Here is a 230,686-nt window from a genome sequence, read left to right on the forward strand (position 1 = left end):
AGGCGATGCCCACACCGGCCTGCCCCCGGCCCCGCATACCGTGCATGAACAAATGGTGGCAGTGCAGCGGGATTGGGACCGCCTGCGCAAGAGCGCCGATACCATCCTGGCCAGTGAGCAGACCGTACTGTCGCTGCACCAGGTGGCGGCCACCCTTGCCGAAACCGTGCCGCAGCTTCAGCTGGAGTCCGAAAAGGTCGTCGATAGCCTGCTGCGCCGTGGCGCGCCAGCGGAGCAGGTCGCCGTTGCCCAGCGCCAGTCGCTGCTGGCGGAGCGCATTCTGGGCTCGGTCAATATCGTGCTGGCGGGCGATGAAAACGCAGCGCGGGCGGCCGAAGCCTTTGGCCGTGACGCTAACCGCTTTGGCGTGGTGCTCAATGGCATGCTCAATGGCAGCAGCACCCAAGGCATCCGCCAGGTAGACGACCCTCAGGCCCGCGCCCGCCTGCAGGAAATCGCCGAGCTGTTCGCGTTCGTCTCCGGCTCTGTGGGTGAAATCCTCGAAACCTCGCCAGAGCTGTTCAGGGTGCGCGCTGCCGCCACGGATATCTTCAACCTGTCCCAGACCCTGCTGGACGAAGCCTCGCGCCTGGCCGACGGGTTTGAGGACCGTGCCGGCGGGCGTACCCTGGATGTGGTCGGCGGGTACGTGCTCGGCCTGCTGGCGCTCGCGTGCATCATCCTGATGGCAACCATCATGGTGCGTGAAACCAACCGGCGGCTGCGCGAAACAGCAGAAAAGAACGAGCGCAGCCAGCATGCCATCATGCGTTTGCTGGACGAGATCGAGGGCCTGGCGGCTGGCGACCTCACGGTCACTGCGTCGGTGACTGAAGATTTCACCGGCACCATTGCCGACTCGATCAACTACTCCATCGATCAGCTGCGGGACCTGGTTGCGACCATTAACCGCGCCGCCGAACGGGTGGCAAGCGCGGTTCAAGATACCCAAGGCACCGCTCGGCAACTGGCCAAGGCATCTGAACATCAGGCCCAGCAGATCAGCGAAGCTTCGCGCGCCATCAGCGATATGGCCCAATCCATCGACCATGTGTCGAGTAACGCGTATGAATCGGCCAAGGTCGCCGAGCGCTCGGTGAACATCGCCAACAAGGGAAGCGAAGTCGTACACAACACCATCCAGGGCATGGACGTGATTCGCTTCCAGATCCAGGACACCTCCAAGCGCATCAAGCGCCTGGGCGAGTCGTCCCAGGAAATCGGCGATATCGTTGGCCTTATTGATGACATTGCCGAGCAAACGAACATTCTTGCCCTCAATGCGGCAATTCAGGCTTCTATGGCGGGCGAGGCGGGGCGCGGCTTTGCGGTGGTGGCGGATGAAGTGCAACGCCTTGCCGAGCGCTCCTCGGCCGCTACGCGGCAGATTGAAATGCTGGTGCGCGCCATTCAGGCCGACACCAACGAGGCGGTCATGTCCATGGAGCAGACTACCTATGAAGTGGTACGCGGGGCATCGCTGGCCCAGGACGCCGGCGTGGCGCTGGAAGAAATCGAGAGCGTGTCCCAGGACCTCGCCGCGCTGATCCAGCGCATCTCCAATGCGGCGCAGCAGCAAACGTCGTCGGCGGGGCAGATCTCGCACACCATGGCGGTTATCCAGGAAATCACCACGCAAACCTCTTCGGACTCTACCGCCGCGGCAGAAAGCATGAGCAACCTGGCGCAAATGGCCAGTGACATGCGCCGCTCGGTGTCCGGGTTTACCTTGCCGCCGGCCGAGGCCGTGAAGCCATGAACAGGGCAGCATGAAATTCGACAGAGAAGGGCGCGCCGATGTGGTTGGCCTGCAGTGGCTCAAGCCAGAACTGGCTGTGACGCTGGCCCAGGCGCGTCATGCACTGGATGCCGGGACCGATGGGCTACCCGAATGCGCCCGTGCCTTGCACGCCGTGGTCGCCACGCTGGGTTTTGTGAATTTTCCCGGGGCGAGTCGCTTGGCTCGTGATCTGGAGCGCCTGGCTACGCTGCCCCAGCCCACGGCAGCAGCGGTAGATGCGCTGCGCCACCTGATCGACCGGTTGCCCGGCTACCTGGAGCGCGTTGCCACAGCCCGCCATGACCTGCCGCTGCTGTTGCAGCCTTGGCTCAATGAAATTCGCGCCACCCTGGGTGAGGCACCGCTTTCCAATGCCGACATGGCGGACCTGGTTGGCCGGCCGGTTGCCGATGAACCGGTTCGCAGCATGCCGGCTGTAACACCGGACCGTGCCGGGCTGGGCCCCTTGGTTGCCGCGTTGTGCGAAGAGCTGTTACGCAACAAGGCCCGGTTGGATCAATACCTGCTCGATGGCCGGCGCAACCCGGCTGAACTGGTGGCGATTGCCCCCTCGCTGAGGCGCATTGCCGATGCGTTGGCGGTGTTGGGCTTCCAACAGCCGCGGCGGGCGATCCTCGACCAGATGGGGATTATCCATAACCTCGCCAACGGCGCTCACCCGGTGGACGACGCCAGCATCATGGACGCCGGTGGCGCGCTGCTGTACGTGGAAAGCACCCTGGCCGGTATGGTTGGCCCCGAGGATCTGGTACCCGGTGCCGCACAGATACCGCCTACGGAACTGGAGCGTATCCATCACCTGGCGATCGAGGAAGCGCTTACCGCGCTGGAGCGCATAGAGCAGTCGATCAGCGAATGTGCGGATAGCGGCTGGGCCGCCGACCACCTGGCCGGGATTCCGGCTCAGTTGCTGGAACTGCGCGGCGCATTGGCGATGGTGCGCCCCGAGGCCTTGCTGTCACTGCTCGACGCGCTCGAAACCTATGTCCACGACCGCCTGCTACCCGCCAGACAGCCCCCGGCGCCGGGCGTGCTGGAAACACTCGCTGACGCATTATGTGCCATCGAGTGGATGCTGCGCCGCTGGATGGTCGATCCCAGGGAAGCGGAAGACGCCTTGCTGGCCAGCGCGGGCCATGCGCTGGCGGGGCTGTGGGCAGGAAAATTGCCGCGCGCGATGGCATCGCCGCTACCTGCGCAGGTAGCGCCGGAAAGTGAGCCAGGGGAAGAGCCTCTCGATACCCAGTTGTTGGATATTTTCCACCATGAAGCCCGCACTTATCTGGAGATACTTCGTGGGTACCTGCGCAAAGCCGTGGCGCCAGCGGCGGTAACCGAGGCATTGCTGCGGGCACTGCATACGCTCAAGGGCAGCGCATTCATGGCCGGTGTGGTTCGCATGGGCGAGATGGCCGCCCCGGTCTACAGGCTGTGCAGAGAGTTTCACACCCGACAGCGGCCCTTGGGCAACCCGGAACTTGCCTTGTTGCGCGAAGCATTGGCCTTCCTGGAGCAAAGCCTGCAGGAGGTTGCCCGCCATACGCCGCAGGCCATTACGCAAGACCATCGCCTGGCCGAGCAGGCCGAAGCGCTGCTGGCGCGCACGCCTGCCAATATGAACAACGGCATGGCCGAATCGGACGTTCGCGATCAGCGCGGTCAATTGCTCATCCAGGGTATTGATTATCTGGACGAAGCTCAGCAATACCTGACCGAATGGCAGCGTCAGCCGGGACCGTATTCCGACCTGCCCTCGCTGATTGATGCGCTCGATCGGCTCGGGGAGATGACGCACCTGGCCGATGTGCCTGCCATGGATGCGCTGTGCGAGGCCCTGCTGGACCTCTATGGCGCTATCGACGAGGCCAGCCTGGCTGCCTCCGCCGATGTGCTCCAGGCAGCGGCGCAGGCTCACGATGCCCTCTACGACATGTTCGACGAATTGGCGGCGGGGCAGCCCGTGACTGCGCGGCCGATGCACCTTCGTCGGTTGCGGTACTGGATTGAAAATGCGCTGGCCCCTGACGCCTTGGGCGCGATAGGTGAGGCAGCGGTACAGCGCCTGGCTGAAGCCTTGCCTTTCGGGCCGCCCGGGGAAGGTGCGCCGCACAGCGAGTGGCTGGCCTTCTTCCTCGACGAGGCCGCCGACCTGCTTGAAAGCGCCGACGAGGCGCTACGGGTGTGGCTTCAAGACCCTCAGCGCGATAGCGCGCTGGTTGCCCTGGAGCGCGACCTCCACACTTTGGCAGGGGGCGCCACGCTGGCGGGGCTTGACCCTTTCGCGACCTATGCCAAGGCAGTTGCCGGGCTGTATAGCCGTTTGCACGATGCGGCCACTATGGACGGCGAAGCACGGGCACGCCAGGCGCACGAACGCCTGCACGAATGGTTGAGGCGGATGGCCGAGGCCGGCCCGGACGGCCCCCGAGAGGCACCTTGGTTACCCGCGTGGCTGGATGATGTAAATGCGGCACTGCCATCACCGGGCGAGGATACGCCTGGCCTCGAGGAGAACGACGCGCAAGCCACCGAGCGCGAGCTGCTGCAGGTGTTTCTCGAGGAGGGCGCGGACCTGATTGAAAGTGCGGGCGCAGCGTTGGTTCGATGGCAGGCCGACCCGAACAACGCATTGGAGGTGGAGAACCTTCTGCGTGACCTGCATACCCTCAAGGGCGGTGCCCGCATGGCAGAGGTGGGGCCCGTCGGCGACCTGGCCCATGAGTTGGAAACCCTCTACGAGCGGGTGTCGGCTGGGGAGCTGGAGCCCGCACCGGCCCTGTTCAAGTTGCTGCACAAGGGCCATGACCGCTTGGCCTTGATGCTTGATACGGTTCGCGCGGGCGACCCGGCGCCAGTGGATTTCACCCTGCTCGATGCGGTGCAAGGCTACGGCAGCCGGATCCTCCCCCCGCCCCGCGAACCTGCACGGCCCGCCGTGGCAGATCAGGCGCCCATGGCCGAGCGCGGCGGCGCCGACCAGATCAAGGTGGCCGCGCAAACGCTGGAGGGCCTGGCCAACCTGGCCGGGGAGGCCTCCATTACGCGAGGCCGGGTGGAGCAGCAGGTCAACGATGGTCACATTGCCATGCTGGAGATGGAAACCACGCTTGCCCGCATGCGTGATCAGTTGCTGCGGCTGGACAACGAAACCGTGCAGCCGCCAGGCGGTCGCGCTTCGCCGGGCGGCGCCCATGACGCTTTCGATCCGCTTGAGCTCGAACGCCAGACCCATTTGCGTGAGCTCGGCCGCGCCCTGCTGGAAGCGGTGTCCGACCTTTCCGATCTGAAAGATACATTGGCTGCTCGCAACCTGGAGGCACAGGCGCTGCTCGCGCAGCAGGCGCGGATCTGTTCCAGTCTGCAGGAAGGGCTGATGCGCACGCGCATGGTCCCGTTTGCCCGGGTATTGCCGCGGCTGCAGCGTATCGTACGGCAGGTAGCCGAAGAGCTGGGCAAGGACGTCGAATTCGAGACACTGGACACTGAAGTCGAAATGGACCGCACCGTGCTCGAGCGCATGATCGCCCCTTTGGAGCACATGCTGCGCAACGCCATTGATCATGGCCTGGAAAGCGCGCCGGCACGGCTCGCTGCGGGGAAGCCGGAGCAGGGGCGGATAACCCTGCGGGTAGCCCACGAAGGCGGCGAAATCGTGATCGAGATGAGCGATGACGGTGCTGGCATTCCCCTTCAGGCCGTACGCGACAAAGCCATCAAGCGAGGACTGCTCAGCCCTGACAGCGATTTGCGTGACCACGACGTGTTGCAGTTCATTCTGCAGCCGGGGTTTTCCACGGCACAGAAGATCACCCAGATCTCCGGCCGTGGCCTGGGCATGGATGTGGTGCACGAAGAGGTGAAGCAACTGGGCGGCAACATGATCATCGACAGCCAGGCCGGGAGCGGCGCGCGCTTCGTGATTCACCTGCCGTTCAGTGTGTCCATCAACCGGGCGTTGATGGTGCAGTGCGGGGAACAATTGTTCGCGGTACCTCTGAACAGCGTCGAGGGTATTGTGCGGGTAGCCCCGGAGGAGCTGGCTGCAGCGTATGCCACACGCGTGCCGCGTTATCGCTATGCACAGCTGTCCTACGACCTGCGCTACCTCGGCGACGTGCTTGGTGTCACCCCTCGGCCCGCCGCGCTGGAAGGCGGGTTTCCGCAGCCGTTGTTGCTGGTCCGTGCCCCTGATCACCAAGTGGCCTTGCATGTGGATGCGCTCGCGGGGTCGCGTGAAATCGTGGTGAAAAGCCTAGGGCCGCAGTTCGCAGCGGTGCCTGGCCTCAGTGGCGCTACCATCCTGGGCGACGGCCGCGTGGTGCTTATTCTCGATCCGCTGGCGCAGATCCGTGCCGCCCACCTTCGCCCCGGCCCGACGGTCATTCCCACTGCCCGTTACGTGTCGCCCCCCACCAAGCCCTTGCTTGCCTTGGTGGTCGACGACTCCGTGACAGTGCGCAAGGTCACAAGCCGCCTGCTGGAGCGGCACGGAATACGTGTACTCACCGCCCGGGATGGCGTTGAAGCACTGCAACTGCTGGCGGAGCAGCAGCCCGACGTGCTGCTGGTAGACATCGAAATGCCACGGATGGACGGCTTCGAACTGGTCAGCAGGCTGCGCGCCGAGCCAAGGCTGGCCACTATCCCGGTGATCATGATTACTTCCCGCACAGGGGAGAAGCACCGCCAACGCGCCATGGGGTTGGGCGTGAGCGAGTTCCTCGGCAAGCCCTATCAGGAATCCCAACTGCTGCACCTGATACGTTTCTGGAGCAGCAAGCATGCCTGAGCGGGCCTTTTCTCGACGTGACACGCTGAGCACGCTGTTGCTGCCACTGGCCGAGCGCCAGCTGATCGTTCCGGACGTGGCAGTGGCCGAATTGATAGGCTACCGGCCTGGCGTACCGACAGGATCGCCGGCGGCGTGGGACCTGGGCGATATTACCTGGCGGGGGCGTCCGTTGCCGTTGGTGAGTTTCGAAGCGGCCTGCGGGCAACCCCTTCCCAACGGTGAGCGGGTTCGTATTGCCGTGATGCACGGCATAGGGCCAAGGTTGCCGTTCTTCGGGCTATTGGTGCAAGGCATTCCCCGCATCTTCAGGGCAGACAGCCAACTGAGCTACATCGACGTTCCGCTGGCCTCGCTGGAGATGGCGGCGGTGCTCGCCGGCAATGACGTTGCCCGGGTGCCAGACCTCGACGCCCTCGCCGACGTCATTCTCCGTGGGCGTTTTACCGCGGGCTGAAGTCGCCCCATAGCTGTTGCGCCAAGGCGAGCGCGACCACCGGGGCGGTCTCCGTACGCAATACCCTTGGGCCCAGCCGTGCCGGATGAAAGCCCGCAGCCTGGGCCTGTTCCACTTCCGCTTCACTCAAGCCGCCTTCCGGGCCGATCAGGAACGCCAGCGAGGCGGGCGTTGCGTGGCTGCTGAGCGGGGCGGACACCGGGTGCAGCACCAGCTTGAGATCCGCCTTGCACGCCGCCAGCCATTCGGCCAATGTGAGGGGCGGGTGAATCACGGGCACCGTAGAGCGGCCGCTTTGTTCACAGGCACTGACCGCTACCTGGCGCCAGTGAGCCAGGCGTTTGTCGGCGCGCTCGTCCTTGAGGCGAACCTCACAGCGCTCGCTGACGATCGGAGTGAGCTCATTCACCCCCAGCTCTGTAGCCTTCTGAATGGCCCAGTCCATGCGTTCGCCACGGCTCAGGCCTTGCCCGAGGTGCACATGCAGACGGGATTCCGGCAGGCCCGGCATCACTTCCTCTACCTGCACGGTCACTGTCTTCTTGCCGACCTGCAGCAGGGTTGCGAGGTACTCGTGGCCCCTGCCATCGAACAGTTGAACGCGGGCTCCCTCGGCCAGCCTCAGCACGCGGCCGATGTAATGGGCCTGCGCCTCGGGAAGCTGGTGCTCACCCACGGCCAGCGGCAGGTCGACATAAAAACGGGAAAGTCTCATGAGGCCACAATCGTCCCACAGATAAAGGTAATGAAGCGGCGGGCGTCAGCCCGGGTCGCGGAAGTTTGGGTGCAGCCCGGTGGCTACGCTTACGGCGGCGCCATCGCGGGTGGCGATATCAATGCCTTCAGTGGCTACCTGCGCGAGGAAGTCGATCTGCTCGGGCGTAATCACATAGGGCGGCAAGAAGTACACCACACTGCCCAGGGGCCGCAGTAACGCACCACGCTCCAGTGCGTGTTCGAATACTTTCAGGCCGCGCCGCTCTTGCCATGGATAGGCTTCGCGGCTGGCCTTGTCGCGCACCATTTCGATGGCCAGCACCATGCCGGTTTGCCGTACTTCGGCAACGTGAGGATGGTCGGCCAGGTGCGCGGTGGCGGTGGCCATGCGCTGCGCCAGGCCCTGGTTGCGTTCGATTACCCGGTCCTGCTCGAAGATGTCGAGCGTGGCCAGCGCGGCCGCGCAGGCCAGCGGGTTGCCTGTGTAACTGTGCGAGTGCAGGAACGCCCGAAGGGTGGAGTAGTCGTCGTAAAACGCCTGGTACACCTCATCGGTGGTCAGGCAGGCGGCAAGTGGCAGATAGCCCCCGGTGAGCGCCTTGGACAGACAGAGGAAATCAGGGCGAATGCCGGCTTGTTCGCAAGCGAACATCGTACCGGTACGGCCGAAGCCTACGGCAATTTCATCGTGAATAAGATGCACGCCGTAGCGGTCGCAGGCTTCGCGCAGCAGCTTCACGTAAACCGGGTGGTACATGCGCATGCCACCGGCGCCCTGGATCAGGGGCTCGATGATGACTGCGGCGATGGTGCCGTGATGCTCCGCGAGCGTTTGCTCCATGGCGAGGAACATCGTGCGCGAATGCGCTTCCCAGCTCACGCCTTCCGGGCGCAGGTAGCAATCCGGGCTCGGTACTTTCAGTGTGTCGAGCAACAGCGCCTTGTACGTTTCGGTAAACAATGGCACATCCCCTACAGACATCGCAGCGATGGTCTCGCCGTGGTAGCTGTTGGTAAGGGTAACGAAGCGCTTCTTCTCTGGCTGGCCGCGGTTGAGCCAATAGTGGAAGCTCATCTTGAGCGCCACTTCGATGCAGGACGAGCCGTTGTCCGCGTAGAACACCCGGTCCAGGCCTTCAGGCGTGATCCGCACCAGGCGCTCCGACAGTTCGATGACCGGGGCATGGCTGAAACCCGCGAGGATCACATGCTCGAGCTGGTCGACCTGATCCTTGATGCGCTGGTTGATACGCGGGTTGGCGTGGCCGAACACGTTTACCCACCAGGAGCTGACGGCGTCGAGATAGCGCTTGCCATCGAAGTCTTCCAGCCATACACCGTCGCCGCGCTTGATCGGGATCAATGGCAGGCGTTCGTGATCTTTCATCTGCGTACAGGGGTGCCATAACACCGCCAGATCGCGGTCCATCCAGTGCTGGTTGAGGCTCATGATCAAGCTCCATTGGCGCCGAGAAGGGGCCGGTAAAAAAAGATGGCAAGCCTATGCAATGCGCTGCCCGCAGACAACCCGCAATGTATGGCCGGTTGTGCGTTACATCCGGGAATGATCCCGGCCTGCGCGCATGTGGCGAACGCCGGATGCTGGATTAACCTTGCCTTAACAGGCCACGAACATAATTCATATCTCAGTATTCGATTAATAAAAGCTAAATTTTCCGCTTTTTTTCGATAGGTAAGCGGTTAACCTTCCTCCACGAATTCAGAGGGCGCTGTGATGCAGCTTCGAAACTCACCTTCTCGCTACGGGGCTATCAGCCTGTTCCTGCACTGGGGCATCGCCCTTGCGGTGTTCGGCATGTTCGCCCTCGGGCTGTGGATGGTTGGCCTGGGCTATTACGACCCGTGGCGAAAGGCAGCGCCGGAGCTGCACAAAAGCATCGGCCTGGTGCTGTTCCTGTTCATGGTGTTGCGCATGGTGTGGCGAATCGTAAGCCCACCGCCGCCGGCTACGCCCAACCAGGGCCGGCCTACTCGAGTAGCCGCCGTGACCGTGCACCTGTTCCTCTACCTGGACATCTTCCTGGTCATGGTCACGGGTTACCTGATTTCCACGGCGGACGGGGTAGGGATCTCGGTTTTCGGGCTGTTCGAAGTACCTGCCGCGTTCAGCGGTATCGAAAACCAGGCAGAGCGTGCCGGGGACATTCACCTGTACCTCGCCTGGGTATTGGTGGTGTTCTCCGTACTGCACGGGCTTGCCGCCCTCAAACATCACTTCGTCGACCGGGATGCCACCCTTGTGCGCATGCTGGGCCGCCGAGCTTGACCTTTATTAATGCACGTACCGCAAAGGAAATGGAAAATGCTTAAACACACTCTGGCCGCGCTTGCGCTCGGCACTGCCGCACTCACAGCTGGCCAGGCCATGGCGGCTGATTACCATATCGACAAGGAAGGCCAGCACGCTTTCGTCAACTTCAAGATCAGCCACCTTGGCTACAGCTTCATCACCGGTACGTTCAAGGATTTCGACGGCACTTTCAGCTTCGACGCCGCCAAGCCTGAAGACAGCAAGATCGATGTAACCCTGAAAACTGCCAGCGTGTTCACCAACCAGGCCGAGCGCGACAAGCACATCAGCAGCAAAGATTTCCTGGACGTAGCCAACTACCCTGAAGCGACCTTCAAATCCACCAGCGTCAAGCCAACCGGCAAAAACGCCGATGGCAAGACCACTGCTGACGTGACCGGCGACCTTACCCTTCACGGCGTGACCAAGCCTGTGGTCATCAAGGCCACCTTCCTGGGCGAAGGCAAAGACCCATGGGGCGGCTACCGTGCCGGCTTCGAAGGCAGCACCAGCATCAACCGCAAGGATTTCGCGCCCAAGTCCATGGACCTCGGCCCGCAGTCCGATACCGTTGAGCTGTACTTCGTGTTCGAAGGTGTGCAGAAGAAATAAGCGCTTGCGGGCATAAAAAAACGCCGCGCCCCCTGTCAGGGAGCGCGGCGTTTTTCATTGCCGGTGAAAATCAGTTCTTGCGGGTCAGCAAGGCTGGTTTCTCGCCGGTCTTGGCGCGGTTCTGCAGATCATCGAGCTGCTCGGCCGTCAGGGTACGGTCCAGCTTGGACTCTTTCATGATGATCTTTGGCTTTGGCGCTTCGCGACGGCCTTCGGTCATTGCTGGCACAGCGGCACCTTCTTCACGAGGGCGACGGTTGCGCGGGTTGTCGCGGCGGTTCTGGCCGGCACCGGCACCCTGGCCGGCGTTGTTGCGTGGGCGCTTGGCGCCACCGTCGGCGGCCGAACGTGGCGTAGCAGGTTGGCTACGGCGGGCACCCTGGCCGGGGGCCTTGGCGGCCGCTGGAGCCTGGTTGACACCAGCCCCTGCAGGCGCGTTAGGGCGACGGTTGCGGCCCTGACCTTTCTGATTCTGGTAGGGGCTGACGTAGTCGGCCCGGTTGCCGAAATTATCGACATCGTCGTCCAGGAACGTTTCGGGGTCACGGTTGCCGCGTTCGATAGCAGGCTCACCGGCTGACTGAGCGGGGCGCTGAGGCTGGCGAGGGCCACGGGCCCTGGGCTGGCGGCCTTCGCTGCGACCTTCGCTACGCTCTGCAGGACGGCCGTCAGCGGCCTTTTCGCGTGGCTTGTCCTTGCCCTTGTCCTTGCCTTTATCCTTGCGCCCGACCGAGGCGGGTTTGTCCCCACGAGGCTCACGGCCGCGCGGCTTGTTCGCTGGGGGACGTTCGCGGGTTTCGGGCTTCTCGGCCTCGATGGTGCTCGGGTCGAAGCCCAACAGCTCGCCATCGGCGATCTTCTGCCGGGTCATGCGCTCGATGCTCTTGAGCAGCTTTTCTTCATCCGGGGCCACCAGCGAGATCGCTTCGCCGTTACGCCCGGCACGGCCAGTGCGGCCGATCCGGTGCACGTAGTCTTCCTCGACATTCGGCAGTTCGAAGTTCACAACGTGGGGCAGTTGGTCGATATCCAGGCCGCGGGCCGCGATGTCGGTTGCCACCAGCACACGCACAGTGTTGGCCTTGAAGTCGACCAGGGCCTTGGTGCGCGCATTCTGGCTTTTGTTGCCATGAATCGCGGCGGCAGTCAGGCCGTGTTTTTCGAGGTATTCGGCAAGGCGGTTGGCGCCGTGCTTGGTACGGGTGAACACCAGCACCTGTTCCCATGCGCCCTGGGTAATCAGGTGTGCCAGCAGGGCGCGCTTGTGGCTGGCGCCAATGCGGTATACCCGCTGCTCGATCCGCTCGACTGTGGTATTGGGCGGGGTGACTTCGATCCGCTCCGGGTTATGCAGCAGCTTGCCGGCGAGGTCGGTGATGTCCTTGGAGAAGGTTGCGGAGAACAGCAGGTTCTGACGCTTCTCTGGCAGCCGCGCCAGAACCTTCTTCACGTCATGGATGAAGCCCATGTCGAGCATGCGGTCGGCTTCGTCCAGCACGAGGATTTCGACGTGGGCCAGGTCGACGCTACCTTGGCCGGCGAGGTCGAGCAGGCGGCCAGGGCAAGCGACCAGTACGTCCACGCCCTTGGCCAGGGCCTGCACCTGCGGGTTCACGCCTACGCCACCAAACACGCAAGCGCTGACGAATTTCAGGTCGCGGGCATAGATACGGAAGCTGTCATGGACCTGTGCAGCCAATTCGCGGGTAGGCGTAAGCACCAGTACCCGGGGCTGACGAGGGCCGTGACGCTGGGATTTGTCCGGGTGGCCGGCCGGGAACAAGCGTTCAAGGATCGGCAGGGCGAAACCGGCGGTCTTGCCAGTACCAGTCTGGGCGGCAACCATCAGGTCGCGGCCCTGCAACACGGCGGGGATTGCCCGCTGTTGCACGGGGGTAGGCTGCGAGTAGCCAGCGGCTTCGATAGCACTGACTAGAGCCTCGGAGAGACCGAGGGAAGCAAAGGACATGGGCAATCCTGTTCATTGTGAGGGCTTGGGCCCGAGGGAACGTTTGCCTGGCGCGGGGGCGGATATCGACGCAACCGCGTCCGGTACTGCTGGCGCTCGCGGAGGGTCCGCAGCAGGCTGCCGAGGCTGGGCCATGGCGCGGGCATGCGAAGAGGGAATGCGAGGTCCGGCGTCCGGGCGTAAGCCTGGCGGGAACGCCGGAGTATAACAGAGCGTTGGCATGGCGCTGAGATTTCACTGCCCGGTGGCCGGTTTTTTATAAGAAGCGCGTTTGTCGCCGTTGAGCAGGCGTGCGTCAGGCTCAGTGGTTGTAGCGTTTGAGCAGTTCCCGGTAGGCGGGCTCACGCTTGAAGGCTCGCAAGGTGATGGCGAAGCGCTCGGCCAGCTCCGACAGTTCGCTGGTGCGGCGCAGCGCCAGATACAGCACATCGCTGTCCAGGGTGCCGGGAATTTCTCCGATACGGCCCTCAAGGCCCATCTGCCGCAAAGTGAAACGGCCTTGGCGACGATCTCCGATTACCAGATCCACGCGGCCAAGCAACAGCTTTCCAAAATTGGCTTCCAGGGTGGGCGCCGGCTCCTTCTGTGCCTGAGAAGCCTCGAACGTGGAGCCATAGAGGAAACCCGGCGCCATGCCAACGCGTAGCCCTTGCAGGCTCTTCAAGCGAGCGGCGGGCTGGGGGCGCTCGTTTGCCTCGTAGAGCACGAATTCAACCGAGGACAGCGGTTCATTGGCATAGACCAGCTGCCGTTCCCGAGCAGGCGTGCGGAAAATATCCAGCACGGCGTCGGCCTGGCCTTCCTCGATCATCATCAAGCAGCGCTTCCAGGGCAAAAACTGCCATTGCACTTGCACCCCAAGCCTGTTGAAGACTTCGTTGGCGATCTCGTAGTCGATACCGGTGAGCGCCGTGCCGTCCTGGTAAACGTAGGGCCCCCACGGCTCGGTGACGATACGCAGCGGCTGCGCCGATGCAAATGTCGGCGACACCAGGGCAAGGATGAAAATAAAAAGACAGGCTAGGGCGCGCATGGGCGCAGAGTAAGCGGAGGGGGCGAAGCTGACTAGTCAGGCTTTCCCCTAATGGCACGATGAAGGCCCGGCGCTGCGTAACGCCGGGCCCGCATGGCTTAGCGGGGCAAGCCGAGGTTGTGCCAGATGGCCAGGCTGGCCTGGGCCTGGTTCAGCGTATAGAAGTGCAGGCCTGGAGCGCCGCCTTCGAGCAATTGTTCACACATGCGGGTTATCACCTCCTCGCCGAACGCCTGGATGCTGTTGGCGTCATCGCCATAGGCTTCCAGCTGCTTGCGAACCCAGCGAGGGATCTCTGCGCCGCAGGCTTCGGAAAACCGGGCGAGCTTGCTGTAGTTGGTGATAGGCATGATGCCCGGCACGATAGGCATGTCCACGCCCAGCTTGCGTACCCGGTCAACGAAGTAGAAGTAGCTGTCGGCGTTGAAGAAGTACTGGGTGATGGCGCTATCGGCGCCGGCCCGGGCCTTGCGGGCGAAGTTCGCCAGGTCGTCCTCGAAATTGCGCGCCTGCGGGTGCATCTCCGGGTAGGCGGCGACTTCAATATGGAAATGATCGCCCGTCTCGGCGCGAATGAATTCGACCAGGTCGTTGGCGTGGCGCAGTTCGCTGGAGGCCATCCCCATGCCCGAAGGCAGGTCGCCACGCAGCGCGACGATGCGCTTGATACCAGCGTCGCGGTACTGCACAAGCAGGTCACGCAGTTCAGCCTTGCTGTCACCTACGCACGAAAGGTGAGGGGCGGCGGGCACCTGCACTTCACGTTCCAGCTGCATGACGGTGTCGAACGTGCGGTCGCGTGTGGAGCCACCGGCACCGTACGTGCAGGAGAAGAACTCGGGCTTGTAGGCGGCCAGCTGGCGCGCCACGTTGATGAGTTTTTCGTGGCCGGCGTCGGTTTTCGTCGGGAAAAACTCGAAGCTGAAGCTTTTATCGGCAAAAGACATTTCAGGGCAGCTCTTCGAAGAAGAGCCGCAAGCAGCAAGCTGCATGCGGCAGGCCCGGTGTGAGCTTGCCGCTTGCCGCTTACCTCTTGCAGCTATTAATAACGGTAGGTGTCTGGCTTGAACGGGCCTTCGACGGTCACGCCGATGTATTCAGCCTGCTTGGGCGTGAGCTGGGTGACCACACCGCCAAAGCCACGCACCATTTCCAGTGCCACTTCTTCGTCCAGCTTCTTGGGCAGCACTTCAACGGTAAGGCGTTCAGCCTTGGCCGCTGCCGGCAGGTCCGCGAACTTCTGCGCATACAAGTGGATCTGGGCAAGCACCTGGTTGGCGAAGGAACCGTCCATGATCCGGCTTGGGTGGCCAGTGGCGTTGCCCAGGTTCACCAGACGGCCTTCGGCCAGAAGGATCAGGTAGTCGTCGTTCTGTGCGTCAAAGCTGCCGGCGCCGGTACGGTGGACCTTGTGAACCTGTGGCTTGACCTCTTCCCATGCCCAGTTCTTGCGCATGAAAGCGGTGTCGATTTCGTTGTCGAAGTGGCCGATGTTGCACACTACGGCGCGTTTTTTTAGGGCGCGCAGCATGTTGGCATCGCACACGTTGACGTTGCCGGTGGTGGTTACGATCAAGTCGATCTTGCCCAGCAAGGCGGCGTCCACGGAAGCTTCGGTGCCATCGTTGATACCGTCCTTGTAAGGGGAGACCAGCTCGAAGCCATCCATACAAGCCTGCATGGCGCAGATCGGGTCCACTTCGCTGACCTTCACGATCATGCCTTCCTGACGCAGCGACTGGGCCGAGCCCTTGCCCACGTCACCGTAGCCGATCACCAGCGCTTGCTTGCCGGACAGCAGGTGGTCGGTACCACGCTTGATGGCGTCGTTGAGGCTGTGACGGCAACCGTACTTGTTGTCGTTCTTGCTCTTGGTCACCGAGTCGTTCACGTTGATCGCCGGCACCTTGAGGGTACCCTTGGCGAGCATGTCCAGCAGGCGGTGTACGCCGGTGGTGGTTTCTTCGGTAACACCATGGATGCGCTCGAGCATCGCCGGGTATTTGTTGTGGAGGATTTCGGTGAGGTCACCGCCGTCGTCCAGCACCATGTTGGCGTCCCATGGCTGGCCATCCTTGAGGATGGTCTGCTCGATGCACCACTCGTATTCGGCTTCGGTTTCGCCTTTCCAGGCGAATACCGGAATACCCGCAGCGGCAATGGCGGCAGCGGCCTGATCCTGCGTGGAGAAGATGTTGCACGACGACCAGCGCACTTCGGCACCCAGGGCAACCAGGGTTTCGATCAGCACGGCGGTCTGGATGGTCATGTGGATGCAGCCGAGAATCCTGGCGCCCTTGAGCGGTTGCTCACCCGCATATTTGCGGCGCAGCCCCATCAAGGCCGGCATTTCGGATTCGGCGATGATGATTTCGCGGCGGCCCCAGGCAGCCAGGGAAATGTCGGCGACCTTGTAGTCGGAAAAATCGGCAGGCGTCAGTACAGCACTCATTGAGAGTCTCCATTCGTAGTATGCGAATGGGCGCCGTTGTGCGTTCGGGCGAGGCCCGGGGCCGATCATCGTCGGCCATGCTAACGCCCCAACCGAGCCTGACAGGATGACCTGCTGCAGCGCCCCTCGGTTGGGTGGCGGGAACGCCCACGTAGCGCGGGCGGTGAAACGCTGCGCAGTATATAGGGTGCCCGGGCAGGGTGTCGAATCCGCCGGGCGGTCGGGCATGATAGTGTTGTGCTACAGACATCAAGGGGGTACGTATGAATTTCCATACCCGCAAGTGGGTCAAGCCCGAGGACCTCAATCCAAACGGCACGTTGTTCGGTGGCAGCCTGCTGCGCTGGATCGACGAAGAAGCGGCGATCTACGCCATCGTGCAGCTGGGTAACCAGCGCGTGGTGACCAAGTACATTTCCGAGATCAATTTCGTCAGTGCTTCCCGGCAAGGGGACATCATCGAGCTGGGTATCACGGCTACCGAGTTTGGCCGGACGTCGATCACGCTTACCTGTGAAGTGCGCAACAAGATCACCCGCAAGAGCATTTTGACTGTGGACAAGCTGGTGTTTGTGAACCTGGGGGAGGACGGCCTCCCGGCGCCCCATGGCAGGACCGAGATCCGCTATATCAAGGACCAGTTCGCCGAGGAAGGGCTGAACGGCTAACTCTCGGGAAAGGGATTTCAGGTGTTCGCCACAACACTCGTTTTGCTCGCCGCAGTGCTGCACGCGGCGTGGAACACATTGGTCAAGTTCAGCGCCGAACGGCTGCTGGTGGTTGCGAGCATGGACGCCATTGCGTTCCTGCTTGCGGTGCCCATGGTGTGCCTGGTATCTGTGCCTCCTGCGGCCATATGGCCCTGGATGATTGCCAGCGCGCTGTTTGAATTGCTGTACCGCTACCTGTTGATCCAGGCCTATCGAACCGCGGACCTGGGCTTGGTCTACCCGCTGATGCGGGGCTTGTCTCCGCTGGTAGTGCTGGGCCTCACGCTGCTAGTGGGCAATGAGCCGCTCAACACGAATCAGGTATTGGGCATCCTGTTGATCCCCTGCGGGATGGCCTGCCTGCTATGGCAAGGCGGGGGTGGTGATCGCCTGCCGTGGTCGGTGCTGCCCGTTGTGGTACTTATCGGCATCTGCATCGGCAGTTACACCTGGATCGACGGCCAGGCCCTGCAACGCTGGGGGCGACCGCTGGATTACCTGGCTTGGCTGACGTTCATCAGTGCGTGGCCGTTTCCGGCCCTCGCCCTGGCCAATCGCCGGGACCGCTTCAGGCAGTTCTGGCGCACCCAGTGGCGGCTTGGCACTACCGTAGGCGTGTGCGTGCTTGCAAGCTATGCGCTGGTGCTGTGGGCCATGGCCGCAGGGTCGGTGGCGGAAGCGGCCGCCCTGCGTGAAACCAGTGTGATACTGGTGGTACTTTTCGGCATGCGTTACCTCAAGGAGCCCCTTGGGTTGCCACGCCTGCTGGCCTGTGTGTTGGTGGTGGCCGGCATCATGATCATGAAAATAAATTGACGAGCGAGGGAAGAATGACAGCTGCTTATTGGTGTGTGCTGGTCGCGATCCTGCTGCCGTATGCCTGCACGGTAACCGCCAAACTGGCCGGCGATCGCTTTGGGCCCAATGCCAATCGTGACCCGCGCGCTTGGCTGGACAAGCAACAGGGGCTATCAAAGCGTGCGCATGCCGCGCAATTGAACGGCTTCGAGATTACCCCAGCGTTCGCTGCGGCGGTAATCATCGCGCACTTGGCGGGAGGTACTACCCAAGGCACGATCGACCTGCTCGCCATACTCTTCGTGGCAAGCCGGGTGGTTTATATCCTGTGTTATCTGGCCGATCGCGCGCCGCTGCGCTCGATCGCCTGGTTCGTGGGGCTCGGGGTGATCATTGCCCTGTTTTGCGTAGCGGCCTGATACAGGCCGCACACACGGTATTACTTGTCCAGTTCGTCTACCGCTTCCTGAAGCTCCTTGCGGGCTTCGGCCAGCTTGTCCTTGCGCTTGTTGATCTTGTCCGGGTCGCCCTTCTTCATGGCCTTGTCGAGATCAGCCTGGCGCTCGCTCACCTCTTTCTTAGCGTCCAGCACCTTGGCCTCGCGCTCCTTTTTAAGGCGGTCGTCGGTGCAGTTGGCCTGCAACTCTCCCAGGGCGATCTGCAGGCCTTCAAGCTGGCTGGTGTTCCCGGCTTCGCGGGCGCGGGAGATCTCCTCCTGTACGCGTTGTTCCTTGGCGGCACACCCCTTCGCCTCGGCGCTTTCATCTGGCGTGGCCGCCAGGGCTGGCTGGGCCATTGCACCAAGAAGAAGGGTGAGGGTAAGCAAAGCTTTCATGAGGTCTCCGGGGTTGTAGCGGTGAGTTCAGGCCCATTGGAACGGATGTCCGGGGGAAGTTCAAACCCTTCAGCGAACCCATCCACACCCAGACGGTGGAGCGCGGCGGCCATTTTTAAAGCGGGAGGATGATGGAAAAAGGCCACCAGTTGGCTGGCTTTGCCGCTGCCGATCCCGGTTTCATTGGCCCAATCCGACGCGGAGCGGTGCGCGAGTGGCGCCCAGTGCGGCGCAAGCTGAACGCTTCCCAGGGGCGGTACGCTCATCGCTTTAAGCCATTTTCTGAAAGGTTTTTGCCGGGCACCTTCAAAGCTCGCAGCGATTCGCTTCGCGGAACGGTCACCAATACCATCGACAGCGGCGAGCGCTGCCTCATCCAGTGCCAGCCAACTGTGCAATTCGGGTAACAGCCCGGCATCCAGCAGCCGCTCCCAGGTTGCCTTGCCTACGTGGGCCATGCCGAGAGCATCCCGGTGGCTCATCCATTGCAACCGGGCCAGGTATTGGCTGCGGCAGCCGGTATCGGGAACCCAACACGTCAATGCATTGAAGCTTGAAGGTTCGGGGGCAATTACCGGATAGCGGACGGGGCTACGCATGATTACACCGCCCACGCGCGGAATGGTCAGCCCGGCAAGCTCCAGCGAAATCTGATCCCCGGGCCTTGCATCCAGCGTTTGCCAGCGTCGAAGCGAGCCCAGGCTGGCACGCTTCACGGTACGGTCGTCCATGCGCACGGGGTGCAGCTCGAGTACCGGCGTGATTCGACCAGTTCGGCCAATTTCGAAGGTGACCTTGCGCACCTCGGCGAGCACGCTGCGCCAGGGGTATTTCCAGGCGGCGATCCAGTAGGGTGCTTGCGCCTTCCAGCGATGCGCAGCCGGCCGTTGACTATCCCGCAGGATGATCCCGTCGGTGGCAAACGGAAGTGGCTGGTTGTACCAGTGATCCCGCCAGGTACGCGCATCTTCCGGGTCGCTTATCCGATGGCTGTACGCCTGTGGTTCCGCAAAGCCCAGTTCGGCCAGTTGCGCCAAACGCTCCGCCTGAGTACCCGGCCCTTTCGGCCAGTCCCAGGGAAAGAAGCCAAGCGCCTGGCCCTCAACGGTGGTCAGGTTGTGGCGCGCCATCATTCCGGCAACGCGGCTGCGCGCGTTCAGGCTTCCCTTCTGAGCCTGCACGTGCCCCTCCAGGCGAAGGAACAGTTCCCCCTGCAACTCCAGGTCTACCTCGCGTGACAGGGTAGGTGGCACGCCCGAAACATGCCGAGCGTTGGCGGTCCAGTCATGCCCGCTCAGGCCATCGCCGCGGCTGATTGCCCTGGCAAGGCGCCCCCGCTCGTAAATGATGGTCACCGCGACGCCATCCACTTTGGGCTGCACCCATACCTCCTCGCGCCCGCTCAGCCAGGCCTTGGCGTCATCGGCGTCCGCCAGCTTGGCTACCCCCGTATGCGCGACCGGATGCGCAACAGGGCCTGAGCTGGCGGCCAGGAGGGAGGGCGAAGGTGCATTGCCAGCGGGAAAACACTGCCGCCAGGCACGCAGGCGGGTTTCGGCCTGGTCGTAAAGCTCGTCATCCACCTTCGAAACGCCGTCGCGGTGATACGCCAGGTTCCATTCATCCACCTGGCGCTGCAGGCCCTCTACTTGAGCCGCAGCGTGTTCCGGTGACCACGCCGGGCACGCCCAGGAAGGCGTGGATAGCAACAGCGCAAAGGCGCCAAGGCATCGAATCGGGTTCCACATACAGAGCATCCTTGCTCATCGGGAGGGAATGCCAAGCCTAGAACGGAAAAAGCCTCTCGCGAGGGAGAGGCTTTTTCGGCATGTTGCCCGGATCAGAGGTTGGCGGCAGCTCGCAGCGCGTCGGCGCGGTCGGTCCGCTCCCAAGTGAACGCTGTGAAGGTGTCGTTGCCGACGGTCATTTCGTAGGGGTTGCGCCCGAAGTGACCGTAAGCTGCGGTGGCCTGATACATCGGGTGCAGCAGGTCCAGCATGCGGGTGATGGCGTACGGGCGCAGGTCGAAGTGCTCGCGTACCAGCTGGATGATCTTGTCATCCGACAGTTTGCCGGTGCCGAAGGTGTTCAGCGAGATGGACGTAGGCTGCGCTACGCCGATGGCGTAGGACACCTGGATCTCGCAACGGTCGGCCAGGCCTGCCGCAACGATGTTCTTGGCCACGTAGCGGCCGGCATAGGCGGCGGAGCGGTCGACCTTGGACGGGTCCTTGCCAGAGAATGCACCGCCACCGTGACGTGCCATGCCGCCGTAGGTGTCAACGATGATCTTGCGACCGGTCAGGCCGCAGTCGCCTACCGGGCCACCGATTATGAAGTTGCCGGTAGGGTTGATGTGGTACTGGGTGTCCTTGTGCAGCAGCTCGGCAGGCAGGCAGTGCTTGACCACCAGCTCCATCACGGCTTCACGCAGGTCGGCGTATTTCACTTCCGGATTGTGCTGGGTCGACAGCACCACAGCGTCGATACCCACTACCTTGCCGTTTTCATAGCGGCAGGTGACCTGGGACTTGGCGTCCGGGCGCAGCCACGGCAGCAGGCCGGATTTGCGCGCTTCGGCCTGGCGTTCTACCAAGGCGTGCGAGAAGCGGATAGGCGCCGGCATCAGCACGTCGGTTTCGTTGCTGGCGTAGCCGAACATCAGGCCCTGGTCGCCCGCGCCCTGGTCTTCCGGCTTGCTGCGGTCAACGCCCTGGGCGATGTCCACGGATTGCTTGCCGATGATGTTCATGACCGCGCAGGTCGCGCCGTCAAAGCCGACTTCCGAGCTGTTGTAGCCGATGTCGATGATGACCTTGCGCACGATCTCTTCGAGGTCGACCCATGCCGAGGTGGTGACTTCGCCAGCGATGATCGCAACGCCGGTTTTGACCAGCGTTTCGCAGGCCACACGGGCGTGCTTGTCTTCAGCGATGATGGCGTCCAGCACCGCATCGGAAATCTGGTCGGCGATCTTGTCCGGGTGCCCTTCGGACACAGACTCGGAGGTGAAAATGGAGTATTCGCTCATCTCGACGGCTTCCTGAAAAATTACCGATGGTGAGTGTCGCCAGCCGGCCGCCGGAAATGGCGAACCTGTATCTGGAAACCGTTACGAAGGCCCACGTAGAGCCCATCCCCGGGGCGAAGCCCCGCAGCGGTGGCCCAGCGGGCCAGTTCTTCCTGTTCAAAACCCAGCCAGAGATCTCCGCAGGCCGTCCTGGCCCAATCCTGGTCATGGCTACACAACTCTGTAACCAGCAGGCTGCCACCGGGCTTCACCCGGGCAGCCAGCTGTTTCATGGCATGGGCGGGGTCGCTGAAATGGTGCAAAACCATGTTCACGACCACGCAATCGGCGCTCAGGGTGGTTTCACCCAGCGCGTCGTCGAGCCGCAATTCCACGTTGTCTACGCCTTCGCGGCGGCACAACTGGCGAGCCAGTTCGAGCATCTCGGGGCTGTTGTCCACCGCGGTAACCTGGCTGAAGCGGCGCGCCAGGTCTGGTAAAAACCCACCGTCCCCCGGGCCTACTTCCAGGGCGGTCGCGGCGGCGCCAGGGGTGAGGGTATCAAGCAACGCCAGCAGGCTTTCCCGATACTGAGGCAGGCCGGCAATCAGATCCTGTTGAGCGCGGAACCGATCCGCCACCCGGGAAAAGAACACCTGGCTGGCAGTGGCGCGCTGGCGTTCTACCTCGGCCATTCGCCGCTGGGCGTCGGCAGGTAGCTCCAAGGTGTCGGCTTCTTCCAGCAGCGCGCCGTGCAGGCGACCACCGATACGGTGGTCAGCCGGCAACGCACGCCGATAGAAGATAGCGTTGCCTTCGCGGCGTGTAGCAACCAGGCCTGCCTGGGCGAGCACCTTCAAGTGGTGGCTCATGCCGGACTGCCCGATATCGAAGATTTGCGCGAGTTCCAGCACGCCGAACGAATCGCAGGCCAGCGCGCGAAGCACATTCAGGCGCAGCGGATCGCCACCGGCCTTGCACAGGCTGGCGAGGTCGTCGGCGGGTTCGTGGCTGATGGAAGGTACGCGCAAGCTCATAGGGCCGGGAGTCTAGTGCGGCCCCGGGTCACCCGCAAGGGTAATATCAAAAAGTTTTGATATTGGGCGAGTGAACCGTTTAAGGGCGAAAAATACGCCGCACCGGCTATCTTCGATTGCGAGCACACCCGGCCATCAGCGAAAATGCCGCTTTTGCAGTTTCATCATTGTCAGTGGAGATCAGCGATGCCCAGCCGTCGTGAGCGTGCCAACGCCATTCGTGCCCTCAGCATGGATGCCGTGCAGAAAGCCAACAGCGGCCACCCCGGTGCCCCCATGGGAATGGCCGACATTGCCGAAGTGCTGTGGCGGGATTTCCTCAAGCACAACCCGGCCAACCCTGCATTCCTGGACCGTGACCGTTTCGTCATGTCCAACGGGCACGGTTCCATGCTGGTCTATTCGTTGCTGCACCTTACCGGCTACGACCTGTCCATCGATGACCTGAAAAACTTCCGCCAGCTGCATAGCCGCACCCCGGGGCACCCCGAATACGGCTATACCCCGGGCGTAGAAACCACCACTGGCCCGCTCGGCCAGGGCCTTGCCAACGCGGTAGGCTTCGCCATCGCGGAAAAAGCGCTCGCCGCGCAGTTCAATCGCCCCGGTCACGACATCATCAACCACAACACTTATGTGTTCCTGGGTGATGGCTGCATGATGGAAGGCATTTCGCACGAAGTATGCTCGCTGGCCGGTACGCTGGGCCTGGGCAAGCTCATTGCCTTCTATGACGACAACGGCATTTCCATCGACGGCGAAGTGGAAGGCTGGTTCAACGACGATACGCCCAAGCGTTTCGAAGCCTACGGTTGGCAGGTGATCCGTAACGTGGACGGCCACGATTCGGACGAAATCACCACGGCAATCGAAACCGCGCGCAAAAGCGCCCAGCCCACGCTGATCTGCTGCAAGACCACGATCGGCTTCGGTTCGCCCAACAAGCAAGGCAAGGAAGAGTGCCACGGCGCACCGCTGGGCAACGACGAAATCGCCCTCACCCGGGCCAATCTGAAGTGGAACCACGGGCCGTTCGAAATCCCGGAAGATATCTACAGGGAGTGGAGCTGCCGCGAGAAGGGCACTGCCGCCGAAGCCGAGTGGGATCAGCGCTTCGCTGCCTATTCCGCTGCGCACCCGGACCTCGCCAACGAGCTCATCCGCCGCATGAGCGGTGAACTGCCAGCCGATTTCGCCGAACAGGCCGATGCCTACATCGCTGAAGTGGCCGCCAAGGGCGAAACCGTCGCCAGCCGCAAGGCAAGCCAGAACACCCTGAATGCCTTTGGCCCGCTGCTGCCCGAGCTGCTGGGCGGCTCCGCCGACCTGGCCGGCTCCAACCTCACCCTGTGGAAAGGTTGCAAGGGCATCAGTGCCGAGGACGCCGCAGGCAACTACCTGTACTACGGTGTGCGCGAGTTCGGCATGAGCGCCATCATGAACGGCATCGCCCTGCATGGCGGTTTCGTACCTTACGGCGCGACCTTCCTCATCTTCATGGAATACGCGCGCAATGCCGTGCGCATGTCCGCGCTGATGAAGAAGCGTGTGCTGTATGTGTTCACCCACGATTCCATCGGCCTCGGCGAAGACGGCCCCACCCACCAGCCGATCGAGCAGCTGGCGAGCCTGCGCGGTACGCCTAACCTGGACACCTGGCGCCCGGCGGACGCGGTCGAGTCGGCCATCGCCTGGAAATACGCGCTGGAGCGCAACGACGGGCCTTCGGCACTGATCTTCTCTCGCCAGAACCTCACCCATCAGCCGCGCGACGCCGAACAACTGGCCAACGTGGCCAAGGGCGGCTATGTACTGAAGGACTGCGCGGGCGAGCCGGACCTGATCCTGATCGCGACCGGTTCGGAAGTTGGCCTGGCTGTGCAGGCTGCCGATGCCCTCACCGGGGCCGGCCGCAAGGTGCGTGTTGTTTCCATGCCGAGCACCAGCGTGTTCGACGCGCAGGACGCGGGCTACAAGCAGGCGGTACTGCCGCTGGAAGTGACTGCGCGGATCGCTATCGAAGCGGCCCACGCAGACTTCTGGTACAAGTATGTAGGCCTTGAAGGCCGTATCGTCGGCATGACCACCTTCGGTGAGTCTGCTCCGGCACCTGCGCTGTTCGAAGAGTTCGGGTTTACCGTGGACAACATTGTCGGTATCGCCAACGAACTGCTCGAAGACTGACCCGCCCCGCCACCGCGGCCTGCCCGGTACGGGCGGTTCCGCGGCGGCGCCGCTCACCAAGCCGTTCACCAAGGTGTAGACCGCGCCATGTCCCTATCCCGCCCTTATCGGGTTGCCCTCAACGGTTACGGCCGTATCGGCCGTTGCGTGTTGCGGGCATTGTATGAACGCCGTGACCACGCAGGCATCGAAGTGGTCGCGTTGAATGACCTGGCAGACCTGCCCAGCCTTGAATACCTCACCCGCTTCGACTCCACCCATGGCCGCTTTCCGGGCGATGTGCGAATCGACGGCGCGGACCTTTGCATCAACGGCGATCGCCTGAAGGTGCTACGCAGCGCAACACCTGAAGGCGTGGATTGGGAAGGCCTGGGGCTGGACCTGGTCATGGAGTGCTCCGGCGCGTGGCATTCCCGCGCCGATGGCGAGCGTTTCCTGGCCGCTGGTGCCCCCCGGATACTGTTTTCCCAGCCCATGGCCAGCGAGGCGGACGTCGATGCCACGGTGGTCTACGGGATCAACCAGCATCATCTGAGCGGCGCCGAGCGCTTGCTGTCCAACGCTTCCTGTACGACCAACTGCGCGGTTCCGCTGCTGCGCCTGCTCGACGCGGCCTTCGGGATCGAGTACGCATCCATCACTACTATTCACTCGGCCATGAATGACCAGCCGGTGATCGATGCCTACCACCATGAAGACCTGCGCCGTACCCGTTCGGCGTTCCAGTCGGTGATTCCGGTATCTACTGGCCTGGCGCGAGGAATAGAGCGCCTGCTTCCGGAACTTGCGGGCCGAATTCAGGCCAAAGCAGTGCGCGTGCCCACCGTCAATGTGTCTTGCCTGGACATCACCCTTCAGACTGCCCGCGACACTGACGCGCAGGAGGTCAACAGAGTGCTGCGTGAAGCAGCGTCTGGCGGGCCATTGAAAGGCCTGCTGGCCTACACCGAGTTGCCGCACGCCAGCTGTGATTTCAACCATGACCCGCATTCGGCCATTGTCGACGCCAGCCAGACGCGTGTGTCTGGCCCCCGGCTGGTCAACCTGCTGGCCTGGTTTGACAACGAATGGGGCTTCGCCAATCGAATGCTTGATGTCGCGGGGCATTTCCTCGGCATCGCCACCACAAAAAAATGAACACGCCTAAGGACTGACACATGACCGTGTTGAAAATGAGCGACCTGGACCTTCAAGGCAAGCGCGTGCTGATTCGCGAAGACCTGAACGTTCCGATCAAGGACGGCGTGGTAGCCAGTGACGCGCGTATCGTCGCTTCGCTGCCCACCATCAAGCTGGCGCTGGAAAAAGGCGCCGCCGTGATGGTGTGCTCGCATCTGGGCCGCCCGGTGGAAGGCGAGTATTCCGCCGAGAACAGCCTCAAGCCTGTGGCCGACTACCTGACCAAGGCATTGGGCCGCGACGTGGCGCTGGTGTCCGACTACCTCGACGGGGTCACGGTCGAGCCCGGTAACGTAGTGCTGTTTGAAAACGTGCGCTTCAACAAGGGCGAGAAAAAGAACGCCGATGAGTTGGCGCAAAAATACGCCGCCTTGTGCGACGTGTTCGTAATGGATGCCTTCGGCACCGCACACCGCGCTGAAGGCTCTACCCACGGTGTGGCGAAATTCGCCAAGGTCGCCGCCGCCGGCCCGTTGCTGGCCGCTGAGCTGGACGCCTTGGGCAAGGCCCTGAAGGCACCCGCCAAACCCATGGCGGCCATCGTCGCAGGCTCCAAGGTGTCTACCAAGCTGGACGTACTGAACAGCCTGAGCACTGTCTGCGACCAGCTGATTGTAGGCGGTGGTATCGCCAACACTTTCCTGGCCGCTGCTGGGTATAAGGTAGGCAAGTCCCTTCACGAGCCGGACCTGCTCGACACCGCCCGCGCGATCGCGGCCAAGGTGAGCGTGCCGCTTCCGGTGGACGTGGTCGTGGCCAAGGAATTCGCCGAAAGCGCCGCCGCGACCGTGAAGGACATCGCCGACGTTGCCGACGACGACATGATCCTGGACATCGGCCCGAAAACCGCAGAGCAGTTCGCCGAGTTGCTTAAAAGCGCCAAGACTATCCTCTGGAACGGCCCGGTCGGTGTGTTCGAGTTCGATCAGTTCGGGAACGGCACCAAGGTTCTGGCCAAAGGCATCGCCGAAAGCCCGGCGTTTTCCATCGCTGGTGGTGGCGATACCCTCGCGGCCATCGACAAGTATGGTGTTGCCGGTGATATTTCCTACATCTCCACGGGCGGCGGCGCCTTCCTGGAGTTCGTGGAAGGCAAGGTATTGCCTGCAGTCGAGATGCTCGAACAGCGGGCCAAGGGCTGAGCTTTGTGATTCGCGGCGCGCTTGTTCTCACCCTCGCCTGTGGCCTTATGGCATGTAGCCATGAGGCCAGTCGGCAGCAAAAGGATGGTAACGCCGCCGAGCGCTGTACTCCGGAGGGCGAACATGCCAACTGGCGCGCACGCTGGCAAGCCGAGACGGCGCCGGTGATCGACAAGCGGCAGGGCCAGGACGCCATGGATAATGACGAAGCGGACATCGCCGAACGCAGGGTGGCTTGCCCATGAGGCAACGAACGTTCAGCGGGGCGGTCTTTTGAAAACCATCCCGGTACGTGAAAGGAGTCCATCATGAAGCGTGTTCTTGCGTTGGCCTGCTACCTGCTTGTGTTGTCAGGTTGTTCGATGTTCGGTGGCGAGCGTAGTGCGTGCGAGGTATTCAGCCCTGCTCCGGTGGAGCTGCCGAGCAATCAGAATGATCAGCGTGTGCAAACCAACGCGACGGGCGACCCGACCGCAGGCGCTAACAAGCTGCAGGATTGCGGTTCGCATTGACCTGAGTCGCCTTGCCTTGGCAAGGCGGTGGTTGCTGTCCACGATTTGATTGGCCGGGGCCGTACATGGCCCCGTGAACACCCCCCGGGCCCACGTGATGGCCCGTGGCTAGCCTGTAGGGCGGTCGCTTTGGTGGCCGCGCTTGCACCTTAAACGACCCTGGACCGGGAGAGATACACACCATGGCACTGATTAGCATGCGCCAGTTGCTGGACCACGCCGCCGAATTCGGCTACGGCGTTCCGGCGTTCAACGTGAACAACCTTGAGCAGATGCGCGCGATCATGGAAGCGGCCGACAAGACCGACTCGCCAGTGATCGTTCAAGCGTCCGCGGGTGCTCGCAAATACGCTGGCGCACCGTTCCTGCGCCACTTGATTCTCGCCGCCGTCGAGGAATTCCCGCACATCCCCGTGGTGATGCACCAGGACCACGGCACCAGCCCCGACGTGTGCCAGCGCTCCATTCAGCTGGGCTTCAGCTCGGTAATGATGGACGGCTCGCTGAAGGAAGACGGCAAAACCCCGTCCGACTACGACTACAACGTACGTGTTACCCAGCAAACTGTCGCGTTCGCCCACGCCTGTGGCGTGTCGGTAGAAGGCGAACTGGGCTGCCTGGGCTCGCTGGAAACCGGCCAGGCCGGTGAAGAAGATGGCGTGGGCGCCGAAGGTATCCTGGACCACAGCCAGATGCTGACCGACCCGGAAGAGGCTGCGGACTTCGTCAAGCGGACCCAGGTTGACGCCCTGGCCATTGCCATCGGTACCAGCCACGGTGCCTATAAGTTCACCAAGCCACCTACCGGCGACGTGCTGGCGATCGACCGTATCAAGGAAATTCACAAGCGCATTCCCAATACCCACCTGGTAATGCACGGCTCGTCCTCGGTACCGCAGGACTGGCTGGCGATCATCAATGAGTTCGGTGGTGACATCAAGGAAACCTACGGCGTGCCGGTCGAGGAAATCGTCGAGGGCATCAAGCACGGCGTGCGCAAGGTCAACATCGACACCGACCTGCGTCTGGCCTCCACTGGCGCGATCCGCCGCTTCATGGCGCAGAACCCCAGCGAGTTCGACCCGCGCAAATACCTGGCTTACACCGTTACCGCCATGCGCGATGTCTGCATCGCTCGCTATGAAGCGTTTGGCACGGCCGGCCATGCTTCGAAGATCAAGCCACTGTCCCTGGAAGTGATGTTCCAGCGTTATGCGAAGGGTGAGTTGGCCGCCAAGGTCAACTAAGTTGCGTATATAAGCGCAACGCAAAAAAAAGCGGCGCGTGACAGCTCGATAAAAAGAGCGTTACGCGCCGCTTTGTTTATAGGGCTCCGCCGTAGGGGGAGCGTCTATAAATCAGGAGCCTTTCACATGGCTGATTTCCAGCTTGGTGAAGGTCACCTGGCCGCCCTCGGAGGAATAACCGGCGTTGTCCTGTACATACACGCCTGCCTTGAAGTACAGGTCTTTGGTTTTCCAACCGGTGCTCAACTGTTTGGCCCAGTGGTAGTTGGCCGCATCAATCGTCAGCATGCCGCTGGTGCTCAAGTTGATCGTGTAATCGAACTTGCTGTTCAACGGAACACCGGTACCAACCTGAATCACCGTTGGCTCGTCCTGCGAAGGCGACGAACGCAGCTTGGCCACGATGTTGCCGGTCTTGCTGCTGGTCTTGTACTGGTATTCCAGCTTGACCATCGGCTCGTTGCTGTCGTACTGGTGGATCTGACCGATAACGACTTTACCGGTCGAAGGCACCTTGTTGACAGTCAGGCTGGCACGCAGGAAGTTGTTGGCGGCCGGGTACTTCCAGTTGCGAAGCGAACCGTCGGTGTTTGTTTCTCGCAGTTCACTGCGGGGGTATTTTGCGCTCTTGGTGGTAGAGCCGGTAACCGGGGCCCAGAAGAACAAAGTGCCATTATCGGCGCGGAAGTATGAATCTTTATAACCCTTCACCAATGCTGGCGTATCGATCGTCTTCGCAGGGCTGCCGACGGGGATGCTGAGGTTCCAGGTGGAGAGGTCGATCATGATAATTCACCTACACTACTAAACTGAAGAAAAGTTAATGGCCGAATTAATGTGATGAAAAAGCCCGGAACAATCCGGGCATATAGAAAGGTGGCCTCCCTTTGTATGTAAAAGACGATACACTGTTTATCGCGGCACGCCATCCCTTTGGCGCCAACCGTTTGTCGACCTTGCCTAACCCATTGATTCAGGGCGTTTCAGCAAATTACCGTTCGTCAGCTACGTCACAAAATGAGAGTTTTCCCGTTGCGTTAAGCGACAAAAGCGAGGCTAGAGTGTCTTCTACCCAGGCCCAGCGAACGCTGGCTTGTGGCCACCTTTATGAGAAGTAGCATGGATCGCGCGCACACCAGACCCCCCGAAGACCGATCGACCATCCTTGTGGTGGACGACTATCCCGAGAATCTCCTGAGCATGAGGGCGCTATTGGAGCGTCAGGATTGGCAGGTGATGACCGCGCCTTCGGGCGTCGAGGCCCTTGGCCTGTTGCTGCAGCACGAAGTGGACCTGGTATTGCTGGACGTGCAAATGCCCGGCATGGACGGCTTTGAAGTCGCCAGGTTGATGAAAGGCAGCCAGCGTACCCGCCTTACCCCGATCATCTTTCTCACGGCCAACGAGCAATCCGATGCCGCGGTGCTCAAGGGCTACGCCAACGGTGCCGTGGACTACCTGTTCAAGCCCGTGGACCCTGAAATTCTCAAGCCCAAAGTGCAGGCCATCCTCGAGCAGCAACGCAGCCGACGGGAATTGCAGCGGCTGACGCGGGATCTGGAAACGGCGCGGGCCTTCAACGCGTCGGTGCTGGAGAATGCGGCCGAGGGTATTCTGGTTATCGACGAAATCGGTAACATCCGCTTTGCCAACCCCGCCATCTCCCGGCTGCTGGGCGCAACCATCGATGAATTACAGAGTGCGCGCCTGCTGGACTTCATTGAAAAGCCCAGCGTGGCCAGTTGGCACGAATCCGAGTTCTTCCGTGCCTACACGCTGCGCGACATCCACCGCGTGCACGACGCGGTACTGAGAACCTACTCAGGCCAATCCTTGCCGGTGTCCCTGTCCTGTGCACCGCTGGCTTCGGAAAAAGCCATGGTGCTCACGGTTCAGGACATGTCCGTGGTGCGCAACCTGCACCAGCAGCTCGAATTCCAGGCGGTCACCGATCCACTCACGGGGCTTCTTAACCGCCGCGGTTTCTACCAGACCGTTGAAAGCGCCCTGGTACGTAACGAGCGGCCCGAGAAAAGCCAGGCCCTCCTTTATCTGGACATGGATGGCTTCAAGCGGATCAACGATACTCATGGCCATGACGCTGGCGACCGTGTGCTGCGATGGGTGGCCACACAGCTCAAGGCGTTGCTGCGGCCCTACGACATCATCGGGCGCATCGGCGGCGATGAGTTCACAGCCTTGCTGGACACCCTGGACTACCCCGAGCAAGCGGCGAAGGTCGCTGAAAAGATCCTGGAGCGCATGCGCAGTTGCACCCAGATCGATGGCCTGGAGGTTAGCCTGGGAGTGAGCATCGGGATTGCTACCTATCCTGAATGTGGCGTGAACCTCGAACACCTCTTGCGTGCGGCCGATATCGCCATGTACGCCGCCAAGCAGGCGGGCAAGCAGCAGTACCGCTATTACGACCAGGACCTGAACGTACGGGCACGTTCTCGGCTGCTGCTGGAAGAGAGCGTCTCCGCGGCGATCGAGCACAAAGAATTCTCCCTCGTATACCAGCCGCAGGTCCGCTTGGCCGATGGTCGCCTGCGGGGCTTCGAAGCGCTCTTGCGGTGGCAGCACCCGAGCGTGGGTGACGTGCCTCCAGGGCTGTTTATTCCCCTCCTGGAAGAGGCACGGCTGATCAGCCGGCTGACGTCCTGGATCTATCAGGAAGGCGCGTCGCAACGTCGGCAATGGCGGGAACGTTTTGATGACGACCTCGTCCTGGGGATAAGCCTGAGTAATGCCCAGTTCAGCATGCCTAACCTGATTGCCGAACTGCAGCACGCCATCTCGGCCAACGGCCTGATGCCACACCAGTTGGAGATCGAGGTCGTGGAGCCCTCGCTGTTGCACAACCCTGACGAAAGCCGTCGCCAGCTTTCACTGCTCAGGGGGTTGGGCGTGCGCGTGGCGCTGGATGATTTCGGCTGGGAGCATTGTTCGCTGAAGATACTTCGAGACCTGCCCATCGATACCCTGAAGCTGGACCGGCAGTTGATCGCCCGCTTGCCGCATTCCGAGCGCGATACCGCGATTGCCCGTTCGATCATCGACCTGTGCAAGGCCTTTTCCATCACCGTGATAGCGGAAGGCGTGGAAACCGCCGAGCAATACCGCTGGCTGGTGGACAACGGTTGTGAATACATCCAGGGCTTCGTGGTAGCTCATCCGCTGACTGCCACGGATGCGGGCCAGTTCCCGGCAAGGTATCCGTGGGACTTCGCCTGAGCGCATCGACAGGCCGTTTGCGGCCTAGAGCACGGGCGCGCGGGTAGCGGCCGGTTTGGGCTGCGCCAGGTGCGCTGCCATGGTGCGCAGCGGGGCGAGATGGCGAACGATAAGGGCCAACTGGGCTTGTACCAGGCGTTGGCTCTCGTCCATTTCCTCCGGCATCTGTTCCAGATGCTCGGCCAGGGCCTGTTCCTCCTCGTTATGCACCTCAATGCTACTGCGCTCGGCCAGGCCCTTGGCTATTGCTTCCAGGCTATTGGCCAGTTGCTCGCCTACGCCGGTTATCAGTTCCTCGCGCACAGGCTCCGGCAAACTGGTGCCACGATGAGCGCCCAGCCCGGACAGATAGCTCAGCAGCGTGTGAGACAACACCAGAAAGCGGAAGCCGGCGTCGGCCTCTTTGCGAAAGTGGCCGGGCTCCAACAGCATGTTCGACAGCGTGGTGGATAGGGCGGCATCTGCGTTGTGGGCGTTTCGCCGAGCCAATCGATAGGCGAGGTCGTCGCGCTTGCCTTCGGCGTACTGCTTCAGGATCTGCCGCAGGTAGGCACTGCTGCAGCTCAGCGTGTTTGCCAGCACCTTGTTCAAGCGTCGGCCTTGCCAGTCTGGCAGGAACAGGAACACGGACAGGCCGGCGATCAGGCTGCCCAGCAGGGTATCCAGCAGCCGCGGCAGGAACAGGCCATAGCCATTGCCCGTCTGGTTGAAACAGAACAGCACCATTAGCGTGATCGCCGCGGTCGCCAGCGTATAGCGCGTGGTGCGGTTCACGAAGAACACCAGGCCTGCCACTACCGCGAACAGCGATTGCACCACGGGGTTGGGGAACAGGTCGAACAGCGCCCAGCCTGCGGTGAGCCCGATAGCCGTGCCGATGATCCGTTGCCCCAGCTTGCGCCGGGTAGCGCCATAGCTTGGCTGACACACGAACAGCGTGGTGAGGATGATCCAGTAGCCCTGGCTGGGATGGATAAGGTGAACCATGCCATAGCCTATGGTCAGCGCCAGGGGCAGGCGCAGCGCATGGCGGAACAGCAACGAGGTTGGGGTAAGGTTTTGCCGCAGGCGGGCCCATACATCCTTGAGGCTGCGTGGAGAACGGTCCAGCAAACTGCTATCGGTGGCTTCGGCGAGGATGTCGGGGTTACTGGCATCGCTCAGCAGCCTGTCCAATGTGCCCAGGTTGGTCGCTAGCGCCCGCAGCGATCGCAGCAGGCCCTTCCATGCCGGGTTGCTCTGGATGCGAAGGTGCTCCAGCGAGGCGTGGAGGTCGCTCAACGCTTCGGCAAAGGTGTCGTTATAAATGAATGGCTGCCGCAGTTGGAGTGTCTCGGACAAGCGTTCGCATGCCTTTCCCTGCTGACGCAACAAGCGCTGGCAGCGGAACAGCACATCGCTATGAAAGAACGCTTCGGCGAGTGCGTTATAGGGGTAGTGAGTGGAGCTTGCCCGCTCATGAATGTCTTGCGCCAGAAAATACAGCTTCAGGTAACGGCTGACCTTGGAGCCCGGGCGGGAACTGCCAACTCGATTGAAGATGATCTCCTTGGAGGTGTTCAGCGCGGCGACGACCCGGCCATTTTGCCGGGCCAGTTCCAGCCGCCGCCCTTCTACATCCAGCCCCCGGATAGGCTCGAACAGTGAGGATTTGAGCTTCAGGTACAGCCCCAGCTCGCGGAACACGCGGGCCAGCCCCTGCTGTACAGGCTGGTTCGAGAACAGGGCCTGCCACAGCACCGAGAGCACGCCATACCAGGCTGCGCCCGCCACCAGCAATGCTGGTTCATGCCAGTAGCTGGTGAGCTCGCCACCTCGTTGGTCCACGCCGATCATGGTGTACACCGAGAGGATCAGCGTGGCATAGGCAATGGCCCCGTATCGCTCACCCAGCGCGCCCAGCATTGTCAGGGCGAAACTGGCCAGCGCCATGGACGCCACGAAAATGATGGGGTAGGGGAACAGTAGCTCTACCGAGAACGCCGCAACACTGAAGCACACCAGCGTCACCAGCAGCGCGTTCAGCCGGCCTTGCCAGTTGTCGTCTGTTTCGGCCAGGGCGCTGGCGATGATGCCAAGAAACAGGGGGATCAGCATGTGGAGGTCATTGCGCGACCAACATAGCGCCATGCTGCCGGTCAGGGCGATGAATACCCTCACGCTGTAGCTGAATTTGTCCCGCGCCCAGAGCCGGCGCAGGGTGTTCCCGAAAGATCTCGAAGCCATGGGGGGAGGGCCTGGTTCAGATGCCGCGATCATACAGGATTGAAAAGCGGTTTGAGCGAGGCGAGCCTGGCTGCTCTCTCAGGAGGAGCAGCTGATCTCCAGGTGCTTGCCCCAATCGGGCGGCCGCTGAGCGTAAGCGTCCATACCCGCTTGCGCTTCGAAGGGCTTGCTCAGTACCTGGTGCAGGCGGCGAACCTCGTTGTAGTCACCCGCCTCGGCCGCTTCGATGGCATTTTGCGCCAAGTAGTTGCGCAGGATGTACAGCGGGTTAACGGCGTTCATCCGCGCCGTGCGAATAGTGGGAGCCTCGTCGGGCTGGCGTGCAAGGCGATCAAGGTACAGCGCCCCCCACCCATCAAACCCGGCAAGGTCGACAAAATGGTCACGTAGCTGTTTGATCGCCAGGCCCGCTGGCTGCTCACCAAGGTGCCGGAAGAACAGGCTGTAATCCACGGCGCTGTTCTGCATTAGCTGCAGCAGGCGCTCCACGAGCCCCTGGTCTTGCTCCTCGGCCGTTACCAGGCCCAGGCGACGGCGCATCAGGTCCAGGTAACTGGCCTGGAACAAGGGGAGGAACAGCTCCAGCGCCTCTCGCAATGCGTCCACTTCGATCAGCGGCGTAAGCGCCTGGGCCAGTGCGCTGAGGTTCCAGTGCGCAATAGGCACCTGGTTGCTATAGGCGTAGCGGCCCTGATTATCGGAGTGGTTGCAGATAAAGCGTGCGTCAAAGTCATCGAGGAACGCATAGGGGCCGAAATCGAACGTAAGCCCCAGGATCGACATGTTGTCCGTGTTCATCACACCGTGGCAGAAACCATACGCTTGCCATTTGGCGATCATTTCGGCGGTGCGCTCCACCACGCTTCTGAACATGGCGAGGTACGGCTGCTCTTCAGCCGCGCACTCAGGGAAATGAGCGGTGAGTACGTGATCCGCCAGTTGCTTGTGCAACTCAGGCTGGCGCGTGTAGTAGAAATACTCGAAATGGCCGAACCGAACATGGCTGGGCGAAAGCCGCAGCAGCATGGCGGCGCGCTCCTGGCGTTCGCGCCATACGGGGGTATTTGACGCCGTAACGCACAACGCCCGGGTGCTGGGGATGCCCAGGGCATGCAGCGCTTCGGAGGCCAAAAATTCTCGAATCGACGAACGCAGCACTGCCCGGCCGTCGCCCATCCGTGACCATGGCGTTTGCCCTGCGCCCTTGAGATGAAGGTCCCAGTGCTCACCGGCGTCGTTCACCACTTCGCCCAGCAACAACCCCCGCCCGTCTCCAAGCTGCGGGTTGTAGTGCCCGAACTGATGGCCGGAATACACCATCGCCCTGGGCTCTGCCTCAGCCCATAGCTTGTGCCCGCTGAACACCTCGGCAAAAAGTGGCGTAGCTGCCTGGGCTGGGTCCAGATCCAGCAGCCCCATGGCGGCTTCGCTGGCAATGACCAGCCGGGGCGCCTCGATGGGCTCCGGCAGCACCGGAGTGGAGAACGTGTCTCCCAGTCGGGCGAAGCGGTTATCGAATTCGAGTTCGTCCAGCGTTTTCATCAGAACTCCCAGGGAAGGCTCATAAGGGATGGACCTTCCTCACGCTGGATCGGTTTGATCGGGATTCGATTTACGCAGCAGCAACTGCTCCTCGACGACCTGGGGGTTCTTCAGATGCACCTCCAGCTGACGGAAGGAGATGTTCACGCCGTGTTTCTTGAATTCACGGTTGATGAACCGGTTGATCTCGTCCAGGGCCGGGTTGCGATCCCCCAGGTCTCGCACGTGCATCCGCAATTCATGGTCTAGGCTGCTTTCACCGAAGGCCAGGAAGTACACGATAGGCGCGGGCTCTTTCAGCACGCGCGGGTTCTCGTCTGCGGCCTGCAGCAGCAGCTTGCGCACTATGTCCAGGTCCGAGCCGTAGTCCACGCCGATTTTCAGCGTAACCCGGGTAATGGTATCGGTAAGCGACCAGTTGATCAGTTGCCCGGTAATGAAGGTTTTATTGGGGACAATGATGTCCTTGCGGTCGAAGTCCGTGATGGTGGTCGCGCGGATGCGGATCTTGCTGACGGTGCCCGACAGGTTGCCAATGGTGATGGTGTCACCGATACGCACCGGGCGCTCGAAGAGGATCATGATCCCCGAAATGAAGTTGGCGAAAATTTCCTGCATGCCGAAGCCAAGCCCCACCGAGAGCGCCGCCACCAGCCATTGCAGTTTGTCCCAGCTCACGCCAAGCGTGGACAGCGTGGTAACGAAGCCCACGCCCGCGATGGTGTACGACATCAAGGTAGTGGTCGCGTAGGCGCTGCCCTGGGCCAGGTTGAGTTTGGAGAGTACGAACACTTCCAACAAGCCCGGCAGGTTGCCTGCCAGCACGAAGGTGATGCAGATGATCACCAGCGCCCCTAGGAGGTCGCCCAGGCTGATCGGCACCATGCTCATGCTGGTGCCGGTTCCGCTGGTGTATTCGTACAGGGTGATGTTGTCCAGGTAGGCGAACACGCTGATCAGGTCTGACCACACCCAGTAGAGGGCGCCCAGGAAGCTGCCCAGCAGCACCAGACGAATCAACCGCAGCGACTGCTGGTTGACCTGGTCGATATCCAGGGTGGGCTCCTCGATCACGGTTTCCGGGTCGCCGCCGACTTCTCTGGCCGCCTGGCGCTTGCTCAGCGCGCGGTTATAAGCCAGGCGCCGCGCCGCGACGCTCAGGCCGCGTACGAAAGCCGCTTCGATCACCAGCCAGAACATCATCAGGTACAGTGTGGCGATCAACCGGTCGGTGAGCTTTAGCGCGGTGTAGTAGTAGCCGAAGCACACGGCCAGGAACAGGCCCACCGGCAGGAATGTGAACAGGACGGCAATCAACCGCCGGAACAGCGAGGCATTGCGGTGGGTAGGGCTGGCCAGCAACAGACGGCTGAGCAGCCAGGCCATGAGCGCGAAGCAAGCCAGTACCACGAGAATGCCGAGGGCATCGTCTGCAAGGCCCGAGGGCTGCAGTTCCGCCACTGCCACCACGCCTACCAGTGCCATGACCACGATACCCAGCCGGCGCACCCAGCCCTGGAGGAACGCGACCTGAGCCCTTTCCCAGCGGAAGTGCAGCTCGGCCACGCCGCCAGGCGCCAGTATGCGATAGGCCGTATAGAACATGAGCCACGCCTTGGCCATTTGCAGCAGTGCCGAGCCCAGGCTCAGGTTTTGCCCGCGGGCGTCGATTTGCAGTGCAATGCCACATACCGCCAGCGCCAATGCCACCGGCATGGCGAGCAATACGTTCACCAGGATCGCCAACGGCGTATTCCACTGGCTGTCACGACGGAAATGCCCGACGTTGCGGTGCACCTGGGTGAGCTTGCCGTAGAGGTACTTGCGGCGCCACAGCAGGGCACCGATCGCCAGCAGCAAGGGAACGAACAGCAGCGGCCGTTGGGTAAGGCCATCGCTCAGCTCGCTTACGCTGGACGCCCACGGCAGCGTGGTCACCTGCTTGGCGAGGCGGCGTGGCAGGTTACCCAGCCATTCCGTATCCAGGGGCTTGTTGCTCGGTATCCAGAACATCTGCTCGTCTAGGGTGGCGCGCAATCCCTGGGCGGTGTCCAGCAACTGCTTCTGATTCAGCTGCAAGGTGATGGATTCGTTCAGCAGGGCACTCAGTTCACGGTTCAACCGCTCCAGCAGGTCGGCCCGGGTAATGGCAATGTCGAGCAGGGATTTGCGCAGCGCGGGCGTGACCACCTCGGCGGGCTGGGTGACGAGCAGGGTCTCGACATAGGTGCCAGGGCTGCTCAGCGCCTCGCGCTGCTGATTGATCTCGAACTGGTACAGGCGAATATCGGCGATTTTGTCGGCCAGGTTGCGATCCACCTTGAGCGCCGGCAATGCCTGCTTCTGGGTGTAGAGGATCTTGGAAAGCAGCAGGCTGCCCTTGAGCACGTTGATCTGCTCATCCAGCGCCTGGTCGGCCTGGGTCACCGTGTCCAGCTGTTGCTTGGTATGCAGGTTTCGCTGGGTGAGTTCGTTGAGCTCGTCGGTACTGCGCAGCAGGTAATCCGAAAGCTTCACGTTCGTTGCGCTTTCGGTGGCCAGCAGGCTGCTGTTGCCTGCCTTTTGCGCCTCCAGCGATTGCTGAGTGACCGTTTCCTGGGATTGCGCCAGACGCTTCTGGTTGATCAGCGATTGCAGGTCCTGCACTTCCTGGGCAACGCGGCCGATTTTCTCGATAAGCAGGTCGTGCTGGCTGTTGCCCAGGTCCTGCAGGAGGCTGTTGCCGGCCAGTTCCTGCCGCCGCAGGGCGATCAGCGCATTCAGGGAAGCCTGTTCTGCAAGGTACTGATTGCGAAGGTCGGAGCCGATCAGCTTGCCGCTGTCCTTTCCGCTTTTGAGGATGAGGTTGATCTGCTGAATGCGGGTTTGCGCATCGGCGATTTCGGTTTGCGCCCGCTCAGGCCGGGTTTGAGCGGTGATCGCCAGGGTGTTGGCGTCGCCCAAGGCCTTCTGCAGGTCGCTCTGCTGGGTGCCACGTTCGGTGAGCAATTGTTCGAGCTGGGGCACCGTGAAGTTCGCGTACCGCTGCGTAACCGGCTGCACCCTTGTGGCCTTGAGGCGGTCGAGGTCGTGCTGGTTGTCGGCGGTTTGCCGGGGCGCTTCGGCGATCTGCTGCTTGACCGTGGCCAGCTGCTGCTCGCGATCGGCCTTCGTAGACAAGTACGTGAGGGTTTGTTCGAGCACCTGCTCCAGGGCTTTCTGGTCCGGATCGGAGAGCTTTCGATCGGCGATGTGGTCCAGGCTCTGTTGGACCGAGTCGGTGCTTGGAGCGTCCGCGGCGAAGAGCGCGGGCGTGAAGAGACCAAGCAGGGCAGTACACAGGAGGGCGCGCAAGATAGGCATGTTCACAACAGGTCAAATGACTGAACGCCGTATTTTACGGGCTTAAGCCCTCGCTGTGGCAGCGATATGTTTCCCGAATGTTTTAGTGCCTGTGACGATGCCTTTTGCTACTCGTAGCATCGTGGCGTGCCTGCGGCGGTCCACCACCGGCCTACGGCCCTGTCGGGCCCGTCGCTGCCAAGGCGGGCTGCTACGGTGGTGGATGCCGGCAGGCGGGTTGTCAGAGGAACAAACCAGGCCCTGGCTTGCTGCCTTCCGGGAACCGCACACCCACCTTGGCGATGCGATTGGCATCCATGACGGCAACGGTCCAGAGAGTGCTATTCCATTCCACCTGGTCGCCGACCACCGGTGCACCGCCCACACGGCTGCTGATGAAGCGGCCCAACGGGGTTTGTGGATCTTCGCCGTCCAGCCGCAGGCCGTACAGCGCGGCCACGGCACCCAGTTCGGCATCGCCCTCCAGCACGAAGTCGCCGAAGAAGCGCAAGTCAAGCCCACGCTGCGGTGCCTGGCTGAACAGCTTGCCCAGTGCTGGCAGGTCGTGTTCGTGGCCGATCACGCAGAGAATGTCGTTCACTTCCAGCACCGTACTGCCCGAAGGGTGCAGCAATTGTTCGTTGCGGAACAAGGCGGCGATACGGGTGCCTTCGGGCATTTTAAGTTCACGCAGCGCGGCGCCGATGCACCACTTTTCGGCCCCGAGGCGATACACGAACAGCTCCCACTCGCTGGTGTGATGGACCTCCAGTGCCGAGCGGGAAATGGGTGCAGGGTCGGGCGGCACCGTTACCTTCAGCAGCTTGGCCACCCAGGGCAGGCTGGTGCCCTGTACCAACAGCGACACCAGCACGATGAAAAAGGCCAGGTTGAAATACAGCTGAGCATGGGGCAAGCCGGCCATCAGCGGGAATACCGCCAGAATAATGGGCACCGCCCCACGCAACCCGACCCAGCTGATGAAGCCTTTTTCGCGGCCATGAAACGCCTTGAACGGAGCCAGCCCGACCAGCACCGACAGCGGGCGCGCGAAGAGGATCATCCACAGGGCCAGCGCGAGCGCCGGCAGGGCGATAGGTAGCAGGTCGTGCGGTGTCACCAGCAGCCCCAGCACAAGGAACATGCCGATCTGGGCAAGCCAGGCCATGCCGTCGAGCATGTGCAGAATGCCATGGCGGCTGCGCACAGGCCGGTTGCCGATTACCAGGCCGCACAGGTAGACCGCCAGGAAGCCGCTCCCATGCAAGGCGTTGGTGAGCGCGAACACCGCCAGGCCGCCGCTGATGACCAGCAGAGGGTACAGGCCGTTGGCCAGGTTGATACGGTTCACCAGATAAAGCATTACCCAGCCGCCGCCCAGGCCCAGCACGCCGCCTATGCCGAACTCTTGCAACAGGTGAAGCAGCAGGCCCCAGTGGAAGCCGGTTTCCCCGCTGGCAAGCATGTCGATCAGTGTCACGGTGAGGAACACGGCCATGGGGTCGTTGCTGCCCGACTCGATCTCCAGGGTAGCGGTTACCCGCTCGTTCAGCCCCTTGCCGCCCAGCAGCGAAAACACCGCAGCGGCGTCGGTAGAGCCAACGATGGCCCCGATCAAAAGGCCTTGTATCAGGTTGAGATCGAACAGCCAGGCAGCGGCCATGCCGGTAAGGCCGGTGGTGATGAGTACGCCGACGGTGGCCAGTGACAGCGCGGGCCAGAGTGCGACCCGAAAGCTTGCAACCCGGGTGCGCAAGCCGCCATCGAGCAGGATGACCGCGAGGGCAAGGTTACCGACCAGGTAAGCGGTGGGGTAGTTGTCAAAGACAATGCCCGCACCGTCCACCCCGGCGACCATCCCTACCGCGAGGATAATGACGAGGATCGGGATGCCGAGCCGGGACGACAGGGAGCTGACCAGAATGCTTGCACCGACCAGCAACGCGCCGATGAGAAACAGGCTGTTGATGGTTGTCGCATCCAAGGGCCGTACTCCATTCAAATCAAGGGCGAAGGCACGTGCAGAGAACGTGCCAACCGATTCTAACCCGCACCTTCAACCCTGTGTCAAAAGGGATGGTTAATAAAAGTAGTCAAAATCATAGCGTCCAAACGAAAACGGCCCGGCGAGTGCCGGGCCGTTTTCGTTCAACATGCGGATGTCAGCCGATGGTCATCAGGCTGGCATTCCCGCCCGCAGCAGCGGTGTTCACGCTGACTGCCCGCTCGATCACCAGCCGCTCCAGGGCGATGTTGGTTTCGCCATGGGACAGCCCCTGAACGCCGACGATCGCGCCGGCGCGCCCGGCAATCACTTCGCAGACCGCACGCAACTGGTCCGAATCGCCGTGATGGATAACCGCATCGAAGGCCGCCTCGTCGCGTTTCCAGTCGGCGATCAGCTGAATGCGGGCCTGAACGTCCTTGGGCAAGCGGCTCACCACGCTACGGGCAGGCTCGCCTTCCACCATCACAGCACGGCTACCAACCGCCAGTACGGCGGCCAGCTGGGCCAGCGAGTCGGCCTCGGAGTCGGCCAGGCAGAGCACGTGTTCGCGAGGCAGGATCACATAGCTGTTGCGCTCGCCGGTCGGGCCGGGTAGCAGGCGAGAGATACCGCTCTGGGACTGGGCAGCGTACTGGTTGCAAGCGTCGACCAGCCCCGACTGTTGATTGCTTTCAGCCCAGGCCTTGAGTGCCTGCAGTGGCTTGAGCAGCAGATCATGCACACGGCTGTCCGGGGTGCCGATGTCGCTACGGTCGAAGGTACGGCTGACCGCGTCTGCCGGCCGGGTAGACAGCAGGCGGTACAGGTACAGCGGCCCGCCCGCCTTGGGCCCGGTGCCGGACAGACCTTCGCCACCGAATGGCTGCACGCCCACGACGGCCCCCACGATGTTGCGGTTCACATACATGTTGCCCGCATTGACGTTCTCGGTAACCTTGGCGATCGTCTCATCGATACGCGTATGTACGCCCAGGGTGAGCCCATAACCGGAGGCGTTGATCTGGCCGATCAAGGCATCCAGCTCACGACGCTTGTAGCGCACCACGTGCAGCACGGGCCCGAAGATCTCGCGCTTGAGCTCGTCGAAGCTCTCGAGTTCGATCAAGGTAGGCATCACGAAGGTGCCGCGGCGGCATTCGGCGGTATCGGCGATCGCCACCTGGTATACGGTGCGGCCTTTTTCGCGCATGGCCTGGATATGTTGCTCGATACCCGCCTTGGCTTCGGCGTCGATCACCGGGCCAATGTCCACCGCCAGGCGTTCGGGGTTGCCGAGGCGCGCCTGGGCCATGGCGCCCTTGAGCATTTCGATCACGCGGTCGGCGCTGTCTTCCTGCAGGCACAGCACGCGCAGGGCCGAGCAACGCTGGCCAGCACTGTCGAAGGCCGAGGACACTACGTCGATCACCACTTGCTCGGTGAGCGCCGAAGAGTCCACGATCATTGCGTTCTGCCCGCCGGTTTCAGCGATCAGCGGGATCGGACGGCCCTGAGCATCGAGGCGGCCGGCAATGTTGCGCTGGAGCAGCCGCGCCACGTCGGTCGAACCGGTGAACATCACCCCCTTCACACGTTCGTCGCCTACCAGCCCTGCGCCTACGGTTTCACCGCGCCCTGGCAGCAATTGCACCACGCCTTCGGGGATGCCGGCTTCAAGCAGCATGCGTACGGCCTGGGCGGCGACCAACGGGGTTTGTTCGGCAGGCTTGGCCAGGACCGGGTTACCCGCGGCCAGCGCTGCGGCCACCTGGCCGGTGAAGATAGCCAGGGGGAAGTTCCACGGGCTGATACACACCACTGGGCCCAGTGGGCGGTGCGCATCGTTGCTGAAGTCGTGACGGGCCTGCACGGCGTAGTAGCGCAGGAAGTCCACGGCTTCGCGCACTTCGGCGATTGCGTTGGCAAAGGTTTTGCCCGCCTCGCGCACCAGCAGGCCCATCAATGGCTGGATCTGCGCTTCCATCAGGTCAGCGGCACGCTCCAGAATGGCGGCGCGCTCGGCAGGCGGCGTGGCTTGCCAGATAGGGCCGTTGTTCAGTGCGCACTGAATGGCGGCATCGACATCGGCAATATCTGCCTCCTGCACGTGGCCTACCACGTCGCGGTGATCCGACGGGTTAAGCACGGGTTGGGCAGGGGCTTGCGAGGCTTCACAGCCCAGGATCGGACCGGCCTTCCAGTCATTGTGAGCGGTGGCCAGCAGGGCGCTGCTCAGCGAGGCCAGGCGGTGCTCGTTGGCCAGATCGATACCGGCCGAGTTGCTGCGCTCGCTGCCATAGAGGTCGCGTGGCAATGGAATGCGCGGGTGCGGCAGGCCGAATGCGCCTTCCTGCGCGCCCATGCGCTCGATGATCGCTACGGGATCGGCCACCAGTTCCTGGATGGAGATCGAGTGGTCAGCGATGCGGTTGACGAAGGACGTGTTCGCGCCGTTCTCGAGTAGCCGGCGGACCAGGTAGGCCAGCAAGGTTTCGTGCGTGCCCACGGGTGCATACACACGGCAGGGGCGATTCAGCTTGCCGTCGGCAACCTTGCCTACCACTTGCTCGTACAGCGGCTCGCCCATGCCATGCAGGCACTGGAATTCGTACTGGCCGGGATAGTAATTCTGGCCAGCGATCTGATAGATAGCCGCCAGGGTGTGGGCGTTGTGGGTAGCGAACTGCGGGTAGATCGCCTCAGGCACGGCGAGCAGCTTGCGGGCGCACGCGATGTAGGAGACGTCGGTGTACACCTTGCGGGTATACACCGGGTAACCCTCCAGGCCCTCGACCTGGGCACGCTTGATCTCGCTGTCCCAGTACGCACCTTTCACCAAGCGGATCATCAGGCGGTGACGGCTGCGGCGAGCCAGGTCGATCACGTAATCGATCACGTACGGGCAGCGCTTCTGGTAGGCCTGGATCACGAAGCCGATGCCATTCCAGCCTGCCAGTTGAGGTTCGAAGCATAGGCGCTCGAGCAGGTCCAGCGACAGCTCCAGGCGATCGGCTTCCTCGGCGTCGATATTAAGGCCAATGTCGTACTGCTTGGCCAGTAAGGTAAGCGACAGCAGGCGCGGATACAGTTCATCCATCACGCGCTCGTACTGGGCGCGGCTGTAGCGCGGGTGCAGGGCGGAAAGCTTGATCGAGATGCCCGGGCCTTCATAGATGCCACGGCCGTGGGATGCCTTGCCGATTGAGTGGATAGCCTGCTCGTAGGAGGCGAGGTATTTCTGCGCATCGTGCTCGGTGAGCGCGGCCTCGCCCAGCATGTCGTAGGAGTATCGGAAGCCCTTGCTTTCGAACCGGCTGGCGTTGGCCAGTGCTTCGGCAATGGTTTCGCCCGTGACGAACTGTTCGCCCATCAGGCGCATGGCCATGTCGACGCCTTTGCGGATCATGGGCTCGCCGCGCTTGCCAATGATCCGGCTGAGCGAGGACGTAAGCCCCGCCTCGTTATGGGTAGACACCAGCTTGCCGGTGAGCAGCAGCCCCCAGGTGGCGGCGTTCACGAACAGGGAAGGGCTGTTGCCCAGGTGCGGCTGCCAATTGCCGTTGCTGATCTTGTCGCGGATCAAGGCATCGCGGGTGCCCTTGTCGGGAATACGCAGCAGCGCTTCGGCCAGGCACATGAGCGCCACGCCTTCCTGGGAAGACAAGGAAAATTCCTGCAACAGGCCTTGTACCAAGCCTGCGCGGCCGGTGGCGTTCTTTTGATTGCGCAGCTTTTCGGCGATACCTGCGGCCAGCTTGTTGGCGGCCGCGGCCATCTGCGCGGGCAAGCGCGCCTGCTCCAGCAGCATGGGGACCATTTCCTGCTCGGGGCGGCGATAGGCGCCGGTGATGGCCGCACGCAGCACCGATTGCGGAAGGATGCTTTCGGCGAACTCCAGGAAGCTCTGGTGAGCGTGGTCTGGCTGCACTTCGCCGGCATCGTCGTTGATGCTGGCTGCACTACCGTCGAGTTCGGTCAGAGACGCGCCACCCTCGAGTTTTTCGAGGTAATTGAAGATCGCTTGCTTGATCAGCCAATGCGGAGTGCGGTCGATGGACTGCGCCGCGGCTTTCAGGCGTTCGCGGGTAGGGTCGTCGAGTTTGACCCCAAGGGTGGTCGTCGCCATTTGATTATCCTCATCGGGTTGCCACTGTCGCGTGGCTTGTGCGTGGCGGCAAGATTATCCGTGGCCCCCTCGGGGTGCAACCCAGTGCAACCCAAAAAGTTGAACTATTTACCGCGCACAAGACCAGCGGGATTCATCGGTTGGATGCACGAAAACGGTGCAAGTTGTAAGTATTCGGCCGAGTTCGTTCGCAACCTTCGGCCATAGTGGTGTAGGACCATTCTGAAACTGCCGAAGTCGCCTTGAAACGTAGGTTGGCCAGTCCATAGGATGCCCCCTCTCGGTGCAACCAAGGTGCACCTCCAATAACAAGGACATGAGTATCCCGCCGAATGAGCCTTAGTAACCCTACGTTAATTGCTTTTCTGGTCTATATCGGCGTGATGTTGCTGATTGGCTTGCTGGCCTGGCGCGGCACACGCGATCTTTCCGACTACATCCTGGGCGGTCGCCGCCTGGGTGGCCTGGTCACGGCATTGTCCGCCGGTGCGTCTGACATGAGCGGCTGGCTGTTGATGGGGCTCCCGGGGGCCATCTACGTCAGCGGCTTGTCCGAGGGATGGATTGCCTTGGGCCTGGTAGCCGGCGCATACCTCAACTGGCGGCTGGTCGCGGGCCGGTTGAGGATTCACACCGAGCACTGCGGCGATGCGCTTACCTTGCCGGATTATTTTGCCTCGCGCTTCAACGACACCAGCGGCATTCTGCGGATTATTTCGGCGGTCGTGATTCTGGTGTTTTTCACCATCTATTGTGCATCGGGTATCGTGGCCGGTGCCCGGCTGTTCGAAAGCACTTTCGGCCTGCCCTATGAACAAGCGCTGTGGGTGGGCGCACTTGCGACGGTTGCGTACACCTTCATCGGTGGCTTCCTTGCCGTAAGCTGGACCGACACCGTACAAGCCTCGCTGATGCTGTTTGCCTTGATCCTCACACCCATTGCAGTGCTGTTGGCCACGGGTGGGGTAGATACCACTTTCCTGCACATCGAAAGCGCCCACCCGGAAAGCTTCGATATGCTCCGGGGCACTACCTGGATCGGCATCGTTTCTCTCTTGGCCTGGGGCCTGGGCTATTTTGGCCAGCCGCACATCCTTGCCCGTTTCATGGCGGCCGACTCGGTAAAATCCATCGTCAAGGCCCGTCGCATTTCCATGACCTGGATGATCCTCTGCCTCGCCGGCACGTGCTCCGTAGGCTTCTTCGGTATCGGTTATTTCCAGGCCAACCCTGAGCACGCGGTGGCCCTGGCGGGTAACCCCGAGCGGATATTCATTGAGCTGGCCAAGATCCTGTTCAACCCCTGGGTAGCCGGTGTGTTGCTGTCGGCCATTCTGGCGGCGGTAATGAGTACGCTGAGTTGCCAGCTGCTGGTGTGCTCCAGCGCCCTTACCGAAGATTTTTACCGCCATTTCCTGCGCAAGTCGGCCTCCCAGCGTGAGCTGGTGTGGGTAGGCCGTGCCATGGTGCTGCTGGTTGCCGTGATCGCCATTGTGCTTGCGGCGGATCCGGACAGCCGAGTGCTGGGCCTGGTGAGTTATGCCTGGGCCGGGTTTGGCGCGGCTTTCGGCCCGGTGGTGATCATTTCGGTCCTCTGGAAGGGCATGACCCGTTATGGCGCGCTGGCCGGCATCGTCACAGGGGCCGTGACGGTCGTGCTGTGGAAGATGTACGGGCACAGCGCCGTCTACGAAATCATCCCCGGCTTCGTGCTCGCCTGCCTGGCCATTGTGCTGGCAAGCCGGCTGGGTGAGCCTGGCGAAACCGTGAAGCGGCAGTTCGAAGTGGCGGACAAAGCCTGGCGAGGTGCGCGCGGCTGACTGCCACCCGGCCCTTCGCCTTTGGCGACAGGGCCGGGGCGCGGTAAACTTCGGCACCCTGCAGGAGTAACCATGAATTACCGTCACGCCTTCCATGCCGGCAACCATGCCGATGTCTTCAAGCACCTGGTGCTTAGCCGCCTTATCGCGCTGATGTCGCGAAAGGAGCAACCCTTCGCTTATCTGGACACCCACGCCGGGGTCGGCTTGTATGACCTCCAGGGCGACCAAGCGAGCCGCACGGGGGAGTACCTGGAAGGCGTTACCCGGCTTTGGGCGGCAGAAAACCCGCCGGAGTTGGCTGCGGATTACCTTCGCGTTCTGCGCAAGCTCAACCCTGACGGCGATCTACGTTATTACCCCGGTTCGCCCGAACTGGCCCGCCGGCTGGCGCGCCAGCAGGACAGCCTGCAGTTCAACGAAAAACATCCCGACGATGGCCTGGCGCTGAAGGAAAACATGAAGCGCGACCCGCGCGTGGCGGTTCACAGAGGAGAAGGGTGGCATGTACCCCGGGCACTGCTGCCCACCCCGGAAAAACGTGCGGTGATGTTGATCGACCCGCCGTTCGAGCAGCCTGATGAACTGCAGCGCTGTACCCGCGCGATCAAGGAGAGCATCGCTCGCATGCGCCAGACGGTGGTTGTGGTGTGGTACCCGATCAAGGACGAGAAAGGCCTGCGCCGTTTCTATCAGGAGCTGACCAGTACTGGCGCGCCCAAGTTGCTCAAGGCCGAGCTGTACGTGCATCCGGCGGATACAGATACCCGCCTCAATGGCTCGGGCCTTGCCATCGCCAACCCACCGTGGGGGCTGGAAGAAGAACTGAAGGCCTTGCTGCCCTGGTTGGCCCAGTTGCTGGGCCAGACACAAGGCAGCTGGCGCGTGGACTGGCCAATCCCTGAGTAACCGTAAGGGCAGACCTTACGCTGGCAGGCAAACGCCGGTGCCACCGATACCGCAGTAACCGCCCGGGTTCTTGGCCAGGTACTGCTGGTGGTAGGCCTCGGCATAGTAGAAGGCCGGCGCTTGCTGAACGTCAGTGGTGATGTCCGGATGGCCAGCCTTGCGCAGCTCGGCCTGGAACGCTTCGCGGCTGCCCAGTGCCGCGTGCAGTTGGGCTTCGCTGGTAGTGAAGATCACAGAGCGGTACTGCGTGCCGATGTCGTTGCCTTGGCGCATGCCCTGGGTTGGGTTGTGGGATTCCCAGAACACCTTGAGCAGGTCCTCGTAGCGGGTTTCCTTCGGATCGAACACCACCATTACCACTTCGCTGTGGCCGGTAAGGCCGGAGCACACTTCTTCGTAAGTGGGGTTGGGCGTAAAGCCACCGGCATAGCCTACCGCCGTGGTGTACACGCCCGGCTGTTGCCACAGGCGGCGCTCGGCGCCCCAGAAGCAGCCCAGGCCGAAGTAGGCCACTTCCAGGCCGGCCGGGAAAGGCGCTTGCAAGGGGCGGCCGTTCACAAAGTGTTCGGCGGGCACGGCCATTGGCGTTTCGCGACCAGGCAATGCCTGCTGCGCGGTAGGGAGTTCGTTCTTGTTCACAAGGATTTCCGAGCGCAGGACCATGGTCTTCTCCGCGGTAGGTCAGTAACAGCCCTACAGTGTGCCTCAGGCGCGCGCTTGTGTCAGGTCGCCGGGCCGCGCGGGTACCGCTTGAGCGCGTCCACCAGCCGCGCGGACGGGATCGGGCGGTCGAACAGGTAGCCCTGACCCACGTCGCAACGATGGCGGCGCAGGAAATTCAGCTGTTCCGCTGTCTCGATACCTTCAGCCACCACTTTCAGCTTCAGGTTGTGGGCCATGGCAATCACCGCGGAGGTGATCTCCATGTCGTCCTGGCTGGTGGGGATGTCGTTGATGAAGCTACGGTCGATCTTGATGATGTCGATCGGGAATTTCTTCAGGTAGCTCAACGAGGAGTAGCCGGTACCGAAGTCATCCATGGCCAGTGACAGGCCCAGGCCCTTGAGTTGGCCGAGCAGTTGTCGGGTGTCTTCGGTGGCCTCCAGCAGCAGGCCCTCGGTAAGCTCAAGCTCGAGCAGGTTGGGGGCGAGCTTTTCTTCGGTCAGGATCTGGCTGATGGATGCCACCAGGTCCGGGTCGGAGAATTGTTTGGGCGAAAGGTTGATGGCGACGTGAAGCGGGCCATAACCGGCAGCGGTCAGCTGTTTGCTCATGCGACACGCCTGGCGCACCACCCATTTGCCGATGGGAATGATCAGGCCGGTTTCCTCGGCCACGCTGATGAACTGGTCCGGGCGAATCATGCCTTTTTCCGGGTGGTTCCAGCGTAGCAGTGCTTCCATGCCGAGCAGCCGGCCCGTGCGCAGGCACAGTTTTGGCTGATAGAACACTTCCAGCTCGTTCTGGGTCAGTGCCCGGCGCAGGTTGTTCTCCACGAACAGCTTGTAACTGGCTTCCGCGTTCAGCGCTTCGGTAAACACCTGAACCTGATGCTTGCCGTTGGCCTTGGCCTTGTGCAATGCCAGGCCGGCGTTTTTCATCAGGGTTTGCGGGTCGCGCCCATGCAGCGGCGCGCAGGCGAGGCCAACCGAGGCGGTCACGTTGATCAGCTGGTTGTCGACGAACATTGGTTTGTCGAGCGTTTTCAGCACCTGGAGCGCCAGCTGCTGGCCGGCTTCGGGGTCGGTGTCATCCAGCAGAACGGCAAATTCATTACTGGCGAAACGCGCCAGTGTGCCTGAGGGGCTCAAACTGTTGCGCAGCCGGCGGGCCAGGCTGATCAGCAATTTATCGCCGGTCTGGTGCCCGAGGCTGTCGTTGATGCGCTTGAAGTTGTCGATATCCACCAGCATGAGCGCCAGTGGTGTGTCCACGTCGCTGGCGAAGCGCTCATCGAGGCTGCGGATGAATGCCGGCCGGTTCCCCAGGTTGGTGAGGTTGTCGGTATACGCCAGCCGCTCGATGCGCTGCTGGGCGAGCTTGGACTGCGTGATGTCCTCGTAGATACCGATGTAATGGGTGAGCTCGCGGTGGTCGTTGAACACCTTCGAGATCGACAGCTGCCCCCAGTAGGGTTCGAGGTTCTTGCGCCGGCTTTTGAACTCGCCCTGCCAACTGTTGCTTTTAGCAAGGCTGGACGGTGCGTCGAACAGCAGTTCGCTGAGGTTTTCCAGGGCCGGCAATTCAGAGAGGCGGTGGCCGTGCACTTCATCGGAGGTGTACTGGGTGATGGCTGTGAAGCTGGGGTTCACGTACTCCACCACGCCATCGCAGTTCACCAGCAGGAATGCGTTGGCGCTCTGCTCCACTGCCCGCTGGAACAGATGCAGCGCGCTGGTGGCGGTACGGCGGTTGTGATTGGTAATCACTTGGGCGAACTGATCTGCCAGCTCGCCGGCAAACGCGACTTCGTCCGACTGCCAGGCGCGCTCGGTATGCTGCTCCAGGCACAGGATGCCCACCACCTGCCCGTCGACACGGATACTCGCGTCCAGCACCGATACGATGCCTCCATGCCGCGCCGCCGCCGTGAGGTTGCGAATGCGCGGATCCCCCGTGGGGTTGTTGACATCTACCGCTCGGCTTCGATGCAGGGCGTCCAGGTAATCGGGATAACGGCTGGCATCGATCGGTGCCGGTACGCTGTAGGTTCGGGTGCCCGCGCTATACGCAAGGATCGGGACCAACCGATGCCCCTCAAGATGCCAAAGGCTGGTGCCGTCGATCTCGAAGATCTCGGACGCGCTGCGTGTGATCAGCTCCGCCGCTTCGCGCATGGGGTCATTGGTGGTGTAGCGCTGTCGCGCCAGGCGCAGGATCAGGTCCTGCTGGGCCCGAACGCGCTCCAGATGATGTAACTGCTCGCGCTGTGCCCGGTGGTTGACCTCCAACGCAACCTGTAACTGGCCACTTGGGGAGTTCAGGTCCGCTTGCCCGACGTCGAAGGTATCGCCCGCCAGGTCATCCACGCCCAACAGGTAACCGCGCAGCAGCTGGCGGTTGTGCTGCTTGAAGGGCTCGCCCACTTCAAGGATGTTCACCGGGCCATTGGCCGAGTGCAGCACGTAGCGCACCAGGTAGTAGGCGCGCCTGGCGAGCTGGGCCTGGATGGCGTCGTGCAGCTGATAGCGCGCTTCGGGCTCCATCAGGCTGGCATACGGCGAGCCGATCAGGGCGCACAGTTCGCTCGCTGGCAGGCCAAAGTCCTTTTCGCAGGCGGGGTCCAGGTACAGCAAGGCCCAGTTTGCCTCGTTCAGCCGTTCGAAACGGAGCATGCCCAGGCGCGAAGGCACGGGTAGCTGCGTAACGACCTCGGCCGCCATTCGAGTGGCGGCATCCGGGTGGCTTTTCATCGAGAACTCGCTTGAGAAATACGGTTTACACAGATCCGTCTGGTGGCAGTTGCTACGTGCAGCAAGGTTGCATCATGGCGCATCGGCTGACAAGCGCTACAGTGGCCCTGTGCCTTCATCTGGCAGGTTAAGCGTCGGTTTTTCCGCATTCCCTGCGTCGGTATAACGGCAGCACAAGCGCTTTACTGTAGTCGACGTTGAATTGGCGTCAAATGCGAGGGTAATTACCACGCTAGAGGCGAGAGTAGCAGGTCTTCGCGACAGTCGGTGTATCTGCCATGAAACTTTGGGCGCCGATCAAAAATGATAAAAAAACCCCGCCGAAGCGGGGTTGAGGTTTCGAGCGTAGCAGCTCAAAAGAGGGGTGCCGCGCCACAGGGCAGCGCGGCAAAGTGGCTCAGAGCAGCATGGAGCGAATATCGCCCAATACATCGCTCAACCGCTTGGTGAAGCGCGCGGCGGCGGCACCGTTGATCACACGGTGATCGTAGGAAAGCGACAGCGGCAGCATCAGGCGCGGCTGGAATGCCTTGCCGTCCCACACTGGCGCCATGGCGGCCTTGGACACGCCCAGGATGGCAACTTCAGGCGCATTGACGATCGGCGTGAAGCCGGTGCCGCCAATGTGCCCAAGGCTTGAGATGGTGAAGCAGGCGCCTTGCATGTCGTCCGAGGCCAGCTTTTTGGTGCGCGCCTTTTCCGCCAGGGCGGCAGCTTCGGCAGCCAGTTGCAGCAGGCTCTTCTGGTCAACGTTCTTGATCACCGGTACCAGCAGGCCATCCGGCGTATCCACGGCGAAGCCGATGTTCACGTACTTCTTGCGGATGATGGCTTTGCCGCTCGGTGCCAGCGAGCTGTTGAAGTCTGGCAGTTCCTTGAGCAGGAATGCGCAGGCCTTGAGCAGCAACGGCAGCACGGTGAGCTTCACGCCCGCTTTTTCGGCCACGGCTTTCTGGGCCACCCGGAAAGCTTCGAGCTCGGTGATGTCCGCCTGATCGAACTGGGTCACGTGAGGCACGTTCAGCCAGCTGCGGTGCAGGTTGGCGGCCCCCACTTGCATCAGGCGCGTCATCGGCACTTCTTCGATTTCACCGAAGCGGCTGAAGTCCACCACCGGAATCGGCGGAATGCCGGAGCCACCTGCGGCCGCGGCGGCGGCAGGCGCCTCCTTGGCCTTGGCCATCATCGCCTTGACGTAAACCTGCACGTCTTCCTTGAGGATACGACCATGCGGGCCAGTGGCGCCAACCTGGGCAAGGTCCACGCCAAACTCGCGCGCCAACAGGCGAACGGCCGGGCCTGCATGTACCTTCCCGCTTGGTGCGGCGACCGGCGCCGGAGTAGCGGCAGGCGCGGCAGCAGGCTTGGCAGCCGGTGCGGGTGCTGCCGGTGCCGATGCAGCAGGCGCCGCAGCAGCAGGGGCGGCCGCGGTGGGCGCCGGGCTGCTTCCTGCAACTTTGAGCTTGAGGATCAGGTCACCCGTGCCAACTTCACTTTCCAGCTGGGCGATCACGCTTTCCACCACGCCCGCTTCGGGGCATGGGATTTCCATGCTGGCCTTGTCGGATTCCAGGGTGATCAGCGACTGATCCTTCTCAACCTTGTCGCCGGCCTTCACCAGCACTTCGATGATCTTGGCTTTGCCCGACGAACCGATGTCCGGCACGTGAATATCTTTTACGGTGTCACCGGCCGGTGCGCTCGGGGCAGCAGCTGGCGCGGCGGCAGCGGGTTCCTTGGCCGTGGGCGCGGGTGCGCTGGCAGCCGGGGCAGAAGCGGAGCCTGCGCCCTTGAGCTTGAGGATCAGGTCCCCGGTGCCCACTTCGTCGTTCAGGTTCACGCTGATGCTTTCGACCACGCCAGCGGCAGGAGACGGGATCTCCATGCTGGCCTTGTCCGATTCCAGGGTGATCAGCGACTGGTCCGCCTCAACGGTGTCGCCAACCTTTACCTGGATCTCGATCACCTGGGCCTTGCCCGACGAACCGATATCCGGCACATGCACGTCCTGGCTCGCGCCGCCGCCGCTTGGCGCAGGTGCGGACGGCCGGGTTTCCTCGGCTTCGTCCGGCGCGCTCGGCTTGGCGACCACGGTAGGCTCAGGTGCAGCAGCCGGCGCGGCAGACGCCGAAGCGCCTTCGATTTCCAGCTCCAGCAACTCGTCGCCTTCTTTCAGGCGGTCGCCCAGCTTGACCTTGATGGCTTTGACCACGCCAGCCTTGGGGGCCGGCACTTCCATGCTGGCCTTGTCCGATTCGAGGGTTACCAGGCTTTGTTCGGCTTCGATACGGTCGCCGACCTTTACCTGAATCTCGATGACTTCCCCTTCACCGCTGCCGATGTCGGGTACGCGAATAAGCTCGCTCACGAATGTTCTCCTCAGCAGTCCAGGGGGTTGCGTTTGTCAGGATCGATGCCAAACCGGGCAATGGCTTCGGCCACCACTTTCGGTTCGATATCGCCACGGTCTGACAAGGCTTCGAGGGCGGCCAGCACGATGAAATGGCGGTCCACTTCGAAGAAGTGGCGCAGTTTCTTGCGGCTGTCGCTGCGACCGAAGCCGTCGGTACCCAGGACCTTGAATTCCTTGCTCGGAACCCACTGGCGGATCTGTTCGGCGAACAGTTTCATATAGTCGGTAGAAGCGATGACCGGCCCCTTACGACCGCTCAGGCATTCTTCCACGTAGCTCTGCCGAGGCTTCTGCTCCGGGTGCAGGCGGTTGCTGCGCTCCACGGCCAGGCCGTCGCGGCGCAGTTCGTTGAAGCTGGTAACGCTCCACACGTCGGCGCCCACGTTGAACTCCTCGCGCAGGATTTTCGCTGCCTCGCGAACCTCGCGCAGGATGGTGCCCGAGCCCAGCAGCTGCACATGATGCGCGGCGTCACGGGTGTCGTCCTCGAGCAGGTACATACCCTTGATGATGCCTTCCTCGGCGCCGGCCGGCAGGGCAGGCTGAGCGTAGGCTTCGTTCATCACGGTGATGTAGTAGAAGATGTCCTGCTGCTCTTCCATCATCTGGCGCATGCCTTCGCGGATGATCACCGCCAGTTCATAGCCGTAGGTGGGGTCGTAGCTGCGGCAGTTCGGAATGGTCGCCGCCATCAGGTGGCTGTGACCGTCCTCGTGCTGCAGGCCTTCGCCGTTGAGCGTGGTGCGGCCAGCGGTGCCGCCCACCAGGAAGCCACGGGTACGGCTGTCGCCAGCGGCCCAGGCCAGGTCACCGATACGCTGGAAGCCGAACATCGAGTAGAAGATGTAGAACGGCAGCATCGGCTGGTTGTGGCAGCTGTAAGCAGTACCGGCGGCAATGAACGACGACATGGCGCCGGCTTCGTTGATGCCTTCTTCGAGGATCTGGCCCTTCTTGTCCTCGCGGTAGAACATCACCTGGTCTTTATCCACAGGCTCGTACAGCTGGCCTACGGACGAGTAGATGCCCAGTTGGCGGAACATGCCTTCCATACCGAAGGTACGGGCTTCGTCCGGGATGATCGGAACGATGCGGTGGCCCAGTTCCTTGTCCTTCACCAGTTGGGTGAGGATGCGCACGAACGCCATGGTGGTGGAGATTTCGCGGTCGCCCGAACCATCCAGGATGGCCTTGAGGGTTTCCAGCGGCGGTACTGGCACGTTGAAGCTCTTGGCGCGGCGCTGGGGCACGAAACCACCCAGGGCGGTGCGGCGCTCGCTCAGGTACTTGGCTTCGGCGCTGCCAGGTTCGGGCTTGTAGAACGGCAGTTTTTCCAGGTCTTCGTCGCGTACCGGGATGTCGAAGCGGTCGCGGAATTTACGCAGGCTGTCCACATCCACCTTTTTGGTGTTGTGGGCCGTGTTTTTCGCTTCACCGGCGCCGGTGCCATAACCCTTGATGGTCTTGGCCAGTACCACGGTCGGTTGACCGTTATGGTTGTTCACGGCGTCGTGATAGGCCGCGTACACCTTGTACGGGTCGTGACCACCGCGGTTGAGCTTCCAGATCTCGTCATCGGACAGGTCAGCGACCATGGCCTTGAGTTCCGGGGTATTGAAGAAGTGCTCACGGACGAACGCACCGTCCTTGGCCTTGTAGTTCTGGTACTCGCCGTCGACCACTTCGTCCATGCGGCGCTGCAGGATACCGTCGGTGTCCTTGGCCAGCAGTGGGTCCCAGAAACGGCCCCACACTACCTTGTTGACGTTCCAGCCGCCGCCGCGGAACACGCCTTCGAGTTCCTGGATGATCTTGCCGTTGCCGCGAACCGGGCCGTCGAGGCGCTGCAGGTTGCAGTTGATGACGAAGATCAGGTTGTCCAGCTTCTCGCGGCCGGCCAGGGCGATAGCGCCGAGGGATTCCGGCTCGTCGCACTCACCGTCACCCATGAAGCACCATACCTTCTGCTTGCCGGCAGGGATGTAGCCGCGGGCTTCGAGGTACTTCATGAAGCGTGCCTGGTAGATCGCCTGGATCGGGCCCAGGCCCATGGACACGGTAGGGAACTGCCAGAAGTCGGGCATCAGCCAAGGGTGCGGATAGGAGGACAGGCCCTTGCCGTCCACTTCCTGGCGGAAGTTGTCCATCTGCTCTTCGCTGATGCGGCCTTCCATGAACGCACGGGCGTAAACGCCGGGCGAGGCATGGCCCTGGAAGAAGATCAGGTCGCCGCCGTGCTCTTCAGTAGGGGCCTGGAAGAAGTAGTTGAAACCGATGTCATACAGCGTCGCGCTGGAGGCGAAGCTGGAGATGTGTCCGCCCAGGTCCGAATCCCTGAGGTTGGTGCGAACGACCATGGCCAACGCGTTCCAGCGAACCAGCGAGCGGATGCGGCGTTCCATGAACAGGTCGCCGGGCATGCGTGCTTCGTGGGTAACTGGAATGGTATTACGGTATGGCGTGGTGATTGCGTAGGGGAGTTGCGAACCACTGCGGGTGGCCAACTCGCCCATGCGAGTCATCAGGTAGTGAGCGCGGTCTTCGCCTTCTTTGTCGAGAACCGACTCCAGGGCGTCCAGCCATTCCTGGGTTTCGACGGGATCGAGGTCTTGCATGGCTTGCTCCAGGGCGGAAAGGCCACCAGAATCGATGACCTGAGTTTGCGACTGGCCTTGTGGGCAGACGACATGAATTCTTGGATCACCGGTGGGTTGGCCCGGTGTCCTGTAGTTTTACTACAAATCAACGCTCATTTCATGTACCGCAGCGACCGTGGCAGTAGGAAAACTACAGGTAGTGACGTCCCCATCCGGCGTCAGCCTGTAGCTGTTGCCGGTTCAGTAGACTAAAAACCAGCCTTGGAAAGGGTACCTGTGATGCCTGCTGCCAAATTTATCCACCTTTCAGCTATTTCTAGCCTTTGTTGGACAGTCCTGTCAGCTGCGATTTTTCATGCAAGTAGCGAGGCCTGCCGTGTAGGCGACCTGAAGGATAGACCATGAGCCGTCCAGCACTGATCCCCTTGCCCGACGTATTGCAGGCCACCGCCAGCAGCCGCCTGGTCGATTTCAAGCAGGCGCTGGAGGAAATTGGCGGGCAATGGCCGGCGCACCACGAGCCCGCCCTCGCTCGGGTATTGGCCGCCAGTGACTTCGTGTACGAGCAGGCCAGCCGAGACCCAGCCATGCTGATGGGGCTGGTCGCCAGTGACGACATCGACCGCGCATATGAACCGGGCGAACTGCGCAGGCGGATAAATGAGGCGGTGGCCGCAAGCGAAAACGAGGACGCCCTGGGCCGCGCGCTGCGTCGGCAGCGGGCCCGTGAGCAGGTGCGCATCATCTGGCGTGACCTGAACCGCGTCACCAATCTTCAAGCCACATGCCGCGACCTGTCCGACCTGGCCGATGCCTGTATAGATGAGGCGTATCTGTGGTTGTACCCCAGGCACTGCCAGCAGTTCGGCACGCCCATGGGGCGCCATTCAGGCCAGCCTCAGCAGCTGATCGTTCTGGGGATGGGCAAGCTGGGGGCAGGGGAGCTGAACCTCTCTTCTGACATCGACTTGATCTTCGCCTATCCGGAAGGCGGTGAAACCGAAGGCGCGCGGCGTTCGGAAGATAACCAGGCGTTCTTCATTCGCCTGGGTCAGCGCCTGATCAAGGCACTGGACCCGGTGACCGTCGACGGCTTCGTGTTCCGGGTAGACATGCGCCTTCGCCCGTACGGTTCGGCGGGGGCGCTGGTGCTCAGCTTCAATGCGCTGGAGCAGTATTACCAGGATCAGGGGCGGGACTGGGAGCGCTACGCCATGATCAAGGCCCGGGTAGTGGCGGGCGATCAGGTAGCGGGCGCCCAGCTGCTCGACCTGTTACGTCCGTTCGTGTACCGGCGTTACCTGGATTTTTCCGCGATCGAAGCTCTGCGCACCATGAAGCAGCTGATCCAGCAGGAGGTTCGCCGCAAGGGCATGGCGGACAACATCAAGCTGGGGGCGGGCGGTATCCGCGAAGTGGAATTTATCGCTCAGGCCTTCCAGCTGATTCACGGCGGGCGTGACCTCAGCCTGCAACAGCGCCCCCTGCTTGGCGTGCTGGCGACCCTGGAGCGGCAGGGTTATTTGCCTGCTGAGGTCGTAGATGAGCTGCGGGAAGGGTATGAATTCCTTCGCTACACCGAGCATGCGCTGCAAGCCATCGCCGACCGGCAAACCCAGATGCTGCCTGATGGCGACCTGGACCAGGCGCGGGTAGCGTTCATGCTCGGCTTTGCAAACTGGCAAGCCTTCCATGCACAGTTGATGCGCTGGCGGGAGCGGGTGGATTGGCACTTCCGAGGCGTGATCGCCGACCCCGACGAAGATGAAGACAGCGGCGACGTGATGGTGGGGGCAGAATGGCTACCGCTGTGGGAGGAGCGCCAGGACGATCAGGCCGCCATCGCGCAGCTGGCCGAAGGGGGCTTCCAGGCGCCGGCCAAGGCGCTGGAACGATTGGCGAGCCTGAGGGCCAGCGGCCAGCTGCGGGCCATGCAGCGGATGGGGCGCGAGCGGCTGGACGCTTTTATCCCAAGGCTGCTGGCGCAGGCGAGCGAGCACGCCGAACCGGATCTGGTGCTCGAGCGCGTGCTGCCGCTGGTAGAGGCGGTGGCGCGGCGGTCTGCCTATCTCGTGCTGCTGACCGAGAACCCGGGCGCGCTGCGTCAGCTGCTGACGCTGTGTGCCGCCAGCCCCTGGATCGCCGAGCAGATTACCCGCTTCCCACTGCTGCTCGATGAGCTGCTGAACGAGGCGCGGCTGTTCCATCCGCCGCTGGCACCGGAACTGGCCGCTGAGCTACGCGAACGGCTGACGCGCATCCCCGAAGACGACCTGGAACAGCAAATGGAAGCGCTGCGGCATTTCAAGCTGGCCCATAGCTTGCGCGTGGCGGCCGCAGAAATTGCCGGCACCTTGCCGCTGATGAAAGTGAGCGATTACCTCACCTGGCTCGCCGAAGCCATCCTCGCCGAGGTGTTGGCGCTGGCCTGGCGGCAAACCACCGTACGCCACGGCGCCCCGGTGCGGCCGGATGGCAGCCTGTGCGATCCAGGTTTCATCATTGTGGGCTACGGCAAAATGGGCGGGCTGGAACTCGGCCATGGTTCGGACCTTGATCTGGTGTTCATCCACGACGCCGATGGCGCGGCGGAAACCGACGGCGAGCGGCCTATCGACGCCGGCCAGTTCTTTACCCGGCTCGGCCAGCGGATCATCCACCTGCTCACGGCGCAAACCAATTCCGGGCAGCTGTATGAGGTAGACATGCGCCTGCGGCCTTCTGGCGCGGCCGGGCTATTGGTCAGTTCGCTGGGTGCTTTCCAGCGCTACCAGCAGCAGGAGGCCTGGACCTGGGAGCACCAGGCACTGGTGCGGGCTCGGGTGCTGGTGGGGGACGCCAGCGTAGCCCACGCATTCGAGGGCATTCGGGCCGAGGTGTTGGGGCGCGAGCGGGACCTGCCCCAGCTGCGCGAGGAGGTAAGCGAGATGCGCGCCAAGATGCGGGATAACCTGGGAACCCGTATCACCGCCGCCGGGCGCGGCGACAATGCCTTCGACCCGCAGGTGCCCTTCGACATCAAGCAGGACGCCGGAGGTATCGTCGATATTGAATTTATGGTGCAATACGCGGCCCTGGCCTGGTCGCGCGAGCATCCCGCACTGCTGCGCTACACCGATAACATCCGTATTCTCGAGGGGCTCGAGCAGGCAGGGTTGTTGCCGCCGTTCGAGGCCAGCCTGCTGAGAGAGGCGTACAAGGCCTACCGCGCTGTCGCGCATCGGCGTGCCTTGCAAAAGCAGGCAGGGGTAACCGCCGGGGACCAGTTTGTCGCCGAGCGCCGCGAGGTCATGCGAATCTGGGCCTGGTTCGGGCTAGGTTAAACTGAGAATCCACGGGGGAGGCGCCCGCTTCCCCGATCGTTTGCGGAAAACCCATGAGAATTCTGATCATCGGGCCCAGCTGGGTCGGCGACATGGTGATGGCCCAGACGCTGTTCCAGTGTCTGAAGGCCCGCCATCCCGATTGCCAGATCGACGTGCTCGCCCCTGAGTGGAGCCGGCCGATACTGGAGCGCATGCCCGAAGTACGCCAGGCCCTCAGCTTCCCGCTCGGGCATGGCGTGCTGGACCTCGCCACGCGGCGCAAGATCGGCCGGTCGTTCAAGGGCCAATACGATCAAGCCATCGTACTGCCCAATTCGCTCAAATCCGCGCTGGTGCCGTTCTTTGCCGGCATCGCCCGGCGCACAGGCTGGAAAGGCGAGTTTCGCTACGGCCTGCTGAACGACATTCGGCCGCTGGACAAGGACCGCTACCCGCTGATGATCGAGCGCTTCATGGCCTTGGCGTATCCGCCGGGCGAAGCGCTCCCTACGCCTTATCCCCAGCCACGCCTGCGAATCGAACCTGCCAGCCGGGCCGCCGCGCTGGAGCGCTTCGGGCTGCAACTCGATCGCCCGGTGCTCGCGCTGTGCCCCGGGGCGGAGTTCGGCGAATCGAAACGCTGGCCGGCGGAACACTACGCCGACGTCGCCGAGGCGCGCATTCGTCAGGGCTGGCAAGTGTGGCTGTTCGGCTCCAAAAAGGACGAGCCTGTGGCCGAGGCGATTCGCGAGCGGTTGATCCCGGGGCTGCGTGAAGAAGCCGTGAACCTGTGTGGCGATACTTCGCTGGCCGAGGCCATTGACCTGATGTCTTGCGCCGCCGCGGTCGTGTCCAACGACTCGGGCCTGATGCATGTGGCTGCCGCGCTCAATCGGCCGCTGGTGGCCGTGTATGGCTCCACTTCGCCCGGCTTCACGCCGCCGCTGGCCGATCAAGTGGCGGTGGTGCGCCTGGGCATCGACTGTTCGCCCTGCTTCGACCGAACGTGCCGCTTCGGCCATTACAACTGCTTGCGCCTGTTGGATTCGCAGCGGGTCATCGATGCCTTGAAAGGCATGGACGCGACCGACACCGTCAACCTCATGGCAGGGGCTGAGTAAGTGCGGGTATTGCTGATCAAAACCTCCTCCCTGGGCGATGTCATTCATACACTGCCGGCACTCACCGATGCCGCACGTGCCATTCCCGGGATCCGTTTCGACTGGGTGGTCGAAGAGGGTTTTCGCGAAATCCCCACCTGGCACCCTGCCGTAGACAAGGTAATCCCGGTTGCTATCAGGCGCTGGCGCAAGAATCTCTGGCACACGGTCAAGAGCGGTGAGTGGCGTGGTTTCAAACAGCAGATGCGCGAGCGCAGCTACGATCTGGTGATCGACGCCCAAGGGTTGCTGAAAAGCGCCTGGCTCACCCGGTACGCACGGGCGCCCGTAGCGGGGCTGGACAAACGCTCGGCGCGTGAGCCCCTCGCTAGCCGCTTTTATGACCGCAAGCTAGGAGTGGTGCGTGGCCAGCACGCGGTAGAGCGGGTGCGCCAGTTGTTCGCGCTGGCGCTGGGCTACGACCTGCCCAATACCTTCGGCCAATATGGCCTGAACCGTTCACGCCAGCTGGCGGTGCCTCATCCCGTACCGTTCGTGGTGTTCCTGCATGGCACCACCTGGGACAGCAAACATTGGCCCGAGGCCTACTGGCGTGAACTCGCCGAGCGGCTGGGGTTGGCGAACATCGGCGTGCGCTTGCCATGGGGCAACGAAACCGAGTTCCGCCGCGCACACCGTATCGCCGCCGGGCTGAGCAACGTTTCGGTGCTGCCCAAGCTCAACCTGGCCGGCGTGGCCGACGTACTGGTCAAGGCCCGCGCATGCGTGGCAGTGGACACCGGCCTGGGCCACCTGGCCGCAGCGCTGGATGTGCCTGCGTTGTCGTTGTATGGCCCCACCAACCCCGGGTTGACCGGCGCCTATGGCCGTACCCAGGAGCACCTGGGCAGCGACTGGCCCTGCGCGCCTTGCCTGCAGAAGAACTGCACGTACAAGCCCACCCCTGAAGACCTGCGTAAACACAACATCAAGCGTGAGTGGCCGCTGTGCTTCACTCGCGTAAACCCAGAACGAGTGGCAGGACGCCTGAGCGCGCTGTTATTGGCCGAGGACCTGCGTTGATGCAACTGGCTTTTGTGCTGTACAAATATTTCCCGTTCGGCGGGCTGCAGCGAGACTTCATGCGCATCGCCCTTGAATGTCAGCGGCGCGGCCACCAGATCCGTGTGTATACCCTGATCTGGGAGGGCGACGTGCCCGCTGGCTTCGAAGTGCTGGTAGCGCCGGTGAAGGCGCTGTTCAATCATCGCCGCAACGAGAAGCTGAGCGCCTGGATGGCGGCCGACCTGGCGCAGCGCCCGGTGGACCGGCTGATCGGCTTCAACAAGATGCCCGGCCTGGACGTGTACTACGCCGCCGATGGCTGTTACGAAGACAAGGCGCAAACCCTACGCAACCCGCTGTACCGCCGCTGGGGCCGCTATCGCCACTTCGCCGAATACGAGCGCGCGGTGTTCGCCCCCGAGGCTTGCACGGAAATCCTGATGATTTCCGAGGTTCAGCAGCCGCTGTTCGTCAAACACTACGCAACCCCACAGCAGCGCTTCCATCTGTTGCCGCCAGGCATTTCCCAGGACCGCCGCGCGCCGGCCAATGCGGCCGAAGTGCGCGCGCAGTTTCGCCAGGAATTCGGCCTGGGTGCGCAGGATCGGCTGCTGGTGCAGATCGGCTCGGGCTTCAAGACCAAAGGCGTGGACCGCTCGCTCAAGGCATTGGCGGCATTGCCGGCGGCCTTGCGCCAGCGCACTCGGCTGTTCGTGATCGGCCAGGACGACCCCAAGGTGTTCCAGCTGCAGAGCACGGCCCTGGGCCTCAACGAGCAGGTGACGTTCATGAAAGGCCGCAGTGACATTCCGCGTTTTCTGCTGGGCGCCGACGCGCTCATTCATCCGGCTTACAACGAGAACACAGGTACCGTGTTGCTCGAAGCGGTAGTCGCCGGGCTGCCGGTGCTGGTCACGGCGGTATGCGGGTACGCCCATTACATCGACGAAGCGCGTGCCGGGGTTGTGTTGGACGAGCCGTTCGAGCAGGCCCAGCTCAACCGTGAGCTGCAACACCTGCTTGAAGACGACGCTGCGCGTGCCGAATGGTCAAGCAACGGGCTGGCCTTCGCCGACAGCGCCGACTTGTACAGCATGCCGCAGCACGCCGCTGACGTGATCCTGCAGGAGCGGGCCGCATGAAGCTGGTCCTTGCCGAGCCGTTCAAACACCTGTGGGCCAACACCGATCCCTTTGTTGCCGTAGAAGGCCTGCAGGGGGAGGTGTACCGCGAACTCGAAGGGCGGCGCACGCTGCGTACCGAGGTCGAGGGCCGGGGGTATTTCGTCAAGATCCACCGCGGCATCGGCTGGGGCGAAGTGTTCAAGAACCTCTTCAGTGCCAAGCTGCCGGTGCTGGGCGCCGGCCAGGAATGGGCCGCCATCCGCCGGCTGCATGAAGTAGGCGTACCCACCATGACCGCCGTGGCGTTCGGTGAGCGGGGGGCGAACCCCGCTACGCAGCATTCATTCATCGTGACCGAGGAGCTGGCGCCCACGATCAGCCTGGAAGACTACAGCCTGGACTGGCGCACCAACCCGCCTCTGCCCCTTACCAAGTGGGCATTGATTGAGCGGGTGGCGCAGATGACCGGCGCCATGCACCGGGCAGGCGTGAACCATCGTGACTGCTATATCTGCCATTTCCTCCTGCATACCGATCGGCCGTTCAATGCGGCGGATTTCCGCTTGTCCGTGATCGACCTGCACCGTGCGCAAACCCGCCAGCGCATCACTCGCCGCTGGCGGGACAAGGACTTGGCCGCGCTCTATTTTTCCGCCCTGGACATCGGCCTCACCCAGCGTGACAAGCTGCGCTTCCTGCGGGCCTACTTCCAGCAACCGCTGCGCCAGGTGCTGCGTGACGAAGCCGCACTATTGGCCTGGCTGGAACGCAAGGCTGGCAAGCTGTACGCCCGCAAGCAGCGTTACGGGGACGCGCTCTGATGGCCGGCTGGAAGCTGGACCCTGACTGTGAAGACCTGGCCCCGGTATTTGGCAGCCTGGACGCGGTCTTTGCCCTGCGAGGCGAGCGCCTGACCCGCGACCTGTTGTCTGAACTGGTCAAGGTCGATCATGAGGGCGTGGCCTATTACGTCAAGCGCTACAACGGCGCGGGTAAAGGGTTGCGCCGCTACCTGGGCAAGCCTCGGGTAAAAGCCGAATGGCAGAACCTCAAGCGGTTCGCCAAATGGGGCATTCCCACCGCGCATGTGGTGGGCTTCGGGCTGGAACGTGACAACGTGTCATTCGAGCGTGGCGCCATGATCACGCGCGAACTGCCCGCCACAGAGGACCTGCTGGCACTGGTGAAGCGCCACGACCCTCGCCTGAAGAACCGGCAATGGGTGGAGCATGTGAGCGCGCAACTGGCCCGCCATACGCGAACCCTGCACGATCATCACTTCACCCATAACGATTTGAAATGGCGCAACCTGCTGGTGGATGACGCCGGCACGCTGTACCTGATCGACTGCCCCAATGGAGCATTCTGGTGGGGGTTCATGCTGCGGTACCGCATCACCAAGGACCTGGCCTGCCTGGACAAGGTCGCCAAATACGAGCTTTCCGCTACCCAGCGGCTTCGATTCTACCTGGCGTATCGCCGGCGGGAACGGCTCAATGCCTCGGATAAAAAACGCATCCGGCACATCGTCAGCTTTTTCGAGGGCCGGGAATGAAGCTCTTTATCGCACCAGGGGATCAGCCCCTGCTTGCCAGCCGTGGCCTCACCGACTTCGACACGCTGTGGGCGCTACCGCTTACGGCCGTGGATGAAGCGAACGTAGGGCGTGGCGGCTGGAGCCAGGTCTTTCGGCTGGACGTGGGCGCGCAGGGCTTCTACCTCAAGCGGCAGGCCAATTATCTGATCCGCAGCCTGCGCCACCCCCTCGGCGAGCCGACCGTGGCCCGGGAGTTTCGCAATATCCGCCGCTACGAGGAATTGGCCGTCCCGGCATTGGAGGCCAGTTATTTTGCCGAGCGGCGGCAGGGCGGTGAATGGCAAGCCATGTTACTGACTCGAGCCCTGGATGACTGGAGCGAACTTGGCGCCTGGCTGGCCCAGTGGCCAGTGCTCACACCGGCCCGCCGTGCGGCGCTGGTACAGGCCTGCGGGGAGCTTGCGCGCAAGCTGCATTGCGCGGGGCTGGTTCATGGCTGCTTCTACCCCAAGCACATTTTCCTGCGGGCCGAGGGCGATTGCTTCGAAGCACGCTTGATCGATCTGGAGAAAACCCGCTCGGCCTGGCTGGGCCAGCGTGACCGGGTGCGAGACCTTGAGCCGCTGCTGCGCCGTGCATCGGCGTGGTCGGAAGTGGACATTCGCGGGTTCCTCGCCGCCTACCTGCAGGCGGCGCCCACCGATACGCAGATTACGGCGTGGATGGAGCAATTGCTGGTTCGTCGGCGCCACAAGGAGACACGTTAAATGACGTTGCTACAGCTGGCGCGAGCAGGCAGAACGCCGGAATTGCCTATCATGCTATCGCTGGCCGACGCCGCCGGCCCAGCGGACCTGCAGCTGCTTTCGCTCTTGCGAGTGCTTCCGGGCCAGCGCTACGTAGGGGCGGGCGTATGGCGAGGGCGGGCGGTGCTGGCGAAATTGCTGGTAGGCCCCCGGGCCGCGCGTCAGTTTCAGCGTGAGCGCGACGGCGCGCGGCTGCTGGCTACGCAAGGCATCGCCACGCCCACGTTGCTGGCCGAGGGCTTGCGAGAAGGCGAGGGCGGCTGGTTGCTGTTCGAGTTCCTTCAAGGGGGGGAAAGCCTGGGGAGCGCCTGGGAACAGGTAGAAGGCTTGCCCCTGCTGGCTGACAAACAGGTTGAAGTCCTCGGCCAGGCGCTCGAATCGATTGCCGGCTTGCATGCCAAGGGGCTGTGGCAGGAAGACCTGCACCTGGATAACCTGCTGCGCAGTGGCGGCCGAGTGTATGTGGTGGACGGCGGAGGGGTCCGTGCCGAACAGCCAGGCCAGCCCCTGTCGCGCCAGCGGGTACTGGAAAACCTTGGGGTGTTCTTCGCCCAGTTGCCTCAAGGGCTTATGCCGTTCGTCGAGGAGCTGCTGGTGCATTACCTTCTGGCGAACAGTGAGCATGCGCTGCCGCTGGAGGCGCTGGAAAAACAGATCACCAAGGTGCGTGCCTGGCGCCTGCGGGATTTGCTCGCCAAGGCCGGCCGTGATTGCACGTTGTTCAGCGTAAGCCGAGGCCCATCGCTACTCAGGGCAATGCCGCGCAGCGAAGAAGCCGCGATGCTACCGGTGCTGGCCAATGCCGATCAGTTGATTGACCACGGCCACCTGTACAAGACCGGTGGCGCGGCTACCGTGGCGAGAGTTAACGCCAACGGCCGGCCGCTGCTGATCAAGCGCTACAACATCAAGGGCGTGGCGCATTGGTTCAAGCGATTCTGGCGGCCCAGCCGGGCCTGGCATTCCTGGATCGAGGCGCAGCGGCTGCGCTTTCTCGGTATCGCCACCCCCAAGCCACTGGCCGTGCTGGAAACCCGCACCCTCGGGTTGCGCGGTGTGGCCTATCTGGTGACCGAGCACCTTGATGGCCCGGACCTGATGCAATGCTTCAGCGGCCATATTGCAGATGGGCAGGTGCCCGAGGCGCAGTTGGGCGCGCTCGACGCCCTGTTCGCCGCGCTGATTCGCGAACGCATCAGCCATGGGGATATGAAGGCCCATAACCTGTTCTGGTGGCAGGGCCAATGGGCCTTGATCGACCTCGATGCCATGGAGCAACACGCGGCTGCCAGTAACTTCGCGGCGGCCTATGACCGTGATCGCGCCCGTTTTCTGCGCAATTGGCCAGCCGACAGCCCGTTGTACCGGTTGCTGGACGAGCGCCTGCCGCGGTTGTGATCGCGGAGCTGCAACGGGACAGCAGGTATTGGGGCGCGGACGGTTGGGTTATACTCGCGCGCTTTCGATTAACAGCAATATTGGCGCCTTCGGGCGCGTATTGAGTACACAGAGGCACTGACCCTTGGCACTGACGATTCTCGGGCTGTCCGGCGCCCTCAGCCACGACCCTTCCGCTGCGTTGTACATCGACGGCAAGCTGGTCGCGGCCGCCGAAGAAGAACGCTTCGTGCGGGACAAGCATGCCAAGAACCGCATGCCGTACGAGTCGGCGAAGTTCTGCCTGGAACACGCCGGCATCAAACCCGCCGATGTGGACGTGGTAGCCATCCCGTTCGCGCCTATCAGCCTGTTCGGCAAGGCCCGCTGGCACTATGCCAAACGTTACTGGTACGCCCCCGACCGCGCCCTTGACGCATTGCTGATGGGCAACCGGCGCTACAAGCGTTACCGCAAGAAGATCGTATGGTGCCTGGAGCAGCTGGGCTTCGATCCGAAAAAGATCAAGATCGAGCCGGTGGAACATCACCTGGCCCACGCCTCCAGTGCCTACCACTGCTCGGGGTTTACCGAGAAAACCGCCATCCTCGGCATCGACGGGAAGGGCGAATACGCCACCACGTTCTTCGGCTACGGCGAGAACGGCAAGATCCACAAGATCAAGGAATTCTTCGATCCGGATTCCTTGGGTGGGCTTTACGGCGCGATCACCGAATTCCTCGGTTTCGAGATGCTGGACGGCGAGTTCAAGGTCATGGGCATGGCGCCGTACGGCGATGCCAGCAAGTATGATTTCTCCCGCCTGGCCAGCTTCGAAAATGGCGAACTGGTGATCAATACCGAGTACGCGAACGTGATCGGCCTGCGTCGCTACAAGGAAAACGGCAAGGGCTTCTATTTCTCGCCCAAGCTGATCGAGTGGCTGGGGCCCAAGCGTGAAGGCGATATCGCCGACGAGCCTTACATCCACTACGCCGCGAGCATGCAGGCCCTGTTTGAAAAGCTCGCGCTGCAGATGATCGACCACTACCTGGGCGATGTGCTCAAGGAAACCGGCAAGCTGGCCTTCGCCGGTGGCTGTGCGCTTAACGTGAAGCTGAACCAGAAAATCATCGCGCGCCCGGACGTGAAAGAACTGTTCGTGCAGCCGGCGTCCGGGGATGCCGGCACCGCAGTTGGCGCGGCGGCGTATGTTTCCCATGCGCGTGGCGTGCCGGTGGAGAAGATGGAGCATGTTTACCTGGGCCCGTCGTACTCCAACGAGGATGTGATCGCAGCCTGCGCGCGCCATCCGAACAAGCCCAAGGGCCGCAAGCTGGAGAACATGCCCAAGGAAATCGCCCAGATCATGGTCGAGGGCAATCCCGTTGCCTGGTTCCAGGGGCGCATGGAGTTTGGCCCGCGTGCATTGGGCGGGCGTTCGATCATCGGTTGCCCAAGCGTTCCCGGCGTAGCCGACCGCATCAACCACCAGATCAAGTTCCGCGAACGCTGGCGCCCATTCTGCCCGTCGATGCTCGACACCGTGGCGCCGCAGATGATCAAGGTGGACCACCCTGCACCCTTCATGACCTTCACTTTCGAAGTGGCGCAAGAGTGGAAAACCCGCGTACCGGAAGTGGTGCACGAGGATGGCACCTCGCGCGCCCAGGTGCTCAAGCGTGAATACAACCCACGCTACTACGACATGATGAAAGCGCTCGAAGAACTTACCGGCAATGGCGTGTCGCTCAACACGTCGCTCAACCGCCGGGGTGAACCGATGATCTGCTCGCCGACTGACGCCTTGAACATGTTCTACGGCTCGGACCTGCAATACCTGATCATGGAAGACATCCTGGTGGTAAAGACGCCGGAGCCTGAATGAGCGAAAAGGACATCCTGATAAGCGTAGTGGTACCGGCTTACAACTACGCTCATTACCTGCCACGCGCGCTGGATTCAGTGGTGCCGCAGTTGCAGGATGATACGGAAATCGTGGTAGTGGATGATGGCTCAACCGATGGCACGGCTGAGTTGCTGAACAGATATGCCAGCGAGCGGCCCTCGCTAAGGGTGCTCCGGCAGGCCAATGCCGGCGCCGGGGCAGCGCGCAATGCCGGTATACGTGCTGCCAGGGGCAGGTACATCCTGCCCCTGGATGCCGACGATGAACTGGTGCCTGCCGCGCTCGAGACGCTGAAGCGGTTGATAGCAGCCGATCCGGCAGTGGATATCGTGCTGGGCGCGTACCTGTCCGTTGACGGTAGCGGAAGGGCCAAGTTGCGCATGGCAACACCCGTGAGCGAGCGCTCGGAGCTGCGCCGGGCCCAACAGTACCTTCTCGAAAAACGCATCGGCATTTCCCACAGCTGCACGTTGTTCAACCGGCAACTGCTGCTCGCTCGGCCGTACCTCGAAAGTGTAAAGGCAGGAGAAGACATCCCGGTCTTCGCCTATTTGCTGGTTAACGGCACGATAGCCACGACCGAGCAGCCCATCGCTCGCATTCACAAGCATTCGGACAGCCTTCGCAACAGGCGTGACGAAGAGCCCGTTGCCATGACCATCGTCGAGGAAGTGTTCGCCACGCTGCCTCCGTCGTGTCAGCCATTGCGTGGGCGCTACACCGCGCAACGTTACCTGTCTTTGTTTCGCAATTCCCTGCAGGCGCAGGATTGGCGGGCGGCATGGCGGTTCTATTGGCGCGCGGTGAGGTTCAGCCCCGGCCAGGCGCTGCGTTGGACCTACGTGAAAAAGATATCCCGTTTGATTTTCAGGAGCTGATCCCGGATGCAATTCGCTTTTAGCGGCGTGGCCGCTGCATTCCATGGTTACGGCAAGCACGTTACGTCGGTGCGGCTGGCGTTGCTGGGCAGCCTGGTTCTATCGCTGATAGCGGTACTTGGGGTAGTCACCGTTGGCAAGGACGGCGCCTTGTACCTGGACATCGCCCAGCGGATCGGCCAGGCAGGAATGGTCGAAGCCTGGAAGGGGTTCGACTGGCCCTGGTACCCGCTGCTGCTGGCGGGCACCCATGGGGTGACCGGCCTCTCGTACGAGGCGGCGGCTTACCTGTGGAATACGGTGTTCATCGCCGGTACCTGCGCGCTGGTGGTCGATAGTGTAAGGCGCCTGGCCCCCGGTGCGGATTGGTGGGCTTGCCTGGTCGTGCTGTCGATGCCGGCGATAAACCAGTTCCGCAGTGACATCATCCGCGAGTTCGGGTTCTGGTTCTTCTGTAGCCTGGCCTTGTGGCTGGCGCTGCGCTGCCGCGAAGATGCCCGCTGGAGCAGGATGCTGGGCGCGTGCGTTGCCGTTGTACTGGCGGCCATGTTCCGCCTGGAGGCTGTGGTCGTTCTACCCGCGTTGCTATTGTGCACCCTGCCTGAACTGCTCCGTGCCCGCTGGCGGCCAGGGTTGGCCCTGGCCGTCGCGCTGGTGCTCACGGTCGCCTTGATTGCGCTCAGCATCATCCTGGCCAAGGACGCTGTGAATTCCCACCGGGTGAGCTACTTCATGAAGTTGATCGACCCTCGGATGGTGTTCGGGTCGTTCAACCAGCTTGCCAGCCAGTTCTCCACTTCCCTGGTCAATCCCTATTCCGCCGATGAAGCGGGCCGCATCATCTTTTTCGGCTTTACCGCATCGTTGCTGATCAAGCTGGTTCACCTGATGGGGCCTGTCGCGCTGGTATGGCTAAGCCCGGCCAGTTGGTCGGCCTGGAAGGACTACAGTCGGCGGTTCACCCCGGCTGCCTGGGTCGCAGTCTGCTACCTCAGCGTGTTGATGATCTTTTACATCCGCGCACAGTTCATGAACGGGCGCTACCTGAGTTTCCTGGATCTGGTACTGGTACCGCTCCTGGCCCTGGCATGCTGGCGATTCTCCATGCGCCATGCCCGCCTGGGCAAAGCGGTAGCCGTGCTGGCGCTGCTGGTGATGCTGGGCAACGTGATCAGCCTTGGGGCGCCAAAAACCCATTACCTGGAAGCGGCAAAATGGGTTGCAGCCAATACGGACCCGCACGCCAGTGTGTTCTACGAAGACGGCCGTATCGCCTACTACGCCGGGCGCGGCTACGTGCAATCAGGCCTGACCCGTGAGCAGGCCATGGCAGATGGCGTCGCGGAGCGTTACACGTATCTGGTGGTGGAAACGGGCAAGCACGACCCCTGGCTTGACACATGGCTGGCTGCGCATCCGTACAAAGTGCTGGCGCGGTTCGAAAACAGAAGGAAGGACACGGTGCTTGTGCTGGGCCGGTAACCCCGGCCCAGGCTAGCCGAACAGCGCGCCCAGGCGAGGCATCAGCCGCGTGCTTACCGAGCAGTCGCCCAGCCCCTGCTCATAGCCCTGCAGAAAGGGCCGGGCGCCATCCGCACCGATCAACCACTCCATATCCTTGCGATAGCGGGCCATGTGCTGGAAGTTGCGCAGCCGCTTGGCCGCCGAAAGCGCGCGCCGTTGGCAGGTCATGTCTGCCACGTCGATCAGGCCAAGGTGCTGATCCACCCCCACTACGATGTTGCCCAGGTGCAGCGAGCGGAAGTACACGCCCTTACCGTGCAGCTCGGCCACGAACCGGCCAAGCCGCACGCGCAGGTCGGCAGGCGCCCCGGCGAGGTACAGGTGGCGCACGGTTTCTCCCGGCAGCGGCTGGTAATGCACCGCGTCACGTTCGATGCTGGGGATGCGGTATACATTCAGTACGCCTGGGCAGGGCACGCCACGCCGCCGGAGCGCCTGGGTATTGGTCGCGAAGCGCCGGGCGTAGGGGAACAGCAACGCGGAACTCACCAGACGCTTGCGCCGGAAGAACTTCAGCATGGTCCCGTCGGCCAGCACCAGCACTTTGTCGCCAGAGCCATCGGCCTCGATAACCCGGGCACCTTCGCGCAGCGCCAGATAGGCTGAATGATTGAGCGCTTGCATCGATGCTCCTCGAAAAGTGGCCGCACATCTTACCCGAGTTGCGGCTTTGTGGCCCGCCGGGTTCATCCATGGGGTGCCGACGTTGTGCTAGAGTGCCTCTTTTTTCTGTACGGGACACCATGAGTAATTCCCCTCAGCCCCAGTCGACCCTGAAGATCTACTTCCGGCTGCTGACTTACGTACGGCCCTACGCTGGCTTGTTCATCCTGAGCATTGTCGGGTTCCTTATCTTTGCATCGACCCAGCCGATGCTGGCCTACATCCTGAAGTATTTCGTGGACGGCCTGTCGAATCCCGAAGCCTCGCTGTTCCCCGGCAACCGTTGGCTGGGCGATCTGCAGCTGCTGCAGGCGGTGCCGTTGATGATTGTGCTGATTGCCGTGTGGCAGGGCGTTGGCTCCTATATCGGCAACTTCTTCCTGGCGCGGGTTTCCCTCGGGCTGGTGCAGGATCTTCGCATCGTTTTATTCAACAAGTTGCTGGAATTGCCGAATCGTTATTTCGACAATCACAACTCCGGGCACCTCATCTCGCGCATTACCTTCAACGTCACCATGGTGACCGGCGCCGCGACCGATGCCATCAAGGTGGTGATCCGCGAAGGCATGACGGTGGTGTTCCTGTTCGTATCCTTGTTGTGGATGAACTGGAAGCTCACGCTGGTGATGCTGGCGATCCTGCCGCTGATTGCCGTGATGGTGAACAGTACCAGCCGCAAGTTTCGCAAGCAGAGCAAGAAGGTCCAGGTGGCCATGGGGGACGTGACCCATGTGGCGTCCGAAACCATCCAGGGTTACCGGGTGGTGCGCAGCTTCGGCGGCGAAGAGTACGAGCGCTCGCGTTTTGCCAAGGCCAGCCAGAGCAATACCGACAAACAACTGAAGATGACCAAGACCGGCGCGGTGTACACGCCCATGCTGCAATTGGTGACCTACAGCGGTATGGCCATCGTGATGTTCCTCGTGCTGTACCTGCGCGGTGATTCGTCGGCGGGCGACCTGGTGGCGTACATCACCATGGCCGGCCTGCTGCCCAAGCCGATTCGGCAATTGTCGGAAGTGAGTTCCACCATTCAGAAAGGCGTGGCGGGCGCTGAAAGCATTTTCGAACAACTCGACGAAGCGCCCGAAGTGGACCACGGCACCCTTGAGGTGGAACGCGTAACCGGCCGCCTTGAAGTGCGGGACCTCGGTTTCACTTACCCAGGTACCGACAAGCGCGTGTTGGACGGCATCAGCTTCGTTGCCGAGGCGGGCCAGATGGTTGCGCTGGTGGGCCGGTCCGGTAGCGGCAAGTCCACCCTGGCCAGCCTTGTACCCCGGTTTTACCAGCACACTGAAGGGCAGATCCTGCTCGATGGTGTAGAAATTCAGGATTATCGTCTGCACAACCTGCGGCGCCACACCGCGCTGGTCACCCAAGCGGTAACGCTGTTCAACGATACGGTTGCCAACAACATCGCCTACGGCGACCTGTATGGCGCACCCATCGAAGACATCAAGCGAGCGGCTCAGGCAGCGTATGCCGACGAGTTCATCGACCGCATGCCAGAGGGCTATCAAACGCTGGTGGGTGAGAACGGCGTGTTGTTGTCCGGTGGGCAGCGCCAGCGGATCGCGATTGCGCGAGCGCTACTGAAAAACGCGCCGTTGCTGATTCTCGACGAAGCCACCTCTGCGCTGGATACGGAATCGGAACGGCATATCCAGGGTGCGCTGGACGAGGTGATGAAAAACCGGACCACGCTGGTCATCGCCCACCGCCTTACCACTATCGAGAAGGCCGACCTGATCCTGGTCATGGATCAGGGCAAGATCGTGGAGCGGGGCACTCATGCGCAGCTGCTTGCCATGAATGGCTACTATTCCCGGCTGCATGCGCGGCAATTCGAGGAAGGCGGGGCCGGCGAAACGCAACCGGTGAGCGATCCATGCTGACGGCGTTGCGCTGGTGGCGTGAACGTGGATGGTCGCAGATCGATGCACAGGAATACGCAAGGCTCTGGGAAACGTTCGGCGGCAGCGTCGCGACCCACCCTGTTGTGGTGGAGCGCCTCTGCGCCCTGGCCGAGCTTCCGGTGCGTTATCTGGGTTACCACTACGAAGGCCAGCTGGTAGCCGGCGTACCCTGCTGGGGCCGCCACCTGGCCCTGAGCCGGGACGTGCTCAAGCGCAAGGGCAAGCGTGGGCTGTTCGACCTAGGCAATGCCGAGGTCATCCTTCCGGTGGCGCCTGGGGCCAGCGTGCCCCTTCGCCAGCGAGCACGCTATGTGTCCGCGCTCAATGAAACCACCGTGTCCACGCTGCGCCCCCAGGCTGAGTCGCTGGCCATGGCGCGGGCGCCCGAAGATTATTCAAAGAAATTTCGCTACAACCAGCGGCGCGAACTACGCCTGCTAGAAGAGGCCGGCGGGCAAGTGTGCCCGGTTGCCAACTTCGGTTCTGCGGAGCTGGCGGCCATGTACGCCGACCTGTTCCAGCGGCGTTGGGGCGCACCTGCCCCAGGGGGTGAACGGCTGACGGAAGTGTTCGAGCTGTTGCGAGACTTCATGACCGGCTCGGTCATTTTCCTTGAGTCCGCGCCAGTGGCTATTCAGGTGCTGTATCGCGTGGACAGTCCGGCCTGGGTTTCGGTTGAGTATGTGAACGGCGGCGTCGATCCGCAAAGCCGCGCGTTCAGCCCGGGCAGCGTGCTCAGCTTCCTGAATACGCAGCACGAATGGGATCGCGCCCGCGAGTTGGGCAAGGCACTGCGCTATTCCTTCGGCCGTGGCGACCGTGAATACAAGGACCGCTGGTGCCATCAGGTACCCGTGTTCGAGGTGTGAACCATGATCGAACGTAAGCAGGTACTGCTCAAGGCGCATCGCCGACGCAAGCGTGTGGTAGTAGCAATCCTTGCGGCCGCCGCGGTGCTGCTCGGTGTGCTGCTCAGCCCATGGGCTGCGCTTACGGTGCTCGTTCTCGCTTGGGTGGCTCACGAAGCCTGGTTCGCTGATCACCTGTTCTACCGGCCCAGCGACGACTACTGTCACGTTTTCCCGCCGGCCGTTGAGGGCATCAGCGTCACCTTGGCGCCAGGGCGGCCGTTGTCCCTTGCGCAAGCGCTGCCCCCCGGGGAAACCCTGGTTCTCGAAGTTCACGTGGAAAGCACTTTCCTGGGGCGCTTTCTTGATCCGTTCGTAAGGCTTGGTGACGACAGGCAGGATTTCGAGCGCGGCGTGCGTGGGGTTCGCTACCTCAACCTGTCCGGGCAGCGCGAGCGGCTGAGTGACGGCACGTTGTCGCTGACGGGGCAAAGGTGCCAGCTGGGGGCTACCGGCCGGCTTTTCGTCATGGCCAACCCGGACTTCGCCGAGCAGCGGTGCATGATCATCGCCCCACACGCCGATGATGCCGAGCTCGCTGCGTTCGGGCTGTACCAGCGGTGCGCGGCCGTGAGCATCGTTACCCTGACCCAAGGGGAGATCGAAGCCGAGGATTACCAGGCGCTGGGGCTTTCGTTGGCGGACGCGGCGCGCCTCAAGGGCCGGCTGAGAAGCTGGGACAGCCTTGCCGCGCCGCTGTGGGGCAATGTGCCGCAAGCCCGTTGCACGCAGCTGGGCTACTTCTGCCTGCGGTTGGCCGCGATGGCAGCGGCGCCGGACACGCCCTTCGGCTCGAAGGAGTCGGGTGAGGCCGATATCCGGCCCGTGCGTAAACACAACGCCCGGGCGCTGCCCGGCGACAGCGACGGCGCGCCCACCTGGAACAACCTGGTGGCAGACCTGGTAGCCCTGCTGGAGCAGGAACGCCCTGAGGTCATCATCACGCCGCACCCGGAACTCGACCCCCATGCCGACCACGTGGCGGCCACCCGGGCAATCTTCGAGGCGATCCAGGCCAGCCAGTGGAAGCCCACCTTCGCGCTGTACTATGCCAACCATCTGCATGACAACGACCGCTGGCCAATGGGGCCCGCAAGCATGGGCGTGGCGTTGCCGCCTGCGATCGAGCCGCTGTCGCCTTACGCGCTATGGAGCCCCAGCCTTGCAGCCGGCACCCAGCTCGACAAGGCCATGGCGCTGCGCTTGCAGCATGACCTGCAAGGGCCGCTGCCCATCAAGCGCCAGGTCAGGCGCTGGTTGCAGCGTGTGCTTGCCGGTCGCCGCTGGCCCCGCACTGGCCAGGACGAATTCTTCCGCAAGGCCGTAAGGCGCCACGAGCTGTTCTGGGTGCATCGCCTTTAGGCCCTTTGCCGCCCCCGGAGCGGTACGGCCCTTGTGTTAGAATCCGCCGTCATATTCGCCAGTGATGAGTCGACAATGAAGGTCATGCTTTTGGTAATGGACGAGCAGCGCGTCATCCTGGATCGGCTATACGACATCTTTCAGCGTCATTGCCAGGCCTGCACCGTCTTTCGCCTCACCAAAAAGCAGCAGATGAACCTCGGGCCCTTCCTGGCTTCGGTCAACTATCATACGTTTGATCGGGTGGTCATTTTCTCCAGGGTCAAACGGCTGGCCCCGCAGTTGAGCGTGCTCAAATGCATCCCGGGGCTGGTGTTCCTGGAGCACGATGCCTACCAGAACTACATGCACGGTAGTAAGTACAAAGGTGCTTACTCACGCCTGTATCGTCGATTGCCCTGGTGCCGGGCGCTGGTGTCGGGCGCGGTGGTAGCCCGCAAGATGCGCGAGGAGAGCATCGACGCCGTATTCGTTTCCAAGGGCTACGATGAAGCCTTGTTGAAAAACCTCGGCCAGCCTCGAGACATCCCGGCCGGGTTTCTCGGCAGCCTGAAAAGCAGCGAATACTCCCAGCGCAAGGCATTGCTCGAAACGCTTGCCGAGCGCACCGGCATGTTGGTAACCCGCACCGCTTCCGGTGAGGAATACCTGCAGATGCTCAACCGTATCCAGGTGTTCGTAAGCGCCGACATCGGGATGGGCGAGTTCATGATCAAAAACTTCGAAGCCATGGCCTGTGGCTGTGTGTTGCTCGCCTGGAGCCAGGGTGAGGAAGACCGCCTGCTGGGGTTCGAAGACATGCATAACGTGGTGTTCTATAGCTCGGCGGAAGATGCGGTAGCCAAGCTCGAGCTGCTTCGCAACGACCCCTCGCTGGCCGAACAGATTGCACGTAACGGGCAGCTGTTCGCAGAGCAGCACTACGCCTTCGACCGGGTAGGGCGGGACCTCGCCCGGGAAGTGGAGCGGGAAATGCGCCCGTGGGCACCACCCTCTGCGTTGAGCCGGGCCTGGGTCAAGTTGCGATATGGCATGACGGTGCCTCAGGTAAATCATGAACGCTAGCCCGATCGACACCGCCATGGACCTGAGCGCACACCCGGGCGGCCATCAGGATATCGTTGCCGCGTTACCGAAAGCCTTGGCGGAAGGCCTGGCAGCGGCACCTCGGGTTATTCTCGTGGCCAATAACCCCGCTATCAGCCAGGCCGATTTCGATGCGTTGCGCATTGAAGCGAACGACGTGGTCGTGTCCTTCAATACCTGCAGCAAGCACGACCTGCTCACAGCCGAAAGCGTGAATGTGTTCGTGCACGGGTTCAATGCCCCGGACCGCTATTTCTTCGGCTTGCCCTACCGGCCCGAGTTGCAACGGCTGTTCGGCCAGCCTCAGGCACGCTGTTTTACCGTGCTGGTAGGTTGCGCTGCGCCCATGTCGCCCGTCCCTGGGGTGATGCTGCTCGAAGAACGTATTCCATTGCCAGCGCTGTGGAACTACCCGGTAGACCGGCCAGGGGGCAAACGCTACGTAGGCCCGTCCACCGGTTTCAATGCAATGGTCGTGTTCGACGCATTGCGCGCTCGGCTCGGTTACCGCTACCAGCTGCTGGCCCTGGGTTTTTCCACCGGGGGCGGCAAATTGTGGGGTGGCCACGCGTGGGGCTATGAGCGTGAATGGCTGGCCAGCTCAACGGTGCAGCCTGTGCCGCTGAAATCCCCCCCTGCCTCTGCTCGCGGCCTTGCTGGCTGGTGGGCAAAGCTTTTGGGCCGCCGCTGATAGCGGTCTATACGTCAGGTATCGAGGTCAGAAGTGTTGAAAGTCGCGGTAGCGTTCTTTGGAATCCCCAGAAATTCCGCAACCTGTTTCCCGTCGATTCAGGCAAATATTCTCGGGCAGCTGCCTGAGGGTTGTGAAGTTCGGTGTTTCTATCACTTGTACAAGGTAGACACCGTCCATAACGAACGCTCCGGTGAACAGGGGCAATTGGGCGACGATAACTATAGTGTCTTCGAACCCATGGTGGGCAGGCTTGAAAGCACCGACGGCGTGCTGGAACGCTGGGACTTCGAGCGTATCAAGGCTTTGGGTGACACTTGGGCGGATCAGCATGCTTCGCTGCGCAACCTCGTTTATCAACTGAACTCGCTGCGAATGGTGACTGGCTTGCTTGAAGCGTACGATCCGGACTTCGTGATTTTTGCGCGCCCGGATCTGCTCTACCACGACCCGCTACCGGCCTATGTGTTTAATAACGCGCAAGCGCGGCAGCGCAATGTCTACATTCCCGACTGGCAGTGGTGGGGCGGTTTGAATGATCGCTTCGCCATCTGTGGCAAGCAGGTTTACACCGCTTACGGCAAGCGCATCGAACGCATCTTCGACTTTTGCGAGGCCACGGGCCGCAAACTGCATTCCGAACGCCTGCTCAAGTATGTGCTGCAATCGGCCGGGGCGAAGGTGTGTACCTTGCAGGCTCGGGCTTCGCGGGTTCGCATCACGGGGGCATTGGCTGAAGAGTCGTTCTCCCCGCGGCGCGGCATGGGCAAGCGGGAGAACCGGTTCTTCCACCCGGCTGCCCGGTTGCGAACGTTTCTGGACGAGCATTTGAGGTAATAGGAAGCGTGCGGGCAGGCGCGTAATGCCCTTGTTACGCTAACGGACGAAGCGGTGATGTATCTTCGATGGCAGTTTGCTAGTGTCGGCTATGGCCGAGACGGCGGAGGCTGGGAGGGGATATTTTTCCTGTTTATCGTGAAGCGATTTCTACCTGCAAGCACCCCCGGCCGCCTGGCCCGCAACGAGCCCGTCAACCCCGCTTTCATGCGGGGGCCGGCGCGGCTTCCCGAGCCATTTCGCGCCAACCGCTGCTTGTTCATCAATGTGTTCGGCTGCGAGGGTGACGCTGTCCACGCCGCCTTGTTCGGCCACACCAATCCCGGCCACGTACCGCTGCGCTGGTACGAGCACAGGTTTCCAGAGCACTACGCCGGTGCTTTCAAATTCGCCTTTGTGCGCGACCCGGTAGAGCGGGCATACGTCGCCTGGGCACGGCTGATGGAGGCCCGTTTGTTTCAGGCGGCCGAGGCCTGTGAAGACATGGATGCGGATGAGGGCTTCGACGGGTTCGTGGCGCACACCCTGACGCCGGAGGTGCTGCGTACCTACCCCGAATTTGCCCCGCAGACCGACTTCCTGATCGATGCCCAGGGCGTGCTTCGGCTCGACTTCATCGGCTACTACGAAACCCTGATGCGCGATTTTGGCTCGTTGCGGGATTTTCTCTGCATTCCCGCCGTACTGCCTTGGTCCGCCCCCGCTTACGAACGCACCCCACAGCGGGTGCGCTATGCGGTCGGCCCCGCGGCGCGAAAGCGTCTGCGTCAGCTGTACGCGCGGGACTACGAGCTGCTGGGCTACGACTGAGCCGCCGGGCACCGGGGCTCGGGCCACGCTCGGCCCTGTGATACTATCGCCGGCCTGTTAACTGTAGATGGGTTGGGCCATGAAGTTGTCGATGCCGCGTTTCGATCAAGCACCTGTCCTGGTGGTCGGTGATGTGATGCTCGACCGCTATTGGCACGGCGGCACTTCACGCATCTCCCCCGAGGCGCCCGTGCCGGTAGTGCGGGTAGAGCAGATCGAGGACCGCCCCGGCGGCGCCGCCAACGTTGCCCTGAACATCGCCGCCCTTGGCGCGCCCGCCTCGTTGGTCGGTGTTACCGGCGAGGACGAAGCCGCCGAAAGCCTGGCCGCGAGCCTGCGTGCTGCTGGCGTAAAGGCCAGTTTCCAGCGTATTGGCCACCAGCCCACCATCGTCAAGCTGCGGGTAATGAGCCGTCATCAGCAGCTGCTGCGCATCGACTTCGAAGAACCCTTCGCCACTGACCCGGTGCAACTGAGCAACGACGTAGAAGCATTGCTGGCGGGCGTGAAGGTGCTGGTGCTGTCCGATTACGGCAAGGGCGCGCTGCAAAACCATCAGGTACTCATCGAAGCCGCCCGCAAGCGTGGCATCCCGGTATTGGCCGATCCCAAGGGCAAGGACTTCACCCGGTACCGGGGTGCGACCTTGATCACCCCCAACCTGAGCGAATTCGAAGCGATCGTGGGCCGCTGCGCCGACGAAGCCGAACTGGTAGCGAAGGGCGCCACGCTGATGGCCGACCTGGAACTGGGCGCCTTGCTGGTCACCCGCGGCGAGCATGGCATGACCTTGCTGCGCCCCGGCCACCCGGCGCTTCACCTGCCTGCCCGTGCCCGCGAAGTATTCGATGTGACCGGCGCCGGTGATACGGTGATCTCCACGCTGGCGGCCGCCATCGCCGCTGGAGAAGAGCTGCCCCATGCTGTGGCACTGGCCAACCTCGCTGCTGGCATCGTGGTCGGCAAGCTGGGTACCGCCGCCATCAGCGCACCGGAGCTGCGCCGGGCTATCTCCCGCGAGCAGGGTTCGGAACGCGGCGTGCTCACGCTGGATCAGTTGCTGCTGGCCATTGATGACGCCCGTGCCCATAACGAAAAAATCGTGTTCACCAATGGCTGCTTCGACATTCTGCATGCCGGCCACGTGACCTACCTCGAACAAGCCAGGGCCCAGGGCGACCGGCTGGTGGTTGCCATCAACGATGACGCTTCGGTTGCCTGCCTGAAGGGGCCGGGGCGCCCGATCAACAGCGTGGATCGGCGTATGGCCGTGCTTGCCGGCCTTGGCGCGGTGGATTGGGTAGTGAGTTTCCCTGAAGACACGCCTGAGAACCTGCTGCGCCAGGTAAAGCCGGACGTGTTGGTGAAGGGCGGTGACTATTCTGTAGACCAGGTAGTGGGCGCGGACATCGTCAAAGGGTATGGCGGGACCGTGCGGGTGCTGGGGTTGGTGGCAAACAGCTCCACCACCGCCATCGTCGAGAAGATCCGCAACCGCTGACCTTCAGCCTTTATCACCCCGGCCGAAGCGTGCCAGCCGTATAAGCGCCTTGGCCCGGGTGGTAATGCGCCGCAACCGGGTTTTCGGCCTGGCTGGCGCATTCACCCCTTGGCGTGCCAGCCATTCCCGCCAGCGCACGCGCTCCTCCCGCACGACCCAACCTTCCTGGCGGCCGAAACTTTCGGCCAGGTACAGGCCGCGGGTGGGCGCGGGCACCAGTTTGCCCTTGCGCAGGGTATAGAGCTCGGCCAGCGGCGCGCCGTTTTTCAGCGGGATGAGGTACAGGTCGGGCCGGCTGCGATTGAGCCGGGTTACCAGTTCGCCTTTCTCCAGCCGCTCGTCGACGTGGTACAGGCTCAGCCCGCGAACCTCCTTGGGTATCTCCAGGCGCATGTCATACACCAGCTGCAACGACGCAGTGGGCTGATGAACATAGGCGCGCGGGCGCTCGATCAAGGTCAGGCTGCCGCTGCGTACAGGCAGGGCATCGCCATTGCAGGGGCGCAGGCTGAAGGGCGCGGTTTCCCGATAGCGCAGGGCGGGGCTGTAGGGGGCCGGTAGCCAGGTATCCTTGAACCGCCCGTTCAGCCAGCCCTCGGGCGTTTCGAGCAGGCATTCTTCGGCTATTTCCTGGACGGCGGTGTGTAGCGGGATATTGAGCTCGTGCGCCGGCACATACCCGGATATCAGCTTGAGCACTACATCGCCCCGGTCGATCCGCTGCTGGCGCACCAGTACCCAGTACTCCCGACCTTCCCAGGCAAGGGTAAGGCGCACGGAGATGCCAAGGTTGGCCAGCTCCAGCCGAAACTGCAGTGGGTCCTCGATCGTCACGGGCTTGCGCTTTTCGAGGGTCTGGCTGAAGTTGATCGGCATGCCGGTGCCTTGGTAGGCCAGGCCATCAGGCCCGGCTTCGACCATCAGGGGCAGGGTCTTGAAGTTGCCTGGGTTGCTACGGCGAAGGGTGCGCGGCATGAAAATTCCTTATCGACGTGCCGCCCCTCCTCAGCGCTTGCTCAGGACCTTGGCGGCGGTGGCCACGTTATGGGCCAGGTGCACAGGATTGATGGTGCCGACTATCGCAGCGGTAACGCCGGGCTGCATGAACAAGGCCTCGAAGCTGGCCCTTATCGGGTCGATGCCGGGTTGCTGACACGCATGGCCGCTGGCCAAGGCTTTCTTGATCAGAATGCCCTTGCCATGTGACGCCGCGTATTCAATGACCGGCCGCTCCGTCTGTTCGTTCAGATTGTAGGTGACCATGGCGCAATCGCCGCTTTCCAAGGCCTTCAGGCCGCCGGCAACGGTCTTGCCGGAAAAGCCATAGGCTCGGATCTTCCCCTCCTGCTTCAGCCTGGCAAGGGTTTCATAGACATCGGTGTGCTCGAGAATGTGAAGGTCATTGCCGTCCGAGTGCACCATCACCAGGTCGATGCAGTCTGTTTCCAGCCGCTGCAGGCTGCGCTCTACCGAAAACCGCGTGTGCGCGGCGCTGAAGTCGAAGCGCGACTGGTTGTTCTCGAACTCTTCCCCCACCTTGCTTACGATCACCCATTGGTCCCGCTGGCCGCGTAGCAACGGGCCCAGGCGGGTTTCGCTGTGGCCATAGGCCGGCGCCGTGTCCAGCAGGTTGATCCCCAGCCCTTGGGCCTGGCGGAGCAGGGCAGCGGCTTGCTGGTCATCCGGGATGGTGAAGCCATTGGGATACTTTACGCCCTGATCGCGGCCGAACTTCACCGTGCCCAGGCCCAGCGGCGAAACCATCAGGCCAGTGGAGCCCAGCGGCCGGTGCAAACCGTGCAAGGTAGGCAGGCTCATGGCAGCACCGCCCAGGCTGGCACGCCCAGCGGGGGCTGTGGCAGCTCAGGCAAGCTTGAAGTAGGGATAGGCTGCAGGCCGTCATGGGCGAGGGCGGCGACCACCCGGTCGGCGAAGTCCGGGGCCAACGCCAGCTTGGTGGGCCAACCCACCAGCAGCGGGCCTTCTGCCGCGAGGAAGGCATTGTCGGGGCGCACAAGCCCGGACTGCGCCGGCTCGGCGCGATCCACACGCAAGGTGGCCCAATGCACCTCGGTGAGGTCTACCCACGGCAGCAACTGGCTCACTTCGTGACGCGCCGCGGCGATCTGCTGCGCCTCGTCCCGGGCCACGCCTTCGGCTTCGGCCAGGTCGCCACCGAGGTACCAAACCCATTGCCCGTCCGGCGCCGGGTGCGTAGTCACGGTCATACGTGGCTTGGGCCCGCCGCCCAGGCAGTGGGCGTACAGCGGTTTGAGCGCGGCGCCCTTGGCCATCACCATGTGGAGCGGGCGGCGTTGCATGGCAGGCTGTTTTATCCCCAGTGCGCTGAGCAAGGCCTCGTTGCCCGCGCCCGCGCTGAGCACGATGCGCTGCGCACGTATTTCCCGGCCATCCACCAACAGCCCCACAGGGCGGCCATTTTCGGTCAGTGGTTCGATATGCTCGGCGGCCAGCAGGCTGCCATCGGCGAGTTCGCCCAGGCGCTGTACTAGGCTGGGCACATCCACTACCAGCTCGGCGAGGCGGTATACCTTGCCTTTGAACGCTGGATTCTGCAGAGCGGGCGGTAGCTGATCACCCTTTACGGCATCCACGCGGCCACGTACGGCCTTGCTGGCGAAAAAGCTGGTGAGGTTGCCGGCCAGTGTGCCGGGCGACCACAGGTAATGGGCTTCGGAGAGCAGGCGCACGCCGCGCAGGTCCAGCTCGCCGGTGCCGGCCAGCGCTTCGCGCCAGCGGCGTGGCATGTCGGCGATAGCTTCGGAGGCGCCAGTGAGCGCACCGTGCAAGGCGTATTTGGCGCCGCCGTGGATGATGCCCTGGGACTTCAAGGTTTGGCCGCCGCCCAGGCTGCCTTGCTCCACCAATACGGTGGACCAGCCAGCCCGGCGCAGGCGCGCATTCAGCCATAGGCCCGCGACGCCAGCGCCAACGATCAGCACATCTGTGGAAATAGGGGTGGGCATTGGGTACCTCGGTGCGCCAGACAGGCGCCCAGTATACCTGACAGGCTTTCCCGGGGCGGCTGCCGCGCTTCAGTGCCCCGCCGTGCGCGAGAACAACTGGATCACCACCACACCCGCCACGATCAGCGCCATGCCGGCCATGGCAGGTACGTCCAGCCGCTGCCCATAGATAAACAACGCCGCAATGCTCACCATCACGATCCCCAGGCCCGCCCAGATCGCATAGGCGATCCCCACCGGAATGCTGCGCACCACCAGGGTCAGCATAAAGAAGGCAATGCCATAACCCACGATCACCAACGCCAACGGCAGCGGCGTGCTCAAGCCCTTCACGGCCTTCATCGAAACGGTGGCGATCACTTCGGCGCAGATGGCGATGGCGAGGTAGTAATAGGCGGTCATGGGATGTCCTTGTTTGTTTTGGGGCATTCTAGAGACCTGCTAGATGCAGTGATAGCCGCTTGGCACTGTACGTCGCGGGCTGGATTGCCGACAGCCCTCCCGTGAGTGTATAAGTGCATAAACACCTATCTGGAGGTATTTCATGAATACTGTGCGTTGGAATGTGGCGGTCTCGGCTGATACGGACCAATCCTTACGTATGTTTCTCGCTAGCCAAGGCGGCGGGCGCAAGGGTGACTTATCGAAGTTCATTGAGGAGGCAGTACAGGCGCATATTCTGGAGCTCAGTGCAAAGCAAGCCAAAACGGCGAATAGCCATTTGAGCGAGGCAGATATCGACGAAGCAGTAGAAGAAGCGCTCACGTGGGCACGTGGTCACTGATGCGGGTTGTGTTGGATACCAATATTCTGTTCAGTGCTTTGATCTCGCCTCGTGGTGCCCCGGACACGATTTATCGAGCGTGGCGCGACGCCAGGTTTGAAGTAGTGACCTCTCGCGTCCAGCTCGATGAGATTCGACGAGCCAGTCGCTATCCCAAGCTCCAGGCCATACTCCACCCTGCCAAGGTGGGCACCATGATCAACAACCTGCAACGGGCTGTGGTGCTGGAGCGTCTGACAACGGAGGCAGAGGCGGCCGATCCGGATGACGCATTTCTGCTTTCAATGGCAATTGAAGGAATGGCTGATTATCTCGTAACTGGTGATCGCCGGGCGGGGTTGCTGCAACGAGGCCACATAGGCCGGGCCCGCATCGTTACTCCCCTCACATTCTGCAAAGAAGCGCTGTAACCCCTCCCCTCCAAATGTATCAATCCGCAAATAAGATGCTATGGGTTTGCGGATGTTATTGAGATTGATTACCATCCGAGCGCCTCGGCGATGCAGCGTATTGCCTCGCCAGGGGGATTGCATGCTGCCACTACTCTTGGCTGGCCGGCCTGACCATAGACGGGTTGGACGCTGCCCGCAGCGCCGCCGGGGCTGAACGCTCCGTGCAAGGCCCGCGCGCCGGCTCGCTTTACCGTTCGGAATACAAAGGACAATCGATGAACGTTCACCGGGGAATCACGCACTTATTCACAGGCAGCCGCCCGCAGCGGCTGCTGCTGGCCAGTTTGCTGGTACCGTTTCCGCTGAGTGCCTTGGCCGAAACCGTTACCCTGCAAGCGCCTGCCGTGGAGTTGGACACGCTCACCGTAGAGGGCAACCGCCTGTACGACATGCCACCCTCCGAGCAGACCGGCGGCTATACCACCGAATCTGCCACCGTGGGCACCAAAACCCCGGCAGCCCTGCGTGACATTCCCCAGTCCACCACCAGCTATACCAACGAATACATCCGCGACCGGCAGTTCGTGCACCTGGACGACCTGGCCAAATACACCGCCGGCCTGCGCGTGCTCACCAACGACAGCGGGCGTTCGTCGATCTATGCCCGCGGCTACGAGTACGATGAGTTCAACATCGACGGCCTGCCGGCGCCCATGACCAGTATCTTCGGCACCGTGCCGTCGCTGGTGGCGTTCGACCGGGTGGAAGTGATGCGCGGCCCGTCGGGGCTGTTCAACAGCACCAGCGAGCTGGGCGGCGTGGTGAACATGGTTCGCAAACGCCCCACTGCCGAGTTCCAGGGCCACGTGGAAGCGCGCTACGGCACCTGGGACCAGAATTACGAAGAGGTGGACGTGTCCGGCCCGCTGGATGAAGCCGGGCGCGTGCGTGGGCGCTTTATCGCCTCGCGCTCGGATACCAATGGCGAAGTCGATTACAACGCCAACACCAGTAACACCTATTACGGGGCGCTGGATGTCGACCTGAACGACAGCACCCAGGTCTCGTTCGGCCTGTTGCATGAAGTGAAGAACATCACCCCCAACAACGGCTACCCGACGGATGCCACTGGCAACCTGCTGGATTTCAGCCAGTCGAAGTTCTTCGGCGCCGACTGGAACTACTTCGACGGCAAGACCACCGACCTCACCGCCGAGCTGACGCACCGCTTCGACAACGGCGGCTACGGGCGTATCGCCCTACGCGGGTCGCAGCGCGATACCGAGTACATGTACGCGTTTACCGGCGGCGCGGTGGCAGCCAACGGCAACACCACCCTGCGTGCCACCAACCGTGACTTCGAGCAGGATGCGTTCTCGATGGACGCCAGCTACAGCCAGCCGTTCGCGGCGCTGGGGCAGGTGAGCGAGTTCGTGGTGGGTTCCGACTACAAGCACTACAACACTACCTACAAGGACGGTGGCACCAGGACGCTTGGTACGATCAACGTCAATACCTACGAACCAACGGATATCGCCGAGCCTGCCAAGGTGTATACCACCCAGGTCGATACCGACGAGCAGGAGTTGGGCCTGTATTCGAAGGTCACCTTCCGGCCGATCGCCCGCCTGGCCTTGATCGGCGGCGCGCGCCTGAGCAGCTACCGTGGCGAGGGTTATACCACTACCCTGGCCAGCGGCGCCAAAACCGGCAGCGATCGCGACGTCAACGGCCACGTGACCCCATACGGCGGCATGGTCTTCGACCTGGACGAGCACCATTCCTTGTATGCCAGCTACTCGCAGGTGTTCAAGCCGCAATCCAATGTCGGCCAGGATGGGCAACTCATCAAGCCTCACGAAGGCGAGCAGTTTGAAGTGGGTATCAAAGGCAGCTACTTCGATGGCGGTTTGAATGCCCGTGTGTCTGCCTTCCAGCTCAACGACAAGAACCGCGCGGTCAACCCCGTGAGTGCCAGCGGGACAACGATCACCAGCTACTACGTAGCAGGCGGCAAATCCCGCATCCGCGGTGCCGAGTTCGAAGTGAGCGGCAACATCACGCCAAACTGGGACGTGCTGGCAGGCTATACCTACATGAAAACCGAAACCCTCGAAGGTACGGCTAACACTACCTTCATGACGATGCCGCGGCATCAGGCCTCGGTGTGGAGCAAATACACCCTTGACAGCGGCTTGCTGCATGGCCTGAGCCTGGGTGCCGGCGTTACCGGAATGAGCGACTTCTACACGACCAGCGGCAACTACAAGATCTCTGCCCCAGGCTATGCCACCGTGGATGCCAAGTTGTCCTATCCGGTCACCAAGCAGCTCACTGCCACCCTGGACGTGAACAACCTGTTCGACCGCGAGTACTACTCGCGGGTGGGGTCGGTCTCCACGTTCAACTTCACCGGGCCTTCTCGTAGCATGACCGTAGGCGCCCGCTACGACTTCTGATCGCACCCGGGCCACTGCCAGCATGTGTGCCGGCAGTGGCCACGCCTGGAACGAGCTGATGCCAAACGCGATACGCAGCCCCGTGCTGCAACGCAGCGACACCGGAACCGAGCAGTGGTGGCAAGCCATTGCGGCGCAGGGTACGCCGTTGATCGAAGCGGCGAGCCCTGGCCACTGCCGGCTCACTTTTTTATGGCGAGACCCGCAAGGGCTGGCCGAACAGTCCACTACCCAACGGGTGTGGATCAACATCACCGGCGTAACCGATCACCACCAGGCAAAAGGCCCGCAAAGCCTCGAGCGGCTGGCCGGCACGGATGTGTGGCATTTCGAGATCCAGCTGGCCGATACCTGGCGCGGCAGCTACAGCCTGATACCCAGCCAAAACGCCAACGGCCCCGGCGAGGGGCGCGAAGCGCTGCGTAGCTGGTGGAAAACCCGCTTTGCCGCCGCCCGCCGAGACCCCCTCAACCGCCAGCGGGGCTGGACGGGCCAGCGTGGGATCGAGGTGTCCACTGCGCAATTGCCCGATGCGCCGCCGCAGCCCGCCTGGGCAGCGTTTGACCGTGGCGACCTGTGGCCGGCACCGGGCTTCCCTGAGCTGCACCGCCTTGAATGGAACAGCGCACGGCTGGGCAACCAACGCCAGGTTTGGATTGGTGGCAATGGCGCGGCGGGAGATGCGCGGCGGCCTTTGGCAATCCTGCTGGATGGGCGGTTCTGGGCCGAGACGGTACCGGTGGGCCCGGCGTTGAGCCAGCTGACCGCCGCAGGTGAGCTACCCAACGCTGTTTACGTGTTGATCGACAACATCGACAGTGCCCACCGCGCTCGCGAACTCACCTGTAATCCCGACTTCTGGATAGCCGTGCAAGAAGAATTGCTGCCGCTGGTACGCCAGTGTGCCGCGTTCAGCGAGGCGGCGGGCAGCACCGTTGTCGCCGGCCAGAGCTTCGGCGGGTTGTCGGCGCTGTATGCCGGCCTCCACTGGCCTGAACGGTTCGGCTGTGTGCTGAGCCAGTCTGGTTCGTATTGGTGGCCACGGCGCCCGGCTGCCCAGGGCGGTGAGCCGGGCGGCTGGCTCATCGGGCAGATCGAGCAAGGGCTGGGCGTAGGCTCCGGCCTCAAGCTGTACCTGGAAGCCGGCACCCGAGAGCCATTGATCCAGGCTGCTCATCAGCAGCTGCTACCCCTGTTGGCGAAGCGGGGCTTGCCCCGCGTCTGGCGCCCGGTAGACGGCGGCCACGATGCGCTGTGCTGGCGTGGCGGGCTGCTCGATGGGCTTACCGCGCTGTGGGCGGATGTGCCCCGCTAGCTGCATTTGTTTTTGACTTGGAAAAGGATACGCACGTGGAACAGCTCAACCCCTTCGATGACCCTCAACAGGTATGTTTCGTTCTCGCCAATGCGCGAGGGCAATACAGCCTGTGGCCGGACATCGCCCCCGTGCCCGCCGGCTGGCGCCAGGTACACGGCCCGGCAAGCCGCGAGGCCTGCGGGGCGTGGGTTGAGCTGACCTGGACAGACCTTTGCGCGCCCGCCGCCAGCGGGGTGGCCAAATGAGCGAGAACGCCTTGATGAATCCGGTTCGCCAGCAGTTACGTGAAATGCCCCTGGTGGCCGCGCAGCCCGGGATCTGGATCGCCGACCAATTAACCCCCCACCACAACGCGTATGCCGTGGCGCACTACGTCGAGCTGGAGGGCGCGCTTGACGTTACGGTGCTGTTGCAGGCGATCGATGCCGGGGTGGCAGAGGTGGATACACTGCGGCTGGTGTTCAGCGAACAGGACGGCGTGCCTGCCCAGCGGTTCGATCCGAACGCGCCATTGCCGGCAGCGGCGTGCGTAGACCTGCGCGGCCATCCTGACCCGCATGGCGCCGCCATGGCCTGGATGCAGGCCGACCTGCGCCAGGACCTGCGCGCCCAGGGCAAAGGGCTGCAGTGGGCGAACGCGCTGTTGCGCACCGGTGACCAGCAGTGGTGCTGGTACCAGCGTTATCATCACCTGGCACTGGACGGTTACAGCTTCGCCGGCCTCACTCGCCGCATAGCGCAGCGTTATACCTCGGCCATGCGTGGCGAGGACCCAGGGCCATCGCCGTGGACGCCGTTCGCGAATGTGGTGGAGGAATACCAGGCCTACGAGACTTCGGAAACCTGCCGGCAGGACCGTGATTTCTGGGCAGAGAAAGCGCGCCAGCTGCCACCGCCTGTGACGCTTTCGCCCGCGCCGCTGAGCGGCCAGGTGCCGACTACCCAATTGCTGCGTGAACGCTGCGTGGTGCCACCAGAGCTGATGCAGCCGCTGCTGGCCGCCGCCGAGCCCCGGCGCCTGGGCACCGCCGATATCGCAGTGGCGCTGGTGGCGCTGTGGCTCTCGCGGCTGGGCGGGCAGGACGACTTTACCGCAGGCTTCATCTTCATGCGCCGCATGGGTTCAGCCGCAGCCAGCGCTGCGGGCGCCGTGATCAACGTGCTGCCCATGGAAATGCACATCGGTGCCGAGGACGACCTGTTCGACCTGGCAAAAAGCGTGTCGAAGGAAATGAAAACCCTGCGCAGGCGCCAGCGCTATGAAGCCGAGCAGATCCAGCGCGACCTTGGCCGCGTGGGCGACGCGGAGCCATTGTGTGGTGCGGTGATCAACCTAAAGCTGTTCGAATTCCAGCTGGATTTCGACGGCGTGCCAGGCGTTACGCATGCCCTCGCTGCTGGCCCTGTAAGGGACCTGGAGATCACCCTCTACCTGGACCAGGCCCAGCAGCTCACCGTTGAGGTGCTCGCCAACGCCGAGCGTTATGACGCCCAGGCCCTGGCGCGCCATGTGCAACGGTTTGCCTTGCTGGCGCGTCAGTTTGCCCAGCAGCCGGCCCTGCCTTGCAGCGCAGTTGACCTGCTGCATGCCGAAGACCATTCGCTGCTGGCAAACGTCAACAGCACCGCCCGGCCGCTCACGGATGACACCTTGGTTACGCTGCTGCGCCGCCAGGCAGAACTCACCCCGGCTGCGGCAGCCTTGTCCGACGCCGAGCATCAACTCAATTACCGAGAGGTCCGTGAGCAGGTAATCGCCCTTGCCCAACGGCTGGTGCAGCAAGGCGTGCAACCGGGCGATACCGTGGCTGTGGCGCTGCCGCGCTCGGTGTTCCTGTCCCTGGCGCTGATGGCCATCGTGGAAGCAGGCGCGGCGTACCTTCCTCTTGATACGGGCTACCCGGATGACCGCCTGGCGCTCATGCTCGAAGACGCCAACCCGCGGCTGGTGCTGGCGTCCGAGGACCAAGCCACGCGGCTGGCAGGCTTCAGTACCAGCCCCATGCTGCGGTATGACGCGCTGCTGCAAGCGGCCCCGGCCCTGCCGCGCAACTTCAGCGGCCCACAACCGGACAGCGCGGCCTACATCATCTACACGTCTGGCTCCACCGGCCGCCCCAAGGGGGTAGTGGTAGGGCACCAGGCAATCGTCAATCGCCTGTTATGGATGCAGCACCAATACCCCATCGGCCTGGCCGACACCGTGTTGCAGAAAACGCCGAGCAGTTTCGACGTGTCGGTGTGGGAATTCTTCTGGCCGCTGATCGTCGGCGCGCGGCTGCACATGGCGCCACCCGAGGCCCATCGCGACCCTGAAGCGCTGCAGCTGCTGATCGAGCAGCAGCGGGTTACCACCATGCACTTTGTGCCGTCGATGCTCGCCGCTTTCGTCGCTACCCTTGACGACCCCGTTGCGGTTGAACGGTGCAAACCGCTGCGGCAGGTCTTCTGCAGCGGCGAAGCACTACCGGCCGACCTTTGCCGTCGCTGGCAGCGGCGTACAGGTGTGGCGCTGCACAACTTGTATGGGCCCACCGAAGCCGCCGTGGACGTGAGCTGGTACCCGGCACACGGCGAGGCATTGGCTGGGGTAAACGGGGCCAGCGTGCCAATTGGCTATCCCGTATGGAACACCGGCCTGCGCATCCTCGATCGCCGCCTGCGCCAGGTACCGCCAGGCGTGGCCGGGGACCTTTACCTTACCGGTGTGCAGCTGGCCCTCGGGTATCTCGGCCGAGCGGAGCTTACCGCCAGCCGGTTCGTGGCAGACCCTTACGGCAACGGCGAGCGCATGTACCGCACCGGCGATGTAGCCCGTTGGCTGGAAAACGGCGCGGTGGAATACCTTGGCCGTAGCGACGATCAGTTGAAGATCCGCGGCCAACGCATCGAGCTGAACGAGATCGACCACGCCTTGCTGGCCTTGCCTGGTATCGCGCAGGCGGTAACCCATGCTCGCGTGCTGGGCGAGGTTGCCAACGCCACGGGCGGCGATGCACGCCAGTTGGTGGGTTACGTGATCCCGCAGGCCGGGGCCCAGCTGGACTTGCCTTCTTTGCGCGCCACCTTGGCCGACCGCTTGCCGGCGCACATGGTGCCGGTCGCGTTGGTCGAGATGGAGGCCTTCCCCCTCGGCGCTACCGGAAAGCTGGATCGCAAGGCACTGCCATTGCCCACCGTACAAGGTGAAAGCCGAGGCAGGGCGCCCGCGCAGGGCTTGGAGCAGACCATCGCGCATGCGTTCGGGCGCATTCTGGAACGCGATGAGATAAGCGCCGACGACGATTTCTTCGCACTGGGCGGGCATTCGTTGCTGGCCATGACCCTGGCGGCGAACCTGCGGCGTGAATTGCAGCGGCCGGTCTCGGTAGGGCAGGTGATGATCGCCTCCTCCGTCGCGCGGCTGGCCAGCCTGCTCGAAGCCCAGCAAAGCGAAGCCGAGGCGCAGGCCGCCGGAACCGACAGCTTGCTGCCGCTGCGTCAGGGCAATGGCCCCACCTTGTTCTGCTTCCATCCGGCTTCCGGGTTCGCCTGGCAGTTCAGCGTGTTGCAGCGCTACATCGACCCCCATTGGTCCCTGCTGGGCATTCAGTCGCCGCGCGGCATCGGGCCGTTGCAGCATGGGCAGCACCTGGACGACGTGTGCGATGCACACCTCGAACTGGTTCGCGGTGTGCAGCCCAAGGGGCCGTATCATTTCCTCGGTTATTCCCTAGGCGGCACCCTGGCCCACGGCATCGCCGCACGGCTGCGCGCCGCAGGTGAGGAAGTAGCGTTCCTGGGGTTGCTGGATACCTACCCGCCGGAGACCCAGAACTGGGACGAGCGCGCTGGCAAGAACCAGCTCGATCCCGAAGTGCTGGCGGAAGTGAACCGTGAGCGCGAGCAATTCCTTGCCGCGCAACGGGGTGTGTTGGGTGAAGCGGGAGGCGAGGGCAGCGCGCGGCTGTTCGACCATATCGAAGCCAACTACGCCGACGCGGTGCGCCTGCTGGCCACGGCGCGCAGTGCCCGCTTCGAAGGCACCGCCACTCTGTTTGTGGCGGAGAAAACCCTGCCACCAGGGATGGACGTCACCCAAACCTGGGGCCGCTTCGTGAAAGGGCTTGAAGTGCAGCGGCTGGATTGCGCCCACGTGGATATCATTTCGCCGGCCATGTTGGCGCAGGTCGGCCCCATGATCAACCGCGCGCTAAAGGCCTTGTAGCGCTCATTCGCGAATGCCGCCTGCGGCTTCGCCGGATGGCCGGCCCCGTTGCTCCACAGAGGCCGCTGCCTAGCGGCTTCCCAGTGGAATGATCAGCGGCGTATGCGCTACCGGGTCTTCGATGATCATGCAGCGCAGGTCGTATACCTGCTCGATCAGCTCCACGGTAACGATGTCCCGGGGGTGGCCGCATGCAACGATCTTGCCGTCGCGCATGGCAATCAGGTGGGTGGCGTAACGGCACGCCTGGTTTAGGTCATGAAGCACCACCGCCAAGGTATGGCCATGGTCTTCATTGAGGTGCTGGAGCAATTCCAGCAGTTCGATCTGGTGGGTGATGTCCAGCCAGGTGGTGGGCTCATCCATCAACACCAACGGCGTTTGCTGGGCCAGTACCATGGCGATCCACACTCGCTGGCGCTGCCCGCCCGACAACGTATCCACCGGCTCGGCCCATAAGTTATCCACACCCGTGGCGTGCATCGCCTTTTGTACCGCGCGTTCGTCTTCGTCGCGCCAGCGGCTTAGCAAGCGCTGATGTGGATAGCGGCCGCGTGCAACCAGGTCTTTCACGGTAATGTCGCCCGGCGCGCTGGCGCTCTGGGGCAGCAGGCTCAAGCGCCGCGCGACTTCCTTGGTGGGGTATTGCTGAATGGCCTGACCGTCGAGCCACACCTGGCCGCTGGCCGGCTGCAAAAGCCGGCTGAGGCTGCGCAGCAAGGTGGACTTGCCACAGGCATTCGGGCCGATGATCACCGTCAGCTCGCCTTCGGGAATGCTGACCGACAGGTCCTTGGCAACCACTTTGCCGTCGTATGCCAGGGTGAGATCGGTGGCGTAAAGGCGGCTGGACGGTACGGTCATTTACGGGCCTCGCGAATCAGCAGAGCAATAAGGTACAAGCCGCCAACGCTGACGGTAATCAGGCCAACAGGCACTTGGTAGGGGCTGAGCAAGTGCTGCGCGGCAACGTCTGCGCTCAGCAACAGAAAGGCACCACACAACGCGGCCATGGGCAATGTGAGCGCCTGGCCGCTGCCAAGGCGGCGGGCAATCTGCGGAGCGGCCAACGCGACGAAGGCGATGGGGCCTGCGACAGCGGTAGTGGCGGCGGTAAGAACAATACCCGCCAGCATCAGCCACAGGCGCGACCGCTCCACCGGCACGCCCAGCGCGCAAGCTGTGTCATCACCCATTTCCAGCAGGCGCATGCGGCGGCTGAGCAGCAGCGCGGCGGCCAGCGCCCCGGCGATGATCAGTAACGCCGGAAGCGCCTTTGCCCAAGTCACGCCATTGAGTGAGCCCGCGTTCCACAGCCCTGCGGACACCGCGGTATCGAGCGTGGTATTGGTGACCAGCCAGTTGTTGACCGCCAGCAAAAATGCACGCATGCCCAAGCCGATCACGATCAGCCGGAGCGCGCTCATGCTGCCGGTCCAGGCCAACCGGTAAACCAGCAGGGCAGTCAACAGGCCGCCAGCGAGGGCCGCGCCAGTGCTGGCAAGCATGCCGCCTTCGAACATCACCACCCACACCAATACACCGGTATACGCGCCCAGGTTGAACCCCAGAATGTCCGGGCTGCCGAGCGGGTTACGCAGCAGCGACTGGAAAATCGCGCCACTCACACCCAGCGCGGCGCCCAGGCAGAGCGCGACTATGACCCGCGGCAGGCGCCATTCCATCACGATCATTCGCGTGCCTTTTGGCCCTTGGCCAAGCAAGGCATCCAACAACTGTTCAGGGCTTAGCGGCAGGGTGCCCTTGCCCAGGGAATACACGCCCAGCCACAAGCACGCGGCCATCAGTGCCAGCGCGCATCCCTGTATGCGGCGCCGCTGCGTGACCCGGCTCACAGTGCCACCAGCCGGCTGCGCCGCGCCAGCAGCACCAATACCGGTGCGCCGATCAGGGCGGTCATGATGGACACCCGCAGCTCGGTGGCGGTGAGCAAGCGCCCCAGGGTGTCGGCCAGCAACAGCAGCAGGGGAGTGATCAACAAGGCCGCTGGAAGCAGCCGTGCGTGGGATGGCCCGGCGACTCGGCGCGCCATGTGAGGCACCATCAGCCCAACGAACGCGATCGGCCCCACCAGTGCCGTAGTGGCACCGCACAGCAGGGTGATACAGCCTAGCCCCAGTAACTGCGTGCGCAACACGCCGGTGCCCAGCGCGGCGGCCAGGTCATCACCCAGGCCAAGGCTGTCCAGTGAACGCGCCATGGCCAGGCTGAGCAACACACCGGCCACGATGGGCGGCGCTGCCCAGCGCAGTAGGGTCAGTTCGCGAATATCCAGCGAGCCTGCCTGCCAGAAACGCACCTGGTCGTGGACCAACGGATTAAGCAGCGAGATGCCGGAAGCAATGCCCTCCAGCGCAGCGCCCAGGGCAACGCCCACCAGCAACAGGCGCACGGGGCTGAAGCGCCGGCCGCTGGCCATGCCGGTAAAGGCGACCAGCAGCGACGCCGCGAGCGCGCCGGCACAGGCGAAGGCGAGATAGGCAAACGGGGTGTGCGCTGAAAAGAACGCAATGCCGACCACAATGGCGAAGCTGGCGCCGGCATTCACGCCAAGCACGCCGGGGTCCGCCAGCGGGTTGCGAGTGAGGGTTTGCATCAGCACGCCCGCAGTGCCGAGCGCAATGCCTGCCACAAGCCCGGCCAGTGTGCGGGGCAGGCGAGCGTCGGTTACGAGTGTGCAAACGGGAGTGCCGCAGTTGGTGGTGAGGGCTTGCCACACATCGGCCAAGGGGACATGGCTGGCACCTACCTGCAGGCTTAGCGCTATAGCGGCCAGCAGCGCGACTACCAACCCCGCGAGGGAGAAAACAAAACGCATGAAGTCACGATACTCAGTGAATACGGATGTATCTTCGTTAATACGAAGCATTCTCTGATGAGATGAGTTGTCAGAATGCTAACATGGCCGGCAACCCCAAGGTAGAAACCTTTCCCCGCCCCGTGGTGCCCATGAGTAAACCTTCACTGTTCATCGACCTGAGCCTGCTGAAAACGCACGCAGCGTTTCGTACTGTCTTCATCGCCCGGCTGATCTCCATTCTTTCCCTTGGGTTGCTGGCCATCGCTATCGCCGTACAGGTGCAAACCCTCACCCAGTCGCCCGCTCAGGTTGGCCTGTCGGTCACGCTCACGGGGGCGGGGATGTTCCTTGGGTTGATCTTCGGCGGCGTGATGGCCGACCGGCATGAGCGGCGGCGGTTGATTCTCCTGTCTCGAGCCAGTTGTGGAATAGGCTTTCTTGGCCTGGCGGCAAACGCGGCATTGCCCGAGCCTTCATTGCTGGCGATCTATGCACTGGGCTGTTGGGATGGCTTCTTTGGAGCTATCGGGGTAACCGCCTTGCTGGCAGCGACGCCGGTATTGGTAGGGCGAGAGAACATGGTTCGCGCCGGGGCCATCAGCATGCTTACCGTTCGCTTCGGGACCATCCTGTCGCCGGTAGTGGGCGGCTTGCTGATCGCCCGTGGTGGCGTGCTGTGCAATTACCTCGCCGCCGCGCTGGGTACCTTGATCACGGTGTTGCTGCTGTTGCGCCTGCCGGTTCTGCCTGCGCCGGCCGTGCAAAAAGAGCATCCGCTGCGGGCACTGGTGAGCGGTTTTGCCTTTCTGGGCACAAACCGGGTGGTGGGCGCGGTGGCAGTGGTGGGTGCCCTCGTGACCATGGCGAGCGCGGTGCGAGTGCTGTATCCCGCGCTTGCGCCCCACTGGGCGGTAAGTGCGAGCGAGCTTGGCCTGATGTACGCTGCCACGCCCTTGGGGGCTGCCTTGGGGACCATCACCAGTGGGCGCGTTGGAGGCTATGCCTGGCCCGGTCGGTTGATGTTGCTCACTGCAATCGGCGCGTTTGCCTGCATCGGCGTGTTCGGGCTGGTGCCGAATCTGCCACTGGCGCTGCTGTGCCTGGCAGTGTTCGGCTATCTCAGCGCAGTGAATGCTCTGTTGCAGTACGCCGTGATTCAGGCGCAAACCCCCGACGCGCTGCTGGGCCGTATCAACGGCTTGTGGACCGCCCAGAACGTGTGCGGCGATGCCATCGGCGCGGCGTTGCTGGGCGCCTTGGGCTCGCTGCTGATGCCTGCGCCAGCCGCAACAGCGTTCGGCATCGCGGCAGTGGTGGCAGGGTTGCTGATCGCTGTAGGCATGACCGGGCTGCGGCGCCTGCGCAGTGAGGCGGTGGGTGCTTAGCGGCATTCAGCCTGGGCATGCCTGTTGCCGGAACCGCATCCGGGCCGACCCGACCTACCGGCCGAAAGCTGCTTCCAGCCGGTCCAGCAAATGCCCGGAACTGTAGTAGTCGAGGCGGAAGGTGTCGTTGCCTAGTGCATACACCTGCTGATCTTTTACCGCAGGCAGGTGGGCGAGCAAGGTGTTGCCCTTGATAGCGTCGGCGTCAGCCTGCTCGCCGGCGAACATCAGCCAGGTGTGCCCAGTGAGGCCGCTGGCCAGGTGTTCCCCGCCTATCTGGAGAATATCCTTGCGCTTGCCCTGGCTGATAACGGTGGGCAGGTCGGTGGGTGGTGGCGCGAGTTCAAACCCCAGCGATGCCAGCAGCCGACCTTGGGCAGACTCGGCTGTCCACAGGTTCGCCTGGCGTGCCGGCGCGTTGTACACAAACGCCGAAACGGGCTGCGGCGGCAGCTTCAACCGGCCCTTGAGGGCAGCCACCCGTGCGTCGAAGTCGTTGATGCGCGCCGTGGCTTGGGCTTCGTGGCCCGTGGCGCGGCCAAGCAGTTCCACCACGCCTTGCCAGCTATGGTCGTCGTAATCCACCACCAGGGTAGGGGCGATTGCGGAGAACTGCTCATACAACGCCAGGGCCGAGTCGGCGCCCGAGGCGCTCACAATGATCAGGTCCGGCGCTTCAGCGGCTACCGCTTCAGCATTGGCTTCGCCGATATACAGGCGTTTTACCTGACGCTGTGCAGCCACGTCACTCCATTGGCGAAAGAAGCCTTGGCTATCGGCGAAACGGTTATTAGGCGCGGTAGCGCCGCTGGCGACCACCGGCGCGTCAATGGCCAGCAGCGAACCGGTAAGCGTCACACTGGTGGATACGATGCGCTGTGGTGGTTGATCGAGCGTTATCGCGCCATTGCGGGTAACGACCTTTCGCGGCCAGCCTTCTTCGGCCTGAACGCTAAGGGACAGCCCGGCCAGCGCAATGAATGCCAGCGCGGCGACGGTGCGATAAAACAGGCAGGGGGCACGCGAGATCATTCGAACTCCAGGCTATATGCGAAAGGCTCGCATTCTCCCCGCCGCTTGGCCGCAGCGCAACCTGTGTGTCCCTGCGTGCCAAGGGCTATTACGTACGTCTTTGTAATCAAAGCCTTACATCATAGAGCGGGCCGTTTCGCTCGGTTGCCATCATTGACAGTGGCCCTTCGGGTACATACCCTGAAATGGATTGATAACAATTCTCGTTAAGCTTTTGGTGACATTTAATGACCAAACTGACGCCGGCCGCGCACCTCTCTAGTACAGAGGCAGCGGCCAAGGACCCTGAATTCCTCTTCCGCTCAGGCACCCGCTGCTTGCGTGGGCAAGGTGTGTTCGCGGCTATCACCACCCCCGCTGCAGGTGCCGGGCGCGAGGGCGGCGCCTTGCTCGCCGCCGTGGAGCAAGCGTTCGCCGACGCCCGCGCCGCAGGTATCGAGGAACCGGTGTTGATGGGTGCGATCCCGTTCGATACCACGCAGCCCTCCTGCCTTTATATTCCGCGCAAGCATCGCTGGATCGAAGGCGAGCCCGCGGCTATCTTGCCGGCAATCGAAACAAGCGCTCCCGTGGTGGTGCGGCAGCGCAGCGTGCCTGACGAAGCGGGCTTCAAGGGGGCGGTAACCCAGGCCATCGCCAACTTCCGCAGCAGCACCATTCGCAAGGCAGTGCTGTCGCGGATGCTGGAAGTGGAACTGGACCAACCAGTGAAGGTTGAAGAGGTGCTTGGCCGGCTTGCGAGCCAGAACGCCCACGGCTACCACTTCCGCATTCCCCTGCCGGAGCAGGGCGAACTGATCGGCGTAAGCCCTGAGCTGCTGGTACGCAAGCGCGGTAGCCGCGTATACAGCAACCCGCTGGCGGGCTCGGCCAAGCGCCGGGCGAACCCCGAAGAAGACCAGCGCACCGCAGATGCCTTGCTGGATTCGGAGAAGGACCACTACGAGCACCGTCTGGTGATCGAAGACATCCGGGCAGTCATGGCGCCGGAGTGCAGCAGCCTTACCATTCCGGATCAGCCGTCACTGCTCAGCACGGCGGCCATGTGGCACCTGTCCACGGCCATTGAAGGCGAGCTGCGCGACCCTCGCCGCTCCTCGCTGCAGTTGGCTTGCCAGCTTCATCCCACCCCTGCCGTGTGTGGCGCGCCTACCGACCTGGCCCGCAAGCTGATCAACCTCGTGGAGCCTTTCGAGCGCGGCTTGTTCACCGGCATGGTGGGCTGGTGCGACGCAGCCGGTAACGGGGAATGGGTTGTCACCATTCGCTGCGGAACCGTTGTGGAAAACTGCCTGCGCCTGTTCGCCGGTGCCGGTATCGTCGAAGCGTCCGACCCTGCGGCCGAATGGGCCGAAACCCAGGCAAAGCTGGGGACCATGCTGGCCGCGTGCGGCCTGGCCACGGAGAAACACTGAATGACCATTGCCTTCACTCCCTGGCCCGCCGACCTGGCCGCACGCTACCGTGACAAGGGCTACTGGCTGGATGTGCCCATGACGCACATCCTCGAGCAGCAGGTTGCGGCTCGCCCTGGCGCGCCCGCCATCATCTGCGGCGAGCGCACTTTCAGTTATGCCGACATCGATGCCAGTTCCACCCGCCTGGCGGCTGCGCTTCACCGTCAGGGGCTGCGCACCTATGACACGGCGCTGGTGCAACTGCCCAACGTGGCTGAATTCTTCGTCACTTACCTGGCCCTGCTCAAGCTGGGCGTGGCGCCGGTGAACGCGCTGTTCAGCCATCAGCGCCTCGAAATGTTGGCGTATGCAAAGCAGATCCAGCCCAAAATGCTGATCGGCTCGCTGAGTCACGGGCTGTTCGCCAACGAGCAATTCTTGCAGGAACTACGTGAAACCGCGCCGAGCCTGGGCACGGTAGTACTGGACGCAGGCGCCCATGCGATGCCAGCGGGCGGGTTGAGCCTGGCTGACTGCCTGGCCGAGCCGGCGGACGGTTTCGTGGCTCAGCCGACCGCTGCCGATCAGGTCGCGTTCTTCCAGCTTTCGGGCGGCAGCACTGGCACGCCGAAGCTCATTCCGCGCACCCACAATGACTATTACTACAGCGTGCGCCGTAGCGTGGAAATCTGCGGGCTCAACCCTGCAACGCGCTTCCTGTGTGCCTTGCCCGCCGGCCATAACTACACCATGAGCTCCCCGGGTGTGCTGGGCGTGTTCGTGGCGGGCGGCTGCGTGGTGATGGCTCGCGACCCGGAGCCGCTCAACTGCTTCGCGCTTATCGAGCGCCATCAGGTGAACTGGGTACCGCTGGTACCGCCAGCCGTTGCCCTGTGGCTCAAGGAGGCACCGGCGCACCGGGAACGCCTGGCGTCGTTGAGGGTAATCCAGGTTGGGGGCGCGAACTTCGCCGAGGCGCTGGCGCGTCGCATACCGCCAGAGCTTGGCTGCCAGTTGCAGCAAGTGTTCGGCATGGCAGAAGGGTTGGTGAACTACACCCGGCTGGATGATGACGCCGAGCGCATCTTCACTACCCAGGGCTGCCCGATGAGCCCCGACGACGAAGTGCGTGTGATGGACGAGGAAGGCAATCAGGTGCCTCAGGGCCAGCCCGGAATGTTGGCTACCCGCGGCCCCTACACCTTCAAAGGCTATTACCTGAGCCCGGAACACAACACCCAGGTATTCGACGCCGAGGGCTTCTATTACTCCGGCGACCTGGTAGAGCAGGACGCACAGGGCTACCTGCGGGTAGTGGGGCGAGTGAAGGATCAGATCAACCGAGGTGGCGAAAAAATCGCCGCCGCCGAGGTGGAAAACCTGCTGTTGCAGCATCCCGGCATCACCCATGCCGCCGTTGTGGCCATCCCCGATGAACTCATGGGCGAAAAAAGCTGCGCCTGCGTGGTAGTCAGCGACAACAGCCTCAAGCCCGCCGCGCTTCGCAAGTATTTGCGCGCCCAGGGCGTGGCCGAGTTCAAGCTGCCGGATCGCTTCCAGTTCCTGGAGCAGATCCCGCTCACCGCAGTTGGCAAGATCGACAAGCAGCGCCTGCGCACCGCGCTGCAAGCTACTCACTCAGAACAGGTATAAGGTTCGTTCAATGGCTATTCCAAAACTGGCTTCCTACCCGCTGCCAACGCCGGACACCTTCCCGGCCAACAAGGTCAAGTGGACGCTGGAGCCTTCCCGTGCCGTGCTGTTGATTCACGACATGCAGGCGTATTTCACCGCCTTTTACGGCGAAGACAGCCCGCTGGTGGCCGCGCTGATCGAGCGCATCGGCAAGGTACGCGACTGGTGCCATGCGCAAGGCATCCCGGTGGTGTACACCGCGCAGCCTACCGAGCAAAGCCCGGAGGATCGTGCCCTGCTCAATGACATGTGGGGCCCGGGCCTGACTACCGCAGACCCTGCCTTGCAGGATGTGGTCGCCCCGCTGGCGCCCGCGCGCAACGATACGGTGCTGGTGAAGTGGCGCTACAGCGCCTTCCAGCGCTCGCACCTCGAGGACCTGATGAAGGAATGGCGCCGCGACCAGCTGCTGATCTGCGGTGTGTACGCCAACATCGGCTGCATGGTCACCGCCACCGACGCCTTCATGCGCGACATCCAGCCCTTCTTCATCGGTGACGCACTGGGCGACTTCTCCGAAGAAGAACATCGCCTGGCCCTGCGCTACGTGGCCACCCGCTGCGGCAGCGTGATCGGCTATCAGGCCGTGATCGGCGAAGCGGCCACGCGTTTTGATCAGGCCTGGTTGCTGGGCCAACTCGAACCCTACCTGGATGCCGAGGACGACCTGCCTGAAGGCCCGGACAACCTGATGGACTACGGCCTGGACTCGGTACAGGTGATGACGCTCGTCTCGGCCTGGCAGCGCCTGGGCCTGAGCGTCAGCTTCGCCGAGCTGGCGGGCCAGCCCACGCTTGATGGCTGGTTGAAGATCATTGCGAGCAAGCAGGCCACGGCCGCCTGACCCTTCCTTGAACACGGCCAGGCTTGCACGCCTGGCCGCTGGAGCTTTTACGTATGAACACTATGGATTTTGCCGGCAAACGCGTATGGGTCACGGGCGCGGGCCAAGGTATTGGCTTGCACACGGCGATGCGCTTTCAGGCTGCGGGCGCTGAAGTCGTTGGGCTGGACAAGCACTTCGCCGAGTCCGACTACCCGTTCCGTACGGTGGTGATGGATGTGACAGACCCCCAGCAGGTGGAGCAGGTGTGCCAGCAACTGCTGAACGAGCGGCGCCGCGTGGATGTGCTGGTCAATGGCGCAGGCATTCTGCGCCTGGGCAACAGCGATGACCTCAGCCTGGAAGACTGGAACGCCTCGATGGCAGCAAACGCCACCGGGCCGTTCCTGTTGTTCCGCCAACTGGTGCCGGTGTTCAAGGCCCAGCGCAGCGGCGCCATCGTGAGCATCGCGTCCAACGCGGCCCATGTTCCGCGCCTGAACATGGCCGGTTACTGCGCGTCCAAGGCAGCGCTGGTGGCCCTGAACAACTGCGTGGGCCTTGAGCTCGCGGCCCATGGCGTGCGCTGCAATCTGGTGTCGCCCGGTTCCACCGATACCCCCATGTTGCGCGCCATGGTGGGGGATGAGGCGGGCCTGCAGCGGCTGGTGGATGGGCTGCCGGAGCAGTACAAGCTGAGCATCCCGCTGCGCAAGATCGCCCGGCCAGATGAAATCGCCAACACCGTGCTGTTCCTGGCCTCGGACCTGGCGAGCCATATCACCATGCAGGACATCGTAGTGGACGGCGGCGCCACCCTCGCAGCCTGACGCGGCAGGGCAGGGCGGCGGTGTAAGGGGAAGGCGCTTGGGGTACACTTTCGCGCCATGAACAGAACCCTCTATACCGCCCTGTTTCACCTCGGTTTGCCCTTGATCGCCGTGCGCCTCTGGTGGCGTGCGCGCCGAGCCCCGGCGTACGCCAAACGCATCGGCGAGCGCTTCGCCCGTGGCCTGCCGCCCATGGTGAAGGGCGGGCTGTGGGTGCATGCGGTGTCCGTTGGGGAGAGCATTGCCGCAGCGCCGCTGGTGCGAGCGCTGCTGGAACGCTATCCCGACCTGCCGATCACGCTTACCTGCATGACACCCACAGGCTCGGAACGCATCGGCGCGTTGTTCGAAGGCAATCCGCGGGTGCAGCACTGCTACCTGCCCTATGATTTGCCCTGGGCAATGGGGCGGTTTCTCGACCATGTGCAGCCTCGGCTGGGCGTCATCATGGAAACCGAGCTCTGGCCGAACCTGGTGAATCAATGCGCCCGGCGCGGTATTCCCGTGGCGTTGGCCAATGGGCGCTTGTCGGCGCGGTCGGCGCGGGGTTATGCCCGTTTCGCCGGGCTTACCGCACCCATGCTCCAGCAAATGAACCTGCTTGCCGTGCAGACCGAAACCGAAGCGCAGCGCTTTCGCGACCTGGGCGCCCGGCCGCAAGCCGTGACCGTTACCGGCTCTATCAAGTTCGACCTGCACCCGGCCCCTGATTTGCCGGAACGCGCCCAAGCGTTGCGCGCGCAATGGCAAGCCCTTGGCCGCCCGGTGTGGATCGCGGCCAGCACGCATCAAGGCGAGGACGAGATTATTCTCGCGGCGCATCGTGAACTGCTGCGCACCCACTCCGATGCCTTGCTGGTGCTGGTACCCCGGCACCCTGAGCGCTTCGCACAGGTTGCCACCCTGGTTGAACAAGCGGGCTTGAGCCTGGCGCGCCGGGCCAGCAACGAAGCGGTGGGCGCCGGTACACAGGTGTTGCTGGGCGATACCATGGGCGAGTTGCTGCTGCTTTATGGCACGGCGGACATCGCCTTCGTGGGCGGAAGCCTGGTGCCCAACGGGGGGCATAACCTGCTCGAACCCGCCGCGCTGACAAAGCCCGTGCTCAGCGGCCCGCACCTGTTCAATTTTCAGGACATCGCTCAGCGGCTGACCGAGGCCAAGGCGCTGCAGGTGGTGGACGATGCCAATGGTTTGGCCGACGCCGTGCGCAACCTGATCGAACTGCCCCAAGCGGCTCGCCGCATGGGCGAGGCCGGTTTGGCGGTGATGCGAGCAAATCAAGGAGCGCTGGAGCGGCTGCTACAGGCATTAGGAAAGCTGGCCTGACTCACCCTACAGAATTATTGTAGGAGCAAGCGAAGCCGCAGGCGGAGCTCGCGAATAAGGGCTTACCGATTCGGCTTGAGCAGCGCCTTCGCCTGGGCTTCCAGGTCGGGGGGAAGAAAGTCCTTGTCGGGGTTGTAGTTGGGGTTGAGGTACTGCCCCAGGTCTTGCAGGTCTTGCGGGCTCAGAGTGCCCGCGGCCTGCTTCAGGCGCAGGTTGTCGAGGATATAGTCGTACCGGCTGTTGTTGTAGTCCCGCACCGAGGCATATAGCTGACGCTGGGCGTCCAGCACATCGACGATATTACGCGTACCCACCTGATAGCCGATTTCCGTCGCTTCCACTGCGCTCTGGTTGGAGATGATGGACTGCTTGCGCGCCTTCACCAGTTCCACATCCGTATTCACCGCCCGATGCAGGTTGCGCGTGTCCTCCACCACTTGGCGGCGCAGGCCTTCGCGGCGGTATTCGCTCTGATTGAAGCGTTGATAGGCTTCGCGCACCTGGGAGCTGGTCAGCCCACCGCTGTACAGCGGAATTTCCAGCCGCAAACCGATGGTGCGCCGTTCTACATCACCGCCATACACCACGCCATTGTTCGACGGGTTGCTCAGCTCGAAATTATCGTTGTCGCCTTTTTCGTACTGGGCAACCGCATCGAGCGTGGGCGCGTGCCCGGCCTTGCGCTGACGCAGGGTTTGCTGCGCGGCGTCCACGGCGAAGTTGCTGGCCAGCAGCTGCAGGTTCTGCTGGGTGGCGGTGTCTACCCAGGCACGAGCGTCGTTGGGCAACGGTGGTAGCACCGGCAGGGTATGGACCACGCCCTGCAACGCATTGTATTCACGGTTGGTGAGGGTGATCAGCGCCTGGAAGGCATCGGAGACCTGGCGCTCGGCCGTGCTGCGGTTGGCCCGGGCCGTGTCGTAGCTGGCCTGCGATTGCAACGTGTCGGTCTTGTCGGTAAGGCCCACGTTGAACCGTTCATTAGACTGGTCCAGTTGCCGGCGGAACGCATTTTCTTCGGCGCGTGCCGTGGCCAGCCCATCCTGGGCGCGCAGTACGGCAAAGTAGCGTTCAGCGGTTTGCAGGATCAGGTTCTGCTCGGTCGCGGACAGTTCCAGCCCGGCCTGCTCATCGGCGGCTTCGGCTGCCTTGAGCTGGAACCAGCGGTCGGCACGGAAGATCGGCTGGCTCAGCGTGGCCCGGTAGGACGTACCACTGCGGTTGGCAGTCATGGCGGGTTTGTCCAGCGCCTGGCGCGTGTCGTTCACGTCCGCGCCGGCCGACAGGTTCGGCAGCAGCCCGGCGCGGGCCTGGGGCACGGATTCCTGGCGGGCGGCAAAATCGGCGCGGGAAGCCGCCAGGTCGGCGTTGTTTTCAACGGCCTGCTGATAAACGCTCATCAGATCGGTCTGGCTGGCCAGCGGCGCGGGCGCGGCCTGGGCCCCGGTAGCCAGCACGCCGATTGCACCTACCGCCATCCGTATCGCGCGAAACATAGTCAGTCCCTTGTCTTGAGTTCAGCTTGCGTGGCCCGCTGTGGAGCAGCCCAGCTTCGGACCGCTGGCGAGGCAGTATTATCCAGGGAGGTTGGCGTTGCCACTGGTATGTCGCTATGCTCTGCCTCGTTCTTGTCGGGGTGCCCCAAGCGAGGGGCTGAGATCGGATAATTCCGGATCCCGTTGAACCTGATCAGGTTGATGCCTGCGTAGGGAACAAGATTTCTCGCTTTCCCGGCGAGTCCTCTTGTGCTCGGTCCGGGAATGTCGTTTGCAAAAACGCATTGCTCCGTTCCGGCACAACTCCGCTGCCATAGGGCTATTCCGTTCCAGGTTCACTCCGACGCCCCTTTGCCTGGCTGGAGAACCTGTATGAGCGAACAACGCCACAACGCATCCCACCTCAGTGAGTCGGCCCAGGTCGACCAGCAATCGGTGCAACCTTTCCCGCGGTCTCGCAAGGTGTATGTGCAGGGCTCACGCCCGGACATTCGCGTGCCGATGCGGGAAATCAGCCTCGACGCAACGCCTACGGATTTTGGCGGCGAGATCAACGCACCGGTGTTCGTCTACGACACGTCCGGCCCCTACACCGACCCTTCGGCGCACATCGACGTGCGCAAGGGCCTCGCCGATGTGCGTTCAGGCTGGATCGACGACCGTGGCGACACCGAGCGTTTGCCCGGGCTGAGTTCCAGCTTTGGCCAACAGCGTCTGGCGGATGCCGAGCTCACCCGGCTGCGTTTTGCCCATGTGCGAAATCCGCGCCGCGCGAAGGCGGGTGCGAACGTAAGCCAGATGCACTACGCCCGGCAGGGCATCATCACCGCCGAGATGGAATACGTCGCCATCCGCGAAAACATGAAGCTGCAAGAGGCACGAGCAGCCGGGTTGTTGGCCGAGCAGCACGCAGGTCACAGCTTCGGTGCCAACATCCCGAAAGAAATCACGGCCGAGTTCGTGCGCAATGAAGTGGCGCGGGGCCGGGCGATCATCCCTGCCAACATCAACCACACCGAGCTGGAGCCGATGATCATCGGCCGCAACTTTCTGGTGAAGATCAACGGCAACATCGGCAACAGCGCGCTGGGTTCGTCGATCGAAGAAGAGGTGGCCAAGCTTACCTGGGGCATTCGCTGGGGGTCGGACACCGTGATGGACTTGTCCACCGGCAAGCACATTCATGAAACCCGCGAGTGGATCATCCGCAACTCCCCAGTGCCCATCGGTACCGTGCCGGTCTATCAGGCGCTGGAAAAGGTTGGAGGCGTGGCCGAAGACCTGACCTGGGAGCTGTTCCGCGACACGCTGATCGAGCAGGCGGAGCAGGGGGTGGACTACTTCACCATCCATGCCGGAGTACTGCTGCGCTACGTGCCGCTCACGGCAAAACGGGTAACCGGGATCGTCAGCCGTGGCGGCTCGATCATGGCCAAGTGGTGCCTGGCGCACCATCAGGAGAACTTCCTGTACACGCATTTCGAAGAGATCTGCGAAATCATGAAGGCCTACGATGTGAGCTTCTCGCTGGGCGACGGCCTGCGCCCGGGCTCCATCGCCGATGCCAACGACGCCGCGCAGTTCGGCGAGCTGGAAACGCTGGGCGAGTTGACCAAGATCGCCTGGAAGCACGACGTGCAATGCATGATCGAGGGCCCTGGGCACGTGCCCATGCAGTTGATCAAGGAGAACATGGACAAGCAGCTGGAATGCTGTGACGAAGCGCCGTTCTACACCCTTGGCCCGTTGACCACCGACATTGCGCCTGGGTACGACCACATTACTTCGGGCATTGGCGCCGCGATGATCGGCTGGTTCGGCTGCGCCATGCTGTGCTACGTCACACCCAAGGAGCACCTGGGCCTTCCCAACAAGGATGACGTGAAAACCGGGATCATCACGTACAAGATTGCCGCCCACGCCGCCGACCTCGCCAAGGGCCACCCCGGCGCGCAGATCCGCGACAACGCCCTGTCCAAGGCGCGTTTCGAATTCCGCTGGGAAGACCAGTTCAACCTCGGGCTGGACCCCGACACGGCCCGGGCTTACCACGACGAAACCCTGCCGAAGGAATCGGCCAAGGTTGCGCATTTCTGTTCCATGTGCGGGCCGAAGTTCTGCTCGATGAAAATCACCCAGGAAGTCCGCGAGTACGCTGCCAACCAGATCCCCAGCGTGGAAGTGAGCGCTGAAGAAGGGATGCGCCAGCAAGCGCAGCGGTTCAAGGCTGAAGGTAGCCAGCTGTATCAAAAATTGTGACCCCGTGCGCCTGGCGCGGCCAGGCGTTCACCTCTGCGCGCGAGAAGTGCCCCGTGACTCAATATTCCCCTGATATTCCCGTTACCCAGGAACGCCGCGTGTTTGGCGCCCGCGACCTGTTTACGCTGTGGTTTTCCCTCGGCGTGGGCCTGATGGTGTTACAAACCGGCGCGTTGCTTGCGCCCGGGCTAGGCCTGGCCAATGGGCTGCTGGCGATTGTGCTAGGCACGCTGGTAGGCGTGCTGCTGCTGGCTGCCGCCGCAGTGATCGGCGCGGACACTGGCCTGTCCGCCATGGCCTCGCTGAAAACCAGCCTTGGCCGTCACGGCGCGGCATTGCCCGCCGTGTTGAACCTGCTTCAGCTCATCGGCTGGGGCGCATTCGAGCTGATCGTGATGCGGGACGCAGCGAGCCTGTTGGCGACCACGCGGTGGGGCGAGGCCAGTGGGTCGGCCAATCCATTGCTTTGGACACTTGCCTTTGGCGCGCTGGCAACGTTGCTGGCGGTGAGCGGGCCGTTGACGTTCGTGCGTCGTGTATTACGCAAATGGGGGATCTGGCTGCTGCTGGCGGCCTGTACCTGGCTCACCTGGAACCTCTTTGCCACCGCAGACCTGGCAGGCTTGTGGCAGCGCGCTGGCGACGGTTCGCTGGCATTCGCGGCAGGTTTCGACATCGCCATTGCCATGCCGTTATCGTGGCTGCCGCTGATTGCCGACTATTCGCGCTTTGGTCGATCCGCAGGCAAAGTGTTCAAGGGCACCGCGCTGGGTTTCCTGTTGGGGAACGTTTGGCTGATGGGCCTCGGCGTTGCCTACACCCTCGCCTTCGCGCCCAGCGGCGAAACCAATGCGCTGTTGCTGGCGCTGGCAGGCGCCGGGCTGGGCATCCCGCTATTGCTGATTCTGCTGGATGAATCGGAGAACGCCTTCGCGGACATTCATTCCGCTGCAGTCTCCAGCGGCCTGCTGGTGCGGCTGAAAGTGGAGCATTTGGCCGTTCTGGTAGGGGTTGTGTGCACCCTGATCGCCGCGTTCGCGCCGCTGGCCCAGTACCAGAACTTTCTGTTCCTGATCGGCTCGGTATTCGCACCGCTGTTCGGCGTGGTGCTGGTGGACCATTACCTGCTACGCCAGCGCCGTGCGCCCAACGCCTGCCCTACGTGGCGAGGCGCTGCGCTGGTCGCCTGGGGCGCGGGCATCGTGCTGTATCAAGCCTTGGCCCACTATTGGCCAGACCTTGGCGCAACGCTGCCCTCTTTGATACTTGCCGGGCTGCTGCATCTGGCGCTTTCGAAGGTACTGGGCCCGGTCAGCGGCGGGGGCGTAGCTCCGGCCGAATCACCCCGTTGAGGCGCGCGTAAGGAATCTTTAGTTCCACGTGCCCCATGGCATACGGGGCGATGCTATAAACATTGTATTTGAGCACTACGGCGTCGGATGCCAAGGCAATGTTTTCGGTGCGCTGGAAGGGCCAGTTCTTGACGAATTCGGCGTCCTGGTCCAGCTTCTGGGCTATCAGCCAGCCCCGGTGGGCTTCCTGGGCCGCCAGCCAGAATGTGGCTTCCTGGCCTGGAACCACCATGTCGGCCAGCGTCAGTGCCTTGTGCTGCTGGCGCGACCAGGTAACGAACCCTCTGCCCGGCAGGCCATGGGCGCCGCCGGTGTCCAGGTAGCTGGACAGCTCCACGATCACCAGCCCGTCATGCTGTTCCCTTACCTTTGCCTGCAGGTAAGTGGAATAGCTGGCCTGGGCCGTACTCAGAAATTGCTGTTCATACGCCGGTAACGAGGTTGCTGGCACCAGGTCAGGGTTGTCGCGGGTCATTTGCAGCAGGCGCTGCTGTACCAGCGTGTCGAGTGCCGGCTCATCGGGAAAATGCACGGTATCCAGGTTCACCAGCGGGCAATCTGCGGTGGTGCAGCCGGGCTTGATGTGTTCCCAGGCCTCGCGCTCGGTTTTCAACGGTTTGTCGTAATCGGGTTGAAAAAGGCTTTGGCAGGCGCCAAGACTCAACGCGAGAAGCGCCAACGCTGAAACTTTCAAGGGTGACATGGAATTCCCTGGCAATGATGAAGTCGGGGTTGGACTATAAACGCAACGATGAGTTCGCCATAGGCTTGGGCGCTCTGGATCAGGCACGCGGGTTGCACGCCACTGAAGGAAGATGCAACTTTGATGATGGAAAAAGAGGATTCGTATGACAGACGCTAACCATTCGTTGCCAGCAAAGGTCGAAATTACCCGGCGCGAGAACTGCTTCACTGGTTTCTACAAGGTAGACAAGCTGTTCCTGCGGCATGAGTTGTTTGCCGGTGGGCTAGGCAAGGAAATCAGCCGGGAGCTGTTCGTCCGCCATGACGCCGTGTGTGTGTTGCCCTACGACCCTCAGCGCGATGAAGTGGTGCTGATCGAGCAGTTCCGGGTGGGCGCGATGGGCAAGGTGGGCAACCCCTGGTTGATCGAGATGGTTGCTGGTCTGATCGACAAGGACGAAACCCCCGAAGCGGTTGCGCACCGCGAGGCGGAAGAGGAAGCTGGGCTGGAATTTCAGGCGCTGTGGCCGATAGCCAAGTATTTCCCTTCGCCTGGCGGCAGCGATGAGTACGTCCACCTGTACCTGGGGCGTTGCACCAGCGAAGGGGCCGGTGGGTTGCACGGCCTGGAGGAAGAAGGCGAAGACATCCGCGTACGGGTGTGGGCATTCGAGGATGCGCTGCAGGCGGTACGGGATGGCAGAATCATCAATGCGGCCGCGCTGATCGCCATTCAATGGCTGGCACTGAACCGCGAAGAAGTCAGGGGGTTGTGGAAGTGAATCTGTTGCGCGAACGCTACCGGGTCGATCTGGCCGGGTTGCAGGCGGCCTGCGAGGCCAACTACGCACGCCTGATGCGGCTGTTGCCTGGCATGCGTGGCGAGCAGCGTTCGCGCCAGATCGGCATGACCCAGGGCGACCAGGCCTTGGGCGTGCTGAGTATCGAAGTGACCCAGGCCAGCCCTTACACCACCACCTTGAGTGTGAGTCAGAAGCACAGCCTGCCCTGGCTGCCGGTGCCGCGCATGGAAGTGCAGGTGTACCACGACGCGCGCATGGCCGAAGTGATCGGCGCCCAGCACGCCCGGCGTTTTCGCGGCATCTATCCCTACCCCAACGCGGCCATGCACCAGCCCGATGAAAAAGCCCAGCTCAATCTGTTTCTCGGCGAGTGGCTGAGTCATTGCCTGGCGTGTGGCCACGAATACGAGCACGTCAGGTAGGAAATGGCGCGCTACCCGCATATCGCGCTTTTCTCGTAACCGCACCATAATCTCCCCAGTATCCGTACCGGGAGACGGCCCTTGCCGAACCGCCAACTCACATCTGAATCCTCTGTGTTGCTGCTGCAACTGACCGACAGCCATCTTTTTGCCGAGGCCGAGGGAACGTTGCTGGGCATGAACACCGCCGACAGCCTGCGTCAGGTCATGGCGCGAGTGATGGCCGAGCAGCCCGCCGTGGACCTGATGCTCGCCACCGGCGACCTGTCCCAGGACGGCACGCTTGAGTCGTACCAGCGCTTCCAGGAAATGACCGCCAGCATCAAGGCGCCACACCGTTGGATGGCGGGCAATCACGATGAAGCAGCCGTCATGGCGGATCATTTCGGCCACACCGAGCTGATGGAGCAGGTGGTAGACATCGGCAACTGGCGTATCACGCTGCTGGATTCTTCCGTGTCGGGCTCCGTGCCAGGGTGGCTTGCCGACAGCCAGCTCGCGCTGCTGGAAAAGGCCCTGAAGGAAGCACCCGAGCGGCACCATCTGGTGTGCCTGCACCACCATCCGGTGTCCATCGACTGCAAATGGATGGAGCCCATTGGCCTGCGCAACGCTGACGCTTTCCTCGCGATCATCGACCGCTACCCACAAGTACGGGCACTTCTCTGGGGGCATATCCACCAGCACCTGGACCGCGAGCGCAACGGCGTGCGCCTGCTGGCCACGCCTTCGACATGCGTGCAGTTCGAGCCATTGAGCGAAGATTTTTCCGTTGACCGCGTAGCGCCGGGCTATCGTTGGCTGCAACTGCACCCGGACGGCCGCCTGGATACCGCTGTTTCAAGGGTGCCGGATTTTGAGTTCGCACCAGGCTTCGGCGGCAGCGGCTATTGATTTTGTACGGCTGAGATACACTCGGCCGTTTCGATTTATCCGCAGGAGGCCCGCGTGGCCGCTTCAATCTTGTACATCCACGGGCTGAACAGCTCACCGGCCTCGCAGAAGGCCCGCCAGCTGATTGCAGCGGCGGCGCAGATCGATCTGCATGGCAGCTTGCAGGTACCGGCGCTGCATCACCATCCACGGCAGGCCATGCTCCAGTTGGAAGAGGCAATTGTAACCCTGGGTGAACCGTTACTGGTCGGTAGCTCCCTTGGCGGCTACTATGCGACCCACCTGGCACAGCGGCACGGGCTGCGTGCCTTGCTGATCAACCCGGCGGTGAATCCGCATCGGTTGTTCGACGGCCACCTTGGGATGCAGCGCAACCATTACACAGGCGAGCAGTGGCAACTTACCGAAAGCCACGTGCACGCCCTGGCTGATCTTGAGGTGCCACCACCGGTAGCCGGAGCGCGTGTTCAGGTGTGGCTGCAAACCGGGGACGAAACCCTCGACTACCGGCGTGCCGAAACGTTTTACCAAGGCTGCACCGTGGATGTGCGCCCGGGCGGCGATCATGGCTATCAAGGCTTCGCCCTGCGCCTGCCGGAACTGTTCCTGTTTGCCGGCCTGGATCCAGCACGCTGCGCGGCCATCGACCTCGCCGCCCTGTGAACCTTTATTACGATTGACGAAGAGAACCCATGGCCACTCCCAGCGCTAGCTCTTATAACGCCGACGCCATCGAAGTCCTCTCGGGCCTCGACCCAGTGCGCAAACGCCCGGGCATGTACACCGACACCCAGCGGCCCAACCACCTGGCCCAGGAAGTCATCGACAACAGTGTGGACGAAGCCCTGGCAGGGCATGCCACGACCATCCAGGTCATTCTGCACGCCGACCATTCGCTCGAGGTCATCGACGACGGCCGCGGCATGCCCGTGGACATTCACCCGGAGGAAGGCGTTCCGGGCGTTGAATTGATCCTCACCAAGCTGCATGCCGGCGGCAAGTTCTCCAACAAGAACTACCAGTTTTCCGGCGGCCTGCACGGTGTGGGCATCTCGGTGGTCAATGCCTTGTCCACGCTGGTGCGCGTACGGGTGAAGCGCGACGGCCAGGAATACGAAATGACCTTCGCCGATGGTTTCAAGGCCAGCGACCTCAAGGTCATTGGTACCGTGGGCAAGCGCAATACCGGGACGAGCGTGTATTTCTCGCCCGACCCGAAATACTTCGATTCGCCAAAGTTCTCCATCAGCCGCCTCAAGCATGTGCTCAAGGCCAAGGCCGTGCTGTGCCCGGGGCTGTCGGTCACCTTCGAAGACAAGGCCAGCGGTGAGAAAACCGAATGGCACTACGAAGATGGCCTGCGCTCCTACCTGGCCGACGCCGTCAGTGATTTCCCGCGCCTGCCGGCCGAGCCGTTCTGCGGCAGCCTGGCGGGCAACAAGGAGGCCGTGGACTGGGCGCTGCTGTGGTTGCCCGAAGGCGGCGATTCGGTCCAGGAAAGCTACGTCAACCTGATCCCCACCGCCCAGGGCGGTACGCACGTGAACGGGTTGCGCCAGGGCTTGCTCGATGCCATGCGCGAGTTCTGCGAGTTCCGCAACCTGCTGCCGCGCGGGCTGAAGCTGGCGCCGGAAGACGTGTGGGAGCGGATCGCCTTCGTGCTGTCCATGAAAATGCAGGACGCACAGTTCTCCGGGCAAACCAAAGAGCGGCTGTCGTCACGCGAGGCCGCGGCATTCGTGTCGGGCGTAGTGAAAGACGCCTTCAGCCTGTGGCTCAACGCTCACCCGGAACTGGGCCTGCAATTGGCCGAGCTGGCGATCAACAACGCTGGCCGTCGGCTGAAGGCCAGCAAGAAGGTCGAGCGCAAGCGCATCACCCAGGGCCCGGCACTCCCGGGCAAGCTGGCCGACTGCGCCGGGCAGGACCCGGCCCGCGCCGAGCTGTTCCTGGTGGAAGGGGATTCGGCCGGTGGCTCCGCGAAGCAGGCGCGCGACAAGGAATTTCAGGCGATCCTGCCCCTGCGCGGGAAGATCCTGAACACCTGGGAAGTGGACGGCAACGAAGTACTGGCCAGCCAGGAAGTGCACAACATTGCCGTGGCCATCGGAGTAGACCCCGGCGCCAGCGACATAAGCCAGCTGCGCTACGGCAAGATTTGCATCCTTGCCGACGCAGACTCCGACGGGTTGCACATCGCCACGCTGTTGTGCGCCCTGTTCGTTCAGCACTTCCGCCCGTTGGTGGACGCAGGCCATGTGTACGTCGCCATGCCACCGCTGTACCGCATCGACCTGGGCAAGGAGATCTACTACGCCCTGGACGAAGCCGAACGCGACGGCATTCTCGATCGCCTGGTGGCCGAGAAGAAGCGCGGCAAGCCCCAGGTAACGCGCTTCAAGGGGCTGGGTGAAATGAACCCGCCGCAGTTGCGCGAAACCACCATGGACCCGAACACCCGGCGCCTGGTGCAGCTCACCCTGGATGACTTCGCGCAAACCAGCGAAATGATGGACATGCTGCTCGCCAAGAAGCGCGCGGGCGATCGCAAGAACTGGCTGGAAGCCAAGGGCAACCTTGCCGAGGTGCTTAGTTGATCCGTGCCGCGTTCGCGGCTTGGTTGTTGCTCGGTAGCATCGCGATCGCCCAAGGGGGCGAAGCGGTGCCCGAGCTTACCTTGCAGGGCGAATACCCGGTGGAAGGCATGCGCGGCGGTAACCTGTCCGGCCTGGCATTGTGCGCGGGCGAGTTGTGGGCCGTCTCCGACCGCGACGACGATCAGGTATACCGCATGGACCGTACAGCGGCGGTGTGGCAAAGCCGGCCGCTCGCCTTCGAAGCGCCAGCGGCGCCTGACATGGGCTTACCCTGGAGCATCGTGCTTCGGGCTACGGCGGCTGGCTTGATCCGCGGCGGTAGCCAGGATTTCGAGGGCATCGCCTGTGATAACCAGCAGCAGCTGTATCTTGTAAGTGAAGCCAAGGCCAGTGTGTTGCGCGTTACACAGAGTGGCGATGCGCAGTGGTTGCCTCTGCCGGCCGGTATGGTGGCCGAGGCGCGTCAGCAAGGGCTGTTGCATCACTTCAACGCGATCTTCGAAGGGCTTGCCATTACACCTGACGGCAAGCGCTTGTGGCTGGCGGCGGAGCGGGAGCAGCGCGGCCTGCTGGGTCTGACGTTGGGCGCGGATGGCTGGGCATGTGGAACACCTTGCGTGTTACTAAGCGAGGGCGGCTCGGAAGAGGTGCCACCACCGATGCGGATTGGCCTCAGCTATGCCAAGGACTTTTCGGACCTGGCGTACTTCAAGGGAAAGCTGTTTACGCTGGAGCGCAATGCCTACAAGGTTTGCCGACGCAACGCCGAAACGGCTGCGGTAGAGCGCTGCTGGTCCTTCGCGGAGGCGGGCTTGCAACCTTCAAGGCGTTACGAAAAACCCTACGGCCTGACCGAAGCCCTCGCATTAGATGACGACGGCGCGTGGATCGGTACGGATAACAACGACTGGGTGCGCGCCGACGGCGAGCAACGCCCGGTGATCTGGCGCTTCGCTGCGCCCGCCGGCGGCTGGGGCGCCCCGTGAATTCGCCTCCGGGCCGCTTGGCAGGGCGCTGGTTGCTGGCCCTGGCGTGGATCGCCGGGTTGTTCCTGGCGTCGCGCTTCTTTGGTGATTGGGAACAGAAGCAGGAAAACCCCAACCGGGAGGTGGCGTCCACGCACGGCGCCGGTTTTGTGGAAGTACGCCTGCAAGGCAATCGCCAAGGCCATTTCGTGGCGGACGGGCGGGTGAACGGCCAGACCGTGAGCTTTATGGTCGATACCGGCGCGACCGAAGTCGCGATCCCTTCCCAAGTGGCTGGCCGGCTCAGCCTTGAAAAAGGCGCTCCGGTGATGCTCAACACTGCCAACGGTGCCACCCAGGGTTACCGTACCCGGCTGGCGAGCCTGGAACTGGGCGATATCCGGCTGGCTCAGGTGAGCGCCGTGGTAGTGCCCGGGTTGCCGGGCGAACAGATATTGCTGGGCATGAGTGCCCTGAAACGACTTGAATTTACCCTGCGTGACGGCAACATGCTGTTGCGCCAGAACACCCAACGATGAGGCTTGCATGAGCGAATCAACCGATCTCAGCCTGGACGGCGTGGAGCGCCGGTCCCTGGCTGACTTCACCGAACAGGCCTACCTCAACTATTCCATGTACGTGATCATGGACCGCGCCTTGCCGCACATCGGCGATGGGCTCAAGCCCGTGCAGCGGCGGATCGTGTACGCGATGAGCGAACTGGGGCTGGACGCCGATTCCAAGCACAAGAAATCCGCGCGTACCGTGGGTGACGTGCTGGGCAAGTTCCACCCTCACGGTGACTCGGCCTGTTACGAAGCCATGGTGCTGATGGCCCAACCCTTCAGCTACCGCTACACGCTGATCGACGGGCAGGGTAACTGGGGCGCGCCGGACGATCCCAAGTCCTTCGCCGCCATGCGCTACACCGAAGCGCGCCTGTCACGCTACTCCGAAGTGCTGCTCAGCGAACTGGGGCAAGGCACGGCGGATTGGGTGCCCAATTTCGACGGCACGCTGGACGAACCGGCGGTGCTGCCCGCGCGGCTGCCCAACATCCTGCTCAACGGCACCACCGGTATCGCCGTGGGCATGGCAACGGACGTTCCGCCCCATAACCTCAGGGAAGTGGCCACGGCCTGCGTGCGCCTGCTGGACGAACCCCATGCCACGATCGAGCAGCTGTGCGAGCACATGCCAGGGCCCGATTACCCTACCGAGGCCGAAATCGTCACGCCGCGGCACGAACTGCTGAAGATGTACGAGAATGGCCGTGGTTCGGTGCGCATGCGGGCGGTTTATCGGGTGGAAGATGGCGATGTAGTCGTCACCGCGCTGCCGCATCAGGTGTCCGGTGCCAAAGTGCTGGAGCAGATAGCCGCGCAGATGCAGGCCAAGAAGCTGCCCATGGTGGCCGACCTGCGTGACGAATCGGACCACGAACACCCTTGCCGCATCGTGATCATTCCGCGCTCGAACCGCGTGGATGCCGCCGAGCTGATGCAGCACCTGTTCGCTACTACCGACCTGGAATCCACCTACCGGGTCAACATGAACATCATCGGCCTGGACGGCCGCCCTCAGCTGAAAAACCTGCGTACGTTGCTGCAGGAATGGCTGGAGTTCCGGGTACGCACGGTGCGCCGTCGCTTGCAGTTCCGCCTGGACAAGGTCGAGCGCCGCCTGCACCTGTTGGAAGGCTTGCTGGTCGCCTTCCTCAACCTCGATGAAGTGATCCATATCATTCGCACCGAGGACCATCCCAAGGCGAAGCTGATCGAGCGCTTTGCGCTATCCGAGACTCAGGCCGACTACATCCTTGATACCCGGCTGCGCCAGCTGGCGCGCCTGGAAGAAATGAAAATCCGCGACGAGCAGGATGCACTCGCCAAGGAGCGGGAGAAACTCCTGGCCCTGCTGGCCAGCGAGAGCAAGCTGAAGAAACTGGTGCGCGGTGAATTGATCGCCGACGCCAAAACCTACGGCGACGAGCGTCGCTCGCCGATCGTAGAGCGTGCCGAAGCCCGGGCGCTGTCTGAAAACGAGCTGATGCCGACCGAGCCGGTGACTGTGGTGCTGTCGGAAAAAGGCTGGGTGCGTTGCGCCAAGGGCCATGATATCGACGGTACGGCGCTGTCCTACAAAGCCGGCGATGGGTACAAGGCGGCGGCGCCGGGGCGCTCCAATCAATATGCGGTATTTATCGACTCCACCGGCCGCAGCTACTCGCTGCCCGCTCATAGCCTGCCCTCCGCGCGGGGCCAGGGTGAACCCCTCACCGGCCGCCTTACGCCGCCCCCTGGGGCGCAGTTCGAATGCCTGCTGCTGCCGGATGACAACGCTCTCTATGTGATTGCCTCCGACGCCGGCTACGGCTTTGTGGTGAAAGGCGAGGACCTGCAAGCCAAGAACAAGGCCGGCAAGGCACTGTTGAGCTTGCCGAACGGGGCCAAGGTAATGGCGCCGCGGCCTGTGAAAGACCGCGAGCATGAATGGGTCGCGGCGGTCACCACCGAAGGCCGCCTGCTGGTGTTCAAGGTGGCAGACCTGCCTCAGCTAGGGAAAGGCAAGGGCAACAAGATCATCGGCGTGCCAGGTGATCGCGTGGCGAGCCGGGAAGAATACGTCACCGAGCTGGCGATCATTGCCGACGGCGCGACCCTGGTGCTTCAAGCCGGTAAGCGAACGCTGTCACTGAAGGCCGACGACCTCGAACATTACAAAGGTGAACGCGGCCGACGTGGCAATAAACTGCCGCGTGGCTTCCAGCGCGTGGATGCTTTACTGGTAGAACCCTCCGTCTGAATCCTGCCGCGCAGGTGGCAGCTTTCTGGCGGGCGGTCATGGGAAGCTGGAGTCCTGCGCGGTATTCACGGATGATATGGGCCCTGTGGCGCTCTGCTGATAGCGCCCATTGGTATCGGTATCACTACGGCCAGCCGAATCGGGCTGCCTGGACGGAATCATGACTTTTCTGCGCCTCCCTTTCGCTGTACTTCTGACCGGTGTGCTCGGCCTGGCCGGCTGCAGCGTTCACCAGCCGGTGGCCTTGTATCAACTCAACGGCGGCAACCCCGGCCAGCCCAAGCACAGCACTGGCATGGCGGTGTTGTTGGGGCCGGTATCGGTCGCCGATTACCTTCAGCGCGAAACCCTGCTGCAACGGCAGAAGGACGGCAGCCTGACCGCCGCCACCGATGGCCGTTGGGCGGGTAGCCTCACCTCCGACATCGACCAGCTGCTGTTGCGGCAACTGGCCTGGCGGCTGGATACCCAGCGCGTGATGCTGGCGCCCACCGTGGCGAACTTCACACCTGATGCTCAGGTGCTGTTGTCCATTACCCGGCTGGACTCCGGCGCCAACCAGCCTGCGGTGTTGGATGCGCAGTGGCGTGTACTGGACCGGCGCGGCCAGGTGCGTGACAGCCGCCTCGTGCACCTGGAAGAAAAACACACCGGTGATACCGCCGCCCAGGTCCAGGCCCAGGGTGTGCTGCTGCAGCGCTTGGCCGAGCAGCTGAGCGCAGCGGTCAAGCCCCTCGCGAATCAGCCAGCACTGGCCGATGAACGCAAGCCCGCGCCTGCCCAGGTGAAAAAAGAAGAACCCGAAAAACAGAAAATCCCGCTGGCCACGCCCGTGCGGACGAACATGGAAGTGTTCAGGTTCTGATTTCTCCGATGCCATAAGGCATGCGCAGCGCGCTGTAGGAGGGGGCGAAAGCCCCCGAACCGTAGGCGCCTCCCCCTCATGCGATCCCGCATACCCAGCAGCCTGTAGCGCGTCGGTAACTTACCGTGGCTGCAGGCGTGCCTGGCGTTTCATTTCGTTTGGCCTCGAATAGAAAACATTAAGTTACTGATTGGTTGTGTCTGTTTGTCTGTATCCCAAAAGTATCTGTAACTACATGTTGTTTAAAATATCTTACATTTAAGCTTTTGTTAACCTTTAGGAAAATACCTAAACTCGCACTTCATTGAACGTTGGCATGACGCCTGTTTTGAGTCGCTCGCATAGTGTTTTTAGATCGTGCAGGTTGTATTTTCTGACGGAGGCTTGTGTGTGAAAACTTTGGAGGGGGTAAAAGTAATCGACGGCGCTGTTACTTTCGAAGAGCAGCGAAATATACTCATCCAGTTGAAGTCGGCGATTTGGCGCTATGGGTGGCCTATAAATAACGCGTATTTTGCGAAGCCATGTTGGCACGTGTTCATAGCAGGTAGCCGGCGTCCTGAATGGGAATCGTGCGAGGCCGAGCTTGAACAGCACCCTGCCTGGGGTTTCTTGTACGGCGTATGGGCGCGCTTAAAGCGAGAGCACCTTCCGAATGCTACCCTGCTCGGCGTATATGCTAACGGCCAAACATTAGGGCAGGATTCCCCAATTCATCGAGATAATCGAGGAGGGGAGGTGAGTACAACCGTAGTGTTGTTTTGTAATGAAGTGTGGGCGACTTGCTGGGGCGGCGAGCTCGTGTTCTACGATAATAACAAGGAAGACCTAATAAAAGCGGTTCTGCCGAAGCCCCGTAGAATTGTTGTGTTTGATGGACATATACCACATAGCGCGAGATCCCCTTCGGCGCTTTGCGACCAGCTAAGGATGACAATAGCCTTCAAGACAGCCACGCTGGCTTAGCGTTATGAACGAGAATAAAAAATCATCCGGTTCCGAATCCAGCGCTGAACAGCCAAAACATAAACCGCAAGCAGGAAAAGCCCGGGAATATTTCAAAATGGCCGCGGGTACTGCGGCATTTGGCGCTTTTCTTTATATGGTGATGTTTGGCTTCAGGGCCGCAGAGCCGGCAGCTAGATTTCCTGGGCCTGGTACGTTAGAGAAAGGTGTGGTTGCTTCAGGAGGGTCCTCTTTAAGGGGAACACCTTGGGTCCTTTCGTATACCGTAAAAGTCCCCAGTAAACACTCGGGATATGTGGCTTTGCGAACTATTTATGCACGGAAAGATTCTTGTGGAAAAGCGAGTCTCGCGGTCGGGGATATCGTTTGGCTAACTAGTCATTTTAGAAAGGATAGAAAGTTTCCGAGGCTCGCTGTTATGGAGGGGGGGTGTGTTCTTCAGGATGAAGCAGTATTTGAGGAGATACAGAAATCAAATGATCAGAGTGGAAATATGACAATGGCGGTTCTTTTTATCTGTACTTGCGGGTTTTTTGTTACAGGCGTTATTGAATGGTGTCGCTCAAAATTAAAAGATTGGAGGCTATAGAGGCGCTTGTGGCGGGTGAAATAAATAATACGTCTGTAGGGTTCGTCCGTTTTATAGTCAAGTAGATGCCCTGGGAGGGTAAATGACAAAAACAGTTGAGATTTTTGCAGTTCATACTGGAAGAGGCGTGGCCGCTACCGCGTTGGTTGATCAACTTAATACGGATAAAAAAGGATTTTCCTTAATCAGTCAGTGTGCACAGACAACGGCGGCGGTAGCGAGTGTGGCATCAATAACTACGGTAGCCACCGGTTTTATGCCTTTCTTGAGTATCTCGGCCCACGTACTCGCTGGAACAACGACGTTTCTTAGAGTTGTTGCAGAATTGGAAGATGGAAAAAAATTAGACGAAGGAGATGTGTTAAGTCTGGTTGGCAACGTCGCTGGAGTAGCCGGGAGTCTTATGCTCCTAGGAAGTATCGCTGTTGGTGCTAAAACGCTCGCCTTTGCTTCAATAATCATAGGAGGGCTCTCAATACTAAACTCAGACGTAGCTAAAAATCTTTACAAAACTAAAACAACATCGCCATGGTAATGTGGGATCCCGCCACTGACGCAATATCAATCGGCAAGTTACCTTGGGAGCAAGCTCAAGCAGCAGATAGCGTCGGCGAGAGTGAAATAGCCTTGCCTGCCGGTGTGCTGGTACCGGCTACCTGCCTACCACCGCCTGCTCCTGACATCGAGCCGGACCCCGCCCCGGAAGACAGCAACGGCCCAGAACCTGCCGGGGGTGGTGGCAGTGCGGTGTCGGGCGTACCCCCAGGGTTTGATCCGTTACTGCCGGGGGCTTCAGGATCCTCTGGAGCTGGGCAAGGTGCAGGGGCGGCTGTAGGCCCTGGTTCCAGTAGTGGGAGCGCTAATCAACCAGGCGCGCCTCAAGGGAGCGATGTAGCACAACCTGCGCCTACTTCGGGTGGCGGGGATGGTTCTGATCCGGCGCTGGGGGCGCCCGCACCGCCTCCGCAGCCTGGAGATGCCACAATCACAATGAGCATCGAAGAAATAAACGGTGTACCCCAGGAAAATCCAGTGACCGTTACAGTGAATGCCGACGAAACTGAACCACAGGATGACTACGGCTGCTGCACGGGGAGTCAGGATAGCTACAGCTAGCCGGCGTCCATAATGCGGCTCTGGAGGCAGCCCACGCCGGTGCCATAAGGCATGCACAGCACGTGTAGGAGGGGGCAATAGCCCCCGAACCGCCGGTACTGGTCAGGCATTTCAACAATGCGGTTCCCGGGCTCCGCCGGCTAGCCGGCTCCGACCGGTCTCACAAGGGGCCGGCCCTCTTTGCGAGGCCCCTGCCTCAGGGCTTGACGCGGCGCTCTGCGATGCGCGCCAGCTGACGTTCCAGCAGCGACGGGTAAGGCTCCAGCAAACGCTCTACGCAGGAAGCACCCTCGGGGCTTGCGATCGAGCGGATGCGCGCGCGTTGGCGGATGAGCGGGTCTTCGTTCACCTTGCGTTCTACCAGTAGCAGGTTGCGGCTGTGTTGCGACAAGGCCAGCGCGGCGCGGGCTGGCTCGGTTGCCAGCACTGCCGCCTCGTCCATGCCGTGCAGCTCACCTGCAAGGGCCAGGCCCAATTGCAGTTGGAGCGTGATGCCGCTGTCCGCGACTTCGATCTGCAACTCATGGCCAAGGGCGCGCAGCAGTTCGCCACAGCAAATCGCATTGGTGAGGTAATCATCACCGCCGTCGTTGCTGTGGAAAAGTACCAGGCTGCTGCCGTCCGAGAGGTGCTGTACATGGCCCTGGTACAGGGAAGCGGCCTGGTTCAGGAACGAACGGTAGCGATCGACCAACTCCTGCAAGCGGGCGCGAGGCAACCGCTTCAGTTGCTCCTGGGAGCCCAGTTGCACAGCCAGCACAACACTGTGCTGGGGAATGGAAGGAGCGAGCGGGGCAGTAACCTCGGCTTCGGGGCCGGGCACAGACAGATCGCCCAGATCGGCAAACGCGTCGTCGTCCTCTTCATCTTCATCCGCCAGCACTCGCCGGCCGGCCGGTGCCGGCTTGGCAGGGGTGCCAGTGAATGGAGCGAAGGCGGGCGCGGTTTCCTCTTCCTCGTCCACCGTCTCCGGTTCAGGCTCTGGCGGAGGTTCGGGCGCATAGCGGGCATGAAGGTCGCGAGCAATATCGCCGATCTCATCCTGCCGTTCGATCGCCGGCGTGTAAGGGTCGATATGGCGCAGCCACACCCGCAATTGCAGCAGTGGGGTGGTGAGGTGGCGGCCGATGCGTAGGCTGAAAGCCAAGGCCAGGGCCAGCAGAATGGCACTGAGAATACCCATGCTCTGCAGGCTGATGGTCATGGGCTGCTGGAATTCTTCCATATTCAGGCTGACCCGCAGCGTACCGGTGGTCACGTCCTGGAACGACAGGCGGGTTTCATACACCCCACCCGACATGGTCAACAAACCTGGCTTGGGCTTTTGCCCCGCCTCGGCGATCACCCGGTTGTCACCGCTATAGATGGCCGCATGGGCTACCAATGGGTTCTTGGCCAGGTTATTCAGCAGCACGTTGAGGCTGAGGATGTCGTTGGACACCAGCAGCTCGGTGGCGGAGACGGCGGTTTGCGTGGTCAGGCTTTGCCCTACCGCATCCGCCTGCTCGTGCATGGCCTGCTTGAACTGCAAACCCATCACGCACGCGTAGATTACCAGCGCCACGGCGACCAGAATCACATTGTGGGTAGCGATGCGCAGGGCAATCGGTACGCGGCGATGACGCAAGGCCCGAAAGATCAGCAGGAAGAAATTATCGTTTTTGACTGGCGTGGGCCGGTTCACTGCGCTCGGCTCTTGAGGCTGGAAGTGCTGCGCAGTATAACGATCGACCCCTGGGGTTCAAAGCGCCGCCAGGCCTGGAAACTGGTTAGAATGCGCTTTTTTTGCCAATACCGAGGTGGGTCGTGCCTGAATTCGTCCTGATCAACATCACCGGCCGCGATCGGCCGGGGCTGAGCACCGCACTCATGGGCATGCTCGCCGAGGGCGGCGCGAGCCTTCTGGACGTCAGCCAGAACGTTACCCACGGCGCGCTTGCATTGACGGCCGTGGTCGAGCTAACGGTGACCCCCTCGCAAACGTTGCGGGCAAACCTTGAGGCTGCCTGCACGGGCCTCGGTGTTCAGGCGAACATTCACGCGATGGCCATGCCTGAGTACGCGCATTGGGCGCAGGCCCAGGCTCAGCCCAGGTACGTACTCAGCGTGCTGACCCATGGCCTTGTGGCGGCCCAGCTACACGAGATAACCCGGATTGTCGCCAGCCACGGGCTGGACGTGGAGCGCATCGACCGCCTGTCGGCACCTCCTTACCTGGACGGTGCCACCCCGGCCGCCCATGGCTGTGTGGACATTCGCCTGCAAGGCTCGCCAGTCGATCCCCAAGCCTTGCGCGCCGAGCTCCTGGAAGCCGCCCGCGGTTTGAACGCGGACATCGCGCTGCAGCTGGACGACATCAATCGTCGCCACCGCCGGCTGGCGGTGTTCGATATGGATTCCACACTGATCCAGGCCGAAGTGATCGACGAACTGGCCAAGGCTGCGGGCGTAGGCGAGCAGGTGTCGGCGATCACCGAGCGGGCGATGCGTGGCGAGCTCGACTTCCGCGCGAGCTTCACAGAACGCATGGCGCTGCTCAAAGGGTTGGACGTTAGCGTACTGGATGAAATCGGTGCCGCGCTGCGCCTTACCGACGGCGCCGAGGCGTTGTTCGCGGGGCTGAAACGGCTGGGTTACAAGACGGCCATTCTGTCCGGGGGCTTTACCTATTTCGCCCGGCAGGTACAGGCCCGTCTTGGCATCGACTATGTGTACGCCAACGAGCTGCAAGTAGAGAACGGCAAATGCACGGGCGTGGCGGTGGAGCCTATCGTGGATGCCCAGCGCAAGGCCGACCTGCTGCGCGAACTGGCGGCGCGGGAAGGCTTGAGCCTGGAGCACACCATTGCCGTAGGGGATGGCGCGAACGACTTGCCGATGCTGGCGATTGCCGGCTTGGGCGTGGCCTTCCGCGCCAAGCCCCTGGTGAAGGCCTCGGCCAAGCATTCCATCTCGACGCTGGGGCTCGAAGGCGTGCTGTACCTGCTGGGCGTGGAAGACCGGTTGTTGTAGCCCCTGGTCGCGGGCAAGCCCTGCTGCTACGAGAAGCTTGGATGCTCCATAGCCGGCTCGGTGGGCAGCACCGGTCGCATCGGCTTGCCGCGGACCGGTGCATCGCCGGCCACGTAGTAGCTGGCCGTGCTGCGTAGCAGCGGCTGGCGGCCACGGATCCGATCGGCGATCTTCTCTGCGATCATGATGGTCGGGGCGTTCAGGTTGCCGGTGGTGATGATAGGCATGATGGACGCATCCACCACACGCAACCCTTCCATGCCATGCACGCGGCCCTGGTCATCCACTACCGCCATGTCATCCGTGCCCATCTTGCAGGAGCATGAAGGGTGGAACGCTGTTTCTGCGTGTTCACGAATGAAAGCGTCCAGCTCTTCATCGCTTTGCAGGTGCGCGCCGGGTGAGATTTCGCGGCCGCGGTAAGGGTCCAGGGCGGGTTGGGCCATGATCTCGCGGGTGATGCGAATGCCGTCGCGGAATTCCTGCCAGTCCTGCTCGGTTGCCATGTAATTGAACAGGATGCTGGGGTGTTGGCGCGGGTCACGGGACTTGATCTGCACCCGGCCGCGGCTGGGGGAGCGCATCGAACCCACGTGCGCCTGGAAGCCATGTTCCTTCACGCCGTTGCTGCCGTTGTAATTAATGGCCACCGGCAGGAAGTGATACTGAATGTTCGGCCAGGCGAATTCCGAACGGGTACGGATAAAGCCTCCGGCCTCGAACTGGTTGCTTGCGCCAATGCCGGTACCGTTGAACATCCACTCGGCGCCGATGGCCGGTTGGTTCCACCACAGCAACGACGGGTACAGCGAAACCGGTTGGGTGCAGGCGTACTGAAGGTACATTTCCAGGTGGTCCTGGAGGTTTTCGCCAACGCCGGGCAGGTCGTGTACGACCGGAACGTCCATCGCCTTGAGCAGCGTCGCGGGGCCAACGCCGGAGCGCTGGAGAATCTGCGGCGAAGCGATCGCGCCAGCGCACAGCAGCACTTCCTTGCGGGCACGTGCTTGCACGAGGGTAGTGCCTTCGCCCTGCAGATACGCCACACCCACGGCACGCTTGCCGTCAAAGAGGATACGGTCCGTGAGGGCATGGGTGACAATGGTCAGCGTTTTGCGTGCGCGGGCCTGATCCAGGTAGCCCCGGGCGGTGCTGGCGCGGCGGCCTTTGGGGGTCACGGTGCGGTCCATCGGGCCGAACCCTTCCTGCTGGTAGCCGTTCAGGTCTTCTGTGCGCGGGTAACCCGCTTGCACACCCGCTTCGACCATGGCGGCGAACAGCGGATTGTTGCCAGCCTTGGGCGTGGTAACGCTCACCGGGCCGTCGCCGCCGTGGTAGTCGTTGGGCCCGATGTCGCGCGTTTCGGCCTTGCGGAAGTAGGGCAGGCAGTCCAGGTATGACCAGTTTTCCAGCCCGGGCAATTGCGACCAGCCGTCGTAATCCAGTGCGTTGCCGCGGATGTAGCACATGCCGTTGATCAGCGACGAACCACCCAGCCCCTTGCCGCGCCCGCATTCCATGCGACGGTTGTTCATGTGGGGCTCGGGGTCGGTTTCATACGCCCAGTTATAGCGGCGCCCTTGCAGCGGGAAGGCCAGGGCGGCAGGCATCTGGGTACGAAAATCGGCGCGGTAATCGGGGCCGCCGGCTTCGAGCAGCAGCACGCTCACGTCAGCGTCTTCGGTGAGGCGGGTAGCCAGTACGTTCCCGGCCGAGCCGGCACCGATGATGATGTAGTCGTATTCGTTTTTCATAGGGCACCTTTTGGATGCGGCGGCTTGCCAAGCAGGCAAGCCGCAGGAGAACACCAGGCGTCAGAGCACTGGGGTTTAAAACACGGAGGCGTAGTCGCCCAATTCCACCTGAACGGACTTGATCCGGGTGTACTGGGCCAGGGACGAAATGCCGTTTTCACGGCCTACGCCCGACTGCTTGTAACCGCCCACTGGCATTTGCGCGGGCGACTCACCCCAGGCGTTGATCCAGCAGATCCCCGCTTCCAGGCGATGGATAAGGCGGTGGGCGCGGTTCAGGTCTGGTGTGACCACGCCAGCGGCCAGGCCGAAGTCGGTGTCGTTGGCGCGGCGGATCACTTCGTCTTCATCGCTGTAGGCAAGGATGCTCATCACCGGCCCGAAGATCTCTTCGCGCACCATGGTCATCTCGTCGGTGCAATCGGTGAACACGGTTGGTGCAACGTAGGCGCCCTGAGCCAGAGCGCCGGCCTGCAGGCGGTCGCCCCCGCACAGCAGGCGTGCGCCTTCGGCCTTGCCCTTGGCGATATAGCCCAGCACGCTTTCCATGTGCTGGAAACTCACCAGCGGGCCGAAGTTGGTGGCTTCGTCCAGCGGGTCGCCTACCCGAATACGCTGCACGCGTTCCAGCACCTTGGCTTCGAAAGCTTCCTTGAGCACCGCTGGCACGAAGACGCGGGTGCCGTTGGTGCAGACCTGCCCGGAGCTATAGAAGTTGGCCATCATTGCGATGTCCGCCGCCTTGTCCAGGTCGGCATCGGCGCAGATGATCAGCGGGGACTTGCCGCCCAGCTCCATCGTCACTTCCTTGAGCGAGGAGCTGGAAGCGCTGGCCATGACCTTTTTGCCCGTGTCGGTGCCGCCGGTGAACGACACCTTCTCGATACGCGGGTGCTCGGTCAGCCAGGTGCCCACTTCACGGCCGCTGCCGGTGAGCACGTTGAACACACCGGCGGGCAGGCCGGCTTCGGTGAAGATCTCCGCCAGCTTGAGCGTGGTAAGCGAAGTGACTTCGCTCGGCTTGAAGATCATGGCGTTACCGGCGGCCAGTGCCGGCGCGGATTTCCACAGGGCGATCTGGATCGGGTAGTTCCAGGCGCCGATACCGGCGGTGACGCCCAAGGGTTCGCGGCGCGTGTACACAAAGGAGGTGTCACGCAGCGGAATCTGCTCGCCTTCGATGGCAGGCACCAGGCCGGCGTAGTACTCCAGCACGTCGGCACCGGTGACGATGTCCACGTAGCGGGTTTCCGAGTAAGCCTTGCCGGTGTCCAGGGTTTCCAGCGTGGCAAGGTCATCGTTGCGTTCACGCAGCAGATCAACGGCACGGCGCAGGATGCGCGAGCGCTCCATGGCGGTCATCGCGGCCCATACCTTCTGGCCTTTTTCGGCGCTGGCCACGGCTTTTTCCACGTCTGCCGCAGTAGCACGCTGCACCTGGGCGAGCACTTCGCCGGTTGCCGGGTTGATGGCGTCGAATACGCCGTCACCGCTGGCGTCCACGTAGCCGCCGTCGATATAAAGTTTTTGCAAGCCGAAACGGGCCATGTCGTTCCTCGCAGAGTCCGAGGGCGCCCCGCAAAAGGCAGAAGCGCCAGGTTGAAGGCGAAGTGGCCCGCCAGCTCAGGCGGCGAGCTCGGGTTTCGCCAGTTGCATGTCCAGGTATTCATAGGCGATGCGTAGCGCCTGCTCGGTATCGAACGCATCCCCGGAAAGCGCGCCGCGCAGCCACAGGCCGTCGATCAATGCCGCAAGGCCGCGGGCGGCATTACGCGCCTGGGCCACGGGCAGAACCCGGCGAAACTCGCAACACAGGTTCGAATACAGCCGGTGGTCGTTGATTCGCTGCAACCGGTGCAGCGATGGTTGATGCATGCTGGCGGCCCAGAAGGCCAGCCAGGTTTTCATTGCCGGGCCGTTGACCTGGCTGGCGTCGAAGTTGCCTTCGATGATCACCCGCAAATGCGCCTGGGGGCTGTTGTCTTCCAGCGCACGGCGGCGCTCGGCGACACTGATTGCCAAGGCACGCATCAGGTAGCCCATGGTGGCCGCGATCAGGCCGTTCTTGTCCTGGAAGTAATGGCTGATGATGCCGTTGGACACGCCTGCGGTTTTGGCGATTACCCCGATACTGGCGTCGGCCATGCCTACCTGATCCACCGCCTGCAGGGTGGCTTCGATCAGTTGCTGGCGACGTATGGGCTGCATTCCCACCTTAGGCATCGGTGCTCTCCTCATGGCCCGGCAACGAGCAGTGCTCGACAACAGCGGGGCCAGTCTAATTTATTTTGATTGACCGTTCAAATAACAAAAGCGACCTCAGGGGTCGCTTTGGGGTGGAGTGCAGTTTACCGCGCGGGCCGCGGCCGCCTGTCAATTGGCTTTGCGCAATGGCACTACCGCGTCATGAAGGGGGGGCGCCTCAGCCGGATGCCCGAGGCTTTTACCGAGCAGCGCGTGATACAGCTCGGTATCTCCAAGGATGCCCACGATGCGGTTCTGCTCATGCAGCACCAGCTTGTGGCCAGTGTGATAGCGGATCTCCAGCGCCTCGCGCATGCCGATTTCAGCGCCCACCAAGGTAGGGCGGCGGCCGAGGCTTTCCACGGGCTGGCCGGGTTGCCAGGTTTGCACATCCATCGGGCCATCGCCCAGGCGGCTGCTTTTGAGGGTGTTTTGTTCGCTCAGGCCGAACCAGGCGTTGCTGCCTGGGTCCAGGCACACCTCGCCGTTCAAGTGGCTGCAGGCGGAGAGTGGGCGCATCAGGCTGCGGCCGCAGAGTACGTTCAGCGGGTTGGTGTGGGCCACGAACGTACGCACGTAGTCGTCGGCCGGGTTGAGCACGATTTCCTCCGGGCGCGAATACTGGATGATCTTGCCATCCTTCATGATGGCGATGCGGCTGCCCAGCTTGAGCGCTTCGTCCAGGTCGTGGCTCACGAACACGATGGTTTTCTGCAACTTGCGCTGAAGGTCCAGAAGCTCATCCTGAAGGCCTTGGCGAATCAATGGGTCCAGGGCAGAGAAGGGTTCGTCCATCAGCAGAATGTCGGCATCCATGGCCAGGGCCCGGGCCAAGCCCACCCGTTGCTGCATGCCGCCAGAGAGTTCGTCTGGCTTTTTATTGCGCCACTGGGTCAGGCCCACCAGCTCGATCTTTTCGTCCACCAGCCGGCGGCGCTCCTCGCTAGGCCGGGCCTGCATCTCCAGGCCGAAGCTGATGTTCTCGCGAACGGTAAGCCAAGGCATGAGGGCGAACTTCTGGAACACCATGGCGATACGTTTGGTGCGCATCATCTTCAATTCAGCGGCGGTGCAGGAGGCAATGTCGATCTGGCTGCCTTCGTGTTCCACGAACAGCTTGCCACGGCTGACGGTGTTCAAGCCGTTGATGCAGCGCAGCAGGCTGGATTTGCCGGAGCCTGAAAGCCCCATCAGCACGCAGATCTCGCCCTTGTTCACCTCAAGGTTGGCTTTCTCCACCCCCACCACCTGGCCGGTGCGCTTGAGGATTTCCGGCCGGCTCAGGCCTTCGTCCAGCAACTTGAGTGCGTCCTTGGGGTGTTTGCTGAATACGACGTCCACGTCTTCGAAGCGAATGATGCTCATGCGTCACCTCCGATTTTTACATCGGGTTGTTTGCAGATACGGTCCAGCATGATCGCCAGCAGCACGATCGCCAGGCCCGCTTCGAAGCCAAGGGCAATGTCAGCGGTGTTCAGAGCGTTCACCACCGGTTTGCCCAAGCCGTCCGCGCCTACCAACGCGGCAATTACCACCATCGACAGCGACAGCATGATGCATTGCGTTACCCCGGCGGCGATGCTGGGCATGGCGTGGGGCAGCTCGATGCGTGACAGTAGTTGCCTGCGCGAACACCCGAAGGCCTTGCCAGCGTCCATCAACTCTTGCGGCACGTCGCAGATCCCCAGGTAGGTCAGGCGAATCGGCGCAGCGATGGCGAACACCACCGTCGAGATAAGCCCCGGCACCACGCCCAGCCCGAAGAGGGTGAGGGTAGGGATCAGATAAACGAAGGTGGGCACGGTCTGCATCAGATCCAGCACAGGCCGCATGAAGGTATAGAACAGCGGACGGTGGGCCGCGATGATGCCCAGCGGCACCCCGACGGCGACACACACCACGGTGGCGAAGGTGACCTGGGCAAGGGTTTCCATGGTTTCCTGCCAATACCCCAGGTTGAGGATCAGCAGGAATGACAAGGCGACGAATATCGTGAGGCTGATCTTGCGCTGAATGACGTAGGCCAATCCGGCGAAAATGACCACCAGCGCAAGCGGCGGGAACCACGTGAGGGCGGCCGTAAGGCCATGAATCATTGCCTCGAGGGTCGAGGCGATCCAGTCGAAGACGCTGGCGCCGTGCTGGGTCAGCCAGTCGACGAAGGCGGCGATATGTTCGCCTAGCGGAAGTTTATGGTCTGTCAGCATGGTATCGGTACCTGCCTGCGGTGGAGAGCGGTTCCCGGCAGGCTGGCTGCCGGAGGTTCAGCAGTTACTGCGCAAATTTGGCCTTGGCGGCTTCAAGCCCCGGCTTGCCATCGAGCGTGGTCACGCCGGCGAGCCAGGTGTCGAGCACCTGAGGGTTCTTTTTCAGCCAAGCCTTGGCGGCAGCGTCTGGCTTCATCTTGTCGTCGAGCACATTGCCCATCAGCCCGCTTTCCATGTTCAGGGTGAAGGACAGGTTTTTCAGCAGTTGCCCAACGTTGGGGCACTGCTCGGCATACCCTTTGCGGGTATTGGTATAGATGGTGGCCTGGCCGAAGTTCGGGCCAAAGTAGTCGTCGCCGCCGGTCAAGTACTTGATCTTGAACCGGGTATTCATCGGGTGTGGTTCCCAACCCAGGAACACAATACCGGTGTGGCGCTTCTCGGCGCGGTCCACCTGGGCCAACATGCCCGCCTCGCTGGATTCCACCATCTTGAACCCTGCATCTTTCAAGCCGAAGGCGTTTTTATCGATCATCGACTGGATCAAACGGTTGCCGTCGTTACCGGGCTCGATGCCGTAGATTTTCCCATCGAGCTTGTCCTTGAATTTTGGCAGGTCGGCGAAATCCTTGAGGCCGGCGTCCCACAGGTCCTGAGGCACGGCCAGGGTGTACTTGGCGTTCTCCAAGTTCGCCCGAAGGGTTTCCACGGTGCCGGCTTCGCGGTACGCCTTGATGTCGTTTTCCATGGTGGGCATCCAGTTGCCCAGGAACACATCCATGTTTTTGCCGTCCGCCAGCGACTTGTAGGTCACCGGCACCGAGATCATGGTGGTTTTGGTTTTGTAGCCCAATGATTGCAATACCGCGCTGGTCACCGCAGTAGTCACGGTGATGTCGGTCCAGCCGACGTCAGAAAAGTTAACGGTGCTGCATTGCGCCGGGTCCGCGGCCTGGGCGGCGACCGGTAGACACAACGCGGCGGCCAGCAATAGCGATGGTGCAGCTCTCATCGGGTGGACTCCTTGGTGTTTTCTATGCGGCGAATGCCGTTATGGGAAGTGCGGGCCCGTCGCTGTCGCCGGGGCGGACAATCGCGCCAGCAGGGCGCCGTTCAAACGGGGCGCTTTCGATCATCCAACAGCGCCGGGCAAACGCCTACTGGGTGGGTCGCATCCAGTACAGGGGGGGTCGTATCCAGTACCGATGAGGTCGTATCCAGCCACGGGCCGGCCTCAGCGTGCCCCGTAATGCCGTTACAGCCGCGTTTTGAGGGTAAACCCACGGGAGGGCGCTGGGCGCTGGCGAGCAAGGCTGGGTCGGTTGCAGACTCCTCGCGCCCCGGCAAAAGGCGAATGATGCAGCCAAAGGGCGGCTGCCGATCTAGCCTGGCGGCCGTTACAACCGGCGCTCGACGGCGCCTTCAGGAGGTTTGCCGGCCATGGCAATCAGTGTGTTCGACCTGTTCAAGATCGGCATCGGGCCATCCAGCTCTCATACCGTGGGCCCGATGCGCGCGGCAGCACTGTTCGCCGCGCGTTTACGTGAACTCAAGGTGCTTGCCCGGGTAAAGCGTGTGGAAGTGCGGCTGTACGGTTCGCTGTCTGCGACCGGCATTGGCCATGGCAGCGACAACGCCGTGATCATGGGGCTTGGCGGCGCCTGGCCCGACACGGTAGCCCCGCACACGATCTTGCCTACGGTGGCGGCGCTCAAGGCCGGTGAACCCTTGATGCTCGACGGCCAGTTTCCGGTGGCGTTCGACTGGCGGCGAGACATGCGCTTGCTCGATGAAAACCTGCCGTATCACCCCAATGCGATGACCCTTGTAGCGGAAGGCGCCGAGGGGGGCCTGCTGGAAGAAACCTATTATTCGGTGGGCGGCGGGTTTGTGGTGGACGCCGCGCAGGCCGCGTCCGGCCGGCTGGATAACGATTCCACCGAGCTGCCCTACGATTTCGATACGGCCGCCCAGCTGCTCGAACTATGTGAGCTCCACGGTTTGCGCGTTTCGGCCTTGATGCTGGAGAACGAGAAGGTGTGGCGCAGCGAGGAGGAGATCCGGGCGGGGCTGTTGACGATCTGGGCTGCCATGCAGGCCTGCGTGCATCAGGGCCTGGCGGAGGAGGGCGTGCTGCCGGGCGGGCTGAACGTACGCCGCCGTGCCGCGCGGCTGCACCGGAGCCTGCAGGAGCTGGGCAAGCCCAACGTGATCGGCTCTACGCTCACCGCCATGGAGTGGGTGAACCTGTTCGCGCTGGCAGTGAATGAAGAAAATGCCGCAGGTGGCCGGATGGTTACGGCGCCCACCAACGGCGCCGCCGGGATCATTCCTGCTGTGCTGCATTACTACATGAAGTTCAGCGAACACCCCAGCGACGATGACGTGGTGAACTTTTTGCTGGCTGCGGCAGCTGTGGGCATTCTATGCAAGAAGAACGCGTCTATCTCAGGCGCTGAAGTGGGTTGCCAAGGTGAGGTGGGCAGCGCCTGTGCCATGGCGGCGGCGGGCCTGGCGGACGTGCTGGGGGCCACCCCGGCGCAGTTGGAAAACGCCGCTGAAATCGGCCTGGAACACAATCTGGGCCTGACCTGCGACCCCGTGGGCGGGCTGGTGCAAGTGCCGTGTATCGAGCGAAACGCCATTGCCGCCGTCAAGGCGATCAATGCCGCGCAAATGGCGCTGCGGGGTGACGGCAGCCACTTCATTTCGCTGGACCGGGTAATTCGTACCATGCGCGACACGGGTGCCGATATGCACGACAAGTACAAGGAAACCTCGCGGGGTGGCCTGGCCGTGAGTGCTATCGAGTGTTAGTGAAAGCGTATCTGCTAGCGGCGCCCGTCAGGCGCACATGAAGCCTGGCTGATGGCCATGTGCGATGCAGGGCGCTGCGCGTTTTTTGCCCATAAGCCAACTGGCCGCTGCCTTTTGGCGCGTCGAGGCTCCTATCCAAAGCCCCACATGCATCCCTGGGTGACAGCGTTTCCATGGGCAGGCCACGCTTGCGCTCAGCATTGCTACCGAAGTGCTCAACGCTGGTGAGCTACCCCGCGGCCAGGGGAGTGGGGCGCGGTAATGGCGACGTCAGCCCTAGACTGATTGCGACGTCGTTTTTAGTCTTTATTGAATGCGCATTCAACTTTCGGCATGGCAATTGCTCCGGTTATCTGCAGAAAAAGAACCCTTAGCCTGGGGTCAACCTTCCGCATGAGGAGATACCGCGATGATGTCGTTCAACTCCGGGGCCCAACCCCAGACCCGTACGCCACAATCCATCGGCTTTTTGCTGCTGGATAATTTCACGCTGATTTCCCTCGCTTCGGCGGTCGAGCCCCTTCGTATGGCCAACCAGCTCTCGGGCCGAGAGCTGTATCGCTGGACCACCCTGAGTGCCGATGGTGGGCAGGTGTGGGCAAGCGATGGCCTGCAGATCACCCCGGACGCCGCGATGCATCAGGCCCCAGTGATGGACAGCGTGATCGTGTGTGGCGGGGTTGGCATTCAGCGCACTGTCACCCGTGAGCACGTGACTTGGCTGCAAAGCCAGGCACGGCAATCCCGGCGCCTTGGCGCGGTATGCACGGGAAGTTGGGCATTGGCCTGTGCTGGCCTGTTGGATGGGTTCGATTGCAGCGTTCACTGGGAATGCCTGGCTGCCATGCAGGAGGCTTTCCCCAGGGCCACCATGAGTACCCGCCTGTTCACGCTGGACCGTAACCGTTTCACCAGCTCTGGCGGTACCGCGCCGCTGGACATGATGCTTCACTTGATCAGCCGCGATCATGGGCGCGAGCTGTCGGCCGCGATTTCAGAAATGTTCGTGTACGAGCGTATTCGTAACGAGCAGGATCATCAGCGGGTGCCGCTCAAGCACATGCTGGGGACCAACCAGCCCAAGCTTCAGGAAATCGTCGCGTTGATGGAGGCCAACCTTGAGGAGCCGATCGACCTCGATGAGCTTGCCGTGTATGTGGCCGTGTCGCGCCGCCAGCTGGAGCGGTTGTTCCAGAAATACCTGCACTGTTCGCCGTCGCGCTACTACCTCAAGTTGCGGCTGATCCGGGCGCGGCAACTGCTCAAACAAACCCCGATGTCGATCATCGAGGTGGCTTCGGTGTGCGGCTTTGTCTCCACGCCTCACTTCTCCAAATGCTACCGGGAATATTTCGGCATTCCGCCTCGCGACGAACGCGCAGGCTCCAACACCGCGCAACAGGTGGCCATGTTGCCGATTCCCCAGGCCATGGTGCTGGCACCGTTGTCCGGGCCGCTTGCCGCGCTCAGCCAGGCGCGCAATGAGTCCACCTTTGCCAGCGTGAGGGTTTAGCTCCGCCGCTTCCGACAGGGTTGGCCTCCTATGGGCAAAAGTGCGGATCAGGCCGGCCCGAACTGTGCCAGCGCAGGCAGCAGGTTGCGGTCGATGGCCTGGCGCACCGCCGGCAGAATGGTCGCGCTGCCACCCAGCAATTGTTCCACAAGGCCGCGCAGCGCCTTGGCGCGGTGGGCGTCGAGCCCACGCACGGCGCACTCACACGCTTGTTCCGCGCTGGCCCCCGCAGGCATCTCGAACCCGAGCGCGCGCAATTTTCCCAACAGGTCATCCTGGTCGATCAAGTCGGCGTGCATCATGGTCGGGTACCCTCGGTCGGTGAGTTTTCCCGATTGTGGTCAGCGCTCTGCTTGCCTGCAATAGCCATCCGCGACAGTGGCACGGGCGGGCATGAACACGTCGTTTTCAGCCATTAACCGGCAATTCCGGCGCCGTGATCACTCGGCCGATGAAGCGAGGAGAGGGAAGGCCCGCCTGCTGCTCGCCAAGCAGTGCCAGCCGCGCCAAGGCCGTGGTTTCGAACGGTGTGGATTTCGGGCCCTCCAGGGTCACGTGCACCAGCACCTGTTCGCTTGCGGCCAGCGCCTCTGCGTCACCGGGGCGATGCAGGCTGTGGTACAGCCATACCCGCTTATGGTCATGGGCGAGCAGCCGCGTATGCACCTGCACCGGCTCGCCAACTTTCACTTCGTGGAGAAAGTTAAGGTGGCATTCGAGCGTAAACAACGAATGGCCACTGGCCTCGCGGCCGTCGGCGTCCAGCCCGATGCTGTCCATGAAACCATCGCTGCCATAGCTGAACACCAACAAGTAGAACGCGTCGCGCAGGTGGCCGTTGTAGTCGGTCCATTCAGGCAGCACCCGGCCCTCCCAGGTCACCCAGGGTTCATTCATGGTCGCCGATCCCGTGTTGGTGTTTCGCCTGTGCCACCGCCGCCAGCACACCTAGCAAGGCATCGTCCCGGTAACGCTCCAGCGCGGCGATGCTGTGCTCTCCGAGCTGCGCCGAGGTGCCGTCCACTACATCGTCTATCAGCCGGTCGGTAAGGGGCGGGGCGGGCAGGTACGTCCACGGCAATTGCAGGGCGGGGCCGAACTGCTGCATGAAGTGGCGCATGCCCGCATCGCCGCCCGCCAAGGTGTAGGTAAGGAAGGTGCCCATGAAAGCCCAGCGCAGCCCGGCGCCATAGCGGATCGCGTCGTCGATTTCCCCTGTGGTAGCTACGCCGTCATTGACCAGATGCAAGGCTTCACGCCACAGCGCCTCCAGCAACCGGTCGGCGATAAACCCTGGCACCTCTTTGCGCACATGCAGGGGGCGCATGCCCAAGCGGCGATAAATGCTTTGTGCTGCTTCGATCGCCTCCGGCGCCGTGTGCTGGCCGCCGACCACTTCCACCAGCGGCAGCAAGTAGACAGGGTTGAACGGATGCCCGACTACGCAACGCTCAGGGTGCAGGGCGCTGGCATAGAAATCACTGGGCAACAGGCCAGACGTGCTTGAGGCAATGATGGCCTGGGGCTTTGCCGCCGCGCTGATGGCAGCGTGCAGTTCGAGTTTCAGTTCCAGCCGTTCGGGCGCGCTTTCCTGGATGAAGTCGGCGTCGGCCACGCAGGCTTTAATGCTGTCTACCACGCGCAGCCTCGTGGGTGAGGCATCCGGTGCAAGGCCTTGTTTTTCCAGCGCCGGCCAGGCGTTGGCGATCCGCTGGCGGAGATTCGCTTCGGCATTGGGTGCCGGGTCCCACGCAATCACGTCCAGGCCGTGGGCCAGCGCCCTGGCTACCCACCCACTCCCAATCACGCCGCCGCCAAGTGCGGCAAAGGTTTTTACCTCGGTAATGAATCCCATGGCTTATACCCCTTCGCCGCGGCGGGTGAGCTTCATCTTTGCGCGCCCCTGAGCTGGCGTAAGTACGCGGGCGCCCAGGCGGGTAAGAATCTCGCCGGCCCGCTCCACCAACTGGCCGTTGGTAGCCAGCACACCTTTTTCCAGCCACAGGTTGTCTTCCAGGCCCACGCGCACGTTGCCGCCGAGCAATACCGCTTGAGCCGCCATGGGCATTTGCATACGGCCAATGCCGAACGCGGCCCAGGTGGCGCCAGCGGGGATGTTGTCCACCATGGCTTTCATCGTGGTGGTGTCGGCCGGGGCGCCCCAGGGAATGCCCAGGCACAGCTGGAACAGCGGGTCGTCCAGCAGCCCTTCGGCGATCATCTGCTTGGCAAACCACAAATGGCCCGTGTCGAAGATTTCCAGTTCCGCTTTCACGCCCAGCTCGGTGATCCGCCGCGCGCCGGCGCGAAGCTGATCGGGCGTGGAGACATAAATGCTATTGCCGTCGCCGAAGTTCAGGGTGCCGCAATCGAGCGTGCAGATTTCCGGCAGGAGGGCCTCCACGTGGGCGAGCCGGGTCAGCGGCCCGACGAGGTCGGTATCGGGCCCGAATTCCATGGGCTGTTCGCCCGGGCCGATCTGCAGGTCGCCGCCCATGCCAGCGGTGAGGTTGACGATGATGTCCACGTCCGCTTCGCGGATACGCTCCATCAACTCGCGGTACAGCGACACATCACGGCTGAAGCGCCCGGTGTTCGGGTCGCGCACATGGCAATGGACCACGGTGGCACCCGCCTTGGCGGCCTCTACCGCCGCTTCGGCTATCTGCTTGGGGGTTACAGGCACAAATGGGCTTTTGCCCGTGGTGTCGCCCGCGCCGGTGAGGGCACAAGTGATGATCACGTCGTGGTTCATGGCATTTTCCTAGGGCGCGCCTGCCCGTGCGCCAGGGCAGGCGCATAGGCGGCGAGGGGGTCAGTTGGCGGTGAGGCGCAGGTTGCTGTCGCCGGGCTTGCCGTCGAAGGTAGTCACACCCTGGAGCCAGCGGCTGCGGTCCTGAGGGTGGTCCTTGAGCCACTGGCGCGCGGCGTCGAGCGGGTCCTTGTGGTCGAGGATCGGCTGCATCATCCGGCTTTCATCGGCGGCGCTGAAGGTAAGGTTGCTGAGCAGGCGGTCCACGTTGGGGCAACGGCTGGCGTAGTCGGGCGCGGTGACGGTCCATACGGTCGCCTTCCCTTCGTCAGGGCCGAGCGCGTCTTCGCTACCGGTGAGGTATGTCATTTCCACGTTCACGTTCATGGGGTGGGGCGCCCAGCCAAAGAACACCACGGCTTCTTTGCGCTTCACCGCCCGGCTGACCGCCGAGAGCATCCCGGCCTCGCTGGATTCCACCAGCTGGAAGTCGCCCAGGCCGAAGCGGTTGCTGGCGATCATTTGCTTGATCTGGGTGTTGGCCCCCGAGCCGGGTTCGATGCCGTAGAGCTTCCCGCCCAATTGCGTCTTGAAACGAGCGATATCGCTGAAGCTTTTAAGCCCCTGGTCTGCCAGGTAGGTGGGCACCGCCAGCGTGGCGCGGGCATCCGCCAGGCTCGGTGCCTGCAGCACGCGCACCTGCTTCTGTTCCACGAAAGGGGTGAGCGTGGCCGTCATCAGGGGGTTCCAGTACCCCAGGAACAGGTCCAGGCGTTGATCGCGAATCCCCGCGAAGATGATTTGCTGGGAGGCGCTGGTCTGGCGGGTTTCATAACCCAGCCCGTCCAGCAGCACCTGGGCCAGGCCACTGGTGGCGATCACGTCGGTCCAGTTCACTACGCCAAGGCGCACACTTTTGCAGCTCGCCGGCTCTGCGGCCTGGGTGAGTGGGATAGCGGTAGCGGTAAGCATCAGCAGACAGCAGCGGATCAACCTCTTCATGGCGGTAGTTCCTCTGGCAGGGCATTTATAGGTAGGGGTGTCTGTGCACCTTGAGCGAGAGGTTACGCCCGCAGGCGCAGCGGCAAGCGCACTGTGGCGACGGGGAGTTGCACGCTGGCGACCGCCGCGTTATTAACCAAGTCATACCCGCGGAGCCGAGCCCATGCCTGAGGTGTTCCATTTTTTGCTGCTGCCTGGTTTTTCAGCACTGGGTTTCATCAGTGCGATCGAGCCCCTGCGGGTAGCCAATCGCTTTCGTCCGGGGCTTTACCGCTGGGAAGTGCTGAGCCTGGATGGCGGGGCGGTATTGGCCAGCAATGGCATGTCGGTGAACGTGGAGGGTGGCTTGGGCGAGTTGCTCCCGCCCGCGCGATTGTTCGTGATTGCCGGCTTTGACCCACTGAAAAGCGTGTCGCCGCCATTGCGGAGATGGTTGCGCCGGATTGCGGCGCAGGGCGGCACCCTTGGCGGTATCGATACCGGCGCCTTCGTGCTGGCCGCCACCGGAGTGGTCGATGCGGCCCGGGTGACCTTGCACTGGGAAGCGCTGGATGCGTTCAGGGAACGCTGGCCGACCATCGAAGCCACGCAGGAACTCTTCGAGATCGATGGCCGTATCATTACCTGCGCCGGTGGCACCGCCTCGATCGACCTGATGCTGGACCTGATCGCCCAGGCCCACGGGAGCGAGCTGGCGATCGCGGTGTCCGAACAGTTCGTGCTGGGGCGGATCCGGCCACGCCAGGATCACCAGCGCATGGCGGTGGCGTCGCGCTACGGTACTCGCAACCGCAAGCTGGTGCAGGCCATAGGCGCCATGGAGCAGCACATTGAAACCCCGCTGAGCACGCTGGCACTGGCTGAGTGCGCAGGGGTAACGCGGCGCCAGCTGGAACGGCTGTTTCAGCTGCATTTGCAGGAAACGCCCAGCAGCTTCTATCTGGGTATACGCCTGGAAAAAGCCCGCCAGTTGCTTCGCCAAACCGACATGAGCGTAACCGAGGTGAGCATTGCCTGTGGCTTCGAGCTGCCGTCCTATTTCACCCGACGTTACAGGGCAAGGTTTGGCCGGCCGCCGCGTGAGGATCGGCTGTAACTATGGCCCATCCGGGCCGAGAATCGACTGCTCAAGGTCGTTGAACGCTGCGCTTACCTGCTCGCGTTGCTTGTCGAACCGTTGGCTGTCGAAAGCTGCCTCCCAGCAGGTCCTGGCCACGGGCAAGCGAGTTTTAGGTGCTTTGGGGTCCGGTGTACCTACCAGTTGAACCAGGCGAAGCCGAGGCACGAGGGTAGACATGTTTACTTCGCTTACGAAATGGGCCGAAAGGTTGCTGTCGGCAACGGACCGAGGTAATGGCTTGGAGCCATCCGAGCGGTTTTCGATAACGTGGCGTACCAGGGTTTTGAACCGGGTATTCGGCGGTTGTGGAGCAGGCTTTCGCCCCTTGAAAATGTCGGTCCATACGCCAGGCCCGGGGGTGTACACGTACTCGGCATAGTCATGTGCTTCAGCATCCCAGCCAAGCCCTTCCAAGCTTGCGATGAGCGCGGCAAGCCATTCTGCAGGTGCGTGTTCAGGGTGATGGAGTTGGCGAGCGGTAAGAATAGCCAGGCGCAGTGTGGCCAACACATCCTCGTATAAGGCGGTCTGGGCGGGCGGGGTAGGTCGGTAGGTCATCATTCGGGTCCCGCTCAAGCACCAGCGGCAGCGCCACTGGTGCTTTGCGAGGGAGGGTCAGATATCCAGGCCCAGAATGTCATCGGCCTGGGACGCCAGTTTCAGGCTCACTTTGTTGCGCTGGCTTTCGAAAGTCCGGACGCTGAAGGTGCCTTGTTGAGAAGCGCGATACACACGAGTCGACGCTTTTTCGAACTCCCGGTTAACAGGGTCGCCCACGGTTACCGTACGGTCGTAAGCGATCTGGAAGCTCTTCATGTGCATGATTGGCATGCCCTGCGGGCTCATTTCGCAGTCCACGGCCTGGAAGGTGCTTGATTTGCCCGACACACTCGTGGAGCTGCGCTCAAACAGCCGGTTCGCAGCGGGCGCTTGTGCGATGGCATGGAAGCTTCGGCCAAGGCAACGGGCCATGCGGTGTCCTGGGCCCAGATCACGAGCAATAAGGCTGACGGCCACTTGGGCAAGGGTGGACTTCTCCTGATCCATCGCTTCTTCAGCGTGCGCCGCGCCTGTCATGGTCCAGCCCAGCTTCGCCAACCCAGAGGTGTAGAAGTTGTACCACTCTCGCTGCTGGGTTTCCTTGTTGAAGGCTTTTTCAGACGCCAGCCCCATCAGTCGCATGCTGGCGGCTACGTCCTCGGCGACGCTGGCAGGCACGTTATCGGCGAAAATGCAGATCGTATTACCGATCAGCAGTACGCGCTCCTCGCCTTCTTTTTTCAGCGCATCGATAGCGGCTTCGACGTGGGTCTTGGGCACTTGCAGCCCATTTACAAATGCTTCCCTGTTGGTGTCGTTGGACATTATTACGTTCCTTGTGCAAACGGGGCAAGGCAGCCCCTGAGATAGACGGCCCCCATTGGCGGGAGCCGGCGTGCACTATGGTGGGAACGAAGAATGGAGATAACAGGCAAGGCTTTCCGGCCAAAGAAGTATGGCCGGGGAAGTTCGATCACTGATCAGGCGCGTCGTTCTCGTCGCCCTGGGTGCCGATGGTTTGCAGGTATTCGCTACGTTCGTCGCTGCGCTGGGCCATGCAATCGTTGAGCGCGGTCTGGCTGGAGGTGCCGTCCTTGTCCGCTTCCAGTATTTCCACGGCGCAGTCGGCGTCACGCAGCTTGTGCCATAAGTCCTGGGCCGCTTTCACCTTCGCCAGGTACTCCTTGAGCACGGCCGGCTGGTCGCCGTACTGCGCGCTGATGCGTGCGTTCAGGCCGTTGTAGGCATCGTTGAGCTCGGCCTCTGCGGTTTTCCGGTTATAGACCGAGCAATCCAGGCTCTGCTGGCTGGTTTCAACGTTGTCGCACGGCGTAGGGCCGTCTTCGTCGGCCGCCTGAGCACCCACGGCGATGAACGCCAGTATCCATAACCACGATTTCATTACCACGCCCCTGGGCCGTGCGAAAAGATTCACGGATTCTGGCTCAACCTCCGCCTGCTGAATAGCCAGGGGGACGGATTTCATGTTCAGAAGTGCTGTACGGGCCTGCATGTGGCCTGCTTTGACTGGGCGTGGGCTGGCTTGACGCTTTTGGCATTTGATCGGTCGCTTTTGCATCCGGGCCCGCCGGCGCGGGGGCATATGCTGGCCCCCAAAGCGCCGGCAAACGATCTGGCGTACCGCTGACAAGGGGACCGCCTGATGAGCCCAGCTTTGAGCCCGGCCGAATTGCACGCCGACAGCATCGTCATCGACGGGCTGATCATTGCCAAGTGGAACCGCGAGTTGTTCGAGGACATGCGCAAGGGGGGGCTTACCGCCGCCAACTGCACGGTGTCGGTATGGGAAGGCTTCAAGGCTACCTGCGACAACATTGCCGCCAGCCAGAAGCTGATCCGTGAAAACAGCGACCTGGTGATGCCGGTACGTACAACTGCCGATATCCGCCGGGCCAAGGAACAAGGCAAGACCGGCATTCTGTTCGGCTTCCAGAACGCCCATGCGTTCGAAGACCAGCTCGGCTACGTAGAGATATTCAAGCAGCTGGGCGTGGGTATCGTGCAGCTCTGCTACAACACTCAGAACCTGGTAGGTACCGGTTGCTACGAGCGCGATGGCGGGCTGTCCGGCTTCGGCCGCGAAGTGGTCGGCGAGATGAACCGCGTTGGCATCATGTGCGACCTGTCTCACGTGGGCTCCAAAACGTCCGAAGAAGTGATTCTGGAATCCAGGAAGCCGGTCACCTATTCCCATTGCCTGCCGCTTGGGCTCAAGGAACACCCTCGCAACAAGTCTGACGCGGAACTGAAGTTCATCGCCGACCACGGTGGCTTCGTGGGCGTGACCATGTTCGCCCCGTTCCTGGCCAAGGGCATCGACTCCACCATCGACGACTACGCCGAAGCCATCGAGTACGTGATGAACCTCGTAGGCGAGGATGCCATCGGCATTGGTACCGACTTCACCCAGGGCCATGGGCAGGAATTCTTCGAATACCTCACCCACGACAAGGGCTACGCCCGCCGCCTGACCAACTTCGGCAAGATCATCAACCCGCTGGGCATCCGCACCGTGGGCGAATTCCCCAACCTCACCGAAACGCTGCTCAAGCGTGGTCACAGCGAGCGAGTGGTTCGCAAGATCATGGGCGAAAACTGGATGAACGTGTTGGCCGACGTCTGGGGCGAATAGCGGCACGGCTACACCGCTGATCACGATTGATAGCAACTTTTTTGACTGGAGTTAAGTTCCATGGCCAAGCACGCCCCCGAGTTACCCATCGAAGTCGACAGCGAAACCGGCGTCTGGACCAGCGATGCCCTGCCCATGCTCTATGTACCCCGCCATTTCTTCGTCAATAACCACATGGGTATCGAGGAAGTGCTGGGCGCCGATGCCTACGCCGAAATCCTTTACAAGGCGGGCTACAAATCGGCGTGGCACTGGTGCGAGAAGGAAGCCGAATGCCACGGCCTGGAAGGCGTGGCGGTATTCGAGCACTACATGAAACGCCTGAGCCAGCGGGGCTGGGGCTTGTTCAAGATCCAGGACATCGACCTGGAGCAGGGCACCGCCAGCGTGAAGCTGGAGCATTCATGCTTTGTGTACGTGTACGGGAAGGTTGGCCGCAAGGTGGATTACATGTTCACCGGCTGGTTCGCGGGTGCCATGGACCAGATTCTTGCCGCCCGTGGCAGTGAACTGCGCACCGTAGCCGAGCAGGTGTACAGCGGTGCTGAAGAAGGTCACGACGACGGGCTGTTCGTAGTCAAGCCGCGCTAGGGTCGGAGAAAGCAAATGGCGTTCGAAGCGATGTTCCAGCCGATCCAGATCGGCAAACTGACGATCCGCAACCGCGTACTGAGCACGGCGCACGCCGAGGTGTATGCCACCGACGGCGGCATGACCACCGAGCGTTACATCAAGTATTACGAAGAAAAGGCCAAGGGCGGGATCGGCCTGGCCATTTGCGGTGGGTCGTCCAGCGTTGCCATCGATAGCCCGCAGGGCTGGTGGAAATCCGTGAACCTGTCCACCGACAGGATCATCCCGCATTTCCAGAACCTCGCCGACGCCATGCACAAGCACGGCGCCAAGATCATGATCCAGATCACCCACATGGGCCGACGCTCGCGTTGGGATGGAGAACACTGGCCTACCTTGATGTCGCCGTCCGGCATCCGCGAGCCTGTGCACCGCGCCACCTGCAAGACCATCGAACCGGAAGAGATTCAACGGGTGATCGGCAACTACGCCCAGGCTGCGCGCCGGGCGAAGGCGGGTGGGCTGGACGGCGTGGAACTCTCCGCCGTGCACCAACACATGATCGACCAGTTCTGGAGCCCACGGGTCAACAAGCGCACCGACGAGTGGGGTGGCAGCTTCGAAAATCGCATGCGCTTCGGCCTGGAAGTGCTCAAGGCCGTGCGCGCTGAAGTGGGCGATGATTTCTGCGTAGGCCTGCGCATTTGCGGTGATGAATTCCATCCCGATGGCCTCAGCCATGAGGACATGAAGCAGATCGCGGCCTACTACGATGCCACCGGGATGGTGGATTTCTTCGGGGTAGTGGGGTCGGGCTGTGACACCCATAACACCCTGGCCAACGTTATCCCCAACATGAGCTACCCACCCGAGCCGTTCCTGCACCTGGCGGCCGGCATCAAGGAGGTAGTGAAGGCACCGGTGCTGCATGCCCAGAACATCAAGGACCCGAACCAGGCTACGCGCATTCTGGAAGGCGGCTACGTGGACATGGTAGGCATGACCCGCGCGCACATCGCCGACCCGCACCTGATCGCCAAGATCAAGATGGGGCAGATAGACCAGATCAAACAATGCGTGGGCGCCAACTACTGCATCGACCGCCAGTACCAAGGGCTGGACGTGCTGTGTATCCAGAATGCCGCCACCTCCCGCGAATACATGGGCGTGCCCCACATCATCGAGAAAAGCACCGGGCCACGCCGCAAGGTTGTGGTGGTGGGCGCAGGCCCGGCGGGCATGGAAGCCGCGCGGGTATCGGCAGAGCGGGGCCATGACGTGACCCTGTTCGAGAAGAAAGAGCAGATCGGCGGCCAGATCACCATCGCCGCCAAGGCCCCTCAGCGCGACCAGATCGCCGGTATCACGCGCTGGTTCCAGCTAGAGCTGGCGCGCCTGAACGTGGACCTGCGCCTGGGTACCGCGGCCGACATCGACACCATCATGGACCTGCGCCCCGATGTGATTGTGCTGGCCAACGGTGGCCATCCATTCATGGAGCAGAACGAGCACTGGGGCGCGGAAGAAGGGCTGGTGGTCAGCAGCTGGGACATCCTCGACGGCAAGGTAGCGCCGGGGAAAAACGTGCTGGTGTACGACACCATCTGCGAGTTTACCGGCATGTCAGCGGCGGACTTCCTGGCCGACAAAGGCAGCCAGGTGGAAATTGTTACCGACGACATCAAGCCCGGCGTGGCCATGGGGGGTACCACATTCCCTACGTACTACCGCAGCCTGTACCCCAAGGAAGTGATCATGACCGGCGACCTGATGCTGGAAAAGGTCTACCGCGAGGGTGACAAGCTGATTGCGCTGCTGGAGAACGAATACACCGGCGCGAAGGAAGAGCGCGTGGTGGACCAGGTGGTGGTCGAGAACGGCGTACGGCCGGACGAAGCCTTGTATTACGGCCTCAAGGAAGGCTCGCGCAACAAAGGCCAGATCGACATAGACGCGTTGTTCGCCATCGAACCGCAACCGTCGCTCAGCCAGCCGGGCGAGGGCTACCTGCTGTTCCGGATCGGCGACTGCGTGGCCCAGCGCAACGTGCATGCCGCCCTGTACGACGCCCTGCGCCTGTGCAAGGACTTCTAAGGCACAACACCTCCTGTAGGAAGCGGGCGTAGCTCGCGAATCTGGCTACATGAAATCGCGGCGAGCCGTTCGCAGGCTGGCGCCAGCTCCTACAGGATTATCAGAGGCTTGCGCCCTATGCTCGACACCATTCTCCCCATCCTGCTCTTCGCCGCCGTGGCGCTCATGCTGCTGGGTGCTACCCGCCGGGTGGCCCTGTGGCGCCAGGGCCGCGCGGCCAAGGTCGACCTGCTCGGCGGGTTGCTGGCCATGCCGCGCCGCTATCTGGTGGACCTGCACCATGTGGTGGCTCGCGACCGGTACATGTCCAATACCCACGTGGCCACGGCGGGCGGCTTTGCCTTGGCGGCGGTACTTGCCATTGCGGTGCACGGCTTTGGCCTGCACAACAAGGTGCTGGGCTACGCGCTGCTGGTGGCCACGGCAGTGATGTTCTGTGGTGCGCTGTTTGTGTACAAGCGCCGCCTTAATCCGCCGTCGCGCCTGTCCAAGGGGCCGTGGATGCGGCTGCCGAAAAGCCTCCTGATGTTCGCCGCCAGCTTCTTCATTGCCACGTTGCCAGTGGCAGGGCTGTTGCCAGCGGACTTCGGCGGCTGGGTGCTGGCGGCCATTCTCTTGGTTGGCGTGCTGTGGGGTGTGAGCGAGTTGTTCCTTGGCATGACCTGGGGCGGCCCGCTCAAGCATGCCTTCGCCGGTGCGCTCCACCTGGCCTGGCACCGCCGCGCCGAGCGTTTCGGTGGTGGCCGTTCCAGCGGGCTCAAGCCGCTGGATCTGACCGACGCTACGGCACCACTGGGCGTGGAAAAACCCAAGGACTTCACCTGGAACCAGCTGCTGGGCTTCGATGCCTGCGTGCAGTGCGGCAAGTGCGAAGCCATGTGCCCCGCCTTCGCCGCAGGCCAACCGCTGAACCCGAAAAAACTGATTCAGGACATGGTCATTGGCCTGGCCGGCGGCACCGATGCGCGCTTCGCCGGCAGCCCGTACCCATCCCCCGATGGCAAGGGCAGGCCGCTGGGCGAGCATGGCGGCAATGCGCACCAGCCAATCGTCAATGGCCTGGTGGAAGCGGATACGTTGTGGGCCTGCACCACCTGCCGCGCGTGCGTGGAAGAGTGCCCCATGATGATCGAGCACGTGGACGCCATTGTGGACATGCGCCGCCACCTCACCCTCGAAAAAGGAGCCACGCCGAACAAGGGCGCCGAGGTGCTGGAGAACCTTATCGCAACGGATAACCCGGGGGGCTTCGCGCCTGGCGGGCGGCTGCATTGGGCAGCGGACCTGGACCTGCCGCTGATGGCCGAGGTTAAACAGGCTGACGTGTTGTTCTGGGTAGGCGATGGTGCGTTCGATATGCGCAACCAGCGTACCCTGCGTGCCTTTGTGAAGGTGCTACGGGCAGCGAAAGTGGACTTCGCCGTATTGGGCCTCGAGGAGCGGGACAGCGGCGACGTGGCGCGTCGGCTGGGGGATGAAGCCACTTTCCAGCAACTGGCCAAACGCAATATCTACACCCTGGGGCAGTACCGGTTCAACCGCATCGTAAGCTGCGACCCACACAGCTTCCATGTACTGAAGAACGAATACGGCGCCTTCGGCGGCCGCTATGAGGTGCTCCATCACAGCACCTACATGGCTGAGCTTATGGCAGCGCAACGGCTTAACGTTGGCACGCACCGCGGTGGCAGCGTGACCTACCACGACCCCTGCTACCTGGGCCGCTATAACGGGGAATACGAGGCCCCGCGTCAGGTGCTGCGTGAGCTGGGCATCGAAGTGAAGGAAATGGAGCGCTCGGGTTTCAGGTCCCGTTGCTGCGGCGGCGGCGGTGGCGCGCCCATTACGGACATTCCGGGCCGGCAGCGCATTCCAGACATGCGTATGAACGACATTCGCGAAACCGGCGCCGAGCTGGTGGCGGTGGGCTGCCCGCAGTGTACCGCCATGCTTGAAGGCGTGGTTGCACCGCGCCCGGACATCAAGGACCTCGCGGAGCTGGTGGCCGACGCTTTGATCGAAGACGCTGCCGCCCCCGTCAGAAAGCCTGACGTCACCCAGCGAGCCCCAGCGGAGGTTACCCCATGAGCGATGTGATACGGCGTGACCCGCGCGCGGAGTGGATTGCCCGCAACCGCCTGCATCCACTGCACGCAAGCCTGCAACCTCAGCAGGCGAGCTGGCACGGGCCAACCGGCGTGGTGCGCAAGAATCCCCATGCGGTCGGGTTTATCGGCCCGAACGGCATTCGCCGCATCGACCGCAGCGGCGCCGAGCAGGGCGGCAACGTCCGGCGCATGACTACTGCCCAGGTTCAACTGCCGCTGCATCAGGTGGCCGCACCTGCCTTTTATGTGGCAGTGGTGCCTGACATGGTCGGTGGCCGCCTGACCGCGCACGACCGTGACCTGCTTGGCCTGGCCCGCCAGTTGGCGGGCGCAGAGGGCGCGGTACTCGCTGTGGTATTCGGCGAGCAAAAGGAGACGTCCTTCGATACGGCAGGGGTGGACCGCTTGCTGCGGCTTGAGGGCCATGAATACACGGGGTACGCGCCGGAGCAACGTATCCAGGCGCTGCACGCGCTGGACAGCCAGCTCGGCCCGCGCCACTGGTTGCTCCCTGATAGCCGTGACGGTGGTGGGGAATTGGGCCGTCGCCTCGCGGCGCGTTTGGGTGAACGGCCAGCCACGAGGGTGTGGCAGGTCAAGGATGGCCAATGTACGGGCCGCGCTGGTGCGGGGTACCAGGACCTTACGCAAGCATTGCCGCGGATGATCCTCGCCGCCGCCGAATGTGCCGAGCCGGTGAGCGAAACCCGCCATGAAGCACTGCCGCTGTTGCTGGAACCACCGGCGGTACGTACGTTGCCGCGGATCGAAGATGGCGGCGCGGTAGCCGTGGACCCAGCCGCGATCCCCATGGCCGAATCCGAGTTCATCGTGTCCGGCGGCAACGGCGTGAAGGACTGGGCCCTGTTCCATCAGGCTGCGGTCGCCTTGGGTGCCACCGAAGGCGCCTCGCGGGTAGCCGTGGATGATGGCTTCATGACCCGCGACCGGCAGGTCGGTGCCAGCGGCACCTGGGTAACTGCGCGGGTGTATGTGGCGATCGGTATCTCCGGGGCCATTCAGCACCTTCAGGGGATCGGTGCCTGCGACAAGGTGATTGCGGTGAACATGGACCCAACCTGCGACATGATCAAGCGTGCCGATCTTTCGGTCATCGCGGACAGCAGTGCAGTGCTGCGCGCCTTGATCGAGGCGATGGCCAAACGGCGCAATGGCGCTGAACGAAACGCTGCCTGAGGCCTGCCCAATGAAAAGCAAGATCGTAACCCTGGTATCCGTAGGCGCTCATCCCGCGTCCGGCCGCGCCCGGCGGGCCGAGTATGACGCTCGCGCCGTCGAACTGGGCCTTCGCCTGGCGGGCGCAGCGCTTGAAGTATTGCATGTGGGCGACCCTGCCGAGCCGGCACTGCGGGACTACCTTGGCATGGGCCTGTCACAGATGAATGTGCTGGAACAACCGGCCGATGGCGACGCGCTACCCGGGCTGGTTGAATACCTGCGTGATGCCAGCGTTCAGATGGTATTGGCCGGCAGCCGAGCAGAAACCGGCGAGGGCTCTGGCATGATGCCTTACCTGCTGGGCGAGCGGCTGGGCTGGCCGGTAGTCACAGGGCTGGCAGAAATCGAGCGGATTGATAACGGCATTGCCGAGGTGCTTCAGGCACTCCCACGTGGCCAGCGGCGCCGCTTGAATGTGCGCCTTCCGTTGATTGCGACCGTGGACGGCGCCGCGCCAAAGGCTCGGCAGACCGCCTACGGCCCTGCCCAGCGCGGTGAACTGCTGGCCCATGAAGTGGAAATCGTGCAGGACGAATTGTTAGGCACCGCGGAGCTTCAGCCGGCCCGTCCCCGGCCCAAGCGCCTGAAGGTGATCAAGGCCAAGAGCGGCGCCGACCGGATGAAAGCCGCCACCGCCAAGGCCAGCGGCGGTGGTGGTAAGGTACTCAAGGGTGTAAGCCCCGAAGAAGGCGCCGAGGCGATCCTCAAGCTGCTGGTTGAAGAGGGCGTTGTTCGCTGAACTGCAGGCCGCTTCTCTGGTGGGAGGGCTCTAACTTTGTGGAAAGCAACTGTCTTGCGCGGTTTTCCTAAGCCCTTATTCGCGAGCTCCGCCTGCGGCTCCGCCCGTCTTGTATGGTAGTACTTGAAGGGAGGAGGAGGGACAACGCCCGATTCTGACTGTTAGCCGCAGTACAGACCGTGGGAGATATCGCCCCTCCTCCTTTCACCCAAGCGCCGATAGAGAATGCTTTGGCTCGACCAACGATAGGAACAAGCTTGCGCCTCTGGGTGGCCCTTCAAGTGCTTCAGACCATATCCCGGAGATAAGCTCATGGCAATGCGCGCTTGCGTCTTACAACCGATCGTGGGCGTCGATGTCGCCAAGGCCGAACTGGTGATCTATCACGCTGCCGAAGAACAGCTCGTCACCATCCCCAATACCAAGGCCGCCATCAAGAAATGGCTCAAGGCGTTGCCAGCCAATGTGGCAGTCGCCATTGAAGCCACCAACATTTACCACCTTGAATTCTGCGACCTGGCACACGAATCGGGCTGCACTATTTACATGGTCGGCGGGTATGAACTCAGCCATTACCGTAAAGGGGTGGGTGTCCGTGCCAAAACCGACCCGCTGGACGCTCGGCTGTTGGCGCGCTACCTCAAGAACGAGGGCGATGACCTGCATCCCTGGGTGCCACCTACGCCGCTTTACCGCAGGCTGCTCAGCCTGTTTCGCCGGCGCGCCGCGTTGGTTGCCGCGCGAGTCGCCCTGGTACAGAGCTGGTCGAACGAGCCCCTGCTGAAAGCCGCGTTCGCAAGCCATGTCCCACAGGGTTCATCCTGACACCCCGAGGGGCTCGCTCACTCACCTGTGGGAAGCGGGCGCAGCTCGCGAATGGCGCAAGGGTGCGCGACCTTAGAACGTCACACTGGCTGTCAGCCTCGCCGTGCGTGCTTCCCCTACGTTCACTTGCAGCTGGCTACCCGTGCTGGAGGGGTAGTACTGCTTGTTGAACAGGTTATCCACGTTCAGCTGAAGGCGGGTTTTGTAGCCGGCGGTGGGTAGGTCCCAGCGCAGGAAGGCGTCAGCGACGGTATAGCTGCTCATCCAGTAGCTATTGTCATCAGCCCCGGCCCGCTCACCTACGTAGCGAGCACCTGCGCCGGCGTGCCATTGGCCGAAGTTGTCCTGCACCCTGAGGTGGTGGCTGAGGTAGAGGCTGGCGGTGTGCTTTGGCGCATCGGCCAGGCGATGACCTTCGTTCTCGGGGTCGTCGAGGATTTCCGTGTGAGTGTAAGCATAGGTGCCGATTACGTCCCAGCGGGGTGCCAGTTGCCCGGTCACGTCCAGTTCCAGGCCGCGCGAGCCTACCTTGCCGGCCGCTTCAGCGTCGTCATCAGTGCCGGTGACTACATTGGTCTTCACGATATCGAACAGCGCCAGGTTGACGTTAAGCGCCTGCGAAGGTGTGAACTTGGCGCCCACTTCGTAGCTGCGGCCTTCCTCGGGGTCGAAGGTGCGGCCGGTACCGTCGTCGGCATCGACCACCGTATCGTTGGGCACGAATGAGCGGCTGTAGTTGCCATACAACGCCCACGTATCGGTTGGTTGATACACCAACCCAGCGAAGGGGATGAAGGCTTCGCCGTTGTCGTCGCGGTTGACCACCTTGGTTACCAGGCCCTGCGAGCTGTACTGGTCATAATGCTGCTGACGAGCGCCAAACACCGCAATCCAGCGATCGTTCAGGTGCCAGTTGTCCTTGAAATACACCGAGGTGGACGTCAGCTCGTTGCGCAGGTTGCTAGTAGTAGGGCTTACCACGCTGGGCTCGGCCAGGTTGCCATAGGTGGGGTTATAAATATCGAATCCGCCCACCGCGCTGTTGCGATACGTCTTGCCACGGTACTTGTCGCTGGCTTCATTATCGATGCCCACCAGCAACTCATGGCGCTGCCCGAGGATGTGCTGCTCGCCGATGAAGTCCAGGCTGGCGTAACGGGTTTCGTAGTCGTAATGGCCGCCATTGGCCACGCGTGTGAGTTGGCCATTGGTAAGCGAGTTCGGTTGCGCGATAGCCAGGCTGTAGCGGTCATTGTTCCAGCCGTAGGTGACGCGGGTTTTCCAGGTGTCGCTCAGTTGATATTCGAACCGGGCCTGGGCGGTTTCCGAAATACCGACGGTTTTCGCCCACTTCTCGTCCAGCCGCTTGCTGTAACTCACATCAGCGGGGTGCCCGTTCACGAACACCGTGCCGCGGTCGAAGGGGCTGCTGTAGTCGTCGTATTCGTAAGACAGCGTAAGGCTGGCGCGGTCCCCGGTCCATGTCAGGGACGGTGCCACCAGCGTGTGTTGGTCTGTGCCGTAGTTGCGCCAGTAATCCTCGTGTTTCTGCTCTGCGATCAAGCGGTAAGCCAGGCCCGTGTCCCCTAATGGGCCAGTGGTGTCCACACTCAGGGTACCGCCCCCTTCGCTGTAGGCCGAACCCGTGACCGTGGTGCTTTGGGTGTATTGCGGCTGCTTGCTGATGACGTTGATCAGCCCGCCGGGGTCAAGCGCGCCATACAGCAAAGAGGCTGGCCCCTTGAGCACCTCCACATGGTCGGTGGTGGCGTTCAGGTTATGGCCTACCACCGAACGTACGCCGTCGCGCAGGATCGAGCCGTCGTCGTTCGTACCGAAGCCGCGCTTGACCAGCGCATCCTTGGTATTGCCCAGCGTATTACCCTGCGAAACGCCGCTGACGAATTTCATGGCGTCGTCCAGCGATGTAGCGCTGAAATCCTGGAGGGTTTGCTGGGTGACCACGTTCACACTCTGGGCTTCGTCACGCACCGGCACTTCAGACTTGCTTGCGGTGCTGGCGCTTGCGCGGGTGTAACCCTCTTCCACAGGTAATGCGCTGTCCTGTACCTGAGTAGGTGCCAGTTCGACGGTATCGGCGTGTGCGAGGGTGGCGGGTGGTAGGGAGAACAGCGCGACCGCCAGAGCGGACCTGGAGACTTTGAGGTGCATGAAGAAAGAAGCCTGGGAATGGACTGATTTTAATGAGAACGATTCTAATTCGTTCCTGAGGGTGGGTATAGATAAATCGTTTCATCTAGCAACTACCTGATAGAAGTGACAGGTAGCCGCGCACGGATCACTTGCCTAATCTTCCAGCCAGGTTCAGGGGAAGATGGCATGCCGCATAGATTGTTGATGGCCGACCGTGCCGGCACTGTCCTCGCAGGGGGGCGGGGCGTAAGTACCTGCCGCCATCGCTATACACCCTTCGGGGCTTTACAGCCTTTGAGGGTATGTAGCCAATCAGCGTTTACCGGGCAATGGATGGAATCAGCAGCAAGGCTATACATGCTGGGCGAGGGTTACCGTGCCTATCAGGCAACGCTTGGCCGATTCGCCCAGCCTGATCGGCACAGCCCGTTTGGCGAGGGCGGTCGCAATGCTTACGCCTATTGCGCGGGGGATCCCATCAACAGAATGGATACGACTGGGCGCGCGTTTACCGCCTTGGTCATTGGCGGGCTTGTCAACGGGATTGCGATGATCGCACTGCACCTGACAAACCTGGGCGGCAAGAGTCTGAAAGCTACTCCGCCTTCCATGATGTGGGGCACCCGGCTTGCGCTTCTGGCCAGCGGAGCTTCGCTGGCTGCCGGGGTAATCGCTGGCGCTCAGGCGAATCAGCGCGCCCAGAGCTCACTTGCCTGGGCGAGCATCGGCCTTGGAGTGGGATCGGTATTGCTACGTATCCAGATGTTAGCCCCGTTAGCCGGCCAGGCAGGATGGCGCAAGGCTGTTGGGCGCGTATCCGGCCTGCGGCGTAGTGACTATTCGCCAACCTGGTATATGCACGGGATTCAGGAGATCAAGCATGCGTTGGGTTAGCCCTTCTAACCAGGTGCTCCTGACCCATGACCGCGCAGGTACGGTGTTGGGTCGCGTGAAGCCGCGTGCCGCGTATCTACCTTTCGGCTACCAGGCCACCCCATGCGCGACAGGCGTGCTCGGCTACACAGGGCAGCGGCAGGAGCTGCACGGCGAGTATCACCTGGGCAATGGCCGCCGTCTTTATCAGCCCACCATGATGCGGTTCTGCCAGCCGGATGCCCTGTCACCATTTGGTAGGGGCGGCCTTAATGCCTATACCTATTGCCAGGGCGACCCGGTTAACCGGCATGACCCGAGCGGCCAGGAGGCGCTGGACCTGCTCAGCGATATCATGGGCGCGCTGGGGATCGTGGCCTACGGAGCGATGATGCTCACAGGTTACCGGGTTTCGTCCCCCCCGAAGCTGGTAGTCGGAGTGGACGTCACGCTGATGGCGGGCAGCAGTGCGGCGTGGGTGATGGGCATGGTTACCGACAGCGATGCCGCAAAAATCGCATCCGTTGCCGCCACTACCCTTACCGCGCTGGGTAGAGGGGCACTGGCGGTGCGATTGGTGCGCCGGGCCTTCGGGCCCCAGCCGCCTTTAGATATCGAGCTTCTAGCAGTGCAGGCCATAGTGACTTAGTCGTGCGCCGCTACACCCTTTAGATACGCCGCCGGCTCGGCGCCCAGGTTATTGAGCATGCGCTCGCTGTACCAGTCGATGAAGTTGACCACGCCGAACTCGTAGGTTTTCGAATACGGCCCCGGTTGGTAGGCGGTTGAATTGATGCCCTTCTGGTTTTCCTCGGCCAGGCGACGGTCCTGGTCGTTGGTGGCGTCCCACACCTGGCGCAGGCGAGCAGGGTCGTAATCCACACCTTCCACCGCGTCCTTGTGCACTAGCCACTTGGTGGTAACGATGCTTTCCTGCGCGCTGATCGGCCATACCGTGAACACGATCACATGGTCGCCCATGCAGTGGTTCCACGCATGGGGCAGGTGCAGGATGCGCATCGAGCCCAGGTCCGGGTTCTTGATCCGTCCCATGAGTTTGCTGCAGCCAGGCTTGCCGTCCATGGTCATGGAAACGGTGCCCTTGAGCAAAGGCATGCGCACGATGCGGTTGCGCAGGCCGAAGCTGGTGTGCAAATAGGGGATGTTCTCCGCTTCCCAGGCCGCGGCGGATTCGGCCACATGGTCCTTGAACGCCTGGCTGGCACGCGGATCGTTGGTGTCGTCCCATTCCAGCAGGGTGTTGAGCAGTTCCGGGTGAGAGCCGTTGCAGTGGTAGCACTCGCGGTTGTTCTCGAGCACCAGCTTCCAGTTGGCTTTTTCACGCAAGGTGGTTTGCACAGCCACCTTGGTGTTCTCCATGTCGTAGGGTTCCATGTAATGGGCCAGGGTATGGAGGAACTCGTCGATGGCGGGCGGGTTGTCCGCCAGGCTGATGAAGATATACCCACCGGCGTTTTTCACATGCACAGGCTTCAGGCCGTACGCCTTCATGTCGAAGCCATCGCCCATTTCGCTGCCGGCGAACAGCAGTCGGCCATCCAGCTCGTAGGTCCATTGATGGTAAGGGCACACGAGTTTGGCAACCTTGCCCTTTTCGCCGGCACACAAGCGCGAGCCTCGGTGGCGGCACACGTTATGGAACGCATGGATGGCGTTGTCTGCACCGCGCACCACGATCACCGGGTTTTTGCCGATCTCAAGCGTGAGGTAGTTACCCTTCTTCGGGATTTCACAGGTCATGCCAGCGATCAGCCACTCCTTGTGGAAGATCTCCTGCATATCGATCTCGTGCAGCCTTTCGTCGGTATAGAACGGCTGCGGCAGCGAGAAGGTGCGCTCCCGTGTTTGCAGCATATGGGCGGTGGCACTGCGCGCGGGTTCCAGCGGATCGCCAAGGCTCAGGTTCTGGGTGACGTCCATCGTTCAAATCCTCAAGGCCGGCGCGCCGGCGGCAGGGCTGTAGGGGTCGCGGGATCGCGCTTCACGGTGGCGCCGCAGCCTTGCATCGAGGCTGCGACCGATATGCGGCGAGTGTGCTTGGGCGCGGCGCGTGAACCTTATCCATGGGCGACATGGCCGAATCCGTTCCCGACCACCCGAGCCAGCGCTGGCAAGGCTGGTCGCCATAAGCATGCCGATGTCGCGAACAGGAAAGAGCATCGCACGGCCGACACGCAGAATCGTGACCACAAGGCCGGTGGTCGGCTATGGAGTGGCAAGCATGTCTGATAATTTCCTGAACCCGGTCACCACCCAGACCTGGGCCAATGGCCGTCATGTCGTTCGCTGCGTCAAGGTGATTCAGGAAACCTGGGATGTACGCACGTTCTGTTTCATGGCCGACCAGCCGGTAATGTTCTTCTTCAAACCAGGGCAGTTCGTGACCCTGGAGCTGGAAATCGACGGCCAGCCGGTGATGCGTTCCTATACCATTTCCAGTTCACCTTCGGTGCCCTACAGCTTCTCCATTACCATCAAGCGAGTGCCGGGCGGGCGCGTTTCCAACTGGCTGCACGACACCTTGCACGAAGGCCAGGAGCTGGCTGTACATGGCCCGGTGGGGCTGTTCAATGCCATGGATTTCCCCTCTACCAGGGTGTTGTACCTGAGCGGCGGGGTAGGGATCACGCCGGTGATGTCCATGGCCCGTTGGTTCTATGACACCAACGCCAATGTGGACATGATCTTTGTGCACAGCGCCCGCTCTCCCAAAGACATCATCTACCACCGCGAGCTGGAGCAGATGGCGGCGCGTATTCCCAACTTCGCGCTGCATATCATCTGTGAGAAACACGGCCTGGGTGAGCCATGGGCGGGATACCGGGGTTACCTGAACCGCCCGATGCTTGAGCTTATGGCGCCGGATTTCCTCGACAGGGAAGTGTTCTGCTGTGGGCCAACCCCGTACATGACGGCAGTGAAACGGCTGCTTGACCAGGCCGGCTTCGACATGCGTCGCTACCACGAAGAATCCTTTGGCGCCACGCCGCCCGAGGCACGGGCCGACGCAGTGGAACAAGCCGAGCAAGCCGCCGACGCGCCGGAGGTACCCGCCGCGGACCTGCACCAGGTGGAGTTCGTGGATACCGGCAAGAGCATCCGCGTAACACCTGGGGAAACAGTCCACGCCGCTGCTGCCAAGCTGGGGCTTACCATCCCCAAGGCCTGCGGGATGGGGATCTGCGGCACCTGCAAGGTGCTCAAGCTTAGCGGTGAGGTAGAGATGGAGCACAACGGGGGCATTACGGAGGAAGACGAAGCCGAGGGGTACATCCTGGCGTGCTGCAGCGTGCCCAAGGGGGATGTGCGGATCGAGTATTGAGCACCCTTACCGTTGGTCCGTTGTTACCCTGGCCCGGGAACCCGGCATCTATCCTCGAGTCGCATGCCCAACGCGAAGCGGCAGGCTTCATCTTGTATTTTCATGCTTGTTCATACCTTCGCGCTGGCGAGGCGCGCGCTTTTTTCTTATCGTACGCGCCCTTCATCTTCACCCCTGGTTTCGAGTACCCCTCATGTTGGAAGCATCCCTTAACAAACTGGAAACACTGGTCAGCGAATTGCTCGAGCAGAACCGTCAATTGGCCGAGGCGAATGGCAAGCTGAGCGCCGAGCTGGCGCAAGCCCGGGATGAGAACGACAGCCTGCAGATCTCCCTGCTGGAGCAGGAAGAGCAGCAAGGCGCTACGGCGGCACGCATTCAGGCCCTGATTCAAAGGGTCAGCCCCGAACCGGCTGGCGCATGAGCCAGAACACCACGCGGGTAGTCGAAATCCTCGGCAGCGACTACACCCTGCGTGCCCCGGCCGATCAGGAACAAACCTTGTTCGATGCGGCAATGATGCTCAAGGCGAGCCTGGCCGAGACCAAGAAGAAGCATCCCACGTTGCTGGGGGATCGCTTGCTGGTGCTCACTGCCATGAACATCTGCTCTCAGTTACTGGAAGCTCGCCGCGAGCACCAGCAGGCGCTGGAAGAATACGAAAGCCAGGTCAACGCCACGGTAGAACAGCTGGAACGGACCGTAGGAAAGGCAGCGGAGTAACCAACGCCGCTTTGCTCACCTAGGCAGCATAAGCCGCTTGGTCGCCCCGTTGCAGCAGGGTTGAGCAGTGAACCGCTGCTTGCGGTCCACTAAGGGCAAGGCGCGGTGCCGTACCGCGCCGCTGGGCCCGCAAGCCGCTGGCAGCATGCCTGTGGGCGCCTGGCAGGTACGCCTCGAGGAGCCACCATGCAGCTTTGGCAACGCAGTATCCAGTGGAAGTTGATCTTGAGCATGGGCGCAGCGCTGATTGTCAGCCTGCTGATCGTGGTGGGCTTGTATACCGCTGTGATCGACCGCCTGGCCAAGCGTTATCTGGTTGAAACAGCGTTACCGGCCAGCATCGAGGCGACTCGCAACGACATCGAGCGCCTGCTGGCCGGGCCTCTGGGTGCTGCGAGCGCCATCGCAAACAATACTCTGCTGAAGGAATGGCTGGCGAGCGGTGAAGACCCCTCCCAGGCCGATGCGTTCGTTCGGTACCTCGCCGGTGTAAAGGCCGAGCAGCAAGCGTTTACCACCATGGTCGCTCCGGCAGGATCGGGGCATTATTACACCGCGTCTGGCCTGGAGCGCACGCTTGATCGTAAAGATCCCAAGGACGCCTGGTTTTACAGCTTCCTGGACAGCGGCCAGGCACGCTCGCTGGCCATCGATACCGATGCCGCCACCGGTGCGCTTACGCTGTTCATCGACCAACGCGTAGAAGCCAATGGTCGGCCATTAGGCGTGGCGGGCCTGGGGCTGAGCCTGGAAAAGCTGGCCACGCTGGTACGCAACTATGCCTTCGGGGCTAGCGGCAAGGTTTACCTGGTACGTCCCGATGGCATGATCCAGGTGCATCCGGATGCACACTTCAGCGGCAAGCGAACCCTTTCCGAGCAAATCGGCGCCACCGCCGCCGGTGCGCTGCTGGGTAAAACCACCCTGACGGACGCCCGTTTCGAGCGCAACGACGAGCCGTGGATCGCGCTTGCCTTGCCCTTGCGAGAAGTGAACTGGACATTGGTAGCCGAAGTGCCAGAAGCGCAGATCTTCGCCGAAGCCCGTCAAGCCACCGTTACCGCCAGCCTGATCGGCCTGGGTGTAGCGCTGCTGTGCCTGGCCCTGGTGGTATGGCTGGCGCGCAGCCTGGTGCGGCCTATCCGCCAGGTCACCTCGGCACTGGTGCAGATCGGCAGCGGCGGCGGGGACCTAACCCACCGCCTGGACGAGGCACGCAAAGATGAATTGGGCGACCTGGCCCGGGGCTTCAACCGTTTTCTGGCAAGCCAGCGAACGCTTATCGGGGAGGTGCTGACCACTACCGAGCGGCTGGGCCAAACCGTAACCCGGGTGAGCGAAGTGGTCGAGAACACCACGGCCCGCGCCGCCCGGCAGCAGGAAATGACCGACATGGTGGCCACCGCAGTGCATGAGATGGGGCTGACTGTGCAAGAAATCGCCCGAAACGCAGGCACCGCGGCAGGTGAGTCACAGGCAGCAAGGGACGAGGCCGCGCAGGCGGGCCGTGTGGTGGAAGGGTCGCTCACGCACATTCAGCGCATGAGCGACGACATCGGGCTGGCTGCCGAGGCGGTGGAGCAGCTTGCCAACGAAGTCGCCTCTATCGACCAGGTGCTTGGCGTGATCCGGGGCATTTCAGAGCAAACCAACTTGCTGGCGCTGAACGCCGCGATCGAGGCGGCGCGCGCCGGGGATCTCGGCCGAGGCTTTGCGGTAGTGGCCGATGAAGTGCGAACCCTGGCGCAGCGCACCCAGGCCTCGACCGACGAAATCCAGGCCATGATCCAGCGCTTGAAGCAAGGCGCGGAGAACGCGGTGGTTTCCATGCAGGCCGGGCAAGCGGCGACGGGTACTGGGGTAGCGGCAAGTGAGCGCACAGGTGCGTCGCTCGCGGCGATCAGCGGCCAGGTGGAGCGAATCAGCGATGTGAACCATCAAGTTGCAACTGCCACCGAAGAGCAGTCGGCGGTCACCGAGGAGATCAACCGCAACGTGCAAGGTATCTCCGACCTGGCCAGGTCAACCGCGGCTGAAGTGCGTGACTGCCGCGAGCAATGCCAGACGCTGATGGCCCTGGCCGAGGCGCTCCGGCGGCAGATGGGCGGGTTCAAGCTGTAATCGCTCACCGATCGCTGTGGAAGCCCCTTCGCCTTGTTGGAAGCGGGCGAAGCTCGCGAAATGTGTCGCCCTAAAACAGATTTACAAGGGCGCAGCGGTACCGTCCACCACCGCGCGAATGTCCTCCGCCAGTTCCCGCACCCGGGCTTCGCTGGTGTCCCATGAGCACATGAAGCGCGCGCCGCCGCCGATGAAGGTATAGAAGCGCCAGCCACGGCCCTGTAGCGCGGCGAGCGCAGGTTGGGGCATGTTCAGGAACACGCCGTTGGCTTCCACCGGGAACATCAGGCTCACCTGAGGGATGTCGGCAATCAGCTCTGACAACAGGCGGGCACAGGCATTGGCGTGTTGGGCATGGCGCAACCAGGCGTCGTTTTCCAGCAAGCCCACCCAGGGCGCCGACAGAAAGCGCATTTTCGACGCCAGTTGGCCCGCTTGCTTGCAGCGGTAATCGAAGTCCTCGGCCAGTTCCTTGCGGAAGAACAGAATTGCCTCGCCCACGGCCATGCCGTTCTTCGTGCCGCCAAAGCACAGTACGTCCACGCCAGCCTTCCAGCTCAGCTCAGCCGGGCTGCAACCCAGCGAGGCGCAGGCGTTGGCGAAGCGGGCGCCGTCCATGTGCAGGTTAAGCCCCAGTTCATGGCAGGTCGCGCTGATGGCCTTCAATTCATCGGGGCGGTACAGCGTGCCCACTTCCGTGGCCTGGGTAAGGGTGACCACACGAGGCTTGGGATAGTGGATATCCTGGCGCTTCAAGGCGATCTCGCGGATAGCCTCAGAGGTAAGCTTGCCGGCCTCGCTGCGGGCGGTCAGCAATTTGGAACCGTTGGAGAAGAACTCCGGCGCACCGCATTCGTCGGTTTCCACATGGGCGACGTCCGAGCAGATCACGCTGTGGTAGCTTTGGCACAGGGCGGACAAAGCCAGCGAGTTCGCAGCCGTGCCGTTGAAGGCGAAAAACACCTCGCAGTCGGTTTCGAACAAGCGGCGGAAATGGTCCGCCGCCCGGGCCGTCCATTCATCATCGCCGTAGGCGCGCTGATGGCCCTGATTGGCCAATTCCATTGCCGCCCAGGCTTCCGGGCACACGCCAGAGTAGTTGTCGCTGGCGAATTGTTGAGGCTGGTTTTTCATGGCATGTCGGGTCCTGGTAGCCGTTGGCACTAGGGCACTTTAGCGAGTTTTTGGTTAGGGCTACAGCGGATTTACGAAGCTCGGCGAGCTGGAACAGCGGCCTGCACCGGCTGTTTTCGACGCATGTTACGTGACGGTGCAAAAAAAATTTTCGGTAATGCGCAATGGGTATTCTTTCCACGCATTTCAAAATGCTCGCGTATTTTTGCGAAAATCTGCAATGAGCGTGCTATTTCGGAATTTTCCTTCATGGCTCTCAGAAAGCGCCTCTGGACATTCTTGGAGTGATCTTCGGTAGCGAGTTTTTAATGTGTGGTTATAAAAAAGCTGCGGCTTGACGAAGTGGCGTATAGGAACAAGTATGAAAGTGCCGGTAGCGGCAGCTTCATTAAAATCTGTAGTGGAGAAACCTCATGATCAAAGCATCTGATGTGGCCTCGCTTTATGAAATTAAACCTGCAGTTAGCGATAATTTATCCGTTCAAGAGAACAGCTTTCTGCGCCTAATGAACGTAACTAAAGGGAAAGCTTTGGGTGTCTACGATAGGCTTGCCTATCTTGCCGGTATCAAATCTGCGCCAGTGGAAGATCAATATCATAATCTGGACGTATCAAGTCTGCAGGCGCTCTTGATAAGTGCTAAGAAAGCGGGATTTAGTGCTCAGGTTCTCGAAATCTAAAATCTAACCCAGAGGCAGGCGCCGCAAGGCGCCTGAGCCTGATGAGGAGGTTTTATGCAAGCCGATATATCCGCTCTGAACGCGCAAATCAACATCGAGGGTTTGCAATGGGTGGCTCGTTGGCGCATCAGTAACGGAAGGCCTGGATCATTCGTAGTGCCTTTCCCCACCACACACCCTATAAATGTGGTCACGCATGGTGATACACGGTTCGATTACGGGCAGTATGGCATTCATCTGGCCCAGCAGGATGTGCTGACGTTTTTGGGTGATGCGGACCAGGTTGCTACTGCGAAATTTATCGACTGCCGAAGATTTTCTCCTACTTTCAAAGAATCGTTGGACATTGCATTTACACCTTCGTCAGATCGTACGCTCATCATTCCTCCAGGCGTGGCGCACACCTTTAGCGGGCTAGAGGGTATTTTCACACTAAACACATATGCCATTTTCTTGCCGCCCATAGAAGACATGCTGAAGTCAACATTAGGCTGGACGCCTGAGAATGACATTATAAACCTTCCGTTGGACACCGACCCCGCAACGGTTGAAGGCCTAGTGCCTATGAGTGAACCTGCATCCAATCGTGTTTATTACAAACTGGCAGATATCCAAGCCTTGACCTTGGCAAATGGCAGCGTCGCGCATGCAGAGACCAGAACGTTCAAATTGAAGTCGGGAGAGCAGGTGCGGCTTATGCTGCAGGCGGAAGCAGAATCCCCAAGCAGGGAATTGAATTTCCCGGTATCCCAGATAAGCGGGGTAAGGTTCGAGCGTCACGGTTCTGTTCAGACGGGGAGCGATAGCCAGATTATCCCCATAGGGGGACCAGCGCCTTTTTACATTGTCGAGCACGGAACTGAACCCTATGACTTTGACTCGTTCGGTGTTCATCTCGGCCAGGAAGATCATCTAACCTTTCTGGGAAGGGCCGACCACCGGATCAGGCTTAAGTTGGTAGATATGAGAAAGGACTCACCTACGCTCCACTGCGAGGAATGGCTCGAATTCTTGTGCGTCCCTCACATGGAGTTGGTTATACCTAATGGAGTGGCGCATGCCCTGTTTAATATGGAAAACATATTCACGCTAAATCGTCCTGTTATTTATCTTGATGATAAAAAGGCGTATGAGCCTGGAAAGGATGTCATTGACTGGCCACTTCTGGATATGAATTATCCGATATTTAATGTCCATAAGAATCCTGCCTCCTTGGAGTATATGGAGAGCCTGGTTGAATTACAAAGGCAGGCCATGGCGACGGTGCCAGCCGTGGAAACGCCAAAGGCTGTGATCGTGACTGATAAAAATACCGGGAAACAGGTCAAGGTCGTTTTAATGAAACAAACTGCCTCCGTATCGAACTCGATTTCATGAGCCGAACACTGTCCACGCTGTTGCTTCTTGTGCTCACCGCAGATGCGCTGTTGGTATTTCTTGTGCCTGTCATGGTCTACGGGTTCACCGCAAGCCTGGCGTGGTCAGGTCTGGCGTATGCCATGGCGTGGCTTCCTCGCATAATCGTGACACCTTTGGTGGGGGCATCCATTGACCGCTGGGGCGTGCGGCGGGTTTCTATTGTATCGGACGCAGTCAAACTCAGCGGATGTGTGTTTGTAGCGGCACTACTTTGGAGCCCACCAGGCCCCTTTGCGATAACAGTCTTCGGTGGATTGTTAGGCGGGCTGGTCGCCATCGGGAATGCGCAAAGCCTGATTGCCTACGAAAAAATGATCGCTTTGGCGAGCAGGGATGTGGACCACGACGTGAACGTCCTGTGTCGCCTTGATCAACTGGCGATGATAACAGGGCCCTTGGTCGGTTTCGTGGCGTATGCCAGTGGGGCCTTCAGTCTTTTGCTCCTGGCCGCTGCCATGTATGCCTTAAATGCTGTTTGCTATTACTTCAGCCGAGCTGTTCCGCGTGCCTCAACAAGCGACCCGCAGGCATGCCTTGCGCCCGCCAAGGGAAACCTTAAGTTGATCCTGGTTACACCCCTGCTGGTAAGCTCGGTGGTATTGGCATTTGGCAACAATGCATTCGACGGATTGGTGGAAGCAGGCGCAGTTACCTTGATTGATCGGGCCATGCAGCTGCCTATTCAGTACTTTGCATTTGTCGATATATGTGCGGGGATCTGCGGCGTCGTCGCTACGCTGGTGTATCCACGATTATTATCCGCCGTGGCACCTCTGCGTTTGTTCGCTGCAGCAGCCTTGCTGACGGCTGTGGCCAGTACGCTGATGATCTTCGCTCAAAGTTATCTAGTGTGCTTTCTGGCGTTGTATGCCTTGAATATTAGCGGCAAGGTGTGTATGTCCAACTTCAGCCGCAGCCTTCGCATTCGCATCGTTCCGGTAGAGCGGCTGGCGGGCGTGTCTTCGCTGATGGTGTTACTGAACCAGGCCGTTTTACCGGCCGTGGGCCTGTCGATTTATGCGATGGGTGAACGCCCCTATATGTTGTCAGTACTCATGGCCGTGGCGATTGGCATTTCCCTGCTTGGGGTCTGCCTGATCCACCGCCAAATGCCTGCCGTCGCCTGCGCGGTTCCCGGCAAAAAGGTTCAGCACGCGACGTGCTCCTCGTCTCCATAGCCTCGCGCTCGCAACTGTCATGGCCATGTCGTAATCGCACCGATGCGTGGCGCCCATAGGCATCTGACGCACCGGGGCCGAGCCTACCATCGACCCCACTGCACCTATGACAGGCGCCATCCGCGCTGGGAGATCCGCGATGTTCAGCAAGCAAGACCAGATTCAGGGATATGACGACGCACTGCTGGCCGCCATCAACGCCGAAGAGCAGCGCCAGGAAGACCATATCGAGCTGATCGCGTCGGAAAACTACACCAGCAAACGCGTGATGGAAGCCCAGGGCAGCGGCCTTACCAACAAGTACGCCGAAGGCTATCCGGGCAAGCGCTACTACGGCGGTTGCGAGCATGTGGACACCGTAGAGCAACTGGCCATTGATCGCGCCAAGGCGCTTTTTGGCGCCGACTACGCCAACGTGCAGCCGCATTCCGGCTCGCAAGCCAATGCCGCCGTGTACCTGGCGCTGCTACAACCGGGCGATACCGTGCTGGGCATGAGCCTGGCGCACGGTGGCCACCTTACCCACGGCGCCAAGGTGAGTTTCTCCGGCAAGTTGTACAACGCCGTGCAGTACGGCCTGGACACGGCCACCGGGCTGATCGACTACGACGAGGTCGAACGCCTGGCCCTGGAATGCAAACCGAAGATGGTCATCGCCGGTTTCTCGGCCTACTCCAAAACCCTCGACTTCGCCCGCTTCCGTGAAATCGCTGACAAGGTAGGCGCCTACCTCTTTGTGGACATGGCCCACGTGGCTGGGCTGGTGGCGGCCGGGCTGTACCCGAACCCGCTGCCCTATGCCGACGTAGTGACCACCACTACCCACAAAACCCTGCGCGGCCCACGCGGCGGATTGATCCTGGCGCGCCACAACGAAGAACTGGAAAAGAAACTCAACGCCGCCGTGTTCCCTGGTGGCCAGGGCGGGCCGCTGATGCACGTGATCGCGGCCAAGGCCGTGTGCTTCAAGGAGGCATCGGAGCCGGGCTTCAAGGTGTACCAGCAGCAGGTGATCGACAATGCTCAGGCCATGGCCGGGGTATTCGTGGACCGAGGTTACGACGTGGTATCAGGCGGCACCGACAATCACCTGTTCCTCGTCAGCCTCATTCGCCAGGGGCTCACCGGCAAGGCCGCCGACGCGGCTTTGGGCCGTGCCCATATCACGGTGAACAAAAACGCCGTGCCTAACGACCCGCAGTCCCCCTTCGTGACCTCCGGCCTGCGGATCGGCACCCCGGCGGTCACCAGCCGTGGCTTCAGGGTGGAACAGTGCCAGGTGCTGGCGGGCTGGATCTGCGACATTCTCGACAACCTCGGCGACGCCGACGTGGAGGCCAACGTGGCTGCCCAGGTCAGCACCCTGTGCGCCGAATTCCCGGTTTACCGCTGAGCTGGAGTACCGATCATGCAGCGCTATTCAGGCTTTGGCCTCTTCAAGCACTCCCTCAGCCACCACGAAAACTGGCAGCGCATGTGGCGCACGCCTACGCCCAAGCCTGTGTACGACGTGATCATCGTGGGCGGTGGCGGCCACGGCCTGGCCACGGCGTACTACCTGGCCAAGGAACACGGCATCACCAATGTAGCCGTGATCGAGAAAGGCTGGCTAGGCGGCGGCAACACCGCCCGTAATACCACTATTGTGCGATCGAACTACCTGTGGGACGAATCCGCCCACTTGTACGAGCACGCAATGAAGCTATGGGAAGGGCTGTCCCAGGACATCAACTACAACGTGATGTTTTCTCAGCGTGGCGTATACAACCTGTGCCACACCCTGCAAGACATGCGTGACTCCGAGCGGCGGGTAAGCGCCAACCGCCTCAATGGCGTGGACGGCGAGCTGTTGAACGCCCAGCAGGTGGCCGAGGAAATTCCTTACCTGGACTGCTCGAAAAATACCCGCTATCCCATCATCGGTGCCACGGTTCAGCGCCGGGGCGGGGTGGCTCGCCACGACGCGGTCGCCTGGGGTTATGCCCGTGCTGCTGATGCGTTGGGCGTGGACCTGATTCAACAAACGGAGGTCACCGGTTTCCGCAAGGAAAACGGCGTGGTCATCGGCGTGGAAACCAACCGAGGCTTCATCGGCGGCAAGCGCGTGGGCGTGGTTACCGCCGGTAACTCCGGTTACATGGCAAGCCTGGCCGGCTTCCGCCTGCCGATTGAATCCCACCCGCTGCAAGCGCTGGTGTCCGAGCCGCTCAAGCCCATCATCGACAGCGTGATCATGTCCAATGCCGTGCACGGTTATATCAGCCAGTCCGACAAGGGCGACCTGGTGATCGGCGCCGGTATCGACAGCTGGGTCGGTTATGGTCAGCGCGGCTCGTACCCAGTGATCGAACACACCTTGCAAGCCATCGTGGAAATGTTCCCAGTGTTGTCGCGGGTGCGCATGAACCGCCAGTGGGGCGGCATCGTCGACACCACGCCCGACGCCTGCCCGATCATCAGCAAAACGCCGGTGAAGAACCTGTTCTTCAACTGCGGCTGGGGTACCGGTGGCTTCAAGGCCACGCCCGGCTCGGGCAACGTGTTCGCCGCCAGCCTGGCCAAGGGCGAAATGCACCCGCTGGCCAAACCGTTTTCCATCGACCGCTTCTACAACGGCGCCCTCATCGACGAACACGGCGCCGCCGCCGTGGCGCACTGACCGGAGACATCACCATGCTGCAGATCTTCTGTCCGTATTGCGCCGAAGCCCGCTCCGAAGAGGAGTTCCAGGTAGCCGGCCAGGCGCACATCCCGCGCCCGCTCGACCCTGCCGCCTGCACCGACGAGGAGTGGGGCACCTACATGTTCTTCCGCGACAACGTGCGCGGGATTCACCATGAACTGTGGCTGCACGCCACCGGATGCCGCCGCTACTTCAACATGAGCCGCGACACGGTCACCTACGAAATTTTCGAAACCTATCCGATCGGTGCCAAACCGCAGGTCACGCAAAAGCCCTCTGCGGCGCAGCCAGTGACACGCGCGCAAGGGGAAAAGGTATGAGCCAGGTCAATCGCCTGTCCAATGGCGGCCGTATCGACCGCAACAAACGGATCGAATTTACCTTCAACGGCCAGCGCTATACCGGTTTTGAAGGCGACACGCTCGCCTCGGCCCTGCTGGCCAACGGCGTGGACGTAATCGGGCGCAGCTTCAAGTATTCGCGCCCGCGCGGCATCGTTGCCGCTGGCGCCGAAGAACCCAACGCCGTGTTGCAGATCGGTGCTACCGAAGCCACCCAGGTCCCCAACGTACGCGCCACGCAGCAGGCGCTGTACGCCAACCTGGTCGCTAGCAGCACCAACGGCTGGCCGAACGTGAACAACGACTTGATGGGCATCCTCGGCAAGGTGGGCGGCAAGCTTATGCCCCCGGGCTTCTACTACAAGACGTTCATGTACCCGCAATCCTTCTGGATGACCTACGAGAAGTACATCCGCAAGGCCGCCGGGCTGGGCCGTTCGCCGACCGAGATCGACCCCGACAGCTACGACTACATGAACCAGCACTGCGATGTGCTGATTGTGGGCGCGGGCCCGGCCGGGCTTGCAGCGGCACTGGCGGCGGCACGCAGCGGCGCGCGGGTGATCCTGGCGGACGAGCAGGAAGCGTTCGGCGGCAGCCTGCTGGACACTCGGGAAACCCTCGACGGCAAGCCCGCGGCCGAGTGGGTCGCCACCGTTCTGGCTGAACTGAGCGGTATGGCGGACGTGACCCTGTTGCCCCGTTCCACGGTCAATGGTTACCACGACCATAACTTCCTCACCATTCACCAGCGCCTTACCGACCACCTGGGCGAGCGCGCGCCGATCGGCCAGGTGCGCCAACGCGTTCACCGTGTGCGGGCCAAACGCGTGGTACTGGCCACCGGTGCCCATGAGCGGCCGCTGGTGTACGGCAACAACGATTTGCCCGGCAACATGCTGGCCGGGGCAGTTTCCACCTACGTGCACCGCTACGGCGTGGCGCCCGGCAAGCAACTGGTACTGGGCACCAACAACGATCATGCCTACCGTGCGGCGCTGGACTGGATTGATGCAGGCCTGCAAGTGGTGGCCATCGCCGATGCCCGCCCCAACCCGCGGGGTGCGCTGGTGGAAGAAGCTCGCGCCAAGGGCGTACGAATCCTTACCAGCAGCGCGGTGCTCGAAACCCGCGGTACCCGCCGGGTAACCGGGGCCCGGATCGCTGCCATCGACGCCAAGGCCATGAAAGTCCTCAGCCCTGGCGAATGGCTGGAGTGCGACCTGGTGGCGAGCTCCGGTGGCTACAGCCCTGTGGTTCACTTGGCGTCCCACCTGGGCGGGCGCCCGATCTGGCGTGAAGACATCCTTGGTTTCGTACCGGGCGAAGCGGCGCAAAAGCGTGTCTGCGTAGGTGGCATCAATGGTGTGTACCCGCTGGGCGACGCCTTGGCGGACGGCTTTGAAGGTGGCGCGCGGGCTGCTGCGGAAGCAGGCTTCAAGATCGTGGAAGGCGTGGTGCCGGCCGCTGTGAGCCGGCATGAGGAGCCTACCCTGGCGCTGTTCCAGGTGCCACATGACAAATCCACCGCACGGGCACCTAAGCAGTTCGTGGACCTGCAGAACGATGTGACCGCGGCGGCGATCGAGCTGGCCACCCGCGAGGGCTTCGAATCCGTGGAGCACGTGAAGCGCTATACCGCGCTGGGCTTCGGTACCGATCAGGGCAAGCTGGGCAATATCAACGGCCTGGCCATCGCGGCGCGGTCACGTGGCATCTCCATCACCGAGATGGGCACTACCATGTTCCGCCCCAACTACACGCCGGTGACCTTCGGCGCGGTGGCTGGGCGCAACTGCGGGCATTTGTTCGACGCCGTGCGCTTCACCGCGCTGCACGCGTGGCACGTGAAGCAGGGTGCAGAGTTCGAAGACGTGGGCCAGTGGAAGCGCCCTTGGTACTTCCCGCGCCGTGGCGAAGACCTGCACAGCGCCGTGGCACGCGAATGCAAGGCTGTGCGTGACAGCGTGGGCCTGCTCGACGCCTCCACCCTTGGCAAGATCGACATTCAGGGCCCGGATGCCCGTGAGTTCCTGAACCGCGTGTACACCAACGCCTGGACCAAGCTGGACGTGGGCAAGGCGCGCTACGGCTTGATGTGCAAGGAAGACGGCATGGTGTTCGATGACGGCGTGACCGCCTGCCTGGCCGACAATCACTTCCTGATGACCACTACCACCGGTGGCGCGGCGCGCGTGCTGCAGTGGCTGGAGCTGTACCACCAGACCGAATGGCCGGAGCTGAAGGTGTACTTCACCTCGGTCACCGACCACTGGGCCACCCTTACGCTGTCGGGCCCCAACAGCCGCAAGCTGCTCAGCCACGTCACCGACATCAACCTGGACAAGGAAGCGTTCCCCTTCATGACCTGGCAGGAAGGCAAGGTCGCTGGCGTGCCGGCGCGTGTCTTCCGCATCTCGTTCACGGGTGAGCTTTCCTACGAAGTGAACATCCAGGCCGACTACGCCATGGGCGTGCTCGAAGCCATCGTCGAAGCCGGCAAGGCCTACAACCTCACGCCGTATGGCACCGAGACCATGCACGTACTGCGGGCAGAGAAGGGCTTCATCATCGTGGGTCAGGACACGGATGCTTCCATGACGCCGGACGACCTGAACATGGGCTGGTGTGTAGGCCGTACCAAACCCTTCCCGTGGATCGGTTCGCGCGGCATGAGCCGCGAAGATTGCGTGCGTGAAGACCGCAAGCAATTGGTAGGCCTCAAGCCGGTTGACCCTAACCGCGTACTGCCTGAAGGCGCGCAACTGGTGTTCGATCCCAAGCAGCCGATCCCCATGGACATGGTGGGCCACGTAACCTCCAGCTACATGAGCCCCACGCTGGGCCGTTCCTTCGCGATGGCTGTGGTGAAAGGCGGGCTCAAGCGCATGGGCGAAAAGGTGTGGGCCCCGCTCGCCGACGGCAGCGCCATCGAAGCGGAGATCTGCGGTTCAGTGTTCGTGGACCCTAAAGGCGAGCGGCAGAACGTATGACCGGCACCCACGACATTTTTGAAGGGCTTTGAAATGAGCACAGCCAACGTATACCAACAGCGCCCCGATGCCCCGGTGAAGGCCGAGAGCCCTTTGCATCACGCCGACCTTGCCAGCCTGATTGGCAAGGGCAGGGCGAGCGCGGGCGTAACGCTGCGGGAAAAGAAACTGCTGGGCCACCTCACCCTGCGCGGCGATGGCAACAATCCCGCATTCGCGAGTGGCGTTCACAAGGCGCTCGGCCTGGAATTGCCTGTCGCCCTTACCGTTCTCGGTAGCGGCGACACTACCTTGCAATGGATGGGGCCGGACGAGTGGCTGTTCATTTGCCCACGCGGTGAGGAGTTCGCCGCTGAGCAGCGCTTGCGCGAAGCGCTGGCCGGGCAGCACATCCAGGTGGTGAACGTGAGTGGTGGGCAAACCGTACTGGAACTGACGGGGCCGAAGGTCCGTGAGGTGCTGATGAAATCCACCAGCTACGATGTACATCCAAACAACTTCCCCGTGGGCAAGGGTGTGGGGACGGTGTTCGCCAAGTCGCAGCTGATCATTCGCCGCATGGGCGAGGACACCTGGGAACTGGTGATCCGCCGCAGCTTCGCCGATTACTGGTGGCTGTGGCTGCAAGATGCCAGCGCGGAGTATGGGCTGGCTGTGGTGTAGGAGTGGGCGTAAGCCCGCGAACAACTGATCTACCCCCGTTCGCGGGCTATCGCCCGCTCCTACGGCTTTTTTACGGAGAACCCCATGAGCCGCGCCCCTGATACCTGGATACTCGCCGCCGACTGCCCCAGCCGGCTCGGCACGGTGGACGCGGTCACCCGCTACCTGTACGAGCAGGGTTGTTACGTCACCGAGCACCATTCCTTCGATGACAGGCTCTCCGCTCGGTTTTTCATCCGCGTGGAATTTCGCCAGCCTGAAGGCTTCGATGAACAGGGCTTTCGCGCCGGGCTGGGTGAGCGCGTATACGAGTTCGGCATGCGCTTCGAGCTCACCGCGCCGCAGTATCGGCCCAAGGTGGTGATCATGGTGTCCAAGGCAGACCACTGCCTGAACGACCTGCTGTACCGCCAGCGCATCGGGCAGCTGCCCATGGACGTGACGGCGGTGGTTTCCAATCACCCCGACCTTGAGCCCCTGGCGCGCTGGCATGACATTCCGTACTACCACTTCCCCCTGGACCCGGCCGACAAGCCAGCCCAGGAACGCAAAGTGATGGAAGTGGTGGAAAGCACGGGTGCCGAGCTGGTGATTCTCGCTCGGTACATGCAAGTGCTCTCGCCCGAGCTCTGCCGGCGGCTGGATGGCTGGGCCATCAACATCCATCACTCCCTGCTACCCGGCTTCAAAGGCGCCAAGCCTTACCATCAGGCCTACAACAAGGGCGTGAAACTGGTGGGCGCCACGGCGCATTACATCAACAACGACCTGGACGAAGGGCCGATCATTGCGCAAGGCGTGGAAGTGGTAGACCACGCCCATTACGCCGAAGACCTGGTCGCCAAGGGCCGAGACATCGAATGCCTCACCCTGGCCAGAGCAGTGGGTTATCACATCGAGCGGCGGGTGTTCCTTAACGCCAACCGTACTGTCGTTCTGTAGGCGCCTTTCACTTCGTAGGAAGCGGGGGCCGGCCATCCGGCGAAGCGCGCTAATAGGTTTTTACCCCTATTCGCGAGCTTCGCCCGCTTCCTACCGGTAAGGATCCTACAGCCAACAAAACAACAATAGCGAGGTGAACGAGCATGGCTGACAATCGTGGTGTGGTGTACCTGGGGACCGGCAAGGTCGAGGTGCAATCCATCGCATATCCCAAGATGCAAGACCCGCGCGGGCGCAAGATCGAGCATGGGGTGATCCTGCGTGTGGTTTCCACCAACATCTGCGGCTCGGACCAACACATGGTGCGCGGCCGTACCACTGCCCAGGTTGGGCTTGTGCTCGGTCACGAAATCACTGGTGAAGTGATCGAAAAAGGCAGCGACGTCGAAAACCTGCAACTGGGTGACCTGGTATCTGTGCCGTTCAACGTGGCGTGCGGCCGTTGCCGCTCATGCAAGGAGCAACACACCGGCGTATGCCTGACCGTGAACCCGGCCCGTGCTGGCGGCGCTTATGGTTATGTGGACATGGGTGACTGGACCGGCGGCCAGGCCGAATACGTGCTTGTGCCGTATGCCGACTTCAACCTGCTCAAGCTTCCTGATCGCGACAGGGCCATGGAGAAAATCCGCGACCTCACCTGCCTCTCGGACATTCTGCCCACCGGCTACCACGGGGCGGTCACCGCAGGCGTTGGGCCTGGCAGTACCGTATACGTGGCCGGCGCCGGCCCGGTTGGCCTTGCCGCTGCCGCCTCGGCTCGTTTGCTGGGCGCCGCCGTGGTGATCGTGGGCGACGTGAACCCCACTCGCCTGGCCCATGCCAAGGCCGTAGGCTTCGAGATCGCCGACCTGAGCCAGGACACCCCGTTGCATGAGCAGATCGCCAACCTGCTGGGCGAGCCGGAAGTGGACTGCGCGGTAGACGCCGTAGGCTTCGAAGCGCGCGGCCATGGCCATGCAGGCGCTCAGCAGGAAGCCCCGGCCACTGTGCTTAACTCCTTGATGCAAATCACCCGGGTGTCCGGAAAGATCGGTATTCCTGGCCTTTACGTCACCGAAGACCCGGGCGCCCACGACGCGGCGGCCAAGGTGGGTGCATTGAGCATTCGCTTCGGCCTGGGCTGGGCGAAATCCCACAGCTTCCATACCGGCCAAACCCCGGTGATGAAGTACAACCGCCAACTCATGCAAGCCATCATGTGGGACCGCATCAACATCGCCGAAGTGGTAGGGGTGCAGGTGATCAGCCTCGACCAGGCGCCGCAGGGTTACGGCGAGTTCGATGCCGGCGTGCCGAAGAAGTTTGTGATCGATCCGCATCGGTTGTTTAGCGCGGCTTGAAAGCCAGCAGCGCGCCTACCTGATAGGCGCGCTTCAACTCACCGGTAGAAGCTTACGGGGTAAAACCATTCAGGGCTATATTCCACGTCAGCACGCCTTTTGATTACATAGATCTCACCCTGGATGTCATAGCCACCGGCTGGGTTTTCACGGAATGTTCTCCCCGATGCCCGGGCCGCTGAAAGGTCACCCACATCATTTCTGATGACCACATCGCCACGAAATGCTTTCACCGCTAAACCCGTGCGTTCTGCAAGCACCTGCGGGATGCGGGGTTTTCCAGAAAACGGGTGGAGCTCTGCGGAGCAACAGCTTAGCAATCGTATGTACCTATAGTCTTGAAAGTTTACGTTTTTTTCTAGTAAGGCTTCGTATAATGTATCTCCATCCGCTGCTATGTTTCCTAGTTTAACTGAGCCAGGGCGACCATGCGCATTGATATTAAGCCGCCGGTATCCTTTGAATAAATCATCATGCACGCTTATTTCTGGAGCAATCGACCGAACATTATATGTCCACCCTCTAGTCGGCAGCGGCAGAGACTCAGAAAGCATGCGTGTTATTGGTTTGAACATGGCACCGTTTGGGTCTGCCCGGTTCACAGGGTCTGCTTGTACATAAACGTAAGAGTTAAGACCTCCCGATCGGAACGGGCTGTAGTGATCAGGCTTCGTGAACCTCATAAGAGAAGGACAGTACGCTCGATAACCGTTACCAAGGATATAGAATGCGTTTTGTGTTTCCGCCAGCTGTCCGTTAAACAGAAGCCGAGAGTGCGGTCTTACTGTCCTGCCGTAGGGAGAATAGACGGAACGGCTCCAGGGAAGCGTTGACAAGACCGATTGACTGGAACCGCATGCTAATAAGGTCATGGCCATTTATAACTCCGGGATTTGCTCGCCATCACCATGGGTCATCGTTTCTGATGGGGGTAGCTAGTAATCTGCTAGCTTGCGCTTGGATTTATCTGTTTTTATGAGGGGCGGTCGGCCTAGGTACTGTTCCCTCTGCTTGCTGGCGCCACCGTGGTGCCTGTGGGTGACATAAACCCGACCCGCTTGGCCCACGCCAAGGCATAAGGCTTCAAGACGAGAAATAAACAGGTCGCTGCACCGGCGCGAGCAGGGCTGGCGGAGGATCAACTGGCAATCGTCAGGCCCGAAAACTCCAGACGATTTCTACAACGCGCGCTGAAATCACGACATAAAACACAACGATCAGTATCTGAAGAACCAGGTGATAGCGCAGCTTGCCCAATCGACGAACGCCGTCGCTGATATTCAGAATCATCAACACGGCCGAGACCGCAATAATCCCCCAACCGGCCACGTTTGTAGCGACCGGGCTCAAGAACACTCGATGGTCGGTTTGTATGGCGTTGGTGCCTGCTGCGAATAACAGCGCGCAAAGCACCCTATTCTTGAAGCTGTCGAACACCCGGGTGTCCACGACGCTGCCGCCAAGGTGGGAGCATTGAGCATTCGCTTCGGCCTGGGCTGGGCAAAATCCCACAGCTTCCATACCGGCCAAACCCCGGTGATGAAGTACAACCGCCAACTCATGCAAGCCATCATATGGGACCGCATCAACATCGCCGAAGTGGTAGGGGTGCAGGTGATCAGCCTCGACCAGGCCCCGCAGGGCTACGGCGAGTTCGATGCCGGTGTGCCGAAGAAATTCGTGATTGATCCGCATCGGTTGTTTAGCGTGGCTTGATTGCAGTAACTGGCCGGTAGCGTGAAAAGAGCAAAGCCTACGACCTGATATTTCTGGTTGCAGGCTTTGCCTGACTGTTCATTACCGTCATTACGACTAGACGCCCTCAGGCGCTGAGGCTGTATTGCCTCTCGGGGGGCGGCAGTAGATGTTAAGGGTCAAAATAAACCGGATTAGCGAGACCTTTGGACCATTTTGCAATGGTATGGCTAGTTTTGAAATTAAAGGTACCGTCTTTATTTTTACGGATAAACAACTTGGATCTGGCAGGGGACTCGATGTCGTACGGAAAAAGCAGGTGAGCTGTAACCACCCCTTCGTAAGATTTAGTACGTAGCCCGGTACCCTCTGCCACGACCTTGCCAATTGGCCTGCCAATCTCGGGTATATTACCTGAATAACACGTTATCGTTCTCGCCGTTTTGTATAAACTAAGATCAAGGTTCTGGTTAAAAATTAACGGCATCATCTCCTCGGGATTTCGCACCACGTTCTTTCTAATCTCGACAGCGGATTTGCCATGCTGAAAATCGCCATGGGCTACAATATTCAGTCGCCTGCCTTTCCCGGTAAAGTCATCAAAGGTATATAAGCTATCGGTAATCAATCTCACATTTTTGGTCTTGCCTAGCCCTAACTCATCTAAGTCAAAACCGATCCAGCTTGATATCCTTTTTCTGAATGTCTTGAAGAGCTGAGGAAATTTTCCGTTCGTGTCGTGATAATTCACCGGGTCTTGGGCTGCGTAGCCGTAAGCATTGATCCCTCCCTTGCCGAAGGGGCTGAACTTATCCGGCGAGCTGAACCGGCCCAGTGTTGGAAAATACGGCCTGTAGCCGTTCCCAAAGAGGTACATCTGCCCGCTACGCTCCTTCCATTGGCCGTTCAGGCTGGTTGAGGTAGCTGACGGTCCGCACCAACCGAAGGGTAGGTAGCGCCGTCTGGATTGGCCTTCGCTGAGCACGGTTTGACTGTGAGCACAGCTAAGCATGATCAGTTCGCGCACGATACTTTTCTCCAGAAAGCAGGGAATGAGTCGAACATGCTGATCACATTCGGTAAACCTGGCAAAACGCTAGGTAGGGAGCATTTTGAGGGAGCTTAGCGTTTCCTGGGCCTCGCCCAGTTAGTCGGCTGCGCCGGGCCATCGGTGCACTGAGCGGGCAGGGGTGGTAAAAGATCACCTGGTAATCGTCATGCCCGAAAACTCCAGACGATTTCTATAACGCGCACAGAAATCACGACGTAAAACACAACGATCAGTATCTGTAGAACCACGTGATAGCGCAGCTTGCCCAGTCGACGAACGCCGTCGCTGATATTCAAAATCATCAGCACGGCCGACACGGCAATGATTCCCCAACCTGCCAGGTTGGTAGCGACCGGGCTAAAGAACACTCGATGGTCGGTTTGTATGGCGTTGGTGCCTGCTGCGAATAACAGCGCGCAAAGCACCATATTCTTGAAGCTGTCGAACACCCGGGTATTCAGGTCGTTGTCGAGCAGATCCAGGTAGCGCGTCCAGTATTTTTTCAATGCCATGACTCCCATCGGGCCGGCCTTCCGGCATCCCGGTTTGACCGGTGATTATAGGCCATGCTGGGTTACGGTCTGGATGGGCGGTGCACCTGTCCCGTCCCGGTTCGCCAGCTGCGCCGACTCCTACAAATTGGCCTGACAGACCAGCGGTTGAACCCTTTGGCTGTCTCGCGTCCAATGAGGGTATTTTGTATCAGGAGCGGTAAACCGATGCGTATGTCCCCCAGCCTGCTGGCTTTTTCCTTTGCCCTCGTGGCAAGCCAGGCCATGGCTTTCAACTTGAACGACGCGGTCAACGCTGCGTCCACTCTGCAAAACGGCAACCAGAACGGTGCGCCGGTAGCCGCCGCGGCGCCAGCGGCAGGCCTGCTCAATACCCTGGGCACCCAGCTGAAAATCACCCCTGAGCAGGCCATCGGTGGCACCGGTGCGATGCTGGGGTTGGCCAAGAATCAACTGCCGCAATCGCAATACACCGAATTGACCAAATCCGTACCCGGGCTGGACAAGCTCTCCGGCAATAACGCGTTGGGCGGCCTGGTAGGGCTCAGCGGGTTGATGGGCAAGGCAGACAGCAACAAGGCAAGCGCGCTGAACAATGCCCTCACCAATGTGAAAACCACTCAGGACATGAACAGTGCGTTCAGCCAGCTGGGCATGAACAGCGGAATGGTGACGCAGTTCGCGCCAATCATCCTTCAATACCTGGGCCAGCAAGGCGCCAGTGGCTCCGCCTTGCAGAGCCTTGCCTCGGTGTGGGGCACCCAGCCTTAACCGTGCCGTGCCCGCAGCGCTTCGATGCGGGCATCCTTCTCTGCCCACAGCTGGTTGATCCAGCCCTGAACATGCTGGCGGAACGCGGGATCGTTTTCGTAATCGCCCTGCACCAACGCCGCGTCAATGGCCCTGGATTGAATGTCGATGATCACCTTGGGCACGCGCCCGCACAGCAGGTCCCAGAACCCGGGTATGCGCTGGCTGGGGTACACCACTGTTACATCGAGCAGCCGATCGAGCTGTTCGCCCATGGCTGCCAGCACGAACGCCACGCCGCCGGCCTTTGGCTTGAGCAGGTGGCGGAACGGTGATGCCTGCTGGTCATGCTTGGCCTGGGTAAAACGCGTGCCTTCCAGGTAGTTCACCACCGTCACGGGCTGGCGCTTGAACAGTTCACAGGCCTTGCGGGTGATTTCCAGGTCCTTGCCACGCAGCTGCGGGTGCTTGTCCAGGAATGCCTTGCTGTAGCGCTTCATGAAGGGGTAATCCAATGCCCACCATGCCAGGCCCAGCAAAGGTACCCAGATCAACTCCTTCTTGAGGAAGAACTTGAAGAACGGCGCGCGGCGGTTGAACGCCTGGATCAACGCAGGAATGTCTACCCACGATTGATGATTGCAGACCACCAGGTACGAGGCGTCCAGGTGCAGGGCTTCAAGGCCGCGGATATCCCAGCGGGTAGGGGTGCATAGCGCAAAGATTGCCTTGTCGATTTCTGCCCACGTTTCGGCGATCCACATCACTCCACGTGAAGCGCTGTCGCGCAAGGCGGCGGGCGCGATCAGCTTGAGCAAAGCGAGGATGATCAGCGGGCCGATCAGCACCAACGTGTTGAGCAACAGCAGCGAGGCGGTAAGGCAGCCTTTAAGCAGGTGGAGCATGGAAAAACTCGTATGCATGGTCAGGGCCGCAATGATACGGGCCCGCCGTGGCCGCGCCAAATACAGACGGCTGAGCGGGACTTCACCAAATTTTTACTTTTTGTAAAGGGCATAGCCCTTACCTTAGGCGTTTGGCGAACTAATGCAGGTGCCGGAATCTAACTCCTCGCGCCCCTGAAAAGGAATGAACACGTGAAAGCTGTCTTTGCCCTGCTGTCCTTGCTGTCGCTCTCCGCCATGGCCGCCGAGCCAACGCTGTATGGCCGCTACGAGTACTTCAAGTTGCCGGAAATCGGGCAAACCCTCAAAGCCAAGATGGACACCGGGGCGCTTACGGCCTCGCTGTCGGCCCGCAATATCGAAACCTTCACCCGCGATGGCGAAGACTGGGTGCGTTTTCGCCTGGCTACCCGGGACGCGGATGGCAAGGTATACGAGCACAAGGTCTCGCGCATGAGCCGGATCAAAAGCCGCGCCGATGAAAACGAAGGCGAAGAAGAGAGCGTGGAGGTCGCCCACCGCCCGGTGATCGACCTGGAGCTGTGCCTGGGGGACGTGAAGCGCACCATCGAGGTCAACCTCACCGACCGCAGCGGCTTCAATTATCCCTTGCTGATTGGCGCCAAGGGCTTGCGCGAATTCGATGCCGCGGTGAATCCAGCGCGGCGTTATGTGGCGGGCCAGCCTGAGTGCTGAGGAGTCAGAAACGCGGCTGATGCTGTAGCCGGTGCCAGCGCGCCAAGGCCTCAAGCAGGGCCATTGGCGTGGCCAGCCCTTGCCGACGTGCCCGGCTGAACAGCATCAGCGCAAGCTCGGCGGTGAGCAGGGCATCGGCGCTGGCGTTATGGCGCTCACCGGTTTGCAAGCCGAACTGGCCTGCCCAGTCATCCAGGCTGTGGTTGTGGGTGGCCAACTCAGGGCACAGAAGTGGGGCTACCTGCGCAAGGTCTATGAAGGGCGCGTCCCACTGCAACCCAAGGGTAAGCTTGATCGCTCGGCTCAACATGGCTTGATCGAAGCTGGCGTGAAAGGCCAGCAGCGGGCGGCCCTGCAACCATTCGAGAAAGCCCAGCAATGCCTCGGCGGGCGGCGTTCCCTTGGCCACTGCGGAGGGGCTGAGCCCGTGGATCAACACGCTTGGCCCGGGCTTGCTCCAATTGACGGCCAAGGTGCATTCGAACCCTTGCCCGAGCGGAATAATCTGGCCCTCCAGCGCAACCGCGCCAATGGCCAACAGCTGATCCTTTTGCGGGTGCAGGCCTGTGGCCTCGACGTCTACCACGGCCCAGGCCTGCAGCTCCAACGGCGTGCGTCCCAGCTGTGCAAAAGGAGCGATGGCCGCCAGGCGCCGCGTTTGTTCTGGTGAAAGCGTTGGCGGCCGTGGTTTGAACCGGTCGAACAGGCTCATAGCTGGTACCGTGCTGCAAGGCTGGCTTGCAGCCGCTGAGCCTGACGCAGGGACTCACGCAATATGCGCCGGTCCAGCTGGTTGAGCGTATCGGGGTCCAGACGGTTGGACCACGGCAAGTGTTCCCGGCTCTGGGCTTGGTGATGTTGCAGCCGCAGTTGCTGAATGAACGCATACGCCTCCTCGTAGGCGGCTGCATCCTGGGCGTCGATAATGCCCCGCTGGGCCAGCTGGCGAAGGCGCTCTACCGTGGGCGTGGCACTGATGCCATTGGCCAGGGCCAGCAGCCGGGCGCCGTCGACGAAGGGCCCCAGGCCCTGTGTTTTCAGGTCCAGGGTAGCGGTGCGCTCGCTGCCCTTGCGCGCCAGCACAAACTCCCGAAAGCGGCCCACTGGCGGGCGCTGGCGCAAGGCATTGCTGGCCATCATCCGCTGGAAAATGCCGTTATCCGCCACTTGCGCCAATAGCCGCTGCTGCAACCAGAAACCCGGCTCCGGGTCACCCCACACCGTTCGCACGTCGAAAAAGATGCTGGAAGCCAGCAGGTTTTCAGGGGTGGTTTCTCGCACAAAGGCCCCGAAGCGTCGCGACCATTCGGCGCGTGAAAGGCACAGTTCCGGGTTGCCGGCCATCACGTTCCCGGCACAGAGGGCAAAGCCGCAGTGGGCGAGCGCCTGGTTGATCTGGTGGGCCAGGGGCAGCAACTTGCCGCGCAACTCTGCGGCGTGCACGGCATCGTCGGCTTCAAACAACAGGCCGTTGTCCTGATCGGTATACAAGGTTTGCTCGTGCCGGCCCTCGCTGCCGAAGCTGAGCCAACTGAACGGGACGCCGGGATCGCCATACGCCGAAACCGTAAGCTCGATCACGCGGCATACGCTGTGGTCATTCAGCAGCGTCACGATCCGGGTGATTTGAATGGACGATGCGCCAAACGCAAGCATTCGCTCTACCAGCGGGCCGATGTCCTGGCGGATTGCAGTAAGGCTGTCGAGTGTTGGCGCGGTGCGGATGGCCCTGGCCAGGTGTACCAGGTCCACGCGCTGAAGCGAAAACAGGTCCCGCTCGGAGATCACGCCACATAGCCGCCCGTCCTTCACCAGGCACACATGGGCGATGTGCCGCTCGGTCATCGCCAGCGCGGCTTCAAAGGCGGTGGCGTCCGGTGACAGCGTGAACGGGGCGGTTACCATCCGTTCCGCTATAGGCTGGTTGAAGTTGGCGTCAGTCTGAGCCACAAGCTCGCGCAAATCGCGCAGGGTGAAAATGCCCACGGGCGCCTGCTCGGCATCCACCACCACAATGCTGCCCACTTGCTGCTCGTGCATGGCCTTGACCGCGAGCCTTACGGGCAGGCTGCTGTCGCAAGTCACGGGGTGGCGCAGGGCAAGATCGCCCAAGCGAGTGTTCAGTGAGTACTGGCTGCCGAGGGTTTCCGCGGCTTGCCGGCGCACTTGCCGATTGACCTGGTCCAGCAAGCTGCTGACGCCGCGCAAGGCGAAGTCTCTGAAGGGCGCTGACAGGGCAAACAGATGGATGAAGCTCGCTTTGGGCAGCCGCAGGCAAAAGGTGTCGTCACCCGCCAGGTGCTCGGTACGGGTAGCCCGCTCGCCCAGCAGCGCGGCCAGGGGGAAGCATTCGCCGCTGGCAATCTCGAAGGTGGTCTCGTTGCCGGCGCCAGCGCTTCTAGGGCGCTCACCCACCACACGGCCCTGTTTGACGATGTAGAAGTGCTCTACCGGGCCTTCATCAGGTTTGAGAATGCTTTCGCCGCTGGCGTAGAAGCGCAGGTGGCATTGTTCCACCAGGTAAACCAGGTGTGCCTGTTCCATCTGGCTGAAAGGCGCAAAGCGCTGGAGGAACTGCAGCGTGCCGTGCACGTTCTGCAGAACTGCGGTTTTTCCTGCCTGAACGTACGCGTCTGCCTTGCTCATGGTGTGTATCGTTTTTTTTATGTTCTGTGGTCATCGTCCGCCCGCTGGCTACTGCTGCCCATTGGACGTAAGTAGTAGGTATCGCTTGTGAAATATGCTTTTTTCCCGTTGGCAACCCGGGGGCTATGCTTCACCTTATGCACCCGACCTTGTAGGGCCGTGGCAGTTAGCCACGGCCTGTGGTCGTATGTTTGCATGTGACGGATGGCGAGGCTGATGTCTGATCTGGATATCCTCAGCGACGAGGAACGCGAGGCGCTCAATGAGCTTTTACGGGTGCCCACACTGGCGCCCCTGCGTGCGCTGGTGGTGGACGACGATCCGGATTCCCGCGACCTGCTAGCCGAAATACTCGCCTTGCACGGTATCGAGTGCACCACGGCGAGCAATGCCAGCACCGCGTTCGCCCTGCTGATGCAAGACCGTGGGCTGGGCTTGCTTATCACTGACTTGCGGATGTTTCCCGCCACGGGGCTGGACCTGATTCGGCAGATCCGCGAATCGGAGCGGGCTGCCCTTCCGATCATCATCATTTCGGGTGACGCTGCGGTGCAGGACGCGATCGAGGCCATGCATCTGAGCGTGGTGGACTTTCTTTTGAAGCCCATCGATGCCCACCAGTTGCTGCAGCTGGCCCGTCGAGAATTAGGTATTAGCTGAGAAATTTTAAGATTTATTGGCTATAACCATGTGCCTGCGCAGCCACAGCCGAAAAAATAAAAAATAGTTATAAAACAATGATCTATTGAGGCGTTTCCTGCTTGAGTTGCGAGCAACAGGTGGCACTGCCGCCGAAAAATACCCCTTCGAGGTGCAACCTTTGTTGCAACTCCTGCAAGGCACCGTTGCAAAGGCTGTATCGGTGCTGATATCTATGCTCCCGCAAAAATTAGAAACACAATGGGGAGCACCAAATGACCGTTAGCAACAAGGCCGCGCTTGGCGCGTTCGCCGTACTCAGCGCAAGCCTCCTGCCTTCGCTGGCACACGCCGATTTCATCAAGGACAGCAAGGCCACGCTGGCACTGCGTAACTTCTATTTCAACAATGATTATCGGGAGCAAACCTCCAGTGCCGGCAGCAAGCTGGCTGAGTGGGGGCAGGGGTTTGTGCTGGATTACAAGTCGGGATACACCGACGGCACCGTAGGCTTTGGCCTGGATGCGCAGGCACTGCTCGGGTTGACCTTGGACAGTGGCAGCGGCCGCCACCAGGGCAGCAGCATGATCCCGTCCGAGTCCAATGGTGACCCGGAGGATTCCTGGAGCCATGTGGGCGTGACCGGGAAAGCGCGTTTCTCCAAGACCGAAGTGCGCTACGGCAATCTGCAACCCAAGCTGCCAATCCTTGTTTCCAACGACGGTCGTGTACTGCCGCAAACCTTCGAAGGCGGCATGATCACCTCTAATGAAATCGACAAGCTCAAGTTGATAGCAGGTCGTCTCGAACATGCGGTGGGTCGCGCTTCCACCAACCGCACTGGGTTGGCGGTATCAGGTGGTACCCAGGAGAGCAACGAGTTCTGGTTCGGCGGCGGTGACTACCTCGTCAACGACCAACTGACCGTGCAGTACTACTACGCCAACCTTGAGGACTACTACAAGCAGCACTTCGCGGGCCTGGTACATGTGTACCCGATCAACAAGGACTCCTCGTTCAAGACCGACCTGCGTTACTTCAAGACCGACGCAGACGGCGCCAACGACTCGGCCGCCGGCCGTACCGCGGGCTACAAGCTGGGCGGCTACAGCAACGGCACCAACGGCAAGATCGACAACGATACCTGGAGCGCGATCTTCACCTACAGCCTGGGCGGCCATGCGTTCACGGCCGGTTACCAGAGCGTGTCGGACAACAGCAACTTCACGCAGTTGAATCAGGGCAGCCTGGCCAACGAAGGCGCTACCGGCACCAGCGTGTACCTGTTCACCGACCGATTGATCTCCAGCTTCATCCGTGCCGGCGAGCAAACCCGCTTCGGGCAGTACGCCTATAACTTCAGCGAGGTGGGCGTACCCGGCCTTACCGCCTCGGTCACCTACCTCAAAGGTACCGGCATCGAGGCCACCAGTGGCGGTAACACCAAGGAATGGGAACGCGACATCGCCGTTGACTACGTGATCCAGAGCGGCTCGTTCAAGGGCGTAGGCTTCGGCTGGCGTAACGGCATGCTGCGCACCGACGTGAGCGGCGACTACGACCAGGACCAGAACCGCCTGATCGTGAGCTACACCCTGCCGTTGTTGTAATAGAAGGCCCGGCCCGCTACGGGCCGGGCCGAACGCTGTAGCAGCCCGCCTTAACGGCGACCGGCCCGACAGGGCCGCTTGTGTCGGGGCGGCTTCGTCGCGAGCAGGCCAGCGTGGCCCGCCCTTCGCTGCTACAGGGTGGTGCGCTGTTGGGCCTTGTACTCCCGGCGCCGGCGGTGCAACACCGGTTCGGTGTAGCCATTGGGCTGTTTGGCGCCTTCGAGTACCAGCTCCAGCGCGGCCTGGAACGCGATGTTGCCATCGAAGCCCGGGGCCATTGGCCGGTAGGCCGGGTCGTTGGCGTTCTGCCGGTCTACTACCGGCGCCATCCGCTTCAGGCTTTCCACTATCTGAGCCTCCGTCACCACGCCATGGCGCAACCAGTTCGCCAACAGCTGGCTGGAAATGCGCAGCGTTGCGCGGTCTTCCATCAGGCCGATGTCGTTGATGTCCGGCACCTTGGAACAGCCCACGCCCTGGTCGATCCAGCGCACCACATAGCCGAGAATGCCTTGTGCGTTGTTATCCAGTTCATTGCGGATCTCATCCGCCGACCAGTCGGTGTTCGGCGCCAAGGGAATGCTCAGGATGGCGTCCAGTGAAGCGCGTTCACGCGTGGCCAGTTCGGCCTGGCGCGCGAAGACATCCACCTGGTGATAGTGCAGCGCATGCAAGGTGGCGGCGGTAGGCGAGGGTACCCAGGCGGTATTGGCGCCGGCTTTCGGGTGGGCAATCTTCTGCTCCAGCATGGCAGCCATCAGGTCTGGCATGGCCCACATGCCCTTGCCGATCTGCGCACGCCCTTGCAGGCCGCAAGCCAGGCCAACATCCACGTTCCAGTTTTCGTAGGCCGCGATCCAGGGCTGCGCTTTCATCTCGGCCTTGCGCACCATCGGGCCGGCTTCCATGGAGGTATGGATCTCGTCCCCGGTGCGGTCCAAGAAGCCTGTGTTGATGAACACCACGCGTTCCCGTGCGGCCTGGATGCACGCCTTCAGGTTTACGGTGGTACGCCGCTCCTCGTCCATGATGCCCATTTTCACGGTATTCGCAGGCAGGCCGAGTACGCCTTCCACGCGGACGAACAGCTCATTGGCAAAGGCCACTTCTTCCGGGCCGTGCATCTTCGGCTTCACGATGTACACCGAGCCGGTGCGGCTGTTGCGGCGGCTCCCGTTGCCTTTCAGGTCGTGGGTTGCCGCCAGGCTGGTGAACAGGGCGTCGAGAATCCCTTCCGGCACTTCGTTCCCGTGTTTGTCGAGCACGGCATCGATGGTCATCAGGTGGCCAACGTTGCGCACGAACAACAGCGAACGGCCGTGCAGGGTGAGCTCGCCGCCGCTTGCGGTGCGGTACACCCGGTCCGGGTTCATGGTGCGAGTGAACACCTTGCCCTGTTTGCTCACCTGTTCGGCCAGGTCGCCTTTCATCAGGCCAAGCCAGTTGCGGTAAACGATGACCTTGTCGTCCGCGTCCACGGCGGCAACCGAGTCTTCACAATCCATGATGGTGGTAAGCGCCGATTCCACCAGTACGTCTTTCACGCCCGCCGCGTCGGTCTGGCCGACAGGGCTTTGCGCGTCGATCTGGATTTCGAAGTGAAGCTGGTTGTGCTTGAGCAGCACGCCGGTGGGCGCCTCGGTGTTGCCCAGGAACCCTGCAAACTGCTCAGGGGCGGCCAATCCCACGCGTTCTCCGTTGGCCAGCGAAACCACCAGCGCATCGCCTTCAATGACATAGGCGGTAGCGTCGGCATGGGAACCGCTCGCCAAGGGCGCCGCTTGATCAAGGAAGGCCTTGGCAAAGGCGATTACCTTGGCGCCACGTGCCGGGTTATAGCCGCTGCCTTTTTCTGCGCCTTCGGCCTCGCTGATGGCGTCGGTGCCGTAAAGCGCGTCGTACAACGAGCCCCAGCGCGCGTTGGAGGCGTTCAAGGCGAAGCGCGCGTTCATCACCGGTACCACCAACTGCGGCCCGGCGAGGCGGGCGACCTCTTCGTCTACGCCTTGTGTTGTGGCGTGGAAGTCGGCCGGCTCTTCCAGCAGATAGCCAATCTCCTTCAAAAAGCTTTTATACGCGACCGGATCGTGCGGCTGGCCTTGACGTTCGCGATGCCAGCCGTCCAGCGTTGCCTGCAGCGCATCACGGCGCGCAAGCAGCGTGCGGTTCTTTTCGCCCAGCTCATGGATCACCCGATCGGCCCCGGCCCAAAACGCCTCGGCAGTAACGCCGCTGCCTGGAATGGCTTCGTTGTTCACGAAGTCCAGCAGTACCCTGGCAACCCGCAGGTCGCCTACGTTGACGTAATCGGTCATTGCTTGCCTCACTCTGTGCCAGTGGCGTCGAAGGACGAAATGGGTGTTATGTAGTGCTTTTTTCGCGATACTACATGAGCTGTTCCATAAGGCAAAACAAGACTGAACAGTCACGCTCCAAGGCTCTGTGGAAGCCGTTGCCGCCTCGCCGCCCAAGCATAACCCGGACAGTCGCCAGGCTGAAGTTTCTTGTCTGGTTGGTCAACAAATTACCTGGCATCAGCGGTATCGCCCTACAGGCCTATACTAGCGGTTCACTTCACAGGGAGACGCACCGTGGACCAACTGGTATTGACCGTATTGGCCCAGGACAAGGCCGGGCATGTGGAGCGCATCGCCAATTGCGTCGCCGAGCACCATGGCAACTGGCTCGAAAGCCGGATGGCACGAATGGCAGGGCAGTTCGCGGGCATTCTGCGGGTGGACGTGCCCGCCGCGAATCGAGCGGAACTGGTGGAAGCCCTCCAGCAACTGAGCACGCACGGTATACGGGTACTGGTGGAGCAAAGCAGCAGCGCCCAGAGCGAAGTGCTCAAGCGCGTGATCCTGAGCGTAACGGCCAATGACCGGCCCGGCATCGTGCGGGACATTTCCCGGGTGCTTGCCGCGCAGGGTGTGAACGTGGAGCGTTTATCCACAGACGCATCGCCCGCGCCAATGACCAATGAATTGCTGTTCACAGCCGAAGCCCAGTTGGCCGTACCAGAAACGGTCAACCTCGAAGTGCTGCAGGAAAGCCTGGAGGCGCTGGCGGATGAGTTGATGGTGGATTTGAAGCTGCGGCCCGAGCCTTGAAGGTTATTCATGGAAAACTTGAACGGGGCTGTGGATAAGCTGGGGGGTGACGGCTGCAGGCCAACAGTGGCGCGGGCTTCAGCGAACCGATCAAAAAACGAGCAATTTCAGGGGCTTGTGCACAAACCGCGTGGACCAGCCTGTGGATAAGCTTGGGAGACTCCTCTGAAAGCCACGCGGGCCAAGGCTTTCAGAGGGTTGATCATTTAATGACCAGCATTTCGGCGTAGTACTTGATACACGTCGACGCTATAAACAGCCAGCGCCAGCCAGATAAAACCAAAGGCCGTCAGGTTCGCCGCGCTGAGATGTTCGTCGTAAAAGGTCACTGCCAACAGCAATACCAGCGTAGGGGCTACATACTGGAGAAAGCCCAGTGTGGCGTAGGGTAAGTTGCGGGCTGCTGCGGTAAAGCACAGTAAAGGCACCAGCGTGACGGGGCCCGCTGCAACCAGCAGCAGCGCCACCGGTGTGCTCCAGAATGCGGGCTGGGCGGTCATGGCGTTGCTATGTAGCAGCAACCAGCCGAGTGCCAACGGCAGCAGCATCCAGGTTTCCACCAGCAAGCCTGGCAGGGCGGGTACCGGCGCCTGTTTGCGGATCAGCCCATAAAAGGCAAAGCTCAGCGCCAGCGCCAACGACACCCACGGCAGGCTGCCCACCAGCCACAATTGCTGCACTACACCGATAACCGCCAGGCCAACCGCCACCCACTGCAGGCGGCGTAGCCGCTCCCCCAGCAGCAACATCCCGAGCAGGACGTTTACCAACGGGTTGATGTAGTAGCCAAGGCTGGCCTCGAGCATGCGGCCATTGTTTACGGCCCACACGTACACCAGCCAGTTGCCAGCAATCAGGGTGCCGCTGGTCATGAGAATCAGAAACCGCTTCGGGTTATCCACAAGCGCTTTCCACCAACCCGGGTGCTTCCACACAAGGATGGTGACGACCGCAAATACGGCCGACCACAGCACGCGCTGGACGATGATTTCCATCGAGGGAACGCTTTGCAGGGTTTTGAAGTAGATGGGGAACAGCCCCCAGGTGATGTAGGCAATCAGGCCCAATACGTACCCGCGCCGCGGGTTGGCGGTTTGCATGGTGCTTCCTTGTGGTTTCTTGTGGTTCTACGGTGTTACGGGTGGGGCATTCAGAACAGCCGTAGCGGTTCTTCATTCAAGGCCGCGAGCTGCTCGCGCAGGGCCAGCACCTGGTCACCCCAATAGCGCTCGCTCCCGAACCAGGGAAAGCTGCGAGGGAACGCCGGGTCGTCCCAGCGGCGCGCCAGCCACGCGCTGTAATGCAGCAGGCGCAGGGCCCGCAGGGGTTCGATGAGGTTGAGCTCGCGTGGGTCGAAGTCGTTGAACTCGTTGTAGCCGTCCATCAGTTCGGCCAGCTGGCCGAGCTTTTCGTGTCGCTCGCCGGCCAGCATCATCCACAGGTCTTGAACGGCCGGGCCGGTGCGGCAGTCATCCAGGTCCACGAGGTGGAACACTTCTTCCCGGCACATGATGTTGCCGGGATGGCAATCGCCGTGCAGGCGAATGCTGGTGAACCGCGTGCTGGCAAATACAGCCTCGACCCGCTCCAGCAAATCCCGTGCTACCGAGGAATAGGCAGGCAACAGGCTTTTGGGGATAAACCCTCCATCCAGCAACGTGGCAAGGGAAGCACTGCCGAAGTTATCCACCGTTAGCGCTTCGCGTGCCTGGAAAGGGCGGCTGGCGCCTACCGCATGCAGGCGGCCCAGCAACTGCCCGAGGCGGTAGAGCTGGTCAAGGTTGCCAGGCTCCGGCGCCCTGCCGCCACGGCGGGGAAATAGCGCGAAACGAAAGCCGGCGTGCTCGAACAGGCTCACCCCGTCGCGCACCAAGGGCGCCACCACGGGCACCTCGCAGTCAGCCAGCTCAGCGGTGAACGCGTGTTCTTCCAGAATTGCCGCATCGCTCCAGCGGCCAGGCCGGTAGAACTTGGCGATCAGCGGCTCGCTGTCCTCGATCCCGACCTGATACACGCGGTTCTCATAGCTGTTGAGGGCCATTACACGCGCATCGCTCAGGTACCCGATGCTTTCGATGGCATCAAGTACCCGGTCGGGCGTAAGTGTGTCGAAGGGGTGGGACATTTCAGCTCCTGGGTGCGCCTGGCTTCACATGGTAGCGCAGACGCCTGTGCTCAGGTGCCTATCAATCCGCCGTCTTCACGGGTAATGACCATTACGGACGAACGCGGCTTGCCGTTGGGCAGGTGCTCGGGGAACGTCGAGCCGCCGTTTTCGCCGGGGTGCTGGATGCCTACGAACATCGTGCGGTAGTCGGGCGCGAACGCGATGCCGGTCACCTCACACCCTACTGGGCCTACCATGAAGCGGCGGATTTCACCGGTAGCCGGGTCAGCCGCCAGCATCTGGTTATTGCCCATGCCGGCGAAGTCGCCCGTGTTGCTCATGTCGCCATCGGTCAGTATCCATAGGCGGCCGCTGGCGTCGAAGCCCAAGCCATCGGGGCTGTTGAACATGTTTAGCGCGGTAATGTTCGCGGAGCCACGCTTGGCGCCGTCCGGGTGGGCAGCCGGGTTGCCCGCCACCACGAACAGGTCCCACTCGAACGCCAGGGCCCCGTGGTCATCGGCCTGGGGCTTCCAGCGCAGGATCTGCCCATACACGTTTTTCTCCCGAGGGTTGGGCCCGCCTACCGGCTGGCCGTCTTCGCCACGCTTGATGTTATTGGTAAGCGTGCAATACACCTGGCCGTCCAACGGGCTGACCACTATCCACTCGGGGCGGTCCATGCGTGTAGCCTTCAATGCCGTAGCGGCAAGCCGCGCATGTACCAGCACCTGGGCCTGGCTGGCGAACCCGCTGGCGGCGTCCAGCCCGGGCTGACCATGGGTAAGCGCTACCCATTCACCCTTGCCTTTGGGATGGTTCGCGTCGCCATTGCCCGCATCGAAGCGCGCCACATACAGCGTGCCGTGATCGAGCAAGTCCCGGTTGGCCGCGGGATTGGCAGGGTCGATCCGGTCACGGCTCACAAACTTGTAGATGAACTCGCCGCGTTCGTCATCGCCCATGTACACCACGGCGCGGCCATCGCGGGTTGCACTCACGGCCGCGTTTTCATGCTTGAAGCGCCCAAGGGCCGTGCGTTTCACCGGCGTGGACTTCGGGTCGAACGGGTCGATTTCCACCACCCAGCCGTGGCGGTTCAGTTCATTGGGGGTGCGTGACACATCAAAGCGTTCGTCGTGAGGGTGCCAGCCGATCTCCTTGCTGGCCGGGGCCAGGCCGTAACGCTTCTGCGCCGCGTCCAGTGGCTGATCGGGCTGGGTGCAGCCGAAGCAGTCGGTGAAGTTCTCTTCGCACGTAAGGTAGGTGCCCCAAGGGGTTTTGCCATTGGCGCAATTCTGGAAGGTGCCCAACACCTTCACGCCGCTGGGGTCGACGGCGGTCTTGAGTAACGCATCGCCGGCTGCCGGGCCACTGAAGCGCAACGGGCTGTTGCCATGGATTCGGCGGTTGTAGGGGGAGCCCTGCACGAATTGCCAGCGGCCGTCCTGACGGCGTACTTCGATCACCGAAACGCCTTCCACGGCCAGTGCCTTCTGCACCTCGGCGGCTGAACCAGGCATGCCGCCGTGCTCGAACAGGTAGCGGTAGTTGGTGTATTCGTTATTGATGGCCATCAGGGCGCGGTTGGGGTCGTCCGGGAACGGAAAGAAACTCATACCGTCGTTGTTGTCGCCAAACTGGCGGGCATGGGTGTCCGCATCGGCACGGCCACTGGGGTCGAACGCAGGGCTGTCGGCATGCAAGGGCTGGCCCCAGCTGATAAGCACCTGGGCCTGGTAGCCCGGCGGGAGCGTGACGGTGTCGGTGGTGGCGGCGGTGATCGGGTCGAAGCCCAGCAAGGCGCTGCCGGCCTTTTCCACAGCCTGGGCCAGCGTGCTGCGAGCCAGTAGGCCGCCGCCTAAAAACATCGCAGCCCCGCATAGCGCGCCGGCACCGATGAAGCGCCGGCGGCTCAGGCCTACGTATCGCTCCAGATCAGTGGGGCGGTTATCTTCTTGATAGTGTTCCATGGTCAGGCTCCCGGCGGTTCAGCCAGCCACGTTAACCATGCACGATGAAGTTTTTGTTACTTAAGTTTCAGAAAGGCCGGCCCAGCAACACCGAGCCGGGCTCGAAGCTGACGGCAACCTGGGTACCGTTTTCCAGGCCAAGCGTGTGCCGGGTGGTGTTATCCACAAGCGCGCACAGGGTTTGCCCGTTGGGGAGGTTCATCCGTACTTCGCTGGAGCCGGCGTCGGTTGGCTCGATGGATTCGACCTGGGCGGCCAACCGGTTGGCCGTTGCGTCGCAGGGGGCATGCAGATCATGCACAGTCAGCCAGCCGGCTTTCATCAGGGCTACCACGTGGGCGCCGGGGGTGAGGTGCAGCCGATGGGTGCTCTCACGGGTAATGGCCGCGCAGATGTGCAGGCCCCCGCCGAGGTCCAGACGAACCCGATCGTGCGCGCCATCTTCCTCGACGCAAGCCACGGTGCCTGCCAGCTGGTTGCGTGCGCTGGTCTGGAGCATCAGCCGGCCTAGCAGGTCGAGGTCGGCACTGTCCTCGGCGGCTTCGAGCACCTGCGCCTGCAAGGCTTGCAGCCGCTGATACAGGCGCAACAGGCGCTGGCCTTCTTCGCTTAGGCGCGCGCCGCCGCCACCTCGGCCGCCAACGCTGCGCTCGACCAGAGGCCGGGCGGCGAGGTTGTTCAATTCATCGATCGCATCCCACGCGCCCTTGTAGCTCAGCCCTGCGGCCTTGGCGGCCCGGGTGATCGAACCCTGTTCGGCGATGTGCTGCAACAGGGCAATGCGCTGCGGGCGATGGGACAGGTAATGGGACAATGCGGCAGGTAGCGACATGGTAACGGTACGAGAGGGGCAAAGCCGAGACCTTGCGCCCCTGCCTTCGAGCCGTCAAGCGCAGGGCGGCGCTGGCGTGCGGGCCAGGCAGTACACATCTACCCGGCTAGCCCCGGCCTGGCGCAGCAGCGTGGCAAGCGCCTTTACCGTCGCGCCGGTAGTAACCACGTCATCCACAAGCGCCAGGTGCAACCCTTTCACCGTGGCCTCCGGTGCCAGGGAAAAAGCGCCCTGCAGGTTGCGTTGGCGCTCCGCCAGGTTCAAACCCTGCTGGGAGCGGGTGTCGCGCGTGCGCAATAACATACGGCTATCCCCCGTGAGCCCCAGCGCAGCGGCCAGCCACTCGGCCAGCAGCTGCCCTTGATTGAAGCCACGGCTTCGCAGCCGCCGCGCCGACAGCGGAACCGGCAGCAAACGGTCGGGCCGCGGCAGGCCTTCGGCATAACGGTGGTCGAGCCAGGCCGCCATCCGATGGCCGAGCAGGTGGCCCATGGGCCGGTCTGCCTGATGCTTGAAGCGTTTGATCGCGGCATCCAGCGGAAAGTCATACGTCCAGGGTGTTTCCACGCATTCGAATGGGGGCGGTGACCATTGGCAGGCTGAACAGGCGGGGCCGTCGAAAACCAGCGGCAGCGCACAGTGTACGCACGCGGCACCCGCCCACGGCAGGTCGCCTTCACAGCCGCTGCACAGTGGATAGGGGTTGTCGCCCTCACCCCCGCACAGATAACAGCGTTGATTAAATTTTGAGCATATGTCGACCAACAGGTCGCGTAGCGGTTGACAGCGCATAAGGCCTTCCTTGACCATTTGTTTCATACCGTGACCCGCCCGGCGTTCGCCTGGGCATCCCAGCATAGAACAAGGAACCCCCCGATGAGCGCCAGCCTGCAAAGCCCGCTGCGTCATGACTGGACGTTGGCCGAAGTAAAGGCCCTGTTCACCCAGCCGTTCAACGACCTGCTGTTCCAGGCTATGAGCGTTCACCGCGCGCACTTCAACCCTAACGAGGTTCAAGTGTCCACGCTGCTGTCGATCAAGACCGGCGCCTGCCCCGAGGACTGCAAGTACTGCCCGCAATCCGGCCACTACAACACCGGCCTGGAGAAGGAAAAGCTGCTTGAAGTACAGAAGGTGCTCGAGGAAGCCGCGCGCGCCAAAGCCATTGGCTCTACCCGCTTTTGCATGGGCGCCGCCTGGAAGCACCCTTCGGCCAAGGACATGCCCTATGTGCTGGAGATGGTCCGCGGCGTGAAAGCGCTGGGCCTGGAAACCTGCATGACCCTGGGTAAGCTGGACCAGGAGCAGACCGTGGCGCTGGCCCAGGCCGGGTTGGACTATTACAACCACAACCTGGACACCTCGCCAGAGTTCTACGGCAGCATCATTACTACTCGTACCTACGGCGAGCGCCTGCAAACCCTGGCGTACGTACGTGACGCGGGCATGAAGATCTGCTCGGGTGGCATTCTGGGCATGGGTGAGTCGCTGGACGACCGCGCCGGGCTGCTCATCCAGCTGGCCAACCTGCCAGAGCACCCCGAGTCGGTGCCGATCAACATGCTGGTGAAGGTCGCCGGCACCCCGCTGGCCAACGCCGAAGACATCGACCCGTTCGACTTCATCCGTATGCTGGCCGTGGCCCGTATTCTGATGCCGCAATCCCACGTGCGGTTGTCTGCCGGGCGCGAGCAGATGAACGAGCAGATGCAGGCCCTGGCTTTCATGGCCGGCGCGAACTCCATCTTCTACGGCGACAAACTCCTCACCACCGCCAACCCGCAAGCCGACAAGGACATGCAGCTGTTCGCCCGCCTGGGTATTCGCCCGGAAGCCCGCGAAGAGCACGATGACGAGGTTCATCAGGCGGCGATCGAGCAAGCGCTGGTGGAGCAACGCAGCGGCGAGCTGTTCTATGACGCAGCGTCTGCCTGAGGCATGGCAGCGGACCTTCAGGCGCGCATTGCCGATCGGCTGAGCGAGCGGCGCGCCAACAGCCTGTATCGCCAGCGGCCCTTGCTGGGCAGCCCGCAGGGGCCCGAAGTGATCGTGGACGGCCAGCCGTTGCTGGCGTTCTGTAACAACGACTACCTGGGCCTGGCCAACCACCCGGAGGTGATCGCTGCCTGGCGCAGCGGCGCCGAGCGCTGGGGCGTTGGGGGCGGTGCGTCGCACTTGGTGATTGGCCACAGCGCCCCCCACCATGCACTCGAAGAAGCCTTGGCGGACCTCACCGGCCGGCCGCGCGCCTTGCTGTTTTCCACAGGCTATATGGCCAACCTTGCCGCAGTCACCGCGCTGGTGGGGCAGGGCGACAGCGTATTCGAAGACCGGCTTAACCATGCCTCGCTGCTGGATGCCGGCTTGTTGAGCGGCGCGCGGTTTTCGCGGTATTTGCACAACGACCCCACCAGCTTGGCAACCCGGCTGGAAAAAGCGCCTGCTGACGGTGCCTCGCTGGTGGTCACGGACGGCGTGTTCAGCATGGACGGCGATGTTGCCGAGCTGCCGGCGCTGGCGCAGGCAGCCAAGGCCCGCAACGCTTGGTTGATGGTGGACGATGCGCACGGTTTCGGCGTGCTGGGGGCGCAGGGAGGCGGGGTAGTGGAGCATTTCGGCCTGGGGCTGGATGACGTACCGGTACTGGTCGGCACCTTGGGCAAGGCGTTCGGTACCGCGGGCGCCTTTGTGGCCGGCAGCGAGGCGCTGATCGATTACCTGGTGCAGTTCGCCCGCCCTTATATCTACACCACCAGCCAGCCGCCCGCGCTGGCCTGCGCCACGCTTAAAAGTGTGGAGTTGGCGCGCTATGAAGGCTGGCGGCGGGAGCACTTGGCTGCGCTGGTGCGGCAATTCCGTAGAGGCGCCGAAGCGTTGGGGCTTACCCTGATGCCCAGCGACACGCCCATCCAGCCGATCCTGCTTGGCGACAGCGCACGGGCCATGGCCTGGTCCCGGCGGTTGCGCGACCAAGGCTTGCTGGTCACCGCCATACGCCCGCCCACCGTGCCGGCGGGGAGTGCGCGTTTGCGGGTGACCCTGTCTGCGGCGCACACAGAAGCGCAGGTAGCCCGGTTGCTCGATGGCCTGGCGGCTTGCCAGGCACTCCCGGAGCTGGGCAATGAGTGAAACGCTTGCCCTATTGCCGGGGTGGGGGCTTGGCCCGGCAGCGTTGGAACCTCTGGCCACGGCATTGGGCGCAGTGCGGCCGCAGGCGACAGTCACGGTTTATTCGTTACCTGACTCAGGTGACCCTGAGCAAGCGCTGGCGGAGCTTGACCACGCCATTCCCCTGGGCGCGTGGCTGCTCGGTTGGTCCCTCGGCGGCATGCTGGCAGTGAAGCTGGCCGAACGCCGAGCTCGCGCTTGCCCGGGTGTCATCACGTTCGCCAGCAATGCGTGTTTCGTGGCGCGCCCCGGCTGGCCCGCTGCCATGGCCCCGGAGGCGTTCGAGGCCTTTTCAAGCCATTGCTCGGCAGACCCGGCCGGTACACTCAAGCGTTTCGGCTTGCTATGTATTCAAGGCAGCCAACGCGGGCGCGCCCTGCTTAAAGGCCTGAACCTCGACACCACCTACGCCACGGCCCAAGGCTTGGCACTGCTGGCTGCGTTGGATAACCGCAGCGCATTACAAGCGATCAGCCTGCCGCAGCTGCATGTTTATGCCAACGCGGACGCGCTGGTGCCGACGGGTGCCGCATCGGCAATCGGGCACGTTGCCTCCGCGGCCTGTATCGAGGCATTTGAGGGCAGCCATGCGCTGGTGCTGGAAGCGCCTGACGTATTGGCTAGCCGGGCATGGGCATTTATCGAGGAAGCGACCTATGAATGACGCGACGGCGACGTTGCCGGACAAACGCCAAGTGGCGGCGTCGTTCTCACGCGCTGCCCATACCTATGACAGCGTGGCGGGCTTGCAGCGTGACGTGGGCGAGCATTTGCTGGCACTGGTTGAAGGCGCATCGGCCCCCGCCCGCTGGCTCGACCTGGGCAGCGGCACGGGTTACTTCAGCCGTAAACTGGCCCAGCGCTGGCCGGATGCCGACGGGCTGGCGGTGGACATTGCCGAGGGCATGCTCACCCATGCGCGCACTCAGGGTGGCGCCCGCTGGTATACGGCGGGAGACGCGGAAAGCCTGCCCTTGCGCGACGGCTGCGTGGACCTGATATTCACCAGCCTGGCCGTGCAATGGTGCGAAGACTTCACCAAAGTGCTGGCCGAAGCCCATCGGGTGCTGCGCCCGGGCGGTCGGTTCGCGTTCGCCAGCCTGTGCACCGGCACTCTGGGTGAACTGCGGGCGAGTTGGGAAGCCGCAGACGGCCAGGTACACGTGAACCGCTTCCGTCGGTTCGAGGCGTATCAACAGCTGTGCGACCACAGCGGCCTGCGGGTGGAAACACTGGTTTGTAACCCGCACGTGTTGCACTACCCCGACGTTCGCGGGCTTACCCACGAACTGAAAGCATTGGGTGCCCATAACCTCAACCCCGGGCGCCCCGGTGGGCTCACCGGCCGCGCGCGTATTGCCGCGATGGTCGCCGCCTACGAACGCTTTCGCCAACCGGCCGGCCTGCCCGCCACGTATCAGGTGGTGTATGGGGTGCTAAGCAAGCCATGACAAAGGATCACACCATGAAACACGCCTATTTCATCGCCGGCACGGACACCGAAGTGGGCAAGACCACCATTTCCGCTGGGTTGCTCCAGGCGGCGAGGCGCAACGGCTGGAGCACCTTGGGTGCCAAGCCGGTGGCGTCCGGCTGTGATCTCACGCCGGGCGGCCTGCGTAATAGCGATGCCTTGGCCTTGATAGCCGAAAGCACGCTCCAGCTGCCTTATAGCGCCATTAACCCGTTCGCGTTCGAGCCGGCCATCGCCCCGCACATTGCCGCACAGGAGGCAGAGGTGGCCTTGACGGTGCAGGCGGTGTTGCCCGCGATGCGCAAGGTGCTGGCACAGCCCGTTGACTTCACCTTGATTGAAGGGGCCGGCGGGTGGCGCGTGCCGTTGGCCGGGCAGGACAACCTGTCAGACCTTGCCATCGCACTCGGCTTGCCGGTCATCCTCGTGGTGGGCGTGCGGTTAGGTTGCATCAACCATGCGGTGCTCACCGCCGAAGCCATCGCCCGAGATGGCCTGGCGTTGGCGGGATGGGTTGCGAACATCGTCGATCCCCGCACGTCGCGGTTGGAAGCCAATCTGGCAACCCTCGCGGAGCGCCTGCCTGCACCGTGCATCGGCCAGGTGCCTCGCTTGCCGAAAGCCGATGCCGCCGCAGTCGCCGACCATCTGGACCTCAGCCGCCTCGCCTGACCAGCGTCGCTTTACGGCGACGCGGAACGGCGTACACTGATGGCCAATAGCCAATTAGCAACAGGACAGTGCCATGCAGATTTCGTCCGCCATGACCTCCGGCCTCAGCGCCATCCAGGCCGCCAGCACCCGTTTCGACAACGCCGCCGCTAAAGTGGCCGGCGTGGCCAACGATAGCCCGGCGCTCACCCAGTCCACCGGCTACCAGGCGCAACGCCTCAACGCCGTGGATGCCAGCCAGCAGACCGACCTCGCCGCGCTTACCGTTCAGATGACCCAGGCTGCCTTGCAGGTAGAGGCTGGGGCCAAAGTGGAAAAGGCCTCGGATCGGGCGCTGGGCACGATGATCGATACGTACGCTTGAAGTGTGTTGCACTGGCTTTTTTATTTAAGAACCGGTACAGGCGCCTTCCAGGCGTCTAGCTGGATACAAAGTTCCTTATCGTCAATTTTCTTGCAAGGCCAATTGTGGTTAATGTAATGGTCGGGTTTGAAACATAAGTTTTCGTTGTTGACCCATAATGAAGGCCCCCTTGTCCCGGGCTTTCTAAGTTTGGGGCAGTCAAAATAGTCGGAGTATGACGAGAAGAGGGTAGTTAAGATAATCGCGCTAGGAATTATACTTAGGCAACTATAAATTGTGGCTTTAAGCATAACATTTTGGAAGGTGTCAAGAAAGCTCCCTTCCTTTGGGTTAAATTGTTTACCAGTCCAGGCTGCTATGCTTATGGCTGGTATTCCAAGTATGGAAATGAGTAGCATAGGTAGCATTATTATTGCTGAGAAGGGGAGTTCTATCACCGGCGCCCCTCTCTTTAAACCATCATAGAATAAATAAATTTCTGTCCATGATAGATAAACGAGAAAACCTGCCAAGAGCAGCATGCCCGGAATAAAGCCCGCGGCTATCATTCTCAGCTTGGTGGGTGACGGTTCTACTGGATAAGACTTATGCCTGGCCATGGGTGCCTAGAATTCAAAAAATATCGGTGCTTCGGTATGGATAGTTCTGTTGAATCGTCACATGTGAATCAATATTTATCGATCTTTTATCTAGGGCATGTGCAGGCTGATCAATACGATCGACAAGATCATCGTCCGTCTACCTGAATGCATACGTCCTTTCCATTCACTGCCTTGCACGGCCAGTTATCGTTTATGTAGTGGTCGGGCTTGAAGCATGCGCGATCGTCGTTTACCCAATAGATCTGTCGAGTGGTGCCTGGAACATATAGCTTTCCGCAGGGCAAATAACCTCTTGCAAGCAGTATTATAGTTATAATAATAACGGCCGCTGGTACTAAGTAAATAAGTGCCTTGAATGCCACTGTAAACATTAAATTTTGAAATTTAAATAGCCCTGATCCCTTCGGTGGATCAAATTTTTTTCCTGTATATGCTGCAACTATAGCGGAAGTAGTCGCTAGAGCAAAAATAGGTAGCGCCGCTAGGAAAACGAAAACTATATATTGAGTTTCTACGACTAGAGCTTCGCGCTGAAGTCTCCCGTAGAGTTGAATTAAGAATTTGATTAGCCAGTGAAGGGAAAGGCTAATCATGAACAGCATGAATGGGATAAACGCCGTAGCGATTATTCGGGTTTTGGCAGATAGCTTTTGTGAATAGTGGTGTTTGGCTCTTAATGTCATCAGGCTATAGTCCTGGAATATTAAAAAAGCCAGGCAGGCGGGGGAGGCGGGGAGGCGCAGGCCAGCCTGAAGGATATATACCCTCATATTGTATTTTTTGTAGCGCCCATTTTTTAGTTTTCTCTAGAAAGTGTTCCGTTGCGCTCGACGCAATGCCATTGCCTATTTTTGTAGTATATTGTTGCAGGTCAACTTTTCTGATCTCGGTAAATTTTAACTTTAGGTTGTGGAGGTTTTCAACTCCGTAGCGGAGACCGGCCTTCACCGATTTCTTCACGCCATAGTCGGTATCCAGGGTATTCAACGAATACCCTACGGCGAACACTATGAATGCCCCTGCTGCAACGGGTAGGAGAACGGTGCCAACCCAAGCAGCCACGATAACCGCCACAGCATAACCAACCGCCGAAGCAATCCCTGCCTTCACGAGCTCCACCCCAATCCCTGCAAATAAGTCACTCATTACCGCTTCGTCATTAAACACCCATTCCAAAACTTCAATACCGACCGCTACATAGCAGGAGAGTTTGAAGCCGGAGATGGAAGTTCCTCTTATGCCGTACTTCCCGATTCCCATCTCGACGAGCTGAGGATTACGAATACCGTAGCGCGTCCCTTTGAGCTTGTTTCGCAGGCCGGGTAAGCCGGTTAGCACTAAATACTGCCGTCCGTTGTGGGTCGATATCTTGACCTTGGTACCGAAGCCGCCAATATCACGATAAAACTTCGCAAAGTTGTAAAGATCATATACACCCAATGCACTCGGAACGCCTGCATTCGTATTTACATATTCATGAATCGTCCCGTTATAGGCAGCCTGTGTTTTGCCCCAGGCGCCATCCAGTAAGCCGGGCTGAGTCCGGGTACATATTTGGGGTGCCTTGGTTGGGGTTGGCACCGTGGTGAAAGGGGGGATGCGTGTGACGGGCCCGTCCATGGGCAGGATGATCAGTTCACGCTGGTTTTCGTCGAGTTCGCGGTCCAGCTGTTCGAGCTGGGCATTGCTGGGGCTCATGACGGGCTTTCCTTGTCGGCATGGCTGTTGGCTGGGTTGGCAGCCTTGGAAGGGACGGAGCCTACAGGCAGGGCTTGTCGATTTCAAACGGATGGGATCCGCTTATAACGGCCTTTGTCTCTGATGCCCGATGTCCTTCGGATGCCTTGAAAGGCCTGTCTTAGAGGCGTTTTAGAGGATTAGGCGAGAAGTTGACCGGCCGCGAAGCCCCAAGCTGCTTGCAACATTTCCTGACGCTTTTTGGTAACGTTTTATTGACGCTCTACGCCTAGGAGCGGTTCCATGGGGCCGTTTCGATAGGCGCAGGAAGCTCATCATGATTATGGAAAACCTTGGGTCATTGCTTACCCAGGAAAATCGCTTGTTCACGTTTCATTCGCCATTGCCTTCCCACCAGGTGCTGCAACTGCTGCGGTTCGAAGGGCGAGAGGCGATGTCCGAGCTGTTCCGCTTCAATGTGCAGCTGATAGCCCACGATCCCAACATCGAGCTGAAGAAGCTGATCGGGCAGCAGGTGCGGATTGGCATCACCTTGGCCGATGGCAGCATCAGGTACATCAGCGCGCTGGTGTCGAACTTTGTTCATGTGGGTGTCGATGAACAGGTCGCGCATTACCAAGCCGAGCTGGTGCCATGGCTATGGGTGCTCAGCCGCCGCCGCGATTCCCGTATCTTCCAGGACAAGACCACCGAGGAAATCGTGAGGGAGGTACTGGCCCATTACCCCGCCTTGGCCGACTACGAATTCCGCTTGAGTAAGCCGCTCAAGCCTGTGAGCTATTGCACGCAGTACGAGGAAACCGACCTTAATTTCGTTCTGCGGCTGCTGGAAAACGAGGGCCTGTTCTTCATATTCCAGCATCGCGAAGACGGCCACCGCCTGATCATTGCCGATGACAGCGACCGGCTCAAGCCGCTGGTGGCGCAACCGGTAATCCGCTACCACGGCGCGTCTGCTGTTGAAACCGAGGATTCGATCACCGAATGGTCGGGCGCTCGGCATTTCCAGCCGAGCGCCTTGTCACTGAAAACCTTCAACTACAAATACCCCAGGGACTCGAATTGGATTCATTTGAAATCGATCAATGAACAAGGCGACGTTGGCGAACTGGAGGTCTTCCAGTACGAAGGCCTCTATGGTTATGCCAATCTCGAAGCAGGGGATGCCAAGGCAAGGCACCGGCTGGAGGCAATGGAAGTCCAAGGCAAGGTATTCGACGGCAAGAGCACCTGCCGGGCAATGGAGCCCGGCCATACCTTCGAACTCACGCAACACTACGATCATGACAATGGCCAACTCGAAGACCGGCACTTCCTGCTGCTTGCGGTAGACCACTATGGCCACAATAACTACAGCAACCAAGGTGGGGCCGGTTATAGCAACACCTTTACCTGTATCCGCCGCAAGATTCCGTTCCGGCCAAGCCTCGATACGCCCAGGGGCGTGATCAGCGGGCCGCAGACCGCGATCGTGACCGGGCCCCGTGGCGAGGAGATCTTCACAGACGAACTGGGAAGGGTGAAGGTGAGGTTTCATTGGGATCGCAATGGTACGCTCGATGACCGCAGTTCGTGCTGGATTCGTGTAGCGCAGGCTGCTGCCAGTGGCGGCTTCGGCAGCATCCAGATTCCGCGGGTGGGTGACGAGGTGATCGTGGCCTTCCTGGACGGCAACCCTGATCGCCCGTTGATCATCGGTAGCTTATACAACGGTATCAACTCGCCGCCTTGGGCGCTGCCAGCGCAAAAGACACAGAGCGGCTTCCTCACGCGCTCGATCAAGGGCAGCGCCCGTACGGCAAACGCCTTGCGGTTCGATGACAAGACCGGTGCCGAACAGGTCCTTGTGCATGCTCACCGTAATTTGGATATCAGCGTCGAGGCGGACGAAAGCCGCTCTGTAGGTGGCAATCGCAGGACGATCGTTAGTGGGAGGCAGTCGGAGATCATCAAGCTGGAAAGCAGCGTGATCGTCGAGGACGGCAACTATTGCGTCTCGGTCGAACAGGGCGTGCTAGCGCTCAAGGCTACAACGGCCATCAGCCTGGAGGTGGGTTCGAGCAAGTTGGTAATGCACCCCGATGGGCGGATTCTGTTATCCGGTGTAACGGTCGATATAAAAGGATCGACCGCCATCAATCTCAATTAAAGCCTTTCACCAGCGCGACAGTCGATCAGCGGCCCAGTCATGGCCCTTGACAACCCATCTGGCATAAACGTATGTTTCAAACACCTGTTTGACGCGTCCGCCGCGGGTGGATGAGTCGATTATTTGCGGTTCACCTCCCTACCGGATTCAGCACAGAGGTTTTCGTTATGCCCGACTACAAGGCCCCCTTGCGTGATATTCGCTTCGTTCGCGATGAGCTGCTCGGCTATGAAGCGCACTATCAAAGCCTGCCTGGCTGCCAGGATGCTACCCCGGACATGGTCGATGCCATCCTGGAGGAAGGCGCCAAGTTCGCCGAGCAGGTGCTGGCCCCGCTGAACCGTGTAGGCGATCTCGAAGGCTGCACCTGGTCCGAGGGCGGGGTAAAAACGCCGACGGGCTTCAAGGAAGCCTACAAGCAGTTCGTTGAAGGCGGCTGGCCAAGCCTGGCTCATGACGTGGACCACGGTGGCCAAGGCCTGCCCGAGTCGCTGGGCCTGGTCATCAGCGAACTGGTGGGCACCGCCAACTGGTCCTGGGGCATGTACCCCGGCCTGTCCCATGGCGCGATGAACACCATCTCCGCCCATGGCACCCCGGAACAGCAGCACACCTACCTCACCAAGCTGGTGTCCGGCGAGTGGACCGGCACCATGTGCCTCACCGAGCCTCATTGCGGTACTGACCTGGGCATGCTGCGCACCAAGGCCGAGCCTCAGGCCGACGGCAGCTACAAGGTCAGCGGCACCAAGATCTTCATCTCCGCCGGCGAACATGACATGGCCGATAACATCGTCCACATCGTACTGGCTCGCCTGCCCGATGCCCCGGCTGGCACCAAAGGCATCTCGCTGTTCATCGTGCCCAAGTTCCTGCCCAACGCCGAAGGCGGCGTGGGCGAGCGCAACGGTGTGTCCTGTGGCTCGCTCGAACACAAGATGGGCATCCACGGTAACGCGACCTGCGTGATGAACTTCGACGGCGCTACCGGCTACCTGATCGGCGCGGCGAACAAAGGCCTGAACTGCATGTTCACCTTTATGAACACCGCTCGCCTGGGTACCGCCCTGCAAGGCCTGGCCCATGCCGAGATCGCCTTCCAGGGTGGCCTGAAATACGCCCGTGACCGCCTGCAGATGCGCTCGCTTACCGGCCCGAAGGCGCCAGACAAAGCCGCTGACCCGATCATCGTCCACCCAGACGTACGCCGCATGCTGCTGACCATGAAGGCATTCGCCGAAGGCAACCGCGCCATGGTGTACTTCACTTCCAAGCTGGTCGACATCGTCAAGTACAGCCAGGACGAAGAAGAGAAGAAGCACGCTGACGGCCTGCTGGCCTTCATGACCCCGATCGCCAAGGCGTTCATGACTGAAGTAGGCTTCGAAGCGGCCAACCATGGCGTGCAGATTTACGGCGGCCACGGCTTCATCGCCGAGTGGGGCATGGAGCAGAACGTTCGCGACAGCCGCATTTCCATGTTGTACGAAGGCACCACCGGCGTTCAGGCGCTGGACCTGCTGGGGCGCAAGGTATTGATGACCCAGGGCGAAGCGCTCAAGGGCTTCACCAAGATCGTGCACAAGTTCTGCCAGGCTCAGGAAGGCAACGAAGCCGTGAAGGAATTCGTGACGCCGCTGGCCCAGTTGAACAAGGAGTGGGGCGAGCTCACGATGAAAGTCGGTATGGCTGCCATGAAGGATCGCGAAGAAGTGGGCGCGGCCTCCGTGGATTACCTGATGTACTCGGGCTACGCCTGCCTGGCGTACTTCTGGGCGGACATGGCCCGCTTGGCTGCGCAGAAACTGGCCGAAGGCACTTCCGAAGAAGCCTTCTACACCGCCAAGCTGCACACCGCGCGCTTCTACTTCCAGCGCATCCTGCCGCGCACCCGCACCCATGTGGCTGCGATGCTGTCGGGCGCAAGCAACTTGATGGCCCTGGAAGAAGCGGCGTTCGATCTCGGCTACTGATACTGCCCGCTGCTCCCAAAGCCGCTACCTTCGCAGGTAGCGGCTTTTTTGTTGCTCGCAAAAAGGTGTTCTCCATGCTCCAGGCCAACCAAGGGAATGTAAGCGCCGGCTTTTGGTCCGACCTTTGACGGGTGCCTCATTCTTTAAGAGGCACGGCCGATACAAATAAAGGCACAATGCCACATACCATTTGCTGGGCCGGAGCCAGTTCCTTTGCCGCGTTCATCCGCCTATCGCTATAGCCACTTTTTGCCGTCCGCCCTGTTGTTGCTGGCGGGGTTGGCTGCAGCCTATGTACGTGACCTGAGCACATTCTTCACCTCCCTTTTCAACGTGCTGCCTACGTTGGTGCTGCTGTTGGGTGGCGCCTACTGCGCGGTGTACCGCCGCCAGCGTGAGCTGTTCCTGATGGTCACGGTATATGTTGCCTATTTCCTGCTGGACACCCAGACCGACTATTACCGCGACAACGGCAAGGTGCGCGATGACGCCGCGGTGATCTTCCACCTGTGTTGCCTGTTATTGCCCCTGCTCTACGGCTTGTTCGGCGCCTGGCAGGAGCGCACGCACCTGCTGCAGGACATGGTGGCCCGCTTCGCCGTGCTGCTGGCGGTGGGCGCGGTGGCGCTCGGGTTTGAGCAGAGTTTCCCGCAGGCGCTGCTCAGCTGGCTTGCGGACATTCGCTGGCCCGCGCTGCATGGGCAGTGGATGAGCCTGATTCAGCTGGCCTACCCTGTGTTTTTCCTGATGTTCGTGCTGCTGGGCGCTCAATACGTACGCCAGCCCCGCCCGCTTCATGCCGCTCAACTGGTAGGGTTGGTGGGGCTGTTCTGGATGCTGCCCAAAACCTTCATCCTGCCCTTCACGCTCAACATCATGTGCAGCCAGGTGATGCTGATGATTGCCGCGGCGGTAGCGCATGAGGCCTACCAGATGGCGTTCCGGGACGAGCTCACGGGCTTGCCGGGCCGTCGCGCACTGAACGAACGGCTGCAAAGGCTGGGGCGCAACTACGTGATCGCCATGAGCGACGTGGACCACTTCAAGCGCTTCAACGATACCCACGGCCATGACGTGGGCGACCAAGTGTTGCGCCTGGTGGCCAGCAAGCTCGGCAAGGTGAGTGGCGGGGGCCGGGCTTATCGGTATGGGGGCGAAGAGTTCGCCCTGGTGTTCGCCGGCAAAACCCTGGAAGAGTGCCTGCCTCACCTGGAAGCCGTGCGAGGCGTGATCGCCGCTTACACCATCCACCTGCGGGACCCGGACCGCCCCGCCGACGATCAGCAGGGCCGGCAACGCCGTGGCGCCAGCGCTGCCTCTCAGGTATCGGTCACCATCAGCATTGGCGTTGCCGAGCGGCAACTCGAACAGCGCAACCCCGAAGAGGTATTGAAGGCCGCCGACCAGGCGCTGTATGCCGCCAAGGGGGCTGGCCGCAATTGCGTGGTAGCCCATGGCCAGAATCGACGCGGAGCCATCCGAACGCGGAATGCGGCGTGACCGCGCTAAACCATCCGGTCACGCCATGACGCTACGTCTCTGATTTGTTGTTGGGCTACACTGGCGCCATCTCCTTTTTCGTGTTCTGAGAGGTTGCCATGGCCGAGTACAAAGCCCCGTTGCGCGACATGCGTTTCATCCTTGAAAACGTATTCGACGCGCCTGCTCAGTGGGCCAGCCTGCCTGCGTTGGCCGAGGTGGTAGACGCCGAAACCGCCTTGGCCGTGCTGGAGGAGGCTGGCAAGCTCACCGGTACCGCCATTGCTCCCCTCAGCCGCGCCGCCGACGAAGAAGGCTGCCATTACGCCGATACCGTAGTCACCACGCCCAAAGGGTTTGTGGAGGCCTACAAGTTGTACGCCGAGGGCGGGTGGGTAGGCGTAGGGGGCGACCCGGCCTTTGGCGGCATGGGCATGCCCAAGGCCATTTCGGCCCAGGTCGAGGAAATGGTGAACTCGGCCAGCCTGGCTTTCGGCTTGTACCCGATGCTCACCTCCGGTGCTTGCCTGTCCATCAGCGCTCATGCCAGCGAAGCGCTCAAGCAGCAATACCTGCCGAACATGTACGCCGGCGTATGGGCAGGTTCCATGTGCCTCACCGAGCCCCATGCCGGCACCGACCTGGGCATCATCCGTACGCGCGCGCTGCCCCAGGCCGACGGCAGCTATAAGGTCAGCGGCACCAAGATCTTCATCACCGGTGGCGAACACGACCTTACCGAGAACATCATCCACCTGGTGCTGGCCAAGCTTCCCGACGCACCGCCCGGGCCGAAGGGTATCTCGCTGTTCCTGGTGCCCAAGTTTATGGTCAACACCGATGGCAGCCTCGGCGAGCGTAATGCCGTGAGCTGCGGCTCCATCGAGCACAAGATGGGCATCCAGGCATCTGCCACCTGCGTAATGAATTTCGATGACGCGGTCGGGTATCTGGTAGGCGAGGAGAACAAAGGCCTGGCCGCCATGTTCACCATGATGAATTACGAGCGCCTGGGCGTGGGGATCCAAGGGTTGGCCTCCGGTGAGCGCTCGTACCAGAACGCCGTGGAATATGCCTGCGAGCGCCTGCAAAGCCGTTCGCCCACTGGTCCACAGGCCAAAGACAAGCCGGCCGACCCGATCATCGTGCACCCGGACGTGCGCCGTATGCTGCTCACCATGAAGGCCATGAACGAAGGTGGGCGAGCCTTTTCCACCTACGTGGCCATGCAGCTGGACGTGGCCAAGTACGCGGAAGAACCCGAACGCCGTACCCGTGCCGAGAGCCTCGTAGCGTTGCTCACGCCTGTGGCCAAGGCATTCCTCACCGATGCCGGCCTGGAAACGACCGTTCACGGCCAGCAGGTATTCGGTGGCCATGGCTATATTCGTGAGTGGGGCCAGGAACAGCTGGTGCGCGATGTGCGCATCACGCAGATCTACGAAGGCACCAACGGCATTCAGGCGCTGGACCTGGTGGGTCGTAAAGTGGTGGGCAGCGGCGGGGCATTCTATCGGTTGTTCTCGGACGAAATCCGCGCATTTGCCAGCGGCGCTTCCAGCGAGCTGGGCGAATTCACCGCGCCGCTGACGGCCGCCCTCGACACCCTCGACGGCCTTACCGAGTGGGTGCTCACGCGTGCCGCCGGCAACCCGCAGGAGATCGGCGCTGCCTCGGTCGAATACCTCCAGGCCTTTGGTTACACGGCGTACGCCTATATGTGGGCGCGCATGGCCCAGGCTGCGGTGGCAGGGAGCGAGGAAGCGTTCTACGCCAGCAAGTTGGGCACCGCGCGGTTCTACTTCGCACGGCTGCTGCCCCGTATCCATTCGCTTGCCGCTTCGGTAAGGGCGGGCAGTGAATCCTTGTACCTGCTGGAAGCCGAGCAATTCCTGGCCGTCTGACAGCGTGTAAGCCATCGCTTACACGCACCGGTGTCGATAGCTGATTGGCGCCCGCCGCTGCGGTGCGTATCTTGTGCACATGGACGTAGCGCAGGAAGCGCCGAACAGAAAAGGGACACGAAAAGGATCACTGCCAAGGTTGGCGGGACGATATGGATGTCAGGGAAACAAGTCTGCAAACCCCGCCTCGGCGGGGTTTCTTGTTTCTGGGAATATGAATCGATGCCCCCCTGCGAGAAGCGCGAGAACGGCCTTCTTGCGGCGCTGGCAATTCGCGAGCTCCGCCCGCTTCCTACAGGGCAAGAGGCGCCAACCGCTGAACCGCAGCGTAGCGGCAAGGTCTGTGAGGTATACCTTTTGGAGGCATTACCCCATGGACCTGATCCGCATCATTTTCGCCATCCTGCTCCCGCCGCTGGGCGTTTTTCTGCAAGTGGGCTTCGGTGGCGCCTTCTGGTTGAACATCCTGCTCACGCTGTGCGGCTACATTCCGGGCATCGTGCATGCCGTCTACATCATCGCCAAACGTTAAACCAGCCCCTTGTAGAACAGCCACTCCTGCTCCAGTGCGTGCGCCAGGTTTTTCGCCTGGCGAAAGCCGTGGCGTTCTTCGGCATAGTAGAACGCCTTGACCGGCACGCCGTTGGCCTCTAGCGAAGCGACCATTGCTTCGGTCTGTTCGGGCACCACCACCGTATCGAGTTCGCCCTGGAAGAAAATCACCGGGGCCTTGATACGGTCAGCGTGCTGCAGCGGGGTACGCTCGGCGTAACGCTGGGCATCCTGATCGGGGTCGCCGATCAGCCAGTCGAGGTAATCGGCCTCGAACTTGTGGGTTTCGCGCGCCAGCGTCATCGGATCGCTTACGCCATATAGGCTGGCACCGCCGCTGAAAATATCCAGGAACGCAAGGGCGCACAGCGTGGTGTAGCCACCGGCGCTGCTGCCACGGATGAAGGCGTGGGCGTCGTCTACCCAGCGTTCGGCGCGCAACCAGGCTACAGCGTTCCCGGCATCCTGTACGTCCGTGACGCCCCAGTTATGCTCCAACGCCATGCGATAGGCGCGGCCATAGCCACTGCTGCCACGGTAATTCAGGTCGGCAACGGCGAAGCCGCGCTGGCACCAGAACTGTATGCGCGGGTCCAGGACGGGGTAGCAGGCCGAGGTTGGGCCACCATGAATGAACACTAGCAAGGGCGCATTCGCCGGTTCGCCGCAGGCAGGGTAGAAGAAACCGTGTGCCTCGCCGTCGCCACTGGGGTAGCTGAAAGGCCGAGGTGTCGTGATTGCGGATGCAGGCAGCAATGCCTCGGTACCTGCCACAACTTCAAGCCCGTGGGTAGTTCGGTTGATTGCAACTACTGCGGGCGGGAGCAGCGGGGAGGCGGCAATGGCATACAGGTATTGGTCAGTGGCAGCGATGCTGCGAAAACGTGTGTAGTGATCGGTGTAATCGGTCAGCTCTCCCCCATCGCTGACAACGCCGAGGTAGCCGAAGCCTTTCTCCAGCCAGCTCGCGGCATAGCCGCCTTCAGGCAGCGGCAACCAGCTGGTGGCGCCCAGTTGCCAAGGCGCGCTGGCGTGGTCCGCCGCTTTGCCGGGCAGCATGGCCCAACCCTCAGCGGTTTCGCCCCAGGGCTGCCAGAACCCTTCGCGATCGCTCAGGCAATACAGGCGGCTTTGGCTGTCGAACCGTGGCTGCTGCAGGGACTCGGCGGTTCCATCGCCTGCCATGCAAACCGGTGCCTTCCAACCCTCGCTGCTCGCGCGTTCCGCGCACATCAAGCGAGTGCGCGTCCACGGCTGCTCGGGGCGGTCCCATTCCACCCACGCCAGGCGCTTGCCGCACGGGCTGAGTGTGGCTGCTCCATAGAAATCCCGGCCCTCGGCCAGTACCTGGCGCTCGCCGGTTTGGGCCTCGAGTGCCACCAGGCAGTGACTGGGGTAGGGCGCCCCTGGCCGCTCCTCTACCGCCAGCACCAGGCCGTGATGCCACGCCAGGCCACCATAATGGCAGCCACCCTGGCTCAGCAGCTCGGGCTCGCCCAAAGGCGTGACCGCCTGCCGGTAAATCTGCTGGTCTTTCTCGTTGACGAAATACACCGCGTCTGGCCCGGCACAAAAGGCCCCGCCGCCGTACTCATATACCCGGCTGCGTACGCTGAACCCTTCAGGTGTAACGCAGTGGGTGGTGCCTTCCTGCCAGCGATAGAGCCGGGAGCTACCTTCTTCAGGGCGGAATTCGTTCCAGAACAGCCCGGCGCCAGTAACGGCGAGTTCGGCGAAGTCGCGGCCAGCGGCAACCACTTCCGGTGCGCCAAGGGGCTCAGCCCCGGGCGATGACGTGTGAATTTCGCTCATTTCGGTAGGTCAGCCCTTCGATAGGAGTGGTACTGCGTTCGGCTTCCTCCCGCGCCGCCAGGATCACCCCATGGTGGGCCGATTTGGCACACACCGGGTCGGCATTGCTGGCGTCGCCGGTCAGCATGAACGCCTGGCAGCGGCAACCGCCGAAATCCTGTTCTTTCTCGTCGCAGGAGCGGCACGGTTCGGGCATCCAGTCATAGCCCCGGAAGCGGTTGAAGCCAAAGGAACGGTACCAGATATCATCCAGCGACTGCTCCCGCACATTGGGGAACTGCACCGGCAACTGGCGCGCGCCGTGGCAAGGCAACGCGGTGCCGTCAGGCGTCACGGTCAGGAAGATACTGCCCCAGCCGTTCATGCAGGCCTTGGGCCGCTCTTCGTAGTAATCCGGCGTCACGAAAATCAGCTTGCACGGATGGCCCTCGGCTTCGAGCCGTGCACGGTATTCGTTGGTGATACGCTCGGCCCGGCGCAGTTGCTCTTGTGTTGGCAGCAAGCCCACGCGGTTCAGCTGTGCCCACCCGTAGAACTGGCAGGTGGCAAGCTCCACGAAGTCAGCCTCCAGTGCCAGGCACAGCTCGATGATCCGGTCGATACGGTCGATGTTGTGCCGATGGGTCACGAAATTGAGCACCATCGGGTAGCCCCGTGCTTTCACCGCTCGCGCCATCGCCAGCTTCTGCGCGAAGGCTTTTTTCGAGCCCGCGAGCAGGTTGTTCACGTCCTCGTCGCTGGCCTGGAAGCTGATCTGGATATGGTCCAGGCCGGCCGCCTTGAAGGTATCCAGGCGGGCTTCGGTGAGGCCAATGCCGGAGGTGATCAGGTTGGTGTAATAACCCAGCCGGCGGGCCTCCGCGATAAGCTCGGCAAGGTCCTGGCGCACCAGCGGCTCGCCACCGGAAAACCCGAGCTGGGCCGCGCCCATCTCGCGGGCCTCGGCCATCACCCGGAACCATTCCTCGGTGGTCAGCTCTTTCCCCTGGGCGGCGAAGTCCAGCGGGTTGGAGCAGTACGGGCACTGCAGCGGGCAGCGGTAGGTCAGTTCCGCCAGCAGCCACAGCGGCAGGCCCACCGCAGGCTCAGGCGAGCTGGAGCCAGTGCTTTTCACGCGCCACCTCCATGAACTGTTCGACGTCGTCGGCCAGCTCCGGTACACCCGGGAATTGTGAATTCAGGCTGTCGATGATTGCCGCGACACTGCGCTGGCCATCGATCATCGCGCCGATGGCGCCCGCGCTTTCGTTGAGCTTGATCATGCCTTCAGGGTAGAGCAACACGTGGCCTTTCTGCGCCGGCTCGTATTGAAAACGATAGCCGGGGCGCCAGGCAGGCACCCGGTTACGGTCGAAACTCATAGTGTTATCCCTTTGTGCCAGACCCGCTCGCGGGTCACGCTGTGGTAAGGAGGGCGATCGAGTTCATAGGCCATGGTCATGGCGTCCAGCATGCTCCACAAGATATCGAGCTTGAACTGCAGGATCTCCAGCATGCGCTGCTGGCCTTCGGCCGTAGTGTAGTGGGCCAGGGTAATCGCCAGCCCATGCTCCACATCCCGGCGCGCCTGGCCCAGGCGGGTACGGAAGTACTCGTAGCCTGCCGGGTCGATCCACGGGTAATGCGCCGGCCAGCTGTCCAGCCGGGACTGGTGGATCTGTGGTGCGAACAATTCGGTCAGCGAACTGCTGGCCGCTTCTTGCCAGCTGGCACGGCGGGCGAAGTTCACATAAGCGTCCACGGCAAAGCGCACGCCCGGCAGCACCAGCTCCTGAGAGCGCAGCTGGTCGGGGTCCAGCCCCACGGCCTGCCCCAGCCGTAGCCAGGCTTCGATGCCGCCGTCCTCGCCCGGCGCGCCATCGTGGTCCAGCAGGCGCTGTATCCACTCGCGCCGTACCTCGCGGTCCGGGCAGTTGGCAAGGATGGCCGCATCCTTCATAGGGATGTTGACCTGGTAATAGAAACGGTTCGCCACCCAGCCCTGGATCTGCTCGCGGGTGGCGCGCCCTTCGTACATAGCCACATGGTACGGGTGGTAGATGTGGTAATAGGCGCCCTTGGCGCGCAAGGCCTGTTCGAATTCGGCCGGGGTGAGGGGTTGTTCGCTCACGGGAATGCCTCTTGTGATCGGTGTAGGGCGCGTCATCTATTCGCGAGCTACGCCCGCTTCCTACAGGTTGAAAGCTCCTGCAAGGCGCAGGCGTACCCTACAGCTGGATGCTCATGCCGTCGAAGGCCACTTCAACGCCGCGCCGCTCCACTTCGGCGCGCTCGGGTGAGTCTTCGTCGAGAATGGGGTTGGTGTTGTTGATGTGGATCAGCACCTTGCGCGCAACGTTCAGGCCGTCCAGCACTTCAAGCATGCCACCGGGGCCGTTCTGCGCCAGGTGGCCCATTTCCCTGCCGGTACGGGTACCCACGCCACGGCGTTGCATCTCATCGTCTTCCCACAGCGTGCCGTCTACCAACAGGCAATCGGCCTGCGCCATGCGCGCCAGCAGTGCCTCGCTCACCTGGCCAAGGCCCGGGGCATAGAACAACCGGCCGCCGGTGTTCAGGTCTTCCACAATCAGCCCGATGTTATCGCCAGGGTGTGGATCGAACCGGTGCGGTGAATAGGGTGGGGCAGCGCTGCGCAGTGGCAAGGGGGTGAAGCGCAGCGCCGGGCAGGCCGGTACGGTGAAGCTTTCGTCCAGGCCGATCCGTTGCCACTGCAGGCCACCGTTCCAGTGGCTGAGCATGTTGAACAGCGGGAAGCCGGTGGTGAGGTCCTGGTGAACCATGTCAGTGCACCACACCTGATGTGGGCAGCCTTCACGCAAACTCAGCAGCCCGGTGGTGTGGTCGATCTGGCTGTCCAGCAGGATGACCGCCCCGATGCCCGTATCGCGCAGCGCGCGGCCCGGTTGCAGCGGCGCGAAGCTTTGCAGCTGCGCGCGAATGTCCGGGGAGGCGTTGCACAGAATCCAGTTCACGCCGTCGTCGGAAAGGGCAATGGAGGACTGGGTGCGAGCCTGGGCGCGCAAGGTGCCGTCACGCAGGCCACGGCAATTGGGGCAATTGCAGTTCCACTGGGGGAAGCCACCGCCCGCCGCCGAGCCGAGGATTTGAACGTACATGTGGGCTCTCGAATAGCGCAAATAAAAACGCCCCGGCGAACCGAGGCGTCATGCCGATCGTTGAAATCAACGATTAGCGAAGTACATAGTCACTTCAAAACCAATACGCAGATCAGTGTAAGCAGGTTTGGTCCACATGGGCGTCATCCTCTGTAGGAAAGAAAAAAGCCGGCAATGTTTAGTCCGCGCGCGGGCGCGGACGTTCATGCGAGGTTGGCCGCCATTGTACTCAAAGTAACCAGCCGGTTAGGTGAAAAATAAAGGAAAGCTCATTACCGTTCCGGTAAGAATGTTCCCATTGCCTCCCACCCTTTCGGTGCTTCACCCCCGTTTGCCAGTACCAGCCAGCCATGGTCGGCGTTGGCCAACCGCCAGGCCGCGCTTACCAGTTCGGTAGAGCGCAACTCCCCCATGGCCTGCTGCAAGCGCTTGAGGTAATCCCCGTCGTGGCCACCCAGGTGGGCCTGCCAGAGCGTGTCGGCCAGCTGGCTGGTGTCCATCTCTTCGGGTTTGAGGCGGTTGATCAACGCCTGCCGCTGGCCGAGCAGTTTCTCGCTGCCCAGGTTGCCGATCAGCCGCGGCAGTTGTTTGAGGAACTGATCGAAATGGCCAAGCAACGCGGGCTGGTCCGTGCCGGGTGACTGCACGCCAAACACCAGGCCCGGCAGGCCGGCGATCTGTCGGAAGCTGCTGAATACCGCGTAACCAAGCTGCAACTCCACCCGTAACCGCTGGTAGAACGGCGCTTGGGCGATCTGTGCGATCAACCGCCAAGCGGCGTCCTCGCTGATCGACCCCGGCGGTGCGGGGCAAAACAGCAACAGGGCATGCTCGCTACCGGGCGCAGGCAGCACGCTCCAGCGCTTGCCTTGCATGCGCCGGGCACGGGCAGCCATCTGCGGGTCGGGATGGCCCGGCATGGCCCGCAGCGCCAGGTTGAGCGCACTGCGGCTCGAATCATGGAAGCCCAGCGCCAGGCCTTCCCAGGTAGCCACGCTCCAGACCTTCTGAAGCTTGCCGGGCTGCACGTCTTCTGGCTGATGACGGGCGCTGCCACGACTATTGCCCAGGCAGTGCTCGGGCAACTGGCGCAGCAATTCGCGTATAGGCGTTTGTGCCGGCGGCGTCAGCGGCTCGGTATAGCGCCATACCTCTGGCGGCGGCGCGTTCAGGACGGCCAGCACTTGCTCCAGCAGAGGCGCCATTGGCTCGCTGACGCCGCTGAGGCGTAATTGCCAGTCTTCACCCAGGCTGGTGAACAGCACTTTCACTCCCGCTTGCCGGGCTTCGTGCACCAGCCGCTGCAAAGCACGGTCCAGTACCTGCCACAGGCCGGCCTGGTGGGATGCGCCTACGTTCCAGCGCAACAGCAACTCGGCTTCGTGGGCGCTGTTATCCACACCCTGTGCATAACGCATGGCGCGAATGTCGGCCACCGGTTGATCCGGTCGGCGGCTGGGCCGCAGGAAGCGGTTGCGCTGAGGTAACCGCCAGTGAGCGCCAGGCGCCGAGGCAACAAACGCATCGGAGGGTTTGGGTAGCGGATGAAGCACGCGTTCGGGTCGCAGCTGCGCAAGCAGGGCGCGCAAGGCGACCAGGCCCTGGTTGTCCAGCACTTCGGCATGTTCTTCAGGCTGAGCCAGGCGCCGGGCCAGGGCCAGGGCGCCGCTGGTCAGGCGCTGGCGCCTTTGCAGCAGCGCATACTCCTCACGGAGCATGGGCCAGTCATCCACAGCCTCGAAGAATTCGAGCCAGTCGAATGTCAGCGCGCTCAGGGTGTGCAGGTGCCCTTGGCCATGGGCTGTGAGCGTGAATTCGATATCGATAAGCGCCTGCCCCTGGTACAGGTAGTGAGCGCTTACCCGCATGCTTTCGATCAGTTCGCGCCGCAGCAACTCGGCCTGCAAACCACCGGGCTGGGCGTTGGCAAACCAGGTACTGAAAAACGCCACGGCCGATGGCGCCCCTTCGGGCAGCTCATCGCAGGCGAACGCCAGGTTGAAGCGGCTGCCCCCGACTTGTGGCTGAGCGTCGCCAGTGCCATCGAGCATTGGCGGCGGTGCGGGGCGAAGCCGTGGTTTTCCCCTGGGAAGGATGGCACAGGCACGTTGCGCCAGCCGGATCAGGTAATCCTCTGGCTGCGGGCCCACGAGGGTCAGGGTCATCTGCCCGCTGTGGTAGTTGTCCAGGTGGAACTGGCGCAGCGCAACTTGGAACTCGGGGCGTTCGAGCGGCAGGCTGTAACGATTGCCGGCGTGGAAGGCGCGCAGTGGATGGCGCGCCGACAGCGGGCTGGTCAGCCATAGCTCATGGTGGGCCTGATTGTCCCGGGACCAGCTGATGAATTCGGCGTGCAGTACTTCACGCTCCCGGCGCTGATCGGTGGCGCTGAGCCGCGGGTTGGCGAACATCTCGCACATTCGCTCCAGCGCGCCGGAAAAGGCCGGCACCGGAACCTCGAAGAAGTAGTCCGTGGTTCGCTCGCGGGTGGAGGCATTGAGTTGCCCGCCATGGCGCTGGACGAACGGCATCAATGCCTGATCGCCCGCGAAGCGGGTGGTGCCAAGAAAGAAGAGGTGTTCAAGGAAGTGCGCGAGGCCAGGCCAGGCCAGGTCGACATCGTGGCTACCTGCATCAACCCGCAAGAATGCAGCCGCGCGCTTGAGGCGTGGCTCGTGACAGATACGTACGCGTAGCCCGTTGTCGAGCACCAGAGTCGCGCTGGCGGCTGATTGAGCAGCAGACATGGGGATCCGATCCAGAGGCAACAGGCCCTCATCGTAGCGGATCCCTGAAAGGGAAGGGGGAAATATTGCGTAACGGTACCGACATGGCGTGACCGTTACGCAAGCTTCCTTAGTTGCGGAAGGCAGCGCCCGTGGCAACTACGCTGGCCGATGGCAGCAACTGGCTGATGAAACGGTTCCACCGGGTGATATTGGCAGGCCCCACGAACACCACGTCGGCGCTTTGCAGGTCGAACTGCCGGGCCAGAAGGAAGGCGGTGGGCTTCTTGGCATTGAGGTAGAACACCGTGGGCGGCTGGCTGGTTTCCGGTTGCGCGCTGCGGATCACATAGATCGCCTCGGCGTTGGCGGTTTCCTGGCTGATGCCGCCGGCATTACCCAAGGCTTCCATCAGGTTGAAGGTGCTGCCGCCGTAGTTCATTACCTGGGGGTTATGGACTTCGCCCAGCACGTACACCTTGTTTGCACGGTAGTTGCCCAAGTGCAATTGGTCGCCGTTTTTCAGGTAGATGCGGTTGAGCGGCGAGTCCTTGCGGTTGAGCGTATCGATATCCAGCAGGTATTCCTTGCCATCGCGCTTGAGGATCAACCCGGCAAGGTTGGCGTTGTCCGCCTCGCCACCGGCCTTGCTGATGGCGCTGACCATCGACAGCGGTACGTTGGTCAGCGGCTGCACGCCAGGGCTGCGAAAGGCCCCAGACAGCACCACACGCTGGCTTTCATAGCCCTGCACGTTCACATCCACCTTCGCCACGGTGAGGTACTGGGACAGCTTTTGCTGCAGCTCGGCGCGAAACTCCTCAATCGTCTTGCCCCCGGCCACAATGGAGCTGATGTAGGGGTAGTAGATGGTTCCGTCGCCACGCACCACACGCGCCGCCGAGCTGCCCTGATCCGGGCCCGACGGGGCGTTCAGTTCCTCGTGTTCCCATACCGTTACCACCAGCGCGTCGCCCGGGCCGATGCGGTATTCCTCCGGTTTGTACGTCAGCAGTTCAGCCGGCACGGGCTGTGGCTGGTAGATGGTCTTTTCTTCGTTGACGCTGTTGTTGGTGATCTGCACCACGCGCACCGGGCCGTTGATGCCAGTGTCCTCGGAGGCATCGTCCGGTGTCATGTGTTGCCCTGGGGCGAAGGCACAACCTTGAAGCACCGCGCTCAACAGCATGGCAACCAATACATTGCGATTCATTTCAATCTTCCTTGGAGAAACAGACTTCTCGCGTGAGTAATGCGCGGCGGCATCAGTAGGCATTCTTGTTCACGAAGCCCTTGAACAGCGTGAGCGCGATGATTTTCAGGTCCAGCCATACCGACCAGCGTTCGATGTAATCCAGGTCGTATTCCACCCGTTTCTGCATCTTGTCCAGCGTATTGGTTTCGCCGCGCCAGCCGTTCACCTGGGCCCACCCGGTGATACCGGGTTTCACCTTGTGGCGCAGCATGTAGCAGCTCACCAACCGCCGGTATTGCTCGTTATGCGCCACGGCATGCGGGCGTGGCCCCACGATGGACATGTCACCCATCAGCACGTTGAAGAATTGCGGCAGTTCGTCCAGCGACGTGCGACGCAGCACCTTGCCCAATGGCGTGATGCGCGCGTCGTTACGGCTGGCCTGGCGTACATCGCTGCCGTTTTCCTGAACCGTCATGCTGCGGAATTTCCATACCTTGATCGGGCGGCCATCCAGCCCGTAACGCACCTGGCGGAACAGCACCGGGCCAGGTGAAGTGACCTTGATAGCGAGCGCGATGAGCAACATGGGTACGGCAATCATCGCCAGGATCAGGCTGGAAGCGGCGATATCCTCGACGCGCTTGATCAGGCTGCTCGAGCCTTCCATGGGGCTGTCGATCAGGCTGATGCTGGCCAGGCCATTGATGCTTTCGCTGCGTGCATGCAGCAGATCGAACATGAACACATCGGGGATCAGGTACACCGAGGTGGTAGTGTCGCTCAGCGATTTCACCAGCTCCTGGATCACCGGCTCCTGCACCATTGGCAGGGTGATGTACACCTTGTCGATGCGGCCGTCGCGGGCATGATCGATGAGCTGATCCAGCCCACCGCGCACGATCACGCGTCGGCCGATCCCGGAGAGGTCCATCTGCTGCGGCTGGTCGTCATAGAAGCCGAACAGCCGCAAGCCCATCCACGGTGCCTGAGCCATGGACAGCGCCAGCCGCTCGCCGACCTGGCCGGTGCCCACGATCGCCACGTTGCGCGTGTTGTAGCCGCGCTTGCGCAGGGCGTGAAGGGTGCTGCGGATAACCAGCCGGTAGCCACCGAGTATCGCCAGTACGAACGCGAAGGCCTGCAGGTGATGCGCCGCTGGCAGCGCGCTGTTCTGCGGCATCAGCTGATCGGCCAGCAGCAGGCATACGAACGTCAGCGCCCAGTAAGTGGCCACGCGCCGCAGCTCGCTGCTTATCCGTTCACCGCGCCAGGAGCCGTAGAGTTTGTGGTACTCGCTCAACCAGTGGAATACCAACACGGCCAGCAACACCTTGATCCAGGTTTCGCTGGTAATCGAATGCTGGTTGGCCCAATCGGCCCAGAGCGTACCGGCGACGATCACGGCCAGGTCGAGCAAGCGGTGGGCCAGGGAAAGGAAGGACTGATGAGCGTGAAGAATGCCCTTGTGAGGTGTCGGCATGGTGTCGTCCTGTCAGTGAAACGTGCATCGGTTCAATGTGGCGAATTGCGGGAAAACCCGGGTTACATCGGTGTAACCACCGCCGGGGCGGCCTTGTTCAAGGAGGCCAGGGTGAGGCGTGGCGTAGCGGCCAGGGGTGCCGGCAGGTTGGCCTCGGCGTAACGCACCTCCACGAAGTGCCGGATCTGGCGTTCGAAGCGCCGCTCGCCGAACAGCTCTGCCTGCTCACGGCAGGCCCGCGACGAAATACGGTGGCCTTCGCGCTCGAACGTCTCCACGGCAGCGATCAGCGCTTCCACGCTTTGCTGGGGGTAGAACACCCCGGTAGGCGCTGTATCGTCCAGGCCCCGTACGGTTTCCAGCACTCCGCCGCGGCCGTAAGCGATTACCGGCGTACCACAGGCCTGCGCCTCCACTGGCGTAATGCCGAAGTCTTCCTCGGCGGCAAACACGAACGCCTTGGCGTTCTGCAGATGCTGGCGCAGCACCTCGAAAGGTTGCTGGCCCAGGATGGTCACGTTCGGCCCGGCCACGGCACGGGCCTTGGCCAGCTCAGGGCCGTCACCGATCACCACCAGGCGCTTGTCGGGCATGGCGGCGAATGCCTGCACGATCATCGGGATTTTCTTGTAGGGCACCATGCGCGAAGCGGTGACGTAGTAGTCCTGCTTCTCGCTGTTGAAGCTGAAGCCGCTGGTGTCCACCGGCGGGTAAATCACCGTGGACGGCCGACGGTAGGCCTTGTCGATGCGTCGGCCGATGAAACGCGAGTTGGCCACGAAATCATCGACGGCGGCGGCGGTGCGCTGGTCCCACATGCGCATGTAGTGCAGGATCATCCGCGCCAGCTTGCCCTTGAGGCCGGTGTTCATGCCGCTTTCGGTCAAGTACTGGTGTTGCAGGTCCCAGGCATAGCGAATGGGCGAATGCACATAGCTGATGTGCAACTGGTCGGGACCGGTGAGCACGCCCTTGGCCACCGCGTGGCTGCTGGAAATGATCAGGTCGTAGCCTGAAAGGTCCATCTGCTCGATGGCCAGCGGCATCAGCGGAAGGTATTTCTGGTACTTGGTACGGGCCTTGGGCAGGCGCTGGATGAAGGTGGTTTTCGCCTGTTTGCCACCCAGGCGGGCGCGGTCTTCATCGCTGAGGAAATCAATCACCGCAAACAGGTCTGCCTGCGGCCACACTTTCAGCAAGGACGCCAGTACTCGCTCCGCTCCGGCAAAGGTAACCAACCAGTCATGGACGATGGCGATTTTCATTGGTGCTCCCTGGCGCGCTGTTCAGCGCCTTTAGTGGTGATGTGCAAAGGGGTGCGGCCGTTTGGCTGCAGCGTATCCAGGCGGTCGCTGATCAGCCGGGCCGAGGCCTGCCAGCTGAAGCGCGCCACGTTGCGTAGCCCGAGGGTTCTCAGGTGTTCGCCAATGGACGGGTTGTCCAGCACCAGCGCCATGGCGCGGGCCATCTGGTCCACGTCCAGCGGGTCGAAGTACAGCGCGCTGGACTGCAACACCTCTGGGATCGACGCGGCATTGGCGGCCAGTACCGGGCAACCGCAGGCTTGCGCCTCCAAGGGGGGAATACCAAAACCCTCATACAGCGAAGGGAACACGAAGGCGCTTGCATGCTGGTACTGGTCGATCAGTTGTGCGTCGGTCAGCCGGCCCAGGAAGTGAATCCGAGGGTCGCCAGCGGCCTGTTGCTGCAGGCTGGGGTCAGCGAAAATGCCGTTCGCCGCGCCCACGATGCGCAGCTCCACTTCCGGGTGGCCCTTGAGCCGCAGAAACGCTTCGATCATCCGCGCGAAGTTCTTGTGCGCACTGGGCGAGGACACCGCCAGCAGGTACGGCCGCGGGATTTCCAGGCGATGGGGCTGGAACGCGCCACTCACGGCATTGGGCACCACCAGGATGCGAGCGGACGGCACGCCATAGAACTCGCCGATTTCCCGCTTCGAGAACTCGCTGACCGTGATCAGCGTGTGCGCCCGCTTGAGCATCAGCGGGGTCATCCGGCGGTAGGCGGTGCGAAACGCAAGGCTGTAGCTCTCCGGGTGCCGCACATAGGTAATGTCGTGATGCGTGACTATCTGACGGCGGTAAAAAAGCGGTGCGGTGGCGCACAGCGACAACAACCATGGGCGCCCGTTGCGGTGCAGGTACGCGGGCAGGTCCAGCTGTTCCCACAAGTGCCCACTGTTGCGGCCGATCACCTGGGCGCCCAGGGCGTGTGCGGTTTCTTCCATGCGAATGCCCGGGGGCGAAACAAACACCACGTCATTACGCAAGGTTTTCAGCGCGAGGCAGATCTGCTCGGCAAAACGCTGCACACCACGAAGTTCCTGGGTCAAAAAACGCGCATTGATGACAATCATCTTCGATACATCCTTGTGCAGCGGGTCGGTGTTGAAAGGGCCTGCCTGGCCGGTCATGTTCTTGGGGCGCTACTGTCGTCCAGCCGAATCAGCACCGGCATGCCGCTCACCTGGACCGGATGCGCCGGCGCGCCGGGTGATGAAAGGGTCACAAGGCCGGGCTGCCCCTGTGTCCACACCGCCAGCAGGCGATGGCTGCCCTGGCGAAACTCCAGTTCGATCAGCGGCTCGCTCCCTTTGGCTGCCGGCAGTGGCTTCGCCGGTACATAACGGTAGTGATTGAGCACCGGCGCGATACGCCTGAGCGCGGCATAGGCCGGTTTGATGCTCAGGTCCCGGCGCAACAGGCCGAAGTTGTGTTCCGGGTCAGCCGGGTTGTTGCCATCGTTGCTCAGGTCGTACCACCACAGGCCCTTGATGGCCGGCAGGGTTTTGGCGAGCAGGTACGCCCGCGCCAGCCACTCAGCCTGCGTGGCTTCGTCTATGCCGCACGGGTCCAGGTCACCGGTGCTGTGCCAGGCCATTTCGGTCAGGTACAGCGGGACAGGCTGGCCCGCCAGGTCGTCAAGGCGCGCGGAGACTTGCCGCATCCAGCGAATCCAGCTTTCCGGCGTATTGCCGCCGTTGGTTTTTTCGCAATGCACATAGGGGTGCAGCGACAGCCCGTCCACGTACTTCATCACGCCATTGCGCACCAGCCGGTCGGCAAAACCCACTTTGATGCCACGGGTGGTCACCGCGCCGGCGAGGATGCGCGCGCCTGGGTCGAGGCGCCGTAGCTGGCGTGAGGTATCACGCACCAGGTCCAGGTAGGCCTCGCCAAACGCCGGGGTGATCGGGTCCTCCACGTCCCACTCGTTGTACACCTCGTAGAAACCCACCTGGCCCTTGAGCCGGCGCGCCACAAAGTCGACGTAGCGAGCGAAACCGGCGCGCACGGTCGGCGATACAGGCTTGCTGTTGTTGGAATAGAACCGGTTGCCATACCCCAGCACCAGGATGTTGCTCATGTCGCTGGCGCGCTGCTCGCGCAGGTATTTGTACCAGTCCGGCGAAATCATCAGCTGGCCGGGCAGTTGTTCCACCGTGGACCAGAACGCGTCATCGCGTACCGAACGGATCTGGGCGTCGCGCATCATCGCAAAGGGCGCCCCGACCTGTTTTTGCTGGTTGAACAAGTGGGTACCCACACCGAGGATGAAGTCCGTGGAAGCCGCCGGGGCGTCTTCTGCAAAGGCACCTGCCAAGCAGCACAACAGCAACGCGGCACTACAGAGCGCGCGGCGCAGGAAATACAGGTTCATGGGACAGCTCCCGCAGATACAGCTCAAAGGTCGGAACAGCGGGGCGCCTCAGCAAGTGCGACACGGCCAGGCCAACGGCCAGGGCAGCGACAGGCACCTCTAGAACGTCAGTGGTCCAACTGATCAGGGTGATGCAGAACGTGATCGTCATCAGGGCTCCGCTCATCCAGTCCCGCCGCGCGGCCAGGCCGCTGAGCAACGGCAGCAGGCCGCCGAACAGGAGGATGCCGGCCACCCCCAGGGTGCTCCACAAGTACAGGGCCGTGCTGTCGGTCACCGCGGGCATCTGCGCCGAGTACACCGGAAACAGCGCCACGCTGCTGCCGATCATGCCGAAGCCGGCGCCCATGACGCCCCAACCCTCACGGGTAATAGTGGTGATCACCATCGGCCAGGTATTCACCAGGCGGTCATAGAACGAGGCCATCACGCTGTCCCCCGTGGTGGCGTGGGCATCGAAATCCGACAGTACCGATAGCACAGGCAGGGCGATCCCCATGCCCACCACAAGCAGGAACAGCACCCGGCACAGCAGCGGCTGACGCAGGATGGGCAGCAGCAGCAGCGCGATGGCAAACGCCGCCGCGGTGGATTTGTTCGTGGTCAGCAGGATGGCGCCAAAGGTGGCGGCGAACAGCAGGCTCATCAGCACCCGGGAGCGGGTGAAAGCAGTCAGGTACAGGGCGTAGATAGCCATCATCATGGCGGCTGTGGTGGACATCCGGGCAAACCCGGCCAGGCGGTCGGTGCCTCCGGTCGACCAAGCCGTGTTGCCCCGCAGGGTTGTATCGCCCAGGTTGTAGCTATACCCCTTCCACGGCACGCTGGTGTACTTGTCGAGCAATATCCCTACCATCGAGGCCACCAGGCACAGGCCCACTATCCAGACCATCAGGTGCTTGCGCTGTTGCAGGTACGCCCCGCACAGCATGCCGAACAACAGCGGGCTGTAGATAAACAGGCTGAACCCGACATTGCTGGCGCTGGCCCCATGCAGCATCCCCATCAGGCTGGAGACGGCCAGCAACAGCAACGCCAACCAGAAGCTGCGGCTCAGCCGGGCACTGAACAGTTCCAGGGCAAACAGCGCCAGGCAGGCGGCCTTGGGCAGGTAGAGCAGCGCCGAGGCGCCCGCCATGTCCAGGTAATAGCGAAGCGCACCGGAGAACGTCTCCACGCCCATCAGGCTCAGGGCGGTCCAGGCCATGACCGTAGATTTGTCGAAGGCCAGCCAGGCCCGGCGCTCAACGGCTGTGTACGGCAATGTCGTTGCCATGACGTGGCGACCCCTTGGTAACAACCTGTTTGAAGAGTTCCTGATACGCGTCCAGCATCCGCTCCATGTCCAGCAGATGCTCTACGCTGCAGCGCGCCTGGTCGGTGAGGCGCTGGCGCAGGGCAGGGTCCTGCGCCAGGCGCTTCATGGCCTCGGCCAGCGAGCCAGGCTGTTCGGGGTAGCACAGCAGCCCGTTCACCCCGTCCTCGATGATTTCCGGCAACCCGCCCCGGCAACTGGCGATCACCGGCACCGAGTGGGAACAGGCCTCGACGGCCACCAGGCCGAAGGGCTCGTTCCACACTGAGGGCACCACGGCGACGTCGATGTGGCGGTAGAAGTTTTCCGGAGACTGGTAGCCCACGAAACGGATACGCGGTGTATCGCCGGCCAGGGCCCGGAGTTGCGCCTCGTAGTCGGCCTGCCCGCGCCCGGCGATTTCCAGGGTGGCGGGAAAGTCCAGGGTGTTGAATTGGCGGATCAGCCAGGCCAGCCCTTTTTGCTCCGACAGTGTGCCCAGGTAGCCAAACCGAACGGGCGCCGACGTGGGTTGCGCAGGCGGCTGGTAGGCGGCGATGGCGGTATCGGCACGCGGCGTGGCGTTGTACACCACGCTGGCGTCAGCCTTGCTGAAAAAGCCGGCTGCCCGCACCCGCTGCAACAGAAACTCGCTCACGCCCACCACTGCCGTCACCTGCGTGGAACGCTCGGCATGGCCCTGGCGAAAACTGCGGCAAAGGGTGCAGGGGGTTTTGCAGGCGTTGCCCTTCTTGAACATATTGCTGCCAGGGCACAACAGGTACAGGTCGTGCAGCACCTGGACAGTGGGCAGCCCCGCCTCGGTGATTTCATCCCAGGCCGCGACCGACCAGCCTGCAAGGTTATGGCACACCACCACGTCCACCTTTTCCCGCTTGATCACTTCGCGTACGTACTGACGCATGCCGGTGTTGTAGCGGTCGCGCAGGTGCCAGCCAAGGCGCACCAGCGCGCCGGGGCGTTGAGGGCTGAAATGCCAATAAGCGTTCAACAGCCCGGCCCGGTACACCTTCACGCCGCGAACGTCAGTGACATGCAACCCGGGTTGCGGGCCGGTGGCCAGCACGCAAACGTCATCACCACGCCTTTGCAGCCCTTCCACGGTGCGTTGCAGCACAATCTCGGCGCCCCCGCCAATATGCGGGGCGTACAGGCTGTTAAGGAACAGTAGCTTCATAGCGGATAGGACTCGTGAGTGCCCAGCCGTCCCGACTCACCGTCGCGGATCGCCTGCTCGATAAGGTTCAGCCGCTCCAGCGAGCCCTTGCGACGGGCTACCTGGCGCAGCAAGAAGAGGAACAGCGACCGGTTGAGGTAATACAGCCAGCCAGACGCGGCCCAGACATGCTTGTCGAACCACGCCTGATTACGCGCGGCGTAATAGGCTCGAAACTCCGAGTTACCCAGCAGGAAGGTCTCGTAGATGTTGCCGGTGCGCTCCTTGATGTTCCACGAATGCTCCAGGTCATCCAGCACGGCCTCGGTGGCCAGGAAAATCTCACCCCCCGACGCGGTGATGCGCCAGGTGTATTCGGTGTCGTCGGCATACAGCAGCAAATCGCCCAGTGGCGTGCCGATGCGCTCATACAGCGAGCGGTGAGCCAGCAGCCCGCCATAGGTGGTGAACGGCAGCTTCACCAGCGAGGCCTGCTTGCGCCGGGCGTTGGGCCGCCCCCAAGGGGTGCGGCGCCAGACCTTGTACGGCAATTGCGCGATATGAAAGCCGAAGCAGCTGGAACGCCATTGCACGGCGAACGGCCGGGGTACGCCGGCGGCGATGTCCGCCTGATGCGTGGGGCGGAAGCCGATCACTGCGGCCTTGTCCCAGCCGCGCCCCTGGGCGCACTCGAACAGGCGCTGATGCAGGGCGTCGATGGCGCCGGGCGTGGGTGCGTTGTCGTCATCCATCAGCCAGATGTACTCGGCGCCTCGCTCCAGCGCGGCTTCTATACCCACCTTGTATCCCACGGCCGAGCCGGTATTGGTGGGCAGGTCGATCACTTCTACCTGGCCAGGCCAGGCATCACATAGCGAGCGCAGGTTGTCGGTGGACGCGTTGCTCACCACGATCACCCGCTGGATTCGCCAGCTGCCCAAGGACCGGTTGACCAGCGTTCTCAGGTAGTTCAGGCGCTGCCCGTAAGTCAGCGTCACCAAGGTAGTGGTACCGTTCATGGTGCGTCTGCGCTGCGATTCAGTACGCATGGCTGGCCACCCGTTGCAAGGTCTGGCGCGCCAGTACCACGCGTTGCTGGCGCTGCAGCAGGTTGAGCAGGATCACTGCGCGTTCCTCTCCGTCATTGCACAGGAAGATCGCTTCCATCTCACTGCCCCCGGTGACCACGCGTACCTTCTCGCCGTGGTGAAAGCCCGGTGTATCGGTACTGACATGGGCACGCTGGCGGATTTCGTCGATCAGCTTGTCACTCACCGGGCAAGGGTTGGGGCCGAACGCCACGATGCGCGACACGCCGCGGGTCGATCGGATCGGGTACCAGCTGTCGTCGCGGTGCATATGAATGAACAGGTAGCCGGGGAACAGCGGCTGTTCCACCAGGCGGCTTGGCCGAGTGCCGGCCGGGGTGCCGGCGGAGGTGCTTTCAGTCAGCGGGCGATAGCACTCGAAACCCTGGCGGGCCAGGTGCTCCTCGGCGCGTGCTTCCTGGCGTGGCTTGGTCTGGATCAAATACCAGTTGACGTTCAAACGGCTGGCGACAGCGGCATCCATGGCGTGTGTCCTATGACAGAGAGAGGGGGGCACGGGCAGCGACCGGCACGCTGGCGTGGGCCCGGGGTGCGTCCATGTGCGGCGCGGGCAGCAGCAGGCTGTAGTGGTTAAGCCAGTGGCGGATCTGTTCCACCGGGTTGAACATCAGTACGTCGATGATCGACAGGTGCGACACGAACGGTTGGCCGAACTGGGCATAGCTGATGTCTCCCATGTGATGGAAGCGCAGGCTCAGCCCGGCCTGGCGGAAGCGTTCTTCTTCATACAGCTCGCGCCCGCCGATGGGGTTTATGTAGCGATTGCCGCCCAGACGGTGCATGGTCTTGATCACACGGTCCTGTTTATCGGCGATGTCGCGAATATCCAGTTCGGAGGCCAGCAGAATGGGGGTATCTATCTTCAAGTAAGCGCACACCTGGCGCAGGCTGTACTCCAGATAGCGGGCCAGGTTGGCATCCGGGTAGCGCATGATGCCTTCGAGCAAGGGCATCACTTCGGCCCGCTGTGGCGCGCGTGCGTAGTGCAGCGCTAGCGTCTTGAGCAGGCTGTCCAGGTTGCCGGAGGTGGTGTCGGCCAGGCGCCGCTGGTTGATCGCCAGGCCGTGAACGTCCCGGGCCAGCGGCAGGCTGAACAACCAGGGCTTGCCCCCGCACAGCACACGGTTGCGGTTGATCCAGCCGTCTTTCACGTATTGCAGGTCGTCGCCCAGGACGAACACATCGGCGCCGGCAATCAATTGGAAGTAGCCCAGGTAGGGGAACCAGTAGGGCTGCATCATGGCTATTGTCGTATTCATCCTGTGTCTGTCCCTGGCGAGTCAAATGAACGGTTACGCGCGGCTGTCGCCGTAGTCGTAGCCATACGAGGCGCAGTCGTATTCGGCGGTAGAGGCTTTGCGAACCACGCCGTTGAAGATCGCGCCCTTGAGCGTTACGCCGTTCTGCAACAGGCGGCGGCGGGCCACGTCGATCTCCTTCACGGTGCTCTGCCCGAAGCGGCTGACCATCATGCAAGTGCCTGCCTGACGCCCGACCAGCGTGGCATCGGTCACGGCCATCACCGGCGGGGTATCAATGATCACCAGGTCGTAATGCGGCGCCAGTTCACGCAGCAGCCGAGTGAAGTTTTCGTGCATCAGCAGTTCGGACGGGTTGGGCGCCGCGTAGCCGCAGGAGATGAGCTGCAGGTTCTTCACGGCGGTGTCATGAACCACCTCGGCGAAGGGCAGCTTGCCCGCCAGCGCGTCAGCCAGGCCATGGCGCGGCTGCACGCCGAACTGCTGGTGCAGGTAGCCTTTGCGCATGTCGGCGTCGATCAACAGTACGCGCTTGCCCGATTGCGCATTCACCACCGCCAGGTTGGCGCACACGAAGGACTTGCCCACGCCCGGGGTAGGGCTGGTGATCATCAGAATGTGGTTGCGTGCTTCAGCCATCGCGAAGTGCAGGCTGGTACGCAGGCTGCGCAGCGCCTCCATAGTCGCTTCGCGAGGCGCCACCACACCGAGCAGCCGGGAAGGTGCCTGGCCCTTGCGGGTTTGCCCGCGGTTAAGGCGTTCCTGCTGGCGCGACAGCGGCAGCGAGGCGTACACCGGCAGCCCAAGTTGCTCGACGCTTTCAGGGTTCTCGACGCCGCGGTAGAACGCCTGGCGAACGAAGATGATCGAGATCGCGAACAGCGCGCCCAGCAGCGCGGCCAGGGCCACGATAAGCTTGCGCATGGGTTTCACCGGCTCTTCCACGTTGGCGTCGGCGGCGTCGATCACGCGCACGTTACCGATGTTGCCCGCGCGGATGATGTCCTGTTCCTGCACGCGGTTGAGCAAGTTGGTGTAGGTCTGGGTGGTCACCTGCATGTCGCGGCTCAGGCGCAGCAGTTCCTGCTGGGTTTCGGGCAACTGGCCAACTTCAGCCTGAAGCTTGGCCTTCTGGGCTTCGAGCTGGCCGATTTGCTGAGACATCGCCACCGACTGCGGATGTTGGCGGGTGTACAGGCGATCCAGATCGGTGCGCTTGAGGCGCAGCTCGGATAATTGGTTGTCGTAGTCGACGACCTGGTCCAGCAGGGTACGGGTTTGCTGGCCGATGTCCACGGCATGGGTGCGCAGCTGGAATTCGTGCAGAGCTTCTTCGGACTTCTCCAGCTCGGCGCGTACCACCGGCAGTTGCGAGCGGAGGAAGTCCAACCGTTGAGCGGCCTCGGCGGAACTGCGTTCCACGTTCTGGCGTACGTAGCGGTCACTCACTTCCTTGACCAGCATCACGGCGCGGGCGGGGTCGGTGTCCTGGATGGACATGTACACGATGCCCGAATCCTTGCCGGCCTCGCTGACCTTCAGGCGTTCCTGATAATCCAGTGCGGTGGCCAGCTCGCGGTTACGCACCAGGCGGAACTCGGTGCCCGGGCGCGCTTGCAGGGAGGTGATCAGCAGGCTCACACCATTGCTTGTACTCGCCACGCCTACCTTGCCGTCCAACACGGCGTTGCTGTCAGCGTCCTTCACGCTGTAGCTGCCGTTGGCGCCAGCGACCAGGGTGAGCGGCAGGCCGAGCATGGCCTTGGGCACTTCCAGCGCATCGACGCTGATGGCTTCGCCACCCCAGGCAAAGCGGTTCAACCCGAACAGCGCGGCGGTAACCTGACCCTTGGCGGGCTTGAACTGCCGCGCATACCATTTGCCAATCAACGGCAGGTAGTGGGGGGTGGCGACGATGTCCAGTTTCAGGTCGCTGATCACACGCCCAAGCACGGCGCGCGACTTGATCAGTTCAATTTCGGTGGCCGCTTCGGACACCGAGGTCGGCTTGCTGTTGAACACAGGTGTGGCATCGAGGCCGATCTTTTTCGGCTCGATCTGGATCATCGCGTTGGCCTGGTACACCGGCGTGGCGACGATGGCGTAAATGCCCCCAACCAGGGTGAACAGCCCGACCACCCAGGCGATCAACACTTTGTGGTCGAACAGCATGCGCAAGATACTTGCCACGTCGATCCGAGTGTCCTGCTGATACTCCAGGCTGGAACGGGTCATTGCGGTCATGTGAAGCTCCTGGCCAAGGCGCGCGGCGCTGGCAATCGTGTCCGTGATAATGAAGCAGTGCTTGAAGGTGCCAGGCGGGTGATGCCGGCCGTCAATCGCAGGGCAGGCATCGCTAGCTCCTTCCCATGGGTAGCGCCAGCCGGCGGAACAGGTTGCGGCTTACGTTGGCAGCCACCAGCCCCAGGGCGCTGAGCTTTTGCCAGGGCGATACTGCGGCCAGCGACAGCCCGAATACCTGGGTAAGGAAGTGCTCGTACAAGGGCTGGTTGCCGCGGTTGTGGTAGTAGTTGGCCAGGCAGGCGGCGGTCTGCAGCGACATGTGCAGTTTTTTCTTTTCGCCGCGCATGGAGAACATCCCGCCGCAGTGCACGCGGTAGCCACCGGGGGTGATGTCTGCCAGGTATTTGCCCTTGCCATGTGCGCCGAGCATCGACCACCAGCACACGTCCATCAGCGGCGCCAGTTCGAGTTCCCGGGGCAGTTCGCGCAACACGTTACGGAAGCACGCGGTGAGGGTTGATATGCGCCGGCCTTGCATCAGCTCCACGCTGGTCGCGTCACGCTGCCAGGCACGCCCGAGCTGAAGGCCCTGTTCGCCTTGTTCGCTGACCATCATCGCGTCGTGATACGTGATCACGTAGTCGGGGTGGCGCTCCAGGAAGTCCACCTGCTTTTGCAGCTTGAGCGGGTCGGTCCAGAAATCGTCGCCATCGCAATACGCCAGGTAGCGCCCCTTGGCCATGTTGAACAGGGCAGGGTAGAACAGCTTGCCTTGACGGTACTGGTTCTGCTCGTGAAGCACTGGGCGAATGAGGGTAGGGTAGCGCTCGGCATAGGCTTGGATGATCTCCCGGGTACCGTCTGTGGAGGCATCGTCGTTGATCAGGATCTCGAACGGAAAATCGGTTCGCTGGGCGAGAAAGCTGTCCACCGTCGCGGCGATGAACGCTTTCTGGTTGAAAGCCGGGCAGACCACGCTGACGAGCGGAATCCTTGCCCCGCCCCAGCCTTGCATGATGTCTCGTTCGGTTCGAATGTTCATCGTCCTACGCTCGGTTTGCTGAACAGAAGAATCACCCGGGCGGCGAGCAAGCGATCGCTGCCGGCTACGATAGCCAGGGTGACAAGGCCGCAGATGGCCAGGCTTGCCAGGGTAAGCAGGCGATCTTCGCCGGCCATCAGGC

At 62.1% G+C, this 230,686-nt stretch carries 187 protein-coding genes, 4 pseudogenes and 2 riboswitches (2 of these 193 running past the window's edge); of the genes and pseudogenes, 107 read left to right on the forward strand and 84 right to left on the reverse strand.

What is annotated here, in order from left to right; genetic code table 11:
* The 3 genes in view from AC3Z8Y_RS01255 to AC3Z8Y_RS01265 are tightly spaced (at most 10 nt apart) and all read left to right on the forward strand, a layout consistent with a single transcriptional unit that may run on beyond the window.
* Positions 1-1,759: the 3' portion of a methyl-accepting chemotaxis protein gene (locus AC3Z8Y_RS01255; protein ID WP_490088117.1), read on the forward strand. It extends 326 nt beyond the left edge of the window; 1,759 of the gene's 2,085 nt are visible here — the last part of the coding sequence; its start codon lies beyond the left edge, outside the window; its stop codon occupies positions 1,757-1,759.
* Positions 1,760-1,769: 10 nt separating this feature from the next.
* Positions 1,770-6,590: an Hpt domain-containing protein gene (locus AC3Z8Y_RS01260; RefSeq protein WP_490088118.1), complete on the forward strand. Its 4,821-nt coding sequence runs from the start codon at positions 1,770-1,772 to the stop codon at positions 6,588-6,590.
* Entirely contained in the window at positions 6,583-7,047 is a 465-nt protein-coding gene (locus AC3Z8Y_RS01265) for a chemotaxis protein CheW (protein WP_490088119.1), read from the forward strand. The genes AC3Z8Y_RS01260 and AC3Z8Y_RS01265 overlap by 8 nt, the downstream gene beginning before the upstream one ends.
* Here the strand turns inward: AC3Z8Y_RS01265 and AC3Z8Y_RS01270 are convergent.
* Together AC3Z8Y_RS01270 and AC3Z8Y_RS01275 are read right to left on the reverse strand one after the other, a co-directional pair.
* The gene (locus tag AC3Z8Y_RS01270; RefSeq protein ID WP_490088120.1) at positions 7,034-7,762 is read right to left on the reverse strand and encodes a 16S rRNA (uracil(1498)-N(3))-methyltransferase; all 729 of its coding nucleotides are present in this window, start codon (positions 7,760-7,762) and stop codon (positions 7,034-7,036) included. The two genes, AC3Z8Y_RS01265 and AC3Z8Y_RS01270, sit on opposite strands and share 14 nt — an antisense overlap.
* A gap of 45 nt (positions 7,763-7,807) precedes the next feature.
* Positions 7,808-9,214 carry an adenosylmethionine--8-amino-7-oxononanoate transaminase gene (locus AC3Z8Y_RS01275; protein ID WP_490088121.1) on the reverse strand — a complete coding sequence of 469 codons (1,407 nt, stop codon included), beginning with the start codon at positions 9,212-9,214 and terminating at the stop codon, positions 7,808-7,810.
* Between the two features lie 285 nt (positions 9,215-9,499).
* Here AC3Z8Y_RS01275 and AC3Z8Y_RS01280 point away from each other — a divergent pair, with 285 nt between their 5' ends.
* Complete coding sequence (locus AC3Z8Y_RS01280; protein WP_490088122.1) at positions 9,500-10,051, forward strand: cytochrome b; 552 nt, start codon at positions 9,500-9,502, stop codon at positions 10,049-10,051.
* Between the two features lie 36 nt (positions 10,052-10,087).
* On the forward strand, positions 10,088-10,687 hold the full coding sequence (locus tag AC3Z8Y_RS01285; protein ID WP_490088123.1) for a YceI family protein: 600 nt from the start codon (positions 10,088-10,090) through the stop codon (positions 10,685-10,687).
* A 70-nt stretch (positions 10,688-10,757) separates the two neighbouring features.
* Here the strand turns inward: AC3Z8Y_RS01285 and rhlE2 are convergent, their stop codons facing one another.
* The 4 genes from rhlE2 to ahcY form a co-directional block, all read right to left on the reverse strand.
* Positions 10,758-12,656 carry an RNA helicase RhlE2 gene (gene rhlE2 / locus AC3Z8Y_RS01290; protein ID WP_490088124.1) on the reverse strand — a complete coding sequence of 633 codons (1,899 nt, stop codon included), beginning with the start codon at positions 12,654-12,656 and terminating at the stop codon, positions 10,758-10,760.
* 301 nt (positions 12,657-12,957) lie between these two features.
* Positions 12,958-13,647, reverse strand: a complete 690-nt coding sequence (locus tag AC3Z8Y_RS01295; protein WP_490088125.1) for a substrate-binding periplasmic protein — start codon at positions 13,645-13,647, stop codon at positions 12,958-12,960.
* A gap of 140 nt (positions 13,648-13,787) precedes the next feature.
* Positions 13,788-14,636 carry a methylenetetrahydrofolate reductase [NAD(P)H] gene (gene metF / locus AC3Z8Y_RS01300; RefSeq protein ID WP_490088126.1) on the reverse strand — a complete coding sequence of 283 codons (849 nt, stop codon included), beginning with the start codon at positions 14,634-14,636 and terminating at the stop codon, positions 13,788-13,790.
* 95 nt (positions 14,637-14,731) lie between these two features.
* Positions 14,732-16,141, reverse strand: coding sequence for an adenosylhomocysteinase (ahcY, locus tag AC3Z8Y_RS01305; protein WP_490088127.1), 1,410 nt, complete (start codon positions 16,139-16,141; stop codon positions 14,732-14,734).
* 21 nt (positions 16,142-16,162) lie between these two features.
* Positions 16,163-16,275, reverse strand: a riboswitch (S-adenosyl-L-homocysteine riboswitch).
* A 129-nt stretch (positions 16,276-16,404) separates the two neighbouring features.
* Between ahcY and AC3Z8Y_RS01310 the strand changes: the two genes are divergently transcribed.
* Genes AC3Z8Y_RS01310 through AC3Z8Y_RS01320 form a run of 3 tightly spaced genes read left to right on the forward strand, consistent with a single transcriptional unit; the run spans position 16,405 to position 18,068 of the window.
* Positions 16,405-16,809 (forward strand): acyl-CoA thioesterase, encoded by a 405-nt coding sequence (locus tag AC3Z8Y_RS01310; protein WP_318781407.1) that lies wholly within the window; start codon positions 16,405-16,407, stop codon positions 16,807-16,809.
* Positions 16,810-16,830: 21 nt separating this feature from the next.
* Entirely contained in the window at positions 16,831-17,667 is an 837-nt protein-coding gene (locus tag AC3Z8Y_RS01315; protein ID WP_490088128.1) for an EamA family transporter, read from the forward strand.
* A 14-nt stretch (positions 17,668-17,681) separates the two neighbouring features.
* Complete coding sequence (locus tag AC3Z8Y_RS01320) at positions 17,682-18,068, forward strand: MAPEG family protein (RefSeq protein ID WP_490088129.1); 387 nt, start codon at positions 17,682-17,684, stop codon at positions 18,066-18,068.
* A gap of 20 nt (positions 18,069-18,088) precedes the next feature.
* Here the strand turns inward: AC3Z8Y_RS01320 and AC3Z8Y_RS01325 are convergent, their stop codons facing one another.
* The 4 genes from AC3Z8Y_RS01325 to AC3Z8Y_RS01340 all read right to left on the reverse strand — a co-directional run bounded on the left by AC3Z8Y_RS01325 (position 18,089) and on the right by AC3Z8Y_RS01340 (position 22,531).
* Positions 18,089-18,484, reverse strand: coding sequence for a DUF1090 domain-containing protein (locus tag AC3Z8Y_RS01325; RefSeq protein WP_490088130.1), 396 nt, complete (start codon positions 18,482-18,484; stop codon positions 18,089-18,091).
* Entirely contained in the window at positions 18,481-20,232 is a 1,752-nt protein-coding gene (gene ligB / locus AC3Z8Y_RS01330) for an NAD-dependent DNA ligase LigB (RefSeq protein ID WP_490088131.1), read from the reverse strand. The genes AC3Z8Y_RS01325 and ligB overlap by 4 nt, the downstream gene beginning before the upstream one ends.
* A 92-nt stretch (positions 20,233-20,324) precedes the next feature.
* Positions 20,325-21,515, reverse strand: a complete 1,191-nt coding sequence (gene metK, locus AC3Z8Y_RS01335; protein WP_181113631.1) for a methionine adenosyltransferase — start codon at positions 21,513-21,515, stop codon at positions 20,325-20,327.
* 20 nt (positions 21,516-21,535) lie between these two features.
* Positions 21,536-22,531, reverse strand: coding sequence for an ArsR/SmtB family transcription factor (locus tag AC3Z8Y_RS01340; protein ID WP_490088132.1), 996 nt, complete (start codon positions 22,529-22,531; stop codon positions 21,536-21,538).
* Positions 22,532-22,717: 186 nt separating this feature from the next.
* Here AC3Z8Y_RS01340 and tkt point away from each other — a divergent pair, with 186 nt between their 5' ends.
* From tkt to fba, 6 genes are all read left to right on the forward strand, one after another.
* A complete protein-coding gene (tkt, locus tag AC3Z8Y_RS01345; protein WP_490088133.1) occupies positions 22,718-24,715 on the forward strand; it encodes a transketolase in 1,998 nt (665 codons plus the stop codon).
* 87 nt (positions 24,716-24,802) lie between these two features.
* Complete coding sequence (gene epd / locus AC3Z8Y_RS01350) at positions 24,803-25,852, forward strand: erythrose-4-phosphate dehydrogenase (protein WP_490088134.1); 1,050 nt, start codon at positions 24,803-24,805, stop codon at positions 25,850-25,852.
* Between the two features lie 20 nt (positions 25,853-25,872).
* Positions 25,873-27,036, forward strand: a complete 1,164-nt coding sequence (locus AC3Z8Y_RS01355; protein WP_490088135.1) for a phosphoglycerate kinase — start codon at positions 25,873-25,875, stop codon at positions 27,034-27,036.
* A 47-nt stretch (positions 27,037-27,083) separates the two neighbouring features.
* Positions 27,084-27,281, forward strand: a complete 198-nt coding sequence (locus AC3Z8Y_RS01360; RefSeq protein ID WP_490088136.1) for a hypothetical protein — start codon at positions 27,084-27,086, stop codon at positions 27,279-27,281.
* 63 nt (positions 27,282-27,344) lie between these two features.
* The gene (locus tag AC3Z8Y_RS01365) at positions 27,345-27,548 is read left to right on the forward strand and encodes a hypothetical protein (RefSeq protein WP_490088137.1); all 204 of its coding nucleotides are present in this window, start codon (positions 27,345-27,347) and stop codon (positions 27,546-27,548) included.
* 182 nt (positions 27,549-27,730) lie between these two features.
* On the forward strand, positions 27,731-28,795 hold the full coding sequence (gene fba / locus AC3Z8Y_RS01370) for a class II fructose-bisphosphate aldolase (RefSeq protein WP_181113617.1): 1,065 nt from the start codon (positions 27,731-27,733) through the stop codon (positions 28,793-28,795).
* A 111-nt stretch (positions 28,796-28,906) separates the two neighbouring features.
* On the opposite strand, the gene AC3Z8Y_RS01375 is transcribed toward fba, so the two are convergent.
* Positions 28,907-29,581, reverse strand: a complete 675-nt coding sequence (locus tag AC3Z8Y_RS01375; protein WP_490088138.1) for a polysaccharide lyase family 7 protein — start codon at positions 29,579-29,581, stop codon at positions 28,907-28,909.
* A 333-nt stretch (positions 29,582-29,914) separates the two neighbouring features.
* Between AC3Z8Y_RS01375 and AC3Z8Y_RS01380 the strand changes: the two genes are divergently transcribed.
* On the forward strand, positions 29,915-32,032 hold the full coding sequence (locus AC3Z8Y_RS01380; RefSeq protein WP_490088139.1) for a putative bifunctional diguanylate cyclase/phosphodiesterase: 2,118 nt from the start codon (positions 29,915-29,917) through the stop codon (positions 32,030-32,032).
* A gap of 24 nt (positions 32,033-32,056) precedes the next feature.
* On the opposite strand, the gene yccS is transcribed toward AC3Z8Y_RS01380, so the two are convergent.
* From yccS to putA, 5 genes are all read right to left on the reverse strand, one after another.
* On the reverse strand, positions 32,057-34,258 hold the full coding sequence (gene yccS, locus AC3Z8Y_RS01385) for a YccS family putative transporter (protein WP_490088140.1): 2,202 nt from the start codon (positions 34,256-34,258) through the stop codon (positions 32,057-32,059).
* 78 nt (positions 34,259-34,336) lie between these two features.
* Entirely contained in the window at positions 34,337-35,800 is a 1,464-nt protein-coding gene (gene selO / locus AC3Z8Y_RS01390) for a protein adenylyltransferase SelO (protein ID WP_490088141.1), read from the reverse strand.
* A gap of 39 nt (positions 35,801-35,839) precedes the next feature.
* Complete coding sequence (gene mscK, locus AC3Z8Y_RS01395; RefSeq protein ID WP_490088142.1) at positions 35,840-39,142, reverse strand: mechanosensitive channel MscK; 3,303 nt, start codon at positions 39,140-39,142, stop codon at positions 35,840-35,842.
* A 220-nt stretch (positions 39,143-39,362) separates the two neighbouring features.
* On the reverse strand, positions 39,363-41,105 hold the full coding sequence (locus AC3Z8Y_RS01400) for a potassium/proton antiporter (protein WP_490088143.1): 1,743 nt from the start codon (positions 41,103-41,105) through the stop codon (positions 39,363-39,365).
* Positions 41,106-41,283: 178 nt separating this feature from the next.
* Entirely contained in the window at positions 41,284-45,234 is a 3,951-nt protein-coding gene (gene putA, locus AC3Z8Y_RS01405) for a trifunctional transcriptional regulator/proline dehydrogenase/L-glutamate gamma-semialdehyde dehydrogenase (protein WP_490088144.1), read from the reverse strand.
* A gap of 332 nt (positions 45,235-45,566) precedes the next feature.
* Here putA and putP point away from each other — a divergent pair, with 332 nt between their 5' ends.
* On the forward strand, positions 45,567-47,054 hold the full coding sequence (gene putP / locus AC3Z8Y_RS01410) for a sodium/proline symporter PutP (protein WP_490088145.1): 1,488 nt from the start codon (positions 45,567-45,569) through the stop codon (positions 47,052-47,054).
* 72 nt (positions 47,055-47,126) lie between these two features.
* Positions 47,127-47,963: a 23S rRNA (adenine(2030)-N(6))-methyltransferase RlmJ gene (locus AC3Z8Y_RS01415; RefSeq protein WP_490088146.1), complete on the forward strand. Its 837-nt coding sequence runs from the start codon at positions 47,127-47,129 to the stop codon at positions 47,961-47,963.
* Positions 47,964-47,978: 15 nt separating this feature from the next.
* On the opposite strand, the gene msrA is transcribed toward AC3Z8Y_RS01415, so the two are convergent.
* The 4 genes from msrA to aceE all read right to left on the reverse strand — a co-directional run bounded on the left by msrA (position 47,979) and on the right by aceE (position 56,404).
* The gene (msrA, locus tag AC3Z8Y_RS01420) at positions 47,979-48,626 is read right to left on the reverse strand and encodes a peptide-methionine (S)-S-oxide reductase MsrA (RefSeq protein ID WP_490088147.1); all 648 of its coding nucleotides are present in this window, start codon (positions 48,624-48,626) and stop codon (positions 47,979-47,981) included.
* Between the two features lie 59 nt (positions 48,627-48,685).
* Entirely contained in the window at positions 48,686-51,376 is a 2,691-nt protein-coding gene (locus AC3Z8Y_RS01425) for a sensor domain-containing phosphodiesterase (protein WP_490088148.1), read from the reverse strand.
* 397 nt (positions 51,377-51,773) lie between these two features.
* Positions 51,774-53,744: a dihydrolipoyllysine-residue acetyltransferase gene (aceF, locus tag AC3Z8Y_RS01430; protein WP_490088149.1), complete on the reverse strand. Its 1,971-nt coding sequence runs from the start codon at positions 53,742-53,744 to the stop codon at positions 51,774-51,776.
* An 11-nt stretch (positions 53,745-53,755) separates the two neighbouring features.
* Complete coding sequence (aceE, locus tag AC3Z8Y_RS01435; protein ID WP_490088150.1) at positions 53,756-56,404, reverse strand: pyruvate dehydrogenase (acetyl-transferring), homodimeric type; 2,649 nt, start codon at positions 56,402-56,404, stop codon at positions 53,756-53,758.
* A 383-nt stretch (positions 56,405-56,787) separates the two neighbouring features.
* Between aceE and glnE the strand changes: the two genes are divergently transcribed.
* From glnE to AC3Z8Y_RS01490, 11 genes are all read left to right on the forward strand, one after another.
* Positions 56,788-59,709, forward strand: a complete 2,922-nt coding sequence (gene glnE / locus AC3Z8Y_RS01440) for a bifunctional [glutamate--ammonia ligase]-adenylyl-L-tyrosine phosphorylase/[glutamate--ammonia-ligase] adenylyltransferase (protein ID WP_490088151.1) — start codon at positions 56,788-56,790, stop codon at positions 59,707-59,709.
* 53 nt (positions 59,710-59,762) lie between these two features.
* Entirely contained in the window at positions 59,763-60,812 is a 1,050-nt protein-coding gene (waaF, locus tag AC3Z8Y_RS01445; RefSeq protein WP_490088152.1) for a lipopolysaccharide heptosyltransferase II, read from the forward strand.
* Positions 60,813-61,874, forward strand: coding sequence for a lipopolysaccharide heptosyltransferase I (gene waaC, locus AC3Z8Y_RS01450; protein WP_490088153.1), 1,062 nt, complete (start codon positions 60,813-60,815; stop codon positions 61,872-61,874).
* The gene (locus AC3Z8Y_RS01455) at positions 61,874-62,998 is read left to right on the forward strand and encodes a glycosyltransferase family 4 protein (RefSeq protein ID WP_490088154.1); all 1,125 of its coding nucleotides are present in this window, start codon (positions 61,874-61,876) and stop codon (positions 62,996-62,998) included. Before waaC ends, AC3Z8Y_RS01455 begins: the two co-directional genes overlap by 1 nt.
* The gene (gene rfaP, locus AC3Z8Y_RS01460) at positions 62,995-63,801 is read left to right on the forward strand and encodes a lipopolysaccharide core heptose(I) kinase RfaP (protein WP_490088155.1); all 807 of its coding nucleotides are present in this window, start codon (positions 62,995-62,997) and stop codon (positions 63,799-63,801) included. Before AC3Z8Y_RS01455 ends, rfaP begins: the two co-directional genes overlap by 4 nt.
* Positions 63,801-64,535, forward strand: a complete 735-nt coding sequence (locus AC3Z8Y_RS01465) for a lipopolysaccharide kinase InaA family protein (RefSeq protein WP_490088156.1) — start codon at positions 63,801-63,803, stop codon at positions 64,533-64,535. Before rfaP ends, AC3Z8Y_RS01465 begins: the two co-directional genes overlap by 1 nt.
* Entirely contained in the window at positions 64,532-65,284 is a 753-nt protein-coding gene (locus tag AC3Z8Y_RS01470) for a lipopolysaccharide kinase InaA family protein (protein WP_490088157.1), read from the forward strand. The genes AC3Z8Y_RS01465 and AC3Z8Y_RS01470 overlap by 4 nt, the downstream gene beginning before the upstream one ends.
* A complete protein-coding gene (locus AC3Z8Y_RS01475; RefSeq protein WP_490088158.1) occupies positions 65,285-66,721 on the forward strand; it encodes a lipopolysaccharide kinase InaA family protein in 1,437 nt (478 codons plus the stop codon).
* A gap of 124 nt (positions 66,722-66,845) precedes the next feature.
* The gene (locus tag AC3Z8Y_RS01480; protein WP_490088159.1) at positions 66,846-68,588 is read left to right on the forward strand and encodes a carbamoyltransferase family protein; all 1,743 of its coding nucleotides are present in this window, start codon (positions 66,846-66,848) and stop codon (positions 68,586-68,588) included.
* Positions 68,585-69,487 carry a glycosyltransferase family 2 protein gene (locus AC3Z8Y_RS01485; RefSeq protein WP_490088160.1) on the forward strand — a complete coding sequence of 301 codons (903 nt, stop codon included), beginning with the start codon at positions 68,585-68,587 and terminating at the stop codon, positions 69,485-69,487. The genes AC3Z8Y_RS01480 and AC3Z8Y_RS01485 overlap by 4 nt, the downstream gene beginning before the upstream one ends.
* A gap of 6 nt (positions 69,488-69,493) precedes the next feature.
* Positions 69,494-70,969, forward strand: coding sequence for an ArnT family glycosyltransferase (locus AC3Z8Y_RS01490; RefSeq protein WP_490088161.1), 1,476 nt, complete (start codon positions 69,494-69,496; stop codon positions 70,967-70,969).
* 12 nt (positions 70,970-70,981) lie between these two features.
* Here AC3Z8Y_RS01490 and AC3Z8Y_RS01495 read toward each other — a convergent pair whose 3' ends face one another.
* A complete protein-coding gene (locus AC3Z8Y_RS01495; RefSeq protein WP_490088162.1) occupies positions 70,982-71,635 on the reverse strand; it encodes a BUD32 family EKC/KEOPS complex subunit in 654 nt (217 codons plus the stop codon).
* A 119-nt stretch (positions 71,636-71,754) separates the two neighbouring features.
* On the opposite strand from AC3Z8Y_RS01495, the gene msbA reads away from it, so the two are divergent.
* The 8 genes from msbA (at position 71,755) to hldE (ending at position 80,788) form a co-directional block, all read left to right on the forward strand.
* Positions 71,755-73,572: a lipid A export permease/ATP-binding protein MsbA gene (msbA, locus tag AC3Z8Y_RS01500; protein ID WP_490088163.1), complete on the forward strand. Its 1,818-nt coding sequence runs from the start codon at positions 71,755-71,757 to the stop codon at positions 73,570-73,572.
* The gene (locus AC3Z8Y_RS01505) at positions 73,566-74,462 is read left to right on the forward strand and encodes a GNAT family N-acetyltransferase (protein ID WP_490088164.1); all 897 of its coding nucleotides are present in this window, start codon (positions 73,566-73,568) and stop codon (positions 74,460-74,462) included. Before msbA ends, AC3Z8Y_RS01505 begins: the two co-directional genes overlap by 7 nt.
* Positions 74,463-74,465: 3 nt before the next feature.
* Complete coding sequence (locus AC3Z8Y_RS01510; protein ID WP_490088165.1) at positions 74,466-75,863, forward strand: PIG-L deacetylase family protein; 1,398 nt, start codon at positions 74,466-74,468, stop codon at positions 75,861-75,863.
* Between the two features lie 75 nt (positions 75,864-75,938).
* Positions 75,939-76,928, forward strand: coding sequence for a glycosyltransferase (locus tag AC3Z8Y_RS01515; RefSeq protein WP_490088166.1), 990 nt, complete (start codon positions 75,939-75,941; stop codon positions 76,926-76,928).
* Positions 76,918-77,640: a hypothetical protein gene (locus AC3Z8Y_RS01520; protein ID WP_490088167.1), complete on the forward strand. Its 723-nt coding sequence runs from the start codon at positions 76,918-76,920 to the stop codon at positions 77,638-77,640. Before AC3Z8Y_RS01515 ends, AC3Z8Y_RS01520 begins: the two co-directional genes overlap by 11 nt.
* Before the next feature lie 33 nt (positions 77,641-77,673).
* Positions 77,674-78,477: a hypothetical protein gene (locus AC3Z8Y_RS01525; protein ID WP_490088168.1), complete on the forward strand. Its 804-nt coding sequence runs from the start codon at positions 77,674-77,676 to the stop codon at positions 78,475-78,477.
* 57 nt (positions 78,478-78,534) lie between these two features.
* On the forward strand, positions 78,535-79,287 hold the full coding sequence (locus AC3Z8Y_RS01530; protein ID WP_490088169.1) for a sulfotransferase family 2 domain-containing protein: 753 nt from the start codon (positions 78,535-78,537) through the stop codon (positions 79,285-79,287).
* A 79-nt stretch (positions 79,288-79,366) separates the two neighbouring features.
* Positions 79,367-80,788, forward strand: coding sequence for a bifunctional D-glycero-beta-D-manno-heptose-7-phosphate kinase/D-glycero-beta-D-manno-heptose 1-phosphate adenylyltransferase HldE (gene hldE / locus AC3Z8Y_RS01535; RefSeq protein WP_490088170.1), 1,422 nt, complete (start codon positions 79,367-79,369; stop codon positions 80,786-80,788).
* A gap of 3 nt (positions 80,789-80,791) precedes the next feature.
* On the opposite strand, the gene AC3Z8Y_RS01540 is transcribed toward hldE, so the two are convergent.
* The 4 genes from AC3Z8Y_RS01540 to AC3Z8Y_RS01555 all read right to left on the reverse strand — a co-directional run bounded on the left by AC3Z8Y_RS01540 (position 80,792) and on the right by AC3Z8Y_RS01555 (position 84,177).
* Positions 80,792-81,763 carry a metal ABC transporter ATPase gene (locus AC3Z8Y_RS01540; RefSeq protein ID WP_490088171.1) on the reverse strand — a complete coding sequence of 324 codons (972 nt, stop codon included), beginning with the start codon at positions 81,761-81,763 and terminating at the stop codon, positions 80,792-80,794.
* A gap of 30 nt (positions 81,764-81,793) precedes the next feature.
* A complete protein-coding gene (locus AC3Z8Y_RS01545) occupies positions 81,794-82,606 on the reverse strand; it encodes an aldo/keto reductase (RefSeq protein ID WP_490088172.1) in 813 nt (270 codons plus the stop codon).
* On the reverse strand, positions 82,603-83,775 hold the full coding sequence (locus AC3Z8Y_RS01550) for an NAD(P)/FAD-dependent oxidoreductase (protein ID WP_490088173.1): 1,173 nt from the start codon (positions 83,773-83,775) through the stop codon (positions 82,603-82,605). The genes AC3Z8Y_RS01545 and AC3Z8Y_RS01550 overlap by 4 nt, the downstream gene beginning before the upstream one ends.
* A 69-nt stretch (positions 83,776-83,844) precedes the next feature.
* Complete coding sequence (locus AC3Z8Y_RS01555) at positions 83,845-84,177, reverse strand: DMT family transporter (RefSeq protein ID WP_490088174.1); 333 nt, start codon at positions 84,175-84,177, stop codon at positions 83,845-83,847.
* Positions 84,178-84,319: 142 nt separating this feature from the next.
* Here AC3Z8Y_RS01555 and AC3Z8Y_RS01560 point away from each other — a divergent pair, with 142 nt between their 5' ends.
* The 6 genes from AC3Z8Y_RS01560 (at position 84,320) to AC3Z8Y_RS01585 (ending at position 92,935) form a co-directional block, all read left to right on the forward strand.
* On the forward strand, positions 84,320-84,559 hold the full coding sequence (locus tag AC3Z8Y_RS01560) for a ribbon-helix-helix domain-containing protein (RefSeq protein WP_181113536.1): 240 nt from the start codon (positions 84,320-84,322) through the stop codon (positions 84,557-84,559).
* Positions 84,559-84,969 carry a putative toxin-antitoxin system toxin component, PIN family gene (locus tag AC3Z8Y_RS01565; protein ID WP_181119072.1) on the forward strand — a complete coding sequence of 137 codons (411 nt, stop codon included), beginning with the start codon at positions 84,559-84,561 and terminating at the stop codon, positions 84,967-84,969. Before AC3Z8Y_RS01560 ends, AC3Z8Y_RS01565 begins: the two co-directional genes overlap by 1 nt.
* 257 nt (positions 84,970-85,226) lie before the next feature.
* Positions 85,227-87,410, forward strand: a complete 2,184-nt coding sequence (locus AC3Z8Y_RS01570) for a TonB-dependent siderophore receptor (RefSeq protein WP_490088175.1) — start codon at positions 85,227-85,229, stop codon at positions 87,408-87,410.
* Positions 87,411-87,468: 58 nt separating this feature from the next.
* Positions 87,469-88,725 carry an enterochelin esterase gene (fes, locus tag AC3Z8Y_RS01575; protein WP_490088176.1) on the forward strand — a complete coding sequence of 419 codons (1,257 nt, stop codon included), beginning with the start codon at positions 87,469-87,471 and terminating at the stop codon, positions 88,723-88,725.
* A gap of 35 nt (positions 88,726-88,760) precedes the next feature.
* Positions 88,761-88,973 carry an MbtH family protein gene (locus tag AC3Z8Y_RS01580; RefSeq protein WP_490088177.1) on the forward strand — a complete coding sequence of 71 codons (213 nt, stop codon included), beginning with the start codon at positions 88,761-88,763 and terminating at the stop codon, positions 88,971-88,973.
* Positions 88,970-92,935, forward strand: a complete 3,966-nt coding sequence (locus AC3Z8Y_RS01585; protein ID WP_490088178.1) for an enterobactin synthase subunit F — start codon at positions 88,970-88,972, stop codon at positions 92,933-92,935. The genes AC3Z8Y_RS01580 and AC3Z8Y_RS01585 overlap by 4 nt, the downstream gene beginning before the upstream one ends.
* A gap of 69 nt (positions 92,936-93,004) precedes the next feature.
* Here the strand turns inward: AC3Z8Y_RS01585 and AC3Z8Y_RS01590 are convergent, their stop codons facing one another.
* From AC3Z8Y_RS01590 to fepD, 3 genes are read right to left on the reverse strand one after another with little or no spacing between them, the layout of a single operon-like run.
* A complete protein-coding gene (locus tag AC3Z8Y_RS01590) occupies positions 93,005-93,799 on the reverse strand; it encodes an ATP-binding cassette domain-containing protein (RefSeq protein WP_490088179.1) in 795 nt (264 codons plus the stop codon).
* A complete protein-coding gene (gene fepG, locus AC3Z8Y_RS01595) occupies positions 93,796-94,791 on the reverse strand; it encodes an iron-enterobactin ABC transporter permease (RefSeq protein WP_490088180.1) in 996 nt (331 codons plus the stop codon). Before fepG ends, AC3Z8Y_RS01590 begins: the two co-directional genes overlap by 4 nt.
* Entirely contained in the window at positions 94,788-95,774 is a 987-nt protein-coding gene (gene fepD / locus AC3Z8Y_RS01600) for a Fe(3+)-siderophore ABC transporter permease (RefSeq protein ID WP_490088181.1), read from the reverse strand. Before fepD ends, fepG begins: the two co-directional genes overlap by 4 nt.
* Before the next feature lie 131 nt (positions 95,775-95,905).
* On the opposite strand from fepD, the gene entS reads away from it, so the two are divergent.
* Positions 95,906-97,141: an enterobactin transporter EntS gene (gene entS, locus AC3Z8Y_RS01605; RefSeq protein WP_490088182.1), complete on the forward strand. Its 1,236-nt coding sequence runs from the start codon at positions 95,906-95,908 to the stop codon at positions 97,139-97,141.
* Positions 97,142-97,195: 54 nt separating this feature from the next.
* On the opposite strand, the gene fepB is transcribed toward entS, so the two are convergent.
* Positions 97,196-98,173, reverse strand: coding sequence for a Fe2+-enterobactin ABC transporter substrate-binding protein (fepB, locus tag AC3Z8Y_RS01610; RefSeq protein ID WP_490088183.1), 978 nt, complete (start codon positions 98,171-98,173; stop codon positions 97,196-97,198).
* Between the two features lie 227 nt (positions 98,174-98,400).
* Between fepB and AC3Z8Y_RS01615 the strand changes: the two genes are divergently transcribed.
* From AC3Z8Y_RS01615 to waaA, 5 genes are read left to right on the forward strand one after another with little or no spacing between them, the layout of a single operon-like run.
* A complete protein-coding gene (locus tag AC3Z8Y_RS01615) occupies positions 98,401-99,588 on the forward strand; it encodes an isochorismate synthase (protein ID WP_490088184.1) in 1,188 nt (395 codons plus the stop codon).
* Positions 99,589-101,223, forward strand: a complete 1,635-nt coding sequence (locus tag AC3Z8Y_RS01620) for a (2,3-dihydroxybenzoyl)adenylate synthase (protein WP_490088185.1) — start codon at positions 99,589-99,591, stop codon at positions 101,221-101,223. It abuts the gene before it with no gap.
* Between the two features lie 10 nt (positions 101,224-101,233).
* A complete protein-coding gene (locus AC3Z8Y_RS01625) occupies positions 101,234-102,109 on the forward strand; it encodes an isochorismatase family protein (RefSeq protein ID WP_490088186.1) in 876 nt (291 codons plus the stop codon).
* 53 nt (positions 102,110-102,162) lie between these two features.
* Positions 102,163-102,918 (forward strand): 2,3-dihydro-2,3-dihydroxybenzoate dehydrogenase, encoded by a 756-nt coding sequence (gene dhbA, locus AC3Z8Y_RS01630; RefSeq protein ID WP_490088187.1) that lies wholly within the window; start codon positions 102,163-102,165, stop codon positions 102,916-102,918.
* A gap of 57 nt (positions 102,919-102,975) precedes the next feature.
* Complete coding sequence (gene waaA / locus AC3Z8Y_RS01635) at positions 102,976-104,247, forward strand: lipid IV(A) 3-deoxy-D-manno-octulosonic acid transferase (RefSeq protein WP_490088188.1); 1,272 nt, start codon at positions 102,976-102,978, stop codon at positions 104,245-104,247.
* Between the two features lie 62 nt (positions 104,248-104,309).
* Here the strand turns inward: waaA and AC3Z8Y_RS01640 are convergent, their stop codons facing one another.
* Entirely contained in the window at positions 104,310-105,743 is a 1,434-nt protein-coding gene (locus AC3Z8Y_RS01640) for a TolC family outer membrane protein (protein ID WP_490088189.1), read from the reverse strand.
* 126 nt (positions 105,744-105,869) lie between these two features.
* Positions 105,870-105,976, forward strand: a riboswitch (TPP riboswitch).
* Positions 105,977-106,115: 139 nt separating this feature from the next.
* Between AC3Z8Y_RS01640 and thiC the strand changes: the two genes are divergently transcribed.
* Positions 106,116-108,002, forward strand: a complete 1,887-nt coding sequence (thiC, locus tag AC3Z8Y_RS01645) for a phosphomethylpyrimidine synthase ThiC (RefSeq protein WP_490088190.1) — start codon at positions 106,116-106,118, stop codon at positions 108,000-108,002.
* 53 nt (positions 108,003-108,055) lie between these two features.
* On the forward strand, positions 108,056-109,354 hold the full coding sequence (cytX, locus tag AC3Z8Y_RS01650; protein WP_490088191.1) for a putative hydroxymethylpyrimidine transporter CytX: 1,299 nt from the start codon (positions 108,056-108,058) through the stop codon (positions 109,352-109,354).
* Here cytX and AC3Z8Y_RS01655 read toward each other — a convergent pair.
* Positions 109,314-110,057: an RsiV family protein gene (locus AC3Z8Y_RS01655; RefSeq protein ID WP_490088192.1), complete on the reverse strand. Its 744-nt coding sequence runs from the start codon at positions 110,055-110,057 to the stop codon at positions 109,314-109,316. The two genes, cytX and AC3Z8Y_RS01655, sit on opposite strands and share 41 nt — an antisense overlap.
* Before the next feature lie 145 nt (positions 110,058-110,202).
* On the opposite strand from AC3Z8Y_RS01655, the gene AC3Z8Y_RS01660 reads away from it, so the two are divergent.
* The 12 genes from AC3Z8Y_RS01660 to AC3Z8Y_RS01715 all read left to right on the forward strand — a co-directional run bounded on the left by AC3Z8Y_RS01660 (position 110,203) and on the right by AC3Z8Y_RS01715 (position 121,479).
* Positions 110,203-110,820: an NUDIX domain-containing protein gene (locus AC3Z8Y_RS01660; RefSeq protein WP_490088193.1), complete on the forward strand. Its 618-nt coding sequence runs from the start codon at positions 110,203-110,205 to the stop codon at positions 110,818-110,820.
* Positions 110,811-111,263, forward strand: a complete 453-nt coding sequence (locus AC3Z8Y_RS01665) for a DUF1249 domain-containing protein (protein ID WP_181113496.1) — start codon at positions 110,811-110,813, stop codon at positions 111,261-111,263. The genes AC3Z8Y_RS01660 and AC3Z8Y_RS01665 overlap by 10 nt, the downstream gene beginning before the upstream one ends.
* An 81-nt stretch (positions 111,264-111,344) precedes the next feature.
* Positions 111,345-112,157: a 3',5'-cyclic-AMP phosphodiesterase gene (cpdA, locus tag AC3Z8Y_RS01670; protein ID WP_490088194.1), complete on the forward strand. Its 813-nt coding sequence runs from the start codon at positions 111,345-111,347 to the stop codon at positions 112,155-112,157.
* Between the two features lie 54 nt (positions 112,158-112,211).
* Positions 112,212-112,820 (forward strand): YqiA/YcfP family alpha/beta fold hydrolase, encoded by a 609-nt coding sequence (locus tag AC3Z8Y_RS01675; protein WP_490088195.1) that lies wholly within the window; start codon positions 112,212-112,214, stop codon positions 112,818-112,820.
* Positions 112,821-112,849: 29 nt separating this feature from the next.
* A complete protein-coding gene (gene parE / locus AC3Z8Y_RS01680) occupies positions 112,850-114,754 on the forward strand; it encodes a DNA topoisomerase IV subunit B (protein WP_490088196.1) in 1,905 nt (634 codons plus the stop codon).
* Positions 114,754-115,740 carry an esterase-like activity of phytase family protein gene (locus tag AC3Z8Y_RS01685; protein WP_490089910.1) on the forward strand — a complete coding sequence of 329 codons (987 nt, stop codon included), beginning with the start codon at positions 114,754-114,756 and terminating at the stop codon, positions 115,738-115,740. Before parE ends, AC3Z8Y_RS01685 begins: the two co-directional genes overlap by 1 nt.
* Positions 115,737-116,258 carry a retropepsin-like aspartic protease family protein gene (locus AC3Z8Y_RS01690; RefSeq protein ID WP_490088197.1) on the forward strand — a complete coding sequence of 174 codons (522 nt, stop codon included), beginning with the start codon at positions 115,737-115,739 and terminating at the stop codon, positions 116,256-116,258. Before AC3Z8Y_RS01685 ends, AC3Z8Y_RS01690 begins: the two co-directional genes overlap by 4 nt.
* 7 nt (positions 116,259-116,265) lie before the next feature.
* On the forward strand, positions 116,266-118,524 hold the full coding sequence (gene parC, locus AC3Z8Y_RS01695) for a DNA topoisomerase IV subunit A (protein ID WP_490088198.1): 2,259 nt from the start codon (positions 116,266-116,268) through the stop codon (positions 118,522-118,524).
* Between the two features lie 160 nt (positions 118,525-118,684).
* Positions 118,685-119,389 (forward strand): PqiC family protein, encoded by a 705-nt coding sequence (locus AC3Z8Y_RS01700; RefSeq protein ID WP_490088199.1) that lies wholly within the window; start codon positions 118,685-118,687, stop codon positions 119,387-119,389.
* A gap of 534 nt (positions 119,390-119,923) precedes the next feature.
* Entirely contained in the window at positions 119,924-120,355 is a 432-nt protein-coding gene (locus AC3Z8Y_RS01705) for a 2OG-Fe(II) oxygenase (protein ID WP_490089911.1), read from the forward strand.
* 4 nt (positions 120,356-120,359) lie between these two features.
* Positions 120,360-120,944, forward strand: coding sequence for a hypothetical protein (locus AC3Z8Y_RS01710; RefSeq protein WP_490088200.1), 585 nt, complete (start codon positions 120,360-120,362; stop codon positions 120,942-120,944).
* 82 nt (positions 120,945-121,026) lie between these two features.
* Positions 121,027-121,479, forward strand: a complete 453-nt coding sequence (locus AC3Z8Y_RS01715) for a hypothetical protein (RefSeq protein ID WP_490088201.1) — start codon at positions 121,027-121,029, stop codon at positions 121,477-121,479.
* 777 nt (positions 121,480-122,256) lie between these two features.
* Here AC3Z8Y_RS01715 and AC3Z8Y_RS01720 read toward each other — a convergent pair.
* Positions 122,257-123,744 (reverse strand): AhpA/YtjB family protein, encoded by a 1,488-nt coding sequence (locus AC3Z8Y_RS01720; RefSeq protein WP_490088202.1) that lies wholly within the window; start codon positions 123,742-123,744, stop codon positions 122,257-122,259.
* Between the two features lie 122 nt (positions 123,745-123,866).
* Here AC3Z8Y_RS01720 and serB point away from each other — a divergent pair, with 122 nt between their 5' ends.
* A complete protein-coding gene (gene serB / locus AC3Z8Y_RS01725) occupies positions 123,867-125,072 on the forward strand; it encodes a phosphoserine phosphatase SerB (RefSeq protein ID WP_490088203.1) in 1,206 nt (401 codons plus the stop codon).
* Positions 125,073-125,098: 26 nt separating this feature from the next.
* On the opposite strand, the gene betA is transcribed toward serB, so the two are convergent.
* The 6 genes from betA to AC3Z8Y_RS01755 all read right to left on the reverse strand — a co-directional run bounded on the left by betA (position 125,099) and on the right by AC3Z8Y_RS01755 (position 132,289).
* On the reverse strand, positions 125,099-126,826 hold the full coding sequence (gene betA / locus AC3Z8Y_RS01730) for a choline dehydrogenase (RefSeq protein ID WP_490088204.1): 1,728 nt from the start codon (positions 126,824-126,826) through the stop codon (positions 125,099-125,101).
* A 75-nt stretch (positions 126,827-126,901) separates the two neighbouring features.
* Positions 126,902-128,374 carry a betaine-aldehyde dehydrogenase gene (betB, locus tag AC3Z8Y_RS01735; protein WP_490088205.1) on the reverse strand — a complete coding sequence of 491 codons (1,473 nt, stop codon included), beginning with the start codon at positions 128,372-128,374 and terminating at the stop codon, positions 126,902-126,904.
* Between the two features lie 75 nt (positions 128,375-128,449).
* Entirely contained in the window at positions 128,450-129,049 is a 600-nt protein-coding gene (gene betI / locus AC3Z8Y_RS01740) for a transcriptional regulator BetI (RefSeq protein WP_490088206.1), read from the reverse strand.
* A 150-nt stretch (positions 129,050-129,199) separates the two neighbouring features.
* Complete coding sequence (gene choV / locus AC3Z8Y_RS01745) at positions 129,200-130,435, reverse strand: choline ABC transporter ATP-binding protein (protein WP_490088207.1); 1,236 nt, start codon at positions 130,433-130,435, stop codon at positions 129,200-129,202.
* Positions 130,432-131,277, reverse strand: coding sequence for a choline ABC transporter permease subunit (choW, locus tag AC3Z8Y_RS01750; protein WP_490088208.1), 846 nt, complete (start codon positions 131,275-131,277; stop codon positions 130,432-130,434). The genes choV and choW overlap by 4 nt, the downstream gene beginning before the upstream one ends.
* A gap of 64 nt (positions 131,278-131,341) precedes the next feature.
* Positions 131,342-132,289 (reverse strand): choline ABC transporter substrate-binding protein, encoded by a 948-nt coding sequence (locus tag AC3Z8Y_RS01755; protein ID WP_490088209.1) that lies wholly within the window; start codon positions 132,287-132,289, stop codon positions 131,342-131,344.
* A 428-nt stretch (positions 132,290-132,717) separates the two neighbouring features.
* Here AC3Z8Y_RS01755 and AC3Z8Y_RS01760 point away from each other — a divergent pair, with 428 nt between their 5' ends.
* Both AC3Z8Y_RS01760 and gbdR read left to right on the forward strand, forming a co-directional pair.
* Positions 132,718-134,094, forward strand: a complete 1,377-nt coding sequence (locus tag AC3Z8Y_RS01760; protein ID WP_490088210.1) for an L-serine ammonia-lyase — start codon at positions 132,718-132,720, stop codon at positions 134,092-134,094.
* 409 nt (positions 134,095-134,503) lie between these two features.
* Positions 134,504-135,607 (forward strand): choline metabolism transcriptional regulator GbdR, encoded by a 1,104-nt coding sequence (gene gbdR, locus AC3Z8Y_RS01765; RefSeq protein WP_490088211.1) that lies wholly within the window; start codon positions 134,504-134,506, stop codon positions 135,605-135,607.
* A 47-nt stretch (positions 135,608-135,654) separates the two neighbouring features.
* Here gbdR and AC3Z8Y_RS01770 read toward each other — a convergent pair whose 3' ends face one another.
* The 5 genes from AC3Z8Y_RS01770 to choX all read right to left on the reverse strand — a co-directional run bounded on the left by AC3Z8Y_RS01770 (position 135,655) and on the right by choX (position 139,361).
* The gene (locus AC3Z8Y_RS01770) at positions 135,655-135,909 is read right to left on the reverse strand and encodes a hypothetical protein (protein WP_490088212.1); all 255 of its coding nucleotides are present in this window, start codon (positions 135,907-135,909) and stop codon (positions 135,655-135,657) included.
* Between the two features lie 106 nt (positions 135,910-136,015).
* A complete protein-coding gene (locus tag AC3Z8Y_RS01775; protein WP_490088213.1) occupies positions 136,016-136,504 on the reverse strand; it encodes a thioesterase family protein in 489 nt (162 codons plus the stop codon).
* On the reverse strand, positions 136,497-137,462 hold the full coding sequence (locus tag AC3Z8Y_RS01780; RefSeq protein ID WP_490088214.1) for an L-carnitine dehydrogenase: 966 nt from the start codon (positions 137,460-137,462) through the stop codon (positions 136,497-136,499). Before AC3Z8Y_RS01780 ends, AC3Z8Y_RS01775 begins: the two co-directional genes overlap by 8 nt.
* 3 nt (positions 137,463-137,465) lie before the next feature.
* Complete coding sequence (cdhC, locus tag AC3Z8Y_RS01785; RefSeq protein ID WP_490088215.1) at positions 137,466-138,362, reverse strand: 3-dehydrocarnitine:acetyl-CoA trimethylamine transferase CdhC; 897 nt, start codon at positions 138,360-138,362, stop codon at positions 137,466-137,468.
* A 60-nt stretch (positions 138,363-138,422) separates the two neighbouring features.
* Positions 138,423-139,361, reverse strand: coding sequence for a choline ABC transporter substrate-binding protein (gene choX / locus AC3Z8Y_RS01790; RefSeq protein WP_490088216.1), 939 nt, complete (start codon positions 139,359-139,361; stop codon positions 138,423-138,425).
* A 163-nt stretch (positions 139,362-139,524) separates the two neighbouring features.
* On the opposite strand from choX, the gene AC3Z8Y_RS01795 reads away from it, so the two are divergent.
* Positions 139,525-140,457 (forward strand): GlxA family transcriptional regulator, encoded by a 933-nt coding sequence (locus AC3Z8Y_RS01795; RefSeq protein WP_490088217.1) that lies wholly within the window; start codon positions 139,525-139,527, stop codon positions 140,455-140,457.
* Here the strand turns inward: AC3Z8Y_RS01795 and AC3Z8Y_RS01800 are convergent, their stop codons facing one another.
* The 3 genes from AC3Z8Y_RS01800 to AC3Z8Y_RS01810 form a co-directional block, all read right to left on the reverse strand.
* Positions 140,458-141,039: a hypothetical protein gene (locus AC3Z8Y_RS01800; protein ID WP_490088218.1), complete on the reverse strand. Its 582-nt coding sequence runs from the start codon at positions 141,037-141,039 to the stop codon at positions 140,458-140,460.
* 57 nt (positions 141,040-141,096) lie between these two features.
* Positions 141,097-141,846, reverse strand: coding sequence for a hypothetical protein (locus AC3Z8Y_RS01805; RefSeq protein ID WP_490088219.1), 750 nt, complete (start codon positions 141,844-141,846; stop codon positions 141,097-141,099).
* Between the two features lie 148 nt (positions 141,847-141,994).
* On the reverse strand, positions 141,995-142,423 hold the full coding sequence (locus tag AC3Z8Y_RS01810) for a lysozyme inhibitor LprI family protein (RefSeq protein ID WP_490088220.1): 429 nt from the start codon (positions 142,421-142,423) through the stop codon (positions 141,995-141,997).
* Positions 142,424-142,696: 273 nt separating this feature from the next.
* Here AC3Z8Y_RS01810 and AC3Z8Y_RS01815 point away from each other — a divergent pair, with 273 nt between their 5' ends.
* From AC3Z8Y_RS01815 to AC3Z8Y_RS01845, 7 genes and pseudogenes are all read left to right on the forward strand, one after another.
* Positions 142,697-143,674, forward strand: coding sequence for a dipeptidase (locus AC3Z8Y_RS01815; RefSeq protein WP_490089912.1), 978 nt, complete (start codon positions 142,697-142,699; stop codon positions 143,672-143,674).
* 60 nt (positions 143,675-143,734) lie between these two features.
* Complete coding sequence (locus AC3Z8Y_RS01820; protein WP_181113443.1) at positions 143,735-144,265, forward strand: DUF5943 domain-containing protein; 531 nt, start codon at positions 143,735-143,737, stop codon at positions 144,263-144,265.
* A 15-nt stretch (positions 144,266-144,280) separates the two neighbouring features.
* On the forward strand, positions 144,281-146,341 hold the full coding sequence (gene dgcA / locus AC3Z8Y_RS01825) for a dimethylglycine demethylation protein DgcA (RefSeq protein ID WP_490088221.1): 2,061 nt from the start codon (positions 144,281-144,283) through the stop codon (positions 146,339-146,341).
* 117 nt (positions 146,342-146,458) lie between these two features.
* Complete coding sequence (gene dgcB, locus AC3Z8Y_RS01830) at positions 146,459-148,429, forward strand: dimethylglycine demethylation protein DgcB (RefSeq protein WP_490088222.1); 1,971 nt, start codon at positions 146,459-146,461, stop codon at positions 148,427-148,429.
* Positions 148,426-149,646, forward strand: a complete 1,221-nt coding sequence (gene etfA / locus AC3Z8Y_RS01835) for an electron transfer flavoprotein subunit alpha (RefSeq protein WP_490088223.1) — start codon at positions 148,426-148,428, stop codon at positions 149,644-149,646. The genes dgcB and etfA overlap by 4 nt, the downstream gene beginning before the upstream one ends.
* A 10-nt stretch (positions 149,647-149,656) precedes the next feature.
* The gene (gene etfB / locus AC3Z8Y_RS01840) at positions 149,657-150,427 is read left to right on the forward strand and encodes an electron transfer flavoprotein subunit beta (RefSeq protein ID WP_490088224.1); all 771 of its coding nucleotides are present in this window, start codon (positions 149,657-149,659) and stop codon (positions 150,425-150,427) included.
* Positions 150,428-150,739: 312 nt separating this feature from the next.
* Positions 150,740-151,234: pseudogene (locus AC3Z8Y_RS01845) on the forward strand (IS110 family transposase); the annotation flags it as partial.
* 90 nt (positions 151,235-151,324) lie between these two features.
* On the opposite strand, the gene AC3Z8Y_RS01850 reads toward AC3Z8Y_RS01845, so the two are convergent.
* Positions 151,325-153,424 (reverse strand): TonB-dependent siderophore receptor, encoded by a 2,100-nt coding sequence (locus AC3Z8Y_RS01850; RefSeq protein WP_490088225.1) that lies wholly within the window; start codon positions 153,422-153,424, stop codon positions 151,325-151,327.
* Positions 153,425-153,610: 186 nt separating this feature from the next.
* Here AC3Z8Y_RS01850 and AC3Z8Y_RS01855 point away from each other — a divergent pair, with 186 nt between their 5' ends.
* Together AC3Z8Y_RS01855 and AC3Z8Y_RS01860 are read left to right on the forward strand one after the other, a co-directional pair.
* Positions 153,611-154,300 carry an RHS repeat-associated core domain-containing protein gene (locus AC3Z8Y_RS01855; protein WP_490088226.1) on the forward strand — a complete coding sequence of 230 codons (690 nt, stop codon included), beginning with the start codon at positions 153,611-153,613 and terminating at the stop codon, positions 154,298-154,300.
* Entirely contained in the window at positions 154,287-154,928 is a 642-nt protein-coding gene (locus AC3Z8Y_RS01860) for an RHS repeat-associated core domain-containing protein (RefSeq protein WP_490088227.1), read from the forward strand. Before AC3Z8Y_RS01855 ends, AC3Z8Y_RS01860 begins: the two co-directional genes overlap by 14 nt.
* Here AC3Z8Y_RS01860 and gbca read toward each other — a convergent pair.
* Entirely contained in the window at positions 154,925-156,220 is a 1,296-nt protein-coding gene (gene gbca, locus AC3Z8Y_RS01865) for a glycine betaine monooxygenase oxygenase subunit (RefSeq protein WP_490088228.1), read from the reverse strand. The genes AC3Z8Y_RS01860 and gbca overlap by 4 nt on opposite strands.
* 301 nt (positions 156,221-156,521) lie before the next feature.
* Here gbca and gbcB point away from each other — a divergent pair, with 301 nt between their 5' ends.
* From gbcB to AC3Z8Y_RS01890, 5 genes and pseudogenes are all read left to right on the forward strand, one after another.
* A complete protein-coding gene (gbcB, locus tag AC3Z8Y_RS01870) occupies positions 156,522-157,622 on the forward strand; it encodes a glycine betaine monooxygenase reductase subunit (protein ID WP_490088229.1) in 1,101 nt (366 codons plus the stop codon).
* Positions 157,623-157,815: 193 nt separating this feature from the next.
* Positions 157,816-158,046, forward strand: a complete 231-nt coding sequence (locus tag AC3Z8Y_RS01875; protein WP_490088230.1) for a hypothetical protein — start codon at positions 157,816-157,818, stop codon at positions 158,044-158,046.
* A complete protein-coding gene (locus AC3Z8Y_RS01880; protein ID WP_490088231.1) occupies positions 158,043-158,345 on the forward strand; it encodes a cell division protein ZapA in 303 nt (100 codons plus the stop codon). Before AC3Z8Y_RS01875 ends, AC3Z8Y_RS01880 begins: the two co-directional genes overlap by 4 nt.
* Positions 158,346-158,576: 231 nt before the next feature.
* Positions 158,577-159,602: pseudogene (locus tag AC3Z8Y_RS01885) on the forward strand (cache domain-containing protein); the annotation flags it as partial.
* Between the two features lie 135 nt (positions 159,603-159,737).
* The gene (locus tag AC3Z8Y_RS01890) at positions 159,738-160,466 is read left to right on the forward strand and encodes a methyl-accepting chemotaxis protein (protein ID WP_490089913.1); all 729 of its coding nucleotides are present in this window, start codon (positions 159,738-159,740) and stop codon (positions 160,464-160,466) included.
* Positions 160,467-160,547: 81 nt separating this feature from the next.
* On the opposite strand, the gene AC3Z8Y_RS01895 is transcribed toward AC3Z8Y_RS01890, so the two are convergent.
* Positions 160,548-161,600: a threonine aldolase family protein gene (locus AC3Z8Y_RS01895; protein ID WP_490088232.1), complete on the reverse strand. Its 1,053-nt coding sequence runs from the start codon at positions 161,598-161,600 to the stop codon at positions 160,548-160,550.
* A 413-nt stretch (positions 161,601-162,013) separates the two neighbouring features.
* Here AC3Z8Y_RS01895 and AC3Z8Y_RS01900 point away from each other — a divergent pair, with 413 nt between their 5' ends.
* From AC3Z8Y_RS01900 to fdhA, 10 genes are all read left to right on the forward strand, one after another.
* Positions 162,014-162,280 (forward strand): XRE family transcriptional regulator, encoded by a 267-nt coding sequence (locus AC3Z8Y_RS01900; protein ID WP_490088233.1) that lies wholly within the window; start codon positions 162,014-162,016, stop codon positions 162,278-162,280.
* 54 nt (positions 162,281-162,334) lie between these two features.
* Positions 162,335-163,657 (forward strand): cupin domain-containing protein, encoded by a 1,323-nt coding sequence (locus AC3Z8Y_RS01905; protein ID WP_490088234.1) that lies wholly within the window; start codon positions 162,335-162,337, stop codon positions 163,655-163,657.
* Entirely contained in the window at positions 163,654-164,877 is a 1,224-nt protein-coding gene (locus tag AC3Z8Y_RS01910; protein ID WP_490088235.1) for an MFS transporter, read from the forward strand. The genes AC3Z8Y_RS01905 and AC3Z8Y_RS01910 overlap by 4 nt, the downstream gene beginning before the upstream one ends.
* A gap of 139 nt (positions 164,878-165,016) precedes the next feature.
* Positions 165,017-166,270: a serine hydroxymethyltransferase gene (gene glyA / locus AC3Z8Y_RS01915; RefSeq protein WP_225775455.1), complete on the forward strand. Its 1,254-nt coding sequence runs from the start codon at positions 165,017-165,019 to the stop codon at positions 166,268-166,270.
* 15 nt (positions 166,271-166,285) lie between these two features.
* Complete coding sequence (locus AC3Z8Y_RS01920) at positions 166,286-167,536, forward strand: sarcosine oxidase subunit beta (RefSeq protein ID WP_181113389.1); 1,251 nt, start codon at positions 166,286-166,288, stop codon at positions 167,534-167,536.
* Positions 167,537-167,550: 14 nt separating this feature from the next.
* On the forward strand, positions 167,551-167,880 hold the full coding sequence (locus AC3Z8Y_RS01925) for a sarcosine oxidase subunit delta (protein WP_490088236.1): 330 nt from the start codon (positions 167,551-167,553) through the stop codon (positions 167,878-167,880).
* Positions 167,877-170,894 carry a sarcosine oxidase subunit alpha gene (locus AC3Z8Y_RS01930; protein ID WP_490088237.1) on the forward strand — a complete coding sequence of 1,006 codons (3,018 nt, stop codon included), beginning with the start codon at positions 167,877-167,879 and terminating at the stop codon, positions 170,892-170,894. The genes AC3Z8Y_RS01925 and AC3Z8Y_RS01930 overlap by 4 nt, the downstream gene beginning before the upstream one ends.
* Before the next feature lie 33 nt (positions 170,895-170,927).
* Positions 170,928-171,557 carry a sarcosine oxidase subunit gamma gene (locus tag AC3Z8Y_RS01935; RefSeq protein WP_490088238.1) on the forward strand — a complete coding sequence of 210 codons (630 nt, stop codon included), beginning with the start codon at positions 170,928-170,930 and terminating at the stop codon, positions 171,555-171,557.
* Positions 171,558-171,641: 84 nt separating this feature from the next.
* The gene (gene purU, locus AC3Z8Y_RS01940) at positions 171,642-172,499 is read left to right on the forward strand and encodes a formyltetrahydrofolate deformylase (RefSeq protein WP_225775451.1); all 858 of its coding nucleotides are present in this window, start codon (positions 171,642-171,644) and stop codon (positions 172,497-172,499) included.
* Positions 172,500-172,642: 143 nt separating this feature from the next.
* The gene (gene fdhA, locus AC3Z8Y_RS01945) at positions 172,643-173,842 is read left to right on the forward strand and encodes a formaldehyde dehydrogenase, glutathione-independent (protein WP_225775450.1); all 1,200 of its coding nucleotides are present in this window, start codon (positions 172,643-172,645) and stop codon (positions 173,840-173,842) included.
* A 38-nt stretch (positions 173,843-173,880) separates the two neighbouring features.
* On the opposite strand, the gene AC3Z8Y_RS01950 is transcribed toward fdhA, so the two are convergent.
* The 3 genes and pseudogenes from AC3Z8Y_RS01950 to AC3Z8Y_RS01960 form a co-directional block, all read right to left on the reverse strand.
* Positions 173,881-174,321, reverse strand: coding sequence for a hypothetical protein (locus AC3Z8Y_RS01950; RefSeq protein WP_490090088.1), 441 nt, complete (start codon positions 174,319-174,321; stop codon positions 173,881-173,883).
* A gap of 111 nt (positions 174,322-174,432) precedes the next feature.
* A pseudogene (locus tag AC3Z8Y_RS01955) lies at positions 174,433-174,720 on the reverse strand (RHS repeat-associated core domain-containing protein); the annotation flags it as partial.
* Between the two features lie 274 nt (positions 174,721-174,994).
* On the reverse strand, positions 174,995-175,279 hold the full coding sequence (locus AC3Z8Y_RS01960) for a hypothetical protein (RefSeq protein ID WP_490088239.1): 285 nt from the start codon (positions 175,277-175,279) through the stop codon (positions 174,995-174,997).
* Here AC3Z8Y_RS01960 and AC3Z8Y_RS01965 point away from each other — a divergent pair.
* Positions 175,271-175,558 (forward strand): annotated as a pseudogene (locus tag AC3Z8Y_RS01965) (formaldehyde dehydrogenase, glutathione-independent); the annotation flags it as partial. The gene AC3Z8Y_RS01960 and the pseudogene AC3Z8Y_RS01965 sit on opposite strands and share 9 nt — an antisense overlap.
* Positions 175,559-175,709: 151 nt before the next feature.
* Here AC3Z8Y_RS01965 and AC3Z8Y_RS01970 read toward each other — a convergent pair.
* Together AC3Z8Y_RS01970 and AC3Z8Y_RS01975 are read right to left on the reverse strand one after the other, a co-directional pair.
* The gene (locus AC3Z8Y_RS01970; RefSeq protein ID WP_490088240.1) at positions 175,710-176,564 is read right to left on the reverse strand and encodes an RHS repeat-associated core domain-containing protein; all 855 of its coding nucleotides are present in this window, start codon (positions 176,562-176,564) and stop codon (positions 175,710-175,712) included.
* Positions 176,565-176,752: 188 nt separating this feature from the next.
* On the reverse strand, positions 176,753-177,094 hold the full coding sequence (locus AC3Z8Y_RS01975; RefSeq protein ID WP_490089914.1) for a hypothetical protein: 342 nt from the start codon (positions 177,092-177,094) through the stop codon (positions 176,753-176,755).
* A 213-nt stretch (positions 177,095-177,307) separates the two neighbouring features.
* Here AC3Z8Y_RS01975 and AC3Z8Y_RS01980 point away from each other — a divergent pair, with 213 nt between their 5' ends.
* A complete protein-coding gene (locus AC3Z8Y_RS01980; protein WP_181113369.1) occupies positions 177,308-177,871 on the forward strand; it encodes a DUF2780 domain-containing protein in 564 nt (187 codons plus the stop codon).
* Here the strand turns inward: AC3Z8Y_RS01980 and yihG are convergent.
* Positions 177,868-178,755, reverse strand: a complete 888-nt coding sequence (gene yihG, locus AC3Z8Y_RS01985; protein WP_490088241.1) for a 1-acylglycerol-3-phosphate O-acyltransferase, YihG family — start codon at positions 178,753-178,755, stop codon at positions 177,868-177,870. The genes AC3Z8Y_RS01980 and yihG overlap by 4 nt on opposite strands.
* A 192-nt stretch (positions 178,756-178,947) precedes the next feature.
* Between yihG and rloA2 the strand changes: the two genes are divergently transcribed.
* Positions 178,948-179,451 (forward strand): retropepsin-like aspartic peptidase RloA2, encoded by a 504-nt coding sequence (gene rloA2, locus AC3Z8Y_RS01990; protein ID WP_181113363.1) that lies wholly within the window; start codon positions 178,948-178,950, stop codon positions 179,449-179,451.
* Positions 179,452-179,455: 4 nt separating this feature from the next.
* Here the strand turns inward: rloA2 and AC3Z8Y_RS01995 are convergent, their stop codons facing one another.
* Together AC3Z8Y_RS01995 and AC3Z8Y_RS02000 are read right to left on the reverse strand one after the other, a co-directional pair.
* Positions 179,456-180,163 (reverse strand): 3'-5' exonuclease, encoded by a 708-nt coding sequence (locus tag AC3Z8Y_RS01995; RefSeq protein ID WP_490088242.1) that lies wholly within the window; start codon positions 180,161-180,163, stop codon positions 179,456-179,458.
* Positions 180,160-182,097: a putative nucleotidyltransferase substrate binding domain-containing protein gene (locus AC3Z8Y_RS02000; protein WP_490088243.1), complete on the reverse strand. Its 1,938-nt coding sequence runs from the start codon at positions 182,095-182,097 to the stop codon at positions 180,160-180,162. The genes AC3Z8Y_RS01995 and AC3Z8Y_RS02000 overlap by 4 nt, the downstream gene beginning before the upstream one ends.
* 216 nt (positions 182,098-182,313) lie before the next feature.
* Here AC3Z8Y_RS02000 and AC3Z8Y_RS02005 point away from each other — a divergent pair, with 216 nt between their 5' ends.
* Both AC3Z8Y_RS02005 and AC3Z8Y_RS02010 read left to right on the forward strand, forming a co-directional pair.
* Entirely contained in the window at positions 182,314-182,757 is a 444-nt protein-coding gene (locus AC3Z8Y_RS02005; RefSeq protein WP_490088244.1) for a response regulator, read from the forward strand.
* Positions 182,758-183,011: 254 nt separating this feature from the next.
* On the forward strand, positions 183,012-184,346 hold the full coding sequence (locus AC3Z8Y_RS02010; protein WP_490088245.1) for an OprD family porin: 1,335 nt from the start codon (positions 183,012-183,014) through the stop codon (positions 184,344-184,346).
* 131 nt (positions 184,347-184,477) lie between these two features.
* Here AC3Z8Y_RS02010 and AC3Z8Y_RS02015 read toward each other — a convergent pair whose 3' ends face one another.
* Entirely contained in the window at positions 184,478-186,661 is a 2,184-nt protein-coding gene (locus AC3Z8Y_RS02015; RefSeq protein ID WP_490088246.1) for a malate synthase G, read from the reverse strand.
* Positions 186,662-186,937: 276 nt separating this feature from the next.
* On the opposite strand from AC3Z8Y_RS02015, the gene AC3Z8Y_RS02020 reads away from it, so the two are divergent.
* Entirely contained in the window at positions 186,938-187,456 is a 519-nt protein-coding gene (locus AC3Z8Y_RS02020) for a glycine cleavage system transcriptional repressor (protein WP_490088247.1), read from the forward strand.
* 206 nt (positions 187,457-187,662) lie between these two features.
* Here AC3Z8Y_RS02020 and rarD read toward each other — a convergent pair whose 3' ends face one another.
* The 5 genes from rarD to AC3Z8Y_RS02045 form a co-directional block, all read right to left on the reverse strand.
* A complete protein-coding gene (gene rarD, locus AC3Z8Y_RS02025; protein ID WP_490088248.1) occupies positions 187,663-188,556 on the reverse strand; it encodes an EamA family transporter RarD in 894 nt (297 codons plus the stop codon).
* Positions 188,557-188,606: 50 nt separating this feature from the next.
* The gene (locus tag AC3Z8Y_RS02030; protein WP_490088249.1) at positions 188,607-189,581 is read right to left on the reverse strand and encodes a serine/threonine protein kinase; all 975 of its coding nucleotides are present in this window, start codon (positions 189,579-189,581) and stop codon (positions 188,607-188,609) included.
* Positions 189,582-189,631: 50 nt separating this feature from the next.
* A complete protein-coding gene (locus tag AC3Z8Y_RS02035; RefSeq protein ID WP_490088250.1) occupies positions 189,632-191,536 on the reverse strand; it encodes a PhoX family protein in 1,905 nt (634 codons plus the stop codon).
* Between the two features lie 67 nt (positions 191,537-191,603).
* Positions 191,604-192,368 carry a TOBE domain-containing protein gene (locus tag AC3Z8Y_RS02040; protein WP_490088251.1) on the reverse strand — a complete coding sequence of 255 codons (765 nt, stop codon included), beginning with the start codon at positions 192,366-192,368 and terminating at the stop codon, positions 191,604-191,606.
* A gap of 54 nt (positions 192,369-192,422) precedes the next feature.
* Positions 192,423-193,160, reverse strand: coding sequence for a ComFC family protein (locus AC3Z8Y_RS02045; protein ID WP_490088252.1), 738 nt, complete (start codon positions 193,158-193,160; stop codon positions 192,423-192,425).
* Between the two features lie 84 nt (positions 193,161-193,244).
* Here AC3Z8Y_RS02045 and bioB point away from each other — a divergent pair, with 84 nt between their 5' ends.
* The 6 genes from bioB (at position 193,245) to AC3Z8Y_RS02075 (ending at position 198,046) form a co-directional block, all read left to right on the forward strand.
* A complete protein-coding gene (bioB, locus tag AC3Z8Y_RS02050) occupies positions 193,245-194,303 on the forward strand; it encodes a biotin synthase BioB (RefSeq protein ID WP_181113330.1) in 1,059 nt (352 codons plus the stop codon).
* Positions 194,304-194,306: 3 nt separating this feature from the next.
* Positions 194,307-195,497 (forward strand): 8-amino-7-oxononanoate synthase, encoded by a 1,191-nt coding sequence (gene bioF, locus AC3Z8Y_RS02055; protein ID WP_490088253.1) that lies wholly within the window; start codon positions 194,307-194,309, stop codon positions 195,495-195,497.
* On the forward strand, positions 195,490-196,200 hold the full coding sequence (locus AC3Z8Y_RS02060; RefSeq protein ID WP_490088254.1) for an alpha/beta fold hydrolase: 711 nt from the start codon (positions 195,490-195,492) through the stop codon (positions 196,198-196,200). The genes bioF and AC3Z8Y_RS02060 overlap by 8 nt, the downstream gene beginning before the upstream one ends.
* Positions 196,193-196,987: a malonyl-ACP O-methyltransferase BioC gene (gene bioC / locus AC3Z8Y_RS02065; RefSeq protein WP_490088255.1), complete on the forward strand. Its 795-nt coding sequence runs from the start codon at positions 196,193-196,195 to the stop codon at positions 196,985-196,987. The genes AC3Z8Y_RS02060 and bioC overlap by 8 nt, the downstream gene beginning before the upstream one ends.
* A 14-nt stretch (positions 196,988-197,001) precedes the next feature.
* Positions 197,002-197,682 carry a dethiobiotin synthase gene (bioD, locus tag AC3Z8Y_RS02070; protein WP_490088256.1) on the forward strand — a complete coding sequence of 227 codons (681 nt, stop codon included), beginning with the start codon at positions 197,002-197,004 and terminating at the stop codon, positions 197,680-197,682.
* Positions 197,683-197,755: 73 nt separating this feature from the next.
* A complete protein-coding gene (locus tag AC3Z8Y_RS02075; RefSeq protein WP_181113315.1) occupies positions 197,756-198,046 on the forward strand; it encodes a pyrroloquinoline quinone biosynthesis protein PqqE in 291 nt (96 codons plus the stop codon).
* A 1,289-nt stretch (positions 198,047-199,335) separates the two neighbouring features.
* On the opposite strand, the gene AC3Z8Y_RS02080 is transcribed toward AC3Z8Y_RS02075, so the two are convergent.
* Positions 199,336-200,346 carry a hypothetical protein gene (locus AC3Z8Y_RS02080; RefSeq protein WP_490088257.1) on the reverse strand — a complete coding sequence of 337 codons (1,011 nt, stop codon included), beginning with the start codon at positions 200,344-200,346 and terminating at the stop codon, positions 199,336-199,338.
* Between the two features lie 316 nt (positions 200,347-200,662).
* On the opposite strand from AC3Z8Y_RS02080, the gene tssI reads away from it, so the two are divergent.
* The 5 genes from tssI (at position 200,663) to AC3Z8Y_RS02105 (ending at position 208,383) form a co-directional block, all read left to right on the forward strand.
* A complete protein-coding gene (tssI, locus tag AC3Z8Y_RS02085) occupies positions 200,663-202,495 on the forward strand; it encodes a type VI secretion system tip protein TssI/VgrG (RefSeq protein WP_490088258.1) in 1,833 nt (610 codons plus the stop codon).
* A gap of 167 nt (positions 202,496-202,662) precedes the next feature.
* On the forward strand, positions 202,663-204,468 hold the full coding sequence (locus AC3Z8Y_RS02090) for a phenylacyl-CoA dehydrogenase (RefSeq protein ID WP_490088259.1): 1,806 nt from the start codon (positions 202,663-202,665) through the stop codon (positions 204,466-204,468).
* Positions 204,469-204,681: 213 nt separating this feature from the next.
* Positions 204,682-205,968: a GGDEF domain-containing protein gene (locus tag AC3Z8Y_RS02095; RefSeq protein WP_490088260.1), complete on the forward strand. Its 1,287-nt coding sequence runs from the start codon at positions 204,682-204,684 to the stop codon at positions 205,966-205,968.
* Positions 205,969-206,066: 98 nt separating this feature from the next.
* Positions 206,067-207,851 (forward strand): acyl-CoA dehydrogenase C-terminal domain-containing protein, encoded by a 1,785-nt coding sequence (locus AC3Z8Y_RS02100; protein ID WP_490088261.1) that lies wholly within the window; start codon positions 206,067-206,069, stop codon positions 207,849-207,851.
* A gap of 373 nt (positions 207,852-208,224) precedes the next feature.
* Positions 208,225-208,383 carry a YqaE/Pmp3 family membrane protein gene (locus AC3Z8Y_RS02105; RefSeq protein ID WP_011063854.1) on the forward strand — a complete coding sequence of 53 codons (159 nt, stop codon included), beginning with the start codon at positions 208,225-208,227 and terminating at the stop codon, positions 208,381-208,383.
* Here the strand turns inward: AC3Z8Y_RS02105 and AC3Z8Y_RS02110 are convergent.
* The 20 genes from AC3Z8Y_RS02110 to AC3Z8Y_RS02205 form a co-directional block, all read right to left on the reverse strand.
* The gene (locus AC3Z8Y_RS02110; protein WP_490088262.1) at positions 208,380-210,215 is read right to left on the reverse strand and encodes an alpha/beta hydrolase family protein; all 1,836 of its coding nucleotides are present in this window, start codon (positions 210,213-210,215) and stop codon (positions 208,380-208,382) included. The genes AC3Z8Y_RS02105 and AC3Z8Y_RS02110 overlap by 4 nt on opposite strands.
* Complete coding sequence (pqqE, locus tag AC3Z8Y_RS02115) at positions 210,181-211,329, reverse strand: pyrroloquinoline quinone biosynthesis protein PqqE (protein WP_490088263.1); 1,149 nt, start codon at positions 211,327-211,329, stop codon at positions 210,181-210,183. The genes AC3Z8Y_RS02110 and pqqE overlap by 35 nt, the downstream gene beginning before the upstream one ends.
* Entirely contained in the window at positions 211,301-211,576 is a 276-nt protein-coding gene (gene pqqD, locus AC3Z8Y_RS02120) for a pyrroloquinoline quinone biosynthesis peptide chaperone PqqD (RefSeq protein WP_181113287.1), read from the reverse strand. The genes pqqE and pqqD overlap by 29 nt, the downstream gene beginning before the upstream one ends.
* Positions 211,573-212,325, reverse strand: coding sequence for a pyrroloquinoline-quinone synthase PqqC (gene pqqC / locus AC3Z8Y_RS02125; protein ID WP_490088264.1), 753 nt, complete (start codon positions 212,323-212,325; stop codon positions 211,573-211,575). Before pqqC ends, pqqD begins: the two co-directional genes overlap by 4 nt.
* Before the next feature lie 97 nt (positions 212,326-212,422).
* Positions 212,423-213,334, reverse strand: coding sequence for a pyrroloquinoline quinone biosynthesis protein PqqB (gene pqqB, locus AC3Z8Y_RS02130; protein ID WP_490088265.1), 912 nt, complete (start codon positions 213,332-213,334; stop codon positions 212,423-212,425).
* 66 nt (positions 213,335-213,400) lie between these two features.
* Positions 213,401-213,472: a pyrroloquinoline quinone precursor peptide PqqA gene (gene pqqA, locus AC3Z8Y_RS02135; RefSeq protein ID WP_003243383.1), complete on the reverse strand. Its 72-nt coding sequence runs from the start codon at positions 213,470-213,472 to the stop codon at positions 213,401-213,403.
* A 134-nt stretch (positions 213,473-213,606) separates the two neighbouring features.
* Entirely contained in the window at positions 213,607-216,081 is a 2,475-nt protein-coding gene (gene pqqF / locus AC3Z8Y_RS02140) for a pyrroloquinoline quinone biosynthesis protein PqqF (RefSeq protein ID WP_490088266.1), read from the reverse strand.
* Between the two features lie 109 nt (positions 216,082-216,190).
* On the reverse strand, positions 216,191-217,273 hold the full coding sequence (locus tag AC3Z8Y_RS02145) for a polysaccharide biosynthesis/export family protein (protein ID WP_181113276.1): 1,083 nt from the start codon (positions 217,271-217,273) through the stop codon (positions 216,191-216,193).
* A 52-nt stretch (positions 217,274-217,325) separates the two neighbouring features.
* The gene (locus tag AC3Z8Y_RS02150; protein WP_490088267.1) at positions 217,326-218,738 is read right to left on the reverse strand and encodes an undecaprenyl-phosphate glucose phosphotransferase; all 1,413 of its coding nucleotides are present in this window, start codon (positions 218,736-218,738) and stop codon (positions 217,326-217,328) included.
* A gap of 62 nt (positions 218,739-218,800) precedes the next feature.
* Positions 218,801-220,003: a glycosyltransferase family 4 protein gene (locus AC3Z8Y_RS02155; protein ID WP_490088268.1), complete on the reverse strand. Its 1,203-nt coding sequence runs from the start codon at positions 220,001-220,003 to the stop codon at positions 218,801-218,803.
* Positions 220,000-221,115: a glycosyltransferase family 4 protein gene (locus AC3Z8Y_RS02160; RefSeq protein WP_490089915.1), complete on the reverse strand. Its 1,116-nt coding sequence runs from the start codon at positions 221,113-221,115 to the stop codon at positions 220,000-220,002. Before AC3Z8Y_RS02160 ends, AC3Z8Y_RS02155 begins: the two co-directional genes overlap by 4 nt.
* Before the next feature lie 53 nt (positions 221,116-221,168).
* Positions 221,169-222,419, reverse strand: coding sequence for a hypothetical protein (locus tag AC3Z8Y_RS02165; RefSeq protein WP_490088269.1), 1,251 nt, complete (start codon positions 222,417-222,419; stop codon positions 221,169-221,171).
* Positions 222,385-223,695, reverse strand: a complete 1,311-nt coding sequence (locus AC3Z8Y_RS02170; RefSeq protein WP_490088270.1) for a hypothetical protein — start codon at positions 223,693-223,695, stop codon at positions 222,385-222,387. The genes AC3Z8Y_RS02165 and AC3Z8Y_RS02170 overlap by 35 nt, the downstream gene beginning before the upstream one ends.
* Positions 223,664-224,911 (reverse strand): glycosyltransferase family 4 protein, encoded by a 1,248-nt coding sequence (locus tag AC3Z8Y_RS02175; RefSeq protein ID WP_490088271.1) that lies wholly within the window; start codon positions 224,909-224,911, stop codon positions 223,664-223,666. The genes AC3Z8Y_RS02170 and AC3Z8Y_RS02175 overlap by 32 nt, the downstream gene beginning before the upstream one ends.
* A complete protein-coding gene (locus tag AC3Z8Y_RS02180; protein ID WP_490088272.1) occupies positions 224,908-225,909 on the reverse strand; it encodes a glycosyltransferase in 1,002 nt (333 codons plus the stop codon). The genes AC3Z8Y_RS02175 and AC3Z8Y_RS02180 overlap by 4 nt, the downstream gene beginning before the upstream one ends.
* 19 nt (positions 225,910-225,928) lie before the next feature.
* Positions 225,929-226,462, reverse strand: coding sequence for a transcription/translation regulatory transformer protein RfaH (rfaH, locus tag AC3Z8Y_RS02185; protein WP_490088273.1), 534 nt, complete (start codon positions 226,460-226,462; stop codon positions 225,929-225,931).
* 10 nt (positions 226,463-226,472) lie between these two features.
* A complete protein-coding gene (locus tag AC3Z8Y_RS02190; RefSeq protein ID WP_490088274.1) occupies positions 226,473-227,258 on the reverse strand; it encodes a WbqC family protein in 786 nt (261 codons plus the stop codon).
* 33 nt (positions 227,259-227,291) lie between these two features.
* Complete coding sequence (locus AC3Z8Y_RS02195; protein WP_490088275.1) at positions 227,292-229,502, reverse strand: polysaccharide biosynthesis tyrosine autokinase; 2,211 nt, start codon at positions 229,500-229,502, stop codon at positions 227,292-227,294.
* Between the two features lie 112 nt (positions 229,503-229,614).
* A complete protein-coding gene (locus tag AC3Z8Y_RS02200; RefSeq protein WP_490088276.1) occupies positions 229,615-230,544 on the reverse strand; it encodes a glycosyltransferase family 2 protein in 930 nt (309 codons plus the stop codon).
* Positions 230,541-230,686: the final stretch of a lipopolysaccharide biosynthesis protein gene (locus tag AC3Z8Y_RS02205; RefSeq protein WP_490088277.1), read on the reverse strand. Its footprint extends 1,378 nt past the window's final position; only the last 146 of its 1,524 coding nucleotides appear in the window; the start codon falls outside the window, past its right edge — the gene reads right to left on this strand; its stop codon occupies positions 230,541-230,543. Before AC3Z8Y_RS02205 ends, AC3Z8Y_RS02200 begins: the two co-directional genes overlap by 4 nt.

This window comes from Pseudomonas sp. 3MAES_34.3B (assembly GCF_058145875.1).

Excerpts from the sequence above, each read along its gene's own strand:
- AC3Z8Y_RS01560 (WP_181113536.1), top strand. The coding sequence starts at position 84,320 with ATGAATACTGTGCGTTGGAATGTGGCGGTCTCGGCTGATACGGACCAA.
- AC3Z8Y_RS02005 (WP_490088244.1), top strand. The coding sequence starts at position 182,314 with ATGTCTGATCTGGATATCCTCAGCGACGAGGAACGCGAGGCGCTCAAT.
- bioB (WP_181113330.1), top strand. The coding sequence starts at position 193,245 with ATGAGCGCCAGCCTGCAAAGCCCGCTGCGTCATGACTGGACGTTGGCC.
- fepD (WP_490088181.1), bottom strand. The coding sequence starts at position 95,774 with ATGCGTTTTGTTTTCTCCCTCGCGGGGTTGGTAGTCGCGCTGCTGGCC.
- AC3Z8Y_RS02180 (WP_490088272.1), bottom strand. The coding sequence starts at position 225,909 with ATGAACGGTACCACTACCTTGGTGACGCTGACTTACGGGCAGCGCCTG.
- AC3Z8Y_RS01800 (WP_490088218.1), bottom strand. The coding sequence starts at position 141,039 with ATGACCTACCGACCTACCCCGCCCGCCCAGACCGCCTTATACGAGGAT.
- AC3Z8Y_RS01820 (WP_181113443.1), top strand. The coding sequence starts at position 143,735 with ATGGCCAAGCACGCCCCCGAGTTACCCATCGAAGTCGACAGCGAAACC.
- AC3Z8Y_RS02155 (WP_490088268.1), bottom strand. The coding sequence starts at position 220,003 with ATGAAAATCGCCATCGTCCATGACTGGTTGGTTACCTTTGCCGGAGCG.
- AC3Z8Y_RS02145 (WP_181113276.1), bottom strand. The coding sequence starts at position 217,273 with ATGAATCGCAATGTATTGGTTGCCATGCTGTTGAGCGCGGTGCTTCAA.
- AC3Z8Y_RS02170 (WP_490088270.1), bottom strand. The coding sequence starts at position 223,695 with ATGGCAACGACATTGCCGTACACAGCCGTTGAGCGCCGGGCCTGGCTG.
- choX (WP_490088216.1), bottom strand. The coding sequence starts at position 139,361 with ATGAAGAGGTTGATCCGCTGCTGTCTGCTGATGCTTACCGCTACCGCT.
- ligB (WP_490088131.1), bottom strand. The coding sequence starts at position 20,232 with ATGTGGAACCCGATTCGATGCCTTGGCGCCTTTGCGCTGTTGCTATCC.
- AC3Z8Y_RS02030 (WP_490088249.1), bottom strand. The coding sequence starts at position 189,581 with ATGTCCCACCCCTTCGACACACTTACGCCCGACCGGGTACTTGATGCC.
- AC3Z8Y_RS01700 (WP_490088199.1), top strand. The coding sequence starts at position 118,685 with ATGACTTTTCTGCGCCTCCCTTTCGCTGTACTTCTGACCGGTGTGCTC.
- AC3Z8Y_RS01470 (WP_490088157.1), top strand. The coding sequence starts at position 64,532 with ATGAAGCTCTTTATCGCACCAGGGGATCAGCCCCTGCTTGCCAGCCGT.
- AC3Z8Y_RS02190 (WP_490088274.1), bottom strand. The coding sequence starts at position 227,258 with ATGAATACGACAATAGCCATGATGCAGCCCTACTGGTTCCCCTACCTG.
- AC3Z8Y_RS02100 (WP_490088261.1), top strand. The coding sequence starts at position 206,067 with ATGGCCGAGTACAAAGCCCCGTTGCGCGACATGCGTTTCATCCTTGAA.
- AC3Z8Y_RS01285 (WP_490088123.1), top strand. The coding sequence starts at position 10,088 with ATGCTTAAACACACTCTGGCCGCGCTTGCGCTCGGCACTGCCGCACTC.
- betB (WP_490088205.1), bottom strand. The coding sequence starts at position 128,374 with ATGGCCCGTTTCGGCTTGCAAAAACTTTATATCGACGGCGGCTACGTG.
- AC3Z8Y_RS01485 (WP_490088160.1), top strand. The coding sequence starts at position 68,585 with ATGAGCGAAAAGGACATCCTGATAAGCGTAGTGGTACCGGCTTACAAC.
- parE (WP_490088196.1), top strand. The coding sequence starts at position 112,850 with ATGGCCACTCCCAGCGCTAGCTCTTATAACGCCGACGCCATCGAAGTC.
- AC3Z8Y_RS02110 (WP_490088262.1), bottom strand. The coding sequence starts at position 210,215 with ATGAGCGAAATTCACACGTCATCGCCCGGGGCTGAGCCCCTTGGCGCA.
- bioF (WP_490088253.1), top strand. The coding sequence starts at position 194,307 with ATGGCAGCGGACCTTCAGGCGCGCATTGCCGATCGGCTGAGCGAGCGG.
- waaA (WP_490088188.1), top strand. The coding sequence starts at position 102,976 with ATGAACAGAACCCTCTATACCGCCCTGTTTCACCTCGGTTTGCCCTTG.
- AC3Z8Y_RS02045 (WP_490088252.1), bottom strand. The coding sequence starts at position 193,160 with ATGCGCTGTCAACCGCTACGCGACCTGTTGGTCGACATATGCTCAAAA.
- rarD (WP_490088248.1), bottom strand. The coding sequence starts at position 188,556 with ATGCAAACCGCCAACCCGCGGCGCGGGTACGTATTGGGCCTGATTGCC.
- AC3Z8Y_RS01615 (WP_490088184.1), top strand. The coding sequence starts at position 98,401 with ATGACCAAACTGACGCCGGCCGCGCACCTCTCTAGTACAGAGGCAGCG.
- aceE (WP_490088150.1), bottom strand. The coding sequence starts at position 56,404 with ATGCAAGACCTCGATCCCGTCGAAACCCAGGAATGGCTGGACGCCCTG.
- AC3Z8Y_RS01570 (WP_490088175.1), top strand. The coding sequence starts at position 85,227 with ATGAACGTTCACCGGGGAATCACGCACTTATTCACAGGCAGCCGCCCG.
- AC3Z8Y_RS01375 (WP_490088138.1), bottom strand. The coding sequence starts at position 29,581 with ATGATCGACCTCTCCACCTGGAACCTCAGCATCCCCGTCGGCAGCCCT.
- AC3Z8Y_RS01770 (WP_490088212.1), bottom strand. The coding sequence starts at position 135,909 with ATGATGCACGCCGACTTGATCGACCAGGATGACCTGTTGGGAAAATTG.
- ahcY (WP_490088127.1), bottom strand. The coding sequence starts at position 16,141 with ATGAGTGCTGTACTGACGCCTGCCGATTTTTCCGACTACAAGGTCGCC.
- hldE (WP_490088170.1), top strand. The coding sequence starts at position 79,367 with ATGAAGTTGTCGATGCCGCGTTTCGATCAAGCACCTGTCCTGGTGGTC.
- AC3Z8Y_RS01465 (WP_490088156.1), top strand. The coding sequence starts at position 63,801 with ATGGCCGGCTGGAAGCTGGACCCTGACTGTGAAGACCTGGCCCCGGTA.
- AC3Z8Y_RS01310 (WP_318781407.1), top strand. The coding sequence starts at position 16,405 with ATGAATTTCCATACCCGCAAGTGGGTCAAGCCCGAGGACCTCAATCCA.
- AC3Z8Y_RS01900 (WP_490088233.1), top strand. The coding sequence starts at position 162,014 with ATGATCAAAGCATCTGATGTGGCCTCGCTTTATGAAATTAAACCTGCA.
- AC3Z8Y_RS01415 (WP_490088146.1), top strand. The coding sequence starts at position 47,127 with ATGAATTACCGTCACGCCTTCCATGCCGGCAACCATGCCGATGTCTTC.
- AC3Z8Y_RS01620 (WP_490088185.1), top strand. The coding sequence starts at position 99,589 with ATGACCATTGCCTTCACTCCCTGGCCCGCCGACCTGGCCGCACGCTAC.
- AC3Z8Y_RS02150 (WP_490088267.1), bottom strand. The coding sequence starts at position 218,738 with ATGCCGACACCTCACAAGGGCATTCTTCACGCTCATCAGTCCTTCCTT.
- AC3Z8Y_RS01490 (WP_490088161.1), top strand. The coding sequence starts at position 69,494 with ATGCAATTCGCTTTTAGCGGCGTGGCCGCTGCATTCCATGGTTACGGC.
- dgcB (WP_490088222.1), top strand. The coding sequence starts at position 146,459 with ATGCTCGACACCATTCTCCCCATCCTGCTCTTCGCCGCCGTGGCGCTC.
- AC3Z8Y_RS02105 (WP_011063854.1), top strand. The coding sequence starts at position 208,225 with ATGGACCTGATCCGCATCATTTTCGCCATCCTGCTCCCGCCGCTGGGC.
- AC3Z8Y_RS01755 (WP_490088209.1), bottom strand. The coding sequence starts at position 132,289 with ATGAGAGCTGCACCATCGCTATTGCTGGCCGCCGCGTTGTGTCTACCG.
- AC3Z8Y_RS02175 (WP_490088271.1), bottom strand. The coding sequence starts at position 224,911 with ATGAAGCTACTGTTCCTTAACAGCCTGTACGCCCCGCATATTGGCGGG.
- AC3Z8Y_RS01275 (WP_490088121.1), bottom strand. The coding sequence starts at position 9,214 with ATGAGCCTCAACCAGCACTGGATGGACCGCGATCTGGCGGTGTTATGG.
- entS (WP_490088182.1), top strand. The coding sequence starts at position 95,906 with ATGAGTAAACCTTCACTGTTCATCGACCTGAGCCTGCTGAAAACGCAC.
- pqqF (WP_490088266.1), bottom strand. The coding sequence starts at position 216,081 with ATGTCTGCTGCTCAATCAGCCGCCAGCGCGACTCTGGTGCTCGACAAC.
- metF (WP_490088126.1), bottom strand. The coding sequence starts at position 14,636 with ATGTCTTTTGCCGATAAAAGCTTCAGCTTCGAGTTTTTCCCGACGAAA.
- AC3Z8Y_RS02200 (WP_490088276.1), bottom strand. The coding sequence starts at position 230,544 with ATGAACATTCGAACCGAACGAGACATCATGCAAGGCTGGGGCGGGGCA.
- AC3Z8Y_RS02060 (WP_490088254.1), top strand. The coding sequence starts at position 195,490 with ATGAGTGAAACGCTTGCCCTATTGCCGGGGTGGGGGCTTGGCCCGGCA.
- AC3Z8Y_RS01890 (WP_490089913.1), top strand. The coding sequence starts at position 159,738 with ATGGTGGCCACCGCAGTGCATGAGATGGGGCTGACTGTGCAAGAAATC.
- AC3Z8Y_RS01585 (WP_490088178.1), top strand. The coding sequence starts at position 88,970 with ATGAGCGAGAACGCCTTGATGAATCCGGTTCGCCAGCAGTTACGTGAA.
- AC3Z8Y_RS01325 (WP_490088130.1), bottom strand. The coding sequence starts at position 18,484 with ATGAAAGCTTTGCTTACCCTCACCCTTCTTCTTGGTGCAATGGCCCAG.
- choW (WP_490088208.1), bottom strand. The coding sequence starts at position 131,277 with ATGCTGACAGACCATAAACTTCCGCTAGGCGAACATATCGCCGCCTTC.
- AC3Z8Y_RS01455 (WP_490088154.1), top strand. The coding sequence starts at position 61,874 with ATGCAACTGGCTTTTGTGCTGTACAAATATTTCCCGTTCGGCGGGCTG.
- AC3Z8Y_RS01660 (WP_490088193.1), top strand. The coding sequence starts at position 110,203 with ATGACAGACGCTAACCATTCGTTGCCAGCAAAGGTCGAAATTACCCGG.
- etfB (WP_490088224.1), top strand. The coding sequence starts at position 149,657 with ATGAAAAGCAAGATCGTAACCCTGGTATCCGTAGGCGCTCATCCCGCG.
- AC3Z8Y_RS01775 (WP_490088213.1), bottom strand. The coding sequence starts at position 136,504 with ATGAATGAACCCTGGGTGACCTGGGAGGGCCGGGTGCTGCCTGAATGG.
- AC3Z8Y_RS02075 (WP_181113315.1), top strand. The coding sequence starts at position 197,756 with ATGCAGATTTCGTCCGCCATGACCTCCGGCCTCAGCGCCATCCAGGCC.
- AC3Z8Y_RS01875 (WP_490088230.1), top strand. The coding sequence starts at position 157,816 with ATGTTGGAAGCATCCCTTAACAAACTGGAAACACTGGTCAGCGAATTG.
- glnE (WP_490088151.1), top strand. The coding sequence starts at position 56,788 with ATGAGCCGTCCAGCACTGATCCCCTTGCCCGACGTATTGCAGGCCACC.
- waaF (WP_490088152.1), top strand. The coding sequence starts at position 59,763 with ATGAGAATTCTGATCATCGGGCCCAGCTGGGTCGGCGACATGGTGATG.
- betA (WP_490088204.1), bottom strand. The coding sequence starts at position 126,826 with ATGAAAAACGAATACGACTACATCATCATCGGTGCCGGCTCGGCCGGG.
- AC3Z8Y_RS02000 (WP_490088243.1), bottom strand. The coding sequence starts at position 182,097 with ATGAGCAAGGCAGACGCGTACGTTCAGGCAGGAAAAACCGCAGTTCTG.
- AC3Z8Y_RS01360 (WP_490088136.1), top strand. The coding sequence starts at position 27,084 with ATGGCATGTAGCCATGAGGCCAGTCGGCAGCAAAAGGATGGTAACGCC.
- fba (WP_181113617.1), top strand. The coding sequence starts at position 27,731 with ATGGCACTGATTAGCATGCGCCAGTTGCTGGACCACGCCGCCGAATTC.
- AC3Z8Y_RS01530 (WP_490088169.1), top strand. The coding sequence starts at position 78,535 with ATGTATCTTCGATGGCAGTTTGCTAGTGTCGGCTATGGCCGAGACGGC.
- glyA (WP_225775455.1), top strand. The coding sequence starts at position 165,017 with ATGTTCAGCAAGCAAGACCAGATTCAGGGATATGACGACGCACTGCTG.
- AC3Z8Y_RS01565 (WP_181119072.1), top strand. The coding sequence starts at position 84,559 with ATGCGGGTTGTGTTGGATACCAATATTCTGTTCAGTGCTTTGATCTCG.
- choV (WP_490088207.1), bottom strand. The coding sequence starts at position 130,435 with ATGAGCATCATTCGCTTCGAAGACGTGGACGTCGTATTCAGCAAACAC.
- AC3Z8Y_RS01655 (WP_490088192.1), bottom strand. The coding sequence starts at position 110,057 with ATGTCACCCTTGAAAGTTTCAGCGTTGGCGCTTCTCGCGTTGAGTCTT.
- AC3Z8Y_RS02165 (WP_490088269.1), bottom strand. The coding sequence starts at position 222,419 with ATGAACCTGTATTTCCTGCGCCGCGCGCTCTGTAGTGCCGCGTTGCTG.
- rhlE2 (WP_490088124.1), bottom strand. The coding sequence starts at position 12,656 with ATGTCCTTTGCTTCCCTCGGTCTCTCCGAGGCTCTAGTCAGTGCTATC.
- AC3Z8Y_RS01280 (WP_490088122.1), top strand. The coding sequence starts at position 9,500 with ATGCAGCTTCGAAACTCACCTTCTCGCTACGGGGCTATCAGCCTGTTC.
- cdhC (WP_490088215.1), bottom strand. The coding sequence starts at position 138,362 with ATGAACCACGACGTGATCATCACTTGTGCCCTCACCGGCGCGGGCGAC.
- AC3Z8Y_RS01425 (WP_490088148.1), bottom strand. The coding sequence starts at position 51,376 with ATGAAAAGCCACCCGGATGCCGCCACTCGAATGGCGGCCGAGGTCGTT.
- AC3Z8Y_RS01625 (WP_490088186.1), top strand. The coding sequence starts at position 101,234 with ATGGCTATTCCAAAACTGGCTTCCTACCCGCTGCCAACGCCGGACACC.
- parC (WP_490088198.1), top strand. The coding sequence starts at position 116,266 with ATGAGCGAATCAACCGATCTCAGCCTGGACGGCGTGGAGCGCCGGTCC.
- dhbA (WP_490088187.1), top strand. The coding sequence starts at position 102,163 with ATGAACACTATGGATTTTGCCGGCAAACGCGTATGGGTCACGGGCGCG.
- thiC (WP_490088190.1), top strand. The coding sequence starts at position 106,116 with ATGAGCGAACAACGCCACAACGCATCCCACCTCAGTGAGTCGGCCCAG.
- AC3Z8Y_RS01910 (WP_490088235.1), top strand. The coding sequence starts at position 163,654 with ATGAGCCGAACACTGTCCACGCTGTTGCTTCTTGTGCTCACCGCAGAT.
- AC3Z8Y_RS02040 (WP_490088251.1), bottom strand. The coding sequence starts at position 192,368 with ATGTCGCTACCTGCCGCATTGTCCCATTACCTGTCCCATCGCCCGCAG.
- AC3Z8Y_RS02010 (WP_490088245.1), top strand. The coding sequence starts at position 183,012 with ATGACCGTTAGCAACAAGGCCGCGCTTGGCGCGTTCGCCGTACTCAGC.
- pqqB (WP_490088265.1), bottom strand. The coding sequence starts at position 213,334 with ATGTACGTTCAAATCCTCGGCTCGGCGGCGGGCGGTGGCTTCCCCCAG.
- AC3Z8Y_RS01810 (WP_490088220.1), bottom strand. The coding sequence starts at position 142,423 with ATGAAATCGTGGTTATGGATACTGGCGTTCATCGCCGTGGGTGCTCAG.
- dgcA (WP_490088221.1), top strand. The coding sequence starts at position 144,281 with ATGGCGTTCGAAGCGATGTTCCAGCCGATCCAGATCGGCAAACTGACG.
- pqqD (WP_181113287.1), bottom strand. The coding sequence starts at position 211,576 with ATGAGTTTCGACCGTAACCGGGTGCCTGCCTGGCGCCCCGGCTATCGT.
- AC3Z8Y_RS01355 (WP_490088135.1), top strand. The coding sequence starts at position 25,873 with ATGACCGTGTTGAAAATGAGCGACCTGGACCTTCAAGGCAAGCGCGTG.
- tssI (WP_490088258.1), top strand. The coding sequence starts at position 200,663 with ATGATTATGGAAAACCTTGGGTCATTGCTTACCCAGGAAAATCGCTTG.
- fes (WP_490088176.1), top strand. The coding sequence starts at position 87,469 with ATGCCAAACGCGATACGCAGCCCCGTGCTGCAACGCAGCGACACCGGA.
- AC3Z8Y_RS02080 (WP_490088257.1), bottom strand. The coding sequence starts at position 200,346 with ATGAGCCCCAGCAATGCCCAGCTCGAACAGCTGGACCGCGAACTCGAC.
- AC3Z8Y_RS01545 (WP_490088172.1), bottom strand. The coding sequence starts at position 82,606 with ATGAGCCTGCCTACCTTGCACGGTTTGCACCGGCCGCTGGGCTCCACT.
- purU (WP_225775451.1), top strand. The coding sequence starts at position 171,642 with ATGAGCCGCGCCCCTGATACCTGGATACTCGCCGCCGACTGCCCCAGC.
- AC3Z8Y_RS01795 (WP_490088217.1), top strand. The coding sequence starts at position 139,525 with ATGCCTGAGGTGTTCCATTTTTTGCTGCTGCCTGGTTTTTCAGCACTG.
- AC3Z8Y_RS01930 (WP_490088237.1), top strand. The coding sequence starts at position 167,877 with ATGAGCCAGGTCAATCGCCTGTCCAATGGCGGCCGTATCGACCGCAAC.
- fdhA (WP_225775450.1), top strand. The coding sequence starts at position 172,643 with ATGGCTGACAATCGTGGTGTGGTGTACCTGGGGACCGGCAAGGTCGAG.
- gbcB (WP_490088229.1), top strand. The coding sequence starts at position 156,522 with ATGTCTGATAATTTCCTGAACCCGGTCACCACCCAGACCTGGGCCAAT.
- AC3Z8Y_RS01590 (WP_490088179.1), bottom strand. The coding sequence starts at position 93,799 with ATGACCGTACCGTCCAGCCGCCTTTACGCCACCGATCTCACCCTGGCA.
- msbA (WP_490088163.1), top strand. The coding sequence starts at position 71,755 with ATGAGTAATTCCCCTCAGCCCCAGTCGACCCTGAAGATCTACTTCCGG.
- AC3Z8Y_RS01265 (WP_490088119.1), top strand. The coding sequence starts at position 6,583 with ATGCCTGAGCGGGCCTTTTCTCGACGTGACACGCTGAGCACGCTGTTG.
- AC3Z8Y_RS01895 (WP_490088232.1), bottom strand. The coding sequence starts at position 161,600 with ATGAAAAACCAGCCTCAACAATTCGCCAGCGACAACTACTCTGGCGTG.
- AC3Z8Y_RS01380 (WP_490088139.1), top strand. The coding sequence starts at position 29,915 with ATGGATCGCGCGCACACCAGACCCCCCGAAGACCGATCGACCATCCTT.
- AC3Z8Y_RS01780 (WP_490088214.1), bottom strand. The coding sequence starts at position 137,462 with ATGGGATTCATTACCGAGGTAAAAACCTTTGCCGCACTTGGCGGCGGC.
- AC3Z8Y_RS01540 (WP_490088171.1), bottom strand. The coding sequence starts at position 81,763 with ATGCCGCGCACCCTTCGCCGTAGCAACCCAGGCAACTTCAAGACCCTG.
- AC3Z8Y_RS02015 (WP_490088246.1), bottom strand. The coding sequence starts at position 186,661 with ATGACCGATTACGTCAACGTAGGCGACCTGCGGGTTGCCAGGGTACTG.
- AC3Z8Y_RS01515 (WP_490088166.1), top strand. The coding sequence starts at position 75,939 with ATGAAGGTCATGCTTTTGGTAATGGACGAGCAGCGCGTCATCCTGGAT.
- yihG (WP_490088241.1), bottom strand. The coding sequence starts at position 178,755 with ATGCTCCACCTGCTTAAAGGCTGCCTTACCGCCTCGCTGCTGTTGCTC.
- AC3Z8Y_RS01925 (WP_490088236.1), top strand. The coding sequence starts at position 167,551 with ATGCTGCAGATCTTCTGTCCGTATTGCGCCGAAGCCCGCTCCGAAGAG.
- AC3Z8Y_RS01760 (WP_490088210.1), top strand. The coding sequence starts at position 132,718 with ATGGCAATCAGTGTGTTCGACCTGTTCAAGATCGGCATCGGGCCATCC.
- etfA (WP_490088223.1), top strand. The coding sequence starts at position 148,426 with ATGAGCGATGTGATACGGCGTGACCCGCGCGCGGAGTGGATTGCCCGC.
- betI (WP_490088206.1), bottom strand. The coding sequence starts at position 129,049 with ATGCCTAAGGTGGGAATGCAGCCCATACGTCGCCAGCAACTGATCGAA.
- AC3Z8Y_RS01995 (WP_490088242.1), bottom strand. The coding sequence starts at position 180,163 with ATGAGCCTGTTCGACCGGTTCAAACCACGGCCGCCAACGCTTTCACCA.
- putA (WP_490088144.1), bottom strand. The coding sequence starts at position 45,234 with ATGGCGACGACCACCCTTGGGGTCAAACTCGACGACCCTACCCGCGAA.
- AC3Z8Y_RS01855 (WP_490088226.1), top strand. The coding sequence starts at position 153,611 with ATGGCCGACCGTGCCGGCACTGTCCTCGCAGGGGGGCGGGGCGTAAGT.
- metK (WP_181113631.1), bottom strand. The coding sequence starts at position 21,515 with ATGAGCGAATACTCCATTTTCACCTCCGAGTCTGTGTCCGAAGGGCAC.
- AC3Z8Y_RS01880 (WP_490088231.1), top strand. The coding sequence starts at position 158,043 with ATGAGCCAGAACACCACGCGGGTAGTCGAAATCCTCGGCAGCGACTAC.
- AC3Z8Y_RS01270 (WP_490088120.1), bottom strand. The coding sequence starts at position 7,762 with ATGAGACTTTCCCGTTTTTATGTCGACCTGCCGCTGGCCGTGGGTGAG.
- epd (WP_490088134.1), top strand. The coding sequence starts at position 24,803 with ATGTCCCTATCCCGCCCTTATCGGGTTGCCCTCAACGGTTACGGCCGT.
- AC3Z8Y_RS01550 (WP_490088173.1), bottom strand. The coding sequence starts at position 83,775 with ATGCCCACCCCTATTTCCACAGATGTGCTGATCGTTGGCGCTGGCGTC.
- AC3Z8Y_RS01475 (WP_490088158.1), top strand. The coding sequence starts at position 65,285 with ATGACGTTGCTACAGCTGGCGCGAGCAGGCAGAACGCCGGAATTGCCT.
- bioD (WP_490088256.1), top strand. The coding sequence starts at position 197,002 with ATGAAACACGCCTATTTCATCGCCGGCACGGACACCGAAGTGGGCAAG.
- AC3Z8Y_RS01320 (WP_490088129.1), top strand. The coding sequence starts at position 17,682 with ATGACAGCTGCTTATTGGTGTGTGCTGGTCGCGATCCTGCTGCCGTAT.
- AC3Z8Y_RS01905 (WP_490088234.1), top strand. The coding sequence starts at position 162,335 with ATGCAAGCCGATATATCCGCTCTGAACGCGCAAATCAACATCGAGGGT.
- AC3Z8Y_RS01340 (WP_490088132.1), bottom strand. The coding sequence starts at position 22,531 with ATGAGCTTGCGCGTACCTTCCATCAGCCACGAACCCGCCGACGACCTC.
- AC3Z8Y_RS01640 (WP_490088189.1), bottom strand. The coding sequence starts at position 105,743 with ATGTTTCGCGCGATACGGATGGCGGTAGGTGCAATCGGCGTGCTGGCT.
- AC3Z8Y_RS01495 (WP_490088162.1), bottom strand. The coding sequence starts at position 71,635 with ATGCAAGCGCTCAATCATTCAGCCTATCTGGCGCTGCGCGAAGGTGCC.
- AC3Z8Y_RS02195 (WP_490088275.1), bottom strand. The coding sequence starts at position 229,502 with ATGACCGCAATGACCCGTTCCAGCCTGGAGTATCAGCAGGACACTCGG.
- gbca (WP_490088228.1), bottom strand. The coding sequence starts at position 156,220 with ATGGACGTCACCCAGAACCTGAGCCTTGGCGATCCGCTGGAACCCGCG.
- AC3Z8Y_RS01860 (WP_490088227.1), top strand. The coding sequence starts at position 154,287 with ATGCGTTGGGTTAGCCCTTCTAACCAGGTGCTCCTGACCCATGACCGC.
- mscK (WP_490088142.1), bottom strand. The coding sequence starts at position 39,142 with ATGCCTATCTTGCGCGCCCTCCTGTGTACTGCCCTGCTTGGTCTCTTC.
- tkt (WP_490088133.1), top strand. The coding sequence starts at position 22,718 with ATGCCCAGCCGTCGTGAGCGTGCCAACGCCATTCGTGCCCTCAGCATG.
- AC3Z8Y_RS02035 (WP_490088250.1), bottom strand. The coding sequence starts at position 191,536 with ATGGAACACTATCAAGAAGATAACCGCCCCACTGATCTGGAGCGATAC.
- AC3Z8Y_RS02160 (WP_490089915.1), bottom strand. The coding sequence starts at position 221,115 with ATGATTGTCATCAATGCGCGTTTTTTGACCCAGGAACTTCGTGGTGTG.
- AC3Z8Y_RS01710 (WP_490088200.1), top strand. The coding sequence starts at position 120,360 with ATGAACGAGAATAAAAAATCATCCGGTTCCGAATCCAGCGCTGAACAG.
- rfaP (WP_490088155.1), top strand. The coding sequence starts at position 62,995 with ATGAAGCTGGTCCTTGCCGAGCCGTTCAAACACCTGTGGGCCAACACC.
- AC3Z8Y_RS01935 (WP_490088238.1), top strand. The coding sequence starts at position 170,928 with ATGAGCACAGCCAACGTATACCAACAGCGCCCCGATGCCCCGGTGAAG.
- AC3Z8Y_RS01520 (WP_490088167.1), top strand. The coding sequence starts at position 76,918 with ATGAACGCTAGCCCGATCGACACCGCCATGGACCTGAGCGCACACCCG.
- AC3Z8Y_RS02090 (WP_490088259.1), top strand. The coding sequence starts at position 202,663 with ATGCCCGACTACAAGGCCCCCTTGCGTGATATTCGCTTCGTTCGCGAT.
- AC3Z8Y_RS01365 (WP_490088137.1), top strand. The coding sequence starts at position 27,345 with ATGAAGCGTGTTCTTGCGTTGGCCTGCTACCTGCTTGTGTTGTCAGGT.
- rfaH (WP_490088273.1), bottom strand. The coding sequence starts at position 226,462 with ATGGATGCCGCTGTCGCCAGCCGTTTGAACGTCAACTGGTATTTGATC.
- AC3Z8Y_RS01715 (WP_490088201.1), top strand. The coding sequence starts at position 121,027 with ATGACAAAAACAGTTGAGATTTTTGCAGTTCATACTGGAAGAGGCGTG.
- AC3Z8Y_RS01555 (WP_490088174.1), bottom strand. The coding sequence starts at position 84,177 with ATGACCGCCTATTACTACCTCGCCATCGCCATCTGCGCCGAAGTGATC.
- AC3Z8Y_RS01980 (WP_181113369.1), top strand. The coding sequence starts at position 177,308 with ATGCGTATGTCCCCCAGCCTGCTGGCTTTTTCCTTTGCCCTCGTGGCA.
- AC3Z8Y_RS01510 (WP_490088165.1), top strand. The coding sequence starts at position 74,466 with ATGATCGAACGTAAGCAGGTACTGCTCAAGGCGCATCGCCGACGCAAG.
- AC3Z8Y_RS01805 (WP_490088219.1), bottom strand. The coding sequence starts at position 141,846 with ATGTCCAACGACACCAACAGGGAAGCATTTGTAAATGGGCTGCAAGTG.
- bioC (WP_490088255.1), top strand. The coding sequence starts at position 196,193 with ATGAATGACGCGACGGCGACGTTGCCGGACAAACGCCAAGTGGCGGCG.
- msrA (WP_490088147.1), bottom strand. The coding sequence starts at position 48,626 with ATGGTCCTGCGCTCGGAAATCCTTGTGAACAAGAACGAACTCCCTACC.
- selO (WP_490088141.1), bottom strand. The coding sequence starts at position 35,800 with ATGAAAACGCTGGACGAACTCGAATTCGATAACCGCTTCGCCCGACTG.
- yccS (WP_490088140.1), bottom strand. The coding sequence starts at position 34,258 with ATGGCTTCGAGATCTTTCGGGAACACCCTGCGCCGGCTCTGGGCGCGG.
- putP (WP_490088145.1), top strand. The coding sequence starts at position 45,567 with ATGAGCCTTAGTAACCCTACGTTAATTGCTTTTCTGGTCTATATCGGC.
- gbdR (WP_490088211.1), top strand. The coding sequence starts at position 134,504 with ATGATGTCGTTCAACTCCGGGGCCCAACCCCAGACCCGTACGCCACAA.
- AC3Z8Y_RS01260 (WP_490088118.1), top strand. The coding sequence starts at position 1,770 with ATGAAATTCGACAGAGAAGGGCGCGCCGATGTGGTTGGCCTGCAGTGG.
- AC3Z8Y_RS01920 (WP_181113389.1), top strand. The coding sequence starts at position 166,286 with ATGCAGCGCTATTCAGGCTTTGGCCTCTTCAAGCACTCCCTCAGCCAC.
- fepB (WP_490088183.1), bottom strand. The coding sequence starts at position 98,173 with ATGATCTCGCGTGCCCCCTGCCTGTTTTATCGCACCGTCGCCGCGCTG.
- AC3Z8Y_RS01850 (WP_490088225.1), bottom strand. The coding sequence starts at position 153,424 with ATGCACCTCAAAGTCTCCAGGTCCGCTCTGGCGGTCGCGCTGTTCTCC.
- AC3Z8Y_RS01505 (WP_490088164.1), top strand. The coding sequence starts at position 73,566 with ATGCTGACGGCGTTGCGCTGGTGGCGTGAACGTGGATGGTCGCAGATC.